This window comes from Sphingomonas sp. Leaf32 (assembly GCF_001421765.1).
Classification (GTDB): domain Bacteria; phylum Pseudomonadota; class Alphaproteobacteria; order Sphingomonadales; family Sphingomonadaceae; genus Sphingomonas.
The window spans coordinates 397,630-618,162 of the sequence record NZ_LMLA01000007.1; the positions used below are offsets into that span (position 1 = coordinate 397,630).

Here is a 220,533-nt window from a genome sequence, read left to right on the forward strand (position 1 = left end):
GCCGGCGCCGGCCCCTACACCATCAGTGTCGCCGCCAGCGATGCCAGCGGACAGGTAGTGAAGGCCCGCAACCTCGCCTGGGCCGGGGTCGCCTCCGTCATGCCCAATGGCGGCAAACCGATGCTGACCCTGTCGGACGGCCAGCAGGTGCTGGCCGATACCGTTCGCAAGATCGCCTGATTTCCAACCCTTTCATCTGAATTATCGCAGGAGCAAACCGCATGTCGTTCTACACTTCGCTCTCCGGTCTGAAGGCTTCGCAGGTCGACATGGCGTCGATCTCGCACAACCTCGCCAACGTCGGCACCACCGGCTTCAAGAAGAGCCGCGCCGAATTCGCCGACGTGATCGCGTCCAACCTGTCGGTCGCGCCGACGCAGATGGTCGGGTCGGGTACCGTGGTGAAGGGCAACCGCCAGCAGTTCGGCGAAGGCAACCTCGTCCAGTCGTCCTCGTCGCTCGACATCGCGATCGCCGGCGACGGCTTCCTCGCGCTGAAGCAGGACCCGACCAAGGACGGCCTGACCTTCACCCGCAACGGCTCGCTGCGCGTCGATTCGAACCAGTTCGTCACCGATGCGCAGGGCGCGCGGTTGCAGGTCTATCCGGTCGACGGGTCGGGTAACGTTGTCGCCACGACCCGCGCGTCGCTTACCGATCTCGTGCTGGCGGGGACGTCGGGTAAGCCGGAAGGTACCGAGAACGTCACGCTGGGCACGAACATGAACGCCCGCTCGGTCGTGCCGTCGACCGCTGCGTTCAGCCGGTTCGATGCGACCAGCTACAATGAATCGATCGCCACTACCGTCTATGACGGTGCGGGCAACCCGATGACCATGACCACCTATCTCAAGCGGACGACCGCGCCGAACGCCGATCCGACGAACCTGTCGAGCACCTGGGAAGCCTATAGCTTCGTCGGCGATCAGCAGATGACCACCGGCGGCGGTGTGGGCAAGTCGGTGCAGTTCTCGTTCGACGCGACGGGCAAGATCAACGTCGATGCGGGCGGCGCGGCGCAGGCGGTGACGACGACGTTCGATTCGTTCATGCCCGCCAGCGGCATCGCGCAGCAGCAGATCAAGCTGACGCTGCCGACGACGACGGTCGCATCGACCAAGCCGTTCAAGGTCGACACCCAGCAGCAGGACGGCATCGCCGTCGGCCGGTTGCAGGGCGTGACGATCAACGAAAAGGGCATCGTCACCGCCAGCTATTCGAACGGCGATACCAAGGCGCTGGGCCAGGTCGCGATCGTCAACTTCTCGAACTCGGCGGGTCTTCGCCAGATGGGCAACAGCAACTGGCAGGCGACCGGCCTGTCGGGCGACCCCAGCTTCGCCAGCTCGGGCGAAAACGGCGCGGGTTCGCTGATGTCGGGCATGATCGAAGGATCGAACGTCGACATCACCGAGGAACTGGTCAGCCTGATCGCCGCACAGCGCAACTTCCAGGCGAACTCGAAGGCGCTCGATACCTCGAACCAGATCACGCGGTCGATCCTCGACCTGCGGGCGTAACGCATGAAACTGGCATGACCCTTGCTATGTAGCGAGGGTCATTCTTGGGAGGTTTCGATGGACCGGCTGGTCTACACCGCAATGTCGGGGATGCGCGGCCACATGGCGTCGCAGGCGACGATCGCGAACAACATCGCGAACGCCTCGACGATCGGGTATCGCGCGGACAAGGTCGATTTCGAACAGTTGTTGCTGAAGGGCAAGAACGGCGAACTCGAAACCCGCTCGCCCTCTTCCGAAGAGGTGCGCGACATGGACCGCCGGGCCGGTTCGATCCTCGCCACCGGCCGCCCGCTCGACATCGCGATGGAAGGCGACAGCTGGATGGCGGTGCAGGGCCTCGACGGCACCGAAGCCTATACGCGACGCGGCGACCTGCAGGTTTCTGCCGCCGGCACGCTGGAAACCGGCGATCGCTTGCCGGTCATGGGGGCCGCCGGGCCGATCACCGTGCCCCCCTACCAGTCGATCTCCGTCACCGCCGATGGCCGGGTGATGATCGTGCCGCAGGGCGCGGCCCCCGGCACGCCGGACCAGGAAGTCGGCCAGATCAAGCTGGCGAGCACCGCCGGCAGCCAGACGGTCAAGGGCATCGACAACCTGCTGCACGTGCGCGGCGGCGGCGTCCTGCCCGGCGACATGACCGCCAAGGTGCGCTCCGGCTCGCTCGAACAATCGAACGTCAACATGACCCAGGCGCTGGTCGACATGATCGAGAACCAGCGGTCGTACGAAGTGCAGGCGGGCATGTTGAAGCAGGCGAAGGAGATGGATGAATCCTCCGCCAACCTGATGCGCGTCCAGAGTTAAGAGGAAGACACCATGGCCAATGCCGCACTCCACATCGCCCGCACCGGGCTGGACGCGCAGGACACGCGGATGCGTGTCATCTCGAACAACCTGGCGAACGTCAACACGACCGGGTTCAAGCGCGACCGCGCCTCGTTCGAGACGCTGAGCTACCAGATCGTCACCGCACAGGGCGCCGCCTCCACCGCCGAATCGCGCTATGCGACCGGCCTGAACCTCGGCACCGGCGTCAAGGTGCAGGGCACGGCCAGCATTCAGACGCAGGGGTCGCTGTCGTCGACCGGCAACGCGCTCGACGTGGCGCTCGAAGGCGAAGGCTATTTTCAGGTGCAGCTGCCCGGCGGGCAGCTGGGCTATACTCGCGCCGGCAACTTCACCCGCTCGCCCGAAGGGATGCTGGTCACGACCGAAGGCTATCAGGTGATGCCCGGCATCACCCTGCCCGAAGGCGCTACCTCGATCACCATCGGTGGCGACGGCACGGTCAGCGCGACCATCCCGAACCAGACCGAAGCGACGCCGATCGGCCAGATTCAGGTGACGACCTTCGCCAATTCGGCGGGCCTGCAACCGGTCGGCGACAATTTCCTGATCGAAACCGGCGCATCGGGCGCGGCGCAGACCGGCGTCGCCGGTTTGGATGGTCGTGCCCGCATCCGTCAGGGGATGCTGGAAGGATCGAACGTGAACGTCGTCGAGGAACTCGTCGACATGATCGAGACGCAACGCGCCTATGAGGTCAATTCCAAGATGATCTCGGCCACCGACGAAATGCTGAAATATGTCAACCAGAACATCTGAGGCCGCGCGCGCCTTCGCGCTCACCGCGGTCGTGCTGGCGGCAATGCCGGCAAGCGCCCGCCCCCTGTTCGGCAGGAAATTGCCGCCGGAGGATTATTCGGCCTCGCGCGCCACGCCGCCGGTGGCCACGGTCGTCGCGACCGGTGCGATCTTTCAGGCCGACCAGGGCTATGCCGCGCTGTACGAAGGCTGGCGCGCCAAGAAGGTCGGCGACCCGCTGACCATCGTGCTGGTCGAACGCACCAGTGCGTCGAAGTCGGCCGGGTCCAAGCTGGACAGCTCGGGCGGCTTTTCGATCACGCCGCCCTCAGTCGGGCCGCTGTCGTTCGACCCGAACATCGCCAAGGCGTCGGGCGGCCGCAATTTCGGCGGTACGGGCACGGCGGACCAGACCAACGCGCTGTCGGGCGAACTGTCGGTGACCATCGCCGAAGTCTATCCCAACGGCACCATGCTGGTGCAGGGGCGCAAGCAGGTGACGCTCAATCGCGGCGACGAATTCGTCGCGATCAAGGGCATCGTCCGCATGGCCGATGTCGATGCCAACAACCGCGTGCCGTCGACCCGCGTCGCCGATGCCCGCATTTCCTACACCGGCAAGGGCGATGTCGCCCGCGCCAGCCGGCAGGGGTGGCTCAGCCGCTTCTTCCAGGTCGTCAGCCCGTTCTAGGGACAGCCCATGCGCCTCCTGCTCGCTTTCCTTGCCGCCGCCTTCCTGATGGTCCAGCCCGCTGCGGCCGAACGGGTCAAGGACCTCGGCCGCTTCCAGGGCATCCGCTCCAACCAGCTGACCGGCTACGGCATCGTCGTCGGCCTTCCCGGTACGGGTGACGACAATCTCGAATATACCGTGCAGTCGGTGAAGGCGATCACGTCGCGCATGGGGCTGCAACTGCCGCAGGGGATCAACCCGGGCCTGAAGAACGCGGCGGTGGTGATGATTACCGCCGAACTGCCCGCCTTTGCCAAGCCCGGCCAGCGGATCGACGTCACCGTCGCCTCGATGGGCAAGGCCAAGAGCCTGCGCGGTGGCGCGCTGGTGATGACCCCACTGATGGGTGCCGACGGACAGATATATGCGATGGCGCAGGGCAACCTGGCGGTCGGCGGTCTGGGTGCCGAGGGTGCCGATGGGTCGAAGATCGTCGTCAACATCCCGTCCGCCGGCCGCATTCCCGATGGGGCGACGGTCGAACGTACGGTCGACACCGGCTTCGCCACCGCGCCCACGCTGACCTTCAACCTCGCCCAGGCCGATTTCACCACGGCGCAGAATGTCGCGGGGGCGATCAACCGTCGCTTCGGCGCCGGCACCGCAACCGCGATCGACGCGGTATCGGTGGCGATGCGTGCGGCGCCGGGAGCCGATACCCGCTCGATGCTGATGAGCGAGGTCGAGAACCTCGCCGTCGAATCCGCCGAAACCGCCGCGCGCGTCATCGTCAACGCCCGTACCGGCACCGTCGTCATCAACTCGGCGGTGCGCGTGTCTCCCTCGGCCGTGACCCATGGCAAGCTGACCGTGAAGATCGACGAGAACCAGCGCGTCAGCCAGCCCGCGCCCTTGAGTCAGGGCCAGACCGCCGTCGAACAGAAGAGTGGCGTGACGATCGAGCAGGAGGTGAAGCCGATGTTCGTCCTGGCACCCGGTCCCAAGCTCGCCGATGTGGTAAAGGCGATCAACGCGATCGGCGCGTCGCCGGCCGATCTGGTCGCCATCCTTGAGGCGCTGAAGGAATCGGGCGCGCTCAAGGCCGAGCTGGTGGTCCTGTGAGCATGATCGGCGCGACGACCGGCATCGGGGTCGACACCAGCCGCACCGGCACCAAGGAGAATCTGAAGGCCGCCGGCCAGCGGTTCGAAGCGGTCTTCACCGGCATGATGCTGAAATCGATGCGCCAGGCGAAGCTGGCGGACGGCCTGTTCGAAAACAAGGCCGCCGGCCAGTTCCGCGACATGTGGGATCAGAAGCTGGCCGAGAACATGGCCGTCACGACCCCCATGGGCATCGGCAAGGCGATGACCGAGTTCCTGGCGAAGGCGCAGAAGGTTAACGAGGCGGAAACCGCCAATTCGGCGCAAGCTGCGCCGCAACCTGCCGTTAACTCCTCCGAAGGGAAGAGCGGATGAGCGACCTGCTGTCGATCGGCGCGAGCGGGGTCAGGGCCTATCAGTCGGCGCTGACCACCACGTCGGATAACATCGCGAATGCCGGCACCCCCGGCTATGTCCGTCGCACGACCTCGCTCGCCGAGATCGGCGTCGGATCGTCGGTCCAGCTGACCGGCAGCGGCGTGACCGTTGCCGGCATTTCGCGTTCCGCCGACATGTTCCGGTCGGCCGATGTTCGGCAGACGACGTCCGACGTATCGCGCAGCGATGGCGGCATCGTGTGGATGGAACGGATCGAGGATGCGCTGGGCAGCCGCGCGCTGACGACGCGGATGACCGCCTTCTTCAACGCGGCGACCACCCTGTCGGCCGATCCGTCGGCGGACGCGCCGCGCCGGGCGATGCTGGAGGAGGCGGAGAGCGTCGCCCAGTCGTTTTCGGGCACGATCAAGGCGCTCGACGATGCGTCGGTCAATCTTGACCAGACCGCCGCCAATGCCGCGGAAAAGATTTCGAACAATGCCGCATCGCTCGCCCGGATCAACGATGGTCTGGCGCGCGTCGCGCGGGGATCGGTCGGCGAGGCGCAATTGCTCGACCAGCGCGACCGGATGCTCGACGAGTTGAGCGAGATGATCGACATCGACGTCCAGTTCGACCCGGTCGGCCGGGTGACGGTGCGCGCCGGTGCGGGCGATACCCCGCCGCTGGTCCACGGCATCCAGGCGTCGACCGTGCGCGTGTGGCGCGACGAGAACAGCAAGCTGCCGGTGTTCGCCGAGATGCGCGACGGCAAGGAAACCGTCCTCACCCCGCGCGGCGGAACGACGGCGGGGATGATCGACGGGGCGCAGCGCATCAACGAGATGCGCGACAATGTCGCGACGCTCGCTTCGCAGTTCGTAACGGGGGTCAACGCGGCGTTCGCCGCCGGCGAGGATGCCGATGGCAATACCGGTGCGGGCAACGCGATGTTCGCGATCGATGCCAATGGCCGCGTCACGCGCGCGTTCGACGACCCGCGCAAGATTGCGGCGGCGAAGATCGGCAAGGGACCGCGCGACAGCGGCAACCTGGCCGTACTGGCCGAAGCGCGGCGGACCGGCGCGTTCGAGACGAAGGTGGTCGCACTGCAATCGAGCAATGGTTCGGCCCTTGCCGCGCGCAAGACCGTTTCCGACGCGCAGGGCGCGATCCGCGATTCGGCGGTCGATGCGCGCGACATGTCGGCCGGCGTCAATCTAGATCAGGAAGCGGTCAACCTGATGAAGTTCCAGCAGGCGTATCAGGCGTCGAGCCGCGTGATCCAGGTCGCGCGCGAGACGTTCGACGCGATTCTCGCGATCCGATAGGACGTATCATGCAGATTTCCACCGCCAGCTTCTACAACCGGTCCGCCGCGCAGATGTCGCGGCTGAACGCCGATCTGAACCGCTATCAGACCGAGATGACGACCAAGAAGCTGAACGTCGCGTCGCAGGATTCGACCGCATGGATGATGCTGGGCGGGATCAAGAAGGACGACGCGGATGCAAAGGCGTTCAGCGCCAACATCACCCTGTCGCGTGGGCTTCTGGCGCAGGCCGACACGGCGCTTGGCAATGTCGACGACCGGCTGGTGCGGGTGCGCGAACTGGCGACCCGCGCCGCCAACGAAACGCTGAACGACAAGGATCGCACGTCGATTGCAACCGAACTGGGCCAGCTTCGCGAAGGATTGATGGCGCTTGCCAACACCCGCGACGTGCGCGGCCATGCCATCTTCGGCGGGGTCGGCGATGTTGCCTTTGCCAAGGATGCCGACGGCGCGATCAAATATACCGGGATCGACGCCACCGGCGCGACCCTGGTCGATATCGATTCGACCGCGCGGATCCGGATCGGTGATGCGAGCGAGATCCAGGTCGGCATCGACGGCAGCCGCGTCTTCGGCGGTGCCGCCGGCACGACGGATGTCTTCAAGCTGATCGACGACCTGAAGGCGGCAATGGAGATGCCGCTGACCGCGCCGGCCACGACCGGTGGCACGACCGGGACCGGCGGGACCACGGGTGGCACCGGCACCACTGGCGGGACCGGTGGTACGGGCGGCACGACAGGCGGCACTGGCGGGACAGGCGGCACGGGGACGACCGATCCGACGGCGACCACGCCGTTCGACGCGGAGGCCGCGCGCAGCAAATATGCGCTGGCGATCAAGTCCGCGCTGGGCAAGCTCGATTCGGCCGAGGCGCAGATCACGTCGGCGCGCGCCGCCAACGGCGCACGCGCCGCCCGGCTGGAGATCGAATCGAGCCAGCTCGAATCGGTCGGCATCGATCGGGAAGAAGCGCGCAGCTCGCTGGAGGACGTCGATATTCCGACGATGACGGTGCAGTTCCAGAAGACGCTGACCATCCTGAACGCGACGCAGGCGACGATCTCCAAGCTCGCGAACCTGTCGCTCTTCAACTATCTGAAGTGACGGTTTGCGACCGCCTGCACCCCGAATGGGCGTCCGGTAACGATTTCTCGACGTCTATCGCGCACAAGGGGGATCACATGACGCGCCGCGACCGGCGGGGCGCCATTTCGTAACCCAGGGGCAAGCGCCATATGTTTCCGGCCATCGGCTTCGTCGTCCTTATCGTCATGGTGTTCGGCGGATTCGCCTTCACCGGCGGTTCGCTCGGTCCCGTGCTGCACGCCCTGCCGCACGAAATGCTCATCATCGGCGGGGCCGCCGTCGGCGCGCTCATCATCGGCAATTCGGGCCGCGAGCTGAAGGGCATGGGCAGCGGCTTCATGAAGGTCATGAAGGGGCCGAAGTACAAGAAGCAGGATTATCTCGACGCGATCTTCCTGGTGTCGAAGCTGATGAAGATGCTGCGCGCCGAAGGGCCGATCGCGCTCGAACCGCATGTCGAGGACCCCAAGTCGTCGTCGGTGTTCGGCGAATATCCGCGGCTGATGAAGGACCATACGCTGGTCAACCTGATCGCCGACACGCTGCGCCTGATCGTCGTGTCGTCGGGCACGCTCGACGTGCACGCGGTCGAGGAGGTCATGGACAACGCCATCAAGACCCACCATCACGAGGAACAGGGGCCGCAGGCGACGCTGCAGGGCCTTGCCGACGCGCTCCCCGCGCTCGGCATCGTCGCCGCCGTGCTGGGCGTGGTGAAGACGATGGGATCGATCGACAAGCCGCCGTCGATCCTGGGCGGCATGATCGGGTCGGCGCTGGTCGGCACCTTCCTCGGCATTCTGCTGGCCTATGGCCTGGTCGGGCCGCTGGCGGGACGGTTGCAGCAGGTGATCGACGCCGATGCCGCCATCTATCACGTGGTCAAGCAGATCATCATCGCCTCCCTCCACGGCCATCCGCAGCCGCTGGTGATCGAGGCGGCGCGCTCGGGCATCGCGCATCACAACCAGCCCGGCTTCGCCGAAGTGTTCGACGGCCTGCGCGGGCGCTGATCCATGGCGCGCGCTCCGCACGGCAACAACCAGCCGCCCCCCGTCATCATCGTCAAGAAGATCATCGCCGAGGGCCATGGTGGCCACCACGGCGGTGCGTGGAAGGTCGCCTATGCCGATTTCGTGACGGCGATGATGGCGTTCTTCCTGCTGATGTGGCTGTTGGGCGCCACGACCGAGAAGCAGCGCAAGGGGCTGGCCGATTTCTTCGCGCCGACCCTGGTCGAGGTAAAGGCGGGGTCTGCGGGATCGAACGGCCTGTTCGGGGGCGAATCGATCGTCGACCAGGACAGCTATCCCCACCGCGCCGCGCAGACCGGCACCCGCTCGCTGACCATCCCCGTCGACGCCAATGGCGGCGCGAAGGAAGGGGCGGGCGAAAAGGGCCGGTTGAAGAACAAGTCCGAACTGACCGAAGCCGACAAGAAAGCCTTCGAACGGGTCAAGCGCGACCTTGCCCGCAAGCTCGCGAGCAATGCCGACCTGCGCAAGCTGTCGCGCAACGTCCGCTTCGTGCCGACGCGCGACGGGGTGCGCATCGACTTGGTCGACAATGCCGATTATTCGATGTTCGCCCTGGGCACGACCGCGCTCGCTCCGGAAGCGGCCAAGCTGATGACGATGATCGCGCAGACGGTCAGCGACCTGCCCAACACGATCATGATCCGGGGCCATACCGATGCCGTCGCCTATGGCCGGCCGCAGGACATGAACAACTGGATGCTGTCGTCGGGCCGGGCGGAGGCGACGCGTCGCCGCCTCGCGCTGGGCGGGGTGGGCGAGCGCCGGTTCGAACGGATCGAGGGGGTGGCCGACCGCGAACCGATGATCGCCAAGGACCCGTACGACCCGCGCAACCGCCGCGTCGCGATCACCCTGCTCTATCAGGCGACCGGAGGCTTTGGCGGCGCGCGCATGGCGAGCGTCGACAGCACCCCCGCCGAACGCGCCGACGTGCCGCGTCCGGGCCGGGAGAATCCGGAGCATTGAGGGCGGCGAGCGCACGTGCGCCGTTCGTACTTTCTTTGTCACCCCGGCTCAAGGCCGGGGTAACGATGGCGCTGTTCCAATCCACCCCTAGAAAAACAGCTTCCGGAACGTCAGCCGCACGACCCGGCCATTGGGGTCGAGATAGCCCGGCTGATAGTTGATCGGCACGCTGCCATTGGCATCGGTCACCCGCTGGCGCGCGTTGAACAGGTTGTCGACGCCCAGGCTGATGCGTGCTCCGCGCAGCCAGCTGTTGTTGCGCACCAGCCCCGGCTGCTGCCCCAGATCGGCGAACAGGCGCAGGCCGACGGTGGCGAGGCTGCCGAAATTCAGCCGCTGCGTTGCGCCGGTCGCGCCGCCATCGACCTCGGTCGAGGACTGCCAGTTGACCACCAGCCGCGATCCGATGCCGTCGCGGGTATAGCCGCCGTTGAACTGCAGTTCGTGGCGCGGCTGGCCGCCGGTATCGCTGATAGCCGACCCGTTCAGCAGGTCCAGCTCGGGCAGGCCGGGCCGGATCAGGATCGTGTTGGTCAGGTTGACCGTGTGGTAGAGACTGGCCCAGATTCGCCCGCCGCCACCAAAGCCGCCGCCCCCACGTCCTCCGAAGCCGCCGCCCGGACCGCCCGGACCGCCTGGACCACCGAAACCGCGCCCGCCGCCCGGTTCGCCCGGTCCGCGTGCCTCACCGGGCGGAGGAGGTGGCGGGGCATCGCCCGGCGGCGGACCGTCGCCGCGCGGGGCGGCGTTGGCCTCTGCCGCTTCACGCGCCGCACGCCGCTGCTCCATCCGCGCCTGCCGCATCGCTTCGAACCGGCGCGAGCGTTCGGTCGTGACCCGCTTGGAGAAATTGATGCCCCAGCGCAGCTGGCTGCTGTCGGCCCGCGCGAAGTTGATCGGGCGGTTGTCGACGCGCAGCAGCACGCCGTCGGCGTCCCGCACGAACCGGTCGGGGAATGCCGACTGAATATCGGCGGTGATGGCGGGGAAGCTCTGGATCGGGTTGTCGATCCGGCTGTCGGTATAGTCGAACTGGAGCGATACGTCGCGTTCGCTCCAGGGTTTGAGGTTCAGGCCCAGCTTGATGACGCGGCTGTTGCTCGATACCAGGTCGGGATTGCCGCCGCCGATGGTGGTGACGTCGACGGTCGTGCCGCGCACATAATCGAACGTCCGCACGAACGGGGTGGTGATGAGCGGATTGCCCAGCTGCTGCTGCGTCGGCGCGTTTTCTTCATGGCTGACCGAGGCGAGCAGGCGCAGCGCGGTGATCGGCTGCCAGTTGATGCCATAGCCGAGCGTGGTCAGCGTGCCGAAGTCGGAGAGCTGCTCCACCTCCGCATTGGCGTTGAGCGACAGCCGGCCGAGCGCCGACAGCACGTCGCGCGCCGCATTGGCGATCGGCAGGTCGATATTCGCCCGGATCGACCCGCTATCACGGCCGAGGCTGGTCGAATTGGCGACACCGGCGCGTAGCGAATCGCTGGTGAAGTCGGTGGTCGTCGCCGCCACGCGGATGCTGGTGTTCACTTCACCGGCGGGAAGGGACAGTGGTGATCCGGCGACCAGCGCGTTCAGTCCCGCCGCGCTCGACACCGAATTCGCCCGGTCGGCGGTGCGGATCAGATTGCCGAGATTGCCGAACGGGCTGAACGTACCGGCGGTCACTGCCGTCTGGATGTCCGACACATCGACCCCGCGTTCGGTGCGGGTACTGGTTTCGGTGCGGTCGTAATTGCCGTTCACCGTCCAGCGCCACCGGCCGATGTCCCCGTTCAGCGCCAGCGCGGCATTGGCGGTCGTCGTCTCCGCATTGCGCATCAGCGGATCGGTATCGGCATAACGCCGCACGATCACGTCGCTGGCGAAGGGGGAGAAAGGCGTGTTCCCCGGCAACGTCAGCGAAACGCCGGGCAGCCCCAGCAGCGATTCGGTGCGGGTATGTTCCAGCCGCGTGGTGACGGTGGCGGCGACATTGCCGAAGATGCTGCGTGCATAGACGCCATTGGCTGAAAACCGATCGACCGCGCCCGACAGGGTGCGGAACGGCGTGGTGTCGGTGATGTTCGGGGTGTTGGCGCCGGCAGCGAAGCCGGTAAGCGTCGGCGTGGCGCCCGGTACCGCGGCCACGATGACCGGCGTTCCGGCGAGCGCGGTCAGCGCCGGATCGATCGGCGCGCCGCTGATGGTCGAGGTGACGTTGCCGCGCAGGTCGAACGGGGTGCCGGTGGTGTTGGCGATGATCCCGCGTTCGCTCTCCAGCAGGTTCGACGTGGTTTCGGCCTGCAGGTTCAGGTTGAAGCGCTTGTCCTGATCGATGCGCACCAGGCCGCCCTCGGCCTCGAAATTGCTCGATCCGCCATCCGTCGGCGCGCTGCCCTGCAGCTCACCGGTATAGCTGCGGAAGCGCGGGCGCAGGACGAAGTTGATGACCTTCTGGTCCGAGCGATAGCCATATTTGAGCGCGACTTCTTCGGGCAGGATGTCGACGCGCAGGATCGCTTCGGTCGGCAGGTCGCGGATTTCCTGAAAGCCGGCGGATCGGCGGCCATTGACCAGGAACACCGGCTGCCCGCCGCGCACCGACTGCAACTGCGGTCCCAGTTCGGTGACCAGTTCGGCGACCGAGCTGACGCCATAGGAACGGATGTCGGCGGGGGAGAGCTGCAATTCGGGCTTGATGTCGCCCGGCACCGATCCGGGGGGTAGCCGACCGGTGACGACGATCTCTTCCGCATCGCTTTCGGCGTCGGTGCCGCCGGCGCCGCCCGATCCGGGTTCGGGTGCGTCCGGTGTCTGGGTCTGCGCGGTCGTCGGCGTGGCTGTGGTCGGGGCGGTCTGTGCCGCGAGCGCGCCGGGCGCGGTGCCCAAAGCCAGTATCAGTAACGTCCACCGCGCCATGCGTATTCCTTCCACACCCTGCCCGCGATCCTGCGGTATCCAGGGGCAATAGGTTCCAAATGTCGCACAACTATCGCGGCGGATGAAAATATCCGGTCCGGATCACCGCTTCAGCAGATAGTTCAGCCGGGCACCGGCGATCGGGCGGTCGCGGTCATCCTGCCATGCGGTCGCGGTGACATTGGCGATTCGCGCGCCCAGCCTGGTCACCGCTCCGGCGGCGAAGGTCGTCCGCTCGCGCCCACCGCGCATGAAGTCGATGGTGACGTTGATCGGCTTGATGACCGTCATTTCCTCGTCCAGCGCGGCGCGAAGGGCCGCCCACGCCGCCATCTCCAGCATCCCGCCGATCGCGCCGCCATGCAGGAACCCGGGGCGGCCGAGCAGGTTGTGGGCATAGTCCATCGTCACGAACGGATGGCCCTGTGCGTCGGTATCGAAGCGAAGGCCAAGCAGATCGGCATAGGGGGAGGTGGTCATGCCGCACCGTCCAGCAGCATGAAGGTGCCCGCGACATGCGCGACCGGATCGTCGGGGTCGCCATCATGGGCGATGCCGCGCACGAACGCGACCTGCCGTGCTACGCGGTAGCATTCCCCGCGCCCGACCACCGTCCGCCCCGGCGTGGCGGGCCGCAGATAGTCCAGCCGCAGGTCGAGCGTGGCATGGGGCAGGAACGCGCCGCGCTTCAGCCACACGCCGACGCTGGTCGCCATGTCCATCAGCGTGACGATCGGCCCCGATGCCAGCACGCCGCGTGCCGGATCGCCGATCAGGTCGGCCCGGAACGGCAGCAGCAATTCGCACCAGTCGGCCCCGTGCGCTTGATACCCGATGCCCAGGCGCGATCCATGTCCCCCGATCCGCGCGGCGAAGAAACGGGCCGGATCGAAACCGGGCGGAAGGGTGGGCGCGATCATCGCCTGCTTCATAGGGCGGAACGCGCCCCGGTTGAAGCCGCCAAGCATAACAGCCTTGTAACTATGGCGGGTGGGCGGGGGGTCATAGGGTCGCGGGCGCGGCGCAGGACCGTCGCATCACGGGGGAAGCAGGACATGCCGATCGTCACCATCGCGATGGCCGACATCGTCGAACTGAGCACGCAGGTCGCCACCACCGGCGCGATCCGCGCGGCGGAGGCGTCGGGCGACCAGATCTTCGAATATATCATCGCCGTCGCCATGCTGGTGTACGAGATGTATCCCAACTGAGATGCCGGCGCCGATCGATGGCCGGTTGCGCGATGCGATCGCGGCGGCGCGGACCCGGTCGCTTGCCGCCGCGCGTGACTGGAGCGACGATGCGGCGGTTCGGGCGGTAACGGCGCGCTTTGCCGATGTGACGACGCTGGCCGAGGGAGAGGCCGCTGCGCGCGCATTGGTGGAGGATGCCGGATGGGTCGGCGCGTTGCTGGCTCCATGGATCGCGCGGCTGCGCGACGATCCGCTGTCCGAACCGCCGTTCCGGAGCCAGCGCGACACGCTGCGCACCGGCATGGTGCTGGCGGAAACGCCGGTGGCGAGCCTGACGATGGCGGCGATCGACCCTCTCGCCCCGGCGGCACGCACCATGCCCGATACCATCGTCGTCGGTGGGCGGGTGTCGTGGACCCGCTATCTGCGTGGCGGCGATGCCCGGCTGTGGCGGTGGCGTGCCGACCGGATCGACGACCATTGGCATGGCGGCATCGCCGCATCCGCCCGCCCGCTGGCGGTACAGCCGCTGACCGATGGCGCGGTGGTGCGGCTGGACGGACGCAGCGATGCGATGCTGCTGGTCGATCCATCGGCACCGATCGTGTCGATTACGATCACGCTGCGCCCCGGTGCCGCGCCGTTCATGCGCGAATATGACCGGGTGGGCGGTGCATTGGTCCGGGTGGCGACGCTGGATGATGGCGCCGCGCGCAGCACCATGTTGCTGACGTTGCTGCGCGAACTGGGGCAGGCGGACGCGGAAGTGTTCGACGCCCTGTCGCGCGACCCGGCGTTCTTCGTGCGATGGGACGCGATGCACGAATGGCTGGCGAGCGATGCGCGGGCGGCACTGCCCCGGTTGCGGACGATGACCGACGATCCGCATCCGGATGTCCGAGCAGCGGCACAGGCGATGCTCCCGCTGGTCGAGGCGCGGATGGAGCCGGCATGGCACGCCTGATCGATCCGGGCAGCGGCGACGCGATCGGGCTGGACGATCTGGTCGACCTGCTCGCCGCCGAACCGATCGACGTGCGCGATGAGGACGCGTTCGCCTCGCTCGGCCCCGCGCTCGCCCGGCTGGGACGCAACCGGCATTTTCTGGGCGAACTGGCACTGGCCGAACTCAAGCAGCGCTGCCGGGGGCAGGTCGAAGGCAATGCGTATGGCGCGCAGGTGCTGTTGCTGCGCCCACCCGATGGCCGGTTCGTGCTACGCGCCAATTTCTGGCCGGCGGCGCAGGACCGGGCGCTGCGGGCCGGTGGGCGCGGGGCCTATTTCTACGACCTGCCGCATGACCATAATTTCCCGTTCCTGACGGTCGGCTATCATGGCCCCGGCTATTGGAGCGATGATTACCGCTACGACGTCGCCGCGATCGACGGCTGCGTGGGCGAGGCGGCGGGCCTGCGCCATGTCGGTCGGTCGCGGCTCGATCCGGGCAAGGTGCTGCTGTACCGGATGCGCGACGACGTGCATGTCCAGTTGCCGCCCGATGCCTTTTCGGTATCGCTCAACATCCTTGGCTATGACGCGGCACAGCCCTGGCTGGACCAGTATCGCTTCGACATTCGCGGCAATACCATCGCGCAGGTTCTGACCTCCACGCCGGCCGAAGCGCTGGTGACACTGGCGGTCGGGGCGCATCTGCCCGATGCGCTCGATCTGGCCGAATCCTTCGCCGCGCGCCATCCGTCCGAGCGGATGCGGATCACCGCACTCGATGCGCTGGTGCGGTCGGGACCGGGTCCGCTGGCGGCGCTGCACCGCGCGGCAGGGGATGGGTCGCGGCGGGTTGCGACCCACGCCCGCCAGTTGCTGGCACAGATCGATCCGGTTCGGACCGGGTTGCCGTAACCGGAGGGGGCCGGTCGGGTAAGGCTGTCGGCGATGCAGGTCGTCGTCGCCCTCGATCCCGTTCCGGCGCTCGTCGTCCCGGCGCAGCGGCGCGGCATCGCGCTGCGCTCGCTCCACGACGCACCCGATGCGACCGTGCGGCTCGCCCGCTGGCGACGGGACGAAGGGTGTGCACCGGGGCGATTGCATAGGGTCCGTTCCGGCATGCGATCGGTCCGGGCGATGCTGCTGGTCGAGGATGAGGAGGCGCTGGCCGCCGGGCTGGACGCTGGCGCCGACGATGCGGTGCTGGAGCGCGCGCACCCGGTCGAGATTGTCGCCCGGATGTTGGCGCTGCTGCGGAACAGCCGCTGCGACGGGCTGCTGACGATCGGCGACCTGACCATCGACCGTGCCGCGCGTCGGGCATGGCGCGGTGGCGCGGCGTTGCACCTGTTGCCGCGCGAATATGCGGTGCTGCTGCACCTCGCCGACCACGCCGGCAGGTCGATCTCGCGCGAGGCGTTGTTGCGCGCCGTGTGGGACCGCGACTTCGACCCCGGCACCAATGTCGTGCAGGTGCAGATGTCGCGGCTGCGCGCCAAGCTGGACGCGGCGGGGCCGCCGTTGCTGCACACCGATCGCGGGCGCGGCTATCGGCTGGGCGATGCACCGTGGCGCCTATCCCCGCCGCCGGACGATCGATAGATCGGGTGGCGGAACGCAACGGATGAGGATGCCGCATGACACGGGTGACGATTTCGATGGTCGATGGCGTCGCGGATGTCCGGCTGGCGCGCGGGGACAAGATGAACGCGATCGATCCGGCGATGTTCGACGCGCTGATCGACGCGATCGATACGCTGCGGAAATCGTCGGCGCGCTGCGTGGTGCTGTCGGGCGAGGGAAGGGCGTTCTGTGCCGGGCTGGACATGGCCAGCATGGCGGCGGGTGCGGCGGGCCTCGATCTGGCGACGCGCAGCCACGGGATCGCCAATCGCGTGCAGCAGGTGGCATGGGGCTGGCGGACGCTGCCGATGCCGGTGATCGCGGCGGTGCACGGCCTCGCGTTCGGCGGGGGGATGCAGATCATGGCGGGTGCCGATGTGCGCATCGCCGCGCCCGACACCCGCTTCGCGATCCTCGAAGCGAAATGGGGGCTGGTCGCCGATATGGCCGGCTTTGCCCTGTGGCGCGAGGTGCGCGGCGACCTGCTGCGCGAACTGGCCTTTTCCGCGCGCGAATTCACGGCGGAAGAGGCGATGCGCGGCGGGTTCGTAACACGGTTGGCGGACGATCCGCAGGGCGCGGCCATGGTCCTTGCCCGGGCGATCGCCGCGCGCAGCCCGGACGCGGTGCGCGCGGCCAAGCGGTTGGCGAACCTTGCCGACGATGCCGATCCCGCGACGATTCTCGCCGCCGAAAGCGCCGAGCAACAGGCGCTGCTCGGCGCGCCCAATCAGGTGGAGGCGGTGCGCGCCGGCATGGAGGGGCGTGCGGCGAAGTTCATCGACTGAACTCACCGGTCGTCATTCCGGCGAAAGCGGGAATCCATAGACGCTGAGGTCTGGTGCAGGCGGGTGGCGTCGGCGTGTATGGACTCCCGCCTTCGCGGGAGTGACGGGGCCTATGGTCGGTCCTGCTGCGACGCTCCCTCGCTGACTGGCCTCAAATATCCTGCACCAGCCGCCCGTACAGGTCCGGCCGGCGGTCGCGGAAAAATCCGAACGCCGCGCGGTGGCGCTTCACCCGGTCCAGGTCGAAGGTCGCGGTGATGACGCCCTCTTCCTCGCGGTCCAGTTCCGCCACGATGTCGCCGCGCTCATCCGTGATGAACGAGGTGCCATAGAAGGTCTGGCCATGCTCCACGCCGACCCGGTTGGCGGCGACGACCGGCGCGACGTTCGACACGGCATGGCCGACCATCGCCCGCCGCCACAGCCGCGCGGTGTCGAGGCTGGTGTCATGCGGTTCGCTGCCGATCGCGGTCGGAAAGAACAGGACCTGCGCCCCCATCAGCATCAGCGCACGGGCGGTTTCGGGATACCATTGGTCCCAGCAGATGCCGACGCCCAGCTTCGCCGGGCCGTCCCACACCTTGAACCCGGTATTGCCGGGGCGGAAATAGAATTTCTCCTCATATCCCGGACCGTCTGGGATATGGCTCTTGCGATACACGCCCTGGATGCGGCCATCGGGGTCGATCATCGCCAGGCTGTTGTAATGATGCTGGCCGTCCAGTTCGAAGAAGCTGGTCGGGATCGCGATCTTCAGCTCGCGTGCGAGTTCCTGCATCGCCCGCACCGCCTTGTGCTCCGCCACCGGTTTGGCGTTGGCGAACAGCCCTTCGTCCTCGACGCGGCAGAAATATTCGCCCTCGAACAATTCGGGCGGCAGCACGACCTGCGCCCCCCGAGCGGCGGCTTCGCGGACGAGGCGCGAGACATTGGCGATGTTGCGGTCGATATCGGCAGTGAAGCCGAGCTGGAGCGCGGCAACGGTGATGTCGGTCATGGACGGTCCTAAAGCGTGACGCAGAAACGGGCGGCGACGGGAATAAGGGCGAGATACAGCAGGATCGTGACACCGCAACCGGCGACGATTGCCCGGGTACGGGTGCTGCGTCGAAGCACGGCGGGCACGATCAGGAACATGGGAAGCGAGCGCGGCACATAACAGAAGGTCGCCCCCGCCGCCACGCTGTGCCGGGCGATCAAGCCGCCGGAATCTGCTGGCTGATGCAGTGGAAGCTGCCGCCGCCGGTCAGGATATGATCGGCGCGCAAGCCGACGACCTCATGATCCGGGAAGATGTCGGCGAACGCCGCGACGGCCGCATCGTCGGTGCCGGTCCCGTACAACGGCACGACCACCGCGGCATTGCCGATATAGAAGTTCATGTGGCTGCCCGGAATGATCTCTTCCTCGGGCGACAGCACGCGGCCGGGGGAGGGGACCAGCACGACCTCCACGCCGAACGCCTTCGCGCGGGCGGCGGCATCCTGATAGATGCGCCAGTTCGGATCGTTCTCCGCCGCTTCCGGGATCGCCAGCCGGTTCGGGCCGACGAAGCGCGCCAGATTGTCGACATGACCATCGGTATGGTCGTTGATGAGGCCGTCGCCCAGCCACAGCACCCGGTCATAGCCCAGATCTTCATACAATCGGGTTTCCGCCGCGCCCTTGTAGAAGCCGATGTTTCGATTGGGGTTCAGCAGGCATTGCTCGGTGGTCACGACCAGCCCGGTGCCGTCGCCGTCCAGCGCGCCGCCTTCGACCACCCAGTCGTGATCCGCCACGGTCATGCCGCGTTCGTTGGCCAGTCGCAGGCCGACATCGTCGTCGCCGGGCAGGTCGTATTTGCCACCCCAGCCATTGAAGCGAAAGCGATGGGCGGTGCCGTCGCCGCCGATGATCGGGCCGGTATCGCGCAGCCAGATGTCGCCGAACGGCTGGATCACGACCTCGGCGAACGGCGCGCGCTGCCGTGCATCGTCGGCGGCCTCGATATCGGCGGCGACCAGCAGCACCTTCTCCCCCCGGCCATCGGCATGGACGGCGCGGGCGAAGGCGACGACTTCGTCACGGGCGGGGTCGATGTCGTCCTGCCACAGTTCGGCGTGGCTGGGATAGCCGATCCATACGGCGGCGTGGGTGGCCCATTCGGGTTTCGGCGCGATCATGCGCGCGGAAATAATCGATCGCGGCGCCAAGGAAAAGGGGCGGGTAGACGATCGGAGGAGAACGGGCACAAGTGGCGTTCCGTCACCCCGGACTTGATCCGGGGTCCCGCTTTTTACTGACGTCCGAAGAAGAAGCGGGACCCCGGGTCAAGCCCGGGGTTACGAAGTGAGGGGGGCGAGGCGCTCGCTATCGGCCGATGCCCATCGCCATCCCCCGCAAACCTTGCCCCGACGGCGGCGATGCGCGATGGGGCGGCCAGTGCCTCCATCCGCCAGGAACCCGAGTCCCATGAAATTCTTCGTCGACACCGCCGATACCAACGACATCCGCGAACTGGCCGATACCGGCCTGCTCGATGGCGTCACCACCAACCCCTCGCTGATCCACAAGTCGGGCCGCGACTTCCTCGAAGTGGTCGCCGAAATCTGTTCGATCACCGATGGCCCGGTATCGGCCGAAGTGGTCGCGCTCGACCATGAAGGCATGATGCGCGAGGCCGAAATCCTGCGCAAGATCGCCGACAATGTCGCGGTGAAGGTGCCGCTGACCATCGACGGCCTCAAGACCTGCAAGGCGCTGACCGATGATGGTACGATGGTCAACGTCACGCTGTGCTTCTCCGCCAACCAGGCGCTGCTGGCGGCAAAAGCCGGCGCATCGTTCGTCTCGCCCTTCGTCGGGCGGCATGACGATATCGGCTTCGATGGCATGGGCCTCATCAGCGACATCCGCCTGATCTATGACAATTACGATTTCGGCACCGAAATCCTGGTCGCCAGCGTCCGGCATCCGATCCACGTCCTCGAATCGGCCAAGCTTGGCGCCGACGTCATGACCGCACCGCCATCGGTCATCCGCGCGCTGGTCAAGCATCCGCTCACCGACAAGGGCATCGAAGGCTTCATGGCCGATTGGGCCAAGTCGGGCCAGCAGATCGGCTGATCCGGGTTCGACAGCGGCTGCAGCATGGCGCTATTGAGCGACCATGACGCAGCCGCTGCCGCTGGCTTTCGCCACCCATCTCGCCCGCGACCGCCGCCGGTCGGCGCATACCGTCCGGGCCTATGCCGCGACCTCCGAACGGCTGATCGCCTTTTTGCAGGGCCATTGGGGCGGAGCGGTCGATGCCGCCGCGCTCCACCGCATCACCGCCGCCGACCTGCGCGCGTTCCTTGCGCATCGCCGCGAACAGGGGCTGGGCAATGCCGCCGCCGCGCGCGAATTATCGGCGGTGCGCGCGTTCCTCACCTTTGCCGGGGGCGAAGCGCCGCCGTTGCGCGGGCCCCGCGTCGCGAAGAACGTGCCCCGCCCGATTTCCCCGGACGAAGCCGTCGCGCTGGCCGAAGAGGTCGCCGATGCCGCCGCCGAGCCATGGATCGGCGCAAGGGACTGGGCGATCCTGCTGCTGCTTTACGGCGCGGGCCTGCGCATAGGTGAGGCCTTGTCCCTGACCGGCCGTGCGCTGCCGCTGGGGGAAACGCTTGTCGTGACCGGCAAGCGCGACAAGACGCGGATGGTGCCGCTGCTTCCACCCGTCCGCGCGGCGGTGGACGCATATGTCGCGCAGCAACCCTGGGGCACCGCGCGCGATGCGCCGTTGTTCCGCGGGGCGAAGGGCGGGCCGCTCGATGCCGGGGTGGTGCGCAAGGCGGTGCGCACGGCGCGGGTCGCGCTGGGGCTGGGCGACCGTACGACACCCCATGCGCTGCGCCACAGTTTCGCGACGCATCTGCTGGGGCGGGGGGCGGATTTGCGCTCGCTCCAGGCGCTGCTCGGCCATGCCAGCCTGTCGTCGACCCAGATCTACACGGCGGTCGATGCCGCGCATCTGCTGGACGTGTACCGGAATGCGCATCCGCACGGGTGAGGTGCGTTGGCCGGATGTCAGGCCGGTACGGGCATTCTCGTCACCCCGGACTTGATCCGGGGTCCCGCTTCTTTCTCTATCCGCAGTGAAAAGCGGGACCTAGGATCAAGTCCGGGGTGACGGTGAGGGGGAGCAAGCGATGAAAATCAATCAGCGCTCACGCTGCTGCGTTCGGATCTGGCCCGCAGTTTTTCCCCAGACGCACGAACGCCGCGCCGAACCATCGTCCGACGCGGCGCTGGCGCGTAACGCTGTCCGAAGCCTTACCCGGCCTGCTCGGCGAGGATCGTCAGCCCCTTGGCCGTCACCTCGGCAAAGCCGCCGCGGATCGCGATGCGTTCCGCCTCACCTTTTTCGGCGCGCTGGATCAGGACGTCGCCGTCGCGGATCGTAGACATGAACGGGGCATGGCCTTCCAGCACGCCGAAGTCGCCTTCGGTGCCCGGCACGGTGACCATGTAGACCGATTCCGATCGCACCAGCTTTTCGGGGGTCACGAGTTCGAAGTGGAGCATATCTAATACCTTACCCCCTCTCCCCTTCAGGGGAGAGGGCCGGGGAGAGGGGCTGTCGGGAGAGGCGTCGCGCTGCCCCTCTCCCTAACCCTCTCCCCCTGAAGGGGAGAGGGAACAGCGCTTTACGCGTCCTGCGCCATCTTCTGCGCCTTGGCGACGACCTCGTCGATGCCGCCAACCATGTAGAACGCGCTTTCCGGCAGGTGGTCGTATTCGCCCTCGACGACCGCCTTGAACGACTTCACCGTGTCTTCCAGCGCGACGAACTTGCCGCTGATGCCGGTGAAGACTTCGGCGACGTGGAACGGCTGGCTGAGGAACTTCTGGATCTTGCGGGCGCGGGCGACCGTGACCTTATCCTCTTCGCTCAGCTCGTCCATGCCGAGGATGGCGATGATGTCCTGCAGCGACTTGTAGCGCTGGAGCAGCGACTGCACGGCACGCGCCGTGTCGTAATGCTCTTGGCCGACGGTGCGCGGTTCCAGAACGCGGCTGGTCGAATCGAGCGGATCGACCGCCGGATAGATGCCGAGTTCGGAGATCGCGCGGTTGAGCACGGTCGTGGCGTCGAGGTGGGCGAACGAGGTCGCCGGCGCCGGATCGGTCAAATCGTCGGCGGGGACGTAGATCGCCTGCACCGAGGTGATCGACCCCTTGTTGGTCGAGGTGATGCGTTCCTGCAGCGCGCCCATGTCGGTCGACAGCGTCGGCTGGTAGCCCACGGCCGACGGAATGCGGCCGAGCAGCGCCGACACTTCCGAACCCGCCTGGGTGAAGCGGAAGATGTTGTCGACGAAGAACAGCACGTCCTGCCCTTCGACGTCGCGGAAATATTCGGCGATCGTCAGGCCCGACAGCGCGACGCGCGCGCGCGCGCCCGGCGGCTCGTTCATCTGGCCATAGACCAGCGCGACCTTCGATCCCTCGCTGGTCGGATTGCCCTCGGCATCCTTGGCGATGACGCCCGCGTCGAGGAACTCATGGTACAGGTCGTTACCCTCGCGGGTCCGCTCACCCACGCCGGCGAACACCGACGTGCCGCCATGGCCCTTGGCGATGTTGTTGATGAGTTCCTGGATGAGCACCGTCTTGCCGACGCCCGCGCCGCCGAACAGGCCGATCTTGCCGCCCTTCGCGTACGGGGCGAGCAGGTCGATGACCTTGATGCCGGTGACCAGGATCGCGCTTTCGGTCGACTGGTCGACGAACAGCGGGGCCGATGCGTGGATCGGGGCGGTGGTTTCGGCACCGACCGGGCCGCGCTCGTCGATCGGCTCGCCAACGACGTTCAGGATGCGGCCGAGGGTCTTCGGGCCGACCGGCACGCGGATCTGCGATCCGGTGTCGCGCACCGCTTGGCCACGGGTCAGGCCCTCGGTCGCGTCCATCGCGATCGTGCGCACGGTGCTCTCGCCCAGATGCTGCGCGACTTCGAGGACCAGCCGGTTGCCGTTATTGTCGGTTTCGAGCGCCGACAGGATGGCGGGCAGTTCGCCGTCGAACGTCACGTCGACGACCGCGCCGATCACCTGGCTGATGCGGCCGGTATTGTTGGTGCTGCCCTGCGGGGCGTAGGTGTCTGCGGCGGTTGCCATTACGGGTTCCTCGGGTGGCTGTCCCCGGCCTGTGGCGCGGGACGGGTAAAGGTCACGATCAGGCGGCGACCGCCGTCGATCGGTTCACGGGTAATCTTGTAATCCGCGCCGGGCAGATTGCCCGATGCGGGACTTTCGGTGCGGATCGCCTTTTCGACGACGTCCTGCCCCTGCAGCGCCATCGATGCCAGCGGCCGGTTCACCCAGCGGATGAACTGATCCTTCGCGAACGGGCTGGAATCGAGGTTCACGATGTCGAGCGTGAAGCGCAGCTCGCCGATCCGCTGGGCATCGCCGGTCGCCGTCAGGTTGGCGGTGTTGACCGGCTTGACCGACGGATCGCCCATCGGCGTCGGCTGTGCCGTCGCGACGAAGGCGCCGCCCTTCGGCGTATAGGCCGACAGGCGAAAGCCCATGCCGTTCAGCAGCTCGATCGTGCGCGGCGCATCGCCCAGCACGGTGGGCCAGCCGCCATCGACGAACGGCGTCGGCGTCGCGCGCGGCTGCTCCGCCGCCTTGTCGGCGGCAGGCTGACCGCAGCCGGCCAGCATGGCGACGAGCGCCAGCGGGACGGCAATGCGGATCACAGCGCTTCGGCGCCCGAAATGATCTCGACCAGTTCGGTCGTGATCGCGGCCTGGCGGGTGCGGTTATATTCGATGGTCAGGCGGTTGATGAGGTCGCCCGCATTGCGCGTGGCATTGTCCATCGCGGTCATCTTCGACCCCTGCTCCGACGCCGCATTTTCTTTCATCGCGCGATAGATCTGCACGGCGATGTTGGTCGGCAACAGGCTGTCGAGGATCGCTTCCTCGCTCGGCTCGTACTCGACCACCGCATCGGCGGCGGGCTGGGCCGACTGCACCGGAATCTTGACCGGGATCAGCTGCTGCTCGGTCGGCTCCTGCGTCAACACCGTCTTGAACGTGGCGTAGAACAGGTGCGCGACGTCGAACTCACCCGCTTCGTAGCGGCGGATCAGGTCGTCGGCATAGCCCTTCGCATCGGCGAAGGTCAGCTTGCCCAGATCGCCGGGTTCGACCGCGTGGACGAAGCCTTCGCGGAACTGGCGCGCTAGTACCGCGCGACCCTTGCGGCCGATCGTCAGGAACTTGACGGTCTTGCCCTGCTCCTGAAGTTCGAGCGCGCGGCGTCGGGCGAGGCGGGCGATGTTCGAATTGAACGCGCCGGCCAGCCCCTTGTCCGACGTCGCGACGACGAACAGGTGGACCTGGTCGCGGCCGGTGCCGGCGAGCAGCGGCGAGCTGCCCTCAGTGATCTGCGCGGTGCTGGCGAGGCTGGCGACGACCTGCTCGACCCGCTGCGCATAGGGGCGACCGGCCTCTGCCGCTTCCTGCGCACGGCGCAGCTTCGCGGCGGCGACCATCTTCATCGCCTTGGTGATCTTCTGCGTCGACTTCACCGAGCCGATGCGCAGTTTCAGGGCCTTGAGTGACGCCATATTCTTCTTCCTGCTCCCTCTCTCCGCTTTGCGGGGAGAGGGTCGGGGAGAGGGGGCTTCGTTACCGAGCGGCCCGCATTTCCCCTCTCCCAACCCTCTCCCCGCCAAGCGGAGAGAGGGCTAGTGGATGTTACGCGAAGGTCTTCGCGAAGTGGTCGAGCGCGGCCTTCAGCCCCGACTTCGCCTCGTCGCCCAGGTCCTTGGTGTCGCGGATCTTGGCCAGCACCTGCGGGTGGTTGGCGCGCAGGTCCGACAGCATCGCCTGTTCGTAGCGGGTCACGTCGTTCACCGGCACGGTGTCGAGATAACCCTGCGTACCCGCGAAGATCGACGCGACCTGTTCCTCGAACGGCATCGGCGAGAACTGGGCCTGCTTGAGCAACTCGGTCAGGCGCGCGCCGCGGTTCAGCAGCTTCTGCGTCGACGCGTCGAGGTCCGACCCGAACTGCGCGAACGCCGCCATTTCGCGATACTGCGCCAGCTCCAGCTTGATGCTGCCCGCGACCTTCTTCATCGCCTTGGTTTGCGCGGCGGAACCGACGCGGCTGACCGAGAGGCCGACGTTGATCGCGGGGCGGATGCCGGCGAAGAACAGGTCGGTTTCGAGGAAGATCTGGCCGTCGGTGATCGAGATCACGTTAGTCGGGATGTAGGCCGACACGTCGCCCGCCTGCGTCTCGATGATCGGCAGCGCGGTCAGCGAGCCGCCGCCATTGGCGTCCGACATCTTGGCGGCGCGCTCCAGCAGGCGGCTGTGCAGATAGAACACGTCACCCGGATAGGCTTCGCGGCCCGGCGGACGGCGCAGCAGCAGCGACATCTGGCGATAGGCCACCGCCTGCTTCGACAGATCGTCGAACACGATCAGCGCGTGCATCGCATTGTCGCGGAAATACTCGCCCATCGCGGTGCCGGTGTACGGCGCCAGATACTGGAGCGGAGCGGGGTCCGACGCGGTCGCGGCGACCACGATCGAATATTCCATCGCGCCGTTCTCTTCGAGCGTGCGCACCAGCTGGGCGACGGTCGAGCGCTTCTGGCCGACGGCGACATAGACGCAGTAGAGCTTCTTGCTCTCGTCATCGCCCGCATTCGCGGTCTTCTGGTTGATGAAGGTGTCGATCGCGACCGCCGACTTGCCGGTCTGGCGATCGCCGATGATGAGTTCGCGCTGGCCACGGCCGACCGGCACGAGGGCGTCGATCGCCTTCAGGCCCGACTGCATCGGCTCCGAAACCGACTGGCGCGGGATGATGCCCGGTGCCTTCACGTCGACGCGGGCGCGCTTTTCCGACACGATCGGACCCTTGCCGTCGATCGGGTTGCCCAGACCGTCGACGACGCGACCCAGCAGCCCCTTGCCGACGGGAACGTCGACGATGGTGCCGGTGCGCTTGACGGTGTCGCCTTCCTTGATCGACGAGTCCGACCCGAAGATCACGACGCCGACATTGTCGGCTTCGAGGTTCAGCGCCATGCCCTGGATGCCGCCGCCGAACTCGACCATTTCGCCCGCCTGGACGTTGTCGAGCCCGTGGATGCGGGCGATGCCGTCACCGACCGACAGCACCTGGCCGACTTCCGAAACCTGCGCTTCGGTGCCGAAATTGGCGATCTGGTCGCGGATGACCTTCGAGATTTCTGCGGCGCGGATATCCATGTTCAGCCTTTCATCGCGTGCGCGAGCGTGTTCAGTCGGGTCTTGATCGAGCTATCGATCATCTGGCTGCCGATCTTCACGACCAGTCCGCCAAGAAGCGTGGGGTCGACCTTCAGGTCGATGGCGACCTCGCGGCCGACACGGTGACGCAGCTGCTGCTTGAGCGCGTCGACCTGGGCATCGTCCAGCGGATGCGCCGAGACGACTTCCGCATTGGTCTCGCCACGCGAACGGGCGGCCAGGTCGCGAAAGGCGCGGATGATCGCGGGCAGGTCGCCCAGGCGACGATTCTGCGCCAGCACGCCGAGGAAATTGGCGGTGAGCGGGTCGAGCCCCAGCACCGGGACCAGCGCGGCGATGGCGCGGGCGGCATCGTCGCGTGCCACCAGCGGGCTCTTCACCAGCGCGGCCAGATCGTCCGATTCGGACATCGCCGCCGTCACCGTCTTCAGGCTCGATTCGACCGCCGTCAGCTGGCCCTGCTGCTGGGCGAGGCCGAACAGCGCGGTCGCATAGCGGCCGCCCAGGCTCGCCTGGATCGTACCGCCGCCACCAGTAGTTCCGCTGGATGTCTCCACGCGCGCGTCCTTGTCAGGGGTCAACTTCAAAATCCCATGCAGGTAAGGGGGCCGCCATTCCAACCGCCGTCGCGAACAATGTCGCGCCGCTGACCGGCCCATGCGCCCCCGATGGGTCGTGGGGCCGCTAGCATCGGTGTCACGATTTCGCAAGCTTTGTGGGACGCCGTGTGGCGCGATGTGATTCGGATGCAAGCTGAACGGGGGATTATCGGGATAGTTAGAAGAAGGAAGTTTGGTTCACGCGAAGGCGCGGAGACGCGGAGGAGTTGTGCTCGGTGTGAGGAGGTCCGCGTAAGCGACCTGATCGCTTCGCTGCAACGAAACGACATGTCTGCCGAGCGCAAGGGCCGTGGCCCCGAATACGACCCCTTCGCGTCTCCGCGCCTTCGCGTGAAAACCCCTTCTACTTCGCCGCCGTGCAGCGATAGACCAGCCGTTCGTTGACTTGGCTCGGCAAAGCGGTGCGAATCGCCGATTGCTGGGTCGCCAGCGCGGCGCGCCCGCCGGTGTCGGCGGCGCAGGCCTTTTGCTGGACCTGGCCCCTGAGCGACCGGGCACGGTTCATCGCCTCGGCTGACAGCAAATAGCGGCTGTTCGTGTAGCTGCCGCTGACGGGATCGAAGCGCAGGACGGACACAGTCGCATCCTCACTCGGGACCAGGATGCGTTCCCAGCCGCCGCCCGGCGCCTCGGCATATTGGGTGCGGCCGTTCATGCAGCCATCGGCACGCCAGTCGAAGCGGACGGTTTCGACCGGCGACAGGATGATGCGGCTGCGTTCGGGGACCAGCGTGCATTGCAGCGCGCCTGACAGCGGCGTCGCGCGGGTTGCGGCGGTGACGCCCGATTCGTCTGCGGCGGCAATCGATTCGGGGTCGAAGTCGGGCCGGAGCAGGAAGGTCGCGATGGCCGCGACGAACAGCACGCCGCCGCCGATCGCGGCAAGCCGCGCCTGCTTCTTCGTCTGCCGCCGGGTCCCCAGCAGCCCGGCGCCGCCGATCGCCAGCACCGATAGCGCCAGCAACAGCGCCGCGCCGGCGATCATGTTCTCGCGGGTCTCGGCATTGTCGGCCCGTGCTTTTTCCAGCGCGACCTCGCGGTCGTCGCGGGCGCGTTCGGCGGCGGCACGGGCGCGCTCGCGTTCCTCGACGCCCTGCCGTTCGGCCTCCGCCCGGTCGCGCGCATCGGCATCGGCCAGCGTCAGGCACGGGGTGGCGATGGTCGACACGGACTGGCTCGCTTCCCGCAGGAACGCGATCAGTTCGCCATCGGCGATGGCGAAGGCGAAGCTGGCGTCGCCTTCTTCACCACGGGTCAGTGCAGAATTTACCCCCAGCACCCGGCCGCAACGGTCGAGCAGCGGCCCGCCAGAATTGCCGCGCGCGATGCTGGCGGTGTGGACCAGCACGGCGGTCCCCTCCAGCGTGCGGTTGCCCGACATAACCCCCTGCGACCGCACCGGCGCGGTCGGCGTCACGAAATCATCGGCCGACCGCGCGGTGGCCAGGTCGACATTGCCCGGATAGCCGAGCGAGATCAGCGGATCGCTCTCACCCAACGGCCCGGTGTAGAGCGTCAGCGGCGGCAGGCGCACGCCGCTGACCTCGATCAGCGCCAGGTCGCGCGACTTGTCGATGCGCAGCACGCGTCCCTCGAACGACTTGTCGCCTTCCGACGGGACGACGCCGACCACCGCCTCGCCCGGATAGCGCTCCAACAGTTCGACGACATGCGCGTTGGTGACGATCCGGCCCGGCGCGATGGCGAAGCCGGTGCCGTGTTCGACATCGACCATCTCGCCATCGACCGTGGCGATGACCACGACCCGCACCACCCCGCGCGCCGCCGCCGACACGTCGTCGGCACGGGCAGGGGCTGCCAGTACCAGCATCGCCGCCAGCGCGGTGATCCAGCGGGCGAGCAGGCGGACGAGCGGCATCGGAGCTTTGGTCATGACGCCGCCGTTTCCGACAAAGCAGCGCGCGGGGCAAGGGGGCGTGCGGCGCCCGTTCAGCCGGCCCCGGCGCCCTTTGCCGCTTTCCTGCCCTGATCGGTCGCCTCACGCCACTTGGCCAGCGCCGCCGGGCCGCCATCCTTGTCGATCGTCGCGATCAACGTCGCGGCCAGCGCCGCATTGTCGTCGCGATGCGGGGCATAGGCGATCGGCCCCAGCATCTTGCGCGCATCGGCCGCCTTTCCCTGGTCGAGCAGATCGGCGGCGACCAGCATCCGGACGTCGGGGTCCTGCGGTCCCAGCAGGTGCGCGCGCATCAGCGCGGCGCGGGTATTGGCGGTGAGCGGCGTGCCTGCCGCCCGATAGGATTTGTAGAACTCGACCAGCGGCTCGGCCGCGTCGTTGTCGATGCCGTTGGCCGCCAGGAACGACTTGCGGATGTCGCGCCACTGCGCGGGGTCGGTGACCTTGCCCGCCTGCGCCGCACCGACGCGCGCCATGCCGAGATAGAGGTAACCGTCCACAGACCGCGCATCGGCGGCGATCGCACGACGGGCGGCGGCCTCCGCTTCGGCATAATTGCCCGCGTCATATTCGGCCTCGGCCAGCGCGACCTGTACCGCCGGATCGTTGGGATAGGGGGCGGCGGCGCGCCGCGCGGCGGACACCATTTGCCGGGCCTGTTCGGGGGTCACCCCCTTTTTCGAACGTTGCTGGGTGCGCATCATCGCGACTTCCCCCGGCCGCAGCGCGCGGACCGTGACCGGCAGGTCGGGGATCATGCCCGTCGGCAGCGTCGAATAGCGCATTCCGCGCCGCATATAGGCGGACAGGTCGCGGTCGAGCTGGCGGGGTTCGCCCAGCGCCTTGGCCGCCTCCAGCATCGGCTTGCCCGCGTTGATCGCGTCCATATAGCTGCCGAGCTGTCCCTTGCGGCTCGCATCGAACACCAGCATGTGGGTCAGCAGCCAGCCCTGGGCATAGATGCCGTCGACCCCGCTCTTGTTCGCATTGCCGCCCAGCAGTGTCGCGGACGATACCGGCAGGCCATCGGCAAAGGCGTCGGCGCGGTACATGGCCGGCCGGCCGATCTCGATACTGCCGTCGGGCTTCATCCGGGTCGGTCCGAAAAATTCGGCGAACCCCTCGACGAACCATGCCGGAAAGGCGGCATCGGCCCAGTTCGACAGCATGAAATGATGGGTATATTCATGGAACAGGATCGCTTCCGCGCCGATCGCGTTGGCCGTTTCCTGCACCATCTGGCGTGGCACGAACGCCACCGATCCGCCCGCGCGCGGGATGTAGAAGCCGGCGACGTTGGCCCTGCCGGCCAGGCTCGCCACCGCCGACTGGTCGTCGACGACATAGACGGTGACCGGATTGGCCGGCCCGGTCGGGGATGTCGGCATGTTGGTCAGATGGCGCAGCAGCCGGTCGAACCGTTCGAGCCGTTCGGCGAAATGCGATACCGCCGCCGGCTTGTCGTCGGAATAGACGACGAAATGCGCGGTCCGCGCCTCCTGCCATTCCGCATGGGCCGCAACCGGCCAGCACGCCATCGCCCCGCACGCCAACCACCGAACCAGACGCCGCATCTTCACGCTCCCCCAATACTCGCACGTCGATGCTAACTGCCTGAAACGCCGTCGCCAAGCTCACACGAAGCTGTACGGATCGACGTCGACCGCCACCCGCACCTTCGTCCCCCATTCCACCCCGTCCAGCCAGTCGCGGATCACGTCCTGCACGTCGAGGCTGCGGGTCGCATGGACCAGCAGGCGGAAGCGGTGCCGCCCGCGCAGCATCGCCAGCGGGGCGGGGGCGGGGCCGTAGACGTGGCAGCCCTCCACCTGCGGTGCCGCGCGGCCGATGGCGCGGGCGGTGGCTTCGGCCGCGCCCTTGTCCTCCGACGACACGATGATCGCGGCATAGCGGCCGAACGGCGGCACCCCGGCATCGGCCCGCGCCTCGGTCTCCGCCGCATAGAAGCTGTCGGCATCGCCCGAGATCAGCGCCTGCATCACCGGCGCATTGGGCTGGGTCGTCTGGATATAGACATGGCCGGGCTTGGTTCCGCGTCCGGCGCGGCCCGCGACCTGCGCGATCTGCTGGAAGGTCCGCTCCGACGCGCGCAGGTCGCCGCCCTGCAACCCCAGGTCGGCGTCGATCACCCCGACACAGGTGAGGTTGGGGAAATGATAGCCCTTGGTCACCAGCTGCGTGCCGACGACGATGTCGATGTCGCCCGCCTCCATCCGCCCGACGAACTCCGCCGCCTTGGCCGGGGACCAGATGGTGTCGGAGGTGACGATCGCGATCTTCGCGGTCGGCCACAGCGCCGCCGCCTCGTCGGCGATGCGCTCGACGCCGGGGCCGCAGGCGACCAGTGCGTCCTCGGCATGGCATTCGGGGCAGGCGCGCGGCGTGGGCAGGACATGGCCGCAATGATGGCAGGACAGCCGGTGGATCAGCCGATGCTCGACCATCCATGCGGTGCAATTGGGGCATTGGAAGCGATGCCCGCACGACCGGCACAGCGTCAGCGGGGCATAGCCGCGCCGGTTGAGGAACAGCAGCGCCTGTTCCTTGCGGCCGAGCGTCTCGTCGATCGCCTTGACCAACGGCGCGGCGATCCAGCGGCCGCGTTCGGGCGGCTGTTCGATCAGGTCGATTGCCTGGATCGTCGGCAACTGCGCCTTGCCGTAGCGGCCGGGCAGCTTCACCTCGGTATAGCGGCCCTGCGCGACCTGTTGCCGCGTCTCGATCGCGGGCGTCGCGCTGGCGAGGATCACCGGGCATTTCTCGAACAGCCCGCGCATCACCGCCACGTCGCGGGCGTGGTAATGGACGCCCTCTTCCTGCTTGAAGCTGGTCTCGTGCGCCTCGTCGACGACGATCAGTCCCAGATCGGCATAGGGCAGGAACAGCGCGGAGCGCGCGCCGACCACCACCTTCGCCTGTCCGCTGGCGATCGCGCGCCATGCGCGGCGGCGTTGCGTCGAGCGCAGGTCGCTGTGCCACGGCACCGGCTCGCAGCCGAAGCGCGCGGTGAAGCGCTTGAGGAACGGTTCGGTCAGCGCGATCTCCGGGAGGAGCACCAGCACTTGCCGATCCTGCCGGATCGCGGCGGCCACCGCCTCGAAATACACCTCGGTCTTGCCCGATCCGGTAACGCCGTCGAGCAGGAAGGGGTGGAAGGCGTTGGCATCCACCGCCCCGGTCAGCCTATCCGCCGCCGCCTGCTGATCGTCGGACAGCGCCGGTTGGTGATGATCGGGGTCGGGCGTCGGATAGGGCTGGTCGATGTCGACCGACACCGCCTCGATCGCGCCGAGCTTCACCAGCCCGCGGATCACCGCGTCGGACACGTCGGCGATGCTGGCAAGTTCGCGCACCAGCCCGCGCCGCTCACCGATCCGCTCCAGCGCCTGTTCCCGCTGCGCCGTCATCCGATCGGGCACCACGCCGGTCGCGCGATATTCGATGGCGAGCTTCGCTCCCTCCAGCGCCGAGTTGGAGGCGAGGCACATGCGCAGGACGGAGGCAGGGGCGGCGAGATAATAGCCCGCCGTCCACTCCACCAACCGGCGCAAGGGAGCCGCGATCGGCGGCACGTCGGCGACGGCCAGCAGCGGGCGCAGGCGGTTGTCGCCGACCTCCTCCGCCGCCAGCCGTTCCGCATCCCACACCACGCCGACCAGTTGCCGGGGACCGAGCGGGGCGGTGACGATCGAGCCGGCCTCGACAGTCATGCCATGCGGCACGCGGTAATCGAGCGGCCCGAGTGCGGCGTTGAGCAGGAGGACGCGGGCGCGGGACATGGGTGGGTAGATAGGGAAGACTGTCGCTTCCGTCATCCCGGCGCAGACTTGGCCGCTATGCCAAGAGCGATCCCAAAGCTCCCCGTCATCCCGGCGAAGGCCGGGATCCATGGCTCCGCAAGCGCCGATGGCTTCGGTTCCTGCGGCGCGGTGGATCCCGGCCTGCGCCGGGATGACGGGAGAGGCAGACTTCAACTCCCATCGTCATTCCCGCGCAGGCGGGAATCCATACACGCTGACGGTCGTGCCTCTATCGCAGGCGTCAGCGTGTATGGGTCCCCGCCTGCGCGGGGACCACGATGGTCGGGATTACAGCGCCAGCCGCGCGGTCACGCGGATGTCGCGTCCGGCGAGCGGGGCGTAATCCTTCAGGAAGCTGGCATGACGGCGTGCCTCGACGTCGAAGATGTTGTTCGCCGACAGCATCAGGGTGGTGTTGCTGTCCCGCCCGAACGGCCTCAGCGATACCGACGCGTTGACCATCGTATAGGCCGGCGTCGTGGTTTCGAGGTTGGAGACCCGGTCCTGCCGCGTCACATGCTCGACCTCGCCGCGCACCTGCACCATCCGGCCCTGTGCCTCGATCCCGCCCAGCACGCGCAGCGGCGGGATGCGCGGGGCGGGGCCGCGATCGACGATCGTGGCGCGGGTATAGTCGGCCAGGCCGTCAAGGTTGATCGCCGTCTCGCCGAACTTCGCCAGGCGCGCCGACGCTTCCGCTTCGAAGCCCCACAGCCGGGCATCGGCTTGGGCATACTGGAACACCGGCAGGTCGTCCTCGACGGCACCGGTCGGGTTCTCGTAGATGAAGTTGCGGAACCAGTTGTGATAGGCCGACAGGCCGAAGCTGTAGCCGTCGCCCGACCCCTTCAGCGTCGCTTCGAGGCCGTCGCTGATTTCCTTGGCGAACGCGGGGTTGCCGACCTCGAACGCCTGGGTCCCGGCGTGCGGGCCGTTGGCGAACAGTTCCTCGGCCGACGGCGCACGCTCGGTGTGGCTGGCGTTGACGCCGAAGCGGATATTCTCGGCCAGGCCGACACTGCCGCCGAGCGAGCCGGAGAAGCTGTCGAAGCCGCGGCGGATATTGCCGTTGCCCAGCAGGGCGTCGGCCGATGCGCGGGCGACGGTATATTCGTACCGCCCGCCGGCTTCCGCCCGGAACGCGCCCATGTCGAACGACTGGAGCGTGAACAGGCCGAATTGCTGCGTTTCGTTGCGCGGCACGAATTTTTCGTCGCCCTGCACGTTGAAGTCGCGGATGAACATCTGTCCGCCCACCGCACCGCGCCAGCCGCCGCGCGCCGCCTGTACCAGTTCCAGCCGCGCCTCGACGCTCTGGTTGAAGAAGCTGGTGCCGATCTCGCCCGTATCCTCGATCTCGTCATGGCGATAATCGGCGAAGCCGGCGCGCAGGCGGATCTTTTCGAGCAGGCCGCCGCCGGTATCGACCTCGCCGCGCATGTCGGCCCGGGTCTGCTGGACGTGGAGCGTCACTTCCTCCGCCTCGCCGCCGTCCAGCGAATAGCGGATCGGCACGCCGTAGCGATTGTCGAGATGGCTGACCGAGAAGCCCAGATTGCCGGTATCGGTGACGATCGCCGCACCGCCGGCGACTTCCCACATCTTCGACTGCGAATTGGGTAGTTTGCCCTTGAGGTCGGCCAGCTCGCGAATGTCCGCGTCGGTGCTGGCCGCCGCTTGGCGGCGCAGCGGCCGCGACAGGATATAGCCGCCGGTATCGAGGTCGTCGGTCTTGCCATAGGTGCCGTCGAGGTGGAACACGACCTTGTCGGTCACCGGCACGTCGACCGACGCCGACCCGCTGCGCTCGTTCGCCGCCGAGCCATAGGTCGCGATCGCGTCGGCATGGATCGGTTCGTCGGGCACGCGGCGCGGGATGCGGCTGTCGATGACGTTCACCACGCCGCCGATCGCCGACGACCCGAACAGGAGCGCCGACGGACCGCGCAGCACCTCGATCCGGTCGGCGGTCAGCGGGTTGATCGCGACGGCATGGTCGACCGAGGTGTTGGATACGTCGAAGCTGCCGATGCCGTCGGTCAGCACGCGGACGCGCTCCCCCTGAAGGCCGCGCAGCACCGGGCGCGAGGCGTTGGGACCGAAGCTGGTCGCCGACACGCCCGGCTGGCGGGCCAGCGTCTCGCCGATGGTCGGGCGCAGTTCGCGGGTCAGTTCCTCGCCGCTCAGCACGCTGGTGCCCGACAGGATATCGGCCTGATTGCGCTGGTACGGCGCGGTGATGATGATCTCGGGCGGGGCCTCGCTGTGATAGCTGTCGGTCGTCGTCGCCGCGCCCTGAACGTTCGTGCTTTGGGCAAAGGCAGCGGCGGGCAGGACCAAGGCGGTGGTCGACAGCCACAGGGCGGGACGGAACATTGGGCGTGTACTCCAGATTACGACGACTCGATCCGGTAGCGTAATATGATACAACATACCACTATCTTTGTGCGGCGCAGCGCCTGTCCGATTTGCCCGCGCCGGCCATCGGGTTGCGCGACCATGTTTTTCCGGCAAAGGTTGCCGGCATGACGCGCAAAACCCCCGTGCCGCCCGCCGAAACCGAAATCGCTGAAACCGCCGATGCCGCCGACGACCGTCGCTACCGCGCCCCGGCGCTGGAAAAGGGTCTCGACATCCTCGAACTGCTGGCCGGGGTCACGGCGCCGCTGACGCTGACGCAGATCGTGCAGCGGCTGGGCCGGTCGCATGGCGAGCTGTTCCGCATGGTGCAGGTACTCGAATATCGCGGCTATCTGTCGACCGAGGCGGGCGGGGACGGCTATACGCTCAGCGACCGGCTGTTCTCGCTCGGCATGAACCAGCCGCGCACCCGCTATCTGATCGAGGTCGCACTTCCCGAAATGCGGCAGCTCGCGCTGGAAACCGGCCAGTCCTGTCACGTCGCCGTGCACACGATGGGCGACATGGCGGTCATCGCGCGGATGGAATCGGCCGATCAGCTCGGCTTCTCGGTCCGGGTCGGCTATCGTCGGCCGCTTCTGCAGGCGGCATCTGGCGTGGTCCTCTACGCCTTTCAGCCCGATGACGTCCGTGCGCGCTGGGAAGCCTTGCTCGATCCCGTGCCGACGGCCGAGGCGCTGGCGACGTTCCGCGCCCATGCCGAGGAAGTGCGCGCGGCGGGGATCGAACGCACGCCCAGCCGCTTCGTCAGCGGCGTCACCGACCTGTCGGCGCCGATCCTGCGCGGGCGTGGCGCCGCGGCGGCACTGACCATGCCCTATCTGTCGAAACTGGGCGAGGCCGACAGCATCGACGCGGCGGCGGCGGCGGTACGGGCGGCGGCGCGGCGAATCTCGGACCAACTGGTCGATGACGACCATCATCCGTGAAGTATACGCACCGTACTGCGCTTTCCGGTTGCAAGGAAAAATCTGTTCACATATGAAAACGCTTCGGCGTCGGGGATGACGACCGGACCGGGGCGGATCGATCATTCACGGGCGGCGCCCCATGGGGGCTGCGCATGACTATCATCACCCGGCTATCGGTACACGACATCCGGTTTCCGACCTCGGCCTTTCTCGACGGGTCGGACGCCATGAATCCGGAACCGGATTATTCGGCGGCCTATTGCATTCTCGAAACCGATACGCCGGGGCTGGAGGGGCATGGCCTGACCTTCACCATCGGGCGCGGCAACGACCTGTGCTGCGCGGCGATCGCGACGCTGGCGCCGCTGGTCGAGGGGCTGGCGCTCGACGACATCCGCCGCGACGGTGCCGGGTTCTGGCGGCGGATCACCGGCGACAGCCAGTTGCGCTGGGTCGGCCCGGAAAAGGGGATCATCCACCTCGCCACCGGCGCGGTCGTCAACGCGGTGTGGGACCTGCTGGCCAAGGCGGCGGGCCTGCCGCTATGGGATTATATCGGGTCGATGTCCGCGCAGGAGATCGTCGGCCTGATCGATTTCCGCTACATGACCGATTGCATCACCCCCGAAGCGGCGGTGGCGCTGCTGGAAGAGCGGGCGATCGGCAAGGCGGAGCGGCGGGCGACGCTGCTGGCGGAGGGCTATCCGGCCTATACCACCTCGCCCGGCTGGCTCGGCTATTCGGATGAGAAGCTGGTCCGCCTGTGCCGCGAGGCGGTGGCCGACGGCTTTACCCATATCAAGCTGAAGGTCGGCGGCGATCCCGAAAACGACCGCCGCCGCGTCGCGCTGGCGCGCGAGACGGTCGGGCCGGACATCGACCTGATGATCGACGCGAACCAGGTGTGGGAGGTGGATCAGGCGATCGCGCGGGTGAACGACCTCGCCTTCGCCAAACCGCGCTTCATCGAGGAACCGACCTCGCCCGACGATGTCGAGGGGCATCGCGCGATCCGCGACGGGGTGAAGCCGGTACAGGTCGCGACCGGCGAGATGTGCCAGAACCGCATCGTCTTCAAACAGTTCATCATGCGTCACGCGCTGGACGTCGTGCAGATCGACGCCTGCCGCCTGGGCGGGGTGAACGAGGTGCTGGCGGTGCTGCTGATGGCGGCGAAATACAATCTCGCCGTCTGGCCGCACGCCGGCGGCGTGGGGCTGTGCGAATATGTCCAGCACCTCTCGATGATCGACTATCTGTGCTTTTCGGGCGTGAAGCACGAACGCGCGGCCGAGTTCGTCGATCACCTGCACGAACATTTCATCGATCCGTGCGTGGTCGAAAACGGCGCCTATCGCGCGCCCTCGCGGCCCGGTTACTCGATCGAGATGAAGCCGGAGTCGCGCGAGGCGCATCGGTGGAATCCCAGGTAAACTCCCCTCCCTGACAAGGGAGGGGGCGGGGGTGGGTTGGTCCGCGAGGGACGGTAAGCGCTCCACAACCGGCCTACCCACCCCCAGCCCCTCCCTTGTCAGGGAGGGGAGCGGCGTTGCCGGACCCCCGCGACAAATTGCGACAACTCCCGCATTGCGTCGAACGATGCGGTGCGTATGAAAACGGTGTCGAAACTTTCGGATGCGCCGGCGGTTATGCGTCGGCGCATTCGCGCCGCTTTCCTGTCGCAAAGGTTGTCGCTCTTGATCCGATCCGCGTCGCCGCGCGTCCGTCCGCTGTTGATCCTGCCCGCCCTGATCGCGCTGACCGCCTGTGGCGGTGGCACCGGGGAGAAGGCGACGAAGAACGGACGCGGCAATCAGGGGCCGGCGCAGGTCGGGTTCGTGGTCGTTCAGCCGACCAGCGTCGCCCAGACCGCCGACCTCGCCGCGCGCGTCGTCGCGTTCCAGCAGTCGGAGGTCCGCCCGCAGGTCGCGGGCATCATCCGCAAGCGCTTCTTTACCGAAGGCGCGCTGGTCCGTGCCGGACAGACACTCTACCAGATCGACCCGCGCCTCTATCGCGCCCAGACCAACGAAGCGGTCGCGAACCTCAACAGCGCCCGCGCCAACGCGGAAGCGACGCGGATTCGCGCCGATCGCTATCGCCCGTTGGCCGAGATCGAGGCGGTCAGCCGCCAGGACTATACCGACGCCGCCGCGCAGGCGCGCCAGGCCGCCGCCGCCGTCGAACAGAGCCGCGCGCAGCTGGAGACGGCGCGCGTGAACCTGTCCTTCACCAACGTCCCCGCACCGATCACCGGGCGGATCGGGCGCAGCTATTTCACCGAAGGCGCGCTGGTCACGACCAACCAGACCGATCCGCTGGCGGTGATCCAGCGGCTCGACCCGATCTTCGTCGACATCCAGCAATCGGCCGCCGACCTGCTGGCGCTGCGCCGCGAACTGGCCAGCGGCGGGGTGGTGCCGGCCTCCGCCGCCGTCCGCCTGCGACTGGAGGATGGCAGCGACTATGGCCGGGCCGGCACGGTCCAGTTCGCCGAGGTAATGGTGAACGCCCAGACCGGCACGGTGACGCTGCGCGCCCGCTTCCCCAATCCGCAGGGTATCCTCCTGCCCGGCATGTTCGTCCGTGCGCAGTTCGCGCAGGCGATCGACCAACGCGCGATCCTGGTTCCGCAACAGGCGGTGAAGCGCGATCCCAAGGGGATGGCGACGGTCTTCGTCGTCGGGCCGAACGATACCGCCGTGCAGCGGCAGGTGCAGGCCGAACGGACGCAGGGCGAGTTCTGGGTCGTGACCGGTGGCCTCAATCCGGGCGACAAGGTGATTACGCAGGGCACCGCCAACCTGCGCCCCAATGCGAAGATCAAGCCGGTGCCGGCCAATACGCCGCAACGGATTCAGGCGCAGCCCGCCGGCGAACAGCCCTCCGCGCCCGCAAAGGCGGGATAAGCGATGTCCCGCATCTTCATCGATCGCCCGATCTTCGCCTGGGTGATCGCGATCATCGTGATGCTGGGCGGGCTGGGCGCGATCCTGTCGCTGCCGATCGCGCAATATCCCGACGTCGCCCCGCCGCAGGTCAATATCCGCGCGACCTATCCGGGGGCGAATGCGGAGACGATCCAGAATTCCGTCACGCAGATCATCGAACAGCAGCTGACCGGCATCGACGGCCTGCTCTATTTCAGTTCGCAAAGCTCGTCGCGCGGGCAGGTGACGATCAGCGCGACCTTCGACAAGGGCACCGACGCCGACATCGCGCAGGTGCAGGTCCAGAATCAGGTGCAGCAGGCACTGTCGCGACTGCCGCAACAGGTCCAGCAACAGGGCATCCGCGTCACCAAGTCGAACCCCGACTTCCTGATGATCGTCGGCATCTTCGACGAAACCGACCAGCGCACCAATGGCGACGTGTCGGACTATATGGAGGCGAACCTCGTCGAGCCGCTGGCGCGGATCAACGGGGTGGGTGAAACCAACGTGTTCGGGTCGCAATATGCGATGCGCATCTGGCTCGATCCGGCCAAGCTCGCCTCCTTCTCGCTGATCCCGGGCGATGTCGTCACCGCGATCCAGGCGCAGAATACCGAAGTCGCCGCCGGCGAACTGGGCGGCCAGCCGACCGGCCCCGAACAGCAGCTGAACGCCACCGTCACGGCGCAATCGCGCCTCCAGACCCCGGCGCAGTTCAAGGCGATCATCCTGAAGACGCTGCCGGACGGATCGACCGTCCGCCTGTCCGACGTTTCGCGGGTCGAGCTGGGGCAGGAAAATTATGCGGCGCTGTCGCGGGTCAACGCCCATCCCGGCGCCGGCCTCGCCATCAGCCTCGCCCCCGGTGCCGACGCGCTGGAGACGGCAGAACTGGTGAAGGCGGAGGTCGAACGGCAATCGGCGAAGTTCCCCGCCGGCCTGACCTTCGCCTATGCCAACGACACCACCGCCTTCATCAAGCTCTCGATCGAGGAAGTGGTCAAGACGCTGGTCGAGGCGGTGATCCTCGTCGTCATCGTCATGTTCGTGTTCCTGCAAAGCTGGCGCGCGACGCTGATCCCGACGATCGCGGTGCCGGTCGTGCTGCTCGGCACGTTCGGCATCTTCTATCTCTTCGGCTTCTCGATCAACACGCTGACCCTGTTCGGGTTGGTGCTGGCGATCGGCCTGCTGGTCGACGACGCGATCGTCGTCGTCGAGAATGTCGAGCGCCTGCTCGACGAAAATCCCGACATGACGCCGCGCGAGGCGACGATCCAGTCGATGCAGGAGATCCAGGTCGCTTTGGTCGCGATCGGGATCGTGCTGTCGGCGGTGTTCCTGCCGATGGCGTTCTTCGGCGGGTCTACGGGCGTCATCTATCGCCAGTTTTCGGTGACGATCGTCGCCGCGATGGTGCTGTCGGTGCTGGTCGCGCTGATCCTGTCGCCGGCACTCACCGCGACCCTGCTCAAGCAGAAGAAGCGGGGCGAGGACGGCAGCCTGGAGGGCGGCTGGCTGGAGCGGAAATTCCCCCGCGTCGCCCATGTCGGCGAACGGCTGCGAAACGGCTTCAACCGCAATTTCGACAAGGGCGTCGACAAATACGAACGCGGCGTCATCCATGTCATCGACCGCAAATGGCTGTACCTGCTGCTCTATGCGGCGGTGCTCGCGATCCTCGCGCTGCTGTTCTTCCGCCTGCCGACCAGCTTCCTGCCGACCGAGGATCAGGGCGCGGCCTCGATCCGCTTCCAGTTGCCCGCCGGTGCGACGCGCGGCCGGACCGAGGCGGTGCAGCGCGAGGTCGAGAAATATTTCCTGACCTATGAAAAGGACAATGTCCGCACGCTGCTGGTCGTCGCCGGCGGTGGCGGGGGCGGCGCGTCGGGGCAGAATACGGGGCAGGGGTTCATCAACTTCACCGACTGGGCGGAGCGTCCGGGCACGGACAATGGCGCCGACGCCATCGTCGCCCGCGCCTCCGCCGCGTTCCGGGGGTTCCGCGATGCGCAGGTCTTCGCGCTGCTGCCCCCGGCCGTGCGCGGGCTGGGGCAGGCGAACGGCTTCACCATGGAACTGCAGAACGCCGGCGGGATGACTGCGGCCGAGTTCGCCGAGGCGCGCGACAAGCTGCTCGCCGCCGCCAACGCCGATCCGATGCTGACCGGCGTGCGCCTGTCCGAACTGCCCGACATCGCGACGCTGAACGTCGATATCGACCAGCAGCGGCTGTCGACGCTGGGGCTGACGCAGGGCGACGTGAACAACACGCTGTCGACCGCGTGGGGCGGACGCTACGTCAACGACTTCATCGATCGCGGCCGGGTGAAGCGCGTGTTCGTGCAGGGCGACGCCCCGTATCGCAGCGAACCCGCCGACCTGTCGCAATGGTTCGTGCGTGGATCGGACGGACAGATGGTGCCCTTCTCCTCCTTCTCGCGTACCGGCTGGACCGTCGCGCCGACCACCCTCTCGCGGTTTCAGGGTCTGCCCTCGTTCGAGTTTCAGGGGCAGGCGGCATCGGGCGTCAGCTCCGGCGAGGCGATGGACCGCATCGCCGAACTGGCCAGCCGGATTCCGGGGACCAGCGTCGCCTGGGCCGGGCTGTCGTTTCAGGAACGGCTGTCGTCGGGGCAGGCGCCCTTGCTCTACGGCCTGTCGATCCTCGTCGTGTTCCTGTGCCTTGCCGCGCTGTACGAAAGCTGGTCGATCCCGATCGCGGTGCTGCTGGTCATTCCGCTGGGGCTGATCGGGGCCATCGCCTTCGTGACGCTCAGGGGGTTGGAGAACGACGTCTATCTCCAGATCGGTCTGCTGACGACGATGGGGCTGGCGGCGAAGAATGCGATCCTGATGATCGAATTCGCCGAACAGGCGGAGAAAAAGGGCGCGCGCGTCATCGATGCCGCGCTGGAGGCGGCGCGCATCCGCCTGCGCCCGATCCTGATGACCAGCCTCGCCTTCATCTTCGGCGTGTTGCCGCTTGCGCTGTCGACCGGAGCCGGTGCCAACAGCCGTATCGCGATCGGCACGGCGGTGATCGGCGGCATGTTCACCGCGACGGTGCTGGCGATCTTCTACATCCCGCTGTTCTTCGTGCTGGTCCGGCGCGGGGTCCGCGACGGCCTCGCCAGACTGCGCCACAAGCCGCACAAGGAGGCTGAAGCATGAAGCGGCTGACGATCCCGCTCGCCGCCATGCTGCTGGCGGGCTGTTCGATGACGCCGGCCTATGAACGGCCGACCGCCGTGGTGCCGCCGTCATGGCCGGTCGGTGACGCCTATCTGCGCCAGCGCGAGGCGAGCCTGCCCGCGCTGACCTTCGAACAGGTGTTCACCGCGCCCGGCCTGCGCACTTTGGTCGGGCAGGCATTGGTCAACAACCGCGACCTGCGCATCGCCGCCGCCAATATCCGCGCGGCGCGGGCGCAATATCGCATCCAGCGCGCCGACCTGTTTCCGCAGGTCGATGCCTCGGCCCGCTACAGCTATCGCGGCACCGGCGATGGCGCGACCACCTCGACCACCTCGACCACCGGCACCGGCGGCACGGGCGGCACGACCGTCACCAGCCGCAGCTCGAACAGCAGCTTTTCGGCCGATCTGGGCGCGACCGCGTTCGAACTCGACCTGTTCGGCCGCATCCGGTCGCTGACCGAGGCCGAGCAGAACCGCTATTTCGCCACCGAAGCCGGCGCCCGCGCCACCCGCCTGACGCTGGTCGGCGACATCGCGGAGGCATGGGCGACCTATGGCGCCGACCGCAGCCTGATGGCGGTGGCGCAGGCAACGGCGGCAAGCGCCCGGCGCAGCGTGACGCTCACCCGCGCCCGGTTACAGGGCGGCATCGCCCCTCGCACCGATCTGCGCCAGGCCGAACAAATTTTGGCGACGGCGGAGAGCGACCTCGCCGAACAGCGGACGCAACTCGCGCAGGACATCAACGCGCTGCAATTGCTGGTCGGGGCGCCGGTCGATCCGGCGCTGCTGCCCGCGTCGATCGACGTCGCGTTGCCGACCATCGCCGACCTGCCGGCAGGAATCGATTCGTCGATCCTGTTGCGTCGCCCCGACGTGGTGCAGGCGGAATATGAACTGCTGGCGGCCAATGCCGATATCGGCGCGGCGCGCGCGGCATTGTTCCCGCGCCTGTCGCTGACCGGACTGGTCGGCTTCGCCAGCGACGCGCTGCGCACCTTGTTCACCGGCGGCGCGTTCAACTATTCGGTCGCGCCCTCGCTCAGCTACCCGATCTTCCGCGCCGGTGCTGCCCGTGCGGGGGTGGAGTTCAGCAAGGCGCAACGCGACGCGCTGCTCGCGACCTATGAACGCACCATCCAGTCGGCGTTCCGCGACGTCGCCGACGCGCTGGCGCGGCAGGGGACCATCGTCGAACAGACCCGCGCCGAACGCGCCAACCTGGTCGCCGCACAGGACACGTTCCGCCTTACCGAGGCGAGATACCGGGGAGGCATCGACACCTTCCTCACCAGCCTCGATGCGCAGCGTTCCTATTACAGCGCGCAGCGCCGGGTAGTGGCGACGCAACTGGTCGCCGCGACCAACCGCGTGACGTTGTACCGGTCGCTGGGTGGCGATTCGCTGTTGGACGCAGGACCGAACGGGCCGGTGCCGGTGACGCCGCCATCTCCGGAACCCGTTCGTGCTGAGTAGAGACTGAGCTTGTCGAAGGCTCATATCGAAGCACCCGTGGCGGTCCTTCGATACGACGCTTCGACAAGCTCAGCGGCACCTCAGGACGAACGGACCGGAAAACTCACGCAGCGATCGCAACCCCTGCCGGGTCGTCGTCATTCGCTGCCTTCCGCGCCACCCGAACCCGGCGCGTCCGCCGGCTCCGCGACCGGGGCAGCACCCGCGCCACCCACAGCTTGAGCGACACGCCGCGCACCGCGCCCGCCACCGCCAGCGCGGCCAGCACGGCGTCGAGATAGGCGGCGACGTCGATCGCCATCAGCACCCCGGCCAACTCGGGCGACCCCACCGCCGACACGACGATCATGTCGCCGCCCATCCAGACCACGGTCCCCGCCGCCGCCGACAGGATCAGGAACAGCAGCCAATGCCCCGGCGTCAGTGACGCGAACCGTCGCGCGATCGGCACGACCAGCAACCCCGCCAGCACCCGCACGACCGGCAGGTCGGGCCACAGCCGCAGGATGACGATACAGGCGATCAGGGTAGCGGCGACGATCGGCATGGGTTTCCCTTCCGAAACGACATGGGAAGCGGATCGGCGTCCGTAAAGATCAGCCGCCGTCGACGATCAGATCGACCGACGTGCCGCGCCCCTCGGGCGACAGGAACACGGCATAGGCGGCAGTGCCACGCGTGCCGCCCAGCACATGCTGTCCGCCCTCGGCCTGATGCTCCGCCGAATAGCCGCCCTTCTTCGCGCGGGTGTAATACCAGTCGACCATGCGATCGACCGGCTGGGCGATGGTGAAGCTGACCACCCGCATCCGGCAGCCATCGGCATCGGTCCCGGCCGCTTCCGACAGCCGCGCATCGGGGTGGAGCGCGAAGGCGGCGGGCAGGCGATTGGCCCATGCCGCGCTATAACCGACCTTGGCCGCGCATTGCCGGTTGCCGGAATTCTGCACGGCGGCGAGTTCGCCCAGCGTCAGCGCCTCGTGCCCGCCCTTGCACGATGGGCAGGCACCCGGCTTCGGTGCCGATTCGAGCGATTCGGGCCTCGCGGCGCTGCCCGATGCGACATCGGCGGCGGGGGCGGCGGCGCTGTACGGCCTGTCGGCGGGCTTGACCGCGCCGTTGCCGGATTGTCCTGTCAGGCTGGGATCGACCATGATCTGGTCCTGCAACGCCGCCGTCACCGCCGGATCGCCGGCATTGCCGCGCAGCAGTTCGGCGTCGAGCGCGTCGACATCGTTGCCCGGAGGCGTGCTCTGGTTGCAGGCCGCCAGCAATACCAGCGGCAACAGGATCGAAACGGCACGAATCATCGGCGACGCACTCCGCGGGGTTCAGGGCCGCGCAATATTATCCTCGTCCGGTTAAGAGTCTGTGCGAAAACGCTGCCGGAAGGCCGGGCCGTACCCCGGCGAAGGCCGAGGTCCAGTTGGGAAGGCTTTTCCATAGGGCGCCGGCGTCCCCCCGACTGGACCCCGGCCTCCGTCGGGGTATGGCAAAATCAGGGGGCTGTCGGCGATGTTCGCAAAGGCGGCGAACAGGTCCGCAGTGACACCCGGGGGCCGCCCCGCGATCCCGCACCACGCTGGATTGGTCGAACCTGGGGCCGATCGACATTTCGGTTCAGACAGGTTTGAGGGCATCCATTTTCGTCACCCCGGACGTGTTCCGGGGTCCACGGCGCGGCAATCGATGCGGCGTGCGCCTCTATCGACCGCGATCGCGGCGCGGTGGACCCCGGAACACGTCCGGGGTGACGATACAGACGATACAGACGTGACCGTCGATCGGTCCCAGGATGGATCGCGCAAGCGAAAAACATCCCTTCGCCATTGCCCGGCGCGCCTGTCGGGGCCATGTCCTGTCCCATGTTGAACATCGTCTCGATCCTGATCGGTCTCGTCGCGCTGGTGATCGCTATCCCGGCACTCATTCCCGTCGTCTCGCTGATGAACTGGATCGCCTTCCCGATCGCGCTGGTCGGGTTCGTGATCGGGTTGCTGTCGTCGAAGAATACCGGCCGCAACCTGAACCTCGTGATCCTGATCGTCGCCGGCCTGCGCCTGTTCCTGACCGGCGGCCTGATCTGAACCGGTGAGCGAAGGGGCGGACCGGCGGGGGCTGGCGTTCGGCGTCGGCGCCTATGTGCTGTGGGGCCTGCTGCCGCTGTATTTCCGGCTGCTGGGGCCGATCGACGCAGGCGAGATCGTCGCGCAGCGGGTGCTGTGGTCGGCGCTGCTGGTCGCGGTCATCGTCGTCGCGGCCGGGCGCGGCAGGCAGTTGCGCGCGGCCTTCGCCAACCGTCGGGCGCTCGCCAATCTCGTCGCCAGCGCCGGCTTCATCGCGGTCAACTGGCTGGTCTATGTCTGGGCGGTGCTGCACGGCGAAGTGCTGGCCGCCAGCCTCGCCTATTTCCTCAACCCGCTGCTGAACGTGTTGCTGGGCGTCGTGCTGCTCGGTGAACGGATGAACCGGACGCAGGGCGCGGCGGTGGCGCTGGCCGGGGCAGGAGTGGCGCTGTTCGCCTTCGGATCGACCTGGGTCGCGCTCGGCATCAGTCTCAGCCTCGCGATCAGCTTCGCGTTGTACGGCCTGATCCGCAAGACGGTATCGGTCGGCGCGCTCGAGGGGTTGATGGTCGAAACCACGCTGCTGGCGCCCGTCGCGCTCGGCTATCTGCTGTTCCTTGCCACGAAACAGCCGCTGGCGTTCGATCAGGGGGCGAGCATGGCCGGGCTGCTGGTCGTGGCGGGCGCGGTGACGACTGCGCCGCTGCTGCTGTTCTCCGCCGCCGCGCGCCGGTTGCGGCTGGCGACGATGGGGATGCTGCAGTTTCTCGCACCGTCGCTGCAGTTCATGCTGGCGATCGCGGTGTTCGGCGAAACGCTGACGCCGGTCCGCATGGGGTGTTTCGCCCTCATCTGGGCGGGGCTCGCCGTCTACATCATCGGCGGGCGTAGGCCGGGGCGGCGCGAGGCCACCCCGACCCGGGCCTAGGGCTTAGCGGCAGACCACCTGGCCGCGATCGACCGAGCGGCCGAGCAGCGCGCCGGCACCACTGCCGATCAGCGTGCCGAGCAGGCGCGAATTGCCGCCCGCGATCACGTTGCCTAGCACGCCCCCGCCGATGCCGCCGATAATCAGGCCGGTCGTGCCGTCGCTGCGGCGGCAATAATAGCGATTGTCCTTCCCGCGATAGATGCGGTCGTTCCGGGTCAGCCGGCGCGGCTGGTAATAGCGGCCATCGCGATAATAGCGGTCGGCATAATAGCGGTTCTGGCCCGGCTCGAACCGGTTGTAATTATAGTTGCGATAGCCGCGCCAGTCGCGCTGGTCCCGGCGCAGGTCGCGTCGCGCATCGTTGACGTCGCGGGCATATTCGCGGTCGGCACGCCGCACGTCGCGGGGGCTGTCGGCGTTGCGGAGGTCGCGGCGATGATCGCGGCGGGCATCGCGCACTTCGTCGCGATATTCCTGGCGCGGGGTCTGCGCCATTGCCGGGGCGGCGGCGATCGTCGGCAGGGCAACGGCCGCAATCATCGCGGCGAGAATGGGAGTACGCATCGTTCGATTCCTATCCAGAGGATGGGTGGTAGAACGATGCGCATCTGTCCCGGGTTGCGTGAACGGGAAACTACGTCCCGTTCATTTTCACGTCATGCGTATTTCTCGCCCGGATAGGCGAACAACAGGTCGGCATCGTCGCTCGACTGCAACTGCACGTGACCTTCGAAGGTCAGGCAGTCACCGGCGGTCCATTGCGTACCATCGGCCGTACCACTGCCGGTCACCGGCACGAACCAGCCCTTCACCCCTGCCGGGACTTGCACCGTGCGCGTGCCCCCGGTCCAGCGTTCCAGCACGAACTTGGGTCCATCGACCAGGATCGACCGGTCCTCGGCGATCTGGCCCGGCGCTTCCGGCGCCACGAACGGCCGCGCGTCCGACACGGCGACGCCGTCGTCCAGATGCAGTTCGCGCGGACGGCCGTAATCGTACAGGCGATAGGTGGTTTCCGAATTCTGCTGGATTTCGATCAGCGTGATGCCCGCGCCGATCGCATGGACCGTGCCCGACTTCGCATAGAAAAAATCGCCCGCCTTCACCGGCTTCCAGTCGAGCTTCGCCTCGATCGACCCGTCAAGCGCCGCATCCTTCAGCTGTTCGGCGGTCATCGGCGCCAGCGTGCCCAGCGCGATCGTCGAATCGGCTTCGGCGGCCAGCAGCGTCCAGCATTCGTCCTTGCCGCGCGGCAGGCCGCGCGCCTGCGCCTGCGCGTCGTCGGGATGGACCTGCACCGACAGTTTTTCCGACGTGAACAGATATTTGACCAGCAGGTCGGGGGTGTCGTCGCCCGGCGTCTTGTACCAGATTTCGCCGACCGGATCGGCATCGGCGGGCTGATCGGCGAAACCGAAGCCCAGGGTATGGCGGCCCCACGGCTTTTCGACACGGTGCATTTCGAGCTTGGTGACGGGCATGCAGTCGCTCCGGAACGTCATTGAACGGGTCCGCGTGCTCATGCGCGAAAGGGACTGTTCGCGCTACCCCTGCCGCAGTAGAAGCATCGCCCATATGCGTACCGTATCGACCCGCGCGTCTGCGCTCATCCTCGTCGCCCTCGCCGGTGTCGGCCTTTCCGCCTGTGCCCGTGGCGGTGCCGGCGCGGGCCGCGACCTGCCCTATGTCGCGCGCGACGTGGGCACGTTGTACTCCGCCGCCAAGAGCCGGCTCGACCGCCACCAGTACAAGGTCGCCGCCGCGCTGTTCGACGAAGTGGAGCGGCAGCACCCCTATTCGGTCTGGGCGCGTCGCGCGCAGCTGATGGGCGCGTTCAGCTATTATCTCGACGCCGATTATACGAAGGCGATCGCCGGGGCGCAGCGTTTCCTGTCGGTCCACCCCGGCAACCACGACGCGCCCTATGCCTATTATCTGATCGCGCTCAGCTATTACGAGCAGATCAGCGACGTGACCCGCGACCAGAAGATCACGATGCAGGCGATGGACGCGCTGGGCGAACTCTCGCGCCGCTATCCCAACACGCCCTACGCCGCCGATGCCCGGCTGAAGCTCGACCTGGTCCGCGATCACCTCGCCGGCAAGGAGATGGAGATCGGCCGCTTCTACCAGCAGCGTGGACAGTGGCTAGCGGCGTCGATGCGCTTCCGCTCGGTCGTCGACCAGTATCAGACGACGACCCACGCGCCCGAGGCGCTGATGCGCCTGACCGAAACCTATCTGGCGCTGGGCGTGCCCGGCGAGGCGAAGAAGTCGGCGGCGGTGCTCGGCGCCAACTATCCCGGCACCGACTGGTACAAGCGCGCCTATGATCTGATCCAGGACAAGTCGCCTCCGCCGCCCAAGCCGATTCCCGTCAAATACGCGCCGCCCGCCCCGCCGCCCACCGGCACGGTGACGGTCGAACCGGGCGACGATCCCACGCCCGCGCCCAAGACCCCGCCGGCGGTCACGCCGTCGCCGACCGGCCCGACGACGGGTGGCACGACCACGGGTGCTGGCGGTCCGACGGGGAACTGAGGGCCGCGGGATCAGGGACGTATCCGGCAAGCGTACCAATCGCCGTTCGTCCTGAGTAGCCATTGAGCCTGTCGAAAGGGCGTATCGAAGGACCTTGGCGAGGGAATGCTTCGATACGGGCCTTCGACAAGCTCAGTCCCTACTCGGCACGAACGGGCTTGGATGGTGCGTATCCCCACGGATCGAACCCCATCGCCATCCGTTCGCACCCCATGCCGCACGAAGCCATTTGTTCTTGCGCTGTTCCGCGGTTATGGAGGGCGCGATGCTGACGGCGCTTTCCATTCGTGACGTGGTGCTGATCGAGGCACTGGACCTCGATTTCGCCGCTGGCCTGGGCGTGTTGACCGGGGAGACCGGCGCGGGAAAGTCGATCCTGCTCGACGCGCTGGGCCTGGCGCTCGGCGCGCGCGGCGACACCGCGCTGGTCCGGCACGGCGCGAAACAGGCGGCGGTCACCGCGATCTTCGCCGCGCCCGTGCCCGATGGCCCGGTGGCTCGGCTGTTCGACGATAACGGCCTCGACCTCGAACCCGGCGAGCCGCTCATCATCCGCCGCATCGTGAAGGCGGACGGCGGCAGTCGCGGCTTCGTCAACGATCAGCCGGCGTCGGCCGGATTGCTGCGCGACCTTGCCCCGCATCTGGTCGAAATCCACGGCCAGCATGACGATCGCGGCTTGCTCAACCCGCGCGGCCACCGCGCGCTGCTCGACGGCTTCGGGCGGATCGACACCGCCACCCTGTCGCGCACCTATCGCGACTGGCGCGCGGCGGAGGCGGCGCTGGGCGCGGCGCTGGCCGAGATCGAGGTGGCGCAGCGCGACCGCGAATGGCTGGAACATGCCGTCGCCGAACTGACCGCGCTCGATCCGCAAGCGGGCGAGGAAGAGGCGCTGGCCGAACGGCGTCGGTCGATGCAGCGCGCCGAAAAGGTCGCCGACGATCTGACCCAGGTCGAGGAGCGAATCGACGGCCCGAACGGCGCGCTGTCCGCGCTGCGACAGGCCGCCCGCGCGCTCGAACGCATCGCCGATGCCCATCCCGCGCTTACCGAATCGCTCGCCGCCATCGACCGTGCGCTGGTCGAGGCGGAGGCGGCGGAAACCGCGCTGCGCGAGGCGACCGACGCGCTCGCCTTCGATGCCGGCGCGCTGGAGGATGACGAATCACGCCTGTTCGCGTTGCGCGCCATGGCCCGCAAGCACCGCGTCCAGCCCGACGACCTCGCCGTCCTTGCCGGCGAACTGGCCGGGCGACTCGCCCTGCTCGAATCGGGCGAGGCCGGCCTCGGCAAGCTGGAGGCGACCGTCACCAAGGCGCGCGCCGCCTATGCAAAAGAGGCCGATCGCGTCCACGCCGCCCGCGTCGATGCGGCGGCGCGACTCGACGCGGCGGTGGCGGGCGAGCTGGCCCCGTTGAAGCTCGACGCCGCGCGCTTCCGCACCGTCGTCGCCGAACTGGACGATGGTCAATGGTCGTCGGCGGGCCGCGACCGGGTGGAGTTCGAGATTTCGACGAACCCCGGCGCGCCCTTCGCCCCGCTCGCCAAGATCGCGTCCGGCGGCGAACTCTCCCGCTTCATCCTCGCGCTGAAGGTTGCGCTGGCCGAAGAGGGCGGGGCGGCGACGATGATTTTCGACGAAATTGATCGCGGCGTCGGCGGCGCGGTCGCCTCCGCGATCGGCGACCGGCTCCACCGCCTGTCGCGCGCCACGCAGCTGCTGGTCGTCACCCACAGCCCGCAGGTCGCGGCGCGTGGCGACCGCCATCTGCTGATCGCCAAGGCGCATGATGGCATCGTCACCCGCACCGGCGTGCGGCCGCTGTCGAGCGACGAGCGCCGCGAGGAGATTGCGCGGATGCTGTCGGGTGCCGAGATCACCGACGAAGCCCGCGCGCAGGCACGGCGGCTGATCGAGCCGGCATGACCGACCCGCCGCGCACGCCGGACGGCCGCTATATCGTGGTCGACGGCGTGCTGTGGCGCGCGACCCGGCCCGACTTGGCCGAAGCGGAGCGCGACCGGCTGGTCCACGCCCTGATGGACGCCCGCCGCGCGGTCGGGGCGGGCAAGCGGGCCGGTGACGACGCGGCGGTGGCAAGCGCGCGGAAAGCGGTAGATGCGGCCAAGGTAGCACTCGGCGAACGCGGCCCCGTCTGGTGGGACGACGGCGCGCCCGATTACAACCGGCACAAGGTGGCGAACACGCCCTATGCCGACTGGTGGGCGGGGCGATAGCGTTGTTGCAAGCTGAACCGTACGTTATCCCGGCGCAGGCTGGGATCTCCTAGAACGGATCGAGATTCAGACGCCGGGGCGAAATGCTCGCGCGATGACCGCGAAAGCACCAGGAAGTCGGATTTTCGCGCGGAGGCGCGGAGGACGCGGAGGTGTCGCGCACGGGGCTGATCGCAGGGCCGATTACCGGTCGGCCTGACATCGTTGCTTTGACGAAGCGAGTATCGCTTTGCGTCTCGCGCGGTTCTCTGCGTCCTCCGCGCCTCTGCGCGAACCATCTTCTTCCTTCGCTTCGCGGCTTCGCACGAATTCGCGCACTGGCACATCAAATGTCGGTCGGACACAGCAATGGCGCGCAGCAATCGGCCCGGACGGGCAACGCTTCAAAAAGCCGCGCCCAAGCTGTAGCGTGTGCCTGTACCGACCTTCGAGCTGACGGGAAAAACCATGCTGCTGGCGACTCTTATCGCGCTGTCCCTGCCGCAGGCGGCTGCCGCATCCCCGGCATGTCCCGCGACCCCTGTGGACCTGCCGCGTGGCATGGAGCAATGGCGCCGGCCCACCGCCATCACCGCAGCGGCGACCGCGGCGAAGCCCGTGCTGCTGACCTCGGGATTGGCCGTGCGCGCGACGCTGTTGCCCGTTTCCCGCGTGACCTTTGCCGCACCACCGGCGAAGCCCGGCGCGGCGACCAGCCATGGCGGCCTGTTCGCGTTCGATGTGGCCCGCGCGGGACGGTACCGGGTCGCCCTCGGATCAGCGGCATGGATCGACGTGCTGCGCGGCACGACGCCCGTTGCTTCCGCGACGCATGGCCATGGCCCATCCTGCTCGACGATCCGCAAGATGGTCGACTTCGACCTCAAACCCGGTCGCCACCTGCTCCAGATCGCGGGCAGCGAGGCGACGGTGGTGACGCTGATGGTGACGCCGGTCGACTGACCGCGCCACCGCTGCGTCGCGTTCCAGTTGAACGGGAACGGCGTTGCTTGGCCTAGGCCGGATCGACATGCACCGGCCTGTCGTCACTCGGAACACGTCTTGGGTAACGGAGGGATGATACGTCGCGTAGCGATCACCCTCGGCGTAGCTGATCGACGCCTCCAGCCTCTCCGTCCCCCCGGACGTGTTCCGGGGGGACGATAAACCGGTAGATGTCGATCGGTCCGAGGTCCGCCCCTCCACCATGCCGATGTACGGGCCGACGCCATCGCCGGTACGAAAACCGACGCCGTGATCGGGCATTCCACCACGATCGGTGGTGTGGTCCACCCGCAATCGCTGCCGGCCGCCATGGTACCAACGCTTTCCTACAGGGGTGCGGCCTGTCAGGCTCGCTCCGCTCTTTGATGAAAAGTCTTTGTTGCGTCTCGTTAGCAAAGATCATGCGAAAACGCGGCGAGTGTGAACTTTGTGAACTTTGGCGGGAAAAGCCTTTGTTTTCAGCGATGCGTCACCGGCAAAGCCAGCGTCGAGGTCGATCGTGCCCCCGGCACGATCTGCGGACTGCGGGGCAGTCCGCACCTCGACGCTCGTCGGACAGCGCTTTGGGCGCCGCCGGCCGGACGCGCCTGGTGCCGCAGTCCAGCTATGCTGGACTTTGGCCGGCGCTAGATCGCGCTGTTCTTCGCCGCCTTCGTCGCCGGGTCGAACATATAATGGTGCCACGCGAACACCGTCGCCGCGCTGCGATGCGGCCGCCACCCCTCGGCCAGTTCGCGGATCTGTTTCTCGCTCGGCCGTTCGGGCAAGCCCAGTATCTTGCCGATCTCGACCTGCACCGCCAGGTCGCCCGCCGGCCACACGTCCAGCCGCCCCTCGGCGAACAGCAGGTAGATTTCGGCCGACCAGCGCCCGATCCCCTTCACCCGCACCAGCTGCGCGATCGCTTCCTCGTCGTCCTCGGGCAAGTTGGCGAGGTCGAGCCGACCGCTCAGCACCTCGTCGGCCAGGCTGCGGGCATAGCCGCTCTTCTGCCGCGACAGGCCGGCGGCGCGCAGTTCTTCATCGGTCCTGGTCGCTATCCGGGCCGGGTCGGCGGCATCGCCCAGCAACGCTTCCAGCTTCTTCCACACCGCATCGGCCGCCTTGTAGCTGACCTGCTGTCCGACGATGGTCCTCAGCAGCGTCACATAGCCCCGCTCGCGGATGCGCGGTTCGGGATAGCCGGCATAGGCCAGCGCCGCCGCGAATGCCGGTTCGCGGGTCGCCAGCGCATCCAGCGAGGTGCGCAGCTGATCGGCGGAAAGTCCCATGCCCGGTCCTTGAAAAGCCCCGGCCGCCCCGGCATGGGGCGACGGTCAGGAGAATGAACGATGCCAACGCTTACCGTCGTCGATCGTGCCGGGGAAGAACGAACCGTGGACGCGGAAGTCGGGCTGTCCGTGATGGAAGTGCTGAAGATCAACGGCTTCGACGACATCCTCGCACTGTGCGGCGGCTGCTGTTCGTGCGCGACCTGCCACGTCCATGTCGACGCCGCCTATCTCGACCGCCTGCCGCCGGTCAGCGAGGATGAGGACGACCTGCTCGACGCGGTCGAGGATCGGGATGCTACGTCGCGCCTGTCGTGCCAGTTGCCGGTGACGGCGGGGCTGGAGGGGATGCGGGTGGTGATTGGGGCCGAGGATTGACGCGCAGGAAGTCTGACGCGGCAGCGTAGCTGGCGCGCAGCCCTTCCAAGCGCGGCCGGCGGGCTTCAGCCTGACCGACGGCATGGGCTTTGCCCATGCCACGCCCCGTATGTGGAGAGGCGTTCTCGATACGGGCTCTCGACAGGCTCGATCCCTACTCGAACCGAACGGGGGTGGGGCGAGGGCAAGGGGCGAGGGAGCGGGGTGGTTATAGCAGAGGGACTCACCCCCAACCCACCCTGTTCAGTTCGAGCAGCTTCGAGCGAAGTCGAGAAGCGCCCGCCTAGAACCGAGAACCCCGGCCTCCCGAACCCAACCCGCCATGGGCAAAGCCCATGTCGTCGGTCGGGCTGACGCCCGCCGGCCGGCTCGGGGATGATGCGAAGCAGCTGTCGCTGCTTCGTCTTCATCCCTCGTGCACGGCCACCGCATACAACGCAATCGCCGCCGCATTCGACACGTTCAAACTCTCGATCCGGTCCGAAATCGGCAGCTTGGCAAGGATGTCGCAATGCGCCGCCGTATTCTGGCGCATTCCTTCCCCCTCGGCGCCGACGACCAGTGCGACCCGCTTCGGCCCCAGCGCCTGCGCCAGCGTCGTCTCGGTATGGCCGGTCAGCCCGACGCGCCAATATCCCGCGTCGCCCAGCTCGACCAGCGCGCGCGACAGGTTCACTACGCGGACCCACGGCACGCTCTCCAGCGCGCCCGACGCCGACCGCGCGACCGTGCCCGATTCGGGCGGCGCGTGCCGGTCCTGCGTCACCACGCCCAGACAGTCGAACGCGGCGGCCGAGCGCAGGATCGCGCCGACATTGTGCGGGTCGGTCACCTGGTCGAGCAGCAGGATCGGCCGGTCGTCGTCGCGCCCCTGTTCGATCAGGTCGGCCAGCCAGATATCCTCCAGCGGATCGGCCTCGATCACGATGCCCTGGTGCGGCGCATCGGCGGGGACGAGGCGGGCAAGGTCGGCGACTTCGGCGAACACCACCGGCACGCCCTCGGGCAGGACCAGCTGCGACCCCATCTCGCGCGTGCACCAGATCTTGCGGATCACCCGTTCGGGATTGTCGAGCGCGGCGAAGGCGGCGTGCCGGCCCCAGAAGCGCGGGCGTTGCGGCGATGCCTTGCTGGGGCGATGTCCTTTGCGGGCCATGTCGGTCTTTCGTCTCTGTCGGGGTGCGGCCGGGGTCGGCGCATCGATGGCCACGTCATAGCCGCGTCGGGCGGGCAGGCGCAAATCGGCAACAAAGTTGCAGGCAGGCGTTGACAGCGCTGCGCCGGGACGGCAATGGGCGCCCTCGCTCAAGCGGCTAGCCCGCCTGAGTGGCGGCTGGACAGGTGGCCGAGTGGTTAAAGGCAGCAGACTGTAAATCTGCCCGGGTTTCCCGTACGCTGGTTCGAATCCAGCCCTGTCCACCACCGCCCGCGCGAACGCGCCGGCGGTGCCCCAGCGGGAGGCATTTCCATCCCGACCCTTCCTGTCTTTGTCCTCGCCGCGCTGTGCGAAATCGGCGGCTGCTTCGCCTTCTGGGCATGGTGGCGGCTCGACCGGTCGCCGTTGTGGCTCGCCCCCGGCATCGCCGCGCTGATCGCCTTTGCCTGGTTGCTGGCGCAGAGCGACACCGGCGGGGCGGGGCGTGCCTATGCGGCCTATGGCGGCATCTATGTGCTGGGCGCGGTGCTGTGGGGCTGGACGGTCGAGGGGATGGTGCCCGACCGGTTCGACCTGATCGGCGCAGGCCTGTGCGTCGGCGGCTGCGCCGTGATCCTGTTCGGACCGCGATGATGGTGGGTTGGAGCGGGTAACGGGAATCGAACCCGTGTATTCAGCTTGGAAGGCTGCTGCACTACCATTGTGCTATACCCGCCCACGCGCGTCGGCGTCAGGGCGATGCACCTGCCACAGGGAAGCGGGACAGGTCAACCGCCCTGTGGCACAGCTTGCTTTCACGGCGGATCATCCTATTGCTCCGACCATAATGATGCCGGGGAGGGCAGGATGCTGAACGAAATGGGCGCCGCGCTGGGCGATGTGCTGAACCCGCACGGACCGGCGGTACAGGCGGCGAAGAGCTTCGCTCCCTCCGACTATTCGATCCATTTCTTTCTGCAGCTGGCGGTCATCCTGCTCGCCTGCCGCGTGGTCGGCTGGGCGGGCAAGCGCTTCCTGAACCAGCCGCAGGTGGTGGGGGAGATGATCGCGGGCGTGGTCCTGGGGCCATCGCTGCTCGGCCTGTTCTTCCCCGATCTTCAGGCGGCGATCTTTCCGAAGGAAACGCGCGGCGTCCTCTATGCCGGCGCGCAGCTCGGCGTCGGCCTCTACATGTTCCTCGTCGGGTTGACGCTCCGGCTCGATCATTTCCAGACCAAGGCGAAGAGTGCGGCGATGGTGTCGGCGGCGGGCATCGCCGTCCCGTTCGCGCTGGCGGTGCTGGTGACGCCGATGCTGCTCACCGTGCCCGGCCTGTTCGCCGAAGGGATTTCGACCGGCAGCGCGACATTGTTCATGGGCGCCTGCATCGCGCTCACCGCCTTTCCGATGCTGGCGCGAATCATCCACGAACGCGGCCTCGCCGATACCGCGCTCGGCACGCTGTCGCTGACCGCCGGGGCGTTCGACGACGCGGTGTCGTGGTGCGTGCTGGCGATCGTGCTGGCGACGTTCGGCGCGGGCGCGGGCGTTGCCATCCTCGCGATCGGTGGGGCGGTGCTCTACGCGATCTTCCTGATCCTGTTCGGCAAGCGGTTGCTCGCGCCGCTGGGCCGCGCGGTCGAGGCGAAGGGCGAGATGAGCATGACGGTGCTGTCGATCACGCTGATGCTGTTCTGCCTGTCGGCGTTCTTCATGGACGCGATCGGCATCCACGCGATCTTCGGCGGCTTCATCCTCGGCGTGTTCATGCCCCGTGGACTGTTCGTCGAGGAACTGAAGCGCAAGGTCGAGCCGTTGGCGGTCGTGCTGCTGCTGCCGATGTTCTTCACCTATTCGGGGCTGAACACGCGCATGGACACGGTCAGCTCGCTGCCGTTGCTGCTGATCGCGCTGGGCGTGCTGGCGGTGTCGATCCTTGCCAAGTTCGGTGCCTGCTGGGCGGCGGCGCGGATGGCGGGGGAGGATAACCGCACCGCGCTCGGTATCGGCGCGCTGATGAACTCGCGCGGGCTGATGGAACTCATCATCATCAATATCGGACTGCAAAAGGGGATCATCGGTCCCACGCTGTTCGCGATGCTGGTGCTGATGGCGATCGTCACGACGGTCATGGCGACCCCGTTGTTCGAGGCAGTCTATGGCAAGCAGGCGCGCGCCAGCGGCGAACTGGGCGGGGTGCCGGCCTGATCCTCCTTCCGTTCATCCTGAGTAGTCGCTGAGCTTGTCGAAGCGACGTATCGAAGGATCGCCACGCATGGCGCTCCGATAAGGCTCAGTCCCTACGCAGCACGGACGGACCGAAGACAGCAACGCTAAACGCTGGCGTTCCAACCCCGGACACCATAAATCGCGCGCATAATGGCAAAGATCACGACTCCGCGCCCGGTGCGCGGCACCCAGGACATTTTCGGCGACTTCGAACGGCGCTTCACCCATGTCGCCGAGACGTTCGAGCGCGTCCGCCGTCTCTATTGCTTCAACCGGGTCGAAGTGCCGGTGTTCGAATCGACCGCCGTCTTCGCCCGGTCGCTGGGCGAGACGACCGATGTCGTGTCGAAGGAAATGTATTCGTTCGAGGATCGCGGCGGCGATTCGCTGACGCTGCGCCCCGAATTCACCGCCGGCATCGCCCGCGCGTACCTGACCGAAGGCTGGCAGCAGTTCGCGCCGCTCAAGCTCGCGACGCATGGCCCCGTGTTCCGCTACGAGCGTCCGCAAAAGGGCCGCTATCGCCAGTTCCACCAGATCGACGCCGAAGTGATCGGTGCGGCCGAACCGATGGCCGATGTCGAACTGCTGGCGATGGCCGACCAGTTGCTCAAGGAACTGGGCATCGCCGATGGCGTAACGCTGCAGCTCAACACGCTGGGCGATGCCGAGACGCGCGATGCGTGGCGCACCGCGCTGGTCGAGCATTTCGAAGCGCATCGCGGCGACCTGTCGGAGGACAGCCTCAAGCGGCTGGACAAGAACCCGATGCGCATCCTCGATTCGAAGGACCCGCGCGACCGCCCGATCGCCGATGCGGCGCCGGGGATCGATGCGTATCTGACGGCGGAAGCGGCGGACTTCTTCGCGGCGGTCACGTCGGGGCTGGACGCGGCTGGCGTGCAGTGGACCCGCAACGACCGGCTGGTCCGGGGCCTCGACTATTACCGCCACACCGCGTTCGAATTCGTCACCGACCGGCTGGGCGCGCAAGGGACCGTGCTGGCCGGCGGACGCTATGACGGGCTGATCGAGAGCCTCGGTGGGCCGGCGACGCCGGGCGTGGGCTGGGCGGCGGGGATCGAGCGGCTGGCGATGTTGTTGGAGGAACCCAGCTCAGTTCGTCCCGACGTAGTTATCGTATCCGACAAGGATGTGCGGAGCGAAAGTGTAAGTCTCGAATTGGCGTTCCGCATTCGGCGGCTTGGCGTCGTTGTGGACGCCATCACTTCGGGTAAGCCGAACAAACGTTACGACCGTGCTCGACAGAAAAATCCGAAAATCCTCATTAACATTGGTCTTAATGATCCCGAGTATGAGGAGGTCAATGTTCGCTACCTTCGTTGGGACGAGGCGGCAGGCGAAACCGTTGATGTGAGCCGGCCCGGCTCTCTCGACGCCTTCCGATCTAACCTCAGCGACATGCCTAATTGGGTGAAGGAAGCGCTTTGACCATCGCCCCCGAACGCATCGCCCAGATCGAGGCGCGGCGCGACGAACTGGCGGCGCAGATGGCGACGGGCGACCTGCCCGGCGACCGCTTCGTCGCGGTGTCGAAGGAATATGCCGAACTCGAACCCGTCGCACAGGCGGCGGGCGAGGTTCGGCGGCTGCGTGCCGAGAGCGATAGCCTGTCCTACATGACTCAGGACGCCGATGACGACCTGCGCGCGATGGCGGTCGAGGAACTCCACGCCAACCGCGCGCAGCTCGAGGCAGCGGAACGCGCGCTGGCCCTCGCCCTGCTGCCGCGCGATGCGGCGGACGAACGCGCGGCGATGCTCGAAATCCGCGCCGGCACCGGCGGCGACGAAGCGGCGCTGTTCGCCGGCGACCTGTTCCGCATGTATCAGCGCTATGCCGACAATCGCGGCTGGCGGGTCGAGCTGATCTCGGCATCGGTATCGGACGCCGGCGGCTACAAGGAAGTCGTCGCCAGCGTCACCGGTGCGGGCGTGTTCGCCCGGCTGAAGTTCGAATCCGGCGTCCACCGCGTGCAGCGCGTGCCTGCGACCGAGAGCGGCGGGCGCATCCACACCAGCGCCGCGACCGTCGCCGTCCTGCCCGAGGCCGAGGATGTCGACGTGCAGATCGACGACAAGGACCTGCGCATCGACGTGTACCGTTCGTCCGGCCCTGGTGGCCAGTCGGTCAACACCACCGACTCGGCGGTGCGGATCACCCACTTGCCGACCGGGCTGGTGGTCATCCAGCAGGACGAAAAGTCGCAGCACAAGAACAAGGCGAAGGCGCTGAAGGTCCTGCGCACCCGCCTGTACGAAGCCGAACGCCAGCGGCTGGCCGACGAACGGGCCGGCACCCGCCGCTCGATGGTCGGATCAGGCGACCGGTCGGAGCGCATCCGCACCTACAACTTCCCGCAGGGGCGGGTGACCGACCACCGCATCAACCTGACGCTCCACCGCCTGCCCGAAATCCTCGAAGGCGAGATGGAGGAACTGATCGGCGCGCTGATCGCGCAGGACGAGGCGGAGCGGCTGGCGACGCTGGATGCTTGATTCACGCGAAGGCGCGAAGACGCGAAGAGAAGAAGGAAGTTTTCGCGCAGAGGCGCAGAGGCGCGGAGAGGCAGAGAACGCCGATCGCGCAGCGATCCCTCGTAAACGCCATGGCAATCCGGTCGGAAGGCGCCTGACGGCGCGGAACGTCACCCGACACGCAGCCTCTCCGCGCCTCTGCGCCTCTGCGCGAAATTCAACTCTCTTCTCCGCGCCTTCGCGCCTTCGCGTGAACCCATGACCACGCTCCGCCACGCGCTGACGCAGGCAACGGCACGCATCGCCGAAGTCTCGGACTCCTCCCGTCTCGATGCCGAACTGCTCGCCGCTCACGCACTGGGCTGCACGCGGGAGGCGATGCTGCTTGCCCGCCTCAACGATCCGGTGCCGGTGACCTTCGACGCGCTGGTGGAACGCCGCCTGACTCATGAACCGGTCGCCTATATCACCGGCAGCCGCGCCTTCTGGACGATCGACCTCATGGTCGGCCCCGGCGTCCTGGTACCGCGCGCCGACAGCGAGACGCTGATCGAGGCGGCGGTGGTGCATTTCGCCGGTCGTACGCCGACCCGCATCCTCGACCTCGGCACCGGACCGGGCACGTTGCTGCTCGCCGCGCTGGCGGAATGGCCGCAGGCGACGGGGCTGGGGGTCGATGCCTCGACCGCCGCGCTCGACTATGCCCGCCGCAACGGCGTGGCGCTGGGGATGGGCCAGCGGGTGACCTGGCAGGCGGGCGACTGGACGGCCGGGATCGACGGACGCTTCGACCTGATTCTCGCCAACCCGCCCTATATCGGTACCGATGAAGCGCTGCCGCAGGAGGTCGTCGGTCATGAACCCGCCGGTGCGCTGTTCGCCGGCAGGGACGGCCTCGACGATTATCGCCGGATCGTGCCCGACCTTTCCCGGCTGCTGGCACCGGGCGGGATCGCCGCGATCGAGATCGGCCATGAACAAGGCGATGCGGTGGCGACGCTGGTGCAGGGTGTCGGCCTGCCCGCGCGGCTGGTGCGCGATCTGGGCGGGCGGCCGCGCTGCGTGGTGGCGGGTTGACGAAGCTGTTCGCCACCCCATCTTTCCGCTTGGAGTTGCACGACGCAGCCGCTAAGACCTCGAACGGGGCAGGCACCATCGACCAAGGCGTCGATCGCGGGGCGTGGCTCCTTCCATCGTCATGTGAACCACTGTCGTCCGGTGGTCATGGCAGGCGGACGGTGCCCGTGCATCGTTTCGCGAAGTGGCTCGCACCCGGGATCGCGAGATCGACGGACAGGTAAGGACAGGACAACCAACCCTTGATGAACAATCGTCAGGCCGGCCGCCGTCGCGGTCGCGGTGGCCAGCGTCAGCCGGGAAGCGGCGGCGGCAATCCGCGTGATAACGGCAACCGCATAGACAACCGCGCGCGCGGTAACGCCGCGCAATTGCTGGAAAAGTACAAGAACCTTGCCGCTGACGCGCAACGCGCCGGCGACCGGGTGAACACCGAATATTACCTCCAGTTCGCCGATCATTATTTCCGCGTGCTCGAAGCAGGTCGTTCGCGGGTCGAGGAACAGCGCCGCGGCCGCGACGAGTTCGACGGCAACGACGAGGATGATTTCGACGGCGACGGCGACATGGGTGCCGACACCGGTGGCCAGGATCGTGGCAACCGCGACGACCGTGGCAACCGCGACGATCGCGGCCAGCGGGAAGATCGCGGCAATCGCGACGACCGTCAGCCCCGTGCGCAGCGCGAGTATCGCGACGATCGTGCCCCGCGCGAAGAGCGCCAGCCGCGTGAAGAGCGTCAAGCACGTGAGGAACGCCAGCCGCGCGAGGAGCGTCAGGCGCGTGACGATCGCGGCCAGCGCGAAGACCGTCCGCAACGGGAAGACCGCCCGCAGCGCGAACGCCTGCGTCGCGACGGTGGCCGGACTACCGCGCCTGCCAACGACGCCGCCGAACTGCGCGGGATAGAGGGCGAGGTCGGTACGCAGCAGCACGACACCGCCGAAGCCGCGCCCGAACCGGTCGCCGAGGCCAAGCCGGTCCGCCGCCGCACCACCCGCACCCGGGTCGATGCGGTTGCCGCCGAACCGACCGCCGAGGTCGCGCCGTCGATTGAGGCGGATCGTCTGCCGCCGGCGCTGTCGGCGAATGACGATGCGGTCGAACGTCCGCGCCGCCGTCGCCGCGTCCGTGCGGACGAGGAAGAGGCCGTGCCGCCCGCCGCCTGATCGGGTGACGCGCGTCGAGACATCGGGGCCGGTATCGCTGCGGGCGATGCCGGCCCTTTTGCCGTCCGTGTGCCGCGAACCGGTCGGCGATCAGCGCATGACCGTCGAACAAGCCGTGCCACCTGATTGGGCGACGATGGCGGGAAAACGGGGTCGCTATCGCCCGATGCACTACTCACCCCGTCCGGCAGAGATGACTGGAGCCGATCGACGTTCCCAAGATGGCGAGCCGAAGCGACAGTTTCGCGCGACTTGGAGCGCAGCTTGGTTTCAGTCTGGGCGCACCGGAAGCAGGGGGAACTGCCATTTGCAGGGCGTCGGGGCTGAATGGATTGGGTCGGCACGCTGAGATGGATCGACATTCAGCCAATTCTCAGGGTGCTCGCCGAGCGACGTAGATTCCCTTCGTCACCCCGGACTTGTTCCGGGGTCCACCTTTGCCGCTTACGCTTTCCTGGGAGTCGCTGGCGGCACCGATCGCTGCGCCGTGGACCCCGGAACAAGTCCGGGGTGACGGCAGGAGGACGAAGGTCGATCCGTCCCAGGATGGTCGTTCCCGTGCAGCTTGGCGCGCCTGTCGCCCAACCCTACGGGCAGGATCGAACGCAGCCCGGGGTTACGAAAATACCCTCCGCCCTCAACCCGCCGCGAACTGCTCGGCGGTCAGCGCATACAGGCCGACGGCACCGGCCATCGCCGCCATGCCCAGCCCACGCGCCTCGGGCACGATCCGGTCGAGATAAAAGGCGACCGCCGCCCGCTTGCGCGCGGCGAAATCGGGATCGTCGACCTGATCCAGCGCGCGACTCTGCCGCTCCAGCAGCCAGCCGCCGACGCAGGTCGCCAGCATCGTCAGGAACGGATAGCTGCCGGCCAGCCGATCGTCGACCTCCGCCTCCAGCATCCAGCGTGCGACGGCGCGGGTGTCGTTCAGCAGGTCGCGCAGTGCAGCGTGGCCGACCTCCGCCTCCATCTCCGCGAACAGCGCCTCCATGGCCGCGCCGCCATCGCCCACCAGCTTGCGCCCGACCAGATCGGCGGCCTGAATGCCGTTGGTTCCTTCGTAGATCGGTGTGATCCGCGCATCGCGGTAATGCTGGGCGGCGCCGGTTTCCTCGACATAGCCCATGCCTCCGTGAACTTGTACACCGAGGCTGGCGACCTCGCAGCCGATGTCGGTGCCGTGCGCCTTGGCCAGCGGAGTCACGAGGTCGAGGCGCGCCTTCGCGCCTTCCACGCCCAGCGTCGCGCGGTCGACCTGTCCGGCGGCGTAATAGACCAGCGCGCGGGCGGCCATGGTTTGCCCGGTCATGCGCAACAGCATCCGGCGGACGTCGGGATGCTCGACGATCGCCACCGGCGCGCCGCCGGCCGAGGCGCGGGGCGACTGGATGCGGTCGCGGGCATAGGCGACGGCGCGCTGGGTAGCGGCTTCGGCGACCTGCACGCCCTGCAGGCCGACATTGAGGCGGGCGTTGTTCATCATCGTGAACATCGCGCGCATCCCCGCGCCCTCCGCCCCGATCAGTTCGCCGATGCAGTCGCCGTTGTCGCCGAACGACAGGACGCAGGTGGGCGAGGCGTGCAGCCCCATCTTGTGTTCGATCGACACGACGCGGATGTCGTTCGGCGTGCCAGGATTGCCGTCCGCGTCGAGCCGGTATTTGGGGACGAGGAACAGCGAAATGCCCTTCGTTCCCGCTGGCGCCCCGGGCGTGCGGGCGAGAACCAAGTGGACGATATTGTCGGCCATGTCGTGATCGCCGAACGAGATGTAGATTTTCGTGCCGCGAATCCGCCAATTGCCGTCGCCGACCGGCTCGGCCCGCGTCGTCAGCGCGCCGACGTCCGACCCGGCCTGCGGCTCGGTCAGGTTCATCGTGCCGGTCCATTCGCCGGTCGCCAGCTTCGGCAGGTAGCGCGTCTGCTGTTCGGGGCTGCCATGATGGGTCAGCGCCTCGACAGCGCCGACCGTCAGCGTGGGGGCCAGGGCAAAGCCCAGATCGGCGGTGCCCAGCGTTTCCAGCACGGCGGTCGCGACGGCGAAGGGCAGGGCCTGTCCGCCGAAGGCGGCGGGCGATCCGATCGTGCCCCATCCGCCCGCGACATAGGCCTGATAGGCGGCGCGATAGCCATCGGGCATCACTACCCCTTCGGGGGTCCAGCGCGCGCCGACCGTGTCGCCCTTGCGCGCCAGCGGCCGCCATTCGCCGGCGGCGAAATCGCCGATCCCGGTCAGGATCGCGTCGAGCAGGTCGGGGGTCGCATCAGCGAAGCGGGGCGCGTCGGCGATCGTTTCGATCCCCGCGGCATGGGTCAGCACGAAACGCTGTTCGGCGGTGGCGGGGGTCAGGTCCATTTGCCCTCTCTCGATCGTTGGTTTTTGGCGGTATAGGCACCGAACCATGACCGCTTCAAACGCTTCGATCACCACCGTTTCCTTACCCTACGGCACGGCGGGGATCGCGGCGGCGGCGGCGGTGATCGCCGGGGGCGGATGTGTCGCGGTGCCGACCGAGACCGTCTATGGTCTCGCCGCCGACGCGACCGATTCGCGCGCGGTGGCGGGCATCTATGCGGCCAAGGGTCGGCCGGGGTTCAATCCGCTGATCGTGCATGTGCCCGACCGCGCGGCAGCCGAGGCGCTGGCGGTGTTCGACGAAGCCGCCGCCCGGCTGGCCGAGGCGTTCTGGCCCGGCCCCCTGACGCTGGTGCTGCCGATCCGCGTGGGGGCGGGCATCGCGTCGTTGGTGACGGCGGGGTTGCCGACGATCGCGATCCGGGTGCCGGCGCATGATGCGATGCAGGCGCTGCTGCGCGCCACCGGTCGACCGCTGGCCGCGCCATCGGCCAATGCCAGCGGATCGATCAGTCCGACCCGTGCCGAACATGTGCTGCGCAGCCTGGATGGGCGCATCCCGATGGTGATCGATGCCGGGCCGACCGCGCGCGGAATCGAATCGACGATCATCGCCTGTGTCGATGGACAGGTCCGACAACTGCGCCCTGGGCCGGTTTCGCGCGACGCGGTCGCCGAGTTGCTGGGGGTAGTGGTCGGCGGGGCCGGGGCGGGGATCGAGGCACCGGGACAGCTTGCCAGCCATTATGCGCCGTCCAAGCCGGTGCGGCTGAACGCTACCGGGCGGCAGGGCGACGAATGGCTGATCGGGTTCGGCGTGGTCGCGGGCGACGATACGCTGTCGGCTGCCGGAGATCCGGTGGAGGCGGCGGCGCGGCTGTTCGATGCACTGCACGTCGCCGATCTTGCCGAGCCGATGCGAATCGCGGTGGCGCCGGTGCCCGATCACGGGCTGGGCGCGGCGATCAACGACCGGCTGCGGCGTGCGGCGGTGCCGGCCGGATAGCCCGAGGGGTAGAGCGGTTTCCGACCAGATTGAACCACCGTCATCGCCCTGCGGGAACCCTCCGCGGCGGGTCGCTTTCGGCTCGGGGCAGCGTTGCTCGTCGGCCACGATGCCGTTGCATCGCGGCCTCCTCCTGCCTCGTCCCAAACCGAAATCACCTCCGTGCCGGTGATCCAATCTGATCGGAAACCGCTCTAATGGCCCCTGTGGTACGGAAGGTCCCGGCCCGCGCCGGAACACGCGGCGGTCGCGTCCATTTGTCGGCCCGCTGCGTTCTGCCTGCCTGACCCCCCGCAAACGGCTTGCACCGGGCCGGCGTGCGTGCTTGGGATTGCGGGGGATCGGGAAGGAACTATGGCCAGCCGCGCAATCAACGGACCGGGCGAGGCTGGCGTGATGGCGGCGCGCTGGCTGGACGCCTATCGCGCAAAGGCACCGCGGGGCGATGTGCTGTGCGGGGCGACCGGGATCGACCGGGCGGCATGGGATGCGGCGTTCGACGAACTGGCCGCCGTGCCCGATACCTTGTCGGGCGCCCGCGAACGCGCGCAGCGCCACGCCGACGACATCGGCACCGCGTACCGCGCCGCCGGCGAGAAGGAGGAGCGGCGCTGGCCCCTTTCCCCCGTCCCGCTGCTGATCGGTGCCGAGGAATGGCGCGGCATCGCTGGGGGGATGGCCGAACGCGCCGAACTGTTCGAAAGCGTCATCACCGACATTCATGGCGAACAGCGGCTGGTGGCCGATGGTGTGTTGCCGGCGATGCTGGTGACCGGATCGCCGTTGTTCCTGCGCCCGATGGTCGGGCTGATGCCGCCGGGCGGGCATCAACTGCATTTCGTCGCCGCCGATCTGTGCCGGGGGCCGGACGGGCGCTGGCGGGTGCTGGCCGATCATCTGCGCGTGCCGGTCGGGGCGGGCTATGCGCTCGAAAACCGGCTGGCGATGGGGCGGACGCTGGGCGGGCTGCCGTCGCGGGTGAATGTCGAACGCCATGCGCCGTTCTTCGCCGCGATGCGCGCGGGGATCGCCGCCGCGTGCCGCCGGGCGGAACCGCGCATCGGGCTGCTGACCTCGGGCAAGCTTAACCCCAGCTATCCCGAACAGGCGCATCTGGCGCGCTATCTGGGGTTCCTGCTGGTCGAGGGCGCTGACCTCGCCGTGCGCGACGACCAGCTCTATGTCCGCACCATCGCGGGCCTGAAGCGGATCGACGCGCTGTGGCGGCGGATCGACCCGCGATTGATCGACCCGCTGGCGTTCGACGCCAGTTCGACCATCGGCGTTCCCGGCCTGGTCGATGCGATGGCGGCGGGCAATGTCGTGATCGCCAATGCGCCGGGCGTCGGCGTGCTCGAATCGCCGGCCTTCGCCGCATTCCTGCCGGCGCTGGGCGAACGGTTGCTGGGGCGGGCGCCGGCGCTGTCGTCGATCGGGACGTGGTGGTGCGGCGACGCGCAGGCGCGCGCGCACGTCCTGTCGTCGCTCGACCAGTTGGTGATCGGCCCCGCCTTTGCCGGTCCGCCGGTCGCGGGATTGCCCGATGGGGCGGTGCTGGGGGCATCGCTGGACGGCGCGGCGCGCGACCGGTTGGCGGCGGCGATAGCGCTGCGGCCGCAGGATTATGTGGGGCAGGAAGTCGCTGAACTGTCGACCATGCCGACGGCGTGTGGCGAGGGGTTGCTGCCACGCCCCTTCTCGCTGCGGGTGTTCGCGGCGCGCGGTGGCGACGGGCGCTGGGTGGTGCTGCCCGGCGGATTCGTGCGGATCGGCGACCAGCCCGATGCGCGCGCGGCGGTGATGGGCGAGGGGTCGTGGTCGGCGGACGTCATCGTCCATGGTCCCGATCCGGTCGCGCCGGTGTCGCTGCTGCAACCGACCGACAGCGTGGAACTGCGCCGCAATCCCGGCACGCTGCCCAGCCGGGTGGCGGACAACCTGTTCTGGCTGGGCCGCTATCTGGAGCGGGGCGAGGCGCTGCTGGGCGTCATCCGCGTACTGTTCGGCCATTCGATCTCGGCCGATACCGGCGCGGCGCTGGCCCCGGCGACCGTGGAGCGGCTGGTGACGATCATCGCCGATACCGGCGCGGCGCAGCGCCCGCCCAGCCACCGCCGCCGCGACCTGGTCGATTTCGCGCGCGAGGCGATGGAGTCGGTCGATGGCTGGGGCAGCGTGCGCGCGGTCAACCGGCTGGCGACCGGCATCGGCGGCGTGTCGCGCGACCGGCTGTCGGCGGACATGGTGCGCCTGCTCGATGCGCCGCACCCGACGACGGGGACGCTGCTCGACCGGGCGGGCACGCTGCAGCGGCGCTATGCCGCGCTGGCCGGGCTGTCGGCCGAACATATGGGGCGGACCGATGCGTGGCGGTTCCATGACCTCGGCCGGCGGATCGAACGCGCGCTGGCGATCACGCGGACCTTGCTGTCGGTCGACCTGCGCCGGGCGAATGCCGAGGACCTGTCGACGCTGCTCGACCTGGCCGACAGCCAGATCAGCTATCGCCAGCGTTATCTGATCGGCTTTGCCCGGGTGCCGGTGATCGACCTGATCGCGCTCGACCCCGGCAACCCGCGCGGCATCGCGTTCCAGGTGGAGACGATCGTCGGCCATCTGGCGAAGCTGCCGGTGCTGAACGATGCCGGCATCGCCGAACCGCAACAGCGCATCGCCGCGCGCCTGACCGCCGGCATCGCCATGGCATCGGCGGAACGGATCGATCGCGGCTGGGTGCTGGAGATCAACCAGCAGTTGCAGAAACTGTCCGACGCCATCGCCACCCGCTATTTCCTGCAAGGCGCGCAGGCGCTGCGCGAAGCCGGGCTGACCCTCGCATGATGCGCTATGCCATCCGCCACATCACCCGGTTCGATTATGAGGAAGCGGCCGGGTTCGCGCGCTGCAACCTCAGGCTGCGGCCGATCCTGTGGTCGGGACAGACGCTGGAGGACTATGCGCTGCTGGTCGAGCCGGGTGGACACACCTATCCGGCGCGGGCGCAGGCGGGCCTCGCCAACGTCACCCGGCTGGTGGTCGAGCGGCCCGAGCGTACGTTGACGATCGAGAGTCGCGCGACCGTCTGTGTCGAACGGCCGATCCCGTTTCCGTCGCCGAACGATCCGACGCTGGCCGACATCCGCGCCATGGTGGCGAATGTCGCCGATGCAGGCCCGGCCAGCCCGGTCAGCTACCTCTTCCCCTCCGCTCATGTGCCGATCGTGCCGGAGATCGCTGCATGGTGTGCCGAGGACCTGACCGACGATCGTGGTATTCTCGACGCGGCGATCGCGCTCGCCCGGCGCATCCAGCGCGACTTCGCCTTCGATCCGACCGCGACGCTGGTCGACACGCCGCCCGCCGAAGCCTTCGCCAAGCGCGGCGGGGTGTGTCAGGATTTCGCGCAGATCATGCTGTCGGGCCTGCGCGGGGCGGGTCTGCCCGCGGCCTATTGCTCGGGCTATCTGCGCACGCTGCCGCCGCCGGGGCAGGAGCGGCTGGTCGGGGCCGACGCGACCCATGCCTGGGTATTGGTGTGGGCCGGTCCCGATCTGGGATGGATCGGGGTCGATCCGACCAACGGCATCTGGATGGCCGAGGACCATGTCGTGATGGCGATCGGCCGGGACTATGCCGACATCGCCCCGATCGATGGCGTCGTGCTGGGGTCGGGCGCGCAGACGATGCACGTGTCGGTCGATGTGGAGCCTTTGCCGGTCGGGTAGTCCGTTCACGTCAGGAAGAAGGTGATTTTCACGCGAAGGCTCGAAGACGCGGAGTTGGTTGCGCGGCTTGGCGAGCGGGTGCGTCCGGCAGACGATCCTCGCGCGGATACCATGGAATAGGCCGCTGGCGCGGGGAACGCTGCGCTTGGCGGAAATCCTCCGCGTCTTCGCGCCTTCGCGTGAAACTACCTTACTTTCTCTGTGCCCATGACGCACCCTCTCCCAACCCGGATTGACGAATCCATAGGAGGTGGAGGATAAAGAACAAACCATGAACTTAGAATCGCCCACCCTGTCCGCGTTGAAGCGGCAAGTCGCCGCCATGGAGCGACGTGCGCCGGTGGGGGAGGCGGTGCGGGTGGCGACCGGGCATGGCGATATCGACGCTGCGCTGGGCGGTGGCCTGGTGCGCGGGCGGCTGCACGAGATTTTCGCGGCCGAAGAGGGCGACGCCGGCAGCGCGACGGGATTTGTCGGGATGCTGTCGATTCGTCTCGGCGGCGGCATCGTGTGGTTGCGCGAGGAAGCGGCGGTGCGCGGGGGCGGGCATCTCCACGCGCCGGGGCTGGTCGAGATCGGCGTCGATCCCGCCCGGCTGTTGCTGGGGTTCCTGCCCGATGCGCTGTCGGTGCTGCGCGCGGCGTCCGATGTCGTGCGCTGCGCCGGGGTCGGGGTGGCGGTGATCGAACTGCACCGTGATCCCCGGCCGCTCGACCTGACCGCCAGCCGCCGCCTCGCGCTGGCGGCGGAGGAAAGCGGGGTGACGGCGCTGCTGCTGCGCATCGCCGCGACCCCGGTGGCGAGTGCCGCCGACACGCGCTGGGCGGTCCGGTCCTGCGCGTCGCAGCCCCTGCCGGCCAATGCGCCGGGGCATCCGACCTTCGACCTCGAATTATTGCGCCAGCGCGGTCGGGGTGCCGATGGCCGCTGGCAAGTGGAGTGGAACCGTGAGCAAGCCGTCTTCGTCAGCGCCGCAGAGCGGCCGACGCCATCTGGCGCTGTGGTGGCCGTTCCTGCCCACCGACCGGTTGCGGCGCCAATCCCCCTGCGCCGTGCCGGATGATGCGCCGTTCGTCTGTGTCGAAACGGTGCGCGGCGCGCTGCGCATCGCAGCGGTCGACCCACAGGCGGCGGACAAGGGGCTGGCCCCCGGCATGGCGCTGGCCGATGCGCGCGCGCAACTGCCCGATCTGGTCGCGGTCGATGCCGATCCGTTCGCCGATCATGGCTGGCTGGAGCGGATGGCGGATGCCTGTGACCGGTTCACGCCGCTGGTCGCGCTGGACGGCGGCGACGGGGTGACGCTGGACATCACCGGCTGCGCGCACCTGTTCGGTGGCGAGGGCGCGCTGGTGACGGAAGTGGAGGCGCGGCTGGCGCGGTTCGGGATGCTGCGCCATGCCCTGGCCGATACGCCCGATGCGGCGCAGGCGCTGGCGCGGTTCCAGAGCGCCCCGGCGGCGAGCGAGGCGGCGGCGGTCCGGCGGCTGGGGGTGGCGGCGCTGCGGCTGGATGACGAGATCGCGGTGGCGCTGCGCCGCGCGGGCCTGCGCACCATCGGCGATCTGGCGAGCCGCCCGACCGCGCCGATCGCGGCGCGCTTCGGCGAGGAGACGGTGGCGGCGCTCGCCCGGCTGTTGGGCGATGCCGACCAGCGGTTGCGGCCGCGCCGGGCACTGCCCGCGCTGTTCTTTGAACGGCGTTTCGCCGAACCGATCGCGCGCGATGCCGATGTGCTGGCGACGATCGGCGAACTGGCGGCGGAGGCTGAAGGCGAACTGACCGCGCGCGACCGGGGCGGGCGGCGCTTCGCGATACGGCTGTACCGCGCCGATGGCGCGCTGCGCGATCTGGCGGTCGAAAGCGGGCTTCCCTTACGCGATCCGCCGTCGATCCTGCGGCTGTTGCGCGAACGGATCGATGCGCTGGCCGACCCGATTGATCCGGGCTTCGGCTTCGACATGATCCGCCTGAGCGTCCCCGCGCTCGAACCGCTCGCCGCTACCCAGTTGCAGCTGGAGGGCGGGGCGGTCAGCGAAGAGGCGATGGCGGCGCTGGTCGACCGGCTCAGTACGCGCCTCGGCCGTGGGCGGATCGCGCGGGTGACGCCGGGCGACAGCCATCTGCCCGAACAGGGGGTGCTGACCATCGACGCGATCGACGCGCCGGCCCCGACCGGGTGGGACGCGCCGGAGGCGGGCGAACCGCCGCTGCGCCCGATCCACCTGTTCGACCCGCCGCAGCGGATCGAGGTGATGGCCGAAGTGCCCGACGGCCCGCCGCACCGCTTCCGCTGGCGGCGGGTGCTGCACGACGTGATCCGGTTCGAGGGGCCGGAACGCATCGCGGCGCAGTGGTGGCGGCGCGGACAGGCGAAGGTGCGCACGCGGGATTATTATCGGGTCGAGGATGTGCGCGGGCGGCGGTACTGGATTTTCCGCCACGGGCTGTACGACCGCGAGACGCCGGACCCGATGTGGTATGTGCATGGGGTGTTCGCGTGAGGACAACTCCACTTCGTCATTCCCGCGCAGGCGGGAATGCATTCACGCCGACGCTGCGGATGGAAGCACGACGTCGGCGCATATGGATTCCCGCCTGCGCGGGAATGACGAAGGGTGGGGTGGCAAGCGGGGGAGCAAAACGGGTTCGTCCTCCCTCCGTCATCCCGGCGCAGGCCGGGATCCATCGGGCCACAACTTCGATGGCTTCGGCGCTTGCGGAACCTTGGATTCCGGCCTGCGCCGGGATGACGATATGTGCTGTGGTCGGCGGGACGGCCCCGTGAGATGGCCTTTGCCGAACTGATCGCCGCCACCCATTTCTCGTTCCTGCGCGGGGCGTCGGCGCCGTGCGACATGGTGGGACAAGCGAACGAACTGGAGATGGCCGGGATCGGGATCGCCGACCGCAATACGGTGGCGGGGGTGGTGCAGGCGTTTCTGGCGCTGAAGAAGGCGAATGCGGGGCTGGTCGAGCAGGGATTGCCGCCCAACGACTTCGACCTCGTCGTCGGCGCGCGGCTGGTGTTCGCCGACAGGACGCCGGACATCGTTGCCTACCCGATCGACCGTGCGGCATGGGGACGGCTGACGCGGTTGCTCAGCGGCGGCAATCTCAAGGCGAAAAAGGGCGATTGCCACCTCGAACTGACCGACCTGCTTGCGTGGCAGGAAGGGTTGCTGCTGATCGTCACCGCGCCCGATGCAGGGTTGCTGGCGCGGCTGCGCGATGCCTGTCCGGGGCGGGTGTGGCTGGCGGCGACGATGCCGCGCGGCGGGCGCGACCGGCGGCGACTTGCCGGCCGGATCGCGCTGGCGGGGCAGGTCGGCGTGCCGCTGCTGGCGACCAACGACGCATTGTATGCGACGCACGAACAGCGGGCCTTGCACGATGTGCTGACCTGTATCCGCGAGGGGACGACGATCGCCGCCGCCGGGCGGAGGCTGGCCGCCAATGCCGAGCGGCATCTGAAGGCCCCGGCGGAGATGACGCGCCTGTTCCGCGACTGCCCGGAGGCGGTGGCGGAAAGCGTGCGGGTCCTGAAGCGGATCACTTTCCGCCTGACCGACCTGAAGTACGAATATCCGCACGAACCGGTGCCGCCGGGGTGGGAGGCGCAGGACTGGCTGGAGCATCTGGCGACGACCGCCGCGCATGAGCGCTATGGCCCCGACCTGCCGGCCAAGGTGCAGCGGCGGTTGGACGAGGAGTTCGCGCTGATCCGCAGCGAGAAATATGCGCACTATTTCCTGACCGTCCACGACCTGGTCCGCTTCGCGCGCACCTGCGTGCCCCCGATATTGTGCCAGGGGCGCGGGTCGGCGGCCAATTCGATCGTGTGTTTCCTGCTGGGCGTCACCTCGGTCGATCCCAGCGAGCATGACCTGCTGTTCTCGCGCTTCGTATCCGAACAGCGCGGCGAGCCGCCCGACATCGACGTCGATTTCGAACATGAACGGCGCGAGGAGGTGATCCAGTATATCTACACCCGCTATGGCCGCGAGCGGGCCGGCATCGCCGCGACCGTCATCCATTACCGTCCGAGGAGCGCGGTGGGGGAGGTCGGCAAGGTGCTGGGCCTGACCCGCGACGTGACGCAGCGGCTGGGCAGTACCGTGTGGGGCAGCTTTGCGGGGCAGATGGAGGGGCGGCGCTATGTCAGTGCCGGGTTCGACCTGGACAATCCCGACATCGCGCAGCTGCGGTGGCTGGTCGACCAGATCCTCGAATTCCCACGGCATCTGTCGCAGCATGTCGGCGGCTTCGTGCTGACGCAGGGGCGGCTGGACGAGATGGTGCCGATCCATAACGGCGCGATGGAAGGGCGGACCTTCATCGAATGGGACAAGGACGATATCGACGCGCTGGGGCTGATGAAGGTCGATGTGCTGGCGCTGGGCATGTTGACCTGCATCCGCAAGGCGTTCGACCTGCTGCGGCGGCACGGGCTGGGCGACAATGATCTGACCGTCGACCTGAAGGCCGATGACAAGGCGGTGTACGAGATGCTGCACAAGGGCGACAGCATCGGCGTGTTCCAGGTCGAGAGCCGGGCGCAGATGAACATGCTGCCGCGCCTGAAGCCGAAGAACCTGTACGACCTGTCGGTGCAGGTGGCGATCGTCCGGCCGGGACCGATCGAGGGGGATATGGTCCATCCCTATCTGCGCCGTCGCTCGGGCGTCGAGAAGGTGACGTACCCGTCGCCGAAGCCCCCGCACAATCCGGATGAGTTGAAAGACCTGCTGGGCAATACCTATGGCGTGCCGCTGTTCCAGGAGCAGGTGATGAAGCTGGCGATCACCGCCGCCGAATTCACCCCGAACGAGGCGAACGAACTGCGCCGGGCGATGGCCACGTTCCGCAATCCCGGCACGATCGATCGGCTGCGCGACAAGCTGATCGAGGGCATGACCCGGCGCGGTTACGAACCGGACTTTGCCGAGCGCTGCTTCCGCCAGATCGAGGGGTTCGGCAGCTATGGCTTTCCCGAAAGCCACGCGCTGTCCTTTGCACGGCTGGTCTATGTGTCGTCGTGGATCAAGTGCCACCACCCGGCGGTGTTCGCCTGCGCGCTGCTCAATTCGCAGCCGATGGGATTTTACGCCCCGGCGCAGATCGTGCGTGACGCGCGGGACCATGGGGTCGAGGTGCGTGGGATCGATGTGAATGTCAGCGACTGGGATAACAAGCTGGAAGGGGACGCGCTCGCGCTGCGGCTGGGGTTTCGCCAGATGGACGGGTTTCGCGTGGCGTGGGCCGAGGCGATCGTCGCCGCGCGGCCCTTTGCCGGGGTCGAGGAACTTGCGCGGCGGGCGCGGCTGCCGCAGCGGGCGCTCAGGCTGCTGGCCGATGCCGATGCGTTCCGGTCGATCGGGCGCGACCGGCGCGAGGCGTTGTGGGAGGTGCGGCGCACCCCTGATGCCGAATTGCCGCTGTTCGCCCATGCCCGCGCGGCCGAGCTGGGCGCCGAACCGGACATGGCGCTGCCGGCGATGCCTGCGGTCGAGCATGTCGTGACCGATTACCAGACGCTGCGCCTGTCGCTGACCGGGCATCCGATGCAGTTCCTGCGTGATCGGCTGGACCGGATGGGGGTGACCAGCTGCGCCGGGATCATGGCGGCGAAGGCGGGGGCGAAGGTCACCGCCGCCGGCCTCGTCCTCGTGCGGCAGCGGCCGGGCAAGGGCAATGCGATCTTCGTCACGCTGGAGGACGAGAGTGGCATCACCAATGTCGTGCTGTGGGCGCGGCTGTTCGAGGCGTATCGGCGCGAGGTGATGGGCGCACGGCTGATGTTGGTCGAGGGCGAGGTGCAGCGCAGCCGCGAGGGGATCGTCCACCTGATGGGTGCGCGGGTGCGCGATCGCAGCGACCTGCTCGACCGGTTGGGTGAGGCGAGCGTGCAGGAAGCGGAGGTCGTCCGGCCGATGGCGTCGCGCCACCCCCGCGACGTGCGGCTGGTGCCCAAGTCGCGCGATTTCCACTGACATTCCCCAGTCGCGCGGCGTAGGACGGTCATATTTCTTTCGTCACCTTGGACTTGATCCGGGGTGACGGAGAAAGAGCTGAAGGTCGATCGCTGCCGGGGAGGGGCGGGGCATGAACGGGTTGCTGCTGTTCGTCGTCGCGATCGGTTATGCCGCGCTGCTGTTCGCGGTGGCGTGGATCGTGCGGCGGCACGGCGTCGCGGCCGGACAGCGCCGCGCGGTCTATACGCTGGGCCTCGCCGTCTATTGCAGCAGCTGGACGTTCAACGGCGCGGTCGGCAGCGCGGTGGCCGATGGCTGGGCCTATCTGCCGATCTATCTGGGGCCGATCCTGTTGTTCGTCGGCGGCAGGCGCTTGCTGGTGCGGCTGGTGGCGGCGGTGCAGGCCGATGGCGCGACGTCGATCGCCGACTTCATCGGCGGGCGGTTCTCGCGCAGCCGGGGGGTGGCCGCGCTGGTCACGCTGATCGCGCTGACCGGCACCGTGCCCTATGTCGCGTTGCAGCTGCGATCGGTCGCGACCAGCTATGGCGCGCTGGCCGGCATGGCGGACGTCACGCGGCCGATGATCGTGACCGCGATCGTGCTGGCCGCCTTCGCCATCGGTTTCGGTACGCGCGGCGATGCGAAGGAACGGGCCGAGGGCGGGTTGCTGGCGGCGGTGGCGGTGGAATCGCTCATCAAGCTGGCGGCCTTTGCCGCCGTCGCGCTGTTCGCGCTGTGGCTGGTGGCCGAGGCGGCCCCCGCAGACCGAGCGGCCGGGATTACGCGGCTGGGCAGCGGCTTTGCCCGCCCGCCCGCGATCGGCGATTTCGCCATCGCCACGCTGCTGGCGAGCGCCGCGATGCTGTGCCTGCCGCGCCAGTTCCATGTGACGGTGATCGCCGCGCACGATCCACAGGATCCGGCGCGGGCGCGCTGGCCCTTCGTAGCCTATCTGACGCTGACCGCGCTGCTGGTCGTGCCGATCACCTGGGGTGCGCTGGTGCAGGGCGGTGCGACCCGACCCGACCTGCTGGTCATCGCCATGCCGCTGGCGGCGGGGGCGCCGGCCGTCGCGCTGCTGGGGTTCGTCGGCGGCTTTTCGGCGGCGACGGCGATGGTGGTGATGGAGACGGTCGCGCTGGCGACGATGGTGTCGAACGACCTGATCGCGCCGCTACTGTTGCGCCACCCGCGCATGGCCGCCGCCGCGCATGTCGGGCGTACGTTGCTGTGGGTGCGCCGCGCGGTGATCGTCGGGATCATCGGCGTAGCGCTGCTGAGCGCGCTGCTGATCCCGGTGACGCGCGGGCTGGCGGCGATCGGGCTGGTCGCCTTTGCCGCGATGGCGCAGTTCGCCCCGGCGCTGCTGCTGGCGGTGGCCGGCGGCGGGCGCGATCCGCTGGCGGCGAAGGCGGGCCTTGCGACCGGGCTTGCCGGATGGACGCTGCTGCTGTTCGTGCCGACACTGAGCGGAGCGCCGCTGCCGATCCCGGCGATGGCGGGGATGGGACCGGTCGCGACGGCGGCGGTGGCGACGCTGCTCGCCAACATCGCCGTCCATGCGGTCGTCGCCATGGCGCGTGCGCCGCGTTTGCCGTTCGTGCGCGACGAGCGAGTGCCGCCGGTGCGCGACCTGTCCGGGCTGACCCGGCTGGTCGCACGCTTCGTCGGGGCGGAGCGGGCTGAGGCGGAGCTGGGACCCGGCACCCATGTCGATGCCCGCGCCGCACGACGGGCGGAACGGCTGGTGGCGCAGGTGGTCGGCGTGTCGTCCGCCCGGCGGCTGGTGGCGTCGGCGCTGTCGGGCGAGGGGCTGGGCGCCGACGATGTGGCGCGGATGCTGGATGAAAGCGGGCAGAGCCTGCAATTCTCCAAGGGGCTGCTGGCGGCGACGCTGGAGCATATCGATCCGGGCGTCAGCGTGGTCGATGCCGAGCTGAACCTGGTCGCGTGGAACCAGCGCTACCTCGACCTGTTCGGCTTTCCGCCTGGCATGATCCGAATCGGCGCGCCGGTGGCCGATGCGATCGCGTTCAACGCCCTGCGCGGCGATTGCGGTCCGGGCGAGGTCGACGACCATGTGCGGCGGCGGCTGGCACATATGCGGCGGGGGACGCGGCACAGTTTCGAACGGGTGCGCAGCGACGGGCGGGTGTTGAAGACCGTCGGCGGGCCGATGCCGGGCGGCGGCTATGTCATGTGCTTTTCGGACATCACGGCGGAGGCGCAGGCGTTGCGCGCGGTGGAGACGGCGCGGGCCGACCTCGAACGGCGGGTCGAGGAGCGGACGCGGGCGCTGTCGGACGCCAATGCCGCGCTGGCGCGGGCGACGGCGGACAAGACCCGGTTCCTGGCGGCCGCCAGCCACGACCTGTTGCAGCCGCTGCATGCCGCGCGGCTGTTCACCGCCGCGCTGGCGCGCGGGGCGGACGAGCGGGCGAAGCCGCTGGTCGAGCGGATCGACCAGTCGATCGCAGCGGCCGACCAGCTGCTGCGCGCGTTGCTCGACATATCGAAGCTGGACGCCGGGGGCATCGTGCCGTTGCCGACGCGCTTCGGGGTGCGCGACCTGCTCGCCGAGCTGGTCGACAGCTTTGCCGATCAGGCGCGGGCGAAGGGGCTGACGCTGCGGATCGGCCCGGGCGATGCGGTGGTCGCGACCGACCGGGTGCTGCTGCGCTCGATCGTGCAGAACCTGCTGGGCAATGCGGTCCGCTATACCGCGCGGGGCGGTGTGGTGATCGGGGTGCGGCGGCGCGGGGGGCAGGCGCGGATCGAGGTGGTCGATAGCGGCCCCGGCATCGCCGATGCCGACCGGGCAAGGGTGTTTCGCGAGTTCGAACGGCTGGCGACGGCGGAGGATGCCGGGCTGGGGCTGGGCCTCGCCATCGTCGCGCGGACGGCCACGCTGCTGGGGGTGGCGGTCGACCTCGACAGCCGGGTCGGGCGGGGGAGCCGCTTTGCGGTGACGGTGCCGATGGTGGCGGGCGAGGCCGCGCCGGCGCCGGTGCGGGCGGCGGCACGGGAGGTCGGGCCGCTGTCGTGCCTGATCGTCGATGACGATGCCGGGGTACGGCGGGCGATGGCGGCGCTGGCCGTCAGCCGGGGGCATCGCGTGCGGGTGGCGGCGACTTCGCAAGATGCGCTGGCCGATGTGACCGAGGCGGTGGCGTTCGTCGACCATGATCTGGGCGGGGACATGGACGGGCTGGCGCTGATCGGCGTGTTGCGGGTGCGACAGCCGGCGTTGCGGGCGGCGCTGGTGACGGCCGATGCCAGCCGTACGCTGGCCGAGGCGGCGCAGGCGGTGGGGGTGACGGTGCTGCTGAAGCCGTTGTCGGGCGAGGCGTTTGACGGATGGCTCGCCGCGCCGGGCGAGGCGTAGCGAAGCTACACCGAGCCGCCCAAGGCGTGGCCGGCCGGCGGCGCGAGAAGCGCCGTCCGACGGCACGGGCTTTGCCCGTGGCGGGCAATTGAAAACAAAGGAAAAATCGGCCAAAGTTCACGAAGTTCACACTTGCCGCGTTTTCGTCGCGTGACCGAACAGGCGCGAAAAGAGGGTGAAAACGGCGAGGGGAAAGAGCGAGCGGGACCATCGCAGGTCGTGGTCCTGTAGGACAGGGCCATCCGCCGGATCTTTCGGCAAGGTAGAGAAGAAGCGGGACCCCGGATCGAGTCCGGGGTGACGGGGGCGGCGGGCTTTGGGTTGTGTGGCTTCCCTGCGTTGATCCTTAGGAAAGCTGGGGATCGGCCTGACCAATCATCCTTTGTCCGCATGGCGTGCGCCGCATAGCGTTGGGCAGCCCGCCGCTCCGGCGTGGCGTTTCACGGAGGTCCGTCTTGCCGCGCATCCTTGCCCTGTTGCCGCTTGCCCTGTGCCTGACGGCCAATGACAAGGCGGCCGCGCCGCTGCCGAAGAACGAGCGGGTCGGCGATTGGCAGGCGCCGGATGGTGGTATCCAGACACCGTTGTGGTCGGCGGATACCGTGCTGGCCAAGCCCGATACCGGCGACCGGCCGGAGGCGACCGGCAACGGCACCGGGCTGGTCGCGGGGCGCAAATGGCATTGGGCGAGCTATGTCACCCGGCCGACGATGACGGTGTTCCGGCCGAAGGGGCGCAACAGCGGCGCGGCGGTGCTGGTCCTGCCGGGCGGCGGGTTTCAGGTGGTGGCGACCGATCTGGAAGGAACCGAAATCTGCGATTGGGTGGTCGCGCAGGGGATGACCTGCGCGATGCTGAAATATCGCGTGCCGCAGATATGGCCACAGGTGGACGGGCGCCAGCAGCGGCCCAGCGTGCTGCTGGCGCTGGAGGATGCGCAGCGGGCGATGGGGCTGTTGCGCGCGAATGCCGCGACCTATGGCATCGATCCGCACAAGCTGGGGGTGATCGGCTTTTCGGCGGGCGCGTATCTGGCGGCGAACATGAGCAATACCGAGGTCCGGACCTACCCCGTGCGCGATGCCGCCGACCGCCAGTCGCCACGTCCGGATTTCACGGTCATCGCCTATACCGCGCGGATGCTGGACGACAGCAAGGGACGCAACAGCCTGGACCTGCGACCATGGGTCACGATTGATCGGAAGGCCCCGCCGACGCTGTTGCTGCACGCAATGAACGACCCGATGGACGCGGTGCGCCAGCCGCTGGCCTATGCGCTGGCGCTCAACGATGCGGGGGTGCCGGTCGACCTGCGCTTCTATGCGAAGGGCGGCCATGCGTTCGGGATGCGGCCGACGGGTGATCCGGTCACGCGCGAATGGCCGGGACAGGTGGCGCAGTGGCTGCGCAATCTGGGGATGTTGTGACGGGGGTTAGCCCATAACTTCCAGCCCCAGCGCGCGGGCGGCGACGGCGGCCTGGGTGCGGTTGCCGACGTCGAGCTTGCGCAGCACGGCGGTCATGTGGACCTTCACCGTCGCTTCGGCGATGCCGAGGTCGTGGGCGATCTGTTTGTTGAGGCGGCCGGCGAGGACGCCGAGCAGTACGCGCAACTGGGTGGGGGTGAGCGCGGCGACGCGGGCGGCCATGTCGTCCGCCGGTGCGGCGTCGGGTGACTTGCGATCGCCGGCAAGGGCGGCGGCGATGGCGGCTTCGATCGAATCCAGCGCCGCGTCCTTGCCGACGAAGCCGACCGCGCCGAAGCGGGCGACCTGCGCGAAGGCCGCCGCGCGGTCGGCGCCCGACACGACGAGGATGGGCACCTCCGGTACTTCGGCGTGAAGCAGCGCCACGCCGCTATAGCCGACCGCGCCGGGCATGTTCAGGTCGAGCAGGATCAGGGCAAGGTCGCCCGCGTCGCGCACGGCCTGTACCGCGCGGTCGAGCGATCCGGCCTCGACGATGCGGGCGTCGGGACGGACCTGCAGCACCGCCAGCGTCAGCGCCTGTCGGAACAGGGGGTGGTCGTCGGCGACGAGGATGGTGGTCATCGGCCTGTTCTCGTCTCTCCGTCGTCACCCCGGAACTGATCCGGGGTCCCGCTTCTTCTGCGACGGTGGAGAAAGAAGCGGGACCCCGGGTCAAGCCCGGGGAGACGGGAATGGTTGCGTGTCGATCCCCGCGATCATCAATCCCGGATATTCCGCCGGAACGTCTCCGGCAGGAACAGCACGCCCAGCACCAGCGTCACCACCGCCAACACCACCGGATACCACAGCCCGTAATAGATATCCCCGGTCGCCGCGACCATCGCGAACGCCGTCGTCGGCAGGAACCCACCGAACCAGCCATTGCCGATATGATAGGGCAGCGACATCGAGGTATAGCGGATGCGGCTGGGGAACAGTTCGACCAGCAATGCCGCGATCGGGCCATAGACCATGGTCACCAGGATCACCATGAACCACAGGATCAGCACCACCAGCGGCTTGTCGATCGTCGCCGGATCGGCCTTCGCCGGATAGCCCGCCGCCGCCAGCGCCGCCGCGACCTCGCCCTGATAGGCGGTGATCGCCGCCGCTCGTGCCGGCCCGGTCACCGCCGCCGGGTTCGGCGCGACCAATAGCCGGTCGCCGACCGCAACGCTGGCGATGGTGCCAGCCGGTGCCTCGACATTGGTGTAGCTGATGCCGTTCTTCGCCAGATAGGATTTGGCGATGTCGCAGCTCCGGGCGTCGAACTTGTTGCGTCCGATCGGATCGAACTGCACCGAACAATCGCCGTCATGTGCGGTGACCCGCACTGGCGATTCGACCTGCGCCGCCGCCAGTGCCGGGTTGGCGGCATTCGTCAGCGCCCCGAACAGCGGGAAATAGGTCAGCGCCGCCAGCGCGCAGCCGCCCATGATGATCCATTTCCGCCCGATCTTGTCTGACAGCCAGCCGAAGAACACGAAGAACGGCGTCCCCAGCGCCAGCGACACGGCAAGCAGCACGTTCACCGTCGCCCCGTCGACCTTCATCATCTTTTCGAGGAAGAACAGGACATAGAATTGCCCGGTATACCACACCACCGCCTGGCCCATCGCCGCCCCGAACAGCGCGATCAGCACGAGCTTCAGGTTCGGCCAGCGCAGGAACGCTTCGGTCAGGGGGGCCTTCGACGTCTTGCCCTCTTCCTTCATTTTCAGGAACACCGGGCTTTCCGACAATTGCAGCCTTATCCACATCGACACGCCCAGCAGCAGGATCGACACGAGGAACGGCAGCCGCCATCCGAACCCGCCGAACGTCTCCTCGCCCAGCGCGGTACGGAACCCGATCACGACCAGCAGCGCCGCGAACAGCCCCATCGTCGCCGTCGTCTGGATGAAGCTCGTGTACAGCCCGCGCTTCCCGTCGGGCGCATGTTCCGCGACATAGGTCGCCGCGCCACCATATTCGCCGCCCAGCGCCAGCCCCTGCACGATCCGCAGCAGGACGAGGATGATCGGCGCGGCCACGCCGATACTGGCATAGGAGGGGAGCAGGCCGACCGCGAAAGTCGACAGGCCCATCAGCCCCATCGTCACCAGGAACGTGTTCTTGCGCCCGACCAGATCGCCGATCCGCCCGAACACCAGCGCCCCGAACGGCCGCACCGCGAAGCCGGCCGCGAACGCGCCCAGCGCGAGGATGAACCCCGTCGTCTCGTTCACGCCCGAAAAGAACTGCTTGGAGATATAGCTGGCGAGCAGCCCGTACAGGTAGAAGTCGTACCATTCGAACACGGTACCCAGCGACGACGCGGCGATCACCAGTTTCTCGTTCTGGCCCTTGGGGGTCGTCCCGGCCGTCGTTGCTTCCGCCATGCGGCATCCTCTCTCGTCCGGGCGCGGTCTTCAAGCCGGCACCTCTCTGCCGCGCCAGTGTCACGCATCGCGGCCATGACCGCCAGTACAACCTTGGTCGTAGCGACCGGTGGCTTGACGCCCGCCACCCGAACCGCACATCAGGCGCACAGGAGAGAGATATGACCCAGACGATCCATGCCGCGCCGCACGACGACGCCGCCCGCATCGACCGCGCCGACTATGACGCGCGCTACGCCGCATCGGTCGCCGATGCCGAGAGCTATTGGCGCGAGGGCGGCCGCTGCATCGACTGGTCGCGACCCTATACTCAGGTGAAGGACACGTCGTTCGACGAGGCCGATTTCCGCATCCGCTGGTTCGCCGATGGCCAGACCAACGTATCGGTCAACTGCCTCGACCGTCATCTTGCCGAACGCGGCGATCAGGTCGCCATCCTATGGGAAGGCGACGAACCCGGCGAAACCCGCAAGGTCACCTATCGCGAACTCCATCAACAGGTCTGCTGCTTCGCCAACGTCCTGAAGGACAAGGGCGTGAAGAAGGGTGATCGCGTCACCCTCTATCTGCCGATGGTGCCCGAAGCCGCCGCCGCGATGCTCGCCTGCACCCGCATCGGCGCGATCCATTCGATCGTGTTCGGCGGGTTCTCCCCCGACAGCCTCGCCAACCGGCTGGTCGATTGCGACAGCCGTCTGGTCATCACCGCCGACGAAGGCTGTCGCGGCGGCAAGCGCATTCCGCTGAAAGCCAATGTCGACCAGGCGCTGGAACACGCCCCCGGCGTCGACACCGTGATCGTCATCCGTCGCAGCGGCAGCGACGTGCCGATGGTCGAGGGCCGCGACTTCTGGCTGCACGACCTGCTCCCGCAAGCCTCGCCCGACTGCCCGGCGGAACCGATGGACGCGGAGGACCCGCTGTTCATCCTCTATACCAGCGGCTCGACCGGCAAGCCGAAGGGCGTGCTGCACACCACCGGCGGCTATCTGGTATGGGCGCACACGACCTTCCGCGACGTGTTCGATTACCGGGATGGCGAAGTGTTCTGGTGCACCGCCGATATCGGCTGGGTCACCGGGCACAGCTATGTCGTCTACGGTCCCTTAAGCAACGGCGCGACGACCGTCATGTTCGACGGCGTGCCCAACTATCCCGACCATGGCCGCTTCTGGGAAACGATCGATCGCCTCGGCGTCAACATCTTCTACACCGCCCCCACCGCCATCCGCGCGCTGATGCGCGAGGGCGATAGCTGGGTCACCAAGTCCAGCCGCCAGTCGCTGCGCCTGCTCGGCAGCGTCGGCGAACCGATCAACCCGGAGGCATGGGACTGGTATCACCGCGTCGTCGGCGACCGCCGCTGCCCGATCGTCGATACCTGGTGGCAGACCGAAACCGGCGGCATCCTCATCAGCCCGCTGCCCTATGCCACCGACCTGAAACCCGGCAGCGCGACCAAGCCGCTGCCCGGCGTGCAGCCGGTGATCGTCGATGCCGAAGGTAAGGAACTGACCGGCGCTACCGAGGGCAACCTCTGCATCGCCGATAGCTGGCCCGGCCAGATGCGGACGGTGTGGGGCGATCACGACCGTTTCTTCCAGACCTATTTCACCACCTATCCCGGCAAATATTTCACTGGCGACGGCGTGCGTCGCGACGCGGACGGCTATTACTGGATTACCGGCCGGGTCGATGACGTCATCAACGTCAGCGGCCACCGCATGGGCACCGCCGAGGTCGAAAGTGCGCTGGTCGCCCACCCCAAGGTCGCCGAGGCGGCCGTCGTCGGAATGCCGCACGACATCAAGGGCCAGGGCATCTATGCCTATGTCACCCTGAACGCCGGCGACGAACCGACCGACGAGCTGCGCGCCGAACTGCGTACATGGGTCCGCAAGGAAATCGGCCCCGTCGCCACCCCCGACGCGCTGCAATTCGCGCCGGGCCTGCCCAAGACCCGCTCGGGCAAGATCATGCGCCGCATCCTGCGCAAGATCGCGGAGAACGACACGTCGAACCTCGGCGACACCTCGACGCTGGCCGACCCGTCGGTGGTCGACACGCTGGTCAGCGAACGCATCCGCCCGGCATGAGGGGCTGTCACCCACCCCGCCCGTCACCCCGGGCTTGACCCGGGGTCCCGCTTTCCTCGCCCATTGCAGTAGAAGCGGGACCCCGGGTCAAGGCCGGGGTGACGGAAGGGAGCAGGTGTCACGTTTGCGGCCCTGGACCCCCGCCTGCGCGGGGGTACGGTTGTGTCTTGGGCGGCGTCCTTACCTGCCACGACCGTCATCCCAGCGGAGGCTGGGATCTCTCGGGTGTAGCGCGGTCTCTTTGCTGCGGGACACCTCAGCCTGCGCTGGGGTGACGTGCTTGGCGTAGGGGTGTGCCGTGGGCCGGCGTTCAGCAACACCTCGGCGGAGCACCGGGGCCGGTGCCGTAGCGCCGGGCGATGCGGTCGCGGTGGAATTGCTTGAGCGTCATCACCGGTTCGCCAGGGTGATGCGCCGCGCGATGGGCGACGTAGCGGTCGTAATCGGGGACGCCGACCATCAGCCGCGCGCCCTCCGCCAGCCTATGCAGGAAGCGCATCGCCGACCTCCTGCGTGGTGGGAACGGGCGATGCCTTCGCCTTGCGGATCGCGCCGATGCCATAGGCGAGGATCGACAGCACGACGACGATGAACAGCACGCACAGCGCGGCGTCGATGCGGTCGTTGAGGATGATCCGCTGCATCTCCGCTGCCGTCTTGGCGGGGGCGAGGATTTCGCCACGGGCCATCGCGTCGGAGAAGACGCGGGCATGGGCGAGGAAGCCGACCTTCGGATTGGCGTCGAACAGCTTCTGCCAGCCGGCGGTCAGGGTGCAGATCAGCAACCATGCGGTCGGGACGATCGTCACCCAGGCATAGCGGTCGCGCTTCATCTTGAAGAGCAGGACGGTCGACAGGATCAGCGCGATGGCGGCGAGCATCTGGTTCGAGATGCCGAACAGCGGCCACAGCGTGTTGATGCCGCCCAGCGGGTCGGTGACGCCGCTGTAGAGGAAATAGCCCCAGGCGGCGACGGCCAGCGCGGTGCCGATCAGGTTGGGGCCGATCCGCTGCGTCTCCTTCATCGAGGGGATGAAGCTGCCGAGCAGGTCCTGGATCATGAAGCGGGCGACGCGGGTGCCGGCATCGACCGTGGTCAGGATGAACAGCGCTTCGAACAGGATGGCGAAATGGTACCAGAAGGCCATCATCGCCTGTCCGCCGATCACCCGTGACAGGATATGCGCCATGCCGACCGCCAGCGTCGGGGCACCGCCCGCGCGCGACAGGATGCTGGTTTCGCCGACGTCGCGCGCCAACTGGGTCAGCATGTCGGGGGTGACGACGAAGCCCCACTGGGCGATCGCCTGCGCCGCCGACTGCGCCGTCGTGCCGATGAGGGCGGGCGGGGCGTTCATCGCGAAATAGACGGCGGGGTCGAGCACGCAGGCCGCGATCAGCGCCATGATCGCGACGAAGCTCTCGGTCAGCATCGCGCCGTAGCCGATGAAGCGCAGATCGGCCTCGCTCGCGATCATTTTCGGCGTGGTGCCGCTGGCGATCAGCGCGTGGAAGCCGGAGACGGCACCGCAGGCGATGGTGATGAACAGGAACGGGAACAGCTTGCCCGAAAATGCCGGGCCGGTGCCGTCGATGAAGTGGGTGATCGCCGGCATCTGCAAATCGGGGCGGACGATCAGGATGCCGAGGGCCAAGCCGGCGATCACCCCGATCTTGAGGAAGGTCGACAGGTAATCGCGCGGGGCGAGCAACAGCCACACCGGCGCAACCGACGCGACGAAGCCGTACGCCATCAGGATCAGCGCCAGCGCGGTGCCCGAATAGGTGAACATCGGCGCGAAGACCGGCGAATGCGCCACCGGCTCGCCCCCGACGATCGCCGCCATCAGCAGGACGAAGCCGATCACCGACATCTCGGCGATCTTGCCGGGACGCAGGAAGCGGCCGTACAGCCCCATCAGCACCGCGATCGGGATGGTCGCGAAAACGGTGAAGGTGCCCCACGGGCTGCCGGTCAGCGCCTTGACCACCACCAGCGCCAGCACTGCGAGCAGGATAATCATAATCATTAGCACGCCGATCAGCGCGATGGTGCCAGGGATCAGCCCCATTTCGCTGCGGATCATGTCGCCCAGCGACCGCGCGTCGCGGCGGGTGGAGAAATAGAGGATCAGGAAGTCCTGCACCGCCCCGGCGAAGACGACGCCGGCCAGCAGCCAGAGCGTGCCGGGGAGATAGCCCATCTGTGCCGCGAGGACGGGGCCGACCAGTGGTCCTGCACCGGCGATGGCGGCGAAATGGTGGCCGAACAGCACGCCCTTGTGTGTGGGCACATAATCCAGCCCGTCGTCGCGGCGGACCGCCGGAGTGGCACGCGAGGGATCGACGCGCAGCACGCGCGACGCGATGAACAGGCCGTAGAAGCGATAGGCGATGGCATAGACGCAGAGCGAGGCGACGACGATCCACAGCGCGTTGACCGGCTCGCCGCGCATCAGCGCGATCCAGCCGAGCGCCACCGCGCCGATGATGGCCACCGCCGCCCAGCCGAGCCAGCCGCCGATGCTGGTCGGTGCGATCGGTGTCCGTGCTGCCGTTGCCATGCGCCTCTCCCCGGTTTTGGGAGAGTATTGGCGGAAGGTTGCAGGGGATGCCATGGGTTTCGTGCAAGGCGGGAGCTTTCAAGGACCTGTCACGCCTTGCGCCGTTCGTCCTGAGTAGCCGTTGAGCTTGTCGAAACGGCGTATCGAAGGATCGTCCGAGGCCAGGTACTTCGATACGGGTCTTCGACAAGCTCAGCCCCTACTCAGCACGAACGGTTTTGTTTTTTTGCATGGGACGCCCAGTATTCCGATGATGCCCACCCGCTCGATCCTGTTCGTCTGCCTCGGCAATATCTGTCGCTCACCGCTGGCGGAGGCAGCGCTGCGCGATGCGGCGGCGCGGGCCGGGGTCGATCTGGAGGTCGATTCGGCCGGTACCGGGGCGTGGCATGTCGGCGATCCCCCCGACCGGCGGGCGCAGGCCGAGGCGCGGCGGCATGGGATCGACATTTCCGGCTATCGCGGGCGACAGGTACAGGCGGCGGATTTTCAGCGCTTCACCCATATTTACGCGCTCGATCACGACAATCTGGCCGAGTTGCGGCGTCGGATGCCGGTGGACGCGACGGCGGTGGTCGCCTTGCTGATGGACGTGGTGCCGGCGCGCGCGGGGCAAGCGGTCGCCGACCCCTATTATGGCGATGCCGCCGGCTTTGCGGTGACGTGGGGGGATGTATCGGCAGCGGCGGCGGCGATCGTGGCAGGGTTGCGGTAGAGGTGCCCGCCGGAGCGCGATGACGTCAAATGGAACCGTTCGTGCTGAGGTGCCGCTGAACACAGTCGAAGCGGCGTGTCGAAGGACCGTCAAGGGTGCTTCGATACGGGCCTTCGACAAGCTCAGTCCCTACTCAGCACGAACGGTTCTATTCGAGGTCATCACGCTCCAACGGCGTCACCCCGGCCTGCGCCGGGGTGACGTGATCGCGCGCGCGAGGGCCTACCCCCCGAACGACCGCCCGCCCCCACCCCAGCCGCCGCTGGAGCGTGCGCTTACCCGGCCGCCGAAGCCGCCGCGCGACACGACCGAGCTGCGCGTCTGGATGCGCTGGGTCGTGACCGGGGTCGTGATCGCCTTGCTGCCGACATTGTAGCGATAGCCGCTGTTCGGGCTGAGATACGCGCCGCCCGGCGTGTACCAGCCGCCGTCGCGCTGGCTACGATACAGGCCGCCATAATTGTAGCGCGCCGAATTGTTGTTGAGGATCTGGCCGATCAGGAAGCCGGTGAGCAGCGGCGTGAAGAAGCTCTGGCCGCCCTCGGTGCGGCGCTGGCACTGTGCCGCGCCGAACTGTTCCTCGCACAGCGCCTGGCTGTCGTAGCGCGGGGCGGCCTTGCCGTCGTCGTTGAACGCCTTTTGCTGGGCGGCGGTGCAGGTGGCGCGGTCGTACTGGCCGCTGTCGACGCATTGCTGCACCGTCTGGAACGCGGCGACCTCGGTCGGCGGGCCGAAGCGCGCCTGTTCGTTATTGTCGTCGCAGCCCGACAGCATCGCGACCGCACCGACGGCGGACAGGCCGGCGGCGACCGAGCGTTTGCGGCGGGGGGGCAGGGTGGTCATGGGCGCAACCCTCTCAATAGGTCATCGACGCGGCGTTCAGCAGCCCGACGCCGATCGAGGTCGCCGCGCTGTAGATCGCGCTGGCGATGTTGCCGCCTTCGATTCGCGCAGTCATGTCGCGCACGATCACGCGACGGATGATGAAGGCGGCGACGATCTGGATCACGCCCGCCAGGAGGCCCCAGGCAGCGAATTCGACGAGGCTGCCGGTCACTTCGAGCGCGGAGGCGAGCGGCAGCGCGAAGCCGATGATCGCCCCGCCCAGCGCCACCGCCGCGGCGGGGTTGTTCGCCGCGATCAGCGCGCGTTCGTCATAGGGGGTCGACACCTGATACAGCCATTTGAAGACGGTCAGGAACAGGCAGGCAAGGCCGAAGGCGACGACGAAGTGCACCGCTCCGTCGATGAAATAGGCAATATCGAACATCCCGATCCCCTTCAGGCGTTGAATTCGGCGGGTAGCAGCGGCAGCCCGACCATGATCTCGTGCGTCAGGTCGCCACCCTCGGGCTGCATCGCCAGCGCCAGCAGCAACTCCTGTCCCTCGGGCGGGACTTCGCGCGCGTAGAGCATACAGGCCTGCTTGATATGGCGGACCGGGCGGCCGGTACGTTCCTCATACACCGCTTCCCACAGTTCGACCGGCGGCTGCACCCGATCGTCGTCGGGATACCAGAAGCGGTCGAAGCGGGCGAGGCCGGGTTCGTCCCATAGCGGCTGCGACAGGCGCTGGCGGAATGCGCCGGTATCGGCCCAGTCGGTCGGATAGCTCGACGACCAGGGCCGGAACAGGGTGAAGTCGTCGGCGTCGGTCCCGTCCGCCCGCTGGCTGACCGCCTGCAGCATCAGTTCGTCGTCAGTGTAGAAACGATGGACATGGCTGCCATCATCCAGCCGGATCAGCCCCTGCGCGGTGATTTCCAACGTGTCGCGTTCGAGGGTGAAGGCCGCGCCGCTCAGCCGCCGCCATGCCAGCGCGTCCAGCCGGACCTGTCGTCCGATGGTGATGTTGCGCACCACCGCCACCGCCGGGGTGTCGTCCCGCGAACCACTGCCGCCGAACAGGCTGCCGAAAATCATGCCGCGATCCTTGTCCGCGCGATGTAGAACAGCCGGTCGCCGACCGCGACCTGGCCCGCGGGGTCGAATACCGGCGAATTGCTGCCAGCGCCACAGGTCGCGACCAATATCCCGCCGCGCGTCCGCAGATCGCGCGCGGCGTCGTCGAAGCTGCCGCCCGCCCGCGCCGTCGTGGCATAGAGCGTGCCGCCGTCGTCGGTATGGCTGGCCAGTTGCGCGATCAGGCGGCTGGAGCCGGGATCGCTCAGCGCCTTCACCACCAGTTCGACGGTCGGGGTCAGCACGACCTCCACCTGCGGGCAGTGGGCAGCGAGCAGGCCTGCGGTGTCGGGGTCGCGCAGGAAGCAGACGACGTGACCGGTGTCGTTGAGCGCGGTCACCGCCAGCGTCGCGGCGAGGGTGTCCGGATCGGACGGGCCATAGACGATCACGCGTTCGGCGGTCGCGACACCGGCGCGCCGAAGATCGGCGGGCGCGGTCAGCGACGGCACGCGCACGAAGCGGTGGGTGGTCGCATCGCCCGCCAGTTCCTCCGTCGCGACCAGCACCAGTTCATGGCCCTGCCCGTCGGCGACGATCTCCGCGATCATGCGCGGCGTGCGATCGGGGTCGTAGCCGACCAGAACGATATGGCCCCGCATCGCGCTATAGTCCCCCAGGCCCATCCGCCGCCGCCGCCAGCGTGCCGACACCCCGGCAAAGGCGCGGGCGATCGACACGGTGAACAGCGCGATCGCGCCGGGCATGACGAACAGCGCGGTGACGATCCGGCCCATGTCCGATTTCGGCGACAGGTCGCCATAGCCGACCGTCGAGGCGGTGGTCGCATACCAGTAGAGATAGGCGGGCAGGGCCGCCAGGTCGGCTTCGCCCGCCCAGGACAGCAGCTCCCACGATAGCGTCATGTGCAGCACCAGCAGCGCGAACAGCACGCCGCGATGCAATTCGCTGGCCGCGAGGTAGAGCCGCCGCAGATATGTGCCCAGAGAGAATGGCTTCATCCTTCGACCGCCCCCACCTTGCTTTTTGGTCGCGCCTTATGCTTGGGGTGTCAAGCGCGGCCAAACCACCGGGCCGACGTTTCGGAGGGATGGATGGACGACGCACCCCGTAGCTGGACGACCACGGGCCTGGCCGATGCCCTGCGCGGGCCGGATTTCGCCGACGAACTGACCGTCGAGCAGATCGAGCAGGCCGAACCGGTCCTGAAGATCACCATGCACCATTTCGGCGACCTCGCCATCTTCGCCTCGGTCGCGGGCGAACAGATCGTCGTGTCCAGCCTGTTGTGGCCGGTCGACGAGCAGGCGGACCAGCACGCATTCAACCGATTCCTGCTGAAGACGCAAAAGCTGGTGCCGCTGTCGAATTTCGCCATCGCCGAAGTGGGCGGACGCGAATATTATGAACTGGTGGGTGAACTGTCGGTCGAATCGTCGCTGCATACCGTGCTGATCGAACTGCGCGTTCTGGCGCAGAACGCGATCGAGGCGGCGTCCGAACTGCGCACCGAATTCGCCGCGTAACGGAAGGTAGGATCAATGTCGATGTGGAAGAGCCTCGTGGCGCTGGTGCGGGGCACCGCGCATGAAACCGGCCAGTCGATCGTCGATGCGAAGGCGCTGACGATCCTCGACCAGCAGATCCGCGATGCCGGGTCGCTGCAGGCCAAGGCGCGCGACGACCTGGCGACGCTGACCGCCAAGCGGCGGATGATGGAAAAGGACCTGGAGGCGCTGACCTCGCAGCGCGACAAGTATGAATCCTCGGCCCGCGCGGCGATGGCGCGCGGCGACATGGACCTGGCGCGCGAAGTCGCGCAGCGCCTCGCCACGATCGAGCAGGAACAGTCGAGCAAGACGCCGCAGATCGCCGACATGCGCGCCGCCGAGGACAAGATCCGCGGCATCATCAAGACCGGCGACGGCAAGATCGACGCGCTGCGTCGCGAGGTCGACGTCGTGCGCGCGAACGAGAGCGTGCAGAAGGCGCAGGCCTCGGTCGCCAGCAGCTATGGCGGTGCGGCATCGTCGCTGGGGTCGGCGGCGGACAGCCTGGCCCGGCTGAAGGAGCGGCAGGCGATCCGCGAGGAGAAGTTCAAGGCATCGGCCGAGCTGGAGGACATGCGCACCGGCGCCGATCTCGACGCCAAGTTGTCGGCCGCCGGGCTGTTGCCCGGATCGTCGAGCGCCGACGACATCCTCGCCCGGCTGTCCGCCCCCAAGGACGCCGCGCCGCGCCTGTCCGACGGGACGCGCGACGGCGGGACGATCGGGCGCGACTGATGGAACGCCGCGCGGTCGCCGAACGCCCCGACTGGCGGGCGACCGCCGAGCGGATGGGATTCACCTTCCACCATCAGGACGGGCAGAAATATTGGGAGGAGGGGGCCTATTACGCCTTCTCGCTCGACGAGGTGGAACAGGGGATCGAGGGGCCGAGCGCCGAACTCCACGCCCTGTGCCGCGATCTGGTGGACGAGGTGGTCGGCAGCGACGCGCTGATGCACCGCCTCGCCATTCCGCAGGACATGCGCGACGTGGTGGCGGCGTCGTGGAAGGCACACGCGCCGAGCCTGTACGGGCGGTTCGATTTCGCCTTTGCCGGGACCGGCCCGGCCAAGCTGCTGGAATATAACGCCGATACGCCGACCAGCATCTTCGAAACCGCGCTATTCCAGTGGCAGTGGCTGGAGGATCGCATCGCCGACGGCACGCTTGCCGCCGGGGCGGACCAGTATAACCGGCTGCACGATGCGCTGGTCGAACGCTTCGGCACGCTGTTCACCAAGGGCAGTACGGTGCATTTCGCGTCGGTCGATGATCATGTCGAGGATCGGCAGACGGTCCGCTATCTGGAGGATGTCGCGCGGCAGGCGGGGCTGGACCCGGCGTTCGTCGCGATCGACCGGATCGGCGTCGATGGCGACGGCGCGTTCGTCGATGGCGACGACGTGCTGATCGCCGCGCTGTTCAAGCTGTACCCGTGGGAGGACATGCTGCGCGAGCCGTATGCCAAGCAACTGGCCGCGACGCGCACGCTGTTCCTCGAACCGGCGTGGAAGGCGTTGCTGTCGAACAAGGGCATCCTGCCGCTGCTCTGGCAGCGGCACCGGGGGCATCCGAACCTGCTGCCCGCCGCCTTTGCCGACGACACCGCCGCGCTGGCCGAGATCGGAGCGGCCTATGTCCGCAAGCCGATCTTTTCGCGCGAGGGGTGGGACATCGAACTGGTCGACGGGGCCGCGACGGCGCGCGGGCCGGAGGGCGGCTATGGCGACGAGGGGCATGTCGTGCAGGCGCTCAGCCCGTTGCCGGTGTTCGATGGCAATCATGCGGTGGTCGGGTCGTGGATCGTCGGCGACGAGGCCGTCGCGCTGTCGGTGCGCGAGGATGACGGCCCGATCACGCGCGATCTGGCCCGGTTCGTGCCGCATGTGATTGTTTGAGGGGGTTTCCGCAGATGCTCCGTCATTCCGGCGAACCTTAGCCGGAGCGGTTTCCAGCGGGCTATTTCCCGCAAACGGTTCGTCATTCCGGCGTAGGCCGGAATCCATTGTGTCGGGCGGTGCCGATGGATGCGCTACGGGGCAGCTTCCATGGATCCCGGCCTTCGCCGGGATGACGAGGGGGGGCGGACGGCGCGTAGCCCCTATCGTCGTTCCCGCGCAGGCGGGAACCCATTGCCGCTGACGATCGTGATGGAGCCGCAGTGTTGCGTGTATGGATTCCCGCCTTCGCGGGAATGACGATCAAGGCAGGAGTGCACCGAGTCCCGCCTCCAACGCCACAACATCCCCGACAATCCGCAACCGCTTCACCCGGCTGGTCTGCCCGCTGACCAGCGTCACCGATCCCCGCCCGACGCGCAGCACTTTCGCCACGAAGCGCACCACTTCGTCATTCGCCGCCCCGTCGACCGGTGGCGCCGCGACGCGCAGGCCGAGGGCGGTGGCGTCGCCCTCCAGCGCGACCACGCCGGTCACCGCCGTCTTCGACGCCTTGGGTGTCGCGCGGATCGTTAGCGTCGCGCCGCTCGCGTCGAGGGTGAAGGGATCGCGCATCGCCGGTCCCATGCCGCCGCGACGATCGTCGATGCAAGTGGCTTGGCACAAAGCGGCGCTTCCCGCATTCACCCGTCATGGCATCGACCCCCGCAACGACCGCGACCGCGACGCATAGCTCTCCGCTGTCGATCCCGATCTTTCGCGCCATCTGGATCGCGTCGATGGCGTCCAACTTCGGCGGGCTGATCCAGTCGGTCGGCGCGTCGTGGATGATGACGTCGCTGGCGGCGTCGCCGCAGATGATCGCGCTGGTGCAGGCGTCGACGACGCTGCCGATCATGCTGCTGTCGCTGTGGGCAGGCGCGGTCGCCGACAATCTCGACCGGCGGCGGGTGATGCTGGCCGCGCAGGGTTTCATGCTGATCGTCTCGGTCGCTCTGGCGGTCTGCGCGTGGATGGGGTTGCTCAGCCCGTGGCTGCTGCTGTCCTTCACCTTCCTGATCGGATGCGGCACCGCGATCAACGGCCCGGCATGGCAGGCATCGGTCGGCGACATGGTGCCGCGCAGCGTGTTGCCGAGCGCGGTCGCGCTCAATTCGATGGGGTTCAACATCGCGCGCAGCGTCGGCCCGGCGCTTGGCGGCGCGATCGTCGCGGCGGCGGGGGCGGCGGCGGCGTTCCTGACCAATGCGCTGAGCTATATCGGACTGATCGCGGTCTTGGCGCGGTGGAAGCCGGACTATGCCCCGCGCCTGTTGCCGCGCGAGACGCTGGGCCTCGCGATGGCCGCCGGCGTCCGCTACGTCTGGATGTCGCCGTCGTTGCGCACGGTGCTGCTGCGCGCCGCGCTGTTCGGCATCGCCGCCAGCGCGGTGCCGGCGATGATGCCGCTGGTCGCGCGCGACCTGGTGACCGGCGGGCCGCTGACCTATGGCGCGCTGCTGGGGGCGTTCGGTGCGGGGGCGGTCGGCGGCGCACTCACCAGCGTGCGGTTGCGCCGCCGCTGGGCGCCCGAAAAGCTGGTCCGCGTCGCCGCCACCGCGCTGTCGGCCGGCGGGGCGATCGCGGCGGTCAGCCCGTGGCTGCCGCTGACCATCGTGGCGTTGGTGCTGGCCGGTGCGGGTTGGGTCGCGGCGCTCAGCACCTTCAACGTATCGGTGCAGATGGCCGCCCCCCGCTGGGTCGTGGCGCGCGCGCTGGCGCTGTACCAGATGGCGGCGTTCGGCGGCATGACCATCGGCAGCTGGCTGTTCGGATCGATCGCAGAAGGACGCGGCGTGCAGGTCGCGCTGCTGAGCGCGGCGGGGGTACAGATGTTGAGCGTTTTGGCCGGGTTCAGGCTGCCGCTGCGCGACATCGAGACCGCCAACCTCGCCCCGCGCGGCTGGGAAACGCCCGATACCGAGGTGCCGGTCGAGGCGCGGTCCGGTCCGGTGGTGGTGACGATCGACTATCGCATCGCGTCGCAGGACGTGATGACGTTCCTGAACGTGATGAACGAACGGCGCCGCATCCGGCGGCGCGACGGGGCGCATCACTGGGCATTGCTGCGCGACCTGAACGATCCCGAGCTATGGATCGAGCGCTATCACGTCTCCACCTGGCTCGACTATATCCGCCACAACCAGCGTCGGACCGAAGCCGACCGCGCCAATAGCGAGGCGTTGCTGGCCTTGCACCGGGGGAGCGAGGCGCCGCGCGTCCACCGGATGATCGAGCGCCAGACCGGATCGCTACCGGTCAGCCGCCTGTCGACCCCACGCGAAATGGCCGATCCTTTGACCGATCCGACCCGCTCCAACTGATATATTGAACACTGTTATTTTTCTGGTAGCCTGATGCGGACGGTTCGAATCGCGGCTATGCACTGGCCCGCGTTCGAACCGGGTTCGAACCCGTTCAGGGGGAATGCATGTCCGCACCCGATTTCTCGCTGCTGACCCGTCGTCGCTACGCACCGTTGTTCACCGTGCAGTTCCTGACGGCGATGAACGACAATCTGTTGAAGTTCGCGTTGCTGTTCCTCGCCAATTTCACGCTGTACCGCGCCGATCCGGCCAAGGCGGCGACACTGGCGACGATCTCGACCGGGCTGTTCATCCTGCCCTATTTCCTGTTTTCGGGCCTTGCCGGGCAGATGGCGGATGCGTGGAACAAGGCGTGGCTGATCCGTGCGGTGAAGGGCGCGGAAATCGCCATCATGGCGCTGGCGCTGGCCGGATTCTGGTTCGAATCGGTGCCGGTGCTGCTCACCTGCCTGTTCCTGATGGGCGTGCATTCGACCGTGTTCGGGCCGGTCAAATATTCGATCCTGCCGCAGCATCTACGCCCGCACGAACTGATGGGCGGGACCGGGCTGGTCGAGGCGGGGACGTTCGTCGCGATCCTGACCGGACAATTGCTGGGCGGGATCATTCCGCCATGGGAAGCGGGCGTCGCCGCGTTCGGTTTCGCGGTGCTGGGGTTCCTTGCCGCGCTGGTGGTGCCGAGCGCGCCGTCGGCGGCGCCGGACATGCGCATCGACCTGAACCCGTTTCGCAGCACCGCCGCGATCCTGCGCGCGGCGCATGGCGGGCGAGGGGTGTGGCTGGCGATCCTCGGCATCAGCTGGTTCTTTTCGGTCGGCGCGGTGGTCTTGTCGGAATTCGCCCCGCTGGTCGCGGGTACGCTGAACGCCGCGCCGGAGGTGGTGACATTGTTCCTCGCGGTGTTCAGCCTGTCGGTCGCGGCGGGGTCGCTGCTGGTCAACCGGCTGCTGAAGGGCGAGGTGTCGGCGCGCTATGTGCCGATCGCCGCGATCGGGCTGGCGGTGTTCCTGATCGACCTGTGGCTGACCAGCGGGCGCTTCGTGGTGGAGACGCCGGGCGCGGACATCGCCGCGTTCCTGGCGACGCCGGGCAGCTGGCATTTGCTGATCGACCTAGCGGGCATTGCGCTCAGCGGCGGCGTGTTCGTCGTGCCGCTCTACGCCATCCTCCAGACGTGGAGCGCGCCCGAGAAGCGGTCGCAGATCATCGCCGCGAATAACGTCATCAACGCGATGGTCACCGTGGCGATGGTCGCCGTGGTCACCGCGATGCTGGCGGGCGGGAGCAGCGTTCCGGGCATCTTCGGCGCGCTGGGTTTCGCCACGCTGTCGATCGCGCTGATCTCCTGCTGGCTCCTGCCCGAGACGGTGTTCAAGGCGGTGGTGCGCACCGCGTTGCGCCTCGCCTATCGTGTCGAGGTGGCGGGCGCGGCGAACATGCCTGCGCCGGGCGAGCGGGCGGTGGTGGTGGTCAACCACGTCTCGTTCCTCGACGGGCTGCTGCTGGCCGCGTTTCTGCCGGGCAAGCCGACCTTCGCGATCCACAGCCGCTTCGCGCGCGCCTGGTGGATGCAGCCGCTGCTGAAGCTGTTCGACGCGTTTCCGGTCGATCCGACCAACCCGATGTCGGCCAAGGCGATGGTGAAGGCGGTGCGCGAGGGGCGGACGCTGGTGATTTTTCCGGAAGGACGGATCACGGTCACCGGCGCGCTGATGAAGATTTTCGACGGTCCCGGCATGGTCGCCGACCGTGCCGATGCGCCGATCGTCCCGGTGCGGATCGACGGCGCGCAATATAGCCGCTTCTCGCGCCTGAAGGGGAAGGCGCGGCTGCACTGGTTCCCGAAGATCGCGCTGACCGTGCTGCCGCCGCGCCGGTTCCAGCTTCCGCAAGGGGTCAGCGCGCGCGAACGGCGGGCGATCGCCGGGCGGCGGCTGTACGACGTGATGAGCGAGATGATCTTCGCCACGTCGGATACCGACCGGACGCTGTACGACGCGCTGATCGATGCGCGGCACCTGCACGGGCACGGCATGGGCGTGGTCGAGGATGTGCAGCGGGTGCCGCTGACCTATGACCGGCTGGTCACCGGGACGCAGGCGCTGGCCCGACCGCTGGCGGCGGGTACGACGCAGGGCGAGGCGGTCGGTGTGCTGCTGCCCAATGTGAACGGCGTGGTCGTGACCTTCTTTGCCTTGCAGGCGACGGGGCGCGTGCCGGCGATGCTGAACTATACCGCCGGCCTCGCCAATCTGCGCGCGGCGTGCATGGCGGCGCAGATCCGGACGATCGTCACCGCGCGGGCGTTCGTCGAGCAGGCGAAGCTGGGCGAGGTCGTCGCGGGGCTGGCGGGCGAGGGGATAAAGGTCCGCTATCTGGAGGATATCCGCGAGGGGCTGGGCGCAGGGGCGAAGATCATGGCGCTGGTCCGCTCGCGCATGGCCGGGCGGCTGCACCGGCTGCAGCGGGTATCGGCCGATGCGCCCGCCGTCATCCTGTTCACCAGCGGGTCGGAAGGGGTGCCCAAGGGGGTGGTGCTTACCCATCGCAACCTGCTGGCCAACTGCCTCCAGCTATCGTCGCGGATCGATTTCAACCGGGCGGACGTGGTGCTGAACGCGCTGCCGGTGTTCCACAGCTTCGGCCTGACCGGCGGCACGCTGCTGCCGATCCTGTCGGGGGTGAAGACGGTGCTGTATCCCAGCCCGCTGCACTATCGCATCGTGCCGGCGCTGGCGTACGACGCCAATGCGACGATCCTGTTCGGGACCGATACCTTCCTGTCGGGCTATGCGCGGATGGCGCACGGCTATGATTTCTATGCGCTGCGCTACATCTTTGCCGGGGCGGAGCGGGTGCGGCCGGAGACGCGTGGCGTCTATGCCGAAAAGTTCGGGCTGCGCATCATGGAAGGCTATGGCGCGACCGAGGCGGCGCCGGTGATCGCGGTCAACACGCCGATGCATTTCAAGGCGGGTAGCGTCGGGCGATTGCTGCCGGGGATCGAGGCGCGGCTGGAGGCGGTGCCGGGGATCGCCGAGGGCGCGCGGCTGGCGATCCGGGGGCCGAACGTCATGGCCGGCTATCTGAAGGTCGACGCGCCGGGCGTGGTGCAGCCGCCCGAGGACGGGTGGCACGATACCGGCGACATCGTGTCTATCGACGACAGCGGCTTCGTGACGATCCGCGGGCGGGCCAAGCGTTTCGCGAAGATCGGCGGCGAGATGGTGTCGCTGCCGGCGGTCGAGGGCTATGCGGCGAAGGTCTGGCCGGCGGCGGAACATGCGGTCGTGACCCGCCCGGATGCGAAGAAAGGCGAACAGCTCGTGCTGTTCACGACGCAGCCCGGTGCGGTGGCGGGAGAATTGTCGGCCTGGGGGCGGGCGAACGGCGTGGCCGAACTGGCGCTGCCGCGCGATGTGCGGGTGGTGGAGAGCCTGCCAGTGTTGGGCACGGGGAAGCTGGATTATGTGACGATGGGGGCGATGGCGGTCGGGTAGGCTCGTGCGGGGCGGGGTTCTCGACAGACGCTTCTCGACAGGCTCGATGCTGCTCGAACCGAACGGTCTTTTTTGGGGACGCGTCTCCTCCCCGTCATCCCGGGTCAAGCCCGGAGCGACGAAGTGGCGGCTATCAATACCGATAGTCGAGCGTCGCGGTGTCGCCCGGCGCCACGGTCACCCGCCAGGTCGGGATGCCGTCGATCCGCGCCAGCCCGGCCCCCTCGACCTTGCCACCCGGATAGCCGATCGGCAGTTCGACATCGACCGGCACGGCGCGGGCATTGGTGACGGTCAACCGGGCGGATCGGCCGGTCAGCGGCGTCTGGGTCACCAGCACCTGCCCGCTGCTGCCCGCGCCGATCAGCAGCGTTTCGCCCTCCGCTCGGTCGGTCATGGTGCCGGTGCCGACCAGCAGCGCCGTTTCCCCGCGCGGGGCGTAGAGCGCGGTGGTGCCAGCGGGGAGCGGAATGCCCAGGCCGTCGGCCTTCTCGTTCCTTACCCGCAGCGCGATGTCGAGCGGCCCGCCGTCGATCGGCTGGGCGATCGGAATGCGGCGACGATAGACGCGGGTATAGGTGACGCCGTCCTGCCGCAGCAGCGCGACCTGTTTCTGGCCCTTCGCCGCGACGGTGGTGCGGCTGGGAACGCGGTAGAGCTTTACGTCGCCCAGATTTTCCGGCGCGGGCGGGGGCGGCGGCGCGGGTGCCATTGCCATTGCCACCATCGGCGGTGGTGGGGGCGGCGCCCGTTCGAGGCGCGCACCGGTGACGACGATCTCGTCCGCCATCTCGAACTGCTCGTTGCGCAGGTCGGACGTCGTCGTGCCGAGCGGATAGCAGCGCAGTTGCAGCCGGGTCGCCGCCGCCTCCACCGCCGCCACGCGTTCACGGTTCAGCCGGCCGGCGACGACCTGCACCTCGGCATCGGCGAACCCTTCGCCATTGCCATTGGCGAGCGTGGTCCAGGCGAACAGGTCCAGCCGGTCGCCGCTCAGCGTAGCCACATAGCTGGCCGACCAGTCGAACCCGGTCGCCAGATAGGACAGGCGGACGGTGACGGTGCGGCGCGACGGGCTGTCGGTGGTGACGCTCAACACCGGTTTGGCGGCGAGGTCGGCGGGAATGCGGCGGTATTTCAGACTGTCGGCAAGGCCCACGCAGCCCAGCGCCTCGACGCCGTTGGGGGTCCGCACGACCACGCCGCCGGTCGGGCCGGACAGGATCGTCGCCTCCTCCTCCCGCACGATGCCGCTCGCGCGGTCGGTGCGGCGCAGCGTCACGCGGTTACCCAGCGTGCCGTCGACCAGCGCGGCAGGCGACAGGACGCGCGCGTCGCGGTTCTTTTCGACCGTGCCGCCGGGCAGGCCCTCGACCACCGCGCTGACGGGGATGATCCCGCCCGCCACCCCTTCGAAGCGCAGCACCGCGCGGCCGCGTGGCAGGGTGACGCGGCGGGTTTCGGTGACCAGCGCGTAACCTTGTGGGTTGTCGAGGTCGATCGGCTGACGCGCCGGGCGATCGGGCGCGCGGTAGAGGGTGACGGCGATGCTGGTGGGGGCGGGGGAGGTGACGACGGGGAGCGGGGTTTCGGTGTACGGGGCGATCGTGATCTCGCGTCGTTCGCCGAAGGTGGCGGCGGATTCCTTTGCGCCGCCGTCTCGTACCCCGGCGGAGGCCGGGGTCCAGTTGGACACGGGTTGCGATCCTTTACCAGCGTCCCCCAACTGGGCCCCGGCCTTCGCCGGGGTGCGGGTCGAGATGGTGTCGCGTGCTGCCAGCGGCGTCGAGGTTGTGAGCAGGGCTGCGGCGAGTGCTGCACACCGACAGCCCCTTAAATTGATGGCGTACCCCCGCGCAGGCGGGGGGCCAGAGCCAAGCCAACGGACCTCTGCGCCGAGCAACCCTGGACCCCCGCCTGCGCGGGGGTACGGTTGTGGAAGGCGCGGCGTGTCGTCCGCTCCCCGAAACCGCCGCTGCCCGCGCATCAGTAGCGTGTGTCGAAGGTCGCGGTGACGGTGGTCGATCCGTTGGCCGGGACCGGCACCTGCCACACCGCCTGTCCGGCATCGACGCGCTCGCTCTGGCGGCTCTGGTCGGTGATGCGGGTATCGCTCCAGTCGAGGCCGCCCTGCGTCAGTTCGACCGTCACGGCGGCCGGCGTCGCGTTGGTGAGCGTGTAGCGCATCTTCGTCTGCCACCGATTGGCGTTGACCCGGGTACGGCTTTCGACGACGGCGCGGACCTTCACGTCGAACGCGTCGCCGGTGGCCAGCGCGATCTTCGACCCCTGCGGCGTGTGGTCGATCGCCGCCTCGCCGGTGAATTGCGGCTGGCCGCGCGCGTCGCGCATATACACGCGGATCGTGCCGGCGGGCAGCGCGTCGCCCAGCCCGCCCCTGGCCGCGTTGCTGAAGCGGACGATGCTCTGCGCGCTGGCCGGCTGCTCCGTCGTGCCGAGCCAGCCATTGACGAAGCGATAGCCGGTGGTCGCGGGTGCACCCTTCACGTCGAGGAAGCTGACCTGCTTGGTCTGCTTGTCGGCGATGGTGGTGCGTTCGGGCAGCGGATAGAGGTAGAAATCGCCCAGCTGCTCGCGGTTCGCCGTCTCGGTCCCGGCTTGTTGCAGCGGCTGCCGGCGCGGTCGGTTGGGTCGGTACATCTGCTCGTCGTCGTTGGACCCGACTTCGCCCGCGACCAGCAATGTGCGCGCGTTGGTGAAGGTCGTGCCGGTGGTGTTGGTGAGCGTCACCCAGCCCTGTACGTCGATCGTGCCGCTCTTGCGGTCGAGCAGCGCGACGTAGTCGGCTTTCCACCCCAGCCCCCGGCTGAGATAGGACAGCGTCGCCGGGCGGGTGCCGGCGCGTGTGCTGTCGAGCGTGACCGAGAGGGTCGGGCGGGCGCGCAGCGACGGCGGTACGTTATCAAAGATCGCGCGGACCGGCAGGCCGTCGTCGCGCAGCACCTCGATCCGGTCGCCGATCTGGAGGACGACGCCACCGTTCACCGCCAGCACCTTTGCCCGCTCGCGGGTTTCCGCGCCGGTCGCCGGATTGGTCCGCAGCAGGGTGATGGTTTCGCCGACCGCCTTTTCCATCAGGCTGGACGGGCTGAGCAGGTCGAAGTCGAAATTCTGTTCGACGATCCGCGCGTCGGGCACGGCGAGCGAGACGGTTTCGGGGCGGATCTGCGCGCTGACGTCGGGGAAATCCTGTCGCACCGTGCCGCTCCGCAGGTCGAGCGGGCGGACATCCTGCACCAGCGCGACATCGCCGTTATAGATGGTGACCGAGACATCGCCCTGCGCCGACGGCGCGATGGCGGCAGGGGTGCTGGCGTCCTGCGCCAGCGCGGGGAGGGGGCTGAGGAGGCTCGCCAGCAGCAGCCAGTTCGGTTTCATGTGCATCCCCCCGTTGGTTTGTCGGGGGAGTGTGGCGGGCGGGTGTTACGTTGGCAAGACGGGTGAGGCTTACCCCATTCCCTTACCACGCCCATTCCGTTTGCTTCGAGCGGAGGTTCGAGCCTGTCGAGAACCGTAGTCGAGAAGGGGGCGCCCCAAGCGCAGAGTTCTCGACGAGGGCGAGGTCGGATTGTCCCCCGGACAATCCTGAACCATGCAGGGCATGGTTCACCTCACCCTCTTCTCGACAGGCTCGAACCGAACGGGGAGGCGATGGGGCGATAAACATACTCCGTTCGTCCTAAGTAGCCGCTGAGCTAAGTCGAAGCGGCGTATCGAAGGACCGTGGCAGGTGCTTCGATACGAGCCTTCGACTTCGCTCAGTCTCTACTCAGCACGAACGGTTGGGGTTCAGGCCCATCGCAACTCAGTGATTGTCGCGCGGCAGTCCCTGAGTCTGCGCGATCTGCTGGAAGGCTTCGGCGCCCTCCAGGATCGCGCCGGTCGACATCTGTCCGACGACCGAGCGCTGGATCGCCTGCCACGGGGTCTGCGACGCGGGGTATTGATACCCGCCGGCCGCTTCGAGTTCGCGGCGGCGGGTTGCCAGATCCTCGTCCGACAACAGCACGTCGGCGCGGCCCTTGCCCAAGTCGATGCGCACGCGGTCGCCGGTGCGCAGCAGCGCGAGGCCGCCGCCCGCCGCCGCTTCCGGGCTGGCGTTCAGGATCGACGGCGAACCGGACGTGCCCGACTGACGCCCGTCACCGATACAGGGCAGCGCATGGACGCCCTCGGTGATGAGATACGCCGGCGGGCGCATGTTCACGACCTCTGCCGCACCCGGATAGCCGATCGGCCCGGCGCCGCGCATGAACAGCAGCGTTTCCGGCGTGATGCCCAGCGCCGGATCGTCGATGCGGTGGTGATAATCCTCCGGTCCGTCGAACACGACCGCCGGCCCTTCGAACGCTTCGGGATCGGACGGGTTGGACAGATAGCGCTCGCGGAATTCGGGACCGATCACGCTGGTCTTCATCACCGCCGCGTCGAACAGATTGCCCTTCAGCACGATGAAGCCGGCATCGGTCTTCAGCGGCTGGTCGAACGGGCGGATGACCCTTTCGTCCTCGATCGTCGCGTCGCGGCAATTGTCGCCGATCGACTTGCCGTTCACGGTCAGCGCACCTTCCGCGATCAGGCCTGCCCCCATCAGTTCCCTGACGACCGCAGGCACGCCGCCCGCGCGATAATAATCCTCGCCCAGATATTCGCCGGCGGGTTGCAGGTTCACCAGCAACGGGACCTTGTGCCCCTGTTCCTGCCAATCCTCGATCGGCAGGTCGACACCGATATGGCGGGCAATGGCGGCTAGGTGGATCGGTGCGTTGGTCGATCCGCCGATCGCCGAATTGACCTTGATCGCGTTATGGAACGCATCTTTGGTCAGGATCTGCGAGGGCTTGAGGTCCTCGCGCACCATGTCGACGATGCGTTTGCCGGTGCGATAGGCGATTTCCTGCCGGTCGCGGTACGGTGCGGGAATCGCGGCCGAGCCGGGCAACTGCATCCCCAGCGCCTCGGCCAGCGAGTTCATCGTCGTCGCCGTGCCCATCGTGTTGCAATAACCGGTCGAGGGAGCCGAGGACGATACGAGGCGGATGAATTCCTTGTTGTCGATCTCTCCGGCGGCCAGCATCTGCCGCGCCTTCCACACGATCGTGCCCGAACCGGTGCGTTCGCCCTTGTGCCAGCCGTTCAGCATCGGTCCGACCGACAGCGCGATGGCGGGAATGTTGACGGTCGCGGCTGCCATCAGGCAGGCGGGCGTCGTCTTGTCGCAGCCGATCGTCAGCACCACGCCGTCGAGCGGATAGCCGTACAGCACCTCGACCAACCCGAGATAGGCGAGGTTGCGGTCGAGGCCGGCGGTCGGGCGCTTGCCGGTTTCCTGAATCGGGTGGACCGGGAATTCCAGCACGATGCCGCCCGCTTCGCGAATCCCCTCGCGCAGCCGTTCGGCCAGGACCAGGTGATGGCGGTTGCACGGCGACAGGTCGCTGCCGGTCTGGGCGATGCCGATGATCGGCTTGCCCGATTGCAGCTCTTCCTGGCTCAAACCGAAGTTCAGATACCGTTCGATATACAATGCCGTCATGTCGATATTGTTGGGATTGTCGAACCACGCGCGGCTGCGCAGGGGGGGCATGTCGGTCATCGAAGTTCCGGTTCACCAAGGGTCAGTGGGCAGGGCGGCAAAAACCGGTGCGGGCGGTGTGGCGGTCCGGTCCGGTATCCCGAACCCCTTCCCGCCATCGTCCCCCTTGCCGCCGTTGACGCCATGCGTTGCCGCATATAGTCAGACAAAATCGAATTGGGCAAGCGATGCGACGGAACAAACCGTCCCGCCATGCCGACAAGTAGGGAGAAGACCAGGATGCCGGCCCCGATTTCCGCGCGCCCGGTGGGAAGCGCGTCCGCTCCCGCCGGAGCCAGCTATGCCCCCGCGCTGACGCTGCTGGCCAGCCTGTTCTTCATGTGGGGGTTCATCACCGTCATCAACAACACGCTGTTGCCGCATCTGCGCAGCGTGTTCGACCTCAACTACACCCAGACGACGCTGATCGAGAGCGTGTGGTTCATCGCCTATTTCTTCGCCTCGATCCCGTCGGCCAAGCTGATCGAGCGAATCGGGTATCAGAAGTCGCTGGTCATCGGGTTGCTGGTGATGGCGGCGGGTGCATTGGGCATGGTGCTGGCCGCCAGCCTGCCGTCATACGGCGTCACCCTCGTCATGCTGTTCGTGATCGCCAGCGGCATCACGCTGCTGCAGGTCGCGGCCAACCCCTATGTCGCGGTGATCGGGCCGTCGGAAACCGCATCGTCGCGGCTCAACCTGGTGCAGGCGATGAATTCGGCCGGCACGATGCTGGCGCCGCTGTTCGGGGCGTATCTGATCCTCGGCCGGTCGAAGGGCGGCACCTCGGAAGCCGGCACCGTGCTGACGCAGGCCGAACGGCTGGCCGATGCCCAGTCGGTGATCCTGCCCTATGTCATCGTCGCGATCGTGCTGGTCGTGCTGGCGTTCATCATCGCCCGCTTCCCGCTGCCTGCCATGGGATCGTCGACCAGCCGGGTCGCCAAGGAAGAGCGCAAGAAGCATTCGCTGTGGAACCACCGCAACCTGGTGTTCGGGGTGCCGGCGATCTTCATCTACCTGATCGCCGAGATCGGCGTCGCCAACCTGTTCGTGAATTTCGTCAGCCAGCCCGACATCGCCAACGTCACCAACGAACTCGCCGGGCGGTATCTGACGCTGCTGTGGGGCGGGATGATGGTCGGCCGCTTCGTCGGCAGCGTGGTCATGCAGAAGGTCGACGCGGGCAAGGTATTGGCGTTCTTCTCGATCGGCGCCTTCGTTGTGATGCTGGGCGCGACGTTCCTGCACGGGCCGGCCGCGATGTGGTCGCTGATCCTGGTCGGGCTGTTCCATTCGATCATGTTCCCGACGATCTTCACACTCGGCATCAAGGGGCTGGGGCCGCTGACCGAGGAAGGGTCGGGGCTGCTCATCATGGCGATCGCCGGTGGCGCGCTGGTGGTGGTGCAGGGCTGGCTGGCCGACAAATACGGCCTGCAATGGTCGTTCCTGCTGACCGCCGCGTGTGAACTCTACATCCTGTTCTATGCGCTGTGGGGATCGAAGGTGACCAATCCGATCGCCGACGTGCCCGCCGACCACGACGTCTTCGCATAAGGAAATCGATCATGACTCTTCGTCTGTTGCAGCGCGTGGCCCCGTCGCGCGCGGTCATCGCCGCGACCGGGGACGGCGCGCATATCGTTCCCGGCGTCGAGAGCGTGCGTGCGCTGGCGCTGCGGGCGATCGAGGCGGGCCACGGCATCGCCGATGCCGTCGCGGCGGCGGGGCCGGGCGAGGCGGTCGATGCCGCCGCGTTGCTGGCGGCAGGCGCCATCGGATCGCCGATCGACCATGACGATGCGGCGCATGTCATCCTGACCGGCACCGGCCTCACCCATCTCGGTTCGGCGGAGGGGCGCGACAAGATGCACCGCGCCGCCGCCGAAGCCGCGACCCAGACCGATTCGATGCGGATGTTCCTTGAAGGGGTCGAAGGCGGCAAGCCGGCGGCGGGCCAGGTCGGGCAGCAGCCCGAATGGTTCTACAAGGGCGACGGCACGCAACTAGTCGCGCCGGGCGGCGATTTCACCATGCCGCATTTCGCGCAGGACGGCGGCGAGGAACCGGAACTGGCCGGCATCTACCTGATCGGTCCCGACGGGACGCCGCACCGCATCGGCCTGGCGCTGGCCAACGAATTTTCGGACCATGTGACCGAGCGGCACAATTATCTGTGGCTGGCACACAGCAAGCTGCGGCAGGCGTCGCTCGGCCCCGAACTGCTGGTGGGCGCGGCGCCGGAGCATGTCGAGGGAACGAGCCGGATCGTGCGGAATGGCGAGACGATCTGGGAAAAACCGTTCCTGTCGGGCGAGGCGAACATGTCGCACAGCTTGGGCAATCTCGAACATCACCACTTTAAATATCCGCTGTTCCGCCGGCCCGGCGATATCCATGTTCATTTCTTCGGTACGGCGACGCTGTCGTTTGCCGACGGCGTGCGGACGGAAGAGGGCGATGTGTTCGAGATCGCGGCGGCGCCGTTCACCCTGCCGCTGAAGAACCGGTTGACGCGCGCGGCGGAGGTGCCGGTGGCGGTGAAGCTGTTGTAAGGAGCGGATCGCCCGTCATCCCGGCATCGGCCGGGATCGATTGTGTCGGATGCTTTCGTCAGATGCGCGGCCGGCCCGTTTCCGTGGATCCCGGCCTTCGCCGGGATGACGGGGGGAGGTGGCTTTCCTCCTCCCCGCTCCCGTTTGCTTCGAGCGCAGGTTCGAGCCTGTCGAGAACCGTAGTCGAGAAGGGGTTGCCCCGAACGCAGCGTTCTTGACGGACGCTTCTCGACTTTGCTCGAACCGAACGGTGCGGAAGGGGGCAGGCGACCCTACCCCAATAATGGCTCGATCCGGTCGAGCAGCGGCAACTGGCTTTTCAGCATCATCATCCGTGCTTCCGCGACCGGCATCCATCGTGCCGCGTCGACCTCCGGGAAGCTGCGCCGCCGCCCGCTGCGCGGGGGCCATTCCAGTTCGAAGGTCATGCTGGTGATCGCATGGGTGTCGACATCCTGTTCGGCGGCGAAGGCGGACACCGACTTGCCGCCCGCCTGCCGCACCATGCCGAGCGGGGCGAGGGGGGCGACGACCGCGACGCCCAGTTCCTCCGCCACCTCGCGGCGGGCGGCGTCCTCGACCGCCTCGTCGGGTTCGATATGGCCCTTCGGTATCTGCCACGCGCCGACCTGCCGCCGCGCCCAATAGGGGCCGCCGGGATGGACGAGCAGCACCGCCGGGCTTGGCGTGCGGCGATATAGCAGGATGCCCGCGCTATGCTGTGGCATGAAGCTGTCCCCGTTTTCGTTGGGCGATCGTGATCCGTCGCCGCTTGTTGATGGACAGACGCCGCCAACCCATGTTGCGTTCCATCGATGCCGCAACTCGACCTCTTTGCCGCCGAACCGGGCCTGTCGGGGCTGACCCATGCACCGGACGTGCTGTCGGCCGATCGGTTGGGCGCCCTGGCCGCCGCGATCGACGCCGCGCCGCTGGAACCGTTCCGGTTCCAGCAATGGACCGGACTGCGGCTGACCGCTTCCTATGGCTGGCATTATGATTTCGAGGCGGGGCGCGTCGGGCGGGCGGAACCGATGCCCGACTGGCTGTTGGCCGTTCGCGACGTGGCGGCGCGCTTCGCGGGCGTGCCGGCCGGGGCGATGCTGCAGGCGCTGCTGATCCGCTACGATCCGGGCGCGGGGATCGGGTGGCATCGCGACCGGCCGGTGTTCGAGCATGTCGTCGGCCTGTCGATCGGCGCGCCGGCGACGCTGCGGTTCCGGCGGCGGGCGGCAGGCGGGTTCGACCGGTTCTCGCAAGCCCTGGCGGCGGGTGACGCCTATCACCTGACCGGCGATGCGCGGTGGGAGTGGGAACATGGCATCGCGCCGATGGCGGCGACGCGCTGGTCAATCACCTTTCGCAGCCTGACCGAGCGGTTCCGGCGGGAGATCGGCCTTGCGTGAACTGAGCCTGCACGTGGTCGGCGCGGATTTTCCCAACCGGGGTGGGGGCAATCGCCGGTTCGAGATACTGCTGTGTACGCCGGGCGAGGCGGCGGTGCTGGTCCCCGAACCGCGCAACCCGGTCGATCCCCATGCGGTGATGGTGGTGAGCGCGCGCGGGGTACAGATCGGTTATCTGACCGCCGATCGCGCGGCGTGGATCGGGGCGATGCTGCGGCAGGGGCGCGCGGTCGCCGCGTTGTTCCAGCAGGCGACGCCGATGGGCGCGGCGATCCGGGTGGCGTTCGACGGCGCGGTGCCGGTGTTGCCGGGGGTGCAGGTGGTGGACGTGGAGCCGGAGCCGGACTTCTGGCCGGACGACGTGCCGCCGGACGCGTGGGATTAAGTCCGTTCCCCTTCTAACTCAAACGGGTTGGGTCGGGGGATTGGGGCAGGTACTCTAAAAACTACCCTGCACGCTCGCCCCGCCGGGCAGGCCGGTGAACGGCAGCGTCGCCGCGCCGTCGCCGGTCAGGGCGAAGCGCAGCGAGCCGTCCTCGTCGATGGTCGCATCCATCAGCGTCTTGCGCCGCTGGTTGGCGGGGACCAGCCGCACGCGGGTCTGGGTGCCGATATGCTCGGCGGTCAGCAGCATGGCGGGGGTCGGCGTGGCGACATTTCCCGGCTTCGTCACGCAGTTGCCCGGATCGATCGCGATGCGGCCCTCGGCCATGGCCGATCCGGCGATGGTCGACAGGACGGGCAGGTCGACCTGCCACGTCGAATCGCAGGCGAAGGGCAGATTGGGTTGCAGCGCCGCCAGCAGCGAGGCGTCGGCCGATCCGCTCACCCGGTCAAGCCGCACCCCGCCGGGGCGGAGCAGTGCCTGGCCCCCCAGATCGGTATCGGCACCGGTGGCGGTCCAGTCGACCGCGAAGCCCAGGCTGGTCAGGCTGCGCAAGGGGGCGAAATGCCATTCGAGGCGGCTGCCCCCGGCGATGCCGACCTCGCCGTTCCACACCGTGCCGCCGACGCCGCTGCGCCAGTCGGTGTTGCCCGCGATCAGGCTGGCCGGCAGCGTCGCGATCATCGCGACGGCGAACGAGGCTATGCCGAGTGCTGCGAAGCGGATACTACGCCGACGTGCCAGCAACCGGGAAGGACTCGACAATGCGATCGCGGCGCTCGACGCTTGGACTGGTTCGCGATGCGGTGCTGCTGTCGTCGGTGGCATCGGTCGCGTCCCCCCTGATGGCTGCCAGGCGGGGCAAGCGCTCCGCCGCGTTGCTGGTTCCGCTGACCGGAGACCGCGCGGAGCTGGGCCTTAGCATACGCAATGCGGCGATGCTTGCCGAAACCGACGCGTCGGCGCTGGCCGTGCTCGATACCGGGGGCACGGCGGCAGGCGCGGCGAATGCGGCGCAGGCAGCGGTGAAGCGCGGGGCGGCGATGCTGTTGGGGCCGCTGTCGGCGGCGGAAACGCGCGCGGTCGCGGCGGCGGTCGTCGTGCCGGTCGTCGCGCTGACCAACGACGCGGCGGCGCGCGGAGGTCCGGCGTTCGTCTTCGGCATCACGCCCGCACAGGCGACGGCGGCGATCCTCGGCTATGCCCGGTCGCGCGGGGTGCGGCGGATCGTGGCGGTCGAAGACGGTACGCCATGGTCGCAGGCATCGGTCGCGGCGGCGCGGGCGAGCGAGGCCGATCTGGGGCTGGCCATCGTGCCGGTGACCGGCGCCACGCTGCCGCCCGGCGTCGAGGGCGATGCGGCGTTCGTGCCAGGGTCAGCGGTGGCGATCGCGCCGGTGCTCAAGAACCGGGGGATGCAGTTGCTGGCGACGATGCAGACGCTGGACTATCGCCCCGATGCGCTGACCGCGCTGGAGGGGGCGTGGATCGCCAGCCCGGACCCGACGAAGTTCGCGACCTTCGCCAGCGCCTATGCAGCGCGCAACGGCGGGCGGCCGGGCGCGATCGCCGCGCTGGGCAACGACGCGGCGCTGATCGCCAGGGCGTTGCGCGACAGCGACCAGATGACGCGCGAAGGCGTGCTGCGCGAGGCGGGCTTCGACGGCGTGACCGGGCCGGTGCGGTTCCGATCGGACGGCAGCTGCGCGCGCGACTTCGCGATCCTCGTTCCCACCAACGGCGTGTACGAGAAGGTGGCGGAGAGCCGCGGGGCATGAGCCGCGCGCGCGCCGGGGAGGGTGGCTTCACCCTGCTCGAACTGATGATCTCGCTGGGGCTGTTCGCGCTGATCGCGGTGGCGGGCCTTGCGCTGGTCGACAGCGTGATCGGGGTGGACGGGCGGACCGAGGCGCGGCTGGACCGCGTGGCAGACCTGCAGCGCGCGATGGTGGTGATCGCCAGCGACCTCGACCAGATCGCGCCGGGGCCGATGGGCGGTGACGCGGCGGGGCTGCGGTTCCGGCGGGCCGCGCCGGGGCTGGGCGGGCCGCCGATCGGCGTCGGATACCGTGTGGCCGGGGGGCAGTTGCAGCGGGTGATCGACGGGCGGGCGCAGTTGGTGCTGGATCAGGTGAGCGCGGCGCACTGGCGCTATTTCGATGGCGGCTGGCGCGACAGCTGGCCGCCCGCGCCCGACCGTGCGCTCGACTGGCCGCGCGCGGTGGTGGTGGAGTTGCAGGTCGGCGGGCCGGGCGGCGGCAATCTGCGGCGGATCGTCACGCTGCCGATACCGGCGAAGACGACATGACCCGGACAATCCCCGAGGGCGAACAGGGCATGATCCTGGTCAATGTGCTGATGTTCGTGGCGATCGCCAGCGGGCTGGTCCTGCTGATGATAAACCGCGAGGAAGTGGCGCTCGACCGGTCGATCCGGTCGCGCGAGGCGTCGCGGGCGCTGGCGATCGTGCGGGGCGGCGAGTTGTCGGCATTGTCGGCGCTGCAACGCGATGCGCGGGTCGCGCCGGAGGCGGACTATCCCGGCGAGCCATGGGGTGCGATTAGCGAGAATGGAATCGCGATCGACGGCGGGACGTTCGACCTGGCGATCGCCGACGCCGAAGGGCGCTTCAACCTCAATTCGGTGCGGCGCGATCTGGACCCGATCCCGCAGCTGTTGTTCCTGCGCATCGCCAAGGCGGCGGGGATCGAGGAGGACAAGGCGGTCGCCGCCATCGCGCTGATCCGCGAACGCGGGCCGGTGCAGGACCTGCGGCCGCTGGCGGCGTTCCTGCCGGCCGAGCAGGCGCAGTTGCTGGCGCGGATGGTGACCGCGCTGCCGGGCGATACCGCGATCAACCTGAACGCGGCGACACCGGAGCTGATGGCGGTGCTGTTCGAACCGGACAAGGCCGCCCGGCTGATCGCGATCCGCAATCGACAGGGCTATCTGTCGAAGGACGATCTGGCGCGCGAGGACCTGACGCTGCCCGGCGGCACGCGGTTCAAGTCGGACCATTTCTGGGTTCGCACCCGCGCGACGATCGGCGGCACGGTGCAGCAGGGCGCGACGCTGATCCAGCGGGTCGAGCGGAAAGAGGGCGCGCAGAGCGTGCCGGTCGCGGTGCCGGTGGAGCGGTGGCGCAATGCGGCGATACCGCCGGAAGTACCTGGATTGGTAGGGTAAATCGGCCAAAGTTCACGAAGTTCACACTTGCCGCGTTTTTGTACGCGTTGCGTTGAAGTGGTGCGGCGGTGTCAAAGAGCGGGGGCGGAAAAGAGCCTGCGAGGATCGTCGCAGGGATGGCTGCAGTAGGAAAGCGGGAATGGCCGACTAAGGTAGAAAACGGACGTTGGCCTGCTCAGCGCCAGATCGCCAGAAAGACTTGAATGTGCCGTTGGCGTCCGTCCTCGGTTGGTGTCGGCCATGGCCGCGCCTGTAGCCCAATCGCAACCCTACCCATAGGGACCTCACTATTGTTCAAGTGGTCAAACACGACAGATGCCCGCTGCCTTTGCAAATTAGGCGGCCCGTCATTGGAAGGGTAGCTTTCGATCAGCATCAGACCACCACAATGCTTTGCTTCCGATCGAACCGTGGCAAGCACCTCCCTATGCCATTCCGTAAGCTGTGCTGAGCCTCGCTTAAAAGTGAGCACGAATGGACCCGCGAAGCAGTGATCGTAAGGCGGGGGAGTGCCGGCTTGAGCCGACGCGAAATTCGCGACACACCCGGCCACCGTCACCAACGCGATGCAAAGTGCGTGCATCATATTCATGACGAATAATCTAGCGGACGCCGGTGCGTCTGCAACTGGGCGATAGCCGCCACGACATCGCTTAATAGCCGATCCACGCATTCTCGATATGGCGAGGCGGGGTGCGGGGGGCGAGGAGGATGACGTCGATCCGCACGTCACAGCCTTGGGCATAGGTCGACGCTAATATCTCCGCCGCTGCTGCCACCCGCGCCAGCCGGCGTTCGTCGATCGCGTGGTCGAGGTCGGCGGCGGTCGCGCGGGTCTTTACCTCGACGAAGGCGACGATGTTCGCCTTGCGCGCGATCAGGTCGACCTCGCCGGCCTTGGTGCGGATGCGGCGGGCGAGGATGCGCCAGCCCTTCAGCCGCAGCCACCAGCCGGCGATGCGCTCACCCCGGCGGCCGGCATCGTCGGCGGCGACGCGGGAGGCGCGCGAACGGGGGCGGGGCGGGCGGGCTAGCACGCGCCGGTTGTGCCGCGCCCGGCCCGGCCCGGCAAGTCAGCGCATCAGGCCGGCTGCGCGCAATGCCTTTTCGATCGTGGCCTGTACGGTGCCGATGGGGCGGGGTTCGGGGGTGAGCCGTTCGAGCTTCGCGCCGCGCGGGGTGGGCTTGGCGGCAGGTTCGGCGGCGGCGGGCTGCTCGACGGTATCGACCAGGCCCCAGCCGCGCGCGATCTCCAGCGTGCTCGACAGGCCGACATCGAGCATGAACGGGCCGGCATGGCCGATGCCGCTCGCCGGGTCGATCGGCACGCCGTGCCCCATGCCGGTGATGCGCCATTCCTCGACCAGCGCCTGCCCCTGCGCGTCGCACCATGCGCGTTGCGACCAGTTGGTGCCGTTGCGACCCTGCCGCGATTCCGCCGGCAGCGCGTGGACGCGGCGCCATTGGTCGACCAGCGCGTCGCTGTTGGCGATGACGACGGTGAGGTCGGCGGTGCCGTGCCAGACGGCGACGCGCGGCTTGGCGGGGGCGGGGGCGATGGCGAGCGCGTCGAGCGCCTTTTGTCCGCGCATCCGCTCCAGCGCGGCGCGGACGCCGATCGCGGTGCCATAGGGCAGGCCGCCGATGATCGCCCCGGCGGCGAAGCGTTCGGGCCACGTCGCCAGCATCACTGCGGTCATCGCGCCGCCCGCCGACAGCCCGGTGATGAAGATGCGCGCCGGATCGATCGCGTGGGTAGCGACGACATGGTCGATCATCGCCGCGATCGATTCCGCTTCACCGCCGGTCCGGGCGATGTCGGCGGCCTCGAACCAGTTGAAGCAGAGATTGGCATTGTTGGCGCGGCGCTGTTCGGGGAACAGCACGGCAAAGCCCTGCGCATCGGCCAATGTCGACCAGCCGGTGCCGTGGTCATAGCCCGCCGCATCCTGCGTACAGCCGTGCAGCGCCACCACCAGCGCCGCACCCGGTTTCAGGTCGACGGGGATGTAGACGCGCGCCCGCAGATTGCCGGGATCGGGCGCGAAGCCGGTCACATCGTGCAGGCGATCGGCAACGGCCGGTTTGGCCTGGGTGGCACGCATTCGCTGCAATTGCTGGATCGTATCGGAAAGGGCCGGCATGTCAGGAAACCTCGCTGTTCGCGACTTCGCATTCGGCCGCGTCATGTCCTAAGGATGGCGTTTCATGCTGCATTGCACAATGGGCGGTTCGAACGGAATTGCGTTCGGTGCAGTACCATCCGGACGGTCGGTACGGTGGTTCCGGTGGCGAGGCAGTCGCCCATCCGCCGTCCGGTTTCGGTGAAGCCGAACCTGACCAGCGCGCGGCCGGATGCCGGATTTTCGGCAAGATAGCCCGCGGTCATCGACATGCATCGATCGATTCAGGGGTGTCGATACCGAAAGACTCTCTCGTCACACCGGACTTGTTCCGGGGTCCCGCTTTCTTGGGTCGGGCGGAGGAGAAGCGGGACCCCGGGTCAAGCCCGGGGTGACGGGGAAAGGTAGGGATTTCCTTCACGACTAACCGTGGGTCGCGCGGTAGAAATGCGGCACCCGCGCCAGCCGCCGTGCTATCTCCGCATCGCCACAGACGCGGACGATGGCGTCGCCGCCGCGGGCGTACGGACGGCGCAGCGTGAGCGGCGTGGCATGGAGAGCGGGACGATCGAAAAAGCGCGTCATGTGAGACGTCGTACCGGGGCGACCGGCGGGCCGCCAGCGCGGCGAGATATCGATGTGTGACAATCCAATGGTCGGGGAGAGAGGATTCGAACCTCCGGCCCCTGCCTCCCGAAGGCAGTGCTCTACCAGGCTGAGCTACTCCCCGACGGAGTATCGACAAGGCCGCGAAAGGCGCCTGCCGTTGCTTGGAGGCGCGCCTATAGCGGGCGGTTTCGGGGTCTGCAAGCGGGATTCGCATGTCCGCCTGTTTGGCTTTGGCGGGGAAGCTGCTAGGGGCGCTTGCATCCTACTCTTTTCGATTGTGTGACCGTGGCCACTCCGCTCGACAAACTGCGTAATTTCTCGATCATCGCCCATATCGACCATGGCAAGTCGACGCTGGCCGACCGGCTGATCCAGCGGACCGGCGGCTTGGCCGAGCGCGAGATGTCGGCGCAGGTGCTCGACAACATGGACATCGAAAAGGAGCGCGGCATCACCATCAAGGCGCAGACCGTGCGCCTGGAATGGAAGGGCCATGTCCTGAACCTGATGGACACGCCGGGCCATGTCGACTTCGCGTACGAAGTGTCGCGCAGCCTCGCGGCGTGCGAGGGCGCGCTGCTGGTGGTCGATGCGGCGCAGGGGGTCGAGGCGCAGACGCTGGCCAATGTCTATCAGTCGATCGAGCATGACCATGAGATCATTCCGGTCATCAACAAGATCGACCTGCCCGCCGCCGAACCGGAACGGGTGAAGACCGAGATCGAGGACATCATCGGCATCGACACGGCGAACGCCGTGCTGGCGTCGGCCAAGTCGGGGATCGGCATCGACGAAATCCTCGACGCGATCGTCGCCCATATCCCGCCGCCCAAGGGCGACATCGACGCGCCGCTCAAGGCGATGCTGGTCGACAGCTGGTACGATCCGTATCTGGGTGTCGTCATCCTGATCCGCGTGATCGACGGATCGATCCGCAAGGGCCAGCAGATCAAGTTCATGAACGCGGACACGACGCATCTGGTCGACCGGGTGGGCGCGTTCCGGCCGAAGATCGAGCAACTGTCCGATCTGGGACCGGGCGAGATCGGCTTCATCACCGCGCAGATCAAGGAAGTGGCGCAGACGATGGTCGGCGACACGATCACCGACGCCAAGCGCCCGACCGCGGAAGCGCTGCCGGGGTTCAAGGAAGTGCAGTCGGTGGTGTTCTGCGGCCTGTTCCCGGTCGATGCCGCCGATTTCGACAAATTGCGCGAATCGATCAGCAAGCTCAGGCTGAACGATGCCAGCTTTACGTTCGAGATGGAAAGCTCGGCGGCTTTGGGCTTCGGCTTCCGCTGCGGGTTCCTGGGCCTGCTGCATCTGGAGATCATTCAGGAGCGACTGACGCGCGAATATGACCTCGACCTCATCACCACCGCGCCGTCGGTGGTGTACCAGATCGAGCTGACCCATCCCGATCCGGCCGGCATCACGCAGATCGACCTGCACAACCCGGCGGATATGCCCGACGTCAACAAGATCAAGACGATCAGCGAGCCGTGGATCCAGGCGACGATCTATGTCCCCGACGAATATCTGGGAGGCATATTGAAACTGTGTCAGGACCGGCGCGGCATCCAGATGAACCTGACCTATGTCGGCGGGCGGGCGCAGGCGGTGTACGAACTGCCGCTCAACGAGGTCGTGTTCGATTTCTACGATCGGCTGAAGTCGCTGTCGAAGGGCTATGCCAGCTTCGATTATGAACAGATCGGATACCGCGAGGGTGACCTCGTCAAGATGAGCATCCTCGTCAACGAGGAGCCGGTCGACGCGCTTTCGATGATCGTCCATCGCGGCACCGCCGAGACGCGCGGACGCGGCATGGTCGAGCGGTTGAAGGAACTGATCCCGCGCCACCTGTTCAAGATTCCGATCCAGGCGGCGATCGGCGGCAAGGTGATCGCGCGCGAGACGATCAGCGCGATGCGCAAGGACGTGACCGCCAAATGCTATGGTGGCGACGCCAGCCGCAAGCGCAAGCTGCTGGACAAGCAGAAGAAGGGCAAGGCGAAGATGCGCGAGTACGGCTCGGTCAGCATCCCGCAGGAAGCGTTCATCGCCGCGCTGCGGATGGGCGACGACAACTGAGGGCGGCGGCGCGCCGCCCGCGCCGTCATCGCCATACGAAAAGGGCCGGCGCTGCGACAGCGCCGGCCCTTTTTGCGTTGCTTGGGAGCAGAACCTTAGGAGAGGACGCCCATGACCATCTGGACGGTCAGCGCGACCCCTGCCCAACCCAGCGCAGCCATGCCTGCGAGGGTGACGATTGTCGTGCGACCCGAATACTTACCGTGCATCCTCTCAAACCCTCCTGTTTTTCTCTTGCGGCAAACTGTCCCAAAAAAACGACGATTGCAAATTTATGAAATGCGGAAATCGGGTGGATTTCGCTGTAATTGCGCCGCAATTCATGGGCCGTGCGTTAACCATGCTGCGCTGCAAAATAGACGATGTAGAGGGCGTTGTTCCGAATTGGCACATATGACTGCCTTGTCGTTCGCAACTGCGATGTAACGTTTTACGTGCGAGGCGAGCCGAAAATATTTTTTCGCATCAGTCAGCAAATCGTCAGAATTGGCAGTTGGCGAACGTTTTGACGCTACGGTAGCCGTCGTTGACCATGCGAATCATCGGCGATCGCCGGAACCTTCGCGTTCCACGAGCGTCATGCGATAAGGCAGATTGTGCCTTTAGCAGGAGCAGCCGATGGCTGACAGTGATTCGAATCCCGCCGCCGCCGCGACCGAGCGGATGCGTGCCGCCGGTAGCGCGATGACCGAGCAGGGATCGCAGCTCGGCCTGACCATCCTGTCGCAGGCAGAGGCGAATACGCAGGAAGCGTTTCGTGCGATGCGCGAGGCGGCACAGGCGAGCGACATCAACGAAGTGATGCGCATCCAGTCCGACTATCTGCGCGATCAGGGTGCGCGGTCGATGTCGCAGGCGCGGGAGGTCAGCGAGCTGATCGCGCAGTTCGGCCGCAATGCCATCGGGCAGATGACCGGACGCGGTTGATCGCTGGCCATCCGGTCGGCGGCGTGACATTGTGGGGGAACGATGATCCGGCGAATTCTGCTTCTGTTGGCGAGCGTGCTGCTCGCCGCGCCTGCGGTTGCGCAGCCGCGCCCGCCGGTCGTCCTTGCCGCCGCCAGCCTTCAGGAATCGATGAACGCGGCGGCCAATGCCTGGGCGAAGCGCGGGCATGTTCGCCCGACCCTGTCCTTCGCCGCCAGCTCGGCGCTGGCGCGGCAGGCGGCGGCGGGGGCGCCCGCCGACCTGTTCGTGTCGGCGGATGTCGAATGGATGGACGATCTCGACCGGCGCGGGCTGCTGGCGCGGGACAGTCGGGTCAATCTGCTCGGCAACCGGCTGGTGCTGATCGCGCCGGCCGACAGCCGGGTGCGGGTCGCGCTGCGGCCGGGGCTGGATCTGCGGCCGGCGCTGAACGGCGGGCGGCTGGCGATGGCCGATCCCGATGCGGTGCCGGCGGGGCGCTATGGCAAGGCGGCGCTGATCCGGTTGCGCGGCTGGGACAGCGTGGCGCCGTCGGTCGTGCGGGCGGAGAATGTCCGTGCCGCGCTGGCGCTGATCGAACGCGGGGCGGCACCGCTCGGCATCGTGTATGCCACCGATGCCAAGGCGTCGGCGAAGGTGCGCGTCGTCGGCGTGTTTCCCGCCGCCAGCCATCCGCCGATCACCTATCCGATTGCCCGGTTGAAGGCGTCGCAGAATGTCGAGGGCGAGCGGTTCCGCCGCTTCCTGGTCAGCCCGGCCGGCCGGGCGATCTTCGTGGCGTACGGATTTAGCCCACGCTGATGCCCGATGGCGCCGAATGGGCGATCGTCCTGCTGTCGTTGAAGATCGGGGGCGTGGCGATGCTGGCTGTGCTGCCCGTCGCCTATGCGCTGGCTTGGCTGCTGGCGCGGGGGCGGTTTCCGGGGCGGGTGCTGATCGACGGCATCGTGCATTTGCCGCTGGTCCTGCCGCCGGTGGTTACGGGATGGCTGCTGCTGCTGGCCTTTGCGCCGACCGGGCCGATCGGGCGCTGGCTCGAGGCATGGTTCGGTGTCAGCGTCCTGTTCCGCTGGAGCGGAGCAGCGATCGCTGCGGGGGTGATGGCGCTGCCGCTGATGGTGCGTGCCATCCGCCTGTCGATCGAGAGCGTCGACCGGCGGCTGGAAAGCGTGGCGCGGACGCTGGGCGCCAGCCGGGCGCGCGTATTCTGGAGCGTGACCGCGCCGCTCAGCCTGCCGGGCGTGCTGGCGGGCATGGTGCTGGGCTTTGCACGGGCGCTGGGCGAGTTCGGCGCGACGATCACCTTCGTATCGAACGTGCCGGGCGAGACGGCGACGCTGCCGCTCGCCATCTACAGTGCGTTGCAGGTGCCGGGCGGCGAGGCGAGCGTCGTGCGGCTTGCGGGCATGTCGGTCGTGCTGTCGCTGGCGGCGCTGGTCGTGTCCGAATGGCTGGTGCGACGGGGCGGGCGGAGGGTGCATGTCCTTTGACATCGACGTCACCGTGCGGCTGGGCGAGGCGGTGGTCGGCGCGGTCGTGCCCGACGACGGGCAGGATAGCGGGCTGACGGTGTTGTTCGGCCCGTCGGGGGTCGGCAAGTCGAGCGTGCTGAACATGGTCGCCGGTCTGTTGCGGCCGGCGGCCGGCCACGTCCGGGTCGGGGGTGTCACGCTGTTCGACGCGGCGGCGGGGATCGATGTGGCGGTGCCACGGCGCTGTGCCGGCTATGTGTTTCAGGAACCGCGCCTGTTCCCGCACCGCCGGGTCGCGGCCAATCTGCGCTATGGCATGGGGCGGGGCGCGCCGCCGATCGGCTATGACGACATGGTCGCGCTGCTGGGGTTGCGGGACCTGTTGCACCGCTGGCCGGCGACGCTGTCGGGTGGGGAAGCGAAGCGGGTGGCGATCGGGCGGGCGCTGCTGTCGGGCGCACGGTTCCTGTTGATGGACGAACCGCTCGCCTCGCTCGACCGGGCGCGGCGCGAGGAGGTGATGGCGACGATCGAGCGGCTGCGCGACGCGCTGCGCCTGCCGATCCTGTACGTGACGCACGATGCGGCGGAGGCGGACCGGCTGGCGACCCGGATCGTCCAGATGTGACCATCCTCCCGCCGCAATCGGCGGGTGATGTCGCGGCCGAAACGATCGGGAGTTCGGCGATGCGGAAATTGGTTGCGGGCATGGCGTTGCTGGCGGCGGCACCGGTGATGGCGCAGGAGGTCGAGCCGGATGGCCCCGACATCGTCGTGACCGCCGGCAAGCCGCTGAACCTGGATGCGAAGGTGCTGCGCGCGGGGCAGCGTCGCTTTGTCGGCGATCGCGCCGAACTGGCGCCGAACGGCGCGCTGCGGTTCGAACTGTGGCGTGGCGGCGGCCGGATTCCTGCGACGACGGTTCCGATCACGCTGCGCAACGATGCCGGAGAGACGGTGCCGGTGACCGTCGACGGCGAAGGCCGGATCGCATTTGGCGACCTGCCGAGAGGGCGGTGGTTCCTGACCGCGCCCGCGCAGTCGCAGGGGATGTCGTTGCGGCCGATCGTGCTGTCTACGGGCACGACACCGACGGATCGGCGGCTGGGCGACCTGCGGCTGCAATGCCGGGTGATGCTGTCGATGGCCAAGGCGCAGGCATCGTTGCTGGCGATGCCGTTGATGGGCCTGCTCGATGCGATCGGCGGGTGCGAGAGCAAGCGGGTGCACGCGTTCAACCGCGCGGAACGGACGTTGGCCAGTGCGACGGCGATGACGTCGAGCGGAACACAGGCGCTGGAGATTTCGAAGCGGGGCAATGCCTATCTGGCGCCGCTGGCCGACCGGACGCTGGGCAATGAGGTGCGGGTGAAGATCGTCTATCGCTGATCGTCGCTGCCGGGCATCGGCACCCGCGCGCTTTGTCCGCCGCGCGTGAAATAGGCGGCGTCGATGGCGAGGCTGCGGAGCTGCCAGCCGTCGATGCTGTCGCCGGGCGACAGGGTGCGGGTGCCTTCGTTGCCGCGCACCAGCGCCACCGCGTCGCGGCCGAGGCGACCGACCACGCCGAGCAACTGCGGCGCGTCGGGCGGCAGCGCGTCGGCGGCGGGCGGAGCGAACAGCGTCCGGGCGAAGGCGGCGCGCAGCGGCGGCGGAGTGGCGGGCGCCGCCAGCGGCGTCGCGGCCGGTGGGGCGGCGACGTTTCGCGCCGGTTCGCGCAGCAACCAGGGCGGCACGGCCAGCGCGACCAGCACCGCACCGGCCAGCAGCGCGTGGCGGCGCAGGCTCATCCCCGCCATGGCGCCACCAATGTCGCGTCGAGCCGTACCCCGCCGGCCGCAGCGGTCAGCCGCCACGCCTGCATCCGGATCGCCGGGCGCGCGCGCTCCAGCATGTCGGCAAAGGCGACCACGGCCTTCTCGCTGCCCGACGCGCGTAGCGTGAGGACCGTCAGCGCCGGCGGCGCGGCGGGATCGGCCCCAAGCGTTTCGATCAGTACGCCGCCGCGCGCGGCATCGGCGCGGACGCGGGCGCCGAGGTGGGCACGGGCGTCGGCGGCGTTGTCGGCGGGAAAGGCGGCGTCGGCGGTGGCGAGCAGCGGGGCGGGGGCGCTCGCCTCGATCCGGGCGGCGTCGCGGGCGGCGCGGGCGACGGTCAGGTCGCCGAGCGCGCCACAGGCGGGGATCGCCAGCAGCGCGGCGGCTGCGACGGCGAGAAGGGGGAGGCGCGCCGTCACGGCCGCTGCTCCAGCGTCACGCGCATCCGTCCGTCGCCATCGGCGCGGGCCTGCGCCGTCGCGCGCAGACCGGCGAGCAGCGGATCGCGGCGGAGCGCGGAGAGCAGCCGGTCGGGATCGGGGGCGGCAACCTCGATCGACAGCTGTCCCGCGGCATCGCGTTCGGCGCGCAGCAGCGCCGCATCCTGCGGCAAGGCGCGGGCGATCGATTCGAGCGAGGTGCCGAGCGTCGGGGTACGCCATGCCTGGGCCAGCCGGATACGCGCGCGCTGTGCCGCCGCCTGCCCGGCGACCTGCGGCGCGGCGCGGCGGGCGATGGTGCGGCCCGCCTCCTGCGCACGCGCCGTCAGGATCGCGGCACCCGCCCAGGTCAGCAGCGGCGTGGCGAGGATCGCGGCGGCCAGCAACGCCGATGCCCGGTCGATCGGCGCGCGCGGGGTGCGGGGGGCGGGATCGGGCGTCGGTGCGCGCTCCGGCCGCGCGGCGCCGACCGCCCGGTCGAACAGGCTGGGCCGGATCGGCGCGCTGTCATTGGCGGGGCGGGGTTCGGCGGCCATCTCCGTTCCCTACGCCCGCCATCGCGGCGGGCACAAGCGAGTCATCATATTGTCGCCGTTCTGCCATTCAGACTTCATCGAACCGCAACCGCCGTGTCGCAGCGATGCGTCAACGCTGGGGACAGGGAGGGTGCCGACCGCGTCGGCGTCCAGAATAGCGGGGAAATCCAATGGCGAACACCGACCTGACCATCGGTTATGACGATGGCGATATCGAAACCAACCCGAGCACCGGCCCCAGCCTGCAGGATCTGGTCGACCAGCGTTATTCGCGGCGCCAGGCGCTGCGCGGCGGCGCATCGACCGCCGCCGTCGCGGTGTTCGGCGGCGCATTGCTCGCCGCCTGCGACGACAAGGCGCAGGGCATCGACAATACCGCCCCGGTGGTCGGCGGCACGTCGACCGGCGCGACCAGCGCGGGCCGCGTCGTCACGCTGACCGGCACCGCCACCGACGACAATGCGATCGTCGCCCAGACCTTTACCCAGGTGTCGGGACCGACCGTCGCGATTTCCAGCACGACGCCGGGCACCGCGACCTTCATCGCGCCGGCCGTGTCGGCGGCGACCAACCTCGTCTTCCGCTATACCGCGACTGACGTGAAGGGCGCGTCGAGCAGCAGCGACATCACGGTTGCCGTATCGCCCCCGACGTTGGGCTTTACCGCCGTCGCGCGCAGCCTGGCCGACATCGTTGCCGTGCCGACCGGCTATACCGCCAGTGTGCTGTACCGCCTGGGCGATCCGATCAACGCCGCGACGCCGGCCTTCGCCAATAACGGCACCGACACCGGATATTCGGCGCGCGCGGGCGACCATCATGACGGCATGAGCTATTTCGGCCTCGCCGCCAGCGCCAACACGCCCGATGCGAACAATTCGACGCGCGGCCTGCTGGTGATGAACCACGAGAATATCTCGGAGCAATATCTGCACGTCGCCGGACAGACGACGGTGGGCGGCGCGCGCCCGACGTCGGAAGTCGTCAAGGAAATGGAATGCCACGGCGTGTCGGTGGTCGAGGTGACCCGATCGTCGGGCAACTGGAGCTATGTCCAGGGATCGTCGCTCAACCGCCGCATCACCCCCTATACCCCGATGAGCTTCAGCGGCCCGGTAAAGGGCAGCGCGCTGCTGTTCACCGCCTTTTCGCCCGACGGCACGACCGGGCGCGGCACGATCAACAACTGCGCCAACGGCCATATGCCGTGGAGCACGTACATGACGTGCGAGGAAAACTGGGCGGGCTATTTCCGGCGCGACAGCGGCGACAACACGACCCGCACTGCGCTGGTTGGCGCGAAGTCGACCCAGGCGTTCACCCGCTACGGCCTGTCGCAGCGCAGCGGCAATTACGGCTGGACAACGGCCGCCGAAGCGACCGCCGGGCAGACGCTGATCGGCAAGTTCAACGCGACGATCGACGCGACCAAGCCGGTGAACGGCACCGGCGATTTCCGCAACGAGCCGAACCAATATGGCTGGTGCGTCGAGATCGATCCCTATGATCCGACCTCCACCCCGCGCAAGCGCACCGCGCTCGGCCGCATGAACCACGAAGGCTGCTGCCCCGGCCGCGTCTTCGCCGGGGTCAAGCCCGCCTTCTACATGGGGGACGACGCGCAGAACGAATATATCTACAAGTTCGTGTCGAACACCGCATGGGCCGAAGCCGACGCCACTGCGGCCAACCGCCTCGCGATCGGCGACAAGTATCTGGACGCCGGCACGCTGTATGTCGCGAAGTTCAATGCCGACGGGTCGGGCGAGTGGATCGCGCTGGTGTTCGGGCAGAACGGGCTGACCGCCACCAACGCGCTATATCCCTTCGCCGACCAGGCCGATGTGCTGACGCATTGCCGCCTGGCGGGCGATGCGGTCGGTGCGACGCGGATGGACCGTCCGGAATGGACCGCAGTCAATCCGGCGACCGGCGAGATGTACTGCACGCTGACCAACAACTCGTCGCGTGCCCCGGCCCAGGTCGATGCGGCCAACCCGCGGTCGTACATCGATCCGAAGGTCAACAGCACGTCGCGCTCGACCGGCAACGCCAACGGCCACATCATCCGCCTGCGCGAAGCGGGCGATACGACCGAAGCGACGCGCTTCGCATGGGACGTCTATGCCTTCGGTGCGGGGTCGGACCTCGACCCGACCAACATCAACCTGTCGGCGCTCGATGCGACCAACGATTTCTCCAGCCCCGACGGGCTGTGGTTCGGTCGTCCGTCGAACGCCAGCGGACAGGTGACGCCGGTGCTGTGGATCCAGACCGACGACGGTGCATACACCGACGTCACCAACTGCATGATGCTGGCCGCGATGCCGGGATCGGTCGGCGACGGCGGCACGAAGACGATCACCAATACCGGCGTGTCGGCGACCAGCACCGCGACGACCCGCATCGGCAAGGCACCGGGCACCGCGCTGCGCCGTTTCCTGGTCGGGCCGGTCCAGTGCGAGATCACCGGCATCGAATCGACGCCGGACGGCCGGTCGCTGTTCGTGAACATCCAGCATCCCGGTGAGGGCGGCACCGTCGCCAGCCTCTCCAGCAACTGGCCGGCGCTGCCGACCAGCGGCAGCAGCGTGATCTCGGCGAGTGCGGTCGGCACGGCGGGCACCCGCCCCCGGTCGGCGACGATCGTCATCACCAAGACCGACGGCGGCGTGGTCGCGCTGTAACGCATCGGTCGATCTGTCGGATTGGGCAAGGGCGGTGACCGCGGTCGCCGCCCTTGTTCCATTGGGCGACAGACGCTGGCACCCGAACAGGTAGGCTGATAGTCGCCGCGTACTATCGGAGGAGCGTGTGGTGAAGAGATTCCGTGGCTGTGTCGTCGGGACGGTTGTCGCAGGGGCTTTGCTGAGCGGCTGCGGTGGCGGCGGTGGCCAGGGGACGACGGCGACACCCCCGTCAGCGGTTGCCAACCGCGTTCCCGTCATCACGTCGGCAGCCAATGTCAGCGCGGTCGAAAATGCTACCGATGTCGTCCTGAACGCTACCGCGACCGATGCCGATGGCGATCCGGTCACCTGGGGCTTGTCGGGCGCGGACGCCGCGAAGTTCACGCTCGGGGCGACGGGTGCCTTGCGGTTCGCCGCCGCGCCGAATTTCGAACGGCCCGCCGACGCCGATCTCGACAACCGGTACGTCGTCGAGCTGACAGCGAGCGACGGCAAGGGCACCACGGTACAGGCGGTGACGATCACCGTGACCAACAGCCGCGAAGGGGTGGATGTGCAACGGATCGGGACCGGCTTTACCGGCCCGGTTTCGATCGACGTCGTGCCGGAATCGGGCCAGTTGATGGTGGCCGAGCGGTCGGGCGGCATAACACTCTACGACCCGTCCACGCGCCAGCGCACCCCGTTCTTCACGGTCGAAGGGCTGACCACCGCCGAACGGCAAGGCATCATCGGTATCGCCGTACAGCCCGATTTCCCGACCCGCCATATCGCCTACGCGCTGATTTCGCGGCAAAGCCATATTGTGCTGCGCCATATTTTCAGCGATGGCGGCCGAAGCGGCTGGCTGGAGTTCCCGCTCGGACGGCGGGTCGACAATTCGAACGATATCGGCGGTTGGCTGGGTTTCGGACCGGATCGGCGGTTATATGTCGCGACGCAGGATTCGGGCGGCACGCTCGACCCGAGCGGCAGCGCGCAGAGTGGTACGTCCTATTTCGGAAAGCTGCTCGCATTCTCGACCGCGCAATTCGACGCCTTTAGCGGGGCAGCCGTTCCGGCTCCGATCGCGCCGATCGTACTGGCGCGCGGACTGCATCGCCCGATTGGTGGCAGCTTCTATGCCGGTGGGCTGTTGCTGCCAGATATCGGGCAGGTACGAAACGAAGAGGTGAACGCGCTGCCGCTCGTTGCCGGGACGATCGACAATCTGGGCTGGCCGTTCCGCGATGGTACGGACGCGCTGGCCAGCGAGATTCCGGCCGGGCTGACACCGCCGGTCCTGCAATATCCCCATGGCGACGGCACCTATGCCGGGCGGCAGATCGTGGGCGGTGTCGTCTATCGCGGGAGCATCGCTTCGCTGGCGGGAACGTATATCTTTCTCGACGCGGGCGGAGCGGTATTCACGGTGCCGCTTGCCAGTCTGCAGCGCGGCAACACGGTCACCGGTGCGGTCTTCGAACGCCGCGATCTCGACTTCACGCCGACCGCCGGCACGCTTTCGCGACCGGTGTCGATGGCGCAGGACGCAGCCGGAACGCTCTACATTGCCTGCGACAATGGTGATATTTTTCGCGTGACCGCAGGCTGAGCCGGCGCCGTCAATAAATCCCGTCGATTTCCATCGTCAGGCGCGGGGCGGGGGGATTGAGGAGCAGGCTGCGCTTGTCGCCCTGCAACACTTCCTCGCGCCGCAGCCGGTCGTAGCGGGTGCGCGCCGCCTCCGCCGCATCCGCGCCGTCGCGCAGAATGGTGGGTTTGAGGAACACGAACAGCGTGCGCTTCTGGCGGCTTTCGGTGCGGCCCTTGAACAGCTCGCCGATCACCGGCAGGCTGCCGAGGATCGGAACCTGGCTGCGGAGCCGCTGGTAATCGTCGCTGGTGAGGCCGCCCAGCACGATCGTCTGGCCATTGTCGGCGAGGACGGTGGTGTTGGCCGAGCGTTTGTTGGTGATGATGTCGGCCGCGCCGCTGACCTGGGTCGGGGCGATCGAGGAGGCTTCCTGGCTGACCTCCAGTCGGATGGTGTCGCCGGCGTTGATGCGCGGGAGGACGCGCAGGGTGATGCCGACGTCCTTGCGCTCGATCGTCGTATAGGGATTGGCGGTGCCGTTGCCGGTCAGGATCGATCCGGTGACGAACGGCACTTCCTGCGCCACGACGAATTCGCCCAGCTTGTTGTCGAGCACGGTGATCTGCGGGGTCGAGAGCAGGTTCGCCTTGGTCGAGGTGCTGAGCGCCTGCACGAGAATCGAGAAGTCGTTGCCGATGCCGATATTGGCCGACAGGCCCCCGGTGAGCAGGCCGGCGGCCGGTACGCCCAGCACGCCGAGGATGCGGCCGAGCGATGCGCCGCCATTGTCGAACGACGTGCCCGCACCGGTGACGCGGGTAAGTGCCGCGCCGGCCGTGCCGATCTGCACCGCCAGCTGTTCGGCATCCTGGCCCGTAATCTCGGCGATCGCCGCCTCGATCAGCACCTGCGGGCGGCGGACGTCGAGTTCTGGGATCAGCCGTTCGATCTGGGCGATGGCGGTGGGAGTGCCGCGTACGACGACGGCGTTGATGTCGGGGGCGGGCTGGACGGTGATGTCGGGGGTGGTGAAGCCCTGTGCGGCCGTCGCCTGATTCTGGCCCACGGTGCTGATGCTGCCGCCGGTGCCAGTGCCGGTGGCGGCCCCGGTCGCGGCGGCCAGCGCGCCCGCGTTCGCGCCGCCATTGGCGATCAGGCCGGACAGCGCCTGACCGGCATTGTTGCGCTGGCTGACGCTCGACAGGCTGCGGGCGACCGGGTTGGCCGCCGACTGCTGCTGACCCAAAATCCCGCGCAGCACTTCGGTCACGCTTTCAGAATCGGCATAGTTGAGGCGGAAAACGCGGGTCGACATCTGCGCGGCTCCACCGCGCGCGTCGAGCGACTGGGCAATGCGGCGGGCCTCCGCCACGCCCGCGGGGGTGCCGCGCACGAGGATGGTGTTGCTACGCGGATCGCCCGCGACGCGTACGCCGCCCTCGCCCAGCACCGCCTGCATCGCGGTCGCGATATCGGCGGCGTTGCCGTTGGTGAGGGTGATCGTCGCGAAGGTCGATCCGCCGCCGCCGTCCAGCGAACGGGCCAGCGCCTCGATCCGGCGGACATTGTCGGCATAGTCGGTGACGACGATCGCGTTGGGCTGGGTCAGCGGTTCGACGCTGCCGAAGCTGGCGACCAGAGGCCGCACGATCCGCGCGGCATCGGCCGAGGGGACGTTGGACAGCCGGACCATCCGCGTCGTCAGTTCCTGTCCGCCGACGCCCCGCTGGCGCACGCCGCCGTCGCGCACCGCATTCGCCTGCGGAATGATGCGCCATGCCGATCCGGAGCGGACGGCGGCGAAGCCGTTGGCGCGCAGCACCGACTGGAACAGCTCCCACACGCCCGCCGGCGACAGCGGTTCGGCGGAGGTGACCGTCACCTGCCCCTTGACCGTCGGATCGAGGATCAGGGTGCGGCCGGTGATGCGGCTGATCTGATCGGCGACGTCGGCGATCTCCACGCCGCGCATGTTGACGACGATGTCGGCGGCCTGCGTCTGGGCGGCGAGCGGCGACAGGCCGGACGCGGCGAGCGCTACGGTCAGGAACGCGGTACGGATCGGATGGCGCACGGGGAAAGGCCCTAACGAATGGGAATGGAGACGGTGATCGGCTTGCCGTCGCGAAGGATGGTGACCTGTGCCTGCCCCGATGCGGCGGCGCTGGCGATGGCGGCGTTGACCGCCGACTGGTCGGTCATGGACGCGCCGTTGACCGACTGGACGACATCGCCCGACCGCATCCCCGGCGGGGCGTTGGCACCGATGGCATAGCCGCCGGCGACGGGCGTAGCGTTCAGGCGGGAGAGGACCGCCTGCGCGCTGGGCGGCGGGGGCGCGGCGGCCGGCGCCGGCTGCGCCATCGGCTGTCCGGGGGCGGGTGCAGGGGCTGCGCCCGGCGTCGGCGTCGCCTGTCCGAACGGATCGGGGAAGGCGAGATATTCCAGCCGCCCGCCATTGTTCAGGATGATGCGGTCGCGGCGGATTTCGGTCACCTGCGCGCCGGCCAGCGCGTCGCCGACCTTGTACGGCTTGGCGGGTTCGTTGCCGATCGACACGAACGAAATCGACAGTTCGGCGGGGCGGGCGAAGACGACACCCTTCAGGATCGCCTGAATGCCCGTAGGCGACGTCGCATCGGCGGCGGTGGGGCTGCCGAACGGCGCCCAGGCGACGGCGGGGCCGCTGTCGACCGTGACGGCACGCGCGCGGGCATCGCTGGGTACGGTGATCGCGCCGGTATCGGCATGGCCGGCGATCCGCCAGACGAGGCTGGCGAGCGCGAAGGCGACCGAGACGATCGCGGCGGCGGCGAGCCAGTCGATCCAGCGTTCGCGAAAGCGGAATCGTTCGACGACGATCATGCCGCGTCCTTGCGCAGGAAGCCGTCGAGCCGGGCCATCGGCGCACTTTCCCCGGTGGGGGCGACGGTGATGGTCACCCGGTCGAGCGCGGGGTCGCTGGTGGCGGTCCGGTTCACCGCCACGCTCCATTGCCGCCCCAACATGTCCACCGTTTCCCCATTCGCCTCGGGCGTCCCCACTTCCAGATCGGCCAGCCGGTTTTCGGCGACCCACATTGCGATCGCGCGCCGTTCGACGCCACGGGTCGAATCGATGTGCTGCTCGACCGCGCCGATCAGCCCTACCGTGGCGATCGCCAGTACCGCCAGCGCCACCATCGCCTCGATCAAAGAAAAGCCGGCGTCGTGATATTCCTCCCCGGCACGGAGCATCGGGTCGACCATACCCCATATGGTCGAGGATCGTCCGGGGGACGATCCGACCCGATGCTGGGGACCGTCCGCGCAGCGGATGGTGGAGGGGGAGGGCGGCGCAATGCAACGGTTGCGTGAGAGGACATCCCCCTCCACCAGCCTGCGGCTGGTCCCCCTCCCCGTGCCGGGGAGGATCATTTCGTCACCTTTGTCGCTCGCGCCGTGATGCCGTCATAGTGCACCCGCCACGTCTGGTCGCCGCCGGTCACCGTCGCGCCCAGCGGCTGGCCGGTGCCGTCGACACCCAGGATCACCGGCGGCGCGGTGTCGAGCGCCATGACCATCCCGCCGGGCAGGGTGTGGAACGCCAGCGCATCGTCAGTGATCGGGGTCATGCCCTTCGCCCCCACCCGTGAAAAGCCATAGCCATGGGTGTCGGTGGTGAGTGCGATCAACTGGTCGCCGAGCATCGCGTCGTCCGCCGCCGCCTGTAGCCGGACCGCGAGGCGGCGGGCCTCCGTCTCGACATTGGGCGCGCGGGTCGCGGCGCCGATGCCGAGCGTTACCGCGCCGGCCGCCACGCCGATGATGGCGAGGACGATCAGCATCTCGATCAGGGTCATGCCGGATTGGGAATCATCGCCCGTCACTCCCGCGCAGGCGTGAGTCCATAGACGCCGACCTCGCGAATCCATCGCAGGCGTCGGCGGCAATGGATTCCCGCCTGCGCGGGAATGACGAAGGGGATTGGGGTGGATCAGCGCGCCGACCCGTCGATATCGGCGTCCAGCCCCTCGCCACCGGGCTTGCCGTCCTTGCCCAGCGACCGAATCGCAAAGCGGCCGCCGGTCGATTCGTAGACATACGGATTGCCCCACGGGTCCTGCGGCATCTGCGACAGATAGCCGTCGGGCGGATAGGCGCCGGGGAGGGGCGGCTGGGTGGGTTTTTCGACCAGCGCCTTCAGCCCCTGATTCGTCGTCGGGTAATCGCCATTGTCCAGCCGATACATCTTCAGCGCGCCGGAGATCGATTTGATGTCGGTGCCGGCGGTCGTCACCCGCGCCTGATCGGGGCGGTTGATGACGTTGGGCACGATCAGCGCCGCGACCAGCGCGATGATCGCCAGCACGACGATCATTTCGACCAATGTCAGGCCAGCCTGGTTGTCAGGGATAGAAACCTTGCGGGCGGCGGGGTTCGCGGCCAAGGTGTCACGAAACTTTCGGAATAAGATGCGCATCCACGCCCCAATGCGTCCACATGATGAAGCCATCGTGACAATCGAACCCGCCCCCGCCGGTCCGGCCGCCGGCGTGTGGGCTGTCGCGGGCGGCGAAGCCATATTAGTCGATGGCACGATTCCGGCAACAACCTTGCTCGTGCCGTCCGAATCGGTCCTTCTGATCGGCGTCGACCTGCCGCTGCCGACGCGGGCCAAACGGCTGGCGGCACTGCCCTTTGCGATCGAGGACCGGATCGCCGATCCGATCGACGCGGTGCACCTTGCGCTGGGCGATGCGGTCGGCGAGCGGCGCTATCTGGTGGCGGTCGTCCGGCACGGCGTGATGGCCGAATGGATCGGGCTGGCCGAGGCGGCGGGCATCGCGGGCGCGGCGTTCGTGCCCGATGCGCTGATGCTGCCGGTGCCGGTCGAGGGGTGGAGCGTCGCGGTGGACGGTGGCCGTGCGCTGGTCCGGGCCGCCGACGGCACCGGATTCGCCCTGCCGCTGGCCATGCTGGTTGCGGCGTGGGAGGCGGCGGGGCGGCCGAAGGTAGCGGCGTCGGGCGATCCTCTGCCGGAAGCGATGGCGGGTGACGGCGCGGCCTTCCCCCTGGCCCCGCTGGCGGGCCGCGTGGCGGCGGCGCCGATCGATCTGCGGCAGGGGGGCTATGCCCGCCGGCGGACGGCCTGGCCTAGCACCACGCGCAAGGTCGCGATGATTCTGGGGCTGGCCGCGCTAGCGCATGGCGCGATCGCGGTGGCCGATACGCTGATGCTGCAACGGATCGCCGAGCGGCGCCACGACGCCCTGCAACAGCTGGTCGCGACGACCGCGCCGGCGGTGCCGACCGGCGGCGACGATTTTCTGGTGCGGGTCGCCGACCTGCTGCCGCGCCCGACCGGCAGCAACCGGTTCGTGCCGTTGCTGTCGCGGGTCGCGGGTGCGCTGAACCCGATCGGGCCGGTACTGGTCGTGCGGACGATGACCTTCGAAGGAAATGCGCTGACGATCGAATGTGAATCGCCCGAGACCGGCATGGCCGACCGCGTGCGCGCGGCGTTGGCGGCGGCGGGCGTCGCGGCGCAGGTGGCGGCGGCCCCCGGCGGCACGCTGCGCATCGTGGCGCGCGGCGCATGATCGTGCTGCTGAAACGCAATGCCCGGATCGAGGGCGCGCTGGGCCGTTTCGACGCGTGGTGGCAGGGTCTGTCGACGCGCGAGCGGGTGCTGGTCGCCACGCTTGGCCTGCTGCTGGCAGGCGTCGTGCTGGTGTATGGCGTGGTGAAGCCGGTGCAGGCGGCACGGGCGCAGGCGCGCGCCGACATCCGCCAGGCCGAGACGCTGATGGCGCGGGTCCGCGCCGCCGGGCGGCTGGAGGCGGCGCCACAGACGATCGCCGCCGGACCGCCACAGACGATCGTGAGTTCGACTGCCGCGACGGCGGGGCTGCAACCGACTGTCGCCGAAGCCAACGGTGCGATCACCGCGACGCTGACCGATGCGCCCTATCCGGCGGTGGTGACGTGGCTAGGGTCGGTCGCCTCGACCAGCACGATCGGCGTGCGGCGGGTGTCGATGCAGCGTGGCTCCGCATCGGGCCGGGTCAACGCGACCGTGGAGTTCCAGCCGTGACCGATACGCTGCTCCACGCCGAACCGGTGCGCCTGCCCTATGGCTATGCGCGCAAGGGGGGCGTGCTGATCCGGCTGGGCAAGGGCGGGCTGGAGTGCGTCCACCGGGCGGACGCGACGCTGGACGCGATGCTGGAGGTACAGCGGGTCGCGCCGGGCGTGCCGTTCGTGGCGCTGGACGACGCGGCGTTCGATGCGGCGTTGCAGGCGAGCTATGGCGGCAGCGCAAGCACCGCCGCGGACATCGAACTGGCCGAAACCGATTTGGCGGCGCTGGCTGACAGCGCGGCGGCGGTCGACGACCTGCTCGACGCGCGCGACGATTCGCCGGTCATCCGCCTCATCAACGCGCTGCTGCTGGAGGCGATCAAGGAAGGCGCATCGGACGTCCATGTCGAGACGCAGGAAAAGCGCCTCGTCGTCCGTTTCCGCATCGACGGCGTGCTGCGCGACATCGTCGAGCCGCCGCGTGCGCTCGCCCCGCTGCTGGTCAGCCGGATCAAGGTCATGGCGAAGCTCGACATCGCCGAGCGCCGCACGCCGCAGGACGGTCGCGTGACGCTGCGGATCGGCGGGCACGACGTCGACGCCCGCGTGTCGACCATGCCGACCCAGCACGGCGAGCGGGTGGTGCTGCGCCTGCTGGAGCGCGGCGGGATGATGCTCGACCTGGGTGGTCTCGGCATGTCGGAGCGGGACGAGGCGGTGTTCGGGCGGCTGCTGGAACGGCCGCACGGGCTGTTGCTGGTCACCGGGCCGACCGGATCGGGCAAGACGACGACGCTCTACACCGCGCTGACCCGGCTGAACGATCGCCGCCGCAACGTGATGACGGTCGAGGACCCGATCGAGTACGAACTGGCCGGCATCGCCCAGACGCAGGTCAATCCGCGCACCGACATGACGTTCGCGCGGGGCCTGCGCGCGATTCTGCGGCAGGACCCCGACGTCATCATGGTCGGCGAGATCCGCGACCAGGAAACGGCGCAGACGGCGGTGCGGTCGTCGATGACCGGGCATTTCGTGCTGTCGACGCTGCACACCAACACCGCGATCGGATCGGTCACGCGGCTGATCGACATGGGGGTCGAGCGCTATCTGCTGGCGCCGATGCTGGTCGGGCTGGTCGCGCAGCGGCTGGTGCGGCGGTTGTGTGTGGAATGCCGCTGGCAGGACCGTTCGACCGAGGCCGACAGCGTGCTGCTGGGCGGGGCGATCAAGCCGGGCAAGAAGATATGGCGACGGGGCGCGTGCGAGGCGTGCCATAACGAGGGCTATCGCGGGCGCGCCGGGCTGTACGAGGTCGTCGCGGTCGACGACCGGTTGCAGGCGATGATCCACAACGGCGTCGCCGAGGCCGAACTGGAGCGCGCGGCGCGGGTCGATAATCCGGCGTTGCTGGACGATGGGGTGGCGAAGGTGCGGGCCGGGGTGACGACGGTCGAGGAGGTCGCTCGGGTCGTGCGGGACGAGGGGTGAGTTCCTGCCTCTCCCATAAAATGCCGTTTGGTTCGAGCAGCTTCGAGCGTAGTCGAGAAGCGTCTGTCGAGAACTTCCGTCCAGCGGAACCCCGTTCTCGATACGCGCTCTCGACTTCGCTCGATCGCTACTCGAACCAAACGGTTATGGTAGGTGAGGTGGTAGGGTGACCGCCTACACCTACCGCGCCGCCAGCCGCACCGGCGCGACGGTCAAGGGCGTGATCGAGGCCTCCAGCCCCGCCGCCGCCCGCGCGGCTCTTCGCGAACGCGGCGAACTGCCGCTGTCGGTCGAGGAAGCAGCCGAACGCGGTCCCAAGCTCGGCAGCATCCAGCTGCCCCGGCTGTTCCGGCGTGGGGTGTCGGCCAAGGCGCTGGCGACGCTGACCCGGCAGATCGCGACGCTGGTCGGATCGGACATCTCGATCGAGGAATCGCTGCGCATCGTCGCGGGGCAGGCGGACAATGCGGCGGTCAATGCGCTGTTGCTGGACGTGCGCGCCGCGATCCTCGACGGACGCAGCTTCGCGCAGGGGCTGGGCCGGCATCCCAAGGCATTTCCCGAATTCTACCGTGCGTCGGTGGCGGCAGGGGAACAGTCGGGGCGGTTGCCCGACGTGCTCAATCACCTCGCCAATTTCGTCGAGACGCGGCAGGCCAACGGGCAGAAGATGCAGCTGGCGCTGCTGTACCCGGCGCTGCTGGCGACCGTCAGCTTCGGCATGATGGTGCTGCTGATGGTCTATGTCGTGCCCGACATCGTCCGGGTGTTCGTGTCGCGCGGGGCGGAACTGCCGTTCCTGACACGCGCGCTGATCGCGCTGTCGGCGTTCATCCAGAAATTCGGGCTGTATGTCGCGGTCGGGGCGCTGGTGCTGTTCGTGGTCGGCGCACGCTGGCTGAAGGTGCCGGGCAACCGGCTGCGGGTCGACCGGCGGCTGGCGACCCGCGCGCCGTTCCGCCGGTTCAGTCGCCAGCATAATGCGGCGCGCTTCGCCGGCAGCCTTGCCACGTTGGTCGGCAGCGCGGTGCCGCTGGTCGAGGCGCTCCACGCCGCCGCCGCCGTCACCCCCAACCGCTTCGTGCGCGACAAGGCGCTGACCGTCGCCGCGCGAGTGCGCGAAGGGTTGAGCCTGCGCGCGGCGATGGCGGAGGCTGAGATATTCCCGTCGATGCTGGTCGCGATCGTCGCCTCGGGCGAGACGTCGGGGCGGCTGGCGCCGGCGCTCGACCGCGCGTCGGGCGAACTGGAGCGGGAACTGGATGCGCTGGTCGCGACGCTGGTCGCGCTGGTCGAACCGATGGTGCTGCTGCTGATGGGCGGGCTGGTGCTGATGATGGTGCTGGCGATCCTGTTGCCGATCATCAATCTCAACAATCTGGTGACGATCTGAACCGTATCCCCGCGCAGGCGGGGATCCAGGGTCGCAGACGCTGCCGTTTGTGGCTCTGGCCCCCCCGCCTGTGCGGGGGTACGGTTCGCGTCGGCGGTGGGCGCGTGGTACTGCTGTCGTTCGCATCTTAACAAGGAACTGCCATGACCGACCTCGCCCGCATCGTCGCCGAGGTGACGGAAGAGATCACCGCCAATGCCGCCGAGATCGAGCGGGCGGCGGAGGCCGGTCACGACTATCCACCCGACTGGTTCGGGATGGCAGTAGCGACGGCGGACGGCGGGTTATTCCATGGCGGCTATGCCCATATCCGCTTTCCGATCCAGAGCATTTCCAAGGTCTTCGCGCTCGAACTGGCGCTGGAGGCGTGTGGGGATCAGGCGTTCAAGCGTGTCGGGCGCGAGCCGTCGGGCGATCCGTTCAACTCGATCGTCGACCTCGAGCGCAACAAGGGCGTGCCACGCAACCCGTTCATCAACGCGGGCGCGTTGGTGGTGTGCGACATATTGGTCGAGCATAAGGGCGACGATGCGTCGGCGCGGGCGGTGGTCGAGTTCGTACGCGAGCAGGCGGGCCTTGGCGACGTGGTCCTCAACGACGACGTGCTGGAAAGCGGGCGCAAGGGCGGTGACTTGAACCGGGCGATGATGAGCTTCGCCAAGCATCACGGCAATCTGCACTGCGACATCGACGAGGTGATGGAAGCCTATGTCCATCAATGCGCGATCGAGATCGACGCGAAGTCGCTGGCGAAGGCCGGGCTGTTCCTGACCCGCACCGCGCGGACCGGCGATGCGGAGGGCGACAAGCGGGCGAAGCGGACGCGGCGGCTGCTGTCGCTGATGACGACCAGCGGGCAATATGACGGGTCGGGGGATTTCGCGTACCGGGTCGGGCTGCCGGCCAAGAGCGGGGTAGGAGGCGGCATCCTCGCCATCGTGCCGCAGGTCGCGTCGATCGCGGTGTGGTCGAACAATCTCGACAAGCAGGGGAATTCGATTCTGGGGGTCAAGGCGCTCGAGTTGCTGGCGGACAAGGCGGATTGGTCGGTGTTCGGATAACGCTTACCGTTCTACCCTGCCAAAACCGTTCGTCCTGAGTAGCCATTGAGGTTGTCGAAATGGCGTATCGAAGGACCATTGGTGGCGGGTGCTTCGATACGGGTCTTCGACTTCGCTGAGCCCCTACTCAGCATGAACGGCTTTTTTCAGCCTGCCGTTTCCTTCCGTTTGGTTCGAGCTTGTCGAGAACTTGATGCCCCAAACGACCGCGTTCTCGACGGACGCTTCTCGACAGGCTCGAAGCTGCTCGAACCGAACGGGGTGGGGCGAGGTGTCAGTTACCGGAAGCTGGCCCCAGCAAATCCAACACCGCCGCCGTCATCGCGATCGTGCCGGTCACTATCGACGGCTCCGGCGCGATCTTGAACAGCGGCGAATGGTGCGAGGGGATCGCCGGACCGCCGTTCTTCGCCGCGACGATATCCGCCATCGGCGTGCCGCCGACCGCGAAATAATAGCCTTTCACCTTGGAGTCCGGCTGGACCAGATAGGCGAAATCCTCCGCGCCCATGCCGGTCTGTTCGAACGGGACGACGTTCTTCGCGCCCAGCGTCGTCGCCATCACCGCGTTCAGGCGGCGGGCGAGCGGGGCGTCGTTGATCGCGGTCGGCGTGCCCTCGATAACCTTGGCGGTCGGCATCTTGTCGGCGGGCATCCCGTTCAGCGTGCCGATGCCGGTGGTGACGCGCTGGATACCGTCGAGTAGCTGCTTGCGTGTCGCTTCGTCATTAGCGCGGACGGTGACCTGCAACTTGGCCATGTCGCTGATGATGTTGTGCTTGAGGCCGGCATGGAACGATCCGACGGTGATGACACCGGGATCGAGCGGCTGGCGTTCGCGGCTGATGAGGCCCTGCAACGCGATCACCAGCTGCGACGCCATATAGACCGGGTCTTTGCCGGCGTGGGGGCTGGCACCATGCGCGCCGATGCCGGGGACGTCGATGTCGACCGAGTCCGACGAGGAATATTGAATGCCCTCCGATGCCGACACCATGCCCGCCGGCAGCCCGGCGGCGACGTGGAAGGCCAGCGCGTAATCGGGCTTGGGGAAGCGGCGGTAGAGGCCGTCCGCCAGCATCGCCTTCGCGCCGCCGACGCGTTCCTCGGCGGGCTGGACGATGAAGACGATCGTGCCCTTCCACCGATCCTTCAGCGCCGCCAGCCGGCGCGCGGTGCCGACCATCGCGGTGATATGGGTGTCGTGACCGCAGGCGTGCATCACCGGGGCCTCGACCCCGTCCACCCCGACCTGGCGCACCTTGCTGGCATTGGGCAGGCCCGATTTCTCCTCGACCGGCAGGCCGTCCATGTCCGCGCGGACCAGCACCGTCGGGCCGGCACCGTTCTTGAGCACACCGACGACGCCGGTGCCGCCGACGCCGGTGGTGACCTGCATCCCCGGCACCTTGCGCAGTTCGGTCGCCATGCGCTCGGCGGTCTTCACCTCCTTGAACGACAATTCGGGGTTGCGGTGGAACCAGTCCCACATGCCGCCCAGCGACGCGGTGTAATCGGCGCGGACGGCAGGTGCCCAGTCGGGTTCGGCCATGGCGGGCGTCGCGGCGAACAGGCAGGCGGCGGTGGCGATCAGATTGCGCATGGTGTGTCCCCTTTGGGTCTGCAGGCTATCGGGTTCGGGGGCGGTGTCGAGGGGATTCGGTTGGGGCGGGGGTGCGGAGATGGAAGAAGGGAGTGGTTCGCGCGGAGACGCGGAGGCGCGGAGAGGTAGGGTTGGCGGCAACTGCTTCGTGCCTCACACTCCTCAGGAAGCGATCGGCCGAAGTTCGTCATCCCAGCGCAGGCTGGCATCTTCCGCGGCGAGGCGTGCGCTTAGCGACCGGCGGGAGTGTCCGATATCGTGTGCGTGAGGCTGGTTGTCGCTATCAGATGACGAACCGCTCACCGAAGATCACGGAGAACAGGCTCTTCGCCTCACTCCACTTTCGCGGCGGCCGTTTCCATTCTTACGCCGCGATTCTTGAGCTCGTTCTTTACCCTGAACCGGAATTTCGCACCCTCGGTCTGCTCGAGCCAGATACCGAGCACCTCTTTCGTGTCGTCCGGCTGAATGCCCAGCGCGATGTACACCGCCTTGTCACGCGACACCGCCAGCGTCACCTTCGACGTACCGGTCAGTACGGTCTTTCTGGATGAGCCGTTGCGCCGGTTGATCGCGCCTGCAGCGCCTTCATTCTCCAGACGATCGTCCAGCTCCGCTGGCGGCATCCACTTGGAGAGCGCCTTCTTCAACTCGCGAGCAGACCGCCCTTCAAACAAATCTTGCGGGTCACGACCCGCAAGCAACTGGTCCAACATGTCGTGGTCGATCGCCATATCGATGGTCCTTCCCATTCCATCTTATGGCCCCACGCACAAAATTCCGGACAGTCCCTTGGAAAGCCTGCTGTTCGCTGAGACGGACATACCGACGATAACAATCAGCGCGAGCATTACGATAAAGGCTTGGAGCCACAGCTTCACCTTCCGGATTATCAGTCATCAACGATGGGCTGATTATGCTATAACGCCTCTGGCACCTTCTCGATAAGGAACCGCTGGCGAGGCGGTCGGGGCGTTCCCATTGGGATGGTGAAATGAGAATGCACCGTACCCAAGCGGTACGCCGAGAGGATCGTATCCGATATTGATCGCTTGGACTATGGCGCTCGTACCACTGTCGGATTCCGAAAGACCATGCCCCTAGCATCCATTCACTTTCGGCGGGCGGGCTTGTTCGCGCCGCTCGCGCTTGCCTCGCTTGCCGGCATCCTCAGCGCGGCGGCGCCTTCGAGCCCCGCAACCGGGCAGGCGGGAGTCGTCCTCGATCTCCAGCCGGTCGTATCGTCGACGGTCTCGGAGATGCGCGTCATCGAGCGGTTGCCGGCGGACTTCGCCAAGCCGGGTGAGCCGCTGACCTTGGCCTTCGATACCCTTGCGCCGGTGTATGAGCGAACGAGCGACAAAGTCGAAGGCTTGATCGTCGAGGACGCGCTTGGCCGGGTGCCCATGGCAGGTCCGGTTCGGGACGGTGACGAGGATCTCTGGCGTGCGAACCGCCCGACGCAAGGCCCCGTCACGATCCGCTACAGCGTGCCCGCTGCCTCGAACGCCGTCCCGCATTCGGGTCCGATCACCTATCTGCAAGCCACGGCCGGCGGATTGTCCGGGGCCTTTTCCAGTTTCCTGCTGGCCCCCCGGAACGCTGGTCGCACGAACATCGCGGTCCGCTGGCAAATGCCCGCAGGCCAGCGCGCCATCACCACCGCCAGTGTCGATGATTTCGACCAGACCACCACTTTATCGCAGCTCGCCAATACCCTCTTCGTGGCCGGCTCCCTCGTCCAGTCCCCGGAGAACCCGTCCAACGACACGCTGGTCATCGCCGGCCTCGCGCAGCCGAAGTCCGAGGTCGAGCAGGCAGCCCTGTGGTTCAGGCCGGCCCTTGCCGCCATGGGGGAGGCGTTCGGTGCCGGAAAGGACAATGGCTATCGGGTCATGTTCTTCTCGCACGACCGGCAGGGCTTTTCGAGCGGCACCTCGAAGAAAGGGGGTTTTCTGTTCTTCCTGCCCTCCAACCAGCGCCTGTCCTCGCCGAAGCAACGCTCCATCATCGCGCACGAGATGGTGCACTCGTTCGTCAACTTCTACGGCGGCGATACCGGCGACTGGTACAATGAAGGGATCGCGGACTATGCCGCGCTGATCGTGCCGCAGGCCGCCGGTCTGGTAACCCCGCAGGAATATCTCCGGCTCGTCAACGAAGAGGCGGCATTCTACTATCTCAACCGGTTCCGCGACACACCGAACGACAAGATTGCGGACATTCCGCCCAGGGCGATCGGCGGATGGTCCGTGCCCTACACCCGCGGGGCGATGTATTTCGCGAACCTCGACGCGAAGCTGCGCGCGCGCCATTCGAAGGTGACGGTGCTCGATCTGGTCAAAAGGATGAACCCGCTCGGAACGCAGGGACCGATCGCTTCAGCGGAATGGTCGAAGCTGCTGATGACGCATGCTGGCACATGGGCGGTGGCGGACTGGCGCGACATGATGGCGGGCAAGCTGATCCGTCCGGTTCCCGGCGCGTTCGGCGAATGCCTCGTGGCACGACCAATCACCGCGGGTCAGCTCGATCTGGGGGCGTCCGGCACCAGTTTCAGGAAGGGCAACCGGATAGGACATGTCGATCCCGCGTCCAACGCCTTCAAGGCGGGACTGCGCAGCAGCGATGTTTTCCGCGAGACGTTCGAACCCAATGACGCCGGTCTCAGCTTCGACGAGCGCGTCACGTTCAAGGTAGCGCGGGACGGGAAGCCGATGGACGTCACTTTCGCGCCGCGATCGGGACGGGCAATCGGCTACAAGTGGTTTCCACGGTCGGGGAATGCTGCCCGACCCTGCCGATAGGACGCCGTGATCGGCGGGCCGGCTCGACGTCATCGCAAAGCGACGGTCGAGCCGGCCTTCCGGTCAGGCGTCGTTATGCGTCGGCGGTGATTTGCGTGGTGTTGTACCGGGCGATCTTCCATTCACCCGACGGCAGTTTGCGCAGCAGGAACAGCTCCAGATAGCTGGCCTCCTCGGCCTCGCCGGTCGCCTTGGTGGTCTGGGTGCCACTCGTCGCCGAACGGACGAAACCCCAGTCCGCGCTGATCTGCTGCACCTCCGTCACCTTGGGGGTCAGGTTGAAGTCGATCGCACCGAACATGCCGGGATACACCTGGGCCAGCGCCGCCTTGCCTTCGAACGCCGGTCCGACCGGGGCCATCAGCACACCGTCTTCGGTATAGGTGGCAAGCGCCGCCTCGACATCACCGCGCATGAAGGCAGCCATATAGTCCAGCACGACCGCTTCGAGGGCCGGCGACTCATCGACGAAATTCTGGCGCATTGTACATCTCCTGAAAGTTGACCGGCTTCCGACGGAAACCGGATGCCGCCGGAGCGGCGAAGGGCAACCGGATACGCGCGTTCAGTCCTGCTTGATGAAGCTCTGCGCCATGAGCGGACCGCCGAACTGGGCGAGACGGCCGCCTTCGTCGATCCGGCCAAGATCGATCGGCGCGAAACCGAGCGCATTGGCCAGTTCTGCGAACGTCCGGGTCGCGTCGGCGTCGTTGCCGGAGCTGAAGACCGTCTGGCGGCCGCCTTCGACCTTTGGAACCGATGCCAGGATGGCGGCGGGAAGCGTGTTGAACGCCTTGACCAGGCGGGCGCCCGGTACGAGGTCGGCAACGACATCGCTCGACGCCCTTCCGCCGAGATCGGCGGGGGAAAAATCGCTGAAGTCGATCGCGTTGGTCGCGTCGATGACGATCCGGCCCTGCCAGTCGCTCACGTCCGCCACGACGTCCTTCACGGCGGTGAAGGGAACCGCCAGGATCACCACGTCGGCGGTCAGCGCTTCGGCCAGCTCGGTCGGTTGGACGCTGGTCCCAACCTCTTCCGCGAGCGCCGCGATCGACGCCGGGCCGCGGCTGTTGGCGATCTGCACGGGAATATCCTTGCGGGCGAACTGACGAGCAAGGGCGGTGCCGATCGCACCGGATCCGATGATGGCGAAGGTCATGAAAAGTCCTCTCGATAGCGTGCGTTTGCAGCGGCGGTTGGATGAGGAGTATCTATGCCTGCTGGATTGACGGTAAAACCGGCATAAAATAGGTGATTACGTTCGAGGGAATCGATATGTTCGCTGAGCAGGGCACACCCACGCTGGACCAGTTGAAGGTGCTGCTGACGGTCGTCGATGCCGGCAGCTTCGCAGGCGCTGCCCGCAAGCTGAATCGCGCGACGTCCGTCATCAGCTATTCGATCGCCAACCTCGAAGCGCAACTTGGCCTCACGCTGTTCGATCGGGAAACCACGCGCAAACCCCGGCTGACCGAAGCGGGCCGGATGGTGCTGGCCGAAGCAAGAGCCGTCATCAACGGTATCGACACCCTGCGCGCGAAATCGAAGGGTATGCTGCAAGGGCTGGAATCGGAACTCCACATCGTTCTCGACACGCTGTTGCCCGAGTGCCGGGTCGTCGATGCGCTCACCAGCTTTCGCCAGCAATTCCCGACCGTGGCGTTGCGCCTCTATGTCGAATCGCTCGGCGCCGTGACCAGGCTGGTGCTCGACCGCGTGGCGACGATCGGCGTCGCCGGCCCGCTGGTGAGCGTCGATGGCATCGAGAAGATCGGGGTGGGCAGCGTCCGCATTGTCGCGGTCGCGGCACCGGGGCATCCGTTGGCCCGGGCGAAGAGCAATGCGCCGGGTGCGGCGCGCGACCATATCCAGCTGGTCCTCACCGACCGGTCGACCCTGACGCAGGGGCGCGACATCGGCGTGATCGGCACCAACACCTGGAGGTTGGCAGATCTCAGTTCCAAACACATGCTGCTCAAGGCGGGCATCGGTTGGGGCAATATGCCGCTTCCCATGATCGAGCACGATCTGGCGACCGGCAAGCTGGTGGAGCTGGTGATGCCGGACAACATCTATGGCGACTATTTCATGGATGCCATCTACCGGACCGACACACCGCCGGGGCCGGCGGGTTCATGGCTGATCGAGCGTTTCCGCACGCAGGTCGATGACCTTGGGCGTATCATGTAGAATTGATCGAACCTGATGGTCGATTTTATCCAGCTTTTCCGAGTGTCGATGAAATATCACCTCCGCCCCGGCAGCGGCGGCTCCTTCTGGTCCGCCGCATCGAAAGCATCGGCGCGCGCGATCAGCACGCGACCCAGATCCAGCAGATCCGCGCGCGCCGTGTTCCATACCGCACGGTGCGGGTGCGCCCACACGACGCCGCTGTTGTCGCGCAGATCCTTGAGGAAGGTCGGGGTCGAGTGATGCACCATGCAGCTCTAAACGGACGATTCCGTCCTTTGTTGCACCTTCATCGATCCATTCATAGGTGTGATGTCATGACCGGAACCGACATGACCGACCGGCCCCGCCGTGGGCGCCCCCCCGCCGGGGAAGCGGGCATGGCGGAAGCGCGTGTGCTCGATGCGGCCACGGCGCTGTTTCTGGAACAGGGCTTCGGCCGCACGACGCTCGATCAGGTGTCCGACCGCTCGCGCTCGGGCAAGTCGACGCTGTATGGCCGCTTCACCAGCAAGGAGGCGCTGTTCGAGGCGGTGGTGCGCCGCTCGATCGCGGCGATGTTCGAAGACGTGACCAGCCCCGACCCGGCGCTGCCCGTTCGCGAGCGGGTGCGCGCGGTCGGGATGGAACTCGCGCGGGCGCTGATGCAATCGCGCTGCGTTGCCCTCATGCGGATCACCGCGGCCGAGGCGGGCAATTTTCCCGAACTGGCGACGGTCGGGTATCGCGAGAGTTTCGACGGCGCGGCCCGGTTCGTCGCCGAAGCGATCGCGGGCGACGGCGACGGGGTCGAGGACGCCATGCCCGGTGCGTGCCGTTTCGTGGAACTGGCGCTGCAACCGATGTCGTTTCAGGCGACGTTCGGGGCGTCGCCTGACGAACTGCTGGCCCTTGCCGATCGAGACATCGACGATGCCCTGCACGTCTTGGCGGCGCGTGGCCTCCTCAAGCCATGAGGACGACGTGCGACACCCGCCCGGTGCCGCACGCAGGAAGGGTCAGACCGTTTCGCCGACCGAGGCGGCACCCTGTGCACGGACCGTCTCGCCGACGGCCGTGTAGCGTTCGCCCAGCGCGTCCCACGCCTCGGCCATCGCCATGAACGACGCGCCCTGTTCGCCATGTCCCAGCTTTTTGGCCAGCGAGCCCTGCCCACGGAAGGCGCCACGATAATAGTCGATGCCCGACTGGTTGCCACCGATCAGGCTGAGGTCGCGCGTCACATCGTCGGGTGCCGCGGCGATCATCTCCGACCGCCCCTTGCCGACACCCTTCATGATCTGGTCCTCGAAATCGTTCGGCTGCACCCCGAACTCGTTCAGGAACCCGGCGATCTTGGCCTCATGCCGGGCGGCAAGCTGTCCGAATGCCGTTACGATCTCGCGCACCTCGGTCAACGTCGCCTTGTCGACCAGCGTCTCCGCACTTTCCTGCCCCTGTTCGCTCGCCGAGCGCAGCGCGTGCAGGCCGGCGATGTGCCATTGGATGATGGGTTCGTTGGCCATGGTTGCTCCTGAAGGGCTTTCCCCACCAGTATGGACGGGATCGTCCTTTAACGACAATGCATGGCGATCGTTCCTGTGAGGGGGGGGAAGCAGAGAAACTTGTCCCGGGCGGGAGGAACGATCGGGACAATGGTTACCATCCCGTCAGCGATGCATTCCGGTAGCATCGTTGTGGGGTGAGAAGAGGAACGGCGAACTTGCGGCTGTGGCTGCAGCCAATCACCCGACGTTTCCGACATCCCTGGCAAGAACCTCCCCGTTGCGATCCATCAAGCCGGGATCCGATCCTGGTCGTTCTGGACGCGGATCGGACGTGATCCCAACTTTGCGCCTGTGACGGCGTCCACCACGATCGGCTCGATCGGGTTTCCGGTCTCGACATCGATGTACCGGGCAAGTCCGGTGCCGCAATTTCGCTGAGCCCATGCGCCGATGACTGCCAAAACGGGCAGGAAGTCGCGCCCGGCGTCCGTGAGGACATATTCCTCGCGTGCCGGCTTGAGCGAGTAAAGCTGCTTCGCCAGCAAGCCGCTGGCGGTCAGCGTCGTCAGCCTTGCCGTAAGGATGCCAGGGGAAATGCCCAGACTCCTGCGAAACTGTTCGAACCGCGTGTGCCCGTCATGGGCGTCGCGAAGAATCAGGATGCTCCAGGCATCGCCGACCGACTCCAACCCCTTGGCGATCGGACATGACAGCGCTGTATGCGATTTTTCCAATATCATATCGTTTTGATAGTGACTAACTTCGAAATTGATAGTAACACCCTTTCCACCGACGATCCAGACCGGCATGGATGATATGTGATGAGCAGCACAGGCAAGGGCGTAGCGGTGGTGACCGGGGCATCCTCGGGAATAGGGTTGGTCACGGCGCGCACGCTGGCGGCGGCCGGCTACAAAGTGTTCGGCACCAGTCGCAAGGCGGTGGCGGACAGCCCCGGTGTCACGATGCTCGTCTGCGACGTGACCGACGAAAACTCGGTAACGGCGATGATCGGCGAAGTCGTGCGACAGTCGGGCCGGATCGATCTGGTCGTCAATAACGCCGGCATCGGATTGCTCGGCGCGGCCGAAGAATCGTCGATAGCGCAGGCCCAGCGCCTCTTCGACGTCAACGTGTTCGGCGTGGCGCGGGTCGTGAACGCGGTGCTGCCGATCATGCGCGCACAGAAGAGTGGCCGGATCGTCAACATGAGTTCGATCCTGGGGCTGATCCCGGCACCCTACAACGCCTTCTACGCCTCCACCAAGTTCGCGATCGAGGGCTATTCGGAGTCGCTCGACCATGAGGTCCGCGAGTTCGGCATCCGGGTGGTACTGGTGGAACCCGGCGTCACGGCGACGGCCTTCGAGGACAATCTCACTCGGGTGGATCAGCCGATCCAGACCTACGCCGCCGGCCGCACCCGCAGCGAGGCGCTGATGCGCGAGTGGGTGGAAAAAGGCGATGACCCCCAGGTGGTCGCCGATACCGTACTCGTTGCGGCAACGGCGACCAGGCCGGCGCTGCGCTATTCGGCGGGCAAACAATCCAGACAGATACGGGCATTGCGCCGCTACCTGCCGGAAAAACTGGTCGATCGAGCCTTGCGCAAGAACAGCGGCTTCACGAGCTAGGGCGCGCTCTGTCCGCTGTCGATCGCATGCCGGACATCGAAGGGCATGTACGCGATCAGACACGGCAGCGCGGATCGTTCGGGACCAAGTGGCGACCGACATGCTCGATCTGCACCGGGACAGTCATCTCCATCAGGTGCGGTCGAGCACGACTGGCGGCGGGAGCGACAACCGGGTCCCACCCGACGCCGTGCTACGCGGGCTTTCGAGCCGATAAACCGGTCGCTCGCGCGATGAGGCCGGAAGTGACCGGCCGGAACGATTCGAAATCGGGATGGAAAGAGTATTCGTGGGCAGGAGACGCGGATCGGCGCGGCGAGGGGATGCCGGTCGCACAGCCACTCCGATGAAAGATTAATGGCACCGTTCTTCGATCCGACATTACGGGTTTGCCGCGCGCGTTTGTCATAGCAGGATGGGCGACCGCTATGCCCGTCAGGCCAGGACGCAATTCGAACCCATGCACGACGATGCCGACCTTTATGCATGGTTCGGTCGGGAGATCCTTCCGCTCGAACCCGCCCTGATCCGCTATATCCGTCGCAACTGGCGTACGGAGGCCGATGTGCTCGACATCCGGCAGGAAATATATGAGCGAACGCTGACCGGCGCGCGCGAGGTGTTGCCGCGACAGGCGCGGCCTTACCTTTTTACCGTGGCCCGCAACCACCTGATAAACCGGGCCAAGCAGATGCGCATCGTTTCTTTCGAAACGGTGGCCGACCTCGAAAGCTGCAATAACTCGGTCGATCTGGCCGCCACCGAGCGGCATCTGACCGCGCGGGACGAATTGCGGCGCGCGCAGGCCGGTCTGGATACGTTGCCGCCGCGGTGCCGCGAGGTCGTACGGCTTCGAAAGATGGAGGGACTGAGCCGGCAGGAGACGGCGGAGCGCATGGGCGTGACGATCGCGACCGTCGAGAAGCAATTGACCCTCGGGATGCGCGCGATGGTCGATTTCATGCTCGGAGGAACGGGCAAGGTGGTTCGGCCGAAGGTCGAGCAGCTGCTGCGTCGGGAAGAATTGCCATGAGTACCGCACGCGAGATCGAGCAGCAGGCGGCCGACTGGCTGATGCGAAGCGAGGAGCCGGGCTGGAGCGCGGCGGACGAAGCCGGGTTGCAGGCGTGGCTCGACCGGTCGATGGCGAACAAGGCCGCGTTCTGGCGGTTGCGGCATGGCTGGCAACAGGCCGACCGGATCGTCGCGCTCGGTGCGGGCGCACCATCGGTCGCAAGGCGGGCCTGGTCGGGCTTCGGTGCCTCGCCGCGCTGGTTGACGGCCTTTGCCGCGTCACTGGTGCTTGTATGCACCTCGGTCGTGTATCTGTCGTCTTCGGACGGGACAACCGATCGGGTCGATCCACAGCGGATCGCCACGAAGATCGGTGGCCACAAGATCGTGTCGCTGAAAGACGGCAGTCGGATCGAACTGAACACTGCCACGTCGATCCGCGCGGCGGTGACGCCGGCGCGCCGGCAGATATGGCTCGACCAGGGCGAAGCCTATTTCGAGGTCGCCCATTCGCGCGAACACCCGTTCGTCATCCATGCCGGACCGCGCACGGTCACCGTATTGGGCACGAAATTCTCGGTGCGGCGCGAGGGCAACCGGGTGACGGTGTCGGTGGTGGAAGGGCGCGTACGGATCGACGGCACGCCGAAACAGGCCGCGATGACGACGTCGTCGACCGTGACCACCGGCGATGTCGCGATCGCGCAGGGGGCGTCGATGCTGATCGGCACCCGCCCCCCCGAAGCCATCGAAGCCGGCCTTGCCTGGCGCGAAGGAATGCTGGCGCTCGATCGGCAAACGCTCGGAGAGGCGGTAGAAGAGTTCAACCGTTACAATGTATTACCGATTGTCATCGACGATCCGCGAGTGGCAGCCATCCGAATTGGCGGCACGTTTCAGGCATCGAATGCCAATGCCTTCGTCCGGTTGCTGCACGACGCCTATGGCTTGCGCGTGACCCGTCAGGCAGATGCCATAAAAATTTCTTACGAATGAAACAAATCACGTTCCGGGTATTTGCCGGCAATTTGTCTTACCTATCGCCGGGACCCTAGAATGCCCGGTTCAGAAGGGGGCAATGATGGGCAGAGGAATCACGACTGTTCTGGTAGCGAGCGTTAGCATTACCGTCATGGCTACACCGGTCTGCGCGGAGACCGTGAAGCAAACGTACCGGATTCCGGCGGGTGACCTGAAAATCGCGCTCGACATGTTCGCTCGTCAGTCCGGTCGACAGATACTCTATAAAAGCGACGATATTCGCCAGGTGCGCACGCGGGGTGCGGTCGGATCGATGTCCGCCGATGCCGCGCTCGCAGCCGTTCTGGCGCATACCGGATTCGGTGTTCGTTCGGATGCTTCGGGTGCCGTCGCCATCGTCCGGCTGCCTGCCACATCCGCGCAGACGGGAACCAGGGGGCCGGACACGGCCGCCACATCCCCCGGTCAGGCCATGGCCAGTGCCGAACCGGTGGGCGATCAACCGGACCCCGATATCGTCGTGACCGGCATCGTCGGCAGCGTCACGCGCAGCATCAACGCCAAGCGACTGAATTCGGCGATCGTCGATGCGGTGTCCGCCGAGGATGTCGGCAAGTTCCCCGATACCAACCTCGCCGAATCGCTCCAGCGCATCACCGGCGTCCAGATCAACCGCAACGCCAACGGCGAAGGGGCCAGCGTCAGTGTGCGCGGCCTGCCGTCCGATTTCACGCTGGCGACGCTGAACGGTTCGACGATCACCAGTCCAGGCGTCGCCACGCGCACGTTCGACTACAACATGATCTCGCCGGATTTCGTGTCGCAGCTGGTGGTGTACAAATCCGCCCGCGCCGATCTGGAGGATGGCGGAATTGGTGCCAATGTTGACCTGCAGACTCTGACGCCGTTCGGGGTCGGCAAGCGCCGCGCCCAGATCACCGCGAAGATGCAGGGCGATCCCAGCAGGAACGGCGGCAAGTTTCAGCCGGACATCACGGCGCTCTACAGCGATCTGTTCGCCGACGGCCGGATCGGTATCACGCTTGGGTTGGATTGGAACAAGCGCTCGTTCCGCAACCAGGGCAGCGATGTGCAGCCCTTCTGGCCCACCACGCTGAACGGCAAGGGGCCATATTACGCCTTCATGCAAACGGGCTATTCCAACACCGATTCCACGGTCACGACGACGACGGGCTATGCCTCGCTGCAATGGAAGGCGAGCGATACGACCACGGCCACCCTCAACGGCCTGTATTCGAAGCGCAATCTCGACAGCCGCTCGATCAACTTCGGCATCGTTCCCTTCGCGCCATGGGCACCGGACGCCTATAACGGTCCGGTGACGTTCACCGCCGACCAGAACAATGTGCTGACGAAGGTGTCCAGCCCCGCGGCATGGTTCGTGTTCACCCAACCGATCACGCGCGAACGCGACGATACCACCAACCTGGATTTCAACGTTCGCACCAATACGGGCGACTGGGAATTCAGCGAGAGCCTGCAATACAGCCGCTCGAACGACAATAATTTCTGGCAGCGCCCGCAGGTCGGCATCTCGAGCGTGACCAATCTTCCGCCGGGCATCAAGACGTTCGGCGGGTACGAGATTTTCCCCGGCAAGCCGATCATCGGCTATATCCTCGATCCCGCGCTGAACTATTCCAATCCTGCCGTCTGGGGCAACGACAAGATCATCATCACCAGCGACGATGCGAGCGACACGCTCAAGGCCGCGAAGATCGACATTACCCGTCGCTTCGCCGGCAGCGTGCTCGAATCGATCAAGTTCGGAGGCAAGCTGTCGACACGCGAACGCCCGCACGATCGTTGGTGGCGGCGCTACAATAACGCACCGTTCGACAATGCTGCCGCGGCGCGGACACCGTTCCAGACCGCGGTCCGGCCCAACTCGCTCGCCAACAATATATTGGGCAAGTATAACGGCCCCGGCGTCCGTCCGTCGCAGCTGTTCTACATCGATCCGCAGGCATGGCTGACGGAATATTTCGACGGGAAGTACGAAACCCTCTATAATCAGGGGGCGTTGAGCACCAACAACTTCACCACCAACAGCGTGACCGAAACCGAACGCGACGCCTATGTGATGGCGAACTTCCGTTCCGAAAGCGCCATCCCGATCAGTGGCAATGTCGGCCTGCGCTACGTCAATGCCAGCGTGAAGGTCCCGTATCAGGGGGTCAATCTCGACAACCTGAAATTCGACTGCCCGGCGGGCACCGCCAACTGCACCTGGGTCATCCCGCCCGTCACCAACGAGGTGGGTCGCGGGAAAAGCCATGCGTGGCTGCCCAGCCTGAACGTGTCCGCCGAACTGCGCGACGACATGATGCTGCGCTTCGCCGCCAGCAAGACGATGGCGTTCCCGCCGCTCGCCAGCCTCGTGCCGTCGGTCGACGTCAGCGGACTGGCGACACGGCGGATCTCGGTCGGCAACATCAACCTGTCGCCCTATACCTCGCGCAATCTCGACCTGTCGTGGGAATGGTATTTCAGCCGGTCGTCGGTCGTGTCGGTCGCGCTGTACAACAAGCAGATCACCGGGTTTCTCCAGCCCGGTTCGTATCAGCGCGTGATCGCGGGACAGAATGTCACCGTCCAGACGACGGTCAACGGGCGGAAAGGCTATGCCCGCGGCGTCGAGGTCGATTACAAGCAGCAGGTGGGGGCACTGGTCCCGGCCCTGTCGGGGCTGGGGTTCGACGTCAACCTGACCTATTCGACCGGCCAGCAGGACGGGGTGCCGGAATTCAACATTCCCGCCTCGACCTTTCTCGGCCTGAACAAGCTGACCTATAACGCCAGCCTGTTCTACGAGAAGGCCGGGTTCAGTGCCCTGATCGCGCTGAATCATCGCGATCGCTTTCTGGTGGACTCCAACGTCTGGGGTGTTTCGACCACGGAACTGTACATCGAAGCCCGTACCCAGATCGACGCGCAGGCCAGCTACGACATCGGCCGCAACTTCACGATCTTCGCGAATGTGCAGAATCTGACGAACAAGCCGATCGTGCAGACCGAGGAACTGATCCAGGCGCGCGGGACGCAATATCCCGGCACCTGGACCATGAACGGACGCCGTGTCGCGGCGGGGCTGACCCTGAAATATTGACCGGAAACAGCGCCCCCCGCGTCCATTCGGAGACGCGGGGGGCGTCCGGGTCGGCCAACGTCCGTGGGACACGACGGGCACCCCGCCAATCGACAGCCAATCGAGACAGGATCATGACCATGACAGGCACGAAAGCGGGCGCGTTCGCGTCCGTCGATCGCCGCGCGTTCGTCGGCGGCGTCGGTATCACGCTGCTCGGACTCGGGAGCGGTGCCCGCGCCGGGACCGTGCTGGATGCCGGCCCACGCTTCGGCTTCGCGCCGTCGCACGTGCCGGAAGGCTTCCTGCTCGACGGCAAGCCGTTCCAGATGCGCTCGGGCGAAATGCACCCCGCCCGCATTCCCCGCGCCTACTGGCAGCACCGGATCAGGATGGCCAAGGCGATGGGCCTCAACACCATCGCGATCTACGTCATGTGGAATTACCACGAGACGGCACCGGGGACGTTCGACTTCACGTCCGACAACCGTGATATCGCCGCCTTCATCCGGCTCTGCGCGGCGGAGGGGATGCTCGTCTATCTGCGGCCCGGTCCCTATGTCTGCGGCGAGTGGGATCTGGGCGGACTGCCCGCCTATCTGCTCAAGGTGCCGGGCATCCGGCTGCGCCATCGCGACGACGCGACCTATATGGGCGCGGCCGAACGCTATATCGATCGTCTGGCCACGATCGTCCGCCCGTTGATGATCGACCGGGGCGGGCCGATCGCGATGGTGCAGATCGAGAATGAATATGCCTCGTTCAGCACCGATCCGGCCTATCTTCCCGCCATTCGCGGGATGTGGACGAAGCGCGGTTTTCGGGGACCGTTCAGCACCTCGGATGGATTGGAACAGGTGCAGAAGGCGGGAACCTACCTTGCCGACACGGCCCTCGGCCTTGACGGCAGTACCGATATCGAGGCGGCGCAGCGGATCACAAACGGGGCGCCGGTCTGGATCGGCGAAGGCTATCCCGGATGGCTGACGCACTGGGGCGATCCGAAATTCGCGGCCGCCGACTATACCGATCTATTGCGTCGGTGGATGCGCGAACGTCGGTCGTTCAACCTCTACGTCGTGCATGGCGGCACCAATTTCGGCTTCACCGCGGGGGCCAACGCGAACAATGACGGGTCGAAATTCGAACCCAGCCTGACCAGCTACGATTATGGCGCGCCGATCGCCGAGGGCGGTGACGCGACGGCGCAATATCATGCCATGCGGCGGATCATCACCGATCATGTCGGCACGACGCTCCCGGCGATGCCGCCCCTGCCGGCTCGCATCGCCTTCCCCACGGTCCGCACCGTGCCGCGCGGTTCGCTGTGGGCGGCGCTGCCCGATCCCGTGACGGTGGCGACGCCCGGCCCGATGGAACTGGTGCTGGGACAGACCGAGGGGATGATCCTCTATCGGCACATGCTGAAGCCCGGAATCGCCGGCGACCTGCGGATCGACGGGTTGCACGACGAGGCGCTGGTTCTGATCGACGGCGTCCCGGTCGGCAACCTGTCGCGCGTCGCCGCATCGAAGGCCCCGGCATCGCTTCCGGTTCCGCCGTCATCCGACGGCAAGGCCCGCCGGCTCGACATCCTCGTCTATCCGTTCGGTCGGGTGAATTTCGGCCGCTACATGGAGGACCGGAAGGGCATTCTCGGCAAGGTGGCGATCGGAGCCGACGCCCTGACCGTATGGTCGGTCTACGGCCTGCCGCTGGACGATGCCCATCGCGCCGCCAGCCTCGCGGCGACGACCCGTCCGGGTGGACTGTTCCACACCGCCGACTTCACGCTGGAAGCGGTCGGGGACACCTTTATCGACATGGCGGACTGGAAACTGGGTTTCCTTTGGATCAACGGCCACCTGCTCGGCCGCCATTGCGCGCTGGGGCCGCAGACCCGCCTCTTTTGCCCCGCCGATTGGCTCGTGAAAGGCAGGAACCGGGCCATCGTTTTCGACCTGTATGCATCGTCGGGCGCAATCCGCGGTCTGCTGCTGTCGGACACCATGCAGGCGGATCGGGACACCGGCGATCTCGCCCGCAAAAGCGGCGAGTCCTCCTGAGGCGAAAGGCGACCACGATGGCGAGGCAATGGGTCAACAACCGCGACGGGATCTTCCAAATCGCCGATCACAGCATCTTCGGGGCTGCCGCCAGATTGCGGGCATCGCTGCATAAAGTACTGCCTTCATGACGACAGGCTAACGTTCCCGCTTCCGATTGAGTGTCCGGATTCGCCTAGTTGCGTTGGAGAAGTGCTGAATCCCGATGACCTGCTGCCCGTTTTCTGGACCGCTTTGAGCTGGAAAATTCCGGTTATGAAGGAAGGCCATTGTATCCGCAGGGTCGAGCCTGGACGCAGCGGGACGAACAACCGGCTGTTCCTGGAGGCGGTGTCGTGGATCGCGCGCACGGGTAGTGCGTGGCGAGATCTGCTGGTGCATATCGGTAACTGGAGCACGGCCTTTCGCCGGTTTCGCGACTGGCGCGCCGCCGATGTGTTCAAGCGGATATTCGATGCCTGCTCGGACGAGCCAGACATGGAATATGCGATGGTCGATCGGCGACCGCTAATATGAGGCTGGCAACCCTGTGGCCTGAGGCAGATATCTACCTTTACGAAGCGAAGAACGGTGGTCGTAATCTTGTCGGTGCGCGGGCCGTTTAAGTTGAATTGTGGTTTTCTACAAATCAACGGCCCGCGAGACGGCCGCAGCCGTCTCGTTTGGGATCGATTTTTGGGAAACCTCGAGCCTTCCCAAAACATCAGCCAAGCATCAAACGGGAATCTGTTCATGGCGGAATTGAAGAAGTCGTCGCCACGGCAACGGTGAAACGAGTTCATCTCGTTCAGCGCACCGACGACATAGGTCATCTATCGGGGGAGGCCAGTCTCGGAGCCGTTCAAGACGCTCTGCTGATCGCGCGCCGTAGTGGATCAGCCCTCCGCTACACTCTCGGCGCCGAGCACGCGTGGCCGATCTTGCCGCCTTCAAGAATTGGGGGCTGGAAAACAAGCCCGCGATGATCTTCGGCATGAACGCAATGCACGGATTTCGGGTGGTTTACGGTCATCAAGCGAAGCGGTTCTGGTTCGATCGCTCCCGCTGCGCTGTTCCCGCATGATCCATCATTATCGAAGCACGAGAACGTCGTTCGATACCCGAGCGCCAGGCACCTGCGCACGGAAGGTCGCCGGTAACGGGTGAACTAAGGCCAGCATACCCCCATGTGCCTGCACGACTTGGCGCGCCAGGCTGAGCCCTATCCCGCTTCCACTGGATTTGGAGGTGTAGAAGGGGCGGAAGATGACATGCACGCGATCCGGCGGGATGCCGGGTCCATTGTCCCTCACCTCGAAGGTGAGAACGTCATCGTCCACAGTGGCGCGGATATCGACCCGACCGGATGCGACGCCGCCCTGCTGGATCGCCTCGACGGCGTTTTGCAGCAACGCCCATATCGCCTGGTTAAGCTGGTCGCGATCGATCTCCGCACATAGGTCGGATGCGACATCGATCGAAAGACCGACGTCCGGCCAGCGGCTTACGAACAGCCGCGCAATGTCGTCGATCATCTCCTCGATCGACACGGTCAGTCGTAAGGGCGGCGGCAGGCGGGCCAGTTCGCGATAGGCTTCGGTGAATCGCCGCAGCCCTTCGGCATGCCGCGCGAGCGTCGTCAGGATTTCGGTAAGCAGGGCGGAATCCTCGTCACGAGCCTCCGCTGCAGCGATGCCGCACTCGGCCAGCGACACGATAGGCACCAGCCCGTTGAGCATCTCGTGGCCGAGTACCTGGATCATCTCGGCGCTGGCGCGCGCTTCGGCGGTACGCTCCTCGCTCTCGACGTCGATCAGCGCCACGACCGACCGGTCGCCGACCTCTACCCTGTCGGCACGCCAAGTCCTGCCGGCATGACGCAGGCGGGTGGCATCGCGGTCGAACAGCGGAACGGGCGGCGGCAATATCCGGTCGTCGGTCGCGAAGAGCCGGCGTGCCGCCCGGTTCATCGTCCGCGCGGTCGTTCCGTTCACCAGTACCAGCGGGGTAGGTGAGGCATCGAGCAGCAGGTGATGGGCGACTTGCGCCCCGTCGGGTGAGCTGGATGCCGTGATCGACACGACCTGATGGCGCCTGACCAGGAACAGATTGGCGGCAAGCAGCCACACCAGCAACAGGAAGGTGCCGAACAATGCCAACCATAGACCATGCGTTCCGGCCGCTCCAGCCGTCGCCCCACACAGGCCCAGCCCCGACCCGATCAGCAGGGCATGCCCCTCCCGTCTAGAGACCATGCTGCGCCATCCGACGATAAAGGGTGCCCCGGCTGAGGCCCAATGCCGCGGCAGCCCGTGACACGTTGTGGCGATGCTCCTTCAACGCAGCTTCGATCATCAGTTTTTCGGCATCCTGCATCCCGAATGCCGGTGCGGTCTTGCCTCCAGCATTGGCGACCAAGGTGGTCGGCCTGATCGCTGCGACGTCGATCAGGCCATCGTCCGACAGCAGCACCGCGCGCTCGATCGCCAGCGCCAGCCCGCGCACCTCGTCCGGCCAGTCCGCGATGGCGACGAACGCCTCCGCCGCTGGCGTGAGCCGTGGCGCAGGATAACCGTAGGTTTCACCGGCGACACTTGCGAAATGCCGCGCGAGCAGCACCGCGTCATCACGACGCTCCGCAAGAGGCGGCACCGGGATTTCGATCGTGCAGAGGCGCCGACGCAGCGCGGGCGAGAGCGGCGCGACAGCGTCGACGATCGTTATGCAGCGCAGGCGTGGCATCAACCGCTGGAGCAGCCGTACCTGTGCCTGCGGGTCCAGTCGATCGGCATGGCATAGCACGATCGTACCGGTAGCATCGTCCAGGGCGGATAATTGATCGGAATCGGTGACGTCGATCCGGCGCGGCTTGGTCCCCGCGTCGGCGGATGCCGCATGAAGCGCTTCGGCGACCAGCGAGCGTCCAGTGCCGGATGCCCCGGTGACACACACGGAGGCGATCGTCGGTCCGACACGCCGGACGAGCGCACGGACGCGCTCGATCGCTGTCGATGTACCGATCAGCGCGCTGCCACCTGATGGGCCGATGGCTGCGGGTCGGTGTGCCGATCCACCGCCGACGCTTCGCCTGATCGCGGCGTCGACCTTGCCGAGCAGGTCGTCCTTTCGCCACGGCTTCATGATGAAGTCGCGCGCGCCCGCCTGCATGGCTGTGACGGCGATGCGGATGCCGCTGTGCGCCGTGATGACCACGACGCAGGCATGGGGATCGTCCGCGACGATCCGAGCGAGACAGGCCAGCCCCTCCTTACCGTCCGCGCGACCCGCCGTGAAGTTCATGTCGAGCAGGATCGCATCGTAGCGGCGACGCGCAAGCATCGAATAGGCGGTGGCAGGGTCGGCGGCGATCTCCAGAACATGTCCGGCCAGCCGGAACAGGATCTCCGTCGTTCGACTAACGACCGGATCGTCCTCGATCAGAAGGATCGCGCGAGGACTTGACTCGCGATCGGGATGTCCGCCGGCGGGCATTGTGTTCAACGACGACAGGTCGTCTGTTCGCGGCATCGATGAAATCCGTTCATTCATAGCAACTTGGCTTTTTAGACCGTGGACAGAGACATCAGTCTTCATGATGACGGAACATCCCGCATACACAACACCCATTCCGGGTGCTGCAATGGACAGCCGGATCGAACGACCCAAGCCACCGTGGTGGCGCAGGCGACCCGCGCTGATCGCGCTGGCTCTGCTGATCGCCATGCTGGCAATCTGGCGGTCCCTCCCTGAAAATGGCTCGACTGATATCGCCACCGCCGACATCGAAACGGGCGAAGTCGTGCGTGCGCCATTCGACGATTATCTGCCGGTCCGGACCACCGTCGCTCCCGAGATCACGACGTTGGTCGGCGTGCTGTCGGGCGGACAGGTCGAGCGACTGCTGGTGCAGGACGGCGCAATGGTGACGGAGGGACAGCCCCTCGCGACGCTCGCCAATCCGGAATTGAAGCTCGACGTGCTGACTCGTGAGGCGCAGATCGCCAGCCAGCTAGGCCAGGTCGCAGGCGAGGGACTGGGGATCGAACGCAACCGCCTCGATCGGGTGGGTCAGGTGGCTCAGGCCGAATACGACCTCATCAAGGCGCGCCGCGATCTCGCCATCCGCCAGCAACTTCACGATCAGGGCTTCCTGTCCGACGCCGGCGTAAAGAGCTTCCAGGAAGAGGCCGCCTATCAGGAAAAGCGACTGGCCCAGCTGCAATCGGGGCATGCCACAGAGGTCCGGATCACCGCCACGCAGGGGCGGCGGCTCGCTGACACGCAAGGGCGCCTGTCGGGCAATTTCGCGGCGGTGCGCGCCGGACTCGACGCGCTGACGATCCACGCCCCGGCAACCGGTCGCCTGACCAACTTTATGCTGCAACCGGGCCAGACGCTGAAGCCGGGAAACCCCGCAGGCCAGATCGACAGTGAAGGCGCGTGGAAGCTGATCGCCGACGTGGACGAATATTATCTCGGCCGTGTCGCGGTCGGGCAGAAGGCGCAGGCGGGTGATGCGCACGCAACGGTCAGCAAGGTATTGTCGGCGGTCAAGGATGGGCGTTTCCGCGTCGAGCTGACTTTCGACGGTCGCGCCCCGGCCGGGCTGAACCGGGGGCAGACGCTCGATATCCGCATCACGCTGGGGGTCGCGTCCCAGGCGTTCCTGGCCCCGGTCGGTGGCTGGCTGGAGGCGGGTGGCGGCACGTCCGCCTTCGTCTTGGATGCAGATGGCGCTCACGCCCGACGGCGCACGATCAAGACCGGCCGCCGTAATCCGGAACAGGTCGAGGTGCTGTCCGGCCTCTCCTCCGGCGAGCGCATTGTCACCTCCAACACCGCGTCCGTGAAGGGCGACATCCTCAACATCCGCTGAAAGGCCCGTCCATGATCCGTCTCGAGAACATTCAGCGCCGCTACGTCTCCGACGAGGTGGAGACGACTGCTCTGTGCGATATCGACCTGCATGTCGAAGCGGGCGAGTTCCTCGCCATCATGGGGCCGTCGGGCTGCGGCAAGTCGACATTGCTCAACACGCTCGGCACCGTCGATCGCCCGACCGGCGGTCGATACCTCTTTGGCGATCGCGATCTCGCCGCCCTGGAGGAGAAGGAGCTGGCGAAGTTCCGCGGCAGCACGCTCGGCTTCGTGTTTCAGAGCTTCAACCTGATCGACGAGCTGACAATCGAGGAGAACGTCGCGCTTGGCCTTGCCTATCGCAAGGATGCGGTGGACCGTAGGGGGCGGGTCGCGACGGCGATGGACAAGGTGGGGATCGCACACCGCGCGCGCCACTTTCCCCACCAGCTGTCGGGAGGGCAGCAGCAGCGCGCCGCCATCGCCCGCGCCATCGTCGGCGACCCGACGCTGATCCTGGCCGACGAACCGACCGGCAACCTCGACACCGCCAATGGCGAGCAGGTGATGAACATCCTGGCCGCGCTCAACGACGAAGGGGCGACGATCGTCATGGTCACCCATTCCCCCAGCCATGCCGACGTGGCGAAGCGTCGCATCGACATGCTCGACGGACGCATCGTCGCCAGCGCCATGCGCGCGATCTGAGCGATGAAAAGGACCACCAACATGGCGCATCTCGCCGCGCGTCACCGTCGTGGGCAGCGCAACCACCCGCGTCGCCTGCTACTGACCTTCCTCTTGTCCGGATATGCGCGATGAACCGCTTCGCACTGACTTCGCTCTACCGCTCGTTGACCCGCCACAAGCTCTATGCCGCGCTGAACATCGGCGGGTTGGCGCTCGGCATTGCGGTGTTCCTCGTCCTGGGCCTCTATGTCCGGTTCGAGACGAGCTTCGAGCAGTGGCTGCCGCATCATGACGAACTCTATGTCGTGCAGACCAAGCTTCAAATCCCCGGCAGCCCCTTCAACGGGGCCTATCCCGTGACGATGCCGGGCCTGTTCGAGGAGATGCGTCAGGATTTCCCTGGACTGGTCGGCACACGCATTCGTGGCGGCAAGCAGGGGGGGAGTGTCATCCGCGAGAACGACGCGATCGGCGCGGATGTGGCGCAGGTCGATCCGTCCTTTTTCGACGTGTTCGATATCCCCATGGTGCGCTGTGACGGGCGGCGGGCGCTCGCCGATCCATCGGGTGCGCTGCTCAGCCGGACCGAGGCACGGCGGCTGTTTGGCGATGCCGACCCCATTGGCCAGAACATCACCATCTCGGTCGATGCGCCGCAGGTCTATCGCGTCGCTGGCATCTTTGAAGACCTGCCCACGACAACTGATCTTCAGGCGAACATCCTGATCCCCATGCCGCGCACGCCACCGCCACCCGTGCAATGGTCCTGGTACAAATGGGGCATGGTTGATGGCGCCACCTATCTTCGCCTTCCGGATGCGGCGGCTGCGCGCACGTTCGAGGCGAAGATGCCCGCCTTCGTCCGGCGTCATGCCGGACAGGATCTGGGCCCCGACCCAGCGAAGGTCATCGCACTCTCGCTGCTGCCGCTTACGCGCCTGCATCTGCAACCGCCCGGCGGGGTGCAGAGCAGCGGCCGGACGCTGACGATCGTGACGCTGGGGCTGGTCGGCGTGCTGACCCTGCTGATCGCAATCATCAATTATGTGAATCTCGCGACCGCCCAATCGGGTCTGCGCGCCCGTGAAGTGGCGATGCGCAAGGTGCTGGGCGCAGACCGCAGGATGCTGATCCGGCAGTTCCTGGGCGAGGCGGCGGCGATGGCGGCGGTCGCCAGCCTGTTAGGCATGATCCTGGCCGAGGTCAGCCTGCCCCTCGTCAACGCGGCGGGGGGCCTGTCCCTAAACTTCCCCTACGCCCTGGCGCTGCCGTTGCTGGTAGCGCTGGTCCTCATCATCGCGCTGACGGCGGGTTTCTATCCGGCGGTCCTCCTGTCCCGCTTTCCGGCCGCTGCCGTCCTGGCCTCGGCGCGGGCGCCGGGGGGCGGGCGCAACGGCACGCGGTCGCGCGAGCTGCTGGTGGTGATCCAGTTCGGTCTGGCCATCGCCTTCATGATCGGCACGGTCGTGCTGGTGGCTCAGACCGCACATGTTCGGCAATCGGATCTGGGGTTCCAGCGCGAAGGGCTGCTGGTCATACCCTCGCTTGCCGACAAGCGCATCTTCCCCGCGCAGGCGCGGCCGATCCTGGACGCGCTCCGTCGCCTGCCAGGCGTAGTGTCGGTCGGATCGAGTAGCTCGGCACCAGGCATGGTCAATTCCAGCATCGACGTGATCGAGCGGGCGAGCGGACCGGGCGTGACCGTCAGCAACATTCCCGTCGGGCCAGATTTCTTTCGTACCTATGCGCCAAGACTACTCGCCGGGCGCGTCTTCGACGATGCGCACGGCGCCGACGATTCCAGCGACTGGACCAAATGGAAGAATGGCCGCAACGTCGTCGTCAATCGCAAGGCGGTGGAGCAGCTCGGCTTCCGTGCGCCTGAAGAGGCGATCGGCAAGACCGTCGGGCGGAGCGCGCCGCGTACAATTATCGGCGTGGTCGACCAACTCCGCTTCGCGTCGCCACGCACGGCCGAGACTGCTACCCTGTATCAATATTCCCGCGACGTTCCGACGTCCGCCATCGCCGCCATCCGCTACACCGGCGACAGCGCCGCGATGTTGGCCCGCATCCGGTCAACATGGCAACGCCTGTCGCCGCAGGTGCCGCTGGTTGTCGGGACGGCGGATCAGCAGCTGGCCGATTTTTACAAGGCGGATGAGCAAGCCGTGCACCTGTTCGGAATCGGCGCGGGGCTGGCGGTACTGATCGGCTGCGTCGGTTTGTGGGGTCTTGCCTCGTTCAACACGTCGCGTCGGGTGAGGGAGATCGGCATCCGCAAGACGCTGGGCGCATCGTCCGCCCATATCGTCAGGCTATTGGTAGGTCAGTTCCTACGCCCGGTGCTGATCGCCAACTTCATCGCCTGGCCGCTGGCTTATGCCGCTATGCGGACCTGGCTCGCCGGGTTCGATGACCGGATTGCGCTGTCGCCGCTGTTTTTCGCCGGTGCTACCCTGCTGGCGCTCACGATCGCCGTGCTGACCGTGCTGGGCCAAGCGTTACGCGCCAGCCGTGCGACTCCCGCCTGGGCGCTGCGCCATGATTAAGGTCGCTCTACTCATCACCACTTTGCTGGTGGCAGTAGCCCCCACCTCAGCCGAGACGCTGCGCGAGGCTGTGGCGCAGGCTTATGCGACCAATCCCCAGCTTCTCGCCGCCCGCGCCGGGCAGGAGGCGCTGGAAGAACAGCCCGAGCAGGCTGGTGCGGCGGGCCGGCTCACGGCTGCTGCGACCGGGGGTGGGGGTTATGATCGGTTGGGTTATGGCCGTGCCGCATTCGCTACGGCAAGCGTGGCCCTGCCGATCTGGACCGGCGGCAGGGTGCAGTCGGCCGTGCGCGCAGCGGACCGGGACGTGGCAGCGGGAGCGCAGGGGCTAGATGATCGAAACCGCTTCGCGCTGCGCATCGAACACGGCGGTCAGCGCTATGTTCGTCGCGCGGCCGCGGACGAACGGATAGCGCAGCCGTGCCGACAGGCGGCGGAAGCGGCTGCCGAAGCCCGGAAGATACCGGGCATGGCGGGGTGACGCGCGCGACTCCACCGCCTCGGCGGTGAGGGTCAGGCCGTCGTCGTCCAGCAGCAGGACGATGCCTGCCGCCAGAAGCCGGTTGCGGGGATCGGGATCGAGGATCGAACCCCCCTTGGTGGTATTGGGATAGCCACCGGCACGCAGGTAGATCGTCTCGCCCTGTCCGAACGCCGAATTGAAGGTAAAGCCCAGCCCCCCCGCCGTAGCGGCCGAGGCTGTCCGACAGACTGTTGTCGAGCGACAGCTGTCCGGTGACCGGGCGGTGCAGGCCGTCGAGCACCAGCACCGTCGCCCCGACCCGCGATGCCGGCGCGAGCGTCGAGCGCAGTCGCAACCCCGGCAGGTCGCCCGCCAGCAGTACCCCGCGCTCGATTTCGCCCAGCGTCACGTCGGGACGGTTCACCAGCCTAGCCAGCGTCGCCTCGACCCGCGCCCGCTGCATGGAACATGCGCATCTCGGGAAATCACGATCGTGCCTGTCCAGCCTGCGGTCCTCACCCCGCGCCAGAACGAGGTGCTCGACCTGCTGGTGCAAGGGCTGTCGAACAAGATGATCGGGCGGCGGCTCGGCCTGTCGGAACATACCGTTCGCGGGCATGTCCAGGCACTGCTCGCGACCCTCGGCGCCTCCAGTCGATCGCAGGCCGCCTTTGCCGCGCGCCGACTCGGCCTGTTGCGATGACGGTATCGACACCCGCCGCGATACGAGGCGAACAACTGCGGCTCGTACTGGCGGGCATCGGCCAGTCGTTTCCCGTCGCCTTCCTGCTGTCGAGCCTGCTCGTGGTCGTGCTCGATCGCGTCGCGCCCCTCGGGGAATTGCTGGCCTGGTACGTCGCGTTCCTCGCCCTCCGCGTAGCCACGGTTGGCTATGCGCGGCGTATGCAGCGGCAACGCAGCACGCCGGCACAAGGGCGTACCACTGAACGTGTTCTCATGATGCTCAAGATCGCTGAAGGCGGCTGCTCACGGTAGAGCCGCTGGGCTTTCTTGCGGTTGATCGTGATGCCGTCCCGACGAAGCAGGATGTGCAGCTTCCGATAGCCGAACCGCCGGCGCTGCTGCGCCAGTTCGCAAAGCCGCGACCGCAGGTCAACATCATCCGCCCGGCACGGGCGATACCGCATGTTCGTGCGGTCTGCCCCGACAACCATGCACGTCCGCCGCTCACTCATCCCCGGCGTCGCCTGAAGATGCGCGACCGCAGACGCTTCTACGCGTGAACTACTGCCTTCCTACCCTTCGCGTCAAACCCATTCCCTGCGTCGAGCAGATGTTGCCGTCCCGTTCCGCGTCACCCATATTCCGCCCATGGCGATCATGATCCGCACCGACTTGTCCGAACCCGAAACCGGACAGACCTTCGTTCCGCACCGCCCGGCGCGCCCGGAGAAGGTGGATGCGGGCAAGCGCTTCGTCATCAAGTCCGATTACGAACCCGCCGGCGACCAGCCGACCGCAATCCGCGAACTCGTCGCGGCGGCGCGGGCGGGGGAGAAGGATCAGGTGCTGCTGGGCGTCACCGGCTCCGGCAAGACCTTCACCATGGCCAAGACGATCGAGGAGTTGCAGCGCCCGGCGCTGATCCTTGCGCCCAACAAAATCCTCGCCGCGCAGTTGTATGGCGAGATGAAGTCGTTCTTTCCCGACAATGCCGTCGAATATTTCGTCAGCTATTATGATTATTACCAGCCCGAAGCCTATGTCGCGCGGTCGGACACCTATATCGAAAAGGAAAGCTCGACCAACGAGGCGATCGACCGGATGCGGCATTCGGCCACCCGGTCGCTGCTGGAGCGCGACGACGTCATCATCGTTGCGTCGGTGTCGTGCCTCTACGGCATCGGATCGGTCGAAACCTATTCGGCGATGATCTTCGATTTGAAGAAGGGCGATGTGGTCGACCAGCGCGAGATCGTGCGCAAGCTGGTCGCGCTGCAATATAAGCGCAACGACGCCGCGTTCCAGCGCGGCAATTTCCGCGTGCGCGGCGACAGCCTCGAATTGTTCCCGTCGCACTATGACGACAGCGCGTGGCGCATCACCTTCTTCGGCGACGATATCGAGGAAATCACCGAATTCGATCCGCTGACCGGCAAGAAGGTCGCGAACCTCAATTCGATCCGGGTCTATGCCAATTCGCACTATGTGACGCCCGGCCCGACGCTGAAACAGGCAGGCGAGGCGATCAAGCACGAGCTGACCGAGCGGCTGAAGGAACTGGTGATGGAGGGCAAGCTGCTGGAGGCGCAGCGGCTGGAACAGCGCACCAATTTCGACCTGGAGATGATCGCCGCGACCGGGAGTTGCGCGGGGATCGAGAATTACAGCCGCTTCCTCACCGGCCGCCTGCCCGGCGAACCGCCGCCCACGCTGTTCGAATATCTCCCTGAGAATGCTTTACTCTTCGTCGACGAAAGCCACCAGACGATCGGCCAGATCAACGGCATGTCGCGCGGCGATCACCGGCGCAAGATCACGCTGGCCGAATATGGCTTCCGCCTGCCCAGCGCGATCGACAACCGGCCGCTGCGCTTCAACGAATGGGACGCGATGCGGCCGCAGACGGTGTGCGTGTCGGCGACGCCGGGCGGCTGGGAAATGGAGCAGACCGGCGGCGTGTTCAGCGAACAGGTCATCCGCCCGACGGGCCTGATCGACCCGCCGATCACGATCCGGCCGGTCGAGGAACAGGTCGACGACCTGATCCACGAGGCGAAGGAGACGGCGAAGAACGGCTATCGCACGTTGGTCACGACGCTGACCAAGCGCATGGCCGAGGACCTTACCGAGTTCATGCACGAAGCCGGCCTCAAGGTCCGCTACATGCACTCGGACGTCGAGACGCTGGAGCGCATCGAGCTGATCCGCGACCTGCGCATGGGGGTGTACGACGTGCTGGTCGGCATCAACCTGTTGCGCGAGGGGTTGGACATCCCCGAATGCGGGCTGGTCGCGATCCTCGATGCCGACAAGGAAGGATTTTTGCGCTCCGAAACCTCGCTGATCCAGACGATCGGCCGCGCCGCGCGCAACGTCGACGGACGGGTGATCCTGTATGCCGATCGCATGACCGGCAGCATGGAGCGCGCCATCGCCGAAACCGATCGTCGCCGCGAAAAGCAGCGCGAATATAACGCACTGCACGGCATCACCCCTACGACGATCAAGCGCCAGATCGGCGACATCATCGCCGACGTCGCGTCGCGCGATCAGGTGACGGTGGAGATCGACGAAGACGGCCCGCGCCACATGGTCGGCCACAATCTGCGGTCGTACATCGAGAGCCTCGAAAAGCAGATGCGCGAGGCGGCAGCCAATCTCGAATTCGAAACCGCCGGACGGCTACGCGACGAAATCCGGAACCTCGAAAACGAGGAGCTGGGCCTGCCGGTGAGCGAGCACAAGGCCCCGATCATGGGCCGGTCAAACGAGGGCAAGCCGGGTACTCGCAAGACGCGCTATGGCAAGCAGAAGGCGATGCGGATGGCCGGCGGCGGCGGGCGCGGGCGGTAGGGTAGTTCATCGCTTCCGCGCAGGCGGCAGCGACGACCGGCCAAAGCATCGTCATCCCGGCGAAGGCCGGGATCCATTGTGTTGGGTGTTCTCGACTCCATCGCTACGTCACCCCATCCATGGATTCCGGCTTTCGCCGGAATGACGAATGGTTCGATGGAAGAGGCCCGCCGCCCCATCCCCGGTTGAGGCCGCCGCCCGCATCGCCCATAAGGGCGCCATGCGTATCCTGTTCCCTCTCGCCGCCCTTGTCCTGATGGCCGGGTGCGTACCGCCCGGTGCGCCGCCTGCTGCCGAAGAAGTGCCGCCGCCGACGCTCCGCCCGGTGCCGTTTCGGCCGACGCCGGCCGCGCCGATCGCCGACTGGCGCGATCTGCCGCGCACGCCGGGCGACTGGCAATATCGTGGCCTTGGGGGCGGGTCGGCTGCGACCTATGGCGTGCGGGGCGCGGCGCCGCTGGCGACGCTGACCTGCGACCGGGCCGCCGGACAAGTGACCCTGTCGTTCGCCAGCCTGCGCCCTGCCGCGGGCACGGTCACCGTCCGGACCACCAGCACGCAACGCACCCTGAAGGTCCAGCCGATGGCCGGCGGGGTCGGCGTGGCGTTGCCCGCCAGCGACCGGTTGCTCGACGCGATCGGGTTCAGCCGGGGGCGGTTCGTGGTCGAAGGGGCGCCGGTCGGTCGGCTGGTCCTGCCCGCCTGGGCCGAAGTGCTGCGCGTGACCGAGGATTGCCGCCGCTGATGCGTAAGCGGGGGCTGATCGTGCTGCTGGCGCTGGCCGGTTGTTCGAGCGAACCGCCGCCGCCCGCCTCGCGACCGAGCGCCAGCCCGACGCCTTCCCCCACGTCGACGCCGTCGCCGCGTCCGCCCAAGCCCGGCCAGTTGCCGACGCCCGAGCTGGACGGGGCGACGCCCCTCACCGGTCGCTGGACCGCGACGCCGACCGCCGCGACCTATGGCGAGGCGGGGCGCATCGCCTTCGCCATCCGATGCGACCGGCCGGCGCGGCAGATTCTGTTGTCGGTCGGTGCGAAAGTTGGGGGCACGCTGCGGCTGTTCACCGACGATGCCGCCGCGCGTTTTCCGGCGCAGGTCGTCGACGGCGCGCTCGAAACGCCGGTGACGACCGGGCAGACGTTTCTCGACGCGCTGGCACGGGCGGACGCGATCGGGATCGCGGTCGATGGCGGGACGGTGCAGCGCATTCCCGGGGACAAGGCGATCGGGGTGGTGGTGCGGGGATGCCGCCCGGCCGGGCGCTGAGGCGGCGGGCAGGGCACGAAGTATCGGACGAATCCGTACGCAAAACAAGTCTTGTACGCAGCGCCCGAATGCCCCACGTTCGGGATGCGCACCGATCGGTGCGTAACGGCTTTAACTAGCGAAAGGAGGTGATCCGATGTCTCATGGTTCAGCAATGGGGTCGGTTCAGTTCGTTCGGGAGACGCGCCGCTAAAGGCAGGTCGGCCGCGTGCGGGGGGTATCCTCCCCCAGTCAACGCCGTGGCCTCCTGCAAGCGGCACGCATGGTCTCCCGGGCTGGAGCTTCCGGCCGCTGACCATGCTTGAGGCCGCCGGGCGTCGAGAGACCCCGGCGGCCTCTTTCATATTTGGGGGGCATCTTGTTTGCTCCGCTTTTCTGCAAACGTCGCTCGGGCGAAGGCTTGAGTTTTTGACGGCTCCTGCTGTGGTTCAGCCCCCAGGACCGATCGACATTCAGCCAATCCGGGGATGATCGCGGAGCGACGTACGGTCCCTTCGTCACCCCGGACTTGTTCCGGGGTCCACTTCGCCGCTCACGCTGTCCTGAGCAGTGCTGGCTGCACCGATCGCGATACCGTGGACCCCGGAACAAGTCCGGGGTGACGATAGACCGCTGAATTTCGGTCCCGCCTGAGAGATCCGATCCTTTCGCTGGAATGACGCCTTGGCCGTGCGGGCTGAACAAGGGACGGATAGGCCCTTACTTCGCCAGCACCCGATGCCCCGCCGCCAGGGTGATCGCGACCAGCGATCCGCCGACGATATTCCCCGCCGTCACCAGCAGCAGATTGCCGAGCAGTGCCCCGATCGGCACTGCCGCCGGGTCCAGCCCCCATGCGACCGGCAGCAGCGTCATGTTGGCGACCGAATGTTCGAACCCCGCCGCGACGAACAGCGCGACCGGTCCGATCACGGCGGTGATCTTGCCCGCGACGGTCTTCGCTCCCGTCGCCATCCATACCGCCAGGCAGACCAGCATGTTGGCGAGCACGCCCGAGGCGAACAGCTCGATCCAGTCCTTGGCGAGCTTGGTATCGGCGGTCTTCAGCGCCGCCTGTCCGACCGCGCCGTCGATGGCGTGCGTCGCGCCCGATGCGACGAACAGCGCGGCGATAGCCAAACTGCCGATCAGGTTGGCGACCCACACGATGCTCCAGTCGCGGAGCGTCTCGCCGATGCCCAACCGATCCTGCGCGGCGGGCAGGACCAGCATCGTGTTGCCGGTGAACAGCTGCGTGCCGGTGACCATCACCAGCATCAGCCCGACCGAAAAGGCGACCCCAGACAGCAACTGCGTCGCCCCGCCCGGCGTCATGCCCGCCTGCGCCACCAGATAGCCGATCGCACCGAACGCGATCTGCGCCCCGGCGGCTATGCCCAGCAGGAGCATCGCGCCGACCGGCGGACGGGTCTTGGCCAGCATGGCGTCGTCGACGCTGTCGGCCAGCGTGTCGGCGGTTAGGTCGTCCTGCGCCATGGCATATGCTCTCCTGTTGCGAAAAGGAGAACGATCGGCCGCCCCGCCGGCTCCGGTTCAGCGCAGCAGCGGCATCACGTCGACCACGCGGACATCGTGCATCTGGTGGAGATAGGCGTCGAGATACGGCTTGTGCGACGCGCCGACGACGACCAGCGCGCGCTGGCCCGGCCGGTCGCCCAGCATGTCGCGGATATTCGCGGCCATGCGCAGGTTGCGGACCTCCCAATAAGCGACATATTGCCGGCCGAACCGCTGGGGCGAGGGTTCCTCCAGCGCGGCACCGAAGTCGCTGTCGTAGATCATCCGCACGATGCCGGGCGCGTTGTGGGCGCGGTACAGCGTCAGCAGGCCGGGACCGGTCGATAGGTTGCGCTCGGCTGCCTCGCCCATCACGCGACGCTTGGCCCCGGCCGGATTGTCCCACGCCTTCTGGATCGCGGCGCCATAGGCGGCTTCGTCTGCCTTAGGCGTCATCCGGTCGGCGCTGTGATCGTCCATCGCATGGACCCGCTCCAGCCCCAGCCGGGCGGCGAGACGGGCGGCGATCATCAGGCTTTCGTCGCGCCGCGTTTCCAGCTTGGTCAGGCGCTCGACCAGCGGGGTGTCCAGCCCGTCGCCGGTGCGGCGTTCGGCGGAGGGCAGGCGGAGCCACTGGACCAGCGCCGACGCCTGCTCTCCGGCGGCAAGGAACGTCGCGGACAGCCGGCGGCGCTGGGCGGGGGAGGGGGCGGCGGGCCAGTCGGCGAGCATCTTTTGAAACGCGGCGGTGGCGGTCGGAACGTCCATCCCGGTCGCGGCCCGCGCAGGTGCGGTGTCGGGGCAGTAGGACGCCACGGTATCGGCATAGCGATCGGGATAGCGGCGCAGCTCGGCGCACTGGGCACCGGACACATCCTCGATCGCGATCGCCTGCGGCTTCCATGCGGCCAGCTTGTCGAGCAGGGGGCCAAGCGCTTCGGGCTGGAAGCGCTTGGGAAGTTGCGAGAGATGGACCGATCCGAGCACGGCGACCTCGTTCGCCGGGCCGGAACGCGGACCCTTGTGCGCGGATGGATCGAATGGCGGGCGATAGGTCTGGGCGGCTACCGGCGCGGTCAGCAGCAACAGCGCGAACAGGATGCGGTGCATGGGTCCCCCTTGGTTTGCGCCGGAGGGTAGGGCGCCGCGGGAGGGTAGGGAAGGTGGTTTGCTCCCCTATGCCACTCGGCTTGGAACTGGGAACCCGATTTCTTGTGGCGCGAGAAGAAGCGCGACCCTGGTCAAGCCCGGGGTGACGTTGGGGTGTGCTGTTGGGCGGGGCGGTACTCTTTTCGGCACCCCTAAAAACGAAACCGCCGCCCGGTTGCCCGGACGGCGGCTCGTGGTTCTCACAAGGACCCGAACGATCAGTCGTTCAGATACTCGCCCGCATCGGCGTCGGTGCCGGTGCCCGAGGGCACGACCTCGGCCAGCGGGTCGTTGGCGCCTTGGCCGTCGCGGGGCGAACGGGCCAGTTCGGCGGCATGTTCTTCCTCGGCCGAATTCGGCGCGATGAAGCCTGCCAGCGCCTTCTGCTGCACCCGCAGCGCCGCGTCGCGCGACGATGCCGCCACGCGCAGGCGGTTCATGCCGGCACCGGTGCCCGCCGGGATCAGGCGGCCGACGATGACGTTTTCCTTCAGACCGTTCAGGCTGTCGATCTTGCCCTGCACCGACGCTTCGGTGAGGACGCGGGTCGTTTCCTGGAACGAGGCGGCCGAGATGAAGCTGCGGGTCTGCAGCGACGCCTTGGTGATGCCGAGCAGCACCGGCTTGCCCTGCGCGGGAGCCAGCCCTGCGTCGAGCCTCGCGTTGGCTTCGTCCATCTCGTCACGGTCGAGCTGTTCGCCGGCCAGCAGGGTGGTGTCGCCACCGTCGGTGATCTCGACCTTTTGCAGCATCTGACGAACGATCGTCTCGATGTGCTTGTCGTTGATCTTCACGCCCTGCAGTCGATAGACGCCCTGGATTTCGCTGACCAAATATTCGGCCAGCGGCTCGATGCCGAGGGTTTCCAGAATGTCGTGCGGGTTCGGCGAACCACCGATCAGGTTGTCGCCGCGCTTGACGTAATCGCCTTCCTGAACGTCGATGACCTTCGACTTCGGGATCAGATACTCGACGACTTCGCCGCCATCCTCGGGCTGGATGCCGATCTTGCGCTTCGCCTTGTAATCCTTGCCGAACACGACGCGGCCCGAAACCTTGGCGATGATCGCCGCCTCCTTCGGGATGCGCGCCTCGAACAGCTCGGCGACGCGCGGCAGACCGCCGGTGATGTCGCGGGTCTTGGCCGATTCACGAGCGACACGGGCGAGAACGTCACCCGCCTGCACCTGTGCACCGTCCTCGACCGACAGCACCGCACCCGGCGCCAGCATGTAGCGCGCGGCCTCACCCGAATTCCCGTCGAGCAGGGTCATGCGCGGACGCAGATCCTCCTTCGACTTCGACGTGGCGCGATATTCGATGATCTCGCGCTGGGCGATACCGGTCGCTTCGTCGACACGCTCGGTGACGGTCTTGTTCTCGATCAGGTCGATGAACTTCACCGTACCGCCCGTTTCGGTGATGACCGGTGCGGTGAACGGGTCCCATTCCGCCATGCGGTCGCCCTGGCTGACGATGTGGCCATCGTCGAACAGGACATAGGCACCGTAGGGGATGCGATGCACCGACAGGTCGCGGCCGTCCATGTCGACGATCGCGATCTCGCCCGAACGGCTGAGCACCACGCGCCGGCCACGCTGATCCTCGATCAGGCGCAGGTCGCGGAACTCGACCGTGCCGTCGACCGGCGCTTCGAGGTTCGACTGTTCGTTCAGCTGCGCCGCGCCACCGATGTGGAAGGTACGCATCGTCAGCTGCGTGCCCGGCTCACCGATCGACTGCGCCGCGATGACGCCGACGGCTTCGCCGATGTTCACCGGCGTACCACGGGCAAGGTCACGACCGTAGCAGGTGCCGCAGACGCCGACCTTCGCTTCGCAGACCAGCGGGCTGCGGATCTTCATCGCCTGAAGACCCATCGACTCGATCTTGGCCACCATGGCTTCGTCGAGCAGCGTGCCCGTCGGGAACACGACCTCACCCGTCTTCGGATCGACCACGTCCTCTGCCGTGGTACGGCCGAGGATGCGTTCGCCGAGCGACGCGATCGTCGCCCCGCCTTCGATGATCGAGCGCATTTCCAGCGCGCGCTGGGTGCCGCAATCGTCCATGATGACGACGCAGTCCTGCGACACGTCGACCAGACGGCGGGTCAGATAGCCCGAGTTCGCCGTCTTGAGCGCCGTATCCGCCAAGCCCTTGCGGGCGCCGTGGGTCGAGTTGAAATATTCAAGGACGGTCAGACCTTCCTTGAAGTTCGAGATAATCGGCGTTTCGATGATCTCGCCCGACGGCTTGGCCATCAGGCCGCGCATACCCGCCAGCTGCTTGATCTGCGCCTGCGAACCGCGGGCGCCCGAGTGGGCCATCATGTAGATCGAGTTGATCGGCTTCTCGCGACCCTTGTCCGGACCGTCCTCGTAGCGGCGAACCGCCTTGATCTCGTCCATCATGCTGGTCGCGACCTGATCGCCGCAACGGCTCCAGGCGTCGATCACCTTGTTGTACTTCTCCTGCTGCGTAATCAGGCCGTCCTGATACTGCTGTTCGAAGTCCTTCACCTGGTCGCGCGTCTCGTCGACCAGCTTGTCCTTGTCCGGCGCGATCAGCATGTCGTCCTTGCCGAACGAGATGCCGGCCTTGAACGCGTGGCGGAAGCCCAGCGCCATGATCGCATCGGCGAACAGCACGGTCTCCTTCTGACCGGTGTGGCGATACACCTCGTCGATGACGTCGCCGACATCCTTCTTGGTCAGCAGGCGGTTGACCGTCTCGAACGGCACCTTGTGGCTCTTCGGCAGGGTCTCGCCCAGCAACATGCGACCCGGCGTGGTCTCATAGCGCTTGAGATACTGCTTGCCGTCCTCGTCGGTCTGCGGAACGCGGCTGGTGATCCGGGTGTGCAGCGTGACGGCACCGGCGTGCAGTGCCTGGTGCACCTCCGCCATGTCGCCCAGCAACATGCCTTCGCCCGGCTCGTTCGTCTTCTCCATCGACAGATAATAGAGACCCAGCACCATGTCCTGCGACGGCACGATGATCGGCTTGCCGTTGGCGGGCGACAGGATGTTGTTGGTCGACATCATCAGAACGCGCGCTTCCAGCTGGGCCTCGAGGCTCAGCGGGACGTGGACGGCCATCTGGTCGCCGTCGAAGTCGGCGTTGAATGCCGAGCAGACCAGCGGGTGGAGCTGGATCGCCTTGCCCTCGATCAGCACCGGCTCGAACGCCTGGATGCCCAGACGGTGAAGCGTCGGCGCGCGGTTCAGCATGACCGGGTGCTCGCGAATGACTTCGTCGAGGATGTCCCAGACTTCCTTGCGTTCCTTTTCGACCCACTTCTTCGCCTGCTTGAGCGTCATGCTCAGGCCCTTGGCGTCGAGGCGCGCATAGATGAACGGCTTGAACAGCTCGAGCGCCATCTTCTTGGGCAGGCCGCACTGGTGCAGCTTGAGTTCCGGGCCGGTCACGATGACCGAACGGCCCGAATAGTCGACGCGCTTGCCGAGCAGGTTCTGGCGGAAGCGGCCCTGCTTGCCCTTCAGCATGTCGGACAGCGACTTCAGCGGACGCTTGTTCGCGCCGGTGATCGTACGACCGCGACGGCCGTTGTCGAACAGCGCGTCGACCGCTTCCTGCAACATGCGCTTTTCGTTGCGGACGATGATGTCCGGCGCGCGCAGTTCCATCAGCCGCTTCAGGCGGTTGTTGCGGTTGATGACGCGGCGATACAGGTCGTTCAGATCCGACGTCGCGAAGCGGCCACCGTCGAGCGGCACCAGCGGACGCAGTTCAGGCGGGATGACCGGCACGACGTCGAGGATCATCCACTCGGGACGGTTGCCCGATTCGAGGAAGCTCTCGACGACCTTCAGCCGCTTGATGATCTTCTTGGGCTTCAGTTCCGACTTGGTGACGGCCAGCTCTTCGAGCAGGTCGCGCTTCTCGCCTTCGAGGTCGAGGTCGATCAGCATCTGCTTGACCGCTTCAGCGCCGATCCCGGCCGAGAACGCGTCCTCACCATACTGGTCCTGCGCGTCGAGCAGTTCGTCCTCGGTGAGGAGCTGATACTTCTCCAGCGCGGTCAGGCCCGGCTCGATCACGATGTACGATTCGAAGTACAGCACGCGCTCGAGCTGCTTGAGCTGCATGTCGAGCAGCAGGCCGATGCGGCTCGGCAGCGACTTCAGGAACCAGATATGCGCGACGGGTGCGGCCAGTTCGATATGGCCCATCCGCTCACGACGGACCTTCGACACCGTGACTTCGACACCGCACTTTTCGCAGACGATGCCCTTGTACTTCATGCGCTTGTACTTGCCGCACAGGCACTCGTAATCCTTGATCGGACCGAAGATGCGCGCGCAGAAGAGGCCGTCACGTTCGGGCTTGAACGTGCGATAGTTGATCGTCTCGGGCTTCTTGATCTCGCCGAACGACCACGAGCGGATGCGCTCGGGGCTGGCGATGCCGATCTGGATCTGGTCGAAGGTCTCCGGCTTGGCCACCGGGTTCGCGAAATTGGTCAGTTCGTTCATTTTGATTTCCTCACAGGGAGGGAAAATAGATCGCGCGAGATAGTCAGTTGCCGGTGGCTGGGGATCGAACCCGCACCCCGTAAGGGGACCACTGTGGTGGTACGTCTACCAATTCCGTCACACCGGCACTGTCTGTTTACTCCGCCGCCTCGGCCAGGCCGTCGGTCTCTTCGATGCTGCTCAACTCGATGTTGAGGCCGAGCGACCGCATTTCCTTGACCAGCACGTTGAAGCTCTCGGGGATGCCGGCCTCGAAGGTATCGTCGCCCTTGACGATCGCTTCATAGACCTTGGTGCGCCCGACCACGTCGTCGGACTTCACCGTCAGCATTTCCTGGAGCGTGTAGGCGGCGCCATAGGCCTGGAGCGCCCACACTTCCATTTCCCCGAAGCGCTGGCCACCGAACTGGGCCTTGCCGCCCAGCGGCTGCTGGGTGACGAGGCTGTACGGCCCGATCGAACGCGCGTGGATCTTGTCGTCGACCAGGTGGTGCAGCTTCAGCATGTAGATGATGCCGACAGTGACCATCCGGTCGAACTGATCGCCGGTCCGCCCGTCGAACAGCACCGACTGACCCGAGCTGTGCAGCCCGGCCAGTTCCAGCATGTCCGACACGTCGCTTTCGCGCGCGCCGTCGAACACCGGGGTACCCATCGGCACACCCGTGCTGATGTTCTGGACCAGTTCGGCCAGCTGCTCGTTCGAGCGCGTGTCGATATCCTCGGCATAGTGATCGCCGTAGATCTCCTTCAGGCGATCCTTGACCGCCGCCGGCATTTCGCCGCCAACCGCATCCGGGTTCGCCTCGCGCCAGTCGCGCAGCGACCGTGCGACCTGCATCCCCAGGTTGCGCGCCGCCCAGCCAAGGTGCGTTTCGAAGATCTGACCAACGTTCATGCGCGACGGCACGCCCAGCGGGTTCAGCACCAGGTCGACCGGCGTACCGTCCTCGAGGAACGGCATGTCCTCCTGCGGCAGGATGCGCGAGATGACGCCCTTGTTGCCGTGACGGCCGGCCATCTTGTCACCCGGCTGCAGCTTGCGCTTCACCGCGACGAAGACCTTGACCATCTTCAGCACGCCCGGCGGCAGTTCGTCGCCCCGCTCCAGCTTCTCGCGGCGGTCGTGGAACTTGTCGGTGATCCGCTTCACCGCCTCGTCATACTGCGCCTTGATCGCTTCGAGGTTCGACTGCGCCGTGTCGTCGGCAACGGCGAAGCGCCACCACTCGTGCTTTTCCACGCTGTCGAGCAGGTCGCGGTCGATGACCACGCCCTTCTTCACGCCCTTGGGCGCGGCCGTCGCGGTCTGCCCTTCGAGCATTTCGCGCAGGCGCGACCACGTCGCACGGTTGAGGATGCCGCGCTCGTCGTCCGAGTCCTTCTTCAGACGCTCGATCTCCTCGCGCTCGATCGCCATCGCGCGCTCGTCCTTGTCGATGCCGTGACGGTTGAAGACGCGAACGTCGACGACCGTACCCGACACGCCCGGCGGCAGGCGGAGCGAGGTGTCGCGCACGTCGCTGGCCTTCTCACCGAAGATCGCGCGGAGGAGCTTTTCCTCCGGCGTCATCGGGCTTTCTCCCTTCGGCGTGATCTTGCCGGCGAGGATATCGCCCGGTTCGACCTCGGCACCGATATACACGATGCCCGCCTCGTCGAGGTTGCGGAGCGCCTCTTCACCGACGTTGGGAATGTCGCGGGTGATGTCTTCCGGCCCGAGCTTGGTGTCGCGGGCCATCACTTCGAACTCGTCGATATGGATCGACGTGAACACGTCGTCCTTCACGATCCGCTCGCTGATGAGGATCGAATCCTCATAATTGTAGCCGTTCCACGGCATGAACGCGACGAGGGCGTTGCGGCCCAGCGCCAGCTCGCCGAACTCGGTCGACGGACCGTCGGCGATGACTTCGCCGGCACGGACCACATCGCCCACCTTCACCAGCGGGCGCTGGTTGATGCAGGTCGACTGGTTCGAACGCTGGAACTTCATCAGCGTGTAGATGTCGACGCCGCTCTCGGCCGCATCGACCTCGCCGGTCGCGCGGATCACGATGCGCGCGGCATCGACCTGATCCACCACGCCCGCCCGCTTGGCCGAGATCGCCGCGCCCGAATCGCGCGCCACGGTCTCTTCCATGCCGGTGCCGACGAACGGCGCTTCCGCCTTCACCAGCGGCACGGCCTGCCGCTGCATGTTCGAACCCATCAGCGCGCGGTTGGCGTCATCGTTTTCCAGGAACGGAATGAGCGAGGCGGCGACCGAGACGAGCTGCTTCGGCGAAACGTCCATCAGCGTGACGTTTTCGGGCAGCGCCATCAGGAATTCGCCGGCCTGACGGGCCGACACCAGTTCCTCGGCGAAGCTGCTGTCCTCGTTCAGGGTGGCCGACGCCTGCGCGACGGTGTGCTTCTGCTCCTCCATCGCCGACAGGTACACGACGTCGTTCGTCACCTTGCCGTCGACGATGCGACGATAGGGCGTTTCGATGAAGCCGTACTTGTTGACGCGGCTGAAGGTCGCGAGGCTGTTGATGAGGCCGATGTTCGGGCCTTCCGGCGTTTCGATCGGGCAGATACGGCCATAATGCGTCGGGTGAACGTCGCGGACTTCGAAGCCCGCACGCTCACGGGTCAGACCGCCCGGCCCGAGCGCCGAAACGCGACGCTTGTGCGTCACTTCGGACAGCGGGTTGGTCTGGTCCATGAACTGCGACAGCTGCGACGAGCCGAAGAATTCGCGCACCGCGGCGACCGCCGGCTTTGCGTTGATGAGGTCGTTCGGCATGACGGTCGAGACGTCGACCGACGACATGCGCTCCTTGACCGCACGCTCCATGCGCAGCAGCCCGACGCGATACTGGTTCTCCAGCAGCTCGCCGACCGACCGCACGCGGCGGTTGCCGAGATTGTCGATATCGTCGACTTCGCCCTTGCCGTCCTTCAGGTCGACCAGCGTCTTGACGACGGCCAGGATGTCCTCGCTGCGCAGCGTGGTCACCGTGTCCGGCGCGTCGAGGTCGAGACGCATGTTCAGCTTCACGCGGCCGACGGCCGACAGGTCGTAGCGCTCGGGATCGAAGAACAGGCCGGCGAACAGCGATTCCGCCGTCTCCAGCGTCGGCGGCTCGCCGGGGCGCATCACGCGATAGATGTCCGAAAGCGCCTGCTCGCGCTCCTCGGCCTTGTCGACGTTCAGCGTGTTGCGAATCCATGGCCCTGTCGACACATGGTCGATGTCGAGCAGTTCGATCCGCTCGATGCCGGCCTGGTCGATCAGTTCGAGATTTTCGGGCGAAACTTCGTCGCCGGCCTCGATATAGATCTGGCCGGTCGTCTCGTTGATGAGGTCATAGGCGCTGTAGCGGCCGAAGATTTCCTCGGTCGGGATCAGCAGGTCGGTCAGGCCGTCCTTGCCCGCCTTGTTGGCGAGGCGGGGGCTGATCTTGGTGCCGGCCGGGAACACGACTTCGCCGGTGTTCGCATCGACGATGTCGAACGACGGCTTCTGGCCACGCCAGTTTTCCGGCGCGTACGGGATGCGCCAGCCGCCTTCGCCACGGACGAAGGTCACGCGGTTGTAGAAGTGGTTGAGGATATCCTCGCCCGTCATGCCCAGCGCATAGAGCAGCGACGTGACCGGCAGCTTCCGCTTGCGGTCGATGCGGACGTTGACGATGTCCTTGGCGTCGAATTCGAAATCGAGCCACGATCCGCGATACGGAATCACGCGGGCGGCGAAGAGATACTTGCCGCTGGCGTGGGTCTTGCCACGGTCATGGTCGAACAGCACGCCTGGGCTACGGTGCATCTGCGACACGATCACGCGTTCGGTGCCGTTGATGAAGAAGGTGCCGTTCTCGGTCATGAGCGGCATGTCGCCCATGTACACGTCCTGCTCCTTGATATCGAGGACCGACCGGGCCTCGGTATCCTGGTCCACCTCGAACACGATCAGGCGGAGGGTAACGCGCATCGGCGCTGCATAGGTGATGCCGCGCTGACGGCATTCTTCCACGTCGAACTTGGGATCTTCCAGTTCGTAGGTCACGAAATCCAGCTCGGCAGTGCCGGCGAAGTCGCGGATCGGGAATACCGACCGCAGCGTCTTTTCGAGGCCGGAGACATAGCCGATCGACGGGTCCGAACGCAGGAACTGTTCGTAGCTCTCGCGCTGAACCTCGATCAGGTTCGGCATCTGCACCACTTCGTGGATGTCGCCGAACACCTTGCGGATGCGGCGCTTGTGCGTGCCGGTTGCGGTTGCCTTGGTCGCCATGGGGTCGTGGGCCTCGCTTACAGTCAAATCTCGTGCCCGGTGGCCACCGGGCTGGCGTGCGATCGGGACGACGAAAGCCGCGTCACCCACATGGGGCCGCAGCTGATCGAGCGTCCTAGAATGGCGACAGGCCCATACATGCAATGCGTTGCGCGACGACGCATTCTTTCCCGGTCCTGAAGCAAGCCGGCGATATAGAAGGCCGGGGTGGTGCTGTCAACGCAGGGTCGGGCGCCGTTCCGCTGGGCGCGCAAGTGGCTCGCTTCGTCGTATATCGGCCATGGACAGGCTGACGCGAGCGCAAAAACCCCGGTTGAGGGGCGTCATGCAGTTCCAGCTTCCGCTCGCGGCCCTCGTCGCGACCCTCGCCGTGCCCGCCATCGCGCAGCAGACGTCGCCGGGTGGGTCGATCCCGATCTACGACATCACGCCGCAGCCGGTGCCGACGCCGACTCCCACCGCGACGCCGACGCCACGCGCGACGCCGACGCCACGCGCGACGCCGACGCCGCGCGCGACCGCTACGGTCCCACGTCCCGCGGCGACGCCGCGCGCTACGCCCACGCCGGTCGTACCGCGCCCGACGCCCAGCCCCACCGCGACTCCGGTCGCTCGCGCGCAGCCGGTGCCGGCGGCCGAGCCGACCTATGTCGGGCCGCCGGTCCTGCCGACGCCGACGCCCGAGCCATCGGCGCAGCCCGTACCGACGCCATCGCCGGAAATCACACTGACCGCGCCGCCGCTGACGGCGGATGCGGTGCCGTGGTGGGTGTGGTTCCTCGGCGGCATCGCCGTGGCGAGCGGAGTCGCGTTCGTCCTGACCCGCCGCCGCAACGCCCGCGAGCCGCGCTACGAACCTGCGGCGCTGATGCCGGAACCGTCCGATCCGCCGGCGGTCCCCGATGTCGCTCCGATCCCGCCTGCTCCCGTTCCGCCAAAGCCGGTGCGTCCGGCGGTCGCGCCCGTAGCGCCGGTGACGCCGCCTGCGCCGCCCGCTCCGGTCGCGCCGCCCCCCGGACCGTTCCTCGAATTCCAGCTCGCTCCGCTGCGCGTCGGGCTGGAGGGCGAGCGGGCGCTGCTCGATTTCGACCTGACCGTCGGCAATCCGGCATCGACGCCGGTCGCGGAGGTCCGCATCGCCACGCTGCTGATTACCGCCAATGCCGGTCAGGACGAACAGATCGCGGCCTTCTTCTCCGACGCCGACAAGCGGGGACTCGACCCGTTTGCGCTGGGCGCGGGCGAGCGTCGCCACCTCGAGGCGACCATGGCGCTGCCGCGTGCGGCGGTGAACATCGTGAATTCCAATGACCGTGCGTTCTTCGTGCCGATCATCGCGATCGATGCCCGCTATCGCTGGGAGGATGGCCGCGAGTCGCGCACCACCGCCGCCTTCATGGTCGGCCCGACCGCGCCGCAGGGCAAGCTCGCGCCGATCTTCGCCGATCGCGGCGACCGCATGGTCGATCGGCTGGAAGTACGATTGCACGGTCAGGTGCGCCGGACGTAAGCCGGGCGCATCCAAGCTTGCCGATTATCGATATACGGCCTAGCGTTCGAAACAGGCGAGGAAGGGGGCGGCATGGTACGGCGTGACCGGATATTGCGATTCACCGTCGCGGTGCTGCGCGTCCTGCTGGTCCTCAACATCGTCTTCGCCGCCCTGTTCCTGTTGGGAACGCTGGCGAGCTTCCCGTTCCACGACCTGCTGGCCGGTCGGATCGCGATGAAATATCCAGCGGTCGACGTCGAACGGATCGTCGTGGGCATTCGTGCGCTGCTGTTGCTGGGCGTGGCGGCATCGGTCCCGGCGCACATCATCTTTTCGCGCCTGATCGCGATCATCGGCACCGTGCTGGCCGGGGAGACGTTCGCGTCGCCCAATGCGCGGCGGGTGCGGGCGATCGGCTGGGCGCTGCTGGCCATCCAGCTGCTCGACGTGCCGCTGCTGCTGATCGTGCCCAACTTCGCCGGCATGGGCGTTCGGGTCGACGGGTCGTCGATCTCGATCGGTGGCTGGCTGTCGGTGCTGGTCGCCTTCATCCTCGCCCGCGTCTTCGCCGAAGGGGCGGCGCTGCGCGAAGACCTGGAGGGAACGGTCTGATGGCGGTCCTCGTCCGCCTCGACGAAGTATTGCAGGCCCGGCGCATGACGCTGACCGAACTGGCGCAGGCGGTTGACATCACGCTGGCCAACCTGTCGATCCTGAAGACCGGCAAGGCGCGGGCGATCCGCTTCACCACGCTGGATGCGATCTGCCGGGTGCTGGAATGCCAGCCGGGCGACATTCTTGTCCATGCCGATACCGGCGAGGAAAGCGATACCGACGACTGAATAGCAAAGGGGGACCCGATGACGCGTACCATGAAGCGGCTGTTGCTGGGGGCGGCGCTGGCCGCGCTGCCGGGGATGGCGACCACCGTGGCGGCGCAACCGCGTCCTGCCGCCGCCGCGCCGGCGAAGCTGGCGATCGACATGCGCTACGTGACGCTGCCGAACGGGTTGAAGGTCGTGTTGTCGCGCGACACGCTGGCACCGACCGTCACCGTCGGCGTCTATTACGGCATCGGTTTCCGCGTCGAACCGCGCGATCGCACCGGCTTTGCCCATCTGTTCGAACACCTGATGTTCCAGGGGTCGCAGAACGCCCCCAAGGGCGTGTTCATCAGTACCATCAGCAATGCGGGGGGCGTGCTGAACGGATCGACCCGGTTCGACTTCACCAATTATTTCGAGATCGCGCCATCAAACGCGTTGGAGCGCATCCTGTGGCTGGAGGCCGATCGCATGGCGCGCCCGGTCATCGACGATACGGTGCTGAAGAACCAGCAGGGCGTTGTCGGCAACGAGGTTAAGGTCAATGTCCTCAACCAGCCCTATGGCACCTGGCCGTGGATCGACCTGCCGATGCTGGCCAATACCAACTGGTATAACAGCCACAATTTCTACGGCGATCTGAAGGAGATCGAGGCGACGACGGTCGCCGATGCCAAGCAGTTCCATTCGGCCTTCTACCGTCCGAACAATGCGGTGCTCGTGGTCGCGGGCGACATCGACTATGCGCAGGCCGAGGCGATGGTCCGCAAATATTTCGGCCCGCTGCAAAAGGGCGCGCCGGTAGTCCTGCCCGACCTGCGCGAGCCGCGTCAGACGATGGAGAAGACGCGCAGCCGCGTCGATGCGCTGGCGCCCAAGCCCGGCTGGGCCGCGGGCTATCACATGCCGCCGCGCGGCACGCCCGAATGGTATGCCATGGGACTGATCGACCAGTTGCTGGTGCAGGGCGACGACAGCCGCCTGGTCCGCAAGCTGAAGTCGGAAACCGGCATCACCGGGGACCTGACCGGCGGGATCAACGCCTATCTGGGCAGCATGTACAATTACAACGGCCCGATGCTGTGGGCGTTCAACTTCACCCACGACCCGCAGTTCAGCGACGCCCAGATCCGGCAGGCGGTGGACGGCGTGATCGACCGGTTGCGCACTACGCCGGTGACACCGGCCGAACTGGACCGTGCGCGCACCAAGCTGCGCTCCGACCTCTATTCGTCGGTCGATGGCGGAACCCGGGTCGGACTGATCGACCTGCTCGCCGTCTACGCGCTGTTCGACAATGACCCGCAGGCGGTGAACCGCATCGAAGCGGGGTTCGCCAAGGTCACCCCGGCGCTGATCCAGAAGACCGCACAGGAATATCTGCGCCCGACCAACCGGTCGATCTATACCATCGTGCCCGGCAGTGCCGCGCCCAAGGGAGGCAAGTGAGATGCGCCGTTCGATCCTGCTCGCGACCCTCGCGCTGGTCGCCGCGCCGCTGGCCGCGCAGACCCAGCCGCCGGCGCTCCCCGCACCGCCGATCGGCGCGCCCAGGCCCTATGCCGTGCCCGCGTCGGAAAGCTATCGGCTGCCCAATGGCATGGGAGTCACGCTAGTCCCCTACGGCAATGCGCCCAAGGTCACGGTCATGCTGAAGGTCTATGCCGGCAATCTGGAGGAGGGGCGCGATACGTGGCTGTCCGACCTGACGGGTGACATGATGAAGGAAGGCGCCGGCGATCGCGATGCCGCTGCGCTGGCGATGGCCGCTGCCGGCATGGGCGGCAATCTGGGTGTCCAGGTGTCGTATGGCGGCACATCGATCAACATGAGCGGGCTGAGCGAGTTCGCCCCGCAGGCGGTGGCGCTGGTCGGCGACGTCGCCCGTCGCCCGACCTTTCCCGCCGACGCCTTTGCGCGGGTAAGGGCGAACCGCGCCCGGTCGCTGACGCAGGCGCTGGCCCAGCCCGGCACGCTGGCCGACTATGCGCTGGACCGCGCGACCTATGGCGACCATCCCTATGGCCGCACCCTGCCGACCCCGGCACAGCTGGACGGCTACACGCTCGATCAGGTCAAGCGTTTCTACGCCGCCAATTTTGGGGCGCGGCGCGCGCATCTCTATATCGCCGGACGGTTCGATGCCGCGGGGGTGAAGGCCGCGGTCGCCAAGGCATTCGCCGATTGGCAGCCGGGACCCGAGCGGCTGTCGCTGGTGCCGACACCCGCACCGGGGCCGCGCGTGCTGCTGGTCGATCGGCCTGGTGCGCCGCAATCGACGATACGGATCGCATGGCCCGCTCCGCTGGCGGGAAGTGCCGGCGACATCCCGCTACAGGCCGCCGATGCGCTGCTCGGCGGCAGCTTTTCGTCGCGGATCACGCGCAACATCCGGGAGGATAAGGGCTATACCTATTCGCCCTATTCGAACATCACCCAGCGGCCGGGGATTTCCGCCTGGAGCTTCAACGCCGACGTGACGACCGCGGTGACGGGGCCTTCGCTGAAGGAGGTGTTCCACGAAATCCGGACGTTGCAGGCCACGCCGCCCGCTCCCGAAGAGGCGGCGGGAATGCGCAGCTACAATGCCGGGCTGTTCGTGCTGCGCAATTCGGACAGCGGCTCGCTGATCGGGCAGCTCGCCACACGCGATGCGCTCGGGCTGCCCGCCGACTGGCTCGACCGCTATGTGCCTGCGACGATGGCGGTCACCGATGCGCAGTTCAGCAGCGCGATCAAGGAGGCGCTGCCGCTCGACAGGTTCACCCTGGTCGTGGTCGGCGACCTTGCCAAGGTGAAGCCGCAACTCGATGCGCTGCCCGAATTGAAGGGCGTGCCGGTCGAGACGGTGACCGTCCCCTGATCTGTCCGACCGGGGCGGCACGCGCGCTCCGGTCCGGCATGGCGGTCGATACGAAAAGGGGGCAGCCCGTTGCCGGACTGCCCCCCTTTTTTCGGTCGAGCCGGGATGGGAGCAAGTCCCATCCCGTCGGTCGGGCCATTGGCCCGCCGGCCGGCCTTGGTGGAGATAGCGGACCCTGGGGTCCGCTGTCCCACCTGCGGCTTACTTGACTTCGACGGTCGCGCCGGCGCCTTCGAGCTGCGCCTTGATCTTGGCGGCTTCGTCCTTGTTGACGCCTTCCTTGACGGCCTTCGGCGCGCCTTCGACCAGCGCCTTGGCTTCGGTCAGGCCCAGGCCGGTGATGGCGCGGACTTCCTTGATGACGTTGATCTTCTTGCCACCGTCGCCGGTGAGGATCACGTCGAACTCAGTCTGCTCTTCGGCAGCCGGGGCAGCGGCACCACCGCCGGCGGCAGGTGCTGCGGCAACGGCAGCAGCGGCCGAAACGCCCCACTTCTCTTCGAGCAGCTTCGACAGTTCAGCCGCTTCGAGGACGGTCAGCGCGCTCAGCTGTTCGACGATCGCGTTCAGGTCAGCCATGATATTCTCCGTAAATCAGATAGGGTTGTGTTGATGGGAAGCGCCCGTTCAGGCGGCTTCCTTCTCCGCATATGCCGACAGCACGCGCGCGATCTGGGCCGCGGGTGCCTGCGTGATGGTGGCGATCTTCGTTGCCGGGGCAACGATGAGGCCGACCAGCTTGGCGCGCAGTTCGTCGAGCGAGGGCAGCGAGGCCAGGGCCTTCACGCCGTCCGCGTCGAGGATCTGGCCGCCCATGGCGCCGCCGACGATCTCGAGCTTGTCGTTCGTCTTGGCGAAGTCGTTGATGACCCGCGCCGCAGCGACGGGATCGGTCGACGTCGCCAGCGCCGTCGGGCCGGTCAGCAGGTCCGACAACACCGCGTACGGCGTGCCTTCGGCTGCGATCCGGGCAAGACGGTTCTTCGAGACCTTGTAGCTCGCGCCGGCGTCACGCATCTTGTTGCGCAGGGCCGTCGACTGGGCGACGGTCATGCCGAGGTTGCGGGTGACGACCACCACGCCGACCTCGTTGAAGGTGCGGTTCAGCTCGGCGACGGCTTCACTCTTCTGAGTGCGATCCATGCCGTTCTCCTTTACTGGGGCGTGTCCCGGCAGAACCGGAAACGCCCGCGAACAATCCGCCCGTCGCATGTGCGCGACGACCGGGGCGAAAGTCCGTGAGGGGCATGGTCGCCATACGGCACCTCGCGGGTGCGAGGGGACCTTCATGGCTGGCCCGACGTGCCTCGGCACGGTCGGGCGGAACAACACATTCCCCGTCTCGGCAGGACATTAAGCGGGGAACCCGCACCTGCTGTCTCGGACGGACGTCGCACGAAGGACGAATCCTCCCTGCAACGGCTGGCCGGGCGCTTACGCGCGGGGGCGGTCCAAGTCAAGCGTGCGAACCGGCTTGACCTCGCCGCGCGACGCTCCATTAGTCGGATAATTCCGGAGGGACCATGCCGCGTACGACGTTGGAAATCTGTATCGACAGTGTGGCTGGAGCCGATGCGGCGATCGCCGGCGGGGCGGATCGCATCGAGCTGTGCGGCGCGCTGTCGGTCGGCGGGCTGACGCCTTCGGCGGGACTGGCGGGAGAGGTTCTGCATCTGGCCCAGGCGGCCGGTGTCCGGGTACATGCCATGGTCCGGCCACGCGCGGGCGACTTCGCCTATGACGCGGATGAGGTGGATACCGCCATTTCGGAGGGGAAAACGCTGATCCTTGCCGGAGCCGATGGGCTGGTGTTCGGCGCGGCGCGGGACGGCAGCCTCGATCACGATGTCCTGGCGCGGTGGGTCAGGGCCATGCGGGCAGCGCGGGCCGATATCGATCTGACGCTGCACCGCGCGGTCGACCTGCTGGTCGATCCGGTGGCGGCGGTCGAACCGGCGGTGGCGCTGGGGTTCGATCGCATCCTGACCTCGGGCGGTGCCACGCGCGCGGTCGATGGTGCGGAGGTGATCGCAGCGATGCAGGCGCAGGCGGCGGGGCGGATCATGGTGATGCCGGGGGCCGGCATCCGTCCGGACAATGTCGCGGCGTTGCGGGCGCGGACCGGCGCCAGCGAAGTGCACGCATCGGCCAGTGTGCCAATCGTGCAGGACGACCGCCGCGTCATCGCGCTGGGATTTGCCGGGCCGGGACTGGCGCGGACCGACCGGGCCGTCGTGCGCGCGCTGCGCGACGCGGTCGACGCCTGACAGGGGAGACATAAGGATGAACTTCATGCCGATCGATCGCCGGACCCTCCTTGCCGGAACGGCGGGCACGCTGGCGGCGGGGGCGTTGCCCCTGCCGGCCCGGGCCGCGCGCCCGGCCCCCAGCGGGCTGCTGTATGGCCTGTCACCGCGCCCCGGCTTGCCCGAACGACTGCCGGTCGAGGACCCGTCGCGCATCCTGATGTTGCACGGCTGGCTGTTCCACGAAGGCGACATCGTGCCGCCCGCGCCGACGACGCATGACGAAACCTATACCAACGCGAAGGCCGGCAACGCCCGCGGTGCGGCGGCGATGGATTATGACGACAGCGACTGGGCGCAGGTCAGCGTGCCGCACGACTGGGCGTCGGCGCAGGGCTTCGTCGAGACGGCGAATGTCGCGCAGGGCTATCGTCCGCGCGGGATCGGCTGGTATCGCCGGACGCTGCGGCTCGACCCGGCGGATCGCGGGAAGAAGCTCGAACTCCATTTCGGGGCGATCGCGACCGCCGCGACGATCTGGATCAACGGCAGCGTCGTGGCGCGCAACTTTTCGGGCTATAACGCGATCACCGTCGACCTGACCCCCTTCGCGCGGTTCGGCGACGAACTGAACGTCATCGCGATCCGGGTCGATGCGACCGCCATGGAGGGATGGTGGTACGAAGGTGCCGGCCTGTATCGCCATGTATGGCTGGCGAAGCGGTCGCCGGTGTCGATCGCGACCGACGGCGTCCATTGCGATCCGCGACTGGGCAGCGACGGGCGCTGGCAGGTGCCGGTCGCGGTAACGCTGGAAAGTATCGCGCGAACGGCGGCGTCCGCGACCGTGATGATCGACCTGCTCGATCCCGCCGGCAAGGTCGTGGGCAGCGCGCGGGCGCAGGCAGACCTGCAACCGCTGGGCGAGGCGCAGGTCGCGCTGTCGATCCCCGTTGCCGATCCGCAGCGTTGGTCGATCGAGACGCCGACGCTCTACACCGTGCGGGTCGCGACCGATGCACCGGGCGGCGGCGACGGACGCCGCATCGCCATCGGCTTCCGCACGATCCGCTTCGATGCGCAGGCGGGCTTCTTTCTGAACGACAAGGCCGTGAAGCTGAAGGGCGTGTGTCTGCATCAGGACCATGCCGGGGTCGGCGTGGCGGTGCCCGACGCGCTGCTGGCGTGGCGGTTGCAGCGAATGAAAGACACCGGCGTCAACGCCATCCGCTGTTCGCACAATGCGCAGGCCGACGCGTTCTACCAGCTGTGCGACCGGATGGGTTTCGTCGTGATGGACGAAAACCGCATCTTCAACCCGGCACCCGAGAATATGGCGCAGCTGGAATGGCTGGTCCGCGCGCATCGCAACCATCCCAGCATCATCCTGTGGTCGGTATTCAACGAGGAACCGATGCAGGGCACCGAAGCGGGCGTCGAGATGGTGCGGCGGATGGCCGCCCATGTCCATGCGCTGGACGACAGCCGCCCGGTCACCGCCGCGATGAACGGCAGCTTCTACGATCCGCAGAATGTGTCGAGCGTCGTCGATGTCATGGGTTTCAACTATTATCAGGGCGATTACGACAAGTTCCACGCGCTGAACCCCGCCAAGCCCAGCACGTCGTCGGAGGATACCAGCGCGTATATGACGCGCGGCGCCTATGCCACCGACAAGGCCGCCCATGTCATGTCGTCGATGGATACCGAAGCGGCCCCATGGGGCGCGACGCACCGCAATGCGTGGGCGGAGATCGCCAAGCGCCGCTTCATCGCCGGCGGGTTCGTGTGGACCGGGTTCGACTATCATGGCGAACCGACGCCGTTCGCGTGGCCGACCATCGCCAGCTTCTTCGGCATCCTCGACCTGTGCGGCTTCCCCAAGACGGCGTACGACATCCACCGCGCGCACTGGATCGACGATCAGCCGGTCGTCGGCATCGCCCCGCACTGGACTTGGCCGGGGCGGGAAGGCCAGCCGGTCGAACTGCTGGTCACCAGCAACGCCGAACGGGTCCGCGTCGTGCTGAACGGGCGGATGATCGGCGAACAGGCGGTCGACCGAATCATGGGCAACGCCTTCACCGTGCCCTACGCACCGGGCAAGCTGGAGGCGGTGGCGCTGAAGGGCGGGCGCGAGGTCGCGCGGGCGGTGCATGAGACGGCGGGACCGGCGGTCGCGCTGCGGCTGACCCCGGCGCGCACCGCGATGCTGGGCGATGGCGAGGATGTCGTGCCGGTCACGATCGATGCGGTCGATGCGAAGGGCCGGCATGTCCCGACCGAGAACCGCATGACGCGCTTCACGGTCGACGGCGCGACGCTGATCGGCGTCGGCAATGGCGATCCCAACAGCCATGAAAGCGAGAAGGCGCCGCAGCGGTCGCTGTTCAACGGCCTCGCGCAGATGATCGTGCAGGCAGGCGCGGGGCGCGGCAAGGTGACGATCGCTGCTACCGCCGATGGCCTGCGCCCCGCGCGGCTGGTGATCGACCGCGTAGCGGCGACCCCGCGCCCGCAGGTGGACGCGACGCCGCCGGGTGCGTTCATCCTCGGCTGGCGACGGTCGAAATCCTTCGCCACCGCGCCCGATCCGGGGCTGACCCCGCCGGTCAACGACAATAACAGCTGGGACTTCACCCGCAGCGGTACGCCCGCCGCGCCGGAGGCGGGACCGTCGTTCCGCCTGTATCGCGCCGCGCTGCCGGTGCGGAAACGGGTAATGGCGGAGGGCGGCACGCTGACCTTCGCCCGGATCGACGGGCGGGCGAGCGTATATGTCGACGGCAGGCCGGTCGCGACCAAGGCCGACCCGGCTGCCGCCCCGCTCGTGGTGCCGGTGTCGGCAGGCGCGAAGGGGGTGGCGGTGTTGGTCGAGGCGGTGCCGGGTGCCCGGTCTGGGATTACCGGGGCGGTGCGGCTGGCACCGAAGGGGTGATTTGTACGCGCCGCTGCTTGGAAAACGGCGGACATAGCTGCCCCGAGCTACTCCCCCGTTCGTCCTGAGTAGCTGCTGAGCGAAGTCGAAGCAGCGTATCGAAGGACCGCCTCGGGTGCTTCGATACGGGTCTTCGACAGGCTCAGCCCCTACTCAGCACGAACGGGGGGCCTTTGACTCACCGAAACGCCCCGATCTCCGCGACCGCGATCGCCGGGGCCGGCACCGCCGGTTGCGGGAAGGCGAAGCGGAGATAGCGGGCCCGCCGCGCGGCGGTGAAGGGCAGGCGCTGGGTCGCGCGGGCATAGTTGATGTTCGGGAACTCGCCTTCGCCGCCCGGCGTCCAGTTCCTGCCATCGACGCTGGTTTCGACGCGATACTTCATCGGCGGCGCGGCGTTCGGGTCGACATGGCGCGTCGGCGTCAGCGTAAAGCCGGCGAGCGTTTCCGCGCGGCCCATGTCGATCGTCAGCGATGCCGGCGCCGGGCTGGTCCAGGCGGTACGCGGGGAGGCGTCGAGCAACGCTTCGCCGCCGCTTGCGCTGGCGGCGGTCACCTTCCACCCCGCGCGGTCGACGATGCTGGGATCGCTGACCTCCAGCGGCGGGAGCGTCGCGGGCGCGACCGAGCGGAACAGCGCGAATTCGCGCAGCGCCGGGCCGGCTTCGGCGGCGAGGGTGCGGAAGCGCACGCGGCGGGGAGCGATCTGGGCGGGGAGGCGGACCAGGCGCTGTGGGCCGACCATGTCCTTTTCCGCCACCGTCGTCCACTGGTCGCCACCGTCCGACACGTCGATCGCGAAGCGGGTGACGCGCAGACCCAGCGGCAGCCATTCCTGCAACCGCACCGTGTCGAAGCTGCGGCCCGGCGGCAGGTCGAGGATGATGCTGGCATCTTTCGCGTTCGCCGGCGCGAGCCAGAAGGTGTCGAGATCACCGTCGTTGACGTTGCGTGCAGTGCCGCCGGCATCGGCGCTGGCGGTCGCGACGGCACCCGCCGCCAGATCGGTGGCGAAGGTCGCGCGTAGCGCGTCGCCGAACGCGGTCAGGCTGGCGACGTCGCGGTCATGGATGCGCCCGCGCCGGTCGGGCGGCAGGTTGAGGTGAAAGGTCGTGCCATGGCCGACCGACTGGTCGTACATCTCCATGATCTTTTGCGGGGTCTTTACCTGCGCATCCTCGTCGGCATGGTAGAACCAGCCCGGCCGGATCGAGACGTTGGTTTCCGCCGGCCACCACAAAGGCGCACCGCGCACGCCGGTATTGCCCTCGGTCTGGTCGTAGACATGGTTCGGCATGGTTGGCCAGCACGGATCGGCGGCATGGCCGTCCTCGTTCCCGACCCAGCGAATATCGGCGCCCAGCGGATCGAAGGTGCAGGCATCGGGCTGCAACCGGTGCACCAGCGCAATGATCGAGGGCCAGTTGTAATAGGCCGGGGCATCGATCTTCCGCGTCTCGCGCGCGCCGCCATAATAGCCGTCGCCGCCGTTCGCGCCGTCGAACCACACTTCGAACAGCTTGCCATAGCGGGTGCACAATTCGGTCAACTGCGCGCGGTAATAGGTGATGTAGCCGGGCGTGCCGTAATCGGCGCGGTTGCGGTCCCATGGCGACAGATACAGGCCGAAGTTGATCCCGCCGCGCCGGCACGCCGCCTCCAGTTCGCCGACGATGTCGCCCTTGCCGTCCTTGTACGGCGAATTGCGGATGCAATGTTCGGTCAGCATCGTCGGCCACAGGCAGAAGCCGTCATGATGCTTGGCGGTCAGGATCAGGCCGGTAAGGCCGCCCGCCTTCGCCGCCGCGACGATCTGGTCGGGATCGAAATCGGTCGGGTTGAACAGCTTGGGGTCTTCGTCGCCGAACCCCCATTCCTTGTCGGTGAAGGTGTTGATCGAGAAATGGATGAAACCATACTGGCGATGGTCGTGCCATTTCAGCTGGCGCGGCGAGGGCGTGGCCCCCCACGGCGCGGGCAGCGCGGTCGGTGCCGGGGTGATCGCGGCGCGCGGGGTGCAGGCGGCGGCACCGGCGATCAGGCTGCTGCCCATCAGGCTGCGGCGGGAAAGGGTCATTGCGATACTCCGGGTGCGTTTGATTCAGGGACAAGGGGTTCGGGGATCAGCCAGGTCTGCGCGATCTGATGACCGCGCCCGCCGCCGCCGATGCCGGCAGGGCGATGCCATTCGACGGTCAGCGTGCCGTCGGCGGTAAGGTTGGCGGGAACGACGGTCTCGACCGTTTCGCGGTCGCCTTTCCGCGTGCGGAAATCATGGAGTTCGACGCCGTTGCCGGTCAGGCGCATCGGCAGCGCATAATCTTCGCCCGCCCAGCGCGCGATCAGGCGATAGCGGCGGTTTCGCTCCAGCCCGGTATAGCGCAGCCGGACCGGGGTTTCGTACAGCCCCTCGGCATAGCTCAGATCCGCCATGCGCCAGCCCTGATCGGGCGTGTGGTCTGCCACGCCGTCGATGGCGCTTTCCATTGACTGCGGATCGGTGTCGAAACCGGCCCCACGCACCAGATGCGGTTCGGCGGTCGGGTCGCCCAGATCGTCGTACAGCGCCATGTCGCGGGCGCGCCACGGATCGCCGATATCGGCCAGGCGGGCGGCGGCGTCCGGGTGGGGCAGGGCGGCGGCGATGTCGGCCTCGACGGCGGTGCGGTCGTTGAGCTGAATGTCGGCGCGGTCGAGATTCGCGCCGCGTTCCCAGTTCGATGCGCCGTGACGCGGCACCGACAATTGCATCCGCGCACGATCCCATAGCCGGTCGGCGATGGCGGTCAGGTCGGCACGCAGCGGCGCGACGATCGCCGGTTCGGGGCGGGCATAGGCGAAGCGCGCGGCGACGGTGGCGGCCTCCGCGCCGATCGCCGGAGCCTGGCGCAGCGTGTAGAGCGCCTCGCCCTGCGCTGCCTTCGCCGCGATCAGGCGGTGGCGGACCAGCGCGTCATAGGTCGCGCGGTAGCGATACAGGTCGATCCGCCAGTCGGCCCAGCGCGCCGGGCGGATGCCGTTCACCAGCGCCAGCGTCGCATCGATTCCGGCATTGGCCGACGGATCGCCGCGCCAGTTGCCTTCCAATGCCTGCGGCACGGCGCCGAAGGCGCGGTCGCCGACGAACATCCGGGCATAGTCGTCGGCGACCTCCGCGGGTGACGTGGCCGGGTTCCAGCCGAGGCGAAACCACTGGGTCACGTTCCAGTCGTCATTGACCCCCTCGCTATAGGTAACGAACCCGCGTGTGCCGGGTGCCAGATAAGCGAAGATGCGAGCGGTGGCGGCGGGGCGCGGGTTCACCGGCTCGCGCCCCTGCGTCAGCGCGAAGGCCGGGTGCCAGTCGGGGATCGGGAATTGCGCGTGCATCGTGTGCGCGGTGTCGGGATAGGTTTCGAGTGGGTACCGCGCGGGCGTGCGGCGGCGATGCTCGGCGATGCTGTCGCGCGTCTGCGGCCCGACGAAAATCGCGGTCAGCCAGCGCGGGTTCTTCGCCAGTTGCGCATGGAAGGCGTCGAGGCCGGCGGCATCGAACCCCTGGGTCGACAACAGGACTTCGGCGCGCGGGAAACGCCGACGCAGCGCTCCGGCGACACGCTCGGCGACCGGGAACAGCCGGTCGGGCGCGGTATGGCCCGGATCGCCGCCGGGAATGTAGAGCGCGTCGAGCGCCGGGAGCTTTGCGGCAAGGGTAGTGAAGTCGGTGACTTCGGCCTGCGCGCTGCCGGGCTTCGCGTAATCGCGCAGCAGCGGGTAGAAGAGCGCGACGTCCAGCCCCAGCCGATGCGTGGCGGCGGCCACCGCGATCAGCGTCTCGGTCGCGGGCAGCGGCGAGATCGGTGAGGTGGCGGCATCGTCGGAGACGGGCGCGACGAACTGGATGCGGTTGCCGCCCAGCAGCGCGAAATCCTCGATCCGCCGCGTGAGCATGGCGACGGTCCATGCGTCATAGCTGTTGTTCTTTGCGCGGTAGCCGATCTGCGTGCCGCGCACCGCCATCGCCGGGGCTTCGGCGACATGGGTGGGGGCGGTGAGGGTGAGATTGTCGAGGTGGCGCAGCAGCCAGCCGGCGGCGAACAGGTGTGCGCGGGTCGTCGCGGCGCGGATGTTGATGACGCGGGCGGTCGTGTCGATGGCGAAGGCTTCGGGTGCCATGGGGGCGGGGGTGAAGCGGATCACCACCCTTGCCCCCCCGTCATTCCGGCGAAGGCCGGAATTCATTGTGTCGGGGGTTCTCGGCTCTTTCGCTGCCTTCTCCCCATCCGTGGATCCCGGCGTTCGCCGGGATGACGGGGAGGCACAGACCGCGCCCCGCTCCGCCAGCCGCTCGCGCAGCACCTGCGCCGCCGGGTCAGTCCCGACGACGCACGCCGCATCCAGCGGCACCACGACCGGCGCGGCGGTGGCGAGGAGCGCGGCGAGGATCACTTGCTCCCCGGCCGATCCTCACGGGCGCGCCCGAACGCCTTGTTCGGGGTCGCCGACATCTCGAACACCAGCCGCCCGCCCTTGACCAGATCGGCGTGCGCGATCCAGCTCCTGGTCCACGGACGCCCGTTCCACGTGACGCTGCGGACATAGGGACGGTCGGGCGCATTGCCACGCGCCTCGACCACCAGCCGTCTGCCCCCACCGACCTGCACGGTCGCGCGGTCGAACAACGGGCTGCCCAGCACATAGGTCGCGCTGACCGGATCGACCGGGTAGAAGCCGAGCGCCGAGAGCAGATACCATGCGCTCATCTGCCCGCAATCGTCGTTGCCGATGATGCCGTCGGGGCGGTCGTGGTACATCTCGGTCAGCAGCCGGCGGACCATCGCCTGCGTCTTGTACGGCGCGCCGCAATAGGCGTAGAGATAGGCGACGTGGTGGCTCGGTTCGTTGCCATGTGCGTACTGGCCGACCAGCCCGGAAATATCCGGCGGCGCGTCGGCGGGCAGTTCGGACGACGCGTTGAACAGCCCGTCCAGCTTCGCCTCGAACGCGGCATCGCCGCCCATCGCCGCGATCAGGCCGTGAACGTCGTGCTGGTTCAGGAACGTCGCCTGCCAGCCATTGCTCTCGGTAAAGTCGCGCCACTTCTTCGAATGGCCCAGCGCATTGGGGGCATAGGGTTCGGCCCAGCTGCCATCCGCCATCCGCCCGCGCGCGAAGCCGATCCGCGCGTCGAACACGTTGCGCCAGTTGCCCGACCGCTTGCGAAGGCGCGCGGCACCGGCGGCATCACTCGCCGCATCGGCGATGAACGCGCCGGCATAATCGTCGTAAGCAAACTCCAGCGTCTTCGACACGCTTTCGAAGATGCGGTCGGCCGGCGCATAGCCCAGTTCGTCATAGGCCCGCACGCCGATGCTGTTGTCGAGATTGGGCGTGGTCCAGTCGAACGAGCGTTTCTTCACGCCCCCCCACGCGGCGGCATAGTCGGCGACGACCCCTTTCGCACGCGCCTCTGCCATGACGGGCACGGCGTGCCAGCCGATCATGCAGCCGGTCTCCACCCCCTGCAGCGGCCAGACGGGCGGGCCGAACGGGCTTTGCTGCGTCTGGCGGATCAGGTCGCGGACGAATTCCTGCGTCCGGGCCGGGCGGATCAGCGTCTGCAAGGGGTGGAAGGCGCGGTAAGTGTCCCACAGCGAATAGGCGCTGTACGCCGCCTCGCCGCGCGGAACGGTATGCGTCCGGCGGTCCAGCCCGACATAGCGGCCATCGACGTCGGAAAACAGCGTCGGCCCGATCGAGGCGTGGTAGAGCGCGGAGGCTGCGACGGTGCGCTGCGGTTCGGTGCCCCCTTCGAAGCGGATCAGATCCAATTCGCGCGCCCATGCGGCGCGCGCCGACCGGGCATAGCGGTCGAAGTCCCAATGCTTCGCTTCGGCGGTCAGGTTCGCTTTTGCGCCTGCAAGGTCGACCGCCGAGATGCCGGTGCGGATGACGATCGGCGCGGCGCCGGCATCGTCGTAGTGCAGCACCGCCTTCACGCGCTTGGCCGTAACGCCCTTCGCACCCGCTGGCGTATCGCCATCGCCGAAGAACTCGACCCGGTCGGGCTTGCGCGAGAGCTGCATCGCGAAGAAGATCCGCCGCCCCTTGGCCCAGCGGAACACGCGGCGGGTGCCGGTCAGCGTGCCATCGGCCTCCAGCGTCAGCGCGGCGTCGTCGATATAGGGCGACTGGTTCGGCCCCTCCATCACCAGATGCGACAGGTCGATCAGGATATGGCCCGGCCCGGCGGGGAAGCGATGCCGCTGGATGCCGGTGCGGTCGGTGACGGTCAGTTCGGCGCGGACGCCGCTTTCGAGGGTGACGGCGTAGTAGCCCGGCTCGGCGACCTCTTGCGCGAACCGCTGGCGATAGCCCTTGTCCGGGTCGTCGAGCGGGCCGCCGTCGAGCAGTACCGGCCCACGGGTGGGCACCACCAGCACGTCGAGCATGTCGCCGATGCCGGTGCCGGACAGGTGCGTGTGGCTGAAGCCGAGGATCGAGCTGTCGCTCTTGTGATAGCCCGAACAGGTCGCCCAGCGCGCGGTGTCGGTGTCGGGGGAGAGCTGGACCATCCCGAACGGCATGGTCGCGCCGGGGAAGGTGTGGCCATCGCCGCCGGTGCCGATGAACAGGTCGGGTCGGGCCGGGGCGGTGCCGGCTGCACCGACCGGGAGCGCATCGATCAGCGCCAGCGCGGCGGTACCGCCCAGCAGGCTGCGTCGCGAAAGGCGGATCATTTCGGCAACTCCTGCGTGCCCGTCATGGTGAAGGCGATCTCCTGGCCCGGCGTATCGCCCGGCTGGCCGCCGCCGATGAACAGGCGATAGCTGCCCGGCCGCACCGCGCGGGTACCGTCGAGCGCTACGGTGCTAATCAGGCGCGGGTCGAGGGTGAAGGTCAGGGTCCTTGCCTGTCCGGGCTTCAGCGCGACCCGCTGGAACCCGACGAGGCTGTGGCGCAGAACGGGATCGTTCCACGCGCCGATCCTGTTGAGTTCGGCTGGCGCAATCAGATAGGCCTGTGCCACTTCCTCACCGACGCGCTTGCCGGTGTTGGTGACACGTGCGGTGACGGTAAGCGGCTGCCCGGCGGTCAGCGTCGCGGGAGCCTTCGCGTCCGCATAGGCGTAGCTGGTGTAGCTTAGCCCATGACCGAAGCCCCACAGCGGGGTCCCGTCGAAATAGCGATAGGTCCGCCCCTTCATATTGTAGTCGACGAAGGCGGGCAGGTCGCTGGTCTTCGCATAGAAGGTCACCGGCAGGCGGCCGGACGGGTTGGTCGTGCCGTCGAGCAGGTCGGCGATGGCGGTCCCGCCGACTTCACCCGGATACCAGCCGGCGACGATCGCGTCGGCATGGGCCTTGGCCCATTCCATCGCAACAGCGCTGCCCGACAGCAGCACGACGACCAGCGGCTTGCCCGTGGCCTTCACCGCCTCCAGCAATCGCTGCTGCGCGGCCGGCAGCGCGATGTCGGTGCGGTCGCCGCCCGAAAAGCCGGCGACTTCGAGGCGCAGCGCCTCACCCTCGACCGCCGGTGACAGGCCGACGAACGCGACCACGGCATCGGCCCCCTGCGCGGCGGCCACTGCCTGCGCACGTTGCGGATCGGCGGGGGCGATCCAAGTCAGGCGGATGCTGTCGTCGGTGCTGGCATGGGTCAGGTCGAGGCGGAACGGCTTCGGTGCCGTGTCAGCGAAGTCGAGAACCGCCTCCATCCGTTCCGACTTGCTGTCGTTCGCCGCCCCTTCGACCGCAGCGGCCGTGCCGGTGGCGCTCAACACGTCCTTGCCATCGACCCACAGCTTCACCGCGTCACGGCCCGAACATTTGTCCCAGCAGCGGTTGATGTCGATGCGCAGCGTATAGCGGCCGGGTCCCGGCGGGGTCAGCGTGCCGGTCCAGCGCACGCCGTAGCGGTTCACCGGCAGGTTGGTGGTGGGGCTGGTGCGTGCCCAGTTGAAATCGATCGTGCGGTCGGTGCGGGTCAGCACCGGCGCGCCGGTCATCGCCGGATCGGCGAAGAACTCCGCCTTCAGTCCCACGCCGAACGCGGTCTGGGGCACGGGGAGCGGCACGCCGTCGGCCAGCGTCGCGCCTTGCGCGTAGCGGACGGCGAAGCGGTCGGTCAGGCCGTTCAGCGGCGTTACCGGATCGGCCGAGGTGCCGTTGTAATTGGCCTCCAGCACGTCGAGGCTGTCGGCATTGGGGCCGACGACCGCGATCCGGGCGCCGCGCTTCAGCGGCAGGACGCCGTTGTTCTGGAGCAGCACCAGCGACTTGGCGGCCGCCTCCAGCGCGAGCGCGCGGTTGGCCGGGGTGTGGAGCGCGCTGGCGGGAATCGAATCCCAGCGGCTCTTCGCCCCGAACGCATCGCCCAGCCGCTTGCGCGCCTCGAACGTGCGGGTGAGGGCCTGATCGACCACTGCCTGCGTCGTCAGCCCGCGTTCCAGCGCCCGGGGCAATGCGGCGTAGGCAGAGCCGCAATTCAGATCCATGCCGGCATTGATCGCGGCGGCCGACCCGGCGGCATTGTCGAGGGCGTAGCGCTGATAATGGGCGATATTGCCGATCGCGTCGCAGTCCGACACGACCAGCCCGTTCCAGCCCCAGTCGCGCCGCAACCGCTGGTTGAACAGCCAGTCGGCGGCGCAGACCGGCACGCCATGGATGCCGTTATAGGCGCACATCACCGACTGCGCCTTGCCTTCCGTCAGCGCGCGGCGGAAAGCGGGCAGGTATGTCGCTTCCATGTCATAGGGCGCGGTCTGCACGCTGAACGCATCGCGGCCTGCCTCCGGCCCGCTATGCGCCACCAGATGCTTGGGCGTGGCGATGACGCGCGGTTGCAGCGGGTCCGGCCCTTGCAGCCCCCGGACATAGCCGACCGCCAGCGCACCGGTCAGCACCGGGTCCTCGCCATAGGTTTCCATGCCCCGGCCCCAGCGGGGATCGCGGAAGATGTTGATGTTGGGCGACCAGATGGTCAGCCCCTCATACCGCCGCCGGTTCTTGCCCGGCAGCGCATTGTACTTGGCGCGCGCCTCGGTCGACACGACGGTGCCGATCCGCTCCATCAGCGGCGCGTCCCACGTCGCCGCAAGGCCGATCGCCTGCGGAAAGACGGTGGCGACGCCGTTGCGGGCGAGACCGTGCAGCGCCTCGTTCCAATAGTCATAGGAGGGTAGGACATCGCCCTGCGCCGGCGCGGTGCTCTGCAGCTGCGCCGCCTTTTCCGCAGGCGTCATCGCCGCGATGGTCGCGGCGATCTGCGGGTCCGGCCGAACATCGGACTGGCCGGCACCGGCGAGCAGGGCGAGGAGAATGCTCACTTGGCCGCCCCCAGCGTCTGGAGGCGCAGCGCCTTCTTGAGCGCCCCCAGCGACGCCTTGCCCTCGATCGTCACCGTCACGCTTTCGCCCGGCAGCAGGTCGAGGAAATTGTCCGATGCCTGCACGTCGAGCGTACCGAACCCGATCCACAGCGCGCGGGCGAGGCGGGTGGCGGTGACGGTGAGCGCGGGCTTGCCGTCGACGGTCGACCAGCGGGTAGTGAGGCCCGGATCGGGCAGCGTCATCACCTTTTCCGGCAGCGCCGTGACCAGCGCGCGCGATACGACCGCGCCGTCGACCAGCAGTTCGACGACCGTCACGCTGCGCTTCGGAGCGGCGCCCTTGAACAGATCGGCATCGGTCATCGTCGCGACCCTGGTCGCCGACAGCGCGGGCAGTTGGATCGCCGCTTCATGCGCCATCGTCACCTTGCCATCGACGTCCATCGTCCGCATCCGCCAGCGCGCCGTCACCGGGACCGTCCGATCGGAGATCAGCGTGATGTCGGTGGGGCCTTCCGCCTTGCGCGCCGCCGAGACGGCGAGCGGGGCATAGAAGCGCCGCGCGGCGAAGTGCAGCGCCTTCCACCGGCCATAATAGTCGATGCTCGACCATGACGCGCCGGGCCACACATCGTTCAGCTGCCAGTAGAGCGAGCCGCTGGTCACCGGGCGGCAGGCGCGGTGGTGGAGCGCGCCGAGCTGGATGCCGTCGGCCTGCATCACCTGGCTGAGATACACGAAGTCGGCGAAGTCGCGGGGTTCGCGATAGCGCATCCGGATATAGTCGAGCAGGCGACCCTGACCCTCGCCCTTCAGGAACTTCTGGTGCGCCTTCATCACCGGCGATTCGATGCCGTAGTCGGCCGGTTTCGCGAACTTCGCGATGGTCGCCATGTCGGGCATCGCCTGCAGCCCATATTCGGACATGAAGCGCGGGCAGCTGTCGAGATAGGCCGTGGCCGGCTTCTTGCCGCCCCACACGTCCCAATAATGGCGGTCGCCATTGGCGTCCTGATCGGGCTTGCCCTCGTAATTGGCGCTGGGGCTGCCGGGCCAATAGGGGACGTCGGCATCGCGCCGCTCGGCGGCATCGCGTAGCACGCGATCGAACAGGATCGCCATGCCGGTGCCGACCCGTTCCTGTTCGTCCGCACCAACGCGCTTCTTGAAGGCGGTCCGGTCGCTCCAGCCCTCCCAGCCCGACAGGACTTCGTTATTGCCCGACCACAGCACGATCGAGGGGTGCGCCTGCACCCGGTCGACCTGTTCCTCCGCCTCGATCTTTACCGATCCCCGATAGTCGGGGTCGTACGGGGTGATCGCGCCGCCGAACATGAAGTCGGACCAGATCATCAGGCCCAGCTTGTCGGCGGTGTCGAAGAAGCTGTCGGGCAGATACATGCCGCCGCCCCAGATGCGCAGCATGTTCATGTTCGCGCGCGTAGCGTCGCCCATGATCTTGGCCATATATGCGTCGGTAACGCGCGGGCCGAAGCTGTCGAACGGGATCAGGTTCGCGCCCTTGGCGAAGACCGGAATACCGTTGATCCGGAACAACATGCCGCGCCCGATCGCATCCTTCTCGCGGACCAGCTCGACGGTGCGGATGCCGGTCGAGCGCTGCTGGCGGTCGACGACCTCCCCGTCCAGCCGGGTTTCGGTGGCGACGGTGTAGAGCGGCTGCGCGCCATAGCCGGCGGGATACCACAGCTTCGGATGGGCGATGGCAAGCGGCACGCTCACCCGGTTCTCACCCGCCGTGACCGCGACGGTGCGGGTAGCGCGGACTTGGCCGCCGTCGGGCGCGGTGACGATCGCATCGACCTGCACGGTCGCGTCGCGATCGGCGATCAGCGTCACGTCGGCGGAGAGGCGCGCCTCGGCCGGGGTCACCGCCTCCTGCTGGACGCGTAAGCTGTCGATTCGGACATCGTCCCACGCGTCGACCTTGACCGCGCCATTGGGGCCGACATTGATGATGCGGGGACCCCAGTCCCAGCCATAATGATATTTGGGCTTGCGGATATAGGGCGAGGTCTGCCGCGCCTCCGGCTCGTCGCCCGCCGTCGAATCATATTCGCCGGGCAACGGGTTGGCGATCTTCGCGACCATCGGCTTCAGCACGCCCAGCGGCGATTTGAACGCGATGCGGATCTCGTTCGCGCCGGCCTTCAGCAGCGGCCTGGCATCCGCCCGCCAGCGGCGATGCGCATTGTCGGCGCTGAGCAGCCTCGTGCCGTTCACGAACACCTCGGCAAAGGTGTCCAGCCCATCGAACACCAGGTCGACATGCCCGCGCGCCAGCAGCAGCGGCGATGCGTTCAGCACCCCGCGATATTCCCAGTCGCTGCGCCCGACCCACTGGATCGTCGCCTCGTTCAGCCCCGTGAACGGATCGGGCGTGACCTTTGCCGCGATCAGGTCGGTCTGGACATAGCCCGGCACCCGGGCAGGCAGCCATCGGGCAGCCTTCGGATGCTCCTTCGCCGCGGTGTCACCAGGGGCGAGGCGCACCTGCCACCCCTTGTCGAGCGTCACCGTCTCGCGCGGGGCCGCCCACAGCGCGGCGGGGGCGGCGGCGAGCAGCAGGAACAGGGCAGGCTTCACTTCGGCGCTCCCAGTTGCAGCGTGTCGACGGTATATATCGGGTCGGATAGCGGGGAGGTGAACTGCAGGCACACGTCCGCATCGCCCGGCTGCTTCGCGAAGGTGCCGGTGAACTCGAACCGGTTGGGCGCACCGTTCGGGTCGGGCAGCGGGAAGGTCGCGGCGACGGTGCCGTCACATCCGCCGGTCCGCATCACCAGCTCGCCATGCGCGGTCACCGCGAAATGTTCGCGCAACTCGGTATATTCATGGGCGAGCGCGTAATGGCGCGGCAGGCGGGCGACCGTCACCTTGAACGTTTGCGCGACATCGAGCGGCATCTTGGGTGCCTGGGTACAATTGTCGAAGATATTGATATTGTAGGCCGGCGCATCGCCCGACTGGCCCGATACGAGCGGCACGCGCAAGCCGAGCGAGCCCTTGGGACACGCCACCATGTCCGCCGTACCGGTCGCGCGCAGCAGCGCCGGGCGCGTCGCGTCGAACGCGCGGGGGCGGCCCAGCGCATGGCCGTCCTTCGCGAAGGCGGCGGCGGTGATCGTCTGCCCCGGCTTCACCGCGATCGGCGCGGCATAGGCGCGTGAACGAACGGTCGGCTGGCTGCCGTCGGTGGTGTAGCGGATCGTGCCCGCGCCGGTCTGCGTGGTCAGCGCCAGCTTGCCGGCGCCCTTGCGCAGAACGTCGCCCTTCGTGCCATCGAGCGCATAGGTGACGGCGAAAGCGGCGTCGGCAGCGGCGATCCCCTGCCGTTCATAGCGCAGCATCTGCGGCTGGAGCCGTTCGACGAACCCCTTCCAGTCGCGCTTGTCGCGCGGGCTCCAGGTGAACTCCGCGATCGCCGACAGGCGCGGGAAGGTGGCGTGCTCCTTCTGCTTCGCCGTCGCGAGATATTCCGACCACGCATTGCCCTGCGCCCCCAGCACATGCGCGGCGGCTTCCGCCGTCACGCCGGGGCGGACCGGCTCATAGCCATAGACCATCTCCAGCGTCTGAAGCCCGATGCGGCCGGGCGGTTCGTCGCCGGCGGTCGACTGGATATTGTCGAGATACAGGTTGGGGGCGGGCGACATGACCACGTCATGCCCCTTATTCGCGGCTTCCACCGCGCCCGCCTCACCGCGCCACGACATGACGGTCGCGCTGGTCGGCACGTCGCCTTCGAGGATTTCGTCCCAGCCGATCAGGCGGCGGCCCTTGCTCGCCAGATGCTTGCCCAGTTCGGAGATCATCCAGCCCTGCATCTGGTTCTCGGTCTTGAGGCCCAGCGCCTTCATCTGCGCCTGTACCTCCGGCGAACGCTGCCACTGGTCCTTCGTCGCCTCGTCGCCGCCGACATGGATGAACTGGCCGGGAAAGATGTCGATCAGCTCGTCCAGCACGTTCTTGATGAAGGTCATGCTGCGTGGGGAGGGGGAGAAGAGCCACGGATTGACCCCCCAGTCATGGCCGACCGGCGGCCGGTCGCCCAGCACGCCTACCTCCTCCGGATAGGCCGCGACCGCCGCCTGCGCGTGGCCCGGCATGTCGATTTCGGGAACGATGGTGATGCCGCGTTCCGCCGCATAGGCGACCAGCTTGCGCAGTTCGTCCTGCGTATAGAAACCGCCGACCTTCGGCCCCGGTTGCCCCCCGGCGACCGGCGGCTCGCGGAAGCCGCCGATCTCGGTCAGCTTGGGGTAGCGCTTGATCTCGACGCGCCATCCCTGATCGTCCGACAGGTGCATGTGCAGCGTGTTGAGCTTCTGCGCGGCCATGGTGTCGATGATCGGGTACAGCGTGTCGATCGGCTGGAACGAGCGCGTGACGTCGACCATCAGCCCGCGCCAGCGGAAGCGCGGCGCGTCGTCGATGGTGGTCGCGGCGACCCGGACGGGCTTGCCGAACGCGGTGTCGGGGCTGAGCAACTGGGCCAGCGTCATCGCGCCCCAGAGCAGGCCGCGGTCACCGCTGGCGGTGATGGTGATGCCCTTCGGCGTCACGGTCAGGCGATAGGCTTCGTCGCCAGCGATGGCGGCGTCGCGGACGAAGCGGATCGCGCCGGTGGCCCCGGTCGTCAGCGTAAGCCCCCGATCGACCTTCACCCGGTCGGCCAGCAGGCGCGCGGCGGTCGCAGCACCCTTGTCGGCGGCGGGCGCAACGATCCCCGCGCCGTTCGCGATGACGATCGATCCGCTGGCCGGCGTCATCTGCGCGGGCAGCGGGAGCAGGGGTGCGGTCTGTGCCGAAGCCGGGACGACGATCGCGGTGGTGGCGGCGAGGGCGGCCCAGATCAGACGATGCTTCACGCGATACTCCCCTTGGATGGCCGGTCGATTCGACCGTGCCGGAACTCTAGCGGCCCGAACGAAAAAAGGCCCCGGCAAAGCCGGGGCCTTCGGGCGAAACGGAGGGCACGGGCCGCACCCCCCGGATCACCGGCCCCGTTACATGCGGAACGTGGCGCTGAGCGAGAACACGCGGCCGTTCTTGTAGATCGACGTCGGCGCGTCGGGCGTGCTGCTGTACTGATAGTAGGTTTCGTCGAGCAAGTTCGACGCCGCCGCGCTGATGCCGATGCCTTCCGAGATCGCATAGCTGATCTGCGCATCGAGCTGACGATAGCGATCGGTATAGTCCGAGCTTGCCTGGCGACCGAAGCGATAGAAATACTTCGAACGACGGTTGTAGCTGACACGCGCCTGGAACGGGCCGTCCTCGTAATAGGGGACGATCGTGAAGGTGTGCCGCGACAGGAAGGGCAGGCCGTTGGCGAACGGGGTTTCCGCATCGGCAAAGGTGTAGCTGCCCTGCACGCCGAAACCATAGGCGATGCTGGTGTTGCCCGACAGCGACATGCCGGTGACCGACGCCTTGCCGCCGTTGCGCGGACGGTTGATCGCGTAGACGCCGGTCCGGCCGGACGCGTCGTTAACCAGCGTCTCGTTCTCTACCGAGTTGCCGACATAGTTCGAGATGTCGCGGTAGAAGAATTCGGCGGCAAGGAAGCTGGCCGGCGCGAAATACCATTCCGCCGACAGGCCGTAGTTGGTCGCGGCATAAGGCTTCAGGGCGGGGTTGCCGCCGCTGCCTTCGCCGATATCCCGTCCGGTATCCCGGCCCTGGCTGTCGCGCTCGACGGTCAGCACGCGGGCGCTGGTCGCCCCGGCAAGATCACCGTACCGCGGACGGGCAATGACCTTGGCAGCCGCGGCGCGCAGAACGACGTCCTCGCCCGCCTGGAAGGTCACGTTGGCGGCCGGCAGAAAGCGCGTTTCGTCCGTCTTGACGGTGGTCAGGACGACCGAATTGTTCTGCCGGGTGAGGTAGAAGGTCGATGCGTCCGACGTGTTGACGAGGCGACCGCCGAGGTTGCCGCGGAACTTGCCCGCCTCGAAATTCGCCTGGATGTAACCGGCCGCGATCTTTTCGCGGACGCGCCAGTAATCGCCCTGCGACAGCCCGCGATCGATCGTGAAGTTGCCGTACTTCGTCAGCGCGCCGAGGATGCCGTCCTTGTCCAGCGTGGCATAGGGCGTGCCGTTCCCCGACGTGCCGAGGCCGTTGTACAGGTTCTTGTCCTGCACATAGAAATCGAGATCGGCCAGCGTGTAGTTCTGGTTGGTGTAGACGGCGTTGCTGTAGGTCGTGTTGCCGTTCAGGTGCGACGCATAACGGCCGCCGAACAGGATGGTCTTGAGCGGACCGAAATTGACGTCGCGCTTCACGTTCACTTCGCCGAAGATCTCGCTGTCGGTGGTGAAGCCCGACTGGAGCGGGATGCCGCCGATCTGGCGGCCGAAGAACCGGCGGCCGTCGGGCGCGGTGATGTTTTCGCCGCCTTCTGCGCTAAAGTTGCTCAGCCACTTGGTTGCGTCGCTGGCGGGCGAGTTCCAGTTGACCTGCGTGTTGCGGCCGTTCGCCCCGGCGGTGAAGCCCTGCTGCGTACGGAAGTCGAGCAGATATTCGGGGTCCTTGCCGCCGGTCGCGCGGGTGGCGCCGAGGTTGCCCGTGATGTTCCATTCGCCCGGCGTCCAGTCGACCAGCAGCGATACCGAGTCGTTCTTGAGGCGGGTGCGGCGGTAATAGGTGTCGAGCTGGCCGGTCGAACCGCGCTGGCCCGCTGCAATGCCGGTGAAGGTCGCCGAATCGACGATGCCCGGCTGGCCGTTCTGGCCCGGGACATAAGTCGCGGCGGTCATCCGCGATCCTTCAAAGCCATAGGTATATTCGGAGTTCGACACGTTGTCGTAATTGCCGCGAATGATGAGCGCGGTGCCGGTGACGGTCATGTTGTCGGTCGGCTTGGCCGAAACCGCGCCGCTGAAGCTAATGCGCTCACGTTCCTGCTTGAAGAATTCGCGGGCGAGGAACGAGGCATAGCGCGACGAACTGAACGCGGCGATGGTCGCGGCATTGGGGCGCGAACCGTTGATCGTCGCGCCGCTGGCTACGGTGCCGTTCGGGCCGGCATAGATGATGTTGCCGTTTGCGTCCTTCGGATAGCTTTCGAGCAGTGCGGCACCGGTGCGGTACCAGTAGCTGGCGACGCCCGCGCGGCTCAGCTGTTCCTTGTCGTAGCTGACCGAGCCGAGGAAGCCGATCGTCTCGTCCTGGTTCTTCCAGCTGTACAGCGCCGAACCGCGGAAGCTGCCGCGCTTCGCCCGGTCGTTATACTCACCGCCGGCGGTCGCCGCGATCGTGTTCGCCTTCAGGTCGAGCGGCTTGCGGGTGACGATGTCGACGGTGCCGCCGATCGCACCTTCCTGCAGGCGCGCTTCGGGCGTCTTGTAGAGGACGGCCTGGCTGATGATCGTCGGCGACAGCAGCGAATAGTTGAACGAACGGCTCGAGCGGTCCGACGGGTTGCCGCCCCAGTCGGCGGAGGCGACCGAGTGGCCGTCGATCGTCACGCGGTTCAGCGCGGGTTCGGTGCCGGCGATCGAGAGCTGCTCGCCTTCGCCGAACTGGCGGTCGACGGTGACGCCGGGCAGGCGGGCGAGTGAATCGGCGATGTTGCTGTCGGGTAGCTTGCCCACGTCCTCAGCCGAAATGACGTCCACGATGGAGTCCGCTGCACGCTTGGTCGCGATCGAGTCGGCGATCGACTTGCGGATGCCGGTGACGGTGATCGTATCAGCGTCGTCCGTCGTGCTCGGCGCGGGCGCTTCCTGTGCGAATGCCGGCGTGGCGATCGCCACCAGTGCGGTGGATGCTAGATATGCGAAACGCGAAAATGCCATGGACCCCTACCCCTTTAAATCCGGGCGCGAAATGCGCCCCCCCCGATTGTGGCCGCGACGGGCGAGACGACGTGCGTCCAGCATTGGACCTATATTGGTTCCATGCAGGCTCGTTTTGGTCGATTGCAATGTGACCAATCGAGATCATAAAATCTACATAAAAATGAAAACATTCTGCACTGGTGAGAAAATTCTGTCGTTTCAGGTGGATTTGGACGCTTGGCGTGGCTCTTTACGTCGATGTTTGTAACTTAATTGCGCGTATGATTCTGGCTGGCGTTTAGATGTAATCGATTAATCTAGTGCCAAGCCTGACATATGACGCGAACCAATCCGACAGGCCGCGGCCGTCCCGGCATTGAAATCGCACTTTTCGGACGGGAGAATCGCCATTGATTAATACCAAAAAGGAACCTATCCAAACGTCGTGTCTGCTTTGTCCGCATCCTCTCTCGGCCGCTCGTCTGCGTCGCTCGTCGGCGGGGCATTTTCCGAGCGCGTCGGACAGTTGCGGGGCGATGCCCATGCGCCGCTCTACGTTCAGCTCCAGCAGCTTGTCCGCACCGCGATAGAACGGCGCATCCTGCAACAGGACGACGCGATCCCGCCCGAGCGTGACCTAGCCACCGAATATGCCGTGTCGCGCATCACGGTGCGCAAGGCGATCGAGGGGCTGGCGAACGAAGGGCTGGTGGTGCGCCGCCGGGGTGCGGGCACTTTCGTCGCGGCGCGGGTCGACAAGAGCTTTTCGAAACTGTCGTCCTTTTCGGAGGACATGGTGGCGCGCGGGCGCGTGCCGAGCAGTGCGTGGGTTGCCAAGTCCGCCGGGCTGGTGACGCCGGAGGAATCGATGTCGCTGGGCCTGTCGCCGGGCACGCCGGTCTATCGGTTCCAGCGGATGCGCTTTGCCGACGATGTGCCGATGGCGGTCGAATATTCGGCGATCGCGGGGCATTGCCTGCCGAATGTCGATGCGGTCGGCGACTCGCTCTATGCCGCGCTGGAAGTGACCGGCTGTCGCCCGGTCCGCGCGTTGCAGCGGCTGCGCGCGATGGCGTTTCCCGCCGAACAGGCGAAGCGGCTGGGGGTCGAGGTCGGCCATGCCGGGCTGTTCATCGAACGGCGCGGCTTTCTGGCCGATGGCGACACGGTCGAATTCACCCAATCCTATTATCGCGGCGACGCCTACGACGTCGTCGCCGAACTCAACGCAAGCTGATCCGGCGTCGGCCGGGACCAAGAGGGGCTTCATGACGTCCACCGTTCAGGCAGAGCCGTTGCCGGCCGCCACCGTTCCCGTCGCAGAGGCGACCGCGATGCACCGCGAAGCGGGGGAGGGGGCCGCATCGGTCGCCCGCTTCCTGTCGCGCAACGCCGCCACGCTTCAGGCGCTGGGCGAATCGCTGCGCGCCGATCCGCCGGCGCTGGTCGTCACCTGCGCCCGCGGGTCGTCGGACCATGCCGCGACCTATGGCAAATATCTGGTCGAGACGCTGTGCGGCGTACCGGTCGCCAGCGCCGCGCCGTCGGTCGCCTCGGTCTATGCGACGCGTATGGAGCGGATGAACGCGCTGGTCATCGCGGTGTCGCAGTCGGGCCGCAGCCCCGACCTGTTGCGCACGGTCGAAAGCTATAAGGCGGCGGGCGCCCGCGTCGTCGCGCTGGTCAATGTCGAGGATTCGCCGCTGGCCGCCTTGGCCGACACCGTGCTGCCGCTGTCGGCCGGCGCGGAAACCTCGGTCGCCGCCACCAAGTCGTTCATCGTCTCGCTCGCCGGCCTCGCCGCCATCGCCGCGCACTGGAGCGGGGATGCCGAGCTGCTCGCCGCGCTCGACGGTCTGCCCGCACAGCTGGAGGCGGCGTTCGCGCTCGACTGGACGGCGGTCGCCGACACGCTGGTGGATGCCCGCAACCTGTTCGTGATCGGGCGCGGCTACAGCTTCGGCGTCGCGCAGGAAGCGGCGCTCAAGATGAAGGAAACCTCGGCGCTCCATGCCGAGGCGTTCAGCAGCGCCGAGGTCCGCCACGGGCCGATGGCGATCATCAACGACGGCTTCCCGCTGCTGGGTTTCGCCACGTCGGACGATGCCGGCGACGACGTCCGCGCGGCATCGGCGGAGTTCGCCGGGCGCGGCGCGGCGGTGCATCTGGCGGATGCAGCGGACGGCGACAGCCATCCGCCGGCGATTCGCAGCCATCCCGCGATCGAACCGATCCTGATGATCCAGAGCTTCTATCGCATGGTCAACACCGTGTCGCTGCGGCGTGGGCTGAATCCCGACCAGCCGCCGCATTTGCGCAAGGTCACGGAAACCCGATGAGCAGCTTCGTCTTCCGCGGCGGGTGCGTGCTCGTCGATCACGGTACGCAGGACAGTTGCGCGTTCCGCGTCGAGGACGGCGTCATCGCCGATTTCCACGCCGGCGACGATGCACAGGTCATCGACCTCGACGGCGGCTGGCTGGTGCCGGGCTATGTCGATACACAGGTCAATGGCGGCGGCGGGGTGTTGTTCAACGACCATCCGACCGTCGAAGGCATCCGTGCGATCGGTGCGGCCCATGCGCAATACGGCACCACCGCCTTCCTGCCGACGCTCATCAGCGATTCGCTGGAGATCGTCGCCGCCGGGCTGGACGCGGTGGACGCCGCGATCGAACAGGGCGTGCCGGGTGTCGTCGGCATCCATGTCGAGGGACCGTTCCTGAACCCGGTCCGCAAGGGCATTCACGACGCGAAGCATTTCCGCGCGCTGGACGATGCCGCGATCGACCTGCTGACCCGCCCGGGCAAGGGCGTGGTCATGGTCACGCTGGCACCCGAGCGCAATGATGTGGCCGCCATCGAGCGACTGGTCGCGGCGGGCGTGATCGTCAGCATCGGCCATAGCGACGCGACCTATGAACAGGCGCGCGCGGCGATGGATGCGGGTGCGCGGGGCGTGACCCATCTCTACAACGCCATGTCGCCCCTGAAGCATCGCGACCCCGGCGTCGTCGGTGCGGTGCTGGAGGACCGGCAAGTCTATGCCGGGCTGATCGTCGACGGCGCGCACCTGCACCCGGCCGCGATCCGCGTCGCGCTGGCGGCGCGCCCGCTCGACCGGTTCATGCTGGTGACCGATGCGATGCCGACCGTGGGCGCGGCCAGCAAGCAATTCGTCCTCAACGGCCAGCCGATCCATGTCGAGAACGGCGTGTGCGTCGACGACAACGGTACGCTCGCCGGCTGCGACCTCGACATGGCGCAGGCGGTGGCGAACACGGTCGAACTGGGCGTGGGGCTGGCGGATGCGGTGGCGATGGCGTCGGCCAACCCGGCCGCCTTCCTGCGCCTGTCGCATCGCATTGGCAGCATCGATGTCGGCCATAGCGCCGATTTCGTGTGGCTGGCCGCCGACCTGACCGTGCGCGGCACGTGGATCGCGGGCAACCGCATCGTTTGAAGATTCGGCCCGGGTCGCGCGATCGATCGCGGCCGGGCCATATACCCAAGGGGGCATTGATGACCGCCATCCACCTGACCGCGCCGCTTCACGGTTGGGCGGCCGCGCTCGACGATGTGCCCGATGCGGTCTTCGCCGGACGGATGCTGGGCGACGGCGCCGCGATCGATCCGCTCGGCTCCACGCTGCACGCGCCGTGCGATGGCGAGATCCTGACGCTGCACGCCGGGGGCCATGCGATCACGCTTCGGGGTGAGGGCGGGGTCGAGCTGCTGATGCATATCGGCATTGACACGGTGCAACTGGGCGGCAGCGGCTTCACCGCGAAGGTCGCGGTCGGCGACAAGGTGACGCGCGGCCAGCCGCTGATCGATTTCGACCTCGACGCGCTGGTACAGGCCGCGCCGTCGCTGATGACGCCGGTCATCGTCACCAATGGCGACCATTTCCGCATCGCCGACCGGACGGGCGGGCGCGTGGTCGCGGTCGGCGACGCGCTGCTGACGCTGGAACCGCTGGGCGCGGTCGTAACCGAACCGCAGGGGGCGCCGGCGGAGCGCGTGGTCGCCGATGTCCGCGTCCCGCTGGCGCACGGCATCCACGCCCGCCCGGCGGCTCGCATCGGGGAGGTCGCGCGCGGCTTCACCGCGACGAGCTGGTTGGCGAAGGACGGGGCGGAGGCCAGGACCTCGGGCGCGGTCGGGTTGCTCGGCCTCGGCATCCGTTTCGGCGACACGATCACCGTCATCGCCAGCGGCCCCGATGCCGCGCAGGCGGTCACCGCTTTGGTCGAACTGATCGAAGGCGGCATGGGCGAGGGGGTGGCGCAGGCACCCGCCGCTCCAGTCGTTGCGCCGCCGCCGGCCCAGCCGGTCGAACTACCCGAGGGACAACTGGCCGGCACGCTCGCCGCGCCCGGCTTCGCCATCGGCACCGCGCGCTGGCTGCGCGTCGCCGACATCGCCGTTCCGGTCGACGGGCAGGGGCCGGGGGTGGAAGCTGCCCGACTGGACAGCGCGCTGGCGACGGTGCGCGACCGGCTGGCGTCGCAGGACGGCACCGGCGCGGGCGCGGCGATCCGCGCGGCGCATATCGCGTTTCTCGACGACCCGGCCTTGCGCGAAGCCGCCGTCCACGCGGTCGTGGATGGCCGCGACGCGGGCCATGCGTGGCGGCAGGCCACGCGCGCGCAGGCCGACACGCTGCGGAACCTTGGCGATGCCCGGCTGGCCGAGCGGGCCGACGACCTTCTCGACCTCGAACGGCAGGTGCTGCGCGAACTGACCGGCGCGGCGGATGATGAGATGACCTTCGCGCCGGGCACCATCCTGCTCGCCGACGACCTCTTGCCGTCGCAGGTGATGGCGCTCGACCCGGCTTGTGTCGCCGGCCTGCTGGTCGAACGCGGTGGCCCGACCTCGCACGTCGCGATCCTGGCGGCGACGATGGGCCTGCCTGCGCTGGTCGCGGTCGGTGCGCCGCTCAGCGGCGTGGAGGAGGGGGCGTCCCTGATCCTCGACGCCGATAACGGCGTGATCCATGTTGCGCCCGACGATGTGGCGCTGGCCGATGCTCGCACCCGGATGGAGCGTCGCGCCGCCGACCGTGCCGCCGCGCTGGCGCAGGCAGCGGAGAATTGCGTCACCGCCGATGGCGTGCGGATCGAGGCGTTCGCCAATCTCGGCTCGGTCGAGGATGCGGTCGCCGCCATGGCGAACGGCGCGGAAGGATCGGGCCTGCTGCGCACCGAATTCCTGTTCCTCGACCGCGATACCGCACCGGATGTCGCCGAACAGGCCAGACTATACGGCGACATCGCCGCCACGCTGGAGGGGCGGCCGCTGATCGTGCGGCTGCTCGACGTCGGGGGCGACAAGCCGGCATCCTACCTACCGATCGCGACCGAGGAAAATCCGGCGCTCGGCCTGCGCGGCATCCGCGTGGCGCTGGCCATGCCGGAGATATTGGATGCGCAGCTGCGTGCGATCCTGTCGGTCCGGCCGGTCGGGCAGTGCCGGATCATGGTGCCGATGGTCGCCAGCGTCGATGAAATCACCGCCGTCCGCGCCGTGGTTGAACGGCTGCGCGGCGAAATGGGCATCGCCGAGCGGGTCGAGGTCGGCATCATGGTGGAAACCCCGGCGGCGGCGGTGACGTCGGCGACGCTGGCCGCCCATGCCGATTTCCTGTCGATTGGGACCAACGACCTGACCCAATATGCGCTGGCGATGGATCGCGGCAATCCGGCGGTGGCGGGCGGGGTCGACGGGCTGCATCCGGCGGTCCTGCAACTGATCGCGCACACGACCGACGGCGCGCAACGCCATGGTCGCTGGGTCGGCGTCTGCGGCGGCCTCGCCTCCGACCGGCTGGCGGTGCCGTTGCTGATCGGGCTGGGCATCACCGAATTGTCGGCGTCGCCCCGGTTCGTCCCTGAATTGAAGGCGCTGGTTCGCCGGCTCGATACCGGTGCCTGTCGCACGCTCGCCCTGCGCGCGCTGGCGGCATCGTCTGCGCGCGAGGTCCGCGCGCTGGCTCGTGAATTTCTCCAGGAGGTTGCGGCATGAAGTCGATCGTCGAAGCGCTGCAACCCATCGGCCGGGCGTTGATGCTGCCGATCGCGGTCCTGCCGGTGGCGGGGCTGCTGTTGCGGCTTGGCCAGCCCGATCTGCTCGACATCGGGTTGCTCGCGGCGGCGGGCGATGCGCTGTTCAACAATCTCGGGCTGTTGTTCGCGATCGGCGTCGCCTGCGGCATTGCGCGCGACGGTAACGGCGCGGCGTGCCTGGCGGGTGTGGTCTGCTACCTCGTCGTCAAGAATGGCGGGCCGGTGTTCCTGACCGTCCCGCCCGAGGTAACGCGCGGCTTCGACGAAGCCACCGCCGCCATCCTGTCGGCGGCGTGGAAGGCAAAGGCGTTCGGCAAGCTCGACGTGCCGATCGGTATCGTCTCCGGCCTGATCGGGGGCAGTTTCTACAACCGGTTCGCGACGATCAAGGTGCCGGAATATCTCGCCTTCTTCGGTGGTCGTCGCTTCGTGCCGATCGTCAGCGGGCTGGCCGGGGTCGGCATCGCCATGCTGCTGGGGCTAAGCTTTTCGGGGATCAGCACCGCGCTCGACCTGACCAGTCGCGGGCTGGTGGCATCGGGCAGCTTCGGGCTGTTCGGCTTCGGCCTGCTCAACCGGCTGCTGTTGGTGACCGGACTGCATCATATCCTGAACAACGTCGCGTGGTTCGTGCTGGGCGACTTCAACGGCACGACCGGTGACCTGCGGCGCTTCTTTGCCGGCGACCCCCATGCCGGCGCGTTCATGGCCGGGTTCTTCCCGATCATGATGTTCGGCCTGCCCGCCGCGTGCCTTGCCATGTACCGCTCGGCGCTGCCCGACCGGCGCAAGGCGGTGGGTGGCATGTTGCTCAGCCTGGCGCTGACCAGCTTTTTGACGGGTGTCACGGAGCCGATCGAATTCTCGTTCATGTTCCTCGCGCCTATTCTCTACGCGATCCACGCGGTGCTGACCGGCGTGTCGATGGCGGTGATGGATGCGCTGGGCGTGCGGCTGGGCTTCGGCTTTTCCGCCGGGCTGTTCGACTATGTGCTGAACTATGGCAAGGCGACCAAGCCGCTGCTGCTGCTGCCGATCGGTGCGGTCTACTTCGCGGTTTATTATGGGGTGTTCCGCTTTTTCATCGTGCGGTTCGACCTCAAGACGCCGGGCCGCGACGCCAGCGTCGCACCGATGAACGGCGGACCTGTCGAAGCCGGTGAGCGGGGGCGGGCGTTCCTCGCGGCGCTGGGCGGCACTGCGAACCTTGCCAGCATCGGCGCGTGCACCACGCGGCTGCGGCTGGTGGTGGCGGATCAGGCGCTGGTTGACGAAGCGGCGCTCAAGGCGCTGGGCGCAATGGGCGTGATCCGCCCGTCGGACCGCGCGGTGCAGGTGATCGTCGGCCCGATCGCCGATCAGGTGGCCGAGGAGATTCGCGAAGCCGGGGCGGGTGCGCCGATGGCGGCAGCGGTGACCCAGGCACCGGCACCGGTCGACGCGCCGGTCGCACTGTCGAGCGATCTGCTGGCGGCACTGGGCGGCACGGCGGCGGTCGCAGGGGTGCAGGCACTGGCGGGCCGGGTCCGGGTCGAACTGCGCGAACCCTGCACGATCGACCCCGCCATCCTGCCCGGCATCCGCGCAGCGCGGCAGGTCGCGCCGACCGTCGTGCATCTGTTGGTCTGACAACGCTGACGGTGTGTTGCCCAAATAGCGCACTAATTAGCAATACCGACTGCGTGAATAGCAACCGGTTTCACATGATATTGACGGCGATGCTCGCTGGCGGAAAGATGTCTCACAGGTGAAATGATCCGCGCGACGCAGGCGTTGGCGGTTCGGCCCGGATGCGGGGGCAGGGCGAACAGGGTCGCCGTTGCCACTTCGCATCGATCGGTGGCCGGACTCCAAGCGCAGCGCGGCACCACAAGGGGGACGTCCATGAAATCGATCACGAAGCTGCTGACGACATCGTGTCTTGCGACCATGCTCGCGGGGACTGCCCATGCGCAGGTTGTGCCGGTAGAGGCTCTGCCGGAAACCAACACCACGTCGACGACCAACGACGATGACGACAAGGCGATCGTCGTCACCGGCACGCGCATCGTCCGTCCGAACAATAAATCGGCCGCCCCGATCGCGACCGTAACCGCGCAGGAAATCCAGGCGCAGGGCGCGACCACGATCGAAGAGGTGCTGAACCGCCTGCCGCAGGTCGCCCCGAACGCCGAACAGAATTACGCGGAATCGAGCGGTCGCCAGCGCATCAAGTTGCGCAGCCTGGGCTTCGAACGCACGTTGACGCTGGTCGATGGCCTCCGCCTCGGCATCCAGAACGGTCTGGACGTCGGCATCATCCCGGCGACTTTGGTCGAACGGATCGACGTGCTGAGCGGCGGCGCGTCGTCAGTGTACGGCTCGGACGCGGTGTCGGGCGTCGTCAACTTCATTCTGAAGAAGAATTTCGACGGCGTCGAAATCAACGCCAACTATAATTTCTACAACCATCAGAACCGCGAAAACGCCGTGACGGCTGCGGCGCGGCGATCGTTCTTCCAGGCGCCGACTGGACTGACCAATGACGGCGCACGCATGGACGTGACGCTGACGGCGGGCAAGTCGCTGCTCGATGACCGAGTCAACCTGACCGGTTTCTTCAGCTATCGCCAGGCGGATCTGTTGCCGCAGGGCTCGCGGTCGTGGTCGGCCTGCGAAGTGACGACGCCGACCCGCGATTCGGCACTGAGCTGCACCCGCAGCCAATACACCCAGGTCGGTACGATCATCCCGGGTGCCGGTGCCAATGCCGGGCGGGTACTGGTCAACAATCCTGACGGGTCGGGCAATTTCGTCCCGTGGGGATCGACCCAGGGCGCAGCCGCGAACCCGTTCGACGAATTCGCCGCCCAGCGTGAATTCAACCGAATCAATGCCGGTGGCTTCCTGACCATCAAGCTGTCGGACGCGGCCGAAATCTATTCGACGCTGCTGGCCTATCGCGACCGGTCGCAGAACCCGACGCCGTTGCGCGTCTATCCGGCAAGCGTCTTCGGCGCGTCATCCTATCAGGTGAACTGCAACAATCCGTTCCTGTCGGCGTCGCAGGGGCAAACGCTGTGCGGCAATGCCGCGGGTACGAACACGCTGGTCCCGTTCAACCTGCTATATCGTTTCGACGGATTGCCGCCCGCCTATAACAAGTTCGAGAACAAGGGGTATCGCGTAACCGGTGGTATTCGCGGCAACGTGTTCGACGCGTGGCACTATGACCTGTCGGGGGTGTATTCGACGAATACGTCGACGCTGACCTATCCCGCATTCCCGAACTTGGACCGGCTGCGCCAGTCGCTGATCGTCGACAATGTGAATGGCGTGCCGACGTGCCGCACTGGCGGCGCGTCGTGCGTACCGTTCAACCCCTTCCGCCCGTACAACAACGATGCGGCGTTCGCGAACTACGCGTTCGAGACTGTCGACGGATCGCAGATCAGCAAGCCCAGCATGTGGCAGGTGCTGGGTACGGTGTCGGGCGACCTCGGCAAATATGGCATCAAGTCGCCGCTGGCCGAGCAGGGGGTCGCGATCGCACTGGGCGTCGAATTCCGCGCCGAACGCTATATCGAAACCGCCGATGCGCTGTTCCGCGAAACGAACGGCGGCACCGACGCACGGTACACCCAGAACATCTGGGAAGGGAACGTCGAGGCGCAGCTGCCGATCGTCGAGGACCGCGCCTGGACCCAGCTGCTGCAGGTCAACGCCGGCTATCGCCGTTCGAAGTACAACCGTCTCAACGGATCGTTCGACACGTGGAAGATCGAGGGCCTGTGGGCCCCGGTCGACGACATCACCTTCCGCGGATCGATCAACAAGGCGCAGGCCGCGCCCACGCTGACCCAGGTCGTTTCGGCCAGCAATATCGGTTATGTGACCGTTGGTTCGCGCAACGATCCCTGTGCCACGACGCCCGATCCGCAGAATCCAGGCCGGTTCCTGGCCCCTACGGCCAGCATCGCCGCCTGCCGCGCTACCGGTCTGCCGGACAATCTGTACGGCAGCCAGACGCTCAGCTGCCCGGACGGATTGTGCACGATCCGCAACGGCGGGTTCGAACTGACGCCGGAAACCGCCTACACCAAGACGTTCGGTGTCATCCTGCGTCCGCGCTTCCTGCCGGGACTGACCGTCTCGGTCGACCGGTTCCTGATCGATCTGAACGACCAGATCAGCTACTTCGGCGCGAACGACTTCGTTAACGGCTGTATCCAGACGCAGAACCCGTATTTCTGCCGCGGCATCGTGCGCAATCCGACCACCTTTACCTTGTACAGCCCGGCGAACAGCAACCCGTCGACCGGCTTCTTCATTCAGGGCACGAGCAACGGATATAAGAGCGACTCGCACGGCTGGGACTTCCAGAGCCAATATGCGCTGAATCTCGAACAGGCGGGCCGCATCGACCTGAACTTCAACGGCACGCTGATGACGTCGATCGGCGGGCAGGAGGCACCGACGGTCGCGCCGCGCCAGTGCGTCGGCTATTATGGCCCGTTCTGCGGCGAGGGTTTCCCGAAATGGACCCACGGCCTGCGCACCACTTGGTCGTCGGTCGAGAACATCGTGAGCCTGTCGCTGAACTGGCGCTATCAGGGGCCGATGACGATCACCTACAACGCCTCTGCTGATACGGGCATTCCGTACGGTACGGCGGATCGTCGCACGACCTACAACCGCATCCGCGATTACAATTACTTCGACCTCGCGGCGACGTTCAATGTGGCGAAGCGCTACACGCTGCGTCTGGCGGTCAACAACCTGTTCGATCGTGACCCGCCGCTGATCCCGAACTCGCGGTCGCTGCTCGGACTGCTGCGCAACAACACGCTGTTCCGGTACGATCTGCTGGGTCGTCAGATCGTGGCCGGCGCTACCGTCCGCTTCTGATCCGCATCGCAAGGTGACGAAAGGGCCCGCTCCCCAATTGGGGGGCGGGCCTTTTCGTGTCAGGCGCTGCGCAGGCTGGCAGATTTCAACACGGTGCTGCGGCCGTCATCGCCGGTGACGGCATAGGTGAAGCCCGGCAGGATCGCGAACGCGCCGACCTGTCCGTGGCGATCCATCGCCAGAAAGCCGACCTGGACCCCATCGAGCGCCTTGCCCCGCAGCCTGGCGATATGCTCCACCGCCTCGCGGCACGCCGCCATCGGAGCCATGCCGGCGCGTAGCGACGACACGACCCGCGCGGTGCCGGCGATGCGGGTGACTTCCTCGCCCAGCCCTGTTGCGGTCGCCGCGCCGACGCCGGCTTCGACGAACAGGCCGCTGCCGACCTGCGGCGAATCGCCGACGCGGCCATGCAGCTTGAACGCCATGCCCGACGTCGTGCACGCGCCGGCCAGTTCGCCGTTCGGCGCACGGGCGATCATGCCGATCGTGTCATGGTCGAGCGGACCGCCCAGTGGTGCGCGCGCATTCTCGCTATTGGCGATGGGCGCATATTTGGACGTCTTCAGCCATTTGCGCCATTCGGCCTCCGCTTCGGGCGTCAGCAGCTTTTCCGCCGTGAAGCCCGATTCCAGTGCGAACTGCCGCGCGCCGTCGCCGACCAGGAAGGTGTGCGGCGTCCGCTCCATCACCGCGCGCGCGACCGAAATGGGATGGGCGATGTCCTCCAGCGCGGCGACCGCGCCGACATGGCCCTTGTCGTCCATGATGACCGCATCCAGCGTCACCCGCCCGTCGCGGTCGGGATAGCCGCCCTTGCCGACCGAATGGTTCGACAGGTCGGCCTCCGGCACCTTCGCCCCGGCCTCCAGCGCATCGATCAGGCTGCCGCCGGCACGGAAGCGGGCGACGGCGGCGTCATTGGCGGCGGCACCGAAATCCCAAGTGGAGGCGACGCGGAGAACGGAGGGCCGGCGCGGTTGTGCGGGCAGGCGGGCCGCGCCGGTCGCGGCGGCGATGCCGGCAATGGCGGTGCGGCGGGTAATGGTCGGCATGGATCGCCCTTTCACTGGTGATGCGCGGTTGTGCGCACTCCCCGGCAGTCGGGCAAGAGGATCAGACCGCGATCTCGCGCAGCACCGCGTCGAGCACGGGTATCCCCGCCGGGGTCAGCGCCAGCCGGTCGCCATCGCGCACCAGCAATCCCTGCCGTGCCAGCAGCGACACCGCGTCCGCCCGCACCACCGCATCGATCGGCCGCGCGCCCAGCATCGCGATGCGGGCGAGGTCTACGCCTTCACGCATCCTTAAGCCCATCACCAGCGCCTCGGTCACGCGTTCGTCGGGGGTCAGCGCATCCTCGCGTTCGATGCCGTGGCCGTTGCGTTCCACGGCGGCGATCCAGTTTTCCGGCTTCTTGCGGCGGACCGTCGCCAGTCCCGATCGGCGACCATGCGCGCCGGGACCGATGCCGGCATAGTCGCGATAGCGCCAATAGGTCAGGTTGTGGCGGCTCTCGGCCCCCGGCCGGGCATGGTTCGACACCTCGTACAGCGGCAGCCCGGCGGCGCGGGTCAGCGCCTGCGTCGTTTCGAACAGGTCGGCGGACAGGTCGGCATCAGGCAGGGTCAGCTGCCCCCTGGCAGCCAGCGTGGCGAAGCGGGTGCCGGGTTCGATAGTGAGCTGATAGAGCGAGAGATGCTCGGTTCCGAACGACAGCGCGCGAGCCAGTTCCGCTTCCCATGCCGCAAGCGACTGGCCCGGACGGGCATAGATCAGGTCGAAGCTGACCCGCGCGAAATGCCGCTGCGCGACGTCCAGCGCCGCCAGTGCTTCGTCCACGCCATGCGCGCGTTCCAGAAATGCGAGCGCATCGTCATGGAGCGCCTGCATACCCAGCGACACGCGGTTGACCCCTGCGGCGGCGATGTCGGCGAAGCGGGCGGCCTCGACCGAGGAGGGGTTCGCTTCCAGCGTGATCTCGATCGTGTCGGTCGGCGGCCAATGGGCGCAAGCCGCCTCGATGATCGCCGCGACGGTCGCGGGCGGCATCAGCGAAGGCGTGCCGCCGCCGAAAAAGATCGACGCCAGTCGCCGACCGGGTAGGGCGGCGGCTTCGTGCGCCAGGTCGGACAACAGCGCCTGCAGCCACGCCGCCTGATCGACGCTGTCGCGGACATGGCTGTTGAAGTCGCAATAAGGGCATTTCGACACGCAGAACGGCCAATGGACGTAGAGTGCCAAGGGAGGAGAGGCGGGAACTTGGTCGGGCTGCATCGCCGTCCCATATGGGGGCGATGCGAGCGATACAAATGCTGATGGCTGCGATGCTGCTGGGTGCCTGTTCCGCCGGGCCGGCGCACGTCCCCGACCGCGTCGTCGAACCCCGCGCGTTCGAAGGGGCCGCGCCCCGCGGTGCGGCGCAACTGCGGCAGGCGATGGAGGCGGGCCACCGGGCGGCGCGGGCGGAAGCCGGATTGCCGCCGCTGGCATGGGACCCGGCGCTGGCACGTGATGCGCAGGGCTATGCCGATACGCTCGCCACTGCCCTCCGCTTCGAACATTCGCCGCAGCCGCGCGGGGTGCCCGAGCAAGGCGAAAATCTGTGGACCGGCACGCGTGGTGCCTATCGCTATGGCGAAATGGTCGGGCATTGGGTGGCGGAGAAGCGCGATTATGTGCCGGGCGTCCTGCCGGCGGTGTCGCGCACCGGCTGGTTCGAGGATGTCGGTCATTATACTCAGATCATGTGGCACACGACCCAGCGGTTCGGCTGTGCCCAGGCGAGCAATGCGAAGGACGACTATATCGTCTGTCGCTACGTGCCCGCCGGCAATTATCCGGGGCAGCGCGCCTTCTGATCTGCGTCAGGGATTGTGGACGACCGCCAGCTTGTTGCCCGCCGGATCGCGAAGATAGGCGGCGTACCAGTTCGCGCCATAGGGACGCAGACCCGGCGCACCCTCGTCGCTGCCGCCCTGCGCCATCGCGGCGGCGTGAAAGGCGTCCACTTCGGCCTGACTGTCGACGAAAAAGCCGATCATCGTGCCGTTGCCAGCGGTTGCCGGCGCGGAGTCGAACGGAATGCAGGCCCACAGTACGAAGCCTTCACCGCTGCCGCCCTTCGAATAGCCGCGCCATCCGGGGAAATCGGCGTGGCTGCGCCAGCCGATCGTCGATAGCACCGCGTCGTAAAAAGCGTGGGAAATCGCCGGATCGACCACGCCTATCGTCGCATATACCGTCATCGTCTTCCCTCCCTGCATTGTGCCGGGAAGGTAGAATGGTTACGCGAACGTATCAAGAACAAAAATGGATCATCCGCGCGCGCCGGCGATCATCTTGGCGGCGATATGGCGGACGGCGTGGTCGTTCTTGTCGCTGCCCGGCGTCGGATCGCCCAGCTTATCGAGACTGGCTTCGAGCGAGTCGAGCAGGCCGGGATGCTGTTCCTCGACATAGCGCATCGTCCAGAACAGGAGATGCTCGACCGCAATCTCGCGGTGGCGGGTTTCGGTGATCGCGTCGGACATGGGCAGTTCCTTTCGGAACGCCCAATGCCCGGGTGGGGTGGGGCGTTCCCCGTCGGTACGCTCCACCAACGCCAGACCGTTCGTACTGAGCAGGGGCTGAGCGAAGTCGAAGCCCCATATCGAAGCCCCATATCGAAGCATCTTGCCGTGGCGGACCTTCGATACGCCCTTTCGACCGGCGCAATGGCTACTCAGGACTAACAGACTTAGGCAGCGTGGACAAATTTGAGCCAGTATCTTGCGGTGGCGAGGTGGACCATGCCCAGAAAGCTGGTGGCTAGCTGGTCGTAGCGAGTGGCGATGGCG

General features: G+C 67.4%; 178 protein-coding genes, 4 tRNA genes and 2 pseudogenes (1 of these 184 only partly in view). 105 read left to right on the forward strand and 79 right to left on the reverse strand.

Features of this window, described 5'->3' with window-relative positions:
• From ASE83_RS09605 to ASE83_RS09655, 11 genes are all read left to right on the forward strand, one after another.
• Positions 1 to 180 carry the end of a flagellar hook assembly protein FlgD gene (locus ASE83_RS09605; protein ID WP_055788730.1) on the forward strand. 498 nt of this gene lie to the left of the window's left edge, so 180 of the gene's 678 nt are visible here — the last part of the coding sequence; its start codon lies beyond the left edge, outside the window; it ends in the stop codon at positions 178 to 180.
• 41 nt (positions 181 to 221) lie between these two features.
• Positions 222 to 1,520, forward strand: a complete 1,299-nt coding sequence (locus ASE83_RS09610) for a flagellar hook protein FlgE (protein WP_055788733.1) — start codon at positions 222 to 224, stop codon at positions 1,518 to 1,520.
• Positions 1,521 to 1,577: 57 nt separating this feature from the next.
• Positions 1,578 to 2,330 (forward strand): flagellar basal body rod protein FlgF, encoded by a 753-nt coding sequence (locus ASE83_RS09615; protein ID WP_055788737.1) that lies wholly within the window; start codon positions 1,578 to 1,580, stop codon positions 2,328 to 2,330.
• A 12-nt stretch (positions 2,331 to 2,342) separates the two neighbouring features.
• A complete protein-coding gene (gene flgG / locus ASE83_RS09620) occupies positions 2,343 to 3,131 on the forward strand; it encodes a flagellar basal-body rod protein FlgG (RefSeq protein WP_055788740.1) in 789 nt (262 codons plus the stop codon).
• Entirely contained in the window at positions 3,112 to 3,801 is a 690-nt protein-coding gene (locus ASE83_RS09625; RefSeq protein ID WP_082443261.1) for a flagellar basal body L-ring protein FlgH, read from the forward strand. The genes flgG and ASE83_RS09625 overlap by 20 nt, the downstream gene beginning before the upstream one ends.
• A gap of 9 nt (positions 3,802 to 3,810) precedes the next feature.
• Positions 3,811 to 4,905, forward strand: coding sequence for a flagellar basal body P-ring protein FlgI (locus ASE83_RS09630; RefSeq protein WP_055788745.1), 1,095 nt, complete (start codon positions 3,811 to 3,813; stop codon positions 4,903 to 4,905).
• A 2-nt stretch (positions 4,906 to 4,907) separates the two neighbouring features.
• Entirely contained in the window at positions 4,908 to 5,261 is a 354-nt protein-coding gene (locus ASE83_RS09635; RefSeq protein WP_055788749.1) for a rod-binding protein, read from the forward strand.
• A complete protein-coding gene (flgK, locus tag ASE83_RS09640; protein ID WP_055788752.1) occupies positions 5,258 to 6,595 on the forward strand; it encodes a flagellar hook-associated protein FlgK in 1,338 nt (445 codons plus the stop codon). The genes ASE83_RS09635 and flgK overlap by 4 nt, the downstream gene beginning before the upstream one ends.
• An 8-nt stretch (positions 6,596 to 6,603) precedes the next feature.
• Entirely contained in the window at positions 6,604 to 7,707 is a 1,104-nt protein-coding gene (gene flgL / locus ASE83_RS09645) for a flagellar hook-associated protein FlgL (protein WP_055788755.1), read from the forward strand.
• 131 nt (positions 7,708 to 7,838) lie between these two features.
• A complete protein-coding gene (gene motA, locus ASE83_RS09650) occupies positions 7,839 to 8,702 on the forward strand; it encodes a flagellar motor stator protein MotA (protein ID WP_055788759.1) in 864 nt (287 codons plus the stop codon).
• Positions 8,703 to 8,705: 3 nt separating this feature from the next.
• Positions 8,706 to 9,692 (forward strand): flagellar motor protein MotB, encoded by a 987-nt coding sequence (locus ASE83_RS09655; RefSeq protein ID WP_055788762.1) that lies wholly within the window; start codon positions 8,706 to 8,708, stop codon positions 9,690 to 9,692.
• Between the two features lie 87 nt (positions 9,693 to 9,779).
• Here ASE83_RS09655 and ASE83_RS09660 read toward each other — a convergent pair whose 3' ends face one another.
• The 3 genes from ASE83_RS09660 to ASE83_RS09670 all read right to left on the reverse strand — a co-directional run bounded on the left by ASE83_RS09660 (position 9,780) and on the right by ASE83_RS09670 (position 13,513).
• Positions 9,780 to 12,593 (reverse strand): hypothetical protein, encoded by a 2,814-nt coding sequence (locus ASE83_RS09660; protein ID WP_055788767.1) that lies wholly within the window; start codon positions 12,591 to 12,593, stop codon positions 9,780 to 9,782.
• Positions 12,594 to 12,695: 102 nt separating this feature from the next.
• On the reverse strand, positions 12,696 to 13,073 hold the full coding sequence (locus ASE83_RS09665; RefSeq protein ID WP_055788770.1) for a PaaI family thioesterase: 378 nt from the start codon (positions 13,071 to 13,073) through the stop codon (positions 12,696 to 12,698).
• Positions 13,070 to 13,513: a PaaI family thioesterase gene (locus tag ASE83_RS09670; protein WP_055789262.1), complete on the reverse strand. Its 444-nt coding sequence runs from the start codon at positions 13,511 to 13,513 to the stop codon at positions 13,070 to 13,072. The genes ASE83_RS09665 and ASE83_RS09670 overlap by 4 nt, the downstream gene beginning before the upstream one ends.
• 135 nt (positions 13,514 to 13,648) lie before the next feature.
• On the opposite strand from ASE83_RS09670, the gene ASE83_RS18485 reads away from it, so the two are divergent.
• From ASE83_RS18485 to ASE83_RS09690, 5 genes are read left to right on the forward strand one after another with little or no spacing between them, the layout of a single operon-like run.
• On the forward strand, positions 13,649 to 13,804 hold the full coding sequence (locus ASE83_RS18485) for a hypothetical protein (RefSeq protein WP_156352980.1): 156 nt from the start codon (positions 13,649 to 13,651) through the stop codon (positions 13,802 to 13,804).
• Position 13,805: 1 nt separating this feature from the next.
• Positions 13,806 to 14,750: a hypothetical protein gene (locus ASE83_RS09675; protein WP_055788773.1), complete on the forward strand. Its 945-nt coding sequence runs from the start codon at positions 13,806 to 13,808 to the stop codon at positions 14,748 to 14,750.
• Positions 14,738 to 15,646, forward strand: a complete 909-nt coding sequence (locus tag ASE83_RS09680) for a hypothetical protein (RefSeq protein ID WP_055788776.1) — start codon at positions 14,738 to 14,740, stop codon at positions 15,644 to 15,646. Before ASE83_RS09675 ends, ASE83_RS09680 begins: the two co-directional genes overlap by 13 nt.
• 33 nt (positions 15,647 to 15,679) lie before the next feature.
• Entirely contained in the window at positions 15,680 to 16,333 is a 654-nt protein-coding gene (locus ASE83_RS09685; RefSeq protein ID WP_082443262.1) for a winged helix-turn-helix domain-containing protein, read from the forward strand.
• A 35-nt stretch (positions 16,334 to 16,368) separates the two neighbouring features.
• Positions 16,369 to 17,142 carry a crotonase/enoyl-CoA hydratase family protein gene (locus ASE83_RS09690; RefSeq protein WP_055788779.1) on the forward strand — a complete coding sequence of 258 codons (774 nt, stop codon included), beginning with the start codon at positions 16,369 to 16,371 and terminating at the stop codon, positions 17,140 to 17,142.
• Between the two features lie 151 nt (positions 17,143 to 17,293).
• Here ASE83_RS09690 and aguB read toward each other — a convergent pair whose 3' ends face one another.
• The 3 genes from aguB to ASE83_RS09705 are packed head-to-tail and all read right to left on the reverse strand — an operon-like array spanning position 17,294 to position 19,307.
• Positions 17,294 to 18,139 (reverse strand): N-carbamoylputrescine amidase, encoded by an 846-nt coding sequence (gene aguB / locus ASE83_RS09695; protein WP_055788782.1) that lies wholly within the window; start codon positions 18,137 to 18,139, stop codon positions 17,294 to 17,296.
• An 8-nt stretch (positions 18,140 to 18,147) separates the two neighbouring features.
• Complete coding sequence (locus tag ASE83_RS09700; protein WP_055788786.1) at positions 18,148 to 18,342, reverse strand: hypothetical protein; 195 nt, start codon at positions 18,340 to 18,342, stop codon at positions 18,148 to 18,150.
• Complete coding sequence (locus ASE83_RS09705; RefSeq protein ID WP_055788790.1) at positions 18,339 to 19,307, reverse strand: agmatine deiminase family protein; 969 nt, start codon at positions 19,305 to 19,307, stop codon at positions 18,339 to 18,341. Before ASE83_RS09705 ends, ASE83_RS09700 begins: the two co-directional genes overlap by 4 nt.
• A 289-nt stretch (positions 19,308 to 19,596) precedes the next feature.
• Between ASE83_RS09705 and fsa the strand changes: the two genes are divergently transcribed.
• Together fsa and ASE83_RS09715 are read left to right on the forward strand one after the other, a co-directional pair.
• Positions 19,597 to 20,250, forward strand: coding sequence for a fructose-6-phosphate aldolase (fsa, locus tag ASE83_RS09710; protein ID WP_055788792.1), 654 nt, complete (start codon positions 19,597 to 19,599; stop codon positions 20,248 to 20,250).
• Between the two features lie 43 nt (positions 20,251 to 20,293).
• Positions 20,294 to 21,175 (forward strand): tyrosine recombinase XerC, encoded by an 882-nt coding sequence (locus ASE83_RS09715; protein ID WP_055788795.1) that lies wholly within the window; start codon positions 20,294 to 20,296, stop codon positions 21,173 to 21,175.
• A 263-nt stretch (positions 21,176 to 21,438) separates the two neighbouring features.
• Here the strand turns inward: ASE83_RS09715 and ASE83_RS09720 are convergent, their stop codons facing one another.
• The 10 genes from ASE83_RS09720 to ASE83_RS09765 form a co-directional block, all read right to left on the reverse strand.
• Complete coding sequence (locus tag ASE83_RS09720) at positions 21,439 to 21,690, reverse strand: ATP synthase F1 subunit epsilon (protein WP_055788798.1); 252 nt, start codon at positions 21,688 to 21,690, stop codon at positions 21,439 to 21,441.
• 122 nt (positions 21,691 to 21,812) lie between these two features.
• Positions 21,813 to 23,285 (reverse strand): F0F1 ATP synthase subunit beta, encoded by a 1,473-nt coding sequence (atpD, locus tag ASE83_RS09725; protein WP_055788801.1) that lies wholly within the window; start codon positions 23,283 to 23,285, stop codon positions 21,813 to 21,815.
• Positions 23,285 to 23,872 (reverse strand): hypothetical protein, encoded by a 588-nt coding sequence (locus ASE83_RS09730; protein WP_055788804.1) that lies wholly within the window; start codon positions 23,870 to 23,872, stop codon positions 23,285 to 23,287. Before ASE83_RS09730 ends, atpD begins: the two co-directional genes overlap by 1 nt.
• Positions 23,869 to 24,747 (reverse strand): F0F1 ATP synthase subunit gamma, encoded by an 879-nt coding sequence (locus ASE83_RS09735; RefSeq protein WP_055788807.1) that lies wholly within the window; start codon positions 24,745 to 24,747, stop codon positions 23,869 to 23,871. The genes ASE83_RS09730 and ASE83_RS09735 overlap by 4 nt, the downstream gene beginning before the upstream one ends.
• Positions 24,748 to 24,877: 130 nt before the next feature.
• On the reverse strand, positions 24,878 to 26,407 hold the full coding sequence (gene atpA, locus ASE83_RS09740; protein ID WP_055788809.1) for a F0F1 ATP synthase subunit alpha: 1,530 nt from the start codon (positions 26,405 to 26,407) through the stop codon (positions 24,878 to 24,880).
• A gap of 2 nt (positions 26,408 to 26,409) precedes the next feature.
• Positions 26,410 to 26,985: a F0F1 ATP synthase subunit delta gene (locus ASE83_RS09745; RefSeq protein ID WP_055788812.1), complete on the reverse strand. Its 576-nt coding sequence runs from the start codon at positions 26,983 to 26,985 to the stop codon at positions 26,410 to 26,412.
• Between the two features lie 406 nt (positions 26,986 to 27,391).
• A complete protein-coding gene (locus ASE83_RS09750; RefSeq protein WP_235513198.1) occupies positions 27,392 to 28,942 on the reverse strand; it encodes a S1C family serine protease in 1,551 nt (516 codons plus the stop codon).
• Between the two features lie 56 nt (positions 28,943 to 28,998).
• Positions 28,999 to 30,540, reverse strand: a complete 1,542-nt coding sequence (locus ASE83_RS09755; RefSeq protein WP_156352983.1) for a hypothetical protein — start codon at positions 30,538 to 30,540, stop codon at positions 28,999 to 29,001.
• A gap of 60 nt (positions 30,541 to 30,600) precedes the next feature.
• Entirely contained in the window at positions 30,601 to 32,766 is a 2,166-nt protein-coding gene (locus ASE83_RS09760) for a primosomal protein N' (RefSeq protein WP_055788824.1), read from the reverse strand.
• A gap of 309 nt (positions 32,767 to 33,075) precedes the next feature.
• Positions 33,076 to 35,163: a TonB-dependent receptor gene (locus ASE83_RS09765; RefSeq protein ID WP_055788826.1), complete on the reverse strand. Its 2,088-nt coding sequence runs from the start codon at positions 35,161 to 35,163 to the stop codon at positions 33,076 to 33,078.
• Positions 35,164 to 35,312: 149 nt separating this feature from the next.
• On the opposite strand from ASE83_RS09765, the gene ASE83_RS09770 reads away from it, so the two are divergent.
• From ASE83_RS09770 to ASE83_RS09790, 5 genes are all read left to right on the forward strand, one after another.
• The gene (locus ASE83_RS09770; RefSeq protein WP_082443280.1) at positions 35,313 to 36,137 is read left to right on the forward strand and encodes an IclR family transcriptional regulator; all 825 of its coding nucleotides are present in this window, start codon (positions 35,313 to 35,315) and stop codon (positions 36,135 to 36,137) included.
• Positions 36,138 to 36,271: 134 nt separating this feature from the next.
• The gene (locus ASE83_RS09775) at positions 36,272 to 37,552 is read left to right on the forward strand and encodes an L-fuconate dehydratase (protein WP_055788829.1); all 1,281 of its coding nucleotides are present in this window, start codon (positions 36,272 to 36,274) and stop codon (positions 37,550 to 37,552) included.
• Positions 37,553 to 37,849: 297 nt separating this feature from the next.
• Positions 37,850 to 39,028: an efflux RND transporter periplasmic adaptor subunit gene (locus ASE83_RS09780; RefSeq protein ID WP_055789270.1), complete on the forward strand. Its 1,179-nt coding sequence runs from the start codon at positions 37,850 to 37,852 to the stop codon at positions 39,026 to 39,028.
• A 3-nt stretch (positions 39,029 to 39,031) separates the two neighbouring features.
• Positions 39,032 to 42,226 (forward strand): efflux RND transporter permease subunit, encoded by a 3,195-nt coding sequence (locus ASE83_RS09785; RefSeq protein WP_055788832.1) that lies wholly within the window; start codon positions 39,032 to 39,034, stop codon positions 42,224 to 42,226.
• The gene (locus tag ASE83_RS09790; RefSeq protein ID WP_055788834.1) at positions 42,223 to 43,728 is read left to right on the forward strand and encodes an efflux transporter outer membrane subunit; all 1,506 of its coding nucleotides are present in this window, start codon (positions 42,223 to 42,225) and stop codon (positions 43,726 to 43,728) included. The genes ASE83_RS09785 and ASE83_RS09790 overlap by 4 nt, the downstream gene beginning before the upstream one ends.
• 103 nt (positions 43,729 to 43,831) lie before the next feature.
• Here the strand turns inward: ASE83_RS09790 and ASE83_RS09795 are convergent, their stop codons facing one another.
• A complete protein-coding gene (locus ASE83_RS09795) occupies positions 43,832 to 44,275 on the reverse strand; it encodes a hypothetical protein (RefSeq protein WP_055788837.1) in 444 nt (147 codons plus the stop codon).
• Positions 44,276 to 44,324: 49 nt separating this feature from the next.
• Entirely contained in the window at positions 44,325 to 45,038 is a 714-nt protein-coding gene (locus ASE83_RS09800; protein WP_055788841.1) for a hypothetical protein, read from the reverse strand.
• A 555-nt stretch (positions 45,039 to 45,593) separates the two neighbouring features.
• On the opposite strand from ASE83_RS09800, the gene ASE83_RS09805 reads away from it, so the two are divergent.
• A complete protein-coding gene (locus ASE83_RS09805; RefSeq protein WP_055788843.1) occupies positions 45,594 to 45,815 on the forward strand; it encodes a hypothetical protein in 222 nt (73 codons plus the stop codon).
• A gap of 4 nt (positions 45,816 to 45,819) precedes the next feature.
• Entirely contained in the window at positions 45,820 to 46,722 is a 903-nt protein-coding gene (rarD, locus tag ASE83_RS09810) for an EamA family transporter RarD (protein WP_055788846.1), read from the forward strand.
• Positions 46,723 to 46,725: 3 nt separating this feature from the next.
• Here rarD and ASE83_RS09815 read toward each other — a convergent pair whose 3' ends face one another.
• Together ASE83_RS09815 and ASE83_RS09820 are read right to left on the reverse strand one after the other, a co-directional pair.
• Complete coding sequence (locus tag ASE83_RS09815) at positions 46,726 to 47,289, reverse strand: glycine zipper 2TM domain-containing protein (protein ID WP_200921875.1); 564 nt, start codon at positions 47,287 to 47,289, stop codon at positions 46,726 to 46,728.
• A 92-nt stretch (positions 47,290 to 47,381) separates the two neighbouring features.
• A complete protein-coding gene (locus tag ASE83_RS09820) occupies positions 47,382 to 48,206 on the reverse strand; it encodes a class I mannose-6-phosphate isomerase (RefSeq protein WP_055789272.1) in 825 nt (274 codons plus the stop codon).
• A gap of 94 nt (positions 48,207 to 48,300) precedes the next feature.
• Here ASE83_RS09820 and ASE83_RS09825 point away from each other — a divergent pair, with 94 nt between their 5' ends.
• The 4 genes from ASE83_RS09825 to ASE83_RS09840 all read left to right on the forward strand — a co-directional run bounded on the left by ASE83_RS09825 (position 48,301) and on the right by ASE83_RS09840 (position 52,449).
• Positions 48,301 to 49,266 carry an outer membrane protein assembly factor BamD gene (locus tag ASE83_RS09825; protein WP_055788852.1) on the forward strand — a complete coding sequence of 322 codons (966 nt, stop codon included), beginning with the start codon at positions 48,301 to 48,303 and terminating at the stop codon, positions 49,264 to 49,266.
• A 265-nt stretch (positions 49,267 to 49,531) separates the two neighbouring features.
• Complete coding sequence (recN, locus tag ASE83_RS09830) at positions 49,532 to 51,196, forward strand: DNA repair protein RecN (protein WP_055789274.1); 1,665 nt, start codon at positions 49,532 to 49,534, stop codon at positions 51,194 to 51,196.
• Positions 51,193 to 51,507: a hypothetical protein gene (locus ASE83_RS09835; RefSeq protein WP_055788856.1), complete on the forward strand. Its 315-nt coding sequence runs from the start codon at positions 51,193 to 51,195 to the stop codon at positions 51,505 to 51,507. The genes recN and ASE83_RS09835 overlap by 4 nt, the downstream gene beginning before the upstream one ends.
• A 447-nt stretch (positions 51,508 to 51,954) precedes the next feature.
• Positions 51,955 to 52,449 carry a hypothetical protein gene (locus ASE83_RS09840; protein WP_055788859.1) on the forward strand — a complete coding sequence of 165 codons (495 nt, stop codon included), beginning with the start codon at positions 51,955 to 51,957 and terminating at the stop codon, positions 52,447 to 52,449.
• Positions 52,450 to 53,117: 668 nt separating this feature from the next.
• On the opposite strand, the gene ASE83_RS09845 is transcribed toward ASE83_RS09840, so the two are convergent.
• Positions 53,118 to 53,762 carry a DNA-3-methyladenine glycosylase family protein gene (locus ASE83_RS09845; RefSeq protein WP_055788862.1) on the reverse strand — a complete coding sequence of 215 codons (645 nt, stop codon included), beginning with the start codon at positions 53,760 to 53,762 and terminating at the stop codon, positions 53,118 to 53,120.
• A gap of 60 nt (positions 53,763 to 53,822) precedes the next feature.
• On the opposite strand from ASE83_RS09845, the gene ASE83_RS09850 reads away from it, so the two are divergent.
• Positions 53,823 to 54,140 carry a 2Fe-2S iron-sulfur cluster-binding protein gene (locus tag ASE83_RS09850; RefSeq protein WP_055788864.1) on the forward strand — a complete coding sequence of 106 codons (318 nt, stop codon included), beginning with the start codon at positions 53,823 to 53,825 and terminating at the stop codon, positions 54,138 to 54,140.
• Between the two features lie 406 nt (positions 54,141 to 54,546).
• Here the strand turns inward: ASE83_RS09850 and rlmB are convergent, their stop codons facing one another.
• Positions 54,547 to 55,296, reverse strand: a complete 750-nt coding sequence (gene rlmB / locus ASE83_RS09855) for a 23S rRNA (guanosine(2251)-2'-O)-methyltransferase RlmB (RefSeq protein WP_055789276.1) — start codon at positions 55,294 to 55,296, stop codon at positions 54,547 to 54,549.
• Between the two features lie 179 nt (positions 55,297 to 55,475).
• Between rlmB and ASE83_RS09860 the strand changes: the two genes are divergently transcribed.
• A tRNA-Tyr gene (locus ASE83_RS09860) sits at positions 55,476 to 55,562 on the forward strand.
• 46 nt (positions 55,563 to 55,608) lie between these two features.
• Positions 55,609 to 55,929: a YnfA family protein gene (locus ASE83_RS09865; protein ID WP_055789279.1), complete on the forward strand. Its 321-nt coding sequence runs from the start codon at positions 55,609 to 55,611 to the stop codon at positions 55,927 to 55,929.
• Between the two features lie 8 nt (positions 55,930 to 55,937).
• On the opposite strand, the gene ASE83_RS09870 is transcribed toward ASE83_RS09865, so the two are convergent.
• Positions 55,938 to 56,011, reverse strand: a tRNA-Gly gene (locus ASE83_RS09870).
• Positions 56,012 to 56,142: 131 nt separating this feature from the next.
• Between ASE83_RS09870 and ASE83_RS09875 the strand changes: the two genes are divergently transcribed.
• The 5 genes from ASE83_RS09875 (at position 56,143) to ASE83_RS09895 (ending at position 62,248) form a co-directional block, all read left to right on the forward strand.
• Positions 56,143 to 57,483 carry a cation:proton antiporter gene (locus tag ASE83_RS09875; protein ID WP_055788866.1) on the forward strand — a complete coding sequence of 447 codons (1,341 nt, stop codon included), beginning with the start codon at positions 56,143 to 56,145 and terminating at the stop codon, positions 57,481 to 57,483.
• A gap of 171 nt (positions 57,484 to 57,654) precedes the next feature.
• Positions 57,655 to 58,956 carry a histidine--tRNA ligase gene (hisS, locus tag ASE83_RS09880; RefSeq protein ID WP_055788868.1) on the forward strand — a complete coding sequence of 434 codons (1,302 nt, stop codon included), beginning with the start codon at positions 57,655 to 57,657 and terminating at the stop codon, positions 58,954 to 58,956.
• Positions 58,953 to 60,023, forward strand: coding sequence for a peptide chain release factor 1 (gene prfA, locus ASE83_RS09885; RefSeq protein ID WP_055788871.1), 1,071 nt, complete (start codon positions 58,953 to 58,955; stop codon positions 60,021 to 60,023). Before hisS ends, prfA begins: the two co-directional genes overlap by 4 nt.
• A 237-nt stretch (positions 60,024 to 60,260) precedes the next feature.
• A complete protein-coding gene (prmC, locus tag ASE83_RS09890) occupies positions 60,261 to 61,079 on the forward strand; it encodes a peptide chain release factor N(5)-glutamine methyltransferase (RefSeq protein ID WP_055788874.1) in 819 nt (272 codons plus the stop codon).
• A gap of 245 nt (positions 61,080 to 61,324) precedes the next feature.
• The gene (locus ASE83_RS09895) at positions 61,325 to 62,248 is read left to right on the forward strand and encodes a DUF4167 domain-containing protein (protein ID WP_055788877.1); all 924 of its coding nucleotides are present in this window, start codon (positions 61,325 to 61,327) and stop codon (positions 62,246 to 62,248) included.
• A gap of 637 nt (positions 62,249 to 62,885) precedes the next feature.
• On the opposite strand, the gene ASE83_RS09900 is transcribed toward ASE83_RS09895, so the two are convergent.
• Entirely contained in the window at positions 62,886 to 64,607 is a 1,722-nt protein-coding gene (locus ASE83_RS09900) for an acyl-CoA dehydrogenase (RefSeq protein ID WP_055788880.1), read from the reverse strand.
• Between the two features lie 46 nt (positions 64,608 to 64,653).
• Between ASE83_RS09900 and ASE83_RS09905 the strand changes: the two genes are divergently transcribed.
• The 8 genes from ASE83_RS09905 to ASE83_RS09935 all read left to right on the forward strand — a co-directional run bounded on the left by ASE83_RS09905 (position 64,654) and on the right by ASE83_RS09935 (position 80,128).
• Positions 64,654 to 65,613 (forward strand): L-threonylcarbamoyladenylate synthase, encoded by a 960-nt coding sequence (locus ASE83_RS09905; RefSeq protein WP_055788883.1) that lies wholly within the window; start codon positions 64,654 to 64,656, stop codon positions 65,611 to 65,613.
• Between the two features lie 354 nt (positions 65,614 to 65,967).
• On the forward strand, positions 65,968 to 68,454 hold the full coding sequence (locus tag ASE83_RS09910) for a circularly permuted type 2 ATP-grasp protein (RefSeq protein WP_055788886.1): 2,487 nt from the start codon (positions 65,968 to 65,970) through the stop codon (positions 68,452 to 68,454).
• Positions 68,454 to 69,338: a transglutaminase family protein gene (locus tag ASE83_RS09915; RefSeq protein ID WP_055789282.1), complete on the forward strand. Its 885-nt coding sequence runs from the start codon at positions 68,454 to 68,456 to the stop codon at positions 69,336 to 69,338. Before ASE83_RS09910 ends, ASE83_RS09915 begins: the two co-directional genes overlap by 1 nt.
• Positions 69,339 to 69,609: 271 nt before the next feature.
• Entirely contained in the window at positions 69,610 to 70,401 is a 792-nt protein-coding gene (locus ASE83_RS18955) for an ImuA family protein (protein ID WP_162236607.1), read from the forward strand.
• Complete coding sequence (locus ASE83_RS09920) at positions 70,286 to 71,842, forward strand: Y-family DNA polymerase (RefSeq protein ID WP_082443265.1); 1,557 nt, start codon at positions 70,286 to 70,288, stop codon at positions 71,840 to 71,842. Before ASE83_RS18955 ends, ASE83_RS09920 begins: the two co-directional genes overlap by 116 nt.
• Positions 71,843 to 72,127: 285 nt before the next feature.
• On the forward strand, positions 72,128 to 75,331 hold the full coding sequence (locus tag ASE83_RS09925) for an error-prone DNA polymerase (protein WP_055788891.1): 3,204 nt from the start codon (positions 72,128 to 72,130) through the stop codon (positions 75,329 to 75,331).
• A gap of 112 nt (positions 75,332 to 75,443) precedes the next feature.
• Positions 75,444 to 78,701, forward strand: coding sequence for a PAS-domain containing protein (locus tag ASE83_RS09930; RefSeq protein ID WP_055788895.1), 3,258 nt, complete (start codon positions 75,444 to 75,446; stop codon positions 78,699 to 78,701).
• Between the two features lie 455 nt (positions 78,702 to 79,156).
• Entirely contained in the window at positions 79,157 to 80,128 is a 972-nt protein-coding gene (locus ASE83_RS09935) for an alpha/beta hydrolase (RefSeq protein WP_235513199.1), read from the forward strand.
• Positions 80,129 to 80,134: 6 nt separating this feature from the next.
• On the opposite strand, the gene ASE83_RS09940 is transcribed toward ASE83_RS09935, so the two are convergent.
• A complete protein-coding gene (locus tag ASE83_RS09940) occupies positions 80,135 to 80,752 on the reverse strand; it encodes a response regulator transcription factor (protein WP_055788902.1) in 618 nt (205 codons plus the stop codon).
• Positions 80,753 to 80,889: 137 nt separating this feature from the next.
• A complete protein-coding gene (locus ASE83_RS09945; protein WP_055788905.1) occupies positions 80,890 to 82,551 on the reverse strand; it encodes an MFS transporter in 1,662 nt (553 codons plus the stop codon).
• Between the two features lie 161 nt (positions 82,552 to 82,712).
• Here ASE83_RS09945 and acs point away from each other — a divergent pair, with 161 nt between their 5' ends.
• Positions 82,713 to 84,647 carry an acetate--CoA ligase gene (gene acs, locus ASE83_RS09950; protein WP_055788907.1) on the forward strand — a complete coding sequence of 645 codons (1,935 nt, stop codon included), beginning with the start codon at positions 82,713 to 82,715 and terminating at the stop codon, positions 84,645 to 84,647.
• 310 nt (positions 84,648 to 84,957) lie between these two features.
• Here acs and ASE83_RS09955 read toward each other — a convergent pair whose 3' ends face one another.
• Together ASE83_RS09955 and ASE83_RS09960 are read right to left on the reverse strand one after the other, a co-directional pair.
• A complete protein-coding gene (locus tag ASE83_RS09955; protein ID WP_055788910.1) occupies positions 84,958 to 85,146 on the reverse strand; it encodes a YbdD/YjiX family protein in 189 nt (62 codons plus the stop codon).
• Positions 85,130 to 87,211, reverse strand: coding sequence for a carbon starvation CstA family protein (locus ASE83_RS09960; protein ID WP_055788913.1), 2,082 nt, complete (start codon positions 87,209 to 87,211; stop codon positions 85,130 to 85,132). The genes ASE83_RS09955 and ASE83_RS09960 overlap by 17 nt, the downstream gene beginning before the upstream one ends.
• Positions 87,212 to 87,464: 253 nt before the next feature.
• On the opposite strand from ASE83_RS09960, the gene ASE83_RS09965 reads away from it, so the two are divergent.
• On the forward strand, positions 87,465 to 87,926 hold the full coding sequence (locus ASE83_RS09965) for a low molecular weight protein-tyrosine-phosphatase (protein WP_055789286.1): 462 nt from the start codon (positions 87,465 to 87,467) through the stop codon (positions 87,924 to 87,926).
• Positions 87,927 to 88,148: 222 nt separating this feature from the next.
• Here the strand turns inward: ASE83_RS09965 and ASE83_RS09970 are convergent, their stop codons facing one another.
• Genes ASE83_RS09970 through ASE83_RS09985 form a run of 4 tightly spaced genes read right to left on the reverse strand, consistent with a single transcriptional unit; the run spans position 88,149 to position 90,850 of the window.
• Positions 88,149 to 88,769, reverse strand: a complete 621-nt coding sequence (locus ASE83_RS09970; RefSeq protein WP_055788916.1) for a DUF1190 domain-containing protein — start codon at positions 88,767 to 88,769, stop codon at positions 88,149 to 88,151.
• Between the two features lie 13 nt (positions 88,770 to 88,782).
• Positions 88,783 to 89,196, reverse strand: coding sequence for a DUF350 domain-containing protein (locus ASE83_RS09975; protein WP_055788919.1), 414 nt, complete (start codon positions 89,194 to 89,196; stop codon positions 88,783 to 88,785).
• Between the two features lie 11 nt (positions 89,197 to 89,207).
• The gene (locus ASE83_RS09980) at positions 89,208 to 89,849 is read right to left on the reverse strand and encodes a DUF2491 family protein (protein ID WP_055788921.1); all 642 of its coding nucleotides are present in this window, start codon (positions 89,847 to 89,849) and stop codon (positions 89,208 to 89,210) included.
• Entirely contained in the window at positions 89,846 to 90,850 is a 1,005-nt protein-coding gene (locus ASE83_RS09985; protein WP_055788924.1) for a potassium channel family protein, read from the reverse strand. The genes ASE83_RS09980 and ASE83_RS09985 overlap by 4 nt, the downstream gene beginning before the upstream one ends.
• A gap of 93 nt (positions 90,851 to 90,943) precedes the next feature.
• On the opposite strand from ASE83_RS09985, the gene ASE83_RS09990 reads away from it, so the two are divergent.
• The 3 genes from ASE83_RS09990 to ASE83_RS10000 are packed head-to-tail and all read left to right on the forward strand — an operon-like array spanning position 90,944 to position 93,297.
• On the forward strand, positions 90,944 to 91,375 hold the full coding sequence (locus ASE83_RS09990) for a YjfI family protein (RefSeq protein ID WP_055788927.1): 432 nt from the start codon (positions 90,944 to 90,946) through the stop codon (positions 91,373 to 91,375).
• A gap of 15 nt (positions 91,376 to 91,390) precedes the next feature.
• Positions 91,391 to 92,134 (forward strand): PspA/IM30 family protein, encoded by a 744-nt coding sequence (locus tag ASE83_RS09995; RefSeq protein WP_055788930.1) that lies wholly within the window; start codon positions 91,391 to 91,393, stop codon positions 92,132 to 92,134.
• A complete protein-coding gene (locus tag ASE83_RS10000; protein ID WP_055788933.1) occupies positions 92,134 to 93,297 on the forward strand; it encodes a glutathionylspermidine synthase family protein in 1,164 nt (387 codons plus the stop codon). Before ASE83_RS09995 ends, ASE83_RS10000 begins: the two co-directional genes overlap by 1 nt.
• Positions 93,298 to 93,600: 303 nt before the next feature.
• Here the strand turns inward: ASE83_RS10000 and ASE83_RS10005 are convergent, their stop codons facing one another.
• Entirely contained in the window at positions 93,601 to 93,912 is a 312-nt protein-coding gene (locus ASE83_RS10005) for a DUF167 domain-containing protein (protein ID WP_055789288.1), read from the reverse strand.
• A gap of 77 nt (positions 93,913 to 93,989) precedes the next feature.
• Here ASE83_RS10005 and ASE83_RS10010 point away from each other — a divergent pair, with 77 nt between their 5' ends.
• Together ASE83_RS10010 and ASE83_RS10015 are read left to right on the forward strand one after the other, a co-directional pair.
• The gene (locus tag ASE83_RS10010) at positions 93,990 to 95,660 is read left to right on the forward strand and encodes an MFS transporter (protein ID WP_055788935.1); all 1,671 of its coding nucleotides are present in this window, start codon (positions 93,990 to 93,992) and stop codon (positions 95,658 to 95,660) included.
• A 107-nt stretch (positions 95,661 to 95,767) separates the two neighbouring features.
• Entirely contained in the window at positions 95,768 to 99,163 is a 3,396-nt protein-coding gene (locus tag ASE83_RS10015; protein ID WP_235513200.1) for an acyl-[ACP]--phospholipid O-acyltransferase, read from the forward strand.
• Between the two features lie 133 nt (positions 99,164 to 99,296).
• Here ASE83_RS10015 and ASE83_RS10020 read toward each other — a convergent pair whose 3' ends face one another.
• From ASE83_RS10020 to ASE83_RS10030, 3 genes are all read right to left on the reverse strand, one after another.
• A complete protein-coding gene (locus ASE83_RS10020; RefSeq protein WP_156352992.1) occupies positions 99,297 to 100,859 on the reverse strand; it encodes a DUF4139 domain-containing protein in 1,563 nt (520 codons plus the stop codon).
• Between the two features lie 290 nt (positions 100,860 to 101,149).
• Positions 101,150 to 102,562 carry a DUF4139 domain-containing protein gene (locus ASE83_RS10025; protein ID WP_055788938.1) on the reverse strand — a complete coding sequence of 471 codons (1,413 nt, stop codon included), beginning with the start codon at positions 102,560 to 102,562 and terminating at the stop codon, positions 101,150 to 101,152.
• Positions 102,563 to 102,989: 427 nt separating this feature from the next.
• Positions 102,990 to 104,780, reverse strand: coding sequence for an IlvD/Edd family dehydratase (locus tag ASE83_RS10030; protein ID WP_055788941.1), 1,791 nt, complete (start codon positions 104,778 to 104,780; stop codon positions 102,990 to 102,992).
• A 219-nt stretch (positions 104,781 to 104,999) separates the two neighbouring features.
• Here ASE83_RS10030 and ASE83_RS10035 point away from each other — a divergent pair, with 219 nt between their 5' ends.
• Positions 105,000 to 106,319: a sugar MFS transporter gene (locus ASE83_RS10035; protein ID WP_055788944.1), complete on the forward strand. Its 1,320-nt coding sequence runs from the start codon at positions 105,000 to 105,002 to the stop codon at positions 106,317 to 106,319.
• Between the two features lie 11 nt (positions 106,320 to 106,330).
• Entirely contained in the window at positions 106,331 to 107,317 is a 987-nt protein-coding gene (gene araD1, locus ASE83_RS10040) for an AraD1 family protein (protein WP_055788948.1), read from the forward strand.
• Between the two features lie 272 nt (positions 107,318 to 107,589).
• On the opposite strand, the gene ASE83_RS10045 is transcribed toward araD1, so the two are convergent.
• Entirely contained in the window at positions 107,590 to 108,045 is a 456-nt protein-coding gene (locus tag ASE83_RS10045) for an NUDIX domain-containing protein (RefSeq protein ID WP_055788951.1), read from the reverse strand.
• Between the two features lie 87 nt (positions 108,046 to 108,132).
• Here ASE83_RS10045 and ASE83_RS10050 point away from each other — a divergent pair, with 87 nt between their 5' ends.
• Together ASE83_RS10050 and ASE83_RS10055 are read left to right on the forward strand one after the other, a co-directional pair.
• Complete coding sequence (locus ASE83_RS10050) at positions 108,133 to 108,723, forward strand: alpha-ketoglutarate-dependent dioxygenase AlkB (RefSeq protein WP_055788954.1); 591 nt, start codon at positions 108,133 to 108,135, stop codon at positions 108,721 to 108,723.
• Entirely contained in the window at positions 108,716 to 109,108 is a 393-nt protein-coding gene (locus tag ASE83_RS10055; protein ID WP_055788957.1) for an HIRAN domain-containing protein, read from the forward strand. Before ASE83_RS10050 ends, ASE83_RS10055 begins: the two co-directional genes overlap by 8 nt.
• 54 nt (positions 109,109 to 109,162) lie before the next feature.
• Here the strand turns inward: ASE83_RS10055 and gspN are convergent, their stop codons facing one another.
• Positions 109,163 to 109,792: a type II secretion system protein N gene (gspN, locus tag ASE83_RS10060; RefSeq protein ID WP_055788959.1), complete on the reverse strand. Its 630-nt coding sequence runs from the start codon at positions 109,790 to 109,792 to the stop codon at positions 109,163 to 109,165.
• Between the two features lie 80 nt (positions 109,793 to 109,872).
• On the opposite strand from gspN, the gene ASE83_RS10065 reads away from it, so the two are divergent.
• Genes ASE83_RS10065 through ASE83_RS10075 form a run of 3 tightly spaced genes read left to right on the forward strand, consistent with a single transcriptional unit; the run spans position 109,873 to position 112,294 of the window.
• A complete protein-coding gene (locus ASE83_RS10065; RefSeq protein ID WP_055788961.1) occupies positions 109,873 to 110,886 on the forward strand; it encodes an ABC transporter substrate-binding protein in 1,014 nt (337 codons plus the stop codon).
• On the forward strand, positions 110,883 to 111,416 hold the full coding sequence (locus tag ASE83_RS10070) for a type II secretion system protein GspJ (RefSeq protein WP_055788963.1): 534 nt from the start codon (positions 110,883 to 110,885) through the stop codon (positions 111,414 to 111,416). Before ASE83_RS10065 ends, ASE83_RS10070 begins: the two co-directional genes overlap by 4 nt.
• The gene (locus tag ASE83_RS10075) at positions 111,413 to 112,294 is read left to right on the forward strand and encodes a general secretion pathway protein GspK (protein ID WP_055788966.1); all 882 of its coding nucleotides are present in this window, start codon (positions 111,413 to 111,415) and stop codon (positions 112,292 to 112,294) included. The genes ASE83_RS10070 and ASE83_RS10075 overlap by 4 nt, the downstream gene beginning before the upstream one ends.
• 653 nt (positions 112,295 to 112,947) lie before the next feature.
• Here ASE83_RS10075 and ASE83_RS10080 read toward each other — a convergent pair.
• The 5 genes from ASE83_RS10080 to ASE83_RS10095 all read right to left on the reverse strand — a co-directional run bounded on the left by ASE83_RS10080 (position 112,948) and on the right by ASE83_RS10095 (position 115,147).
• Complete coding sequence (locus ASE83_RS10080) at positions 112,948 to 113,331, reverse strand: YraN family protein (protein ID WP_055788969.1); 384 nt, start codon at positions 113,329 to 113,331, stop codon at positions 112,948 to 112,950.
• Between the two features lie 36 nt (positions 113,332 to 113,367).
• Positions 113,368 to 114,438, reverse strand: coding sequence for an extracellular catalytic domain type 1 short-chain-length polyhydroxyalkanoate depolymerase (locus ASE83_RS10085; RefSeq protein WP_055788971.1), 1,071 nt, complete (start codon positions 114,436 to 114,438; stop codon positions 113,368 to 113,370).
• A 62-nt stretch (positions 114,439 to 114,500) separates the two neighbouring features.
• Complete coding sequence (locus ASE83_RS10090) at positions 114,501 to 114,689, reverse strand: GNAT family N-acetyltransferase (protein WP_055788975.1); 189 nt, start codon at positions 114,687 to 114,689, stop codon at positions 114,501 to 114,503.
• A gap of 151 nt (positions 114,690 to 114,840) precedes the next feature.
• Complete coding sequence (locus ASE83_RS18490; protein ID WP_156352994.1) at positions 114,841 to 115,002, reverse strand: hypothetical protein; 162 nt, start codon at positions 115,000 to 115,002, stop codon at positions 114,841 to 114,843.
• A 68-nt stretch (positions 115,003 to 115,070) separates the two neighbouring features.
• Positions 115,071 to 115,147: transfer RNA gene (locus ASE83_RS10095), tRNA-Pro, on the reverse strand.
• Between the two features lie 164 nt (positions 115,148 to 115,311).
• Here ASE83_RS10095 and lepA point away from each other — a divergent pair.
• From lepA to ASE83_RS10125, 6 genes are all read left to right on the forward strand, one after another.
• A complete protein-coding gene (gene lepA, locus ASE83_RS10100) occupies positions 115,312 to 117,120 on the forward strand; it encodes a translation elongation factor 4 (protein WP_055789297.1) in 1,809 nt (602 codons plus the stop codon).
• 618 nt (positions 117,121 to 117,738) lie between these two features.
• Positions 117,739 to 118,047: a phasin family protein gene (locus tag ASE83_RS10105; protein WP_055788978.1), complete on the forward strand. Its 309-nt coding sequence runs from the start codon at positions 117,739 to 117,741 to the stop codon at positions 118,045 to 118,047.
• Positions 118,048 to 118,089: 42 nt separating this feature from the next.
• On the forward strand, positions 118,090 to 118,848 hold the full coding sequence (gene modA / locus ASE83_RS10110; protein WP_055788981.1) for a molybdate ABC transporter substrate-binding protein: 759 nt from the start codon (positions 118,090 to 118,092) through the stop codon (positions 118,846 to 118,848).
• Entirely contained in the window at positions 118,848 to 119,537 is a 690-nt protein-coding gene (modB, locus tag ASE83_RS10115) for a molybdate ABC transporter permease subunit (protein WP_055788984.1), read from the forward strand. Before modA ends, modB begins: the two co-directional genes overlap by 1 nt.
• Positions 119,527 to 120,147 carry an ATP-binding cassette domain-containing protein gene (locus ASE83_RS10120; RefSeq protein WP_055788987.1) on the forward strand — a complete coding sequence of 207 codons (621 nt, stop codon included), beginning with the start codon at positions 119,527 to 119,529 and terminating at the stop codon, positions 120,145 to 120,147. Before modB ends, ASE83_RS10120 begins: the two co-directional genes overlap by 11 nt.
• A gap of 59 nt (positions 120,148 to 120,206) precedes the next feature.
• Entirely contained in the window at positions 120,207 to 120,908 is a 702-nt protein-coding gene (locus tag ASE83_RS10125; RefSeq protein WP_156352996.1) for a hypothetical protein, read from the forward strand.
• Here the strand turns inward: ASE83_RS10125 and ASE83_RS10130 are convergent.
• The 3 genes from ASE83_RS10130 to ASE83_RS10140 are packed head-to-tail and all read right to left on the reverse strand — an operon-like array spanning position 120,899 to position 122,312.
• Positions 120,899 to 121,318 (reverse strand): hypothetical protein, encoded by a 420-nt coding sequence (locus ASE83_RS10130; RefSeq protein WP_235513201.1) that lies wholly within the window; start codon positions 121,316 to 121,318, stop codon positions 120,899 to 120,901. The genes ASE83_RS10125 and ASE83_RS10130 overlap by 10 nt on opposite strands.
• Positions 121,306 to 121,755 (reverse strand): hypothetical protein, encoded by a 450-nt coding sequence (locus ASE83_RS10135; RefSeq protein WP_055788993.1) that lies wholly within the window; start codon positions 121,753 to 121,755, stop codon positions 121,306 to 121,308. The genes ASE83_RS10130 and ASE83_RS10135 overlap by 13 nt, the downstream gene beginning before the upstream one ends.
• Positions 121,752 to 122,312: a hypothetical protein gene (locus tag ASE83_RS10140; protein ID WP_055788994.1), complete on the reverse strand. Its 561-nt coding sequence runs from the start codon at positions 122,310 to 122,312 to the stop codon at positions 121,752 to 121,754. The genes ASE83_RS10135 and ASE83_RS10140 overlap by 4 nt, the downstream gene beginning before the upstream one ends.
• Positions 122,313 to 122,482: 170 nt before the next feature.
• On the opposite strand from ASE83_RS10140, the gene ASE83_RS10145 reads away from it, so the two are divergent.
• A complete protein-coding gene (locus tag ASE83_RS10145; RefSeq protein WP_055788997.1) occupies positions 122,483 to 124,999 on the forward strand; it encodes a PhoX family protein in 2,517 nt (838 codons plus the stop codon).
• A 130-nt stretch (positions 125,000 to 125,129) separates the two neighbouring features.
• Positions 125,130 to 126,596, forward strand: coding sequence for a PQQ-dependent sugar dehydrogenase (locus tag ASE83_RS10150; RefSeq protein ID WP_156352998.1), 1,467 nt, complete (start codon positions 125,130 to 125,132; stop codon positions 126,594 to 126,596).
• Between the two features lie 10 nt (positions 126,597 to 126,606).
• Here ASE83_RS10150 and gspD read toward each other — a convergent pair whose 3' ends face one another.
• The 5 genes from gspD to gspG form a co-directional block, all read right to left on the reverse strand.
• Positions 126,607 to 128,652: a type II secretion system secretin GspD gene (gene gspD, locus ASE83_RS10155; protein WP_235513202.1), complete on the reverse strand. Its 2,046-nt coding sequence runs from the start codon at positions 128,650 to 128,652 to the stop codon at positions 126,607 to 126,609.
• 11 nt (positions 128,653 to 128,663) lie between these two features.
• Positions 128,664 to 129,443, reverse strand: a complete 780-nt coding sequence (locus ASE83_RS10160; protein WP_055789002.1) for a type II secretion system protein N — start codon at positions 129,441 to 129,443, stop codon at positions 128,664 to 128,666.
• Positions 129,440 to 129,814, reverse strand: a complete 375-nt coding sequence (gspI, locus tag ASE83_RS10165) for a type II secretion system minor pseudopilin GspI (RefSeq protein ID WP_055789307.1) — start codon at positions 129,812 to 129,814, stop codon at positions 129,440 to 129,442. Before gspI ends, ASE83_RS10160 begins: the two co-directional genes overlap by 4 nt.
• Before the next feature lie 176 nt (positions 129,815 to 129,990).
• Complete coding sequence (locus ASE83_RS10170; RefSeq protein ID WP_268794972.1) at positions 129,991 to 130,491, reverse strand: prepilin-type N-terminal cleavage/methylation domain-containing protein; 501 nt, start codon at positions 130,489 to 130,491, stop codon at positions 129,991 to 129,993.
• Between the two features lie 62 nt (positions 130,492 to 130,553).
• Positions 130,554 to 131,006, reverse strand: coding sequence for a type II secretion system major pseudopilin GspG (gene gspG, locus ASE83_RS10175; RefSeq protein ID WP_268794973.1), 453 nt, complete (start codon positions 131,004 to 131,006; stop codon positions 130,554 to 130,556).
• A gap of 67 nt (positions 131,007 to 131,073) precedes the next feature.
• Here gspG and gspL point away from each other — a divergent pair, with 67 nt between their 5' ends.
• The 5 genes from gspL to glsA all read left to right on the forward strand — a co-directional run bounded on the left by gspL (position 131,074) and on the right by glsA (position 136,585).
• Positions 131,074 to 132,159 carry a type II secretion system protein GspL gene (gene gspL / locus ASE83_RS10180; protein WP_235513203.1) on the forward strand — a complete coding sequence of 362 codons (1,086 nt, stop codon included), beginning with the start codon at positions 131,074 to 131,076 and terminating at the stop codon, positions 132,157 to 132,159.
• Complete coding sequence (gspM, locus tag ASE83_RS10185) at positions 132,156 to 132,653, forward strand: type II secretion system protein GspM (RefSeq protein ID WP_055789012.1); 498 nt, start codon at positions 132,156 to 132,158, stop codon at positions 132,651 to 132,653. Before gspL ends, gspM begins: the two co-directional genes overlap by 4 nt.
• Entirely contained in the window at positions 132,650 to 134,131 is a 1,482-nt protein-coding gene (locus ASE83_RS10190) for a GspE/PulE family protein (RefSeq protein WP_268794974.1), read from the forward strand. The genes gspM and ASE83_RS10190 overlap by 4 nt, the downstream gene beginning before the upstream one ends.
• A gap of 166 nt (positions 134,132 to 134,297) precedes the next feature.
• A complete protein-coding gene (locus ASE83_RS10195; protein ID WP_055789016.1) occupies positions 134,298 to 135,524 on the forward strand; it encodes a type II secretion system F family protein in 1,227 nt (408 codons plus the stop codon).
• A gap of 143 nt (positions 135,525 to 135,667) precedes the next feature.
• Positions 135,668 to 136,585, forward strand: coding sequence for a glutaminase A (gene glsA / locus ASE83_RS10200; protein WP_055789019.1), 918 nt, complete (start codon positions 135,668 to 135,670; stop codon positions 136,583 to 136,585).
• A gap of 274 nt (positions 136,586 to 136,859) precedes the next feature.
• Here the strand turns inward: glsA and ASE83_RS10205 are convergent, their stop codons facing one another.
• Both ASE83_RS10205 and ASE83_RS10210 read right to left on the reverse strand, forming a co-directional pair.
• Positions 136,860 to 138,188: an amidohydrolase gene (locus ASE83_RS10205; RefSeq protein ID WP_055789021.1), complete on the reverse strand. Its 1,329-nt coding sequence runs from the start codon at positions 138,186 to 138,188 to the stop codon at positions 136,860 to 136,862.
• A 368-nt stretch (positions 138,189 to 138,556) separates the two neighbouring features.
• Positions 138,557 to 138,922: pseudogene (locus ASE83_RS10210) on the reverse strand (transposase); the annotation flags it as partial.
• 396 nt (positions 138,923 to 139,318) lie between these two features.
• Here ASE83_RS10210 and ASE83_RS10215 point away from each other — a divergent pair.
• The gene (locus ASE83_RS10215) at positions 139,319 to 140,995 is read left to right on the forward strand and encodes a hypothetical protein (RefSeq protein WP_055789028.1); all 1,677 of its coding nucleotides are present in this window, start codon (positions 139,319 to 139,321) and stop codon (positions 140,993 to 140,995) included.
• A gap of 73 nt (positions 140,996 to 141,068) precedes the next feature.
• On the opposite strand, the gene ASE83_RS10220 is transcribed toward ASE83_RS10215, so the two are convergent.
• The gene (locus ASE83_RS10220; protein ID WP_055789031.1) at positions 141,069 to 141,479 is read right to left on the reverse strand and encodes a YybH family protein; all 411 of its coding nucleotides are present in this window, start codon (positions 141,477 to 141,479) and stop codon (positions 141,069 to 141,071) included.
• A gap of 81 nt (positions 141,480 to 141,560) precedes the next feature.
• The gene (locus tag ASE83_RS10225) at positions 141,561 to 142,157 is read right to left on the reverse strand and encodes an NADPH-dependent F420 reductase (protein WP_055789036.1); all 597 of its coding nucleotides are present in this window, start codon (positions 142,155 to 142,157) and stop codon (positions 141,561 to 141,563) included.
• 116 nt (positions 142,158 to 142,273) lie between these two features.
• On the opposite strand from ASE83_RS10225, the gene ASE83_RS10230 reads away from it, so the two are divergent.
• Positions 142,274 to 143,188 carry a LysR family transcriptional regulator gene (locus ASE83_RS10230; RefSeq protein WP_055789314.1) on the forward strand — a complete coding sequence of 305 codons (915 nt, stop codon included), beginning with the start codon at positions 142,274 to 142,276 and terminating at the stop codon, positions 143,186 to 143,188.
• A 56-nt stretch (positions 143,189 to 143,244) separates the two neighbouring features.
• On the opposite strand, the gene ASE83_RS10235 is transcribed toward ASE83_RS10230, so the two are convergent.
• Positions 143,245 to 143,439, reverse strand: a complete 195-nt coding sequence (locus ASE83_RS10235) for a hypothetical protein (RefSeq protein ID WP_055789039.1) — start codon at positions 143,437 to 143,439, stop codon at positions 143,245 to 143,247.
• A 66-nt stretch (positions 143,440 to 143,505) separates the two neighbouring features.
• On the opposite strand from ASE83_RS10235, the gene ASE83_RS10240 reads away from it, so the two are divergent.
• Positions 143,506 to 144,144: a TetR/AcrR family transcriptional regulator gene (locus tag ASE83_RS10240; RefSeq protein ID WP_235513204.1), complete on the forward strand. Its 639-nt coding sequence runs from the start codon at positions 143,506 to 143,508 to the stop codon at positions 144,142 to 144,144.
• Positions 144,145 to 144,186: 42 nt separating this feature from the next.
• Here ASE83_RS10240 and ASE83_RS10245 read toward each other — a convergent pair whose 3' ends face one another.
• Positions 144,187 to 144,693 carry a hypothetical protein gene (locus ASE83_RS10245; RefSeq protein ID WP_055789042.1) on the reverse strand — a complete coding sequence of 169 codons (507 nt, stop codon included), beginning with the start codon at positions 144,691 to 144,693 and terminating at the stop codon, positions 144,187 to 144,189.
• Positions 144,694 to 144,962: 269 nt separating this feature from the next.
• The gene (locus ASE83_RS10250; protein ID WP_082443266.1) at positions 144,963 to 145,484 is read right to left on the reverse strand and encodes a winged helix-turn-helix transcriptional regulator; all 522 of its coding nucleotides are present in this window, start codon (positions 145,482 to 145,484) and stop codon (positions 144,963 to 144,965) included.
• A gap of 12 nt (positions 145,485 to 145,496) precedes the next feature.
• On the opposite strand from ASE83_RS10250, the gene ASE83_RS10255 reads away from it, so the two are divergent.
• The 7 genes from ASE83_RS10255 to ASE83_RS18495 all read left to right on the forward strand — a co-directional run bounded on the left by ASE83_RS10255 (position 145,497) and on the right by ASE83_RS18495 (position 154,542).
• Positions 145,497 to 146,309 (forward strand): oxidoreductase, encoded by an 813-nt coding sequence (locus ASE83_RS10255; protein WP_055789050.1) that lies wholly within the window; start codon positions 145,497 to 145,499, stop codon positions 146,307 to 146,309.
• Positions 146,310 to 146,724: 415 nt separating this feature from the next.
• Positions 146,725 to 147,342 carry an RNA polymerase sigma factor gene (locus ASE83_RS10260; protein ID WP_235513205.1) on the forward strand — a complete coding sequence of 206 codons (618 nt, stop codon included), beginning with the start codon at positions 146,725 to 146,727 and terminating at the stop codon, positions 147,340 to 147,342.
• The gene (locus tag ASE83_RS10265) at positions 147,339 to 148,319 is read left to right on the forward strand and encodes a FecR family protein (protein WP_055789052.1); all 981 of its coding nucleotides are present in this window, start codon (positions 147,339 to 147,341) and stop codon (positions 148,317 to 148,319) included. The genes ASE83_RS10260 and ASE83_RS10265 overlap by 4 nt, the downstream gene beginning before the upstream one ends.
• Positions 148,320 to 148,482: 163 nt before the next feature.
• On the forward strand, positions 148,483 to 151,434 hold the full coding sequence (locus ASE83_RS10270) for a TonB-dependent receptor (RefSeq protein WP_055789055.1): 2,952 nt from the start codon (positions 148,483 to 148,485) through the stop codon (positions 151,432 to 151,434).
• A 119-nt stretch (positions 151,435 to 151,553) separates the two neighbouring features.
• Entirely contained in the window at positions 151,554 to 153,479 is a 1,926-nt protein-coding gene (locus ASE83_RS10275; protein ID WP_082443285.1) for a beta-galactosidase, read from the forward strand.
• Positions 153,480 to 153,671: 192 nt separating this feature from the next.
• Positions 153,672 to 153,995, forward strand: a complete 324-nt coding sequence (locus tag ASE83_RS10280; protein WP_082443268.1) for a transposase — start codon at positions 153,672 to 153,674, stop codon at positions 153,993 to 153,995.
• A gap of 394 nt (positions 153,996 to 154,389) precedes the next feature.
• Positions 154,390 to 154,542, forward strand: coding sequence for a hypothetical protein (locus ASE83_RS18495; protein ID WP_156353000.1), 153 nt, complete (start codon positions 154,390 to 154,392; stop codon positions 154,540 to 154,542).
• Positions 154,543 to 154,549: 7 nt separating this feature from the next.
• Here ASE83_RS18495 and ASE83_RS10285 read toward each other — a convergent pair whose 3' ends face one another.
• Both ASE83_RS10285 and ASE83_RS10290 read right to left on the reverse strand, forming a co-directional pair.
• A complete protein-coding gene (locus ASE83_RS10285; protein ID WP_235513206.1) occupies positions 154,550 to 155,617 on the reverse strand; it encodes a sensor histidine kinase in 1,068 nt (355 codons plus the stop codon).
• A gap of 85 nt (positions 155,618 to 155,702) precedes the next feature.
• Positions 155,703 to 157,124 (reverse strand): sigma-54-dependent transcriptional regulator, encoded by a 1,422-nt coding sequence (locus ASE83_RS10290; RefSeq protein ID WP_235515981.1) that lies wholly within the window; start codon positions 157,122 to 157,124, stop codon positions 155,703 to 155,705.
• On the opposite strand from ASE83_RS10290, the gene ASE83_RS10295 reads away from it, so the two are divergent.
• The 6 genes from ASE83_RS10295 to ASE83_RS18500 all read left to right on the forward strand — a co-directional run bounded on the left by ASE83_RS10295 (position 157,099) and on the right by ASE83_RS18500 (position 163,016).
• The gene (locus tag ASE83_RS10295) at positions 157,099 to 158,334 is read left to right on the forward strand and encodes an efflux RND transporter periplasmic adaptor subunit (RefSeq protein ID WP_055789067.1); all 1,236 of its coding nucleotides are present in this window, start codon (positions 157,099 to 157,101) and stop codon (positions 158,332 to 158,334) included. The two genes, ASE83_RS10290 and ASE83_RS10295, sit on opposite strands and share 26 nt — an antisense overlap.
• 11 nt (positions 158,335 to 158,345) lie before the next feature.
• A complete protein-coding gene (locus tag ASE83_RS10300) occupies positions 158,346 to 159,023 on the forward strand; it encodes an ABC transporter ATP-binding protein (RefSeq protein WP_055789069.1) in 678 nt (225 codons plus the stop codon).
• A 110-nt stretch (positions 159,024 to 159,133) separates the two neighbouring features.
• Positions 159,134 to 161,557 carry an ABC transporter permease gene (locus ASE83_RS10305; RefSeq protein WP_055789072.1) on the forward strand — a complete coding sequence of 808 codons (2,424 nt, stop codon included), beginning with the start codon at positions 159,134 to 159,136 and terminating at the stop codon, positions 161,555 to 161,557.
• Positions 161,550 to 162,038 (forward strand): TolC family protein, encoded by a 489-nt coding sequence (locus ASE83_RS18165; RefSeq protein WP_082443286.1) that lies wholly within the window; start codon positions 161,550 to 161,552, stop codon positions 162,036 to 162,038. The genes ASE83_RS10305 and ASE83_RS18165 overlap by 8 nt, the downstream gene beginning before the upstream one ends.
• Positions 162,039 to 162,513: 475 nt before the next feature.
• The gene (locus ASE83_RS18810; RefSeq protein ID WP_055789075.1) at positions 162,514 to 162,723 is read left to right on the forward strand and encodes a response regulator transcription factor; all 210 of its coding nucleotides are present in this window, start codon (positions 162,514 to 162,516) and stop codon (positions 162,721 to 162,723) included.
• Positions 162,720 to 163,016: a hypothetical protein gene (locus ASE83_RS18500; RefSeq protein ID WP_055789078.1), complete on the forward strand. Its 297-nt coding sequence runs from the start codon at positions 162,720 to 162,722 to the stop codon at positions 163,014 to 163,016. The genes ASE83_RS18810 and ASE83_RS18500 overlap by 4 nt, the downstream gene beginning before the upstream one ends.
• Here the strand turns inward: ASE83_RS18500 and ASE83_RS18175 are convergent.
• Positions 163,004 to 163,258, reverse strand: a pseudogene (locus ASE83_RS18175) (IS3 family transposase); the annotation flags it as partial. The gene ASE83_RS18500 and the pseudogene ASE83_RS18175 sit on opposite strands and share 13 nt — an antisense overlap.
• 94 nt (positions 163,259 to 163,352) lie before the next feature.
• Here ASE83_RS18175 and uvrB point away from each other — a divergent pair.
• The 3 genes from uvrB (at position 163,353) to ASE83_RS10335 (ending at position 166,823) form a co-directional block, all read left to right on the forward strand.
• Positions 163,353 to 165,557 (forward strand): excinuclease ABC subunit UvrB, encoded by a 2,205-nt coding sequence (gene uvrB, locus ASE83_RS10325; RefSeq protein WP_055789084.1) that lies wholly within the window; start codon positions 163,353 to 163,355, stop codon positions 165,555 to 165,557.
• A gap of 220 nt (positions 165,558 to 165,777) precedes the next feature.
• Complete coding sequence (locus ASE83_RS10330; RefSeq protein ID WP_055789088.1) at positions 165,778 to 166,302, forward strand: hypothetical protein; 525 nt, start codon at positions 165,778 to 165,780, stop codon at positions 166,300 to 166,302.
• Positions 166,302 to 166,823 carry a hypothetical protein gene (locus tag ASE83_RS10335; RefSeq protein ID WP_055789091.1) on the forward strand — a complete coding sequence of 174 codons (522 nt, stop codon included), beginning with the start codon at positions 166,302 to 166,304 and terminating at the stop codon, positions 166,821 to 166,823. Before ASE83_RS10330 ends, ASE83_RS10335 begins: the two co-directional genes overlap by 1 nt.
• A gap of 699 nt (positions 166,824 to 167,522) precedes the next feature.
• Here the strand turns inward: ASE83_RS10335 and ASE83_RS10340 are convergent.
• From ASE83_RS10340 to rpoB, 5 genes are all read right to left on the reverse strand, one after another.
• On the reverse strand, positions 167,523 to 168,299 hold the full coding sequence (locus ASE83_RS10340; RefSeq protein WP_055789094.1) for a formate/nitrite transporter family protein: 777 nt from the start codon (positions 168,297 to 168,299) through the stop codon (positions 167,523 to 167,525).
• A 57-nt stretch (positions 168,300 to 168,356) separates the two neighbouring features.
• Positions 168,357 to 169,430, reverse strand: coding sequence for a DUF5694 domain-containing protein (locus tag ASE83_RS10345; RefSeq protein ID WP_055789097.1), 1,074 nt, complete (start codon positions 169,428 to 169,430; stop codon positions 168,357 to 168,359).
• A gap of 257 nt (positions 169,431 to 169,687) precedes the next feature.
• Positions 169,688 to 173,968: a DNA-directed RNA polymerase subunit beta' gene (gene rpoC / locus ASE83_RS10350; RefSeq protein ID WP_055789100.1), complete on the reverse strand. Its 4,281-nt coding sequence runs from the start codon at positions 173,966 to 173,968 to the stop codon at positions 169,688 to 169,690.
• A 48-nt stretch (positions 173,969 to 174,016) separates the two neighbouring features.
• A tRNA-OTHER gene (locus tag ASE83_RS18505) sits at positions 174,017 to 174,095 on the reverse strand.
• A 9-nt stretch (positions 174,096 to 174,104) separates the two neighbouring features.
• Positions 174,105 to 178,250 carry a DNA-directed RNA polymerase subunit beta gene (rpoB, locus tag ASE83_RS10355; protein ID WP_055789103.1) on the reverse strand — a complete coding sequence of 1,382 codons (4,146 nt, stop codon included), beginning with the start codon at positions 178,248 to 178,250 and terminating at the stop codon, positions 174,105 to 174,107.
• Positions 178,251 to 178,575: 325 nt separating this feature from the next.
• Between rpoB and ASE83_RS10360 the strand changes: the two genes are divergently transcribed.
• From ASE83_RS10360 to ASE83_RS10380, 5 genes are all read left to right on the forward strand, one after another.
• Positions 178,576 to 179,760, forward strand: a complete 1,185-nt coding sequence (locus ASE83_RS10360) for a hypothetical protein (RefSeq protein WP_055789105.1) — start codon at positions 178,576 to 178,578, stop codon at positions 179,758 to 179,760.
• Positions 179,761 to 179,832: 72 nt separating this feature from the next.
• On the forward strand, positions 179,833 to 180,354 hold the full coding sequence (locus tag ASE83_RS10365; protein ID WP_055789108.1) for a DUF2975 domain-containing protein: 522 nt from the start codon (positions 179,833 to 179,835) through the stop codon (positions 180,352 to 180,354).
• Positions 180,354 to 180,584, forward strand: a complete 231-nt coding sequence (locus tag ASE83_RS10370; RefSeq protein ID WP_055789110.1) for a helix-turn-helix domain-containing protein — start codon at positions 180,354 to 180,356, stop codon at positions 180,582 to 180,584. Before ASE83_RS10365 ends, ASE83_RS10370 begins: the two co-directional genes overlap by 1 nt.
• Positions 180,585 to 180,602: 18 nt before the next feature.
• Positions 180,603 to 182,015: a M16 family metallopeptidase gene (locus ASE83_RS10375; protein ID WP_200921876.1), complete on the forward strand. Its 1,413-nt coding sequence runs from the start codon at positions 180,603 to 180,605 to the stop codon at positions 182,013 to 182,015.
• Between the two features lies 1 nt (position 182,016).
• Positions 182,017 to 183,429, forward strand: a complete 1,413-nt coding sequence (locus ASE83_RS10380) for a M16 family metallopeptidase (protein ID WP_055789113.1) — start codon at positions 182,017 to 182,019, stop codon at positions 183,427 to 183,429.
• Positions 183,430 to 183,630: 201 nt separating this feature from the next.
• Here the strand turns inward: ASE83_RS10380 and rplL are convergent, their stop codons facing one another.
• Together rplL and rplJ are read right to left on the reverse strand one after the other, a co-directional pair.
• Positions 183,631 to 184,008 (reverse strand): 50S ribosomal protein L7/L12, encoded by a 378-nt coding sequence (gene rplL / locus ASE83_RS10385; protein ID WP_055758810.1) that lies wholly within the window; start codon positions 184,006 to 184,008, stop codon positions 183,631 to 183,633.
• A 48-nt stretch (positions 184,009 to 184,056) separates the two neighbouring features.
• Positions 184,057 to 184,572 (reverse strand): 50S ribosomal protein L10, encoded by a 516-nt coding sequence (gene rplJ, locus ASE83_RS10390; protein WP_055789116.1) that lies wholly within the window; start codon positions 184,570 to 184,572, stop codon positions 184,057 to 184,059.
• Between the two features lie 380 nt (positions 184,573 to 184,952).
• Between rplJ and ASE83_RS10395 the strand changes: the two genes are divergently transcribed.
• Both ASE83_RS10395 and galA read left to right on the forward strand, forming a co-directional pair.
• A complete protein-coding gene (locus tag ASE83_RS10395) occupies positions 184,953 to 185,696 on the forward strand; it encodes a copper homeostasis protein CutC (protein ID WP_055789119.1) in 744 nt (247 codons plus the stop codon).
• Between the two features lie 25 nt (positions 185,697 to 185,721).
• Complete coding sequence (galA, locus tag ASE83_RS10400; RefSeq protein ID WP_156353004.1) at positions 185,722 to 188,613, forward strand: beta-galactosidase GalA; 2,892 nt, start codon at positions 185,722 to 185,724, stop codon at positions 188,611 to 188,613.
• 178 nt (positions 188,614 to 188,791) lie between these two features.
• Here galA and ASE83_RS10405 read toward each other — a convergent pair whose 3' ends face one another.
• The 7 genes from ASE83_RS10405 to ASE83_RS10435 all read right to left on the reverse strand — a co-directional run bounded on the left by ASE83_RS10405 (position 188,792) and on the right by ASE83_RS10435 (position 205,754).
• Positions 188,792 to 190,690 (reverse strand): alpha-L-fucosidase, encoded by a 1,899-nt coding sequence (locus tag ASE83_RS10405; protein WP_055789121.1) that lies wholly within the window; start codon positions 190,688 to 190,690, stop codon positions 188,792 to 188,794.
• Positions 190,687 to 192,792: a hypothetical protein gene (locus ASE83_RS10410; RefSeq protein WP_235513209.1), complete on the reverse strand. Its 2,106-nt coding sequence runs from the start codon at positions 192,790 to 192,792 to the stop codon at positions 190,687 to 190,689. Before ASE83_RS10410 ends, ASE83_RS10405 begins: the two co-directional genes overlap by 4 nt.
• A gap of 245 nt (positions 192,793 to 193,037) precedes the next feature.
• Positions 193,038 to 195,332, reverse strand: coding sequence for a GH92 family glycosyl hydrolase (locus tag ASE83_RS10415; RefSeq protein ID WP_055789127.1), 2,295 nt, complete (start codon positions 195,330 to 195,332; stop codon positions 193,038 to 193,040).
• Entirely contained in the window at positions 195,329 to 197,926 is a 2,598-nt protein-coding gene (locus ASE83_RS10420; RefSeq protein WP_235513210.1) for a glycoside hydrolase family 3 C-terminal domain-containing protein, read from the reverse strand. Before ASE83_RS10420 ends, ASE83_RS10415 begins: the two co-directional genes overlap by 4 nt.
• Positions 197,923 to 200,535 (reverse strand): beta-mannosidase, encoded by a 2,613-nt coding sequence (locus ASE83_RS10425; protein ID WP_055789128.1) that lies wholly within the window; start codon positions 200,533 to 200,535, stop codon positions 197,923 to 197,925. The genes ASE83_RS10420 and ASE83_RS10425 overlap by 4 nt, the downstream gene beginning before the upstream one ends.
• A complete protein-coding gene (locus ASE83_RS10430; protein WP_055789130.1) occupies positions 200,532 to 202,820 on the reverse strand; it encodes a beta-N-acetylhexosaminidase in 2,289 nt (762 codons plus the stop codon). Before ASE83_RS10430 ends, ASE83_RS10425 begins: the two co-directional genes overlap by 4 nt.
• Before the next feature lie 138 nt (positions 202,821 to 202,958).
• Positions 202,959 to 205,754 carry a TonB-dependent receptor gene (locus ASE83_RS10435; RefSeq protein WP_055789132.1) on the reverse strand — a complete coding sequence of 932 codons (2,796 nt, stop codon included), beginning with the start codon at positions 205,752 to 205,754 and terminating at the stop codon, positions 202,959 to 202,961.
• A 436-nt stretch (positions 205,755 to 206,190) separates the two neighbouring features.
• Between ASE83_RS10435 and ASE83_RS10440 the strand changes: the two genes are divergently transcribed.
• From ASE83_RS10440 to ASE83_RS10465, 6 genes are all read left to right on the forward strand, one after another.
• Complete coding sequence (locus tag ASE83_RS10440; RefSeq protein ID WP_055789135.1) at positions 206,191 to 206,973, forward strand: GntR family transcriptional regulator; 783 nt, start codon at positions 206,191 to 206,193, stop codon at positions 206,971 to 206,973.
• A gap of 31 nt (positions 206,974 to 207,004) precedes the next feature.
• Entirely contained in the window at positions 207,005 to 208,075 is a 1,071-nt protein-coding gene (locus ASE83_RS10445; protein ID WP_055789138.1) for an SIS domain-containing protein, read from the forward strand.
• The gene (gene nagA, locus ASE83_RS10450) at positions 208,072 to 209,199 is read left to right on the forward strand and encodes an N-acetylglucosamine-6-phosphate deacetylase (protein ID WP_055789140.1); all 1,128 of its coding nucleotides are present in this window, start codon (positions 208,072 to 208,074) and stop codon (positions 209,197 to 209,199) included. Before ASE83_RS10445 ends, nagA begins: the two co-directional genes overlap by 4 nt.
• A 59-nt stretch (positions 209,200 to 209,258) precedes the next feature.
• Positions 209,259 to 211,766, forward strand: a complete 2,508-nt coding sequence (gene ptsP / locus ASE83_RS10455; RefSeq protein WP_055789144.1) for a phosphoenolpyruvate--protein phosphotransferase — start codon at positions 209,259 to 209,261, stop codon at positions 211,764 to 211,766.
• Positions 211,763 to 213,436 (forward strand): N-acetylglucosamine-specific PTS transporter subunit IIBC, encoded by a 1,674-nt coding sequence (gene nagE, locus ASE83_RS10460; protein ID WP_055789147.1) that lies wholly within the window; start codon positions 211,763 to 211,765, stop codon positions 213,434 to 213,436. The genes ptsP and nagE overlap by 4 nt, the downstream gene beginning before the upstream one ends.
• A gap of 255 nt (positions 213,437 to 213,691) precedes the next feature.
• Positions 213,692 to 216,694 (forward strand): TonB-dependent receptor domain-containing protein, encoded by a 3,003-nt coding sequence (locus tag ASE83_RS10465; RefSeq protein WP_235513211.1) that lies wholly within the window; start codon positions 213,692 to 213,694, stop codon positions 216,692 to 216,694.
• Between the two features lie 59 nt (positions 216,695 to 216,753).
• On the opposite strand, the gene ASE83_RS10470 is transcribed toward ASE83_RS10465, so the two are convergent.
• Both ASE83_RS10470 and hemW read right to left on the reverse strand, forming a co-directional pair.
• Positions 216,754 to 217,749 carry a N(4)-(beta-N-acetylglucosaminyl)-L-asparaginase gene (locus ASE83_RS10470; RefSeq protein ID WP_055789149.1) on the reverse strand — a complete coding sequence of 332 codons (996 nt, stop codon included), beginning with the start codon at positions 217,747 to 217,749 and terminating at the stop codon, positions 216,754 to 216,756.
• Between the two features lie 61 nt (positions 217,750 to 217,810).
• A complete protein-coding gene (gene hemW, locus ASE83_RS10475) occupies positions 217,811 to 218,971 on the reverse strand; it encodes a radical SAM family heme chaperone HemW (protein ID WP_055789152.1) in 1,161 nt (386 codons plus the stop codon).
• A 35-nt stretch (positions 218,972 to 219,006) separates the two neighbouring features.
• Between hemW and ASE83_RS10480 the strand changes: the two genes are divergently transcribed.
• Positions 219,007 to 219,555 carry a CAP domain-containing protein gene (locus tag ASE83_RS10480; RefSeq protein WP_235513212.1) on the forward strand — a complete coding sequence of 183 codons (549 nt, stop codon included), beginning with the start codon at positions 219,007 to 219,009 and terminating at the stop codon, positions 219,553 to 219,555.
• A 6-nt stretch (positions 219,556 to 219,561) separates the two neighbouring features.
• Here ASE83_RS10480 and ASE83_RS10485 read toward each other — a convergent pair whose 3' ends face one another.
• Together ASE83_RS10485 and ASE83_RS10490 are read right to left on the reverse strand one after the other, a co-directional pair.
• Positions 219,562 to 219,942, reverse strand: a complete 381-nt coding sequence (locus tag ASE83_RS10485; protein WP_055789338.1) for a VOC family protein — start codon at positions 219,940 to 219,942, stop codon at positions 219,562 to 219,564.
• A gap of 69 nt (positions 219,943 to 220,011) precedes the next feature.
• Positions 220,012 to 220,227, reverse strand: a complete 216-nt coding sequence (locus ASE83_RS10490) for a hypothetical protein (RefSeq protein ID WP_055789157.1) — start codon at positions 220,225 to 220,227, stop codon at positions 220,012 to 220,014.
• Positions 220,228 to 220,533: the final 306 nt, after the last annotated feature.

Excerpts from the sequence above, each read along its gene's own strand:
- ASE83_RS09610 (WP_055788733.1), top strand. The coding sequence starts at position 222 with ATGTCGTTCTACACTTCGCTCTCCGGTCTGAAGGCTTCGCAGGTCGAC.
- ASE83_RS09615 (WP_055788737.1), top strand. The coding sequence starts at position 1,578 with ATGGACCGGCTGGTCTACACCGCAATGTCGGGGATGCGCGGCCACATG.
- flgG (WP_055788740.1), top strand. The coding sequence starts at position 2,343 with ATGGCCAATGCCGCACTCCACATCGCCCGCACCGGGCTGGACGCGCAG.
- ASE83_RS09625 (WP_082443261.1), top strand. The coding sequence starts at position 3,112 with ATGTCAACCAGAACATCTGAGGCCGCGCGCGCCTTCGCGCTCACCGCG.
- ASE83_RS09630 (WP_055788745.1), top strand. The coding sequence starts at position 3,811 with ATGCGCCTCCTGCTCGCTTTCCTTGCCGCCGCCTTCCTGATGGTCCAG.
- ASE83_RS09635 (WP_055788749.1), top strand. The coding sequence starts at position 4,908 with ATGATCGGCGCGACGACCGGCATCGGGGTCGACACCAGCCGCACCGGC.
- flgK (WP_055788752.1), top strand. The coding sequence starts at position 5,258 with ATGAGCGACCTGCTGTCGATCGGCGCGAGCGGGGTCAGGGCCTATCAG.
- flgL (WP_055788755.1), top strand. The coding sequence starts at position 6,604 with ATGCAGATTTCCACCGCCAGCTTCTACAACCGGTCCGCCGCGCAGATG.
- motA (WP_055788759.1), top strand. The coding sequence starts at position 7,839 with ATGTTTCCGGCCATCGGCTTCGTCGTCCTTATCGTCATGGTGTTCGGC.
- ASE83_RS09655 (WP_055788762.1), top strand. The coding sequence starts at position 8,706 with ATGGCGCGCGCTCCGCACGGCAACAACCAGCCGCCCCCCGTCATCATC.
- ASE83_RS09660 (WP_055788767.1), bottom strand. The coding sequence starts at position 12,593 with ATGGCGCGGTGGACGTTACTGATACTGGCTTTGGGCACCGCGCCCGGC.
- ASE83_RS09665 (WP_055788770.1), bottom strand. The coding sequence starts at position 13,073 with ATGACCACCTCCCCCTATGCCGATCTGCTTGGCCTTCGCTTCGATACC.
- ASE83_RS09670 (WP_055789262.1), bottom strand. The coding sequence starts at position 13,513 with ATGATCGCGCCCACCCTTCCGCCCGGTTTCGATCCGGCCCGTTTCTTC.
- ASE83_RS18485 (WP_156352980.1), top strand. The coding sequence starts at position 13,649 with ATGCCGATCGTCACCATCGCGATGGCCGACATCGTCGAACTGAGCACG.
- ASE83_RS09675 (WP_055788773.1), top strand. The coding sequence starts at position 13,806 with ATGCCGGCGCCGATCGATGGCCGGTTGCGCGATGCGATCGCGGCGGCG.
- ASE83_RS09680 (WP_055788776.1), top strand. The coding sequence starts at position 14,738 with ATGGCACGCCTGATCGATCCGGGCAGCGGCGACGCGATCGGGCTGGAC.
- ASE83_RS09685 (WP_082443262.1), top strand. The coding sequence starts at position 15,680 with ATGCAGGTCGTCGTCGCCCTCGATCCCGTTCCGGCGCTCGTCGTCCCG.
- ASE83_RS09690 (WP_055788779.1), top strand. The coding sequence starts at position 16,369 with ATGACACGGGTGACGATTTCGATGGTCGATGGCGTCGCGGATGTCCGG.
- aguB (WP_055788782.1), bottom strand. The coding sequence starts at position 18,139 with ATGACCGACATCACCGTTGCCGCGCTCCAGCTCGGCTTCACTGCCGAT.
- ASE83_RS09705 (WP_055788790.1), bottom strand. The coding sequence starts at position 19,307 with ATGATCGCGCCGAAACCCGAATGGGCCACCCACGCCGCCGTATGGATC.
- fsa (WP_055788792.1), top strand. The coding sequence starts at position 19,597 with ATGAAATTCTTCGTCGACACCGCCGATACCAACGACATCCGCGAACTG.
- ASE83_RS09715 (WP_055788795.1), top strand. The coding sequence starts at position 20,294 with ATGACGCAGCCGCTGCCGCTGGCTTTCGCCACCCATCTCGCCCGCGAC.
- ASE83_RS09720 (WP_055788798.1), bottom strand. The coding sequence starts at position 21,690 with ATGCTCCACTTCGAACTCGTGACCCCCGAAAAGCTGGTGCGATCGGAA.
- atpD (WP_055788801.1), bottom strand. The coding sequence starts at position 23,285 with ATGGCAACCGCCGCAGACACCTACGCCCCGCAGGGCAGCACCAACAAT.
- ASE83_RS09735 (WP_055788807.1), bottom strand. The coding sequence starts at position 24,747 with ATGGCGTCACTCAAGGCCCTGAAACTGCGCATCGGCTCGGTGAAGTCG.
- atpA (WP_055788809.1), bottom strand. The coding sequence starts at position 26,407 with ATGGATATCCGCGCCGCAGAAATCTCGAAGGTCATCCGCGACCAGATC.
- ASE83_RS09750 (WP_235513198.1), bottom strand. The coding sequence starts at position 28,942 with ATGACCAAAGCTCCGATGCCGCTCGTCCGCCTGCTCGCCCGCTGGATC.
- ASE83_RS09755 (WP_156352983.1), bottom strand. The coding sequence starts at position 30,540 with ATGCGGCGTCTGGTTCGGTGGTTGGCGTGCGGGGCGATGGCGTGCTGG.
- ASE83_RS09760 (WP_055788824.1), bottom strand. The coding sequence starts at position 32,766 with ATGTCCCGCGCCCGCGTCCTCCTGCTCAACGCCGCACTCGGGCCGCTC.
- ASE83_RS09765 (WP_055788826.1), bottom strand. The coding sequence starts at position 35,163 with ATGTTCCGTCCCGCCCTGTGGCTGTCGACCACCGCCTTGGTCCTGCCC.
- ASE83_RS09770 (WP_082443280.1), top strand. The coding sequence starts at position 35,313 with ATGACGCGCAAAACCCCCGTGCCGCCCGCCGAAACCGAAATCGCTGAA.
- ASE83_RS09775 (WP_055788829.1), top strand. The coding sequence starts at position 36,272 with ATGACTATCATCACCCGGCTATCGGTACACGACATCCGGTTTCCGACC.
- ASE83_RS09785 (WP_055788832.1), top strand. The coding sequence starts at position 39,032 with ATGTCCCGCATCTTCATCGATCGCCCGATCTTCGCCTGGGTGATCGCG.
- ASE83_RS09790 (WP_055788834.1), top strand. The coding sequence starts at position 42,223 with ATGAAGCGGCTGACGATCCCGCTCGCCGCCATGCTGCTGGCGGGCTGT.
- ASE83_RS09795 (WP_055788837.1), bottom strand. The coding sequence starts at position 44,275 with ATGCCGATCGTCGCCGCTACCCTGATCGCCTGTATCGTCATCCTGCGG.
- ASE83_RS09800 (WP_055788841.1), bottom strand. The coding sequence starts at position 45,038 with ATGATTCGTGCCGTTTCGATCCTGTTGCCGCTGGTATTGCTGGCGGCC.
- ASE83_RS09805 (WP_055788843.1), top strand. The coding sequence starts at position 45,594 with ATGTTGAACATCGTCTCGATCCTGATCGGTCTCGTCGCGCTGGTGATC.
- ASE83_RS09815 (WP_200921875.1), bottom strand. The coding sequence starts at position 47,289 with ATGCGTACTCCCATTCTCGCCGCGATGATTGCGGCCGTTGCCCTGCCG.
- ASE83_RS09820 (WP_055789272.1), bottom strand. The coding sequence starts at position 48,206 with ATGCCCGTCACCAAGCTCGAAATGCACCGTGTCGAAAAGCCGTGGGGC.
- ASE83_RS09825 (WP_055788852.1), top strand. The coding sequence starts at position 48,301 with ATGCGTACCGTATCGACCCGCGCGTCTGCGCTCATCCTCGTCGCCCTC.
- recN (WP_055789274.1), top strand. The coding sequence starts at position 49,532 with ATGCTGACGGCGCTTTCCATTCGTGACGTGGTGCTGATCGAGGCACTG.
- ASE83_RS09835 (WP_055788856.1), top strand. The coding sequence starts at position 51,193 with ATGACCGACCCGCCGCGCACGCCGGACGGCCGCTATATCGTGGTCGAC.
- ASE83_RS09840 (WP_055788859.1), top strand. The coding sequence starts at position 51,955 with ATGCTGCTGGCGACTCTTATCGCGCTGTCCCTGCCGCAGGCGGCTGCC.
- ASE83_RS09845 (WP_055788862.1), bottom strand. The coding sequence starts at position 53,762 with ATGGGACTTTCCGCCGATCAGCTGCGCACCTCGCTGGATGCGCTGGCG.
- ASE83_RS09850 (WP_055788864.1), top strand. The coding sequence starts at position 53,823 with ATGCCAACGCTTACCGTCGTCGATCGTGCCGGGGAAGAACGAACCGTG.
- rlmB (WP_055789276.1), bottom strand. The coding sequence starts at position 55,296 with ATGGCCCGCAAAGGACATCGCCCCAGCAAGGCATCGCCGCAACGCCCG.
- ASE83_RS09875 (WP_055788866.1), top strand. The coding sequence starts at position 56,143 with ATGCTGAACGAAATGGGCGCCGCGCTGGGCGATGTGCTGAACCCGCAC.
- hisS (WP_055788868.1), top strand. The coding sequence starts at position 57,655 with ATGGCAAAGATCACGACTCCGCGCCCGGTGCGCGGCACCCAGGACATT.
- prmC (WP_055788874.1), top strand. The coding sequence starts at position 60,261 with ATGACCACGCTCCGCCACGCGCTGACGCAGGCAACGGCACGCATCGCC.
- ASE83_RS09895 (WP_055788877.1), top strand. The coding sequence starts at position 61,325 with ATGAACAATCGTCAGGCCGGCCGCCGTCGCGGTCGCGGTGGCCAGCGT.
- ASE83_RS09900 (WP_055788880.1), bottom strand. The coding sequence starts at position 64,607 with ATGGACCTGACCCCCGCCACCGCCGAACAGCGTTTCGTGCTGACCCAT.
- ASE83_RS09905 (WP_055788883.1), top strand. The coding sequence starts at position 64,654 with ATGACCGCTTCAAACGCTTCGATCACCACCGTTTCCTTACCCTACGGC.
- ASE83_RS09910 (WP_055788886.1), top strand. The coding sequence starts at position 65,968 with ATGGCCAGCCGCGCAATCAACGGACCGGGCGAGGCTGGCGTGATGGCG.
- ASE83_RS09915 (WP_055789282.1), top strand. The coding sequence starts at position 68,454 with ATGCGCTATGCCATCCGCCACATCACCCGGTTCGATTATGAGGAAGCG.
- ASE83_RS18955 (WP_162236607.1), top strand. The coding sequence starts at position 69,610 with ATGAACTTAGAATCGCCCACCCTGTCCGCGTTGAAGCGGCAAGTCGCC.
- ASE83_RS09925 (WP_055788891.1), top strand. The coding sequence starts at position 72,128 with ATGGCCTTTGCCGAACTGATCGCCGCCACCCATTTCTCGTTCCTGCGC.
- ASE83_RS09930 (WP_055788895.1), top strand. The coding sequence starts at position 75,444 with ATGAACGGGTTGCTGCTGTTCGTCGTCGCGATCGGTTATGCCGCGCTG.
- ASE83_RS09940 (WP_055788902.1), bottom strand. The coding sequence starts at position 80,752 with ATGACCACCATCCTCGTCGCCGACGACCACCCCCTGTTCCGACAGGCG.
- ASE83_RS09945 (WP_055788905.1), bottom strand. The coding sequence starts at position 82,551 with ATGGCGGAAGCAACGACGGCCGGGACGACCCCCAAGGGCCAGAACGAG.
- acs (WP_055788907.1), top strand. The coding sequence starts at position 82,713 with ATGACCCAGACGATCCATGCCGCGCCGCACGACGACGCCGCCCGCATC.
- ASE83_RS09955 (WP_055788910.1), bottom strand. The coding sequence starts at position 85,146 with ATGCGCTTCCTGCATAGGCTGGCGGAGGGCGCGCGGCTGATGGTCGGC.
- ASE83_RS09960 (WP_055788913.1), bottom strand. The coding sequence starts at position 87,211 with ATGGCAACGGCAGCACGGACACCGATCGCACCGACCAGCATCGGCGGC.
- ASE83_RS09965 (WP_055789286.1), top strand. The coding sequence starts at position 87,465 with ATGCCCACCCGCTCGATCCTGTTCGTCTGCCTCGGCAATATCTGTCGC.
- ASE83_RS09970 (WP_055788916.1), bottom strand. The coding sequence starts at position 88,769 with ATGACCACCCTGCCCCCCCGCCGCAAACGCTCGGTCGCCGCCGGCCTG.
- ASE83_RS09975 (WP_055788919.1), bottom strand. The coding sequence starts at position 89,196 with ATGTTCGATATTGCCTATTTCATCGACGGAGCGGTGCACTTCGTCGTC.
- ASE83_RS09980 (WP_055788921.1), bottom strand. The coding sequence starts at position 89,849 with ATGATTTTCGGCAGCCTGTTCGGCGGCAGTGGTTCGCGGGACGACACC.
- ASE83_RS09985 (WP_055788924.1), bottom strand. The coding sequence starts at position 90,850 with ATGAAGCCATTCTCTCTGGGCACATATCTGCGGCGGCTCTACCTCGCG.
- ASE83_RS09990 (WP_055788927.1), top strand. The coding sequence starts at position 90,944 with ATGGACGACGCACCCCGTAGCTGGACGACCACGGGCCTGGCCGATGCC.
- ASE83_RS09995 (WP_055788930.1), top strand. The coding sequence starts at position 91,391 with ATGTCGATGTGGAAGAGCCTCGTGGCGCTGGTGCGGGGCACCGCGCAT.
- ASE83_RS10000 (WP_055788933.1), top strand. The coding sequence starts at position 92,134 with ATGGAACGCCGCGCGGTCGCCGAACGCCCCGACTGGCGGGCGACCGCC.
- ASE83_RS10005 (WP_055789288.1), bottom strand. The coding sequence starts at position 93,912 with ATGCGCGATCCCTTCACCCTCGACGCGAGCGGCGCGACGCTAACGATC.
- ASE83_RS10010 (WP_055788935.1), top strand. The coding sequence starts at position 93,990 with ATGGCATCGACCCCCGCAACGACCGCGACCGCGACGCATAGCTCTCCG.
- ASE83_RS10015 (WP_235513200.1), top strand. The coding sequence starts at position 95,768 with ATGTCCGCACCCGATTTCTCGCTGCTGACCCGTCGTCGCTACGCACCG.
- ASE83_RS10025 (WP_055788938.1), bottom strand. The coding sequence starts at position 102,562 with ATGAAACCGAACTGGCTGCTGCTGGCGAGCCTCCTCAGCCCCCTCCCC.
- ASE83_RS10030 (WP_055788941.1), bottom strand. The coding sequence starts at position 104,780 with ATGACCGACATGCCCCCCCTGCGCAGCCGCGCGTGGTTCGACAATCCC.
- ASE83_RS10035 (WP_055788944.1), top strand. The coding sequence starts at position 105,000 with ATGCCGGCCCCGATTTCCGCGCGCCCGGTGGGAAGCGCGTCCGCTCCC.
- araD1 (WP_055788948.1), top strand. The coding sequence starts at position 106,331 with ATGACTCTTCGTCTGTTGCAGCGCGTGGCCCCGTCGCGCGCGGTCATC.
- ASE83_RS10045 (WP_055788951.1), bottom strand. The coding sequence starts at position 108,045 with ATGCCACAGCATAGCGCGGGCATCCTGCTATATCGCCGCACGCCAAGC.
- ASE83_RS10050 (WP_055788954.1), top strand. The coding sequence starts at position 108,133 with ATGCCGCAACTCGACCTCTTTGCCGCCGAACCGGGCCTGTCGGGGCTG.
- gspN (WP_055788959.1), bottom strand. The coding sequence starts at position 109,792 with ATGATCGCGACGCTGCCGGCCAGCCTGATCGCGGGCAACACCGACTGG.
- ASE83_RS10065 (WP_055788961.1), top strand. The coding sequence starts at position 109,873 with ATGCGATCGCGGCGCTCGACGCTTGGACTGGTTCGCGATGCGGTGCTG.
- ASE83_RS10070 (WP_055788963.1), top strand. The coding sequence starts at position 110,883 with ATGAGCCGCGCGCGCGCCGGGGAGGGTGGCTTCACCCTGCTCGAACTG.
- ASE83_RS10075 (WP_055788966.1), top strand. The coding sequence starts at position 111,413 with ATGACCCGGACAATCCCCGAGGGCGAACAGGGCATGATCCTGGTCAAT.
- ASE83_RS10085 (WP_055788971.1), bottom strand. The coding sequence starts at position 114,438 with ATGCCGGCCCTTTCCGATACGATCCAGCAATTGCAGCGAATGCGTGCC.
- ASE83_RS10090 (WP_055788975.1), bottom strand. The coding sequence starts at position 114,689 with ATGTCGATGACCGCGGGCTATCTTGCCGAAAATCCGGCATCCGGCCGC.
- ASE83_RS18490 (WP_156352994.1), bottom strand. The coding sequence starts at position 115,002 with ATGACGCGCTTTTTCGATCGTCCCGCTCTCCATGCCACGCCGCTCACG.
- ASE83_RS10105 (WP_055788978.1), top strand. The coding sequence starts at position 117,739 with ATGGCTGACAGTGATTCGAATCCCGCCGCCGCCGCGACCGAGCGGATG.
- modA (WP_055788981.1), top strand. The coding sequence starts at position 118,090 with ATGATCCGGCGAATTCTGCTTCTGTTGGCGAGCGTGCTGCTCGCCGCG.
- modB (WP_055788984.1), top strand. The coding sequence starts at position 118,848 with ATGCCCGATGGCGCCGAATGGGCGATCGTCCTGCTGTCGTTGAAGATC.
- ASE83_RS10120 (WP_055788987.1), top strand. The coding sequence starts at position 119,527 with ATGTCCTTTGACATCGACGTCACCGTGCGGCTGGGCGAGGCGGTGGTC.
- ASE83_RS10125 (WP_156352996.1), top strand. The coding sequence starts at position 120,207 with ATGCGGAAATTGGTTGCGGGCATGGCGTTGCTGGCGGCGGCACCGGTG.
- ASE83_RS10130 (WP_235513201.1), bottom strand. The coding sequence starts at position 121,318 with ATGGCGGGGATGAGCCTGCGCCGCCACGCGCTGCTGGCCGGTGCGGTG.
- ASE83_RS10140 (WP_055788994.1), bottom strand. The coding sequence starts at position 122,312 with ATGGCCGCCGAACCCCGCCCCGCCAATGACAGCGCGCCGATCCGGCCC.
- ASE83_RS10145 (WP_055788997.1), top strand. The coding sequence starts at position 122,483 with ATGGCGAACACCGACCTGACCATCGGTTATGACGATGGCGATATCGAA.
- ASE83_RS10160 (WP_055789002.1), bottom strand. The coding sequence starts at position 129,443 with ATGATCGTCGTCGAACGATTCCGCTTTCGCGAACGCTGGATCGACTGG.
- gspI (WP_055789307.1), bottom strand. The coding sequence starts at position 129,814 with ATGCTCCGTGCCGGGGAGGAATATCACGACGCCGGCTTTTCTTTGATC.
- ASE83_RS10170 (WP_268794972.1), bottom strand. The coding sequence starts at position 130,491 with ATGGATTCGCGAGGTCGGCGTCTATGGACTCACGCCTGCGCGGGAGTG.
- gspM (WP_055789012.1), top strand. The coding sequence starts at position 132,156 with ATGATCGTGCTGCTGAAACGCAATGCCCGGATCGAGGGCGCGCTGGGC.
- glsA (WP_055789019.1), top strand. The coding sequence starts at position 135,668 with ATGACCGACCTCGCCCGCATCGTCGCCGAGGTGACGGAAGAGATCACC.
- ASE83_RS10205 (WP_055789021.1), bottom strand. The coding sequence starts at position 138,188 with ATGCGCAATCTGATCGCCACCGCCGCCTGCCTGTTCGCCGCGACGCCC.
- ASE83_RS10220 (WP_055789031.1), bottom strand. The coding sequence starts at position 141,479 with ATGCGCCAGAATTTCGTCGATGAGTCGCCGGCCCTCGAAGCGGTCGTG.
- ASE83_RS10225 (WP_055789036.1), bottom strand. The coding sequence starts at position 142,157 with ATGACCTTCGCCATCATCGGATCCGGTGCGATCGGCACCGCCCTTGCT.
- ASE83_RS10230 (WP_055789314.1), top strand. The coding sequence starts at position 142,274 with ATGTTCGCTGAGCAGGGCACACCCACGCTGGACCAGTTGAAGGTGCTG.
- ASE83_RS10235 (WP_055789039.1), bottom strand. The coding sequence starts at position 143,439 with ATGGTGCATCACTCGACCCCGACCTTCCTCAAGGATCTGCGCGACAAC.
- ASE83_RS10240 (WP_235513204.1), top strand. The coding sequence starts at position 143,506 with ATGACCGGAACCGACATGACCGACCGGCCCCGCCGTGGGCGCCCCCCC.
- ASE83_RS10245 (WP_055789042.1), bottom strand. The coding sequence starts at position 144,693 with ATGGCCAACGAACCCATCATCCAATGGCACATCGCCGGCCTGCACGCG.
- ASE83_RS10250 (WP_082443266.1), bottom strand. The coding sequence starts at position 145,484 with ATGCCGGTCTGGATCGTCGGTGGAAAGGGTGTTACTATCAATTTCGAA.
- ASE83_RS10255 (WP_055789050.1), top strand. The coding sequence starts at position 145,497 with ATGAGCAGCACAGGCAAGGGCGTAGCGGTGGTGACCGGGGCATCCTCG.
- ASE83_RS10260 (WP_235513205.1), top strand. The coding sequence starts at position 146,725 with ATGGGCGACCGCTATGCCCGTCAGGCCAGGACGCAATTCGAACCCATG.
- ASE83_RS10265 (WP_055789052.1), top strand. The coding sequence starts at position 147,339 with ATGAGTACCGCACGCGAGATCGAGCAGCAGGCGGCCGACTGGCTGATG.
- ASE83_RS10275 (WP_082443285.1), top strand. The coding sequence starts at position 151,554 with ATGACAGGCACGAAAGCGGGCGCGTTCGCGTCCGTCGATCGCCGCGCG.
- ASE83_RS10295 (WP_055789067.1), top strand. The coding sequence starts at position 157,099 with ATGGACAGCCGGATCGAACGACCCAAGCCACCGTGGTGGCGCAGGCGA.
- ASE83_RS10300 (WP_055789069.1), top strand. The coding sequence starts at position 158,346 with ATGATCCGTCTCGAGAACATTCAGCGCCGCTACGTCTCCGACGAGGTG.
- ASE83_RS10305 (WP_055789072.1), top strand. The coding sequence starts at position 159,134 with ATGAACCGCTTCGCACTGACTTCGCTCTACCGCTCGTTGACCCGCCAC.
- ASE83_RS18165 (WP_082443286.1), top strand. The coding sequence starts at position 161,550 with ATGATTAAGGTCGCTCTACTCATCACCACTTTGCTGGTGGCAGTAGCC.
- ASE83_RS18500 (WP_055789078.1), top strand. The coding sequence starts at position 162,720 with ATGACGGTATCGACACCCGCCGCGATACGAGGCGAACAACTGCGGCTC.
- uvrB (WP_055789084.1), top strand. The coding sequence starts at position 163,353 with ATGGCGATCATGATCCGCACCGACTTGTCCGAACCCGAAACCGGACAG.
- ASE83_RS10330 (WP_055789088.1), top strand. The coding sequence starts at position 165,778 with ATGCGTATCCTGTTCCCTCTCGCCGCCCTTGTCCTGATGGCCGGGTGC.
- ASE83_RS10335 (WP_055789091.1), top strand. The coding sequence starts at position 166,302 with ATGCGTAAGCGGGGGCTGATCGTGCTGCTGGCGCTGGCCGGTTGTTCG.
- ASE83_RS10340 (WP_055789094.1), bottom strand. The coding sequence starts at position 168,299 with ATGGCGCAGGACGACCTAACCGCCGACACGCTGGCCGACAGCGTCGAC.
- ASE83_RS10345 (WP_055789097.1), bottom strand. The coding sequence starts at position 169,430 with ATGCACCGCATCCTGTTCGCGCTGTTGCTGCTGACCGCGCCGGTAGCC.
- rpoC (WP_055789100.1), bottom strand. The coding sequence starts at position 173,968 with ATGAACGAACTGACCAATTTCGCGAACCCGGTGGCCAAGCCGGAGACC.
- rpoB (WP_055789103.1), bottom strand. The coding sequence starts at position 178,250 with ATGGCGACCAAGGCAACCGCAACCGGCACGCACAAGCGCCGCATCCGC.
- ASE83_RS10360 (WP_055789105.1), top strand. The coding sequence starts at position 178,576 with ATGCAGTTCCAGCTTCCGCTCGCGGCCCTCGTCGCGACCCTCGCCGTG.
- ASE83_RS10365 (WP_055789108.1), top strand. The coding sequence starts at position 179,833 with ATGGTACGGCGTGACCGGATATTGCGATTCACCGTCGCGGTGCTGCGC.
- ASE83_RS10370 (WP_055789110.1), top strand. The coding sequence starts at position 180,354 with ATGGCGGTCCTCGTCCGCCTCGACGAAGTATTGCAGGCCCGGCGCATG.
- ASE83_RS10375 (WP_200921876.1), top strand. The coding sequence starts at position 180,603 with ATGACGCGTACCATGAAGCGGCTGTTGCTGGGGGCGGCGCTGGCCGCG.
- ASE83_RS10380 (WP_055789113.1), top strand. The coding sequence starts at position 182,017 with ATGCGCCGTTCGATCCTGCTCGCGACCCTCGCGCTGGTCGCCGCGCCG.
- rplL (WP_055758810.1), bottom strand. The coding sequence starts at position 184,008 with ATGGCTGACCTGAACGCGATCGTCGAACAGCTGAGCGCGCTGACCGTC.
- rplJ (WP_055789116.1), bottom strand. The coding sequence starts at position 184,572 with ATGGATCGCACTCAGAAGAGTGAAGCCGTCGCCGAGCTGAACCGCACC.
- ASE83_RS10395 (WP_055789119.1), top strand. The coding sequence starts at position 184,953 with ATGCCGCGTACGACGTTGGAAATCTGTATCGACAGTGTGGCTGGAGCC.
- galA (WP_156353004.1), top strand. The coding sequence starts at position 185,722 with ATGCCGATCGATCGCCGGACCCTCCTTGCCGGAACGGCGGGCACGCTG.
- ASE83_RS10405 (WP_055789121.1), bottom strand. The coding sequence starts at position 190,690 with ATGACCCTTTCCCGCCGCAGCCTGATGGGCAGCAGCCTGATCGCCGGT.
- ASE83_RS10415 (WP_055789127.1), bottom strand. The coding sequence starts at position 195,332 with ATGATCCGCCTTTCGCGACGCAGCCTGCTGGGCGGTACCGCCGCGCTG.
- ASE83_RS10435 (WP_055789132.1), bottom strand. The coding sequence starts at position 205,754 with ATGGCATTTTCGCGTTTCGCATATCTAGCATCCACCGCACTGGTGGCG.
- ASE83_RS10445 (WP_055789138.1), top strand. The coding sequence starts at position 207,005 with ATGACGTCCACCGTTCAGGCAGAGCCGTTGCCGGCCGCCACCGTTCCC.
- nagA (WP_055789140.1), top strand. The coding sequence starts at position 208,072 with ATGAGCAGCTTCGTCTTCCGCGGCGGGTGCGTGCTCGTCGATCACGGT.
- ptsP (WP_055789144.1), top strand. The coding sequence starts at position 209,259 with ATGACCGCCATCCACCTGACCGCGCCGCTTCACGGTTGGGCGGCCGCG.
- nagE (WP_055789147.1), top strand. The coding sequence starts at position 211,763 with ATGAAGTCGATCGTCGAAGCGCTGCAACCCATCGGCCGGGCGTTGATG.
- ASE83_RS10465 (WP_235513211.1), top strand. The coding sequence starts at position 213,692 with ATGAAATCGATCACGAAGCTGCTGACGACATCGTGTCTTGCGACCATG.
- ASE83_RS10470 (WP_055789149.1), bottom strand. The coding sequence starts at position 217,749 with ATGCCGACCATTACCCGCCGCACCGCCATTGCCGGCATCGCCGCCGCG.
- hemW (WP_055789152.1), bottom strand. The coding sequence starts at position 218,971 with ATGCAGCCCGACCAAGTTCCCGCCTCTCCTCCCTTGGCACTCTACGTC.
- ASE83_RS10480 (WP_235513212.1), top strand. The coding sequence starts at position 219,007 with ATGCTGATGGCTGCGATGCTGCTGGGTGCCTGTTCCGCCGGGCCGGCG.
- ASE83_RS10485 (WP_055789338.1), bottom strand. The coding sequence starts at position 219,942 with ATGACGGTATATGCGACGATAGGCGTGGTCGATCCGGCGATTTCCCAC.
- ASE83_RS10490 (WP_055789157.1), bottom strand. The coding sequence starts at position 220,227 with ATGTCCGACGCGATCACCGAAACCCGCCACCGCGAGATTGCGGTCGAG.